203 protein-coding genes, 1 tRNA gene and 4 pseudogenes (2 of these 208 running past the window's edge) are annotated in these 228,861 nt (G+C 62.3%); 135 read left to right on the forward strand and 73 right to left on the reverse strand.

Going from position 1 to position 228,861, the window contains the following annotated elements; genetic code table 11:
- The 3 genes from BI327_RS14615 to BI327_RS14625 form a co-directional block, all read right to left on the reverse strand.
- Positions 1 to 1,508 carry the 5' portion of a chloride channel protein gene (locus BI327_RS14615; RefSeq protein ID WP_245334811.1) on the reverse strand. 289 nt of this gene lie to the left of the window's left edge, so the window shows 1,508 of its 1,797 coding nt (coding positions 1-1,508); its start codon is at positions 1,506 to 1,508; its stop codon lies beyond the left edge, outside the window.
- A gap of 76 nt (positions 1,509 to 1,584) precedes the next feature.
- A complete protein-coding gene (locus tag BI327_RS14620) occupies positions 1,585 to 2,400 on the reverse strand; it encodes a crotonase/enoyl-CoA hydratase family protein (RefSeq protein WP_076861039.1) in 816 nt (271 codons plus the stop codon).
- A gap of 54 nt (positions 2,401 to 2,454) precedes the next feature.
- Complete coding sequence (locus BI327_RS14625) at positions 2,455 to 2,736, reverse strand: hypothetical protein (RefSeq protein WP_076861040.1); 282 nt, start codon at positions 2,734 to 2,736, stop codon at positions 2,455 to 2,457.
- Between the two features lie 198 nt (positions 2,737 to 2,934).
- Here BI327_RS14625 and BI327_RS14630 point away from each other — a divergent pair, with 198 nt between their 5' ends.
- The 14 genes from BI327_RS14630 to BI327_RS14695 all read left to right on the forward strand — a co-directional run bounded on the left by BI327_RS14630 (position 2,935) and on the right by BI327_RS14695 (position 22,166).
- Positions 2,935 to 3,630: a TetR/AcrR family transcriptional regulator gene (locus BI327_RS14630; protein ID WP_159450450.1), complete on the forward strand. Its 696-nt coding sequence runs from the start codon at positions 2,935 to 2,937 to the stop codon at positions 3,628 to 3,630.
- 23 nt (positions 3,631 to 3,653) lie between these two features.
- Entirely contained in the window at positions 3,654 to 5,594 is a 1,941-nt protein-coding gene (locus BI327_RS14635; RefSeq protein WP_076861044.1) for an alkyl/aryl-sulfatase, read from the forward strand.
- 157 nt (positions 5,595 to 5,751) lie between these two features.
- Positions 5,752 to 7,680 (forward strand): alkyl/aryl-sulfatase, encoded by a 1,929-nt coding sequence (locus tag BI327_RS14640; RefSeq protein ID WP_076861046.1) that lies wholly within the window; start codon positions 5,752 to 5,754, stop codon positions 7,678 to 7,680.
- Between the two features lie 50 nt (positions 7,681 to 7,730).
- Positions 7,731 to 8,822 (forward strand): Zn-dependent alcohol dehydrogenase, encoded by a 1,092-nt coding sequence (locus tag BI327_RS14645; RefSeq protein ID WP_076861048.1) that lies wholly within the window; start codon positions 7,731 to 7,733, stop codon positions 8,820 to 8,822.
- 98 nt (positions 8,823 to 8,920) lie between these two features.
- Complete coding sequence (locus tag BI327_RS14650; protein ID WP_076861050.1) at positions 8,921 to 10,237, forward strand: MFS transporter; 1,317 nt, start codon at positions 8,921 to 8,923, stop codon at positions 10,235 to 10,237.
- Positions 10,238 to 10,402: 165 nt separating this feature from the next.
- Complete coding sequence (locus BI327_RS14655; RefSeq protein ID WP_076861052.1) at positions 10,403 to 11,959, forward strand: long-chain-fatty-acid--CoA ligase; 1,557 nt, start codon at positions 10,403 to 10,405, stop codon at positions 11,957 to 11,959.
- Between the two features lie 97 nt (positions 11,960 to 12,056).
- Complete coding sequence (locus BI327_RS14660; RefSeq protein ID WP_076861055.1) at positions 12,057 to 12,974, forward strand: SDR family NAD(P)-dependent oxidoreductase; 918 nt, start codon at positions 12,057 to 12,059, stop codon at positions 12,972 to 12,974.
- Between the two features lie 11 nt (positions 12,975 to 12,985).
- The gene (locus BI327_RS14665; RefSeq protein WP_076861056.1) at positions 12,986 to 14,167 is read left to right on the forward strand and encodes an acyl-CoA dehydrogenase family protein; all 1,182 of its coding nucleotides are present in this window, start codon (positions 12,986 to 12,988) and stop codon (positions 14,165 to 14,167) included.
- A 7-nt stretch (positions 14,168 to 14,174) separates the two neighbouring features.
- Positions 14,175 to 15,371: a CoA transferase gene (locus BI327_RS14670; RefSeq protein WP_076861058.1), complete on the forward strand. Its 1,197-nt coding sequence runs from the start codon at positions 14,175 to 14,177 to the stop codon at positions 15,369 to 15,371.
- 12 nt (positions 15,372 to 15,383) lie between these two features.
- Positions 15,384 to 16,613 carry an acetyl-CoA C-acetyltransferase gene (locus BI327_RS14675; RefSeq protein WP_076861060.1) on the forward strand — a complete coding sequence of 410 codons (1,230 nt, stop codon included), beginning with the start codon at positions 15,384 to 15,386 and terminating at the stop codon, positions 16,611 to 16,613.
- A 2-nt stretch (positions 16,614 to 16,615) separates the two neighbouring features.
- Entirely contained in the window at positions 16,616 to 18,211 is a 1,596-nt protein-coding gene (locus tag BI327_RS14680; RefSeq protein WP_076861062.1) for an acyl-CoA dehydrogenase family protein, read from the forward strand.
- A gap of 119 nt (positions 18,212 to 18,330) precedes the next feature.
- Positions 18,331 to 20,367, forward strand: a complete 2,037-nt coding sequence (locus tag BI327_RS14685) for an NADPH-dependent 2,4-dienoyl-CoA reductase (protein ID WP_076861064.1) — start codon at positions 18,331 to 18,333, stop codon at positions 20,365 to 20,367.
- 143 nt (positions 20,368 to 20,510) lie between these two features.
- On the forward strand, positions 20,511 to 20,861 hold the full coding sequence (locus BI327_RS14690; protein WP_245334860.1) for a helix-turn-helix domain-containing protein: 351 nt from the start codon (positions 20,511 to 20,513) through the stop codon (positions 20,859 to 20,861).
- Positions 20,862 to 21,002: 141 nt separating this feature from the next.
- Positions 21,003 to 22,166 carry an acyl-CoA dehydrogenase family protein gene (locus BI327_RS14695; protein ID WP_076861068.1) on the forward strand — a complete coding sequence of 388 codons (1,164 nt, stop codon included), beginning with the start codon at positions 21,003 to 21,005 and terminating at the stop codon, positions 22,164 to 22,166.
- Between the two features lie 106 nt (positions 22,167 to 22,272).
- Here BI327_RS14695 and BI327_RS14700 read toward each other — a convergent pair whose 3' ends face one another.
- The 7 genes from BI327_RS14700 to BI327_RS14730 form a co-directional block, all read right to left on the reverse strand.
- A complete protein-coding gene (locus BI327_RS14700) occupies positions 22,273 to 22,995 on the reverse strand; it encodes an SDR family NAD(P)-dependent oxidoreductase (protein WP_089025484.1) in 723 nt (240 codons plus the stop codon).
- Complete coding sequence (locus BI327_RS14705; RefSeq protein WP_076861070.1) at positions 22,992 to 23,549, reverse strand: 2,4'-dihydroxyacetophenone dioxygenase family protein; 558 nt, start codon at positions 23,547 to 23,549, stop codon at positions 22,992 to 22,994. Before BI327_RS14705 ends, BI327_RS14700 begins: the two co-directional genes overlap by 4 nt.
- 80 nt (positions 23,550 to 23,629) lie before the next feature.
- Positions 23,630 to 25,153 carry a UxaA family hydrolase gene (locus BI327_RS14710; protein WP_076861072.1) on the reverse strand — a complete coding sequence of 508 codons (1,524 nt, stop codon included), beginning with the start codon at positions 25,151 to 25,153 and terminating at the stop codon, positions 23,630 to 23,632.
- A 189-nt stretch (positions 25,154 to 25,342) separates the two neighbouring features.
- Positions 25,343 to 26,137 carry a transporter substrate-binding domain-containing protein gene (locus tag BI327_RS14715; protein ID WP_076862139.1) on the reverse strand — a complete coding sequence of 265 codons (795 nt, stop codon included), beginning with the start codon at positions 26,135 to 26,137 and terminating at the stop codon, positions 25,343 to 25,345.
- A gap of 38 nt (positions 26,138 to 26,175) precedes the next feature.
- Complete coding sequence (locus BI327_RS14720; protein ID WP_076861074.1) at positions 26,176 to 26,904, reverse strand: amino acid ABC transporter ATP-binding protein; 729 nt, start codon at positions 26,902 to 26,904, stop codon at positions 26,176 to 26,178.
- On the reverse strand, positions 26,888 to 27,547 hold the full coding sequence (locus tag BI327_RS14725; protein ID WP_076861076.1) for an amino acid ABC transporter permease: 660 nt from the start codon (positions 27,545 to 27,547) through the stop codon (positions 26,888 to 26,890). The genes BI327_RS14720 and BI327_RS14725 overlap by 17 nt, the downstream gene beginning before the upstream one ends.
- A 12-nt stretch (positions 27,548 to 27,559) precedes the next feature.
- A complete protein-coding gene (locus BI327_RS14730) occupies positions 27,560 to 28,243 on the reverse strand; it encodes an amino acid ABC transporter permease (RefSeq protein ID WP_076861079.1) in 684 nt (227 codons plus the stop codon).
- Between the two features lie 326 nt (positions 28,244 to 28,569).
- Between BI327_RS14730 and BI327_RS14735 the strand changes: the two genes are divergently transcribed.
- Together BI327_RS14735 and BI327_RS14740 are read left to right on the forward strand one after the other, a co-directional pair.
- The gene (locus BI327_RS14735) at positions 28,570 to 29,475 is read left to right on the forward strand and encodes a GntR family transcriptional regulator (RefSeq protein ID WP_076862140.1); all 906 of its coding nucleotides are present in this window, start codon (positions 28,570 to 28,572) and stop codon (positions 29,473 to 29,475) included.
- A gap of 209 nt (positions 29,476 to 29,684) precedes the next feature.
- Positions 29,685 to 30,263 (forward strand): TetR/AcrR family transcriptional regulator, encoded by a 579-nt coding sequence (locus tag BI327_RS14740; RefSeq protein WP_076861081.1) that lies wholly within the window; start codon positions 29,685 to 29,687, stop codon positions 30,261 to 30,263.
- A 25-nt stretch (positions 30,264 to 30,288) separates the two neighbouring features.
- Here BI327_RS14740 and BI327_RS14745 read toward each other — a convergent pair whose 3' ends face one another.
- On the reverse strand, positions 30,289 to 30,765 hold the full coding sequence (locus BI327_RS14745; RefSeq protein ID WP_083742083.1) for an ester cyclase: 477 nt from the start codon (positions 30,763 to 30,765) through the stop codon (positions 30,289 to 30,291).
- An 86-nt stretch (positions 30,766 to 30,851) separates the two neighbouring features.
- Here BI327_RS14745 and BI327_RS14750 point away from each other — a divergent pair, with 86 nt between their 5' ends.
- On the forward strand, positions 30,852 to 31,805 hold the full coding sequence (locus BI327_RS14750; RefSeq protein WP_245334812.1) for an NADP-dependent oxidoreductase: 954 nt from the start codon (positions 30,852 to 30,854) through the stop codon (positions 31,803 to 31,805).
- Positions 31,806 to 32,635: 830 nt separating this feature from the next.
- On the opposite strand, the gene BI327_RS14755 is transcribed toward BI327_RS14750, so the two are convergent.
- Positions 32,636 to 33,631: a LysR family transcriptional regulator gene (locus BI327_RS14755; RefSeq protein WP_210191205.1), complete on the reverse strand. Its 996-nt coding sequence runs from the start codon at positions 33,629 to 33,631 to the stop codon at positions 32,636 to 32,638.
- Between the two features lie 171 nt (positions 33,632 to 33,802).
- Here BI327_RS14755 and BI327_RS14760 point away from each other — a divergent pair, with 171 nt between their 5' ends.
- The gene (locus tag BI327_RS14760) at positions 33,803 to 35,278 is read left to right on the forward strand and encodes an NAD-dependent succinate-semialdehyde dehydrogenase (protein WP_210191206.1); all 1,476 of its coding nucleotides are present in this window, start codon (positions 33,803 to 33,805) and stop codon (positions 35,276 to 35,278) included.
- A gap of 371 nt (positions 35,279 to 35,649) precedes the next feature.
- Positions 35,650 to 36,054, forward strand: coding sequence for a tautomerase family protein (locus BI327_RS14765; RefSeq protein ID WP_076861084.1), 405 nt, complete (start codon positions 35,650 to 35,652; stop codon positions 36,052 to 36,054).
- A 37-nt stretch (positions 36,055 to 36,091) separates the two neighbouring features.
- Here the strand turns inward: BI327_RS14765 and BI327_RS14770 are convergent, their stop codons facing one another.
- Positions 36,092 to 36,631, reverse strand: a complete 540-nt coding sequence (locus BI327_RS14770) for a LysR substrate-binding domain-containing protein (RefSeq protein WP_076861086.1) — start codon at positions 36,629 to 36,631, stop codon at positions 36,092 to 36,094.
- Between the two features lie 790 nt (positions 36,632 to 37,421).
- Here BI327_RS14770 and BI327_RS14775 point away from each other — a divergent pair.
- Positions 37,422 to 38,747, forward strand: a complete 1,326-nt coding sequence (locus BI327_RS14775; RefSeq protein WP_076861087.1) for an alpha-amylase family protein — start codon at positions 37,422 to 37,424, stop codon at positions 38,745 to 38,747.
- 317 nt (positions 38,748 to 39,064) lie between these two features.
- Here BI327_RS14775 and BI327_RS41635 read toward each other — a convergent pair whose 3' ends face one another.
- Positions 39,065 to 39,562: a hypothetical protein gene (locus BI327_RS41635; protein ID WP_143271603.1), complete on the reverse strand. Its 498-nt coding sequence runs from the start codon at positions 39,560 to 39,562 to the stop codon at positions 39,065 to 39,067.
- A gap of 32 nt (positions 39,563 to 39,594) precedes the next feature.
- Between BI327_RS41635 and BI327_RS14785 the strand changes: the two genes are divergently transcribed.
- The 8 genes and pseudogenes from BI327_RS14785 to BI327_RS42955 form a co-directional block, all read left to right on the forward strand.
- Entirely contained in the window at positions 39,595 to 39,810 is a 216-nt protein-coding gene (locus BI327_RS14785) for a hypothetical protein (RefSeq protein WP_076861091.1), read from the forward strand.
- Positions 39,811 to 40,040: 230 nt separating this feature from the next.
- Positions 40,041 to 40,925 carry a LysR family transcriptional regulator gene (locus tag BI327_RS14790; protein WP_210191207.1) on the forward strand — a complete coding sequence of 295 codons (885 nt, stop codon included), beginning with the start codon at positions 40,041 to 40,043 and terminating at the stop codon, positions 40,923 to 40,925.
- A gap of 148 nt (positions 40,926 to 41,073) precedes the next feature.
- Entirely contained in the window at positions 41,074 to 42,219 is a 1,146-nt protein-coding gene (locus BI327_RS14795) for a DUF2855 family protein (RefSeq protein WP_076861095.1), read from the forward strand.
- Positions 42,220 to 42,761: 542 nt separating this feature from the next.
- Entirely contained in the window at positions 42,762 to 44,441 is a 1,680-nt protein-coding gene (pdxR, locus tag BI327_RS14800) for a MocR-like pyridoxine biosynthesis transcription factor PdxR (protein ID WP_210191208.1), read from the forward strand.
- Positions 44,442 to 44,886: 445 nt separating this feature from the next.
- Positions 44,887 to 45,333 carry a cupin domain-containing protein gene (locus tag BI327_RS14805; RefSeq protein ID WP_076861099.1) on the forward strand — a complete coding sequence of 149 codons (447 nt, stop codon included), beginning with the start codon at positions 44,887 to 44,889 and terminating at the stop codon, positions 45,331 to 45,333.
- Positions 45,334 to 45,656: 323 nt separating this feature from the next.
- Entirely contained in the window at positions 45,657 to 46,733 is a 1,077-nt protein-coding gene (locus BI327_RS14810; RefSeq protein ID WP_210191209.1) for a redoxin domain-containing protein, read from the forward strand.
- A gap of 254 nt (positions 46,734 to 46,987) precedes the next feature.
- Positions 46,988 to 47,167 carry a hypothetical protein gene (locus tag BI327_RS14815; RefSeq protein ID WP_076861100.1) on the forward strand — a complete coding sequence of 60 codons (180 nt, stop codon included), beginning with the start codon at positions 46,988 to 46,990 and terminating at the stop codon, positions 47,165 to 47,167.
- Between the two features lie 28 nt (positions 47,168 to 47,195).
- A pseudogene (locus tag BI327_RS42955) lies at positions 47,196 to 47,624 on the forward strand (FAD-dependent oxidoreductase); the annotation flags it as partial.
- A 189-nt stretch (positions 47,625 to 47,813) separates the two neighbouring features.
- Here BI327_RS42955 and BI327_RS14825 read toward each other — a convergent pair.
- Positions 47,814 to 49,028, reverse strand: coding sequence for an MFS transporter (locus BI327_RS14825; RefSeq protein ID WP_083742137.1), 1,215 nt, complete (start codon positions 49,026 to 49,028; stop codon positions 47,814 to 47,816).
- A gap of 112 nt (positions 49,029 to 49,140) precedes the next feature.
- Between BI327_RS14825 and BI327_RS14830 the strand changes: the two genes are divergently transcribed.
- On the forward strand, positions 49,141 to 49,533 hold the full coding sequence (locus BI327_RS14830) for an ArsR/SmtB family transcription factor (RefSeq protein WP_076861104.1): 393 nt from the start codon (positions 49,141 to 49,143) through the stop codon (positions 49,531 to 49,533).
- Between the two features lie 62 nt (positions 49,534 to 49,595).
- Here the strand turns inward: BI327_RS14830 and BI327_RS14835 are convergent, their stop codons facing one another.
- Positions 49,596 to 50,543: a D-2-hydroxyacid dehydrogenase family protein gene (locus BI327_RS14835; protein WP_076861106.1), complete on the reverse strand. Its 948-nt coding sequence runs from the start codon at positions 50,541 to 50,543 to the stop codon at positions 49,596 to 49,598.
- Between the two features lie 337 nt (positions 50,544 to 50,880).
- On the opposite strand from BI327_RS14835, the gene BI327_RS14840 reads away from it, so the two are divergent.
- The 4 genes from BI327_RS14840 to BI327_RS14855 all read left to right on the forward strand — a co-directional run bounded on the left by BI327_RS14840 (position 50,881) and on the right by BI327_RS14855 (position 56,902).
- The gene (locus BI327_RS14840; RefSeq protein WP_076861108.1) at positions 50,881 to 52,317 is read left to right on the forward strand and encodes an FAD-binding protein; all 1,437 of its coding nucleotides are present in this window, start codon (positions 50,881 to 50,883) and stop codon (positions 52,315 to 52,317) included.
- 93 nt (positions 52,318 to 52,410) lie between these two features.
- Positions 52,411 to 54,069 (forward strand): MFS transporter, encoded by a 1,659-nt coding sequence (locus tag BI327_RS14845; protein ID WP_076862146.1) that lies wholly within the window; start codon positions 52,411 to 52,413, stop codon positions 54,067 to 54,069.
- Positions 54,070 to 54,146: 77 nt separating this feature from the next.
- Positions 54,147 to 55,625: an aldehyde dehydrogenase gene (locus BI327_RS14850; RefSeq protein WP_076861110.1), complete on the forward strand. Its 1,479-nt coding sequence runs from the start codon at positions 54,147 to 54,149 to the stop codon at positions 55,623 to 55,625.
- Between the two features lie 80 nt (positions 55,626 to 55,705).
- Positions 55,706 to 56,902: an iron-containing alcohol dehydrogenase gene (locus BI327_RS14855; RefSeq protein ID WP_076862147.1), complete on the forward strand. Its 1,197-nt coding sequence runs from the start codon at positions 55,706 to 55,708 to the stop codon at positions 56,900 to 56,902.
- A 41-nt stretch (positions 56,903 to 56,943) separates the two neighbouring features.
- Here BI327_RS14855 and gcvA read toward each other — a convergent pair whose 3' ends face one another.
- Positions 56,944 to 58,011 carry a transcriptional regulator GcvA gene (gcvA, locus tag BI327_RS14860; protein WP_245334813.1) on the reverse strand — a complete coding sequence of 356 codons (1,068 nt, stop codon included), beginning with the start codon at positions 58,009 to 58,011 and terminating at the stop codon, positions 56,944 to 56,946.
- Here gcvA and BI327_RS14865 point away from each other — a divergent pair.
- The 7 genes from BI327_RS14865 to BI327_RS14895 all read left to right on the forward strand — a co-directional run bounded on the left by BI327_RS14865 (position 58,011) and on the right by BI327_RS14895 (position 63,956).
- The gene (locus BI327_RS14865) at positions 58,011 to 58,406 is read left to right on the forward strand and encodes a Zn-ribbon domain-containing OB-fold protein (protein ID WP_083742085.1); all 396 of its coding nucleotides are present in this window, start codon (positions 58,011 to 58,013) and stop codon (positions 58,404 to 58,406) included. The genes gcvA and BI327_RS14865 overlap by 1 nt on opposite strands.
- A 2-nt stretch (positions 58,407 to 58,408) precedes the next feature.
- Positions 58,409 to 59,560 carry a thiolase family protein gene (locus BI327_RS14870; protein ID WP_076861113.1) on the forward strand — a complete coding sequence of 384 codons (1,152 nt, stop codon included), beginning with the start codon at positions 58,409 to 58,411 and terminating at the stop codon, positions 59,558 to 59,560.
- A 2-nt stretch (positions 59,561 to 59,562) separates the two neighbouring features.
- Positions 59,563 to 60,318 carry an SDR family NAD(P)-dependent oxidoreductase gene (locus BI327_RS14875; RefSeq protein WP_076861115.1) on the forward strand — a complete coding sequence of 252 codons (756 nt, stop codon included), beginning with the start codon at positions 59,563 to 59,565 and terminating at the stop codon, positions 60,316 to 60,318.
- Position 60,319: 1 nt separating this feature from the next.
- Positions 60,320 to 61,120: an enoyl-CoA hydratase/isomerase family protein gene (locus BI327_RS14880; protein ID WP_076861117.1), complete on the forward strand. Its 801-nt coding sequence runs from the start codon at positions 60,320 to 60,322 to the stop codon at positions 61,118 to 61,120.
- Between the two features lie 2 nt (positions 61,121 to 61,122).
- Entirely contained in the window at positions 61,123 to 62,316 is a 1,194-nt protein-coding gene (locus BI327_RS14885) for a CaiB/BaiF CoA transferase family protein (RefSeq protein WP_076861119.1), read from the forward strand.
- The gene (locus BI327_RS14890; protein WP_076861121.1) at positions 62,316 to 62,747 is read left to right on the forward strand and encodes a PaaI family thioesterase; all 432 of its coding nucleotides are present in this window, start codon (positions 62,316 to 62,318) and stop codon (positions 62,745 to 62,747) included. The genes BI327_RS14885 and BI327_RS14890 overlap by 1 nt, the downstream gene beginning before the upstream one ends.
- 405 nt (positions 62,748 to 63,152) lie before the next feature.
- Positions 63,153 to 63,956 (forward strand): COG3904 family protein, encoded by an 804-nt coding sequence (locus tag BI327_RS14895; RefSeq protein WP_076861123.1) that lies wholly within the window; start codon positions 63,153 to 63,155, stop codon positions 63,954 to 63,956.
- Positions 63,957 to 64,318: 362 nt separating this feature from the next.
- Here BI327_RS14895 and BI327_RS14900 read toward each other — a convergent pair whose 3' ends face one another.
- Positions 64,319 to 64,585, reverse strand: a complete 267-nt coding sequence (locus BI327_RS14900; protein WP_076861125.1) for a hypothetical protein — start codon at positions 64,583 to 64,585, stop codon at positions 64,319 to 64,321.
- A gap of 90 nt (positions 64,586 to 64,675) precedes the next feature.
- Here BI327_RS14900 and BI327_RS14905 point away from each other — a divergent pair, with 90 nt between their 5' ends.
- Positions 64,676 to 64,993, forward strand: coding sequence for a hypothetical protein (locus BI327_RS14905; RefSeq protein ID WP_076861127.1), 318 nt, complete (start codon positions 64,676 to 64,678; stop codon positions 64,991 to 64,993).
- 28 nt (positions 64,994 to 65,021) lie between these two features.
- Here the strand turns inward: BI327_RS14905 and BI327_RS14910 are convergent, their stop codons facing one another.
- Positions 65,022 to 65,501, reverse strand: a complete 480-nt coding sequence (locus tag BI327_RS14910) for a hypothetical protein (RefSeq protein WP_347337675.1) — start codon at positions 65,499 to 65,501, stop codon at positions 65,022 to 65,024.
- A gap of 117 nt (positions 65,502 to 65,618) precedes the next feature.
- Here BI327_RS14910 and BI327_RS14915 point away from each other — a divergent pair, with 117 nt between their 5' ends.
- Positions 65,619 to 66,698, forward strand: a complete 1,080-nt coding sequence (locus BI327_RS14915; protein WP_076861129.1) for an AI-2E family transporter — start codon at positions 65,619 to 65,621, stop codon at positions 66,696 to 66,698.
- Complete coding sequence (locus tag BI327_RS14920; protein ID WP_076862150.1) at positions 66,698 to 67,135, forward strand: potassium channel family protein; 438 nt, start codon at positions 66,698 to 66,700, stop codon at positions 67,133 to 67,135. Before BI327_RS14915 ends, BI327_RS14920 begins: the two co-directional genes overlap by 1 nt.
- A gap of 8 nt (positions 67,136 to 67,143) precedes the next feature.
- Here BI327_RS14920 and BI327_RS14925 read toward each other — a convergent pair whose 3' ends face one another.
- Positions 67,144 to 67,812, reverse strand: coding sequence for a helix-turn-helix domain-containing protein (locus tag BI327_RS14925; RefSeq protein ID WP_076861130.1), 669 nt, complete (start codon positions 67,810 to 67,812; stop codon positions 67,144 to 67,146).
- 330 nt (positions 67,813 to 68,142) lie between these two features.
- Here BI327_RS14925 and BI327_RS14930 point away from each other — a divergent pair, with 330 nt between their 5' ends.
- The 3 genes from BI327_RS14930 (at position 68,143) to BI327_RS14940 (ending at position 71,199) form a co-directional block, all read left to right on the forward strand.
- Positions 68,143 to 69,906, forward strand: a complete 1,764-nt coding sequence (locus BI327_RS14930) for a sensor histidine kinase (protein WP_159450451.1) — start codon at positions 68,143 to 68,145, stop codon at positions 69,904 to 69,906.
- A gap of 118 nt (positions 69,907 to 70,024) precedes the next feature.
- Complete coding sequence (locus tag BI327_RS14935) at positions 70,025 to 70,657, forward strand: response regulator transcription factor (RefSeq protein ID WP_076861134.1); 633 nt, start codon at positions 70,025 to 70,027, stop codon at positions 70,655 to 70,657.
- Positions 70,658 to 70,824: 167 nt separating this feature from the next.
- Positions 70,825 to 71,199 carry a response regulator gene (locus BI327_RS14940; RefSeq protein ID WP_076861136.1) on the forward strand — a complete coding sequence of 125 codons (375 nt, stop codon included), beginning with the start codon at positions 70,825 to 70,827 and terminating at the stop codon, positions 71,197 to 71,199.
- Positions 71,200 to 71,215: 16 nt separating this feature from the next.
- On the opposite strand, the gene BI327_RS41310 is transcribed toward BI327_RS14940, so the two are convergent.
- Together BI327_RS41310 and BI327_RS41315 are read right to left on the reverse strand one after the other, a co-directional pair.
- The gene (locus BI327_RS41310) at positions 71,216 to 71,767 is read right to left on the reverse strand and encodes an invasion associated locus B family protein (protein WP_245334861.1); all 552 of its coding nucleotides are present in this window, start codon (positions 71,765 to 71,767) and stop codon (positions 71,216 to 71,218) included.
- A 58-nt stretch (positions 71,768 to 71,825) separates the two neighbouring features.
- Complete coding sequence (locus BI327_RS41315) at positions 71,826 to 72,713, reverse strand: alpha/beta hydrolase family protein (RefSeq protein ID WP_076861140.1); 888 nt, start codon at positions 72,711 to 72,713, stop codon at positions 71,826 to 71,828.
- Positions 72,714 to 72,950: 237 nt separating this feature from the next.
- Between BI327_RS41315 and BI327_RS14955 the strand changes: the two genes are divergently transcribed.
- Together BI327_RS14955 and BI327_RS14960 are read left to right on the forward strand one after the other, a co-directional pair.
- Positions 72,951 to 75,701, forward strand: coding sequence for a decarboxylase (locus tag BI327_RS14955; RefSeq protein WP_076861142.1), 2,751 nt, complete (start codon positions 72,951 to 72,953; stop codon positions 75,699 to 75,701).
- A gap of 91 nt (positions 75,702 to 75,792) precedes the next feature.
- Positions 75,793 to 76,227 (forward strand): hypothetical protein, encoded by a 435-nt coding sequence (locus BI327_RS14960; RefSeq protein WP_076861144.1) that lies wholly within the window; start codon positions 75,793 to 75,795, stop codon positions 76,225 to 76,227.
- A gap of 40 nt (positions 76,228 to 76,267) precedes the next feature.
- On the opposite strand, the gene ppk2 is transcribed toward BI327_RS14960, so the two are convergent.
- Together ppk2 and BI327_RS14970 are read right to left on the reverse strand one after the other, a co-directional pair.
- Positions 76,268 to 77,068: a polyphosphate kinase 2 gene (gene ppk2 / locus BI327_RS14965; RefSeq protein ID WP_076861145.1), complete on the reverse strand. Its 801-nt coding sequence runs from the start codon at positions 77,066 to 77,068 to the stop codon at positions 76,268 to 76,270.
- Between the two features lie 22 nt (positions 77,069 to 77,090).
- Positions 77,091 to 77,546 carry a hypothetical protein gene (locus tag BI327_RS14970; protein WP_076861146.1) on the reverse strand — a complete coding sequence of 152 codons (456 nt, stop codon included), beginning with the start codon at positions 77,544 to 77,546 and terminating at the stop codon, positions 77,091 to 77,093.
- A gap of 156 nt (positions 77,547 to 77,702) precedes the next feature.
- Here BI327_RS14970 and BI327_RS14975 point away from each other — a divergent pair, with 156 nt between their 5' ends.
- The 7 genes from BI327_RS14975 to BI327_RS15005 all read left to right on the forward strand — a co-directional run bounded on the left by BI327_RS14975 (position 77,703) and on the right by BI327_RS15005 (position 83,616).
- Positions 77,703 to 78,164 carry a hypothetical protein gene (locus BI327_RS14975; RefSeq protein WP_076861148.1) on the forward strand — a complete coding sequence of 154 codons (462 nt, stop codon included), beginning with the start codon at positions 77,703 to 77,705 and terminating at the stop codon, positions 78,162 to 78,164.
- Positions 78,157 to 79,389, forward strand: a complete 1,233-nt coding sequence (locus tag BI327_RS14980) for an HlyD family secretion protein (protein ID WP_076861149.1) — start codon at positions 78,157 to 78,159, stop codon at positions 79,387 to 79,389. The genes BI327_RS14975 and BI327_RS14980 overlap by 8 nt, the downstream gene beginning before the upstream one ends.
- A 30-nt stretch (positions 79,390 to 79,419) precedes the next feature.
- Complete coding sequence (locus BI327_RS14985) at positions 79,420 to 79,827, forward strand: hypothetical protein (RefSeq protein ID WP_076861151.1); 408 nt, start codon at positions 79,420 to 79,422, stop codon at positions 79,825 to 79,827.
- Between the two features lie 101 nt (positions 79,828 to 79,928).
- Entirely contained in the window at positions 79,929 to 81,656 is a 1,728-nt protein-coding gene (locus tag BI327_RS14990) for a DUF3300 domain-containing protein (protein ID WP_076862151.1), read from the forward strand.
- Positions 81,653 to 82,585 carry a DUF2950 domain-containing protein gene (locus tag BI327_RS14995; RefSeq protein ID WP_076861153.1) on the forward strand — a complete coding sequence of 311 codons (933 nt, stop codon included), beginning with the start codon at positions 81,653 to 81,655 and terminating at the stop codon, positions 82,583 to 82,585. The genes BI327_RS14990 and BI327_RS14995 overlap by 4 nt, the downstream gene beginning before the upstream one ends.
- Positions 82,586 to 82,604: 19 nt before the next feature.
- On the forward strand, positions 82,605 to 83,036 hold the full coding sequence (locus tag BI327_RS15000; RefSeq protein WP_245334815.1) for a hypothetical protein: 432 nt from the start codon (positions 82,605 to 82,607) through the stop codon (positions 83,034 to 83,036).
- Between the two features lie 151 nt (positions 83,037 to 83,187).
- A complete protein-coding gene (locus BI327_RS15005; RefSeq protein ID WP_076861157.1) occupies positions 83,188 to 83,616 on the forward strand; it encodes a universal stress protein in 429 nt (142 codons plus the stop codon).
- A gap of 189 nt (positions 83,617 to 83,805) precedes the next feature.
- Here BI327_RS15005 and aspD read toward each other — a convergent pair whose 3' ends face one another.
- Positions 83,806 to 85,431, reverse strand: a complete 1,626-nt coding sequence (gene aspD, locus BI327_RS15010) for an aspartate 4-decarboxylase (protein WP_076861159.1) — start codon at positions 85,429 to 85,431, stop codon at positions 83,806 to 83,808.
- Between the two features lie 360 nt (positions 85,432 to 85,791).
- On the opposite strand from aspD, the gene aspT (BI327_RS15015) reads away from it, so the two are divergent.
- Positions 85,792 to 87,483: an aspartate-alanine antiporter gene (gene aspT / locus BI327_RS15015; RefSeq protein ID WP_076861161.1), complete on the forward strand. Its 1,692-nt coding sequence runs from the start codon at positions 85,792 to 85,794 to the stop codon at positions 87,481 to 87,483.
- 13 nt (positions 87,484 to 87,496) lie between these two features.
- Positions 87,497 to 89,191, forward strand: coding sequence for an aspartate-alanine antiporter (gene aspT / locus BI327_RS15020; protein ID WP_076861164.1), 1,695 nt, complete (start codon positions 87,497 to 87,499; stop codon positions 89,189 to 89,191).
- 100 nt (positions 89,192 to 89,291) lie between these two features.
- Here the strand turns inward: aspT (BI327_RS15020) and BI327_RS15025 are convergent, their stop codons facing one another.
- From BI327_RS15025 to BI327_RS15035, 3 genes are all read right to left on the reverse strand, one after another.
- Positions 89,292 to 90,989 (reverse strand): SulP family inorganic anion transporter, encoded by a 1,698-nt coding sequence (locus tag BI327_RS15025; protein ID WP_394329863.1) that lies wholly within the window; start codon positions 90,987 to 90,989, stop codon positions 89,292 to 89,294.
- Positions 90,990 to 91,168: 179 nt separating this feature from the next.
- Positions 91,169 to 91,690: a GNAT family N-acetyltransferase gene (locus tag BI327_RS15030; protein ID WP_076861168.1), complete on the reverse strand. Its 522-nt coding sequence runs from the start codon at positions 91,688 to 91,690 to the stop codon at positions 91,169 to 91,171.
- A 331-nt stretch (positions 91,691 to 92,021) separates the two neighbouring features.
- On the reverse strand, positions 92,022 to 93,539 hold the full coding sequence (locus tag BI327_RS15035) for an ATP-binding protein (RefSeq protein WP_076861170.1): 1,518 nt from the start codon (positions 93,537 to 93,539) through the stop codon (positions 92,022 to 92,024).
- Positions 93,540 to 93,637: 98 nt separating this feature from the next.
- Between BI327_RS15035 and BI327_RS43135 the strand changes: the two genes are divergently transcribed.
- Positions 93,638 to 93,862 carry a PepSY domain-containing protein gene (locus BI327_RS43135; RefSeq protein WP_076861172.1) on the forward strand — a complete coding sequence of 75 codons (225 nt, stop codon included), beginning with the start codon at positions 93,638 to 93,640 and terminating at the stop codon, positions 93,860 to 93,862.
- Between the two features lie 42 nt (positions 93,863 to 93,904).
- Here BI327_RS43135 and BI327_RS15045 read toward each other — a convergent pair whose 3' ends face one another.
- A complete protein-coding gene (locus BI327_RS15045; RefSeq protein WP_076861174.1) occupies positions 93,905 to 94,333 on the reverse strand; it encodes a winged helix-turn-helix transcriptional regulator in 429 nt (142 codons plus the stop codon).
- Between the two features lie 132 nt (positions 94,334 to 94,465).
- Here BI327_RS15045 and BI327_RS15050 point away from each other — a divergent pair, with 132 nt between their 5' ends.
- The 3 genes from BI327_RS15050 (at position 94,466) to BI327_RS15060 (ending at position 98,057) form a co-directional block, all read left to right on the forward strand.
- The gene (locus BI327_RS15050; RefSeq protein ID WP_143271605.1) at positions 94,466 to 94,861 is read left to right on the forward strand and encodes a hypothetical protein; all 396 of its coding nucleotides are present in this window, start codon (positions 94,466 to 94,468) and stop codon (positions 94,859 to 94,861) included.
- A 12-nt stretch (positions 94,862 to 94,873) separates the two neighbouring features.
- On the forward strand, positions 94,874 to 96,538 hold the full coding sequence (locus tag BI327_RS15055) for an amidohydrolase (RefSeq protein WP_076861178.1): 1,665 nt from the start codon (positions 94,874 to 94,876) through the stop codon (positions 96,536 to 96,538).
- Between the two features lie 229 nt (positions 96,539 to 96,767).
- Complete coding sequence (locus tag BI327_RS15060; RefSeq protein ID WP_076861180.1) at positions 96,768 to 98,057, forward strand: MFS transporter; 1,290 nt, start codon at positions 96,768 to 96,770, stop codon at positions 98,055 to 98,057.
- Positions 98,058 to 98,116: 59 nt separating this feature from the next.
- On the opposite strand, the gene BI327_RS15065 is transcribed toward BI327_RS15060, so the two are convergent.
- From BI327_RS15065 to BI327_RS15075, 3 genes are all read right to left on the reverse strand, one after another.
- On the reverse strand, positions 98,117 to 99,289 hold the full coding sequence (locus BI327_RS15065; RefSeq protein ID WP_076861182.1) for an OpgC domain-containing protein: 1,173 nt from the start codon (positions 99,287 to 99,289) through the stop codon (positions 98,117 to 98,119).
- 315 nt (positions 99,290 to 99,604) lie between these two features.
- Positions 99,605 to 100,219: a TetR/AcrR family transcriptional regulator gene (locus tag BI327_RS15070; RefSeq protein ID WP_076861183.1), complete on the reverse strand. Its 615-nt coding sequence runs from the start codon at positions 100,217 to 100,219 to the stop codon at positions 99,605 to 99,607.
- An 88-nt stretch (positions 100,220 to 100,307) separates the two neighbouring features.
- The gene (locus BI327_RS15075) at positions 100,308 to 101,480 is read right to left on the reverse strand and encodes an acyl-CoA dehydrogenase family protein (protein ID WP_076861185.1); all 1,173 of its coding nucleotides are present in this window, start codon (positions 101,478 to 101,480) and stop codon (positions 100,308 to 100,310) included.
- A 290-nt stretch (positions 101,481 to 101,770) separates the two neighbouring features.
- Between BI327_RS15075 and BI327_RS15080 the strand changes: the two genes are divergently transcribed.
- The gene (locus tag BI327_RS15080; protein ID WP_245334816.1) at positions 101,771 to 102,802 is read left to right on the forward strand and encodes an asparaginase; all 1,032 of its coding nucleotides are present in this window, start codon (positions 101,771 to 101,773) and stop codon (positions 102,800 to 102,802) included.
- A gap of 4 nt (positions 102,803 to 102,806) precedes the next feature.
- Here BI327_RS15080 and BI327_RS15085 read toward each other — a convergent pair whose 3' ends face one another.
- Positions 102,807 to 103,325 (reverse strand): sigma factor-like helix-turn-helix DNA-binding protein, encoded by a 519-nt coding sequence (locus BI327_RS15085; protein WP_076861189.1) that lies wholly within the window; start codon positions 103,323 to 103,325, stop codon positions 102,807 to 102,809.
- A gap of 173 nt (positions 103,326 to 103,498) precedes the next feature.
- Between BI327_RS15085 and BI327_RS15090 the strand changes: the two genes are divergently transcribed.
- The 5 genes from BI327_RS15090 to BI327_RS15110 all read left to right on the forward strand — a co-directional run bounded on the left by BI327_RS15090 (position 103,499) and on the right by BI327_RS15110 (position 110,190).
- A complete protein-coding gene (locus BI327_RS15090; protein ID WP_076862152.1) occupies positions 103,499 to 104,479 on the forward strand; it encodes an AraC family transcriptional regulator in 981 nt (326 codons plus the stop codon).
- Between the two features lie 60 nt (positions 104,480 to 104,539).
- Complete coding sequence (locus BI327_RS15095; protein ID WP_076861191.1) at positions 104,540 to 105,346, forward strand: MBL fold metallo-hydrolase; 807 nt, start codon at positions 104,540 to 104,542, stop codon at positions 105,344 to 105,346.
- A gap of 84 nt (positions 105,347 to 105,430) precedes the next feature.
- Complete coding sequence (gene htpG / locus BI327_RS15100) at positions 105,431 to 107,293, forward strand: molecular chaperone HtpG (protein ID WP_076861193.1); 1,863 nt, start codon at positions 105,431 to 105,433, stop codon at positions 107,291 to 107,293.
- Between the two features lie 325 nt (positions 107,294 to 107,618).
- Complete coding sequence (gene zigA / locus BI327_RS15105; protein WP_076862153.1) at positions 107,619 to 108,824, forward strand: zinc metallochaperone GTPase ZigA; 1,206 nt, start codon at positions 107,619 to 107,621, stop codon at positions 108,822 to 108,824.
- Between the two features lie 217 nt (positions 108,825 to 109,041).
- Complete coding sequence (locus BI327_RS15110) at positions 109,042 to 110,190, forward strand: DUF3095 domain-containing protein (RefSeq protein ID WP_076861195.1); 1,149 nt, start codon at positions 109,042 to 109,044, stop codon at positions 110,188 to 110,190.
- Positions 110,191 to 110,273: 83 nt separating this feature from the next.
- On the opposite strand, the gene BI327_RS15115 is transcribed toward BI327_RS15110, so the two are convergent.
- The 3 genes from BI327_RS15115 to BI327_RS15125 form a co-directional block, all read right to left on the reverse strand.
- The gene (locus BI327_RS15115) at positions 110,274 to 110,717 is read right to left on the reverse strand and encodes a DUF2147 domain-containing protein (protein ID WP_076861197.1); all 444 of its coding nucleotides are present in this window, start codon (positions 110,715 to 110,717) and stop codon (positions 110,274 to 110,276) included.
- Positions 110,718 to 110,867: 150 nt separating this feature from the next.
- Entirely contained in the window at positions 110,868 to 112,253 is a 1,386-nt protein-coding gene (locus BI327_RS15120) for an MATE family efflux transporter (protein ID WP_076861199.1), read from the reverse strand.
- Between the two features lie 134 nt (positions 112,254 to 112,387).
- Positions 112,388 to 112,918, reverse strand: a complete 531-nt coding sequence (locus tag BI327_RS15125) for a GNAT family N-acetyltransferase (protein WP_076861201.1) — start codon at positions 112,916 to 112,918, stop codon at positions 112,388 to 112,390.
- Positions 112,919 to 113,057: 139 nt separating this feature from the next.
- Between BI327_RS15125 and BI327_RS15130 the strand changes: the two genes are divergently transcribed.
- From BI327_RS15130 to BI327_RS42320, 14 genes are all read left to right on the forward strand, one after another.
- Positions 113,058 to 113,657 carry a superoxide dismutase gene (locus BI327_RS15130; RefSeq protein ID WP_076861202.1) on the forward strand — a complete coding sequence of 200 codons (600 nt, stop codon included), beginning with the start codon at positions 113,058 to 113,060 and terminating at the stop codon, positions 113,655 to 113,657.
- Between the two features lie 244 nt (positions 113,658 to 113,901).
- Entirely contained in the window at positions 113,902 to 114,288 is a 387-nt protein-coding gene (gene crcB / locus BI327_RS15135) for a fluoride efflux transporter CrcB (protein ID WP_028338252.1), read from the forward strand.
- Positions 114,289 to 115,469: 1,181 nt separating this feature from the next.
- Positions 115,470 to 116,183: a protein TolQ gene (gene tolQ, locus BI327_RS15140; protein WP_016846954.1), complete on the forward strand. Its 714-nt coding sequence runs from the start codon at positions 115,470 to 115,472 to the stop codon at positions 116,181 to 116,183.
- 43 nt (positions 116,184 to 116,226) lie between these two features.
- Positions 116,227 to 116,694 (forward strand): biopolymer transporter ExbD, encoded by a 468-nt coding sequence (locus BI327_RS15145; protein WP_016846953.1) that lies wholly within the window; start codon positions 116,227 to 116,229, stop codon positions 116,692 to 116,694.
- Positions 116,695 to 116,728: 34 nt separating this feature from the next.
- Positions 116,729 to 117,661, forward strand: coding sequence for a cell envelope integrity protein TolA (locus BI327_RS15150; RefSeq protein WP_076861204.1), 933 nt, complete (start codon positions 116,729 to 116,731; stop codon positions 117,659 to 117,661).
- Between the two features lie 103 nt (positions 117,662 to 117,764).
- Positions 117,765 to 119,057 (forward strand): Tol-Pal system beta propeller repeat protein TolB, encoded by a 1,293-nt coding sequence (gene tolB, locus BI327_RS15155; protein ID WP_394329864.1) that lies wholly within the window; start codon positions 117,765 to 117,767, stop codon positions 119,055 to 119,057.
- A gap of 187 nt (positions 119,058 to 119,244) precedes the next feature.
- Complete coding sequence (locus tag BI327_RS15160) at positions 119,245 to 121,575, forward strand: putative bifunctional diguanylate cyclase/phosphodiesterase (RefSeq protein WP_076861208.1); 2,331 nt, start codon at positions 119,245 to 119,247, stop codon at positions 121,573 to 121,575.
- Between the two features lie 171 nt (positions 121,576 to 121,746).
- Entirely contained in the window at positions 121,747 to 122,478 is a 732-nt protein-coding gene (locus BI327_RS15165; RefSeq protein ID WP_076861209.1) for an N-acyl amino acid synthase FeeM domain-containing protein, read from the forward strand.
- A gap of 311 nt (positions 122,479 to 122,789) precedes the next feature.
- A complete protein-coding gene (gene pal / locus BI327_RS15170; RefSeq protein ID WP_076861211.1) occupies positions 122,790 to 123,272 on the forward strand; it encodes a peptidoglycan-associated lipoprotein Pal in 483 nt (160 codons plus the stop codon).
- Positions 123,273 to 123,520: 248 nt separating this feature from the next.
- Complete coding sequence (gene ybgF, locus BI327_RS15175) at positions 123,521 to 124,561, forward strand: tol-pal system protein YbgF (protein WP_076861213.1); 1,041 nt, start codon at positions 123,521 to 123,523, stop codon at positions 124,559 to 124,561.
- A 51-nt stretch (positions 124,562 to 124,612) separates the two neighbouring features.
- Positions 124,613 to 125,635 (forward strand): tRNA lysidine(34) synthetase TilS, encoded by a 1,023-nt coding sequence (tilS, locus tag BI327_RS15180; protein WP_076861216.1) that lies wholly within the window; start codon positions 124,613 to 124,615, stop codon positions 125,633 to 125,635.
- A 259-nt stretch (positions 125,636 to 125,894) separates the two neighbouring features.
- Positions 125,895 to 127,817 carry an ATP-dependent zinc metalloprotease FtsH gene (gene ftsH / locus BI327_RS15185; RefSeq protein ID WP_076861218.1) on the forward strand — a complete coding sequence of 641 codons (1,923 nt, stop codon included), beginning with the start codon at positions 125,895 to 125,897 and terminating at the stop codon, positions 127,815 to 127,817.
- A gap of 12 nt (positions 127,818 to 127,829) precedes the next feature.
- The gene (locus tag BI327_RS15190; protein ID WP_076861220.1) at positions 127,830 to 128,243 is read left to right on the forward strand and encodes a DUF3052 family protein; all 414 of its coding nucleotides are present in this window, start codon (positions 127,830 to 127,832) and stop codon (positions 128,241 to 128,243) included.
- 20 nt (positions 128,244 to 128,263) lie between these two features.
- Positions 128,264 to 128,416 (forward strand): hypothetical protein, encoded by a 153-nt coding sequence (locus BI327_RS42320; protein ID WP_159450452.1) that lies wholly within the window; start codon positions 128,264 to 128,266, stop codon positions 128,414 to 128,416.
- 214 nt (positions 128,417 to 128,630) lie between these two features.
- Here BI327_RS42320 and BI327_RS15195 read toward each other — a convergent pair whose 3' ends face one another.
- Positions 128,631 to 130,130 carry a hypothetical protein gene (locus BI327_RS15195; RefSeq protein WP_076861221.1) on the reverse strand — a complete coding sequence of 500 codons (1,500 nt, stop codon included), beginning with the start codon at positions 130,128 to 130,130 and terminating at the stop codon, positions 128,631 to 128,633.
- A 448-nt stretch (positions 130,131 to 130,578) separates the two neighbouring features.
- On the opposite strand from BI327_RS15195, the gene BI327_RS15200 reads away from it, so the two are divergent.
- Together BI327_RS15200 and BI327_RS15205 are read left to right on the forward strand one after the other, a co-directional pair.
- Entirely contained in the window at positions 130,579 to 131,253 is a 675-nt protein-coding gene (locus BI327_RS15200; RefSeq protein WP_076861223.1) for a TetR/AcrR family transcriptional regulator, read from the forward strand.
- An 82-nt stretch (positions 131,254 to 131,335) separates the two neighbouring features.
- Entirely contained in the window at positions 131,336 to 131,764 is a 429-nt protein-coding gene (locus BI327_RS15205) for an OsmC family protein (protein WP_076861225.1), read from the forward strand.
- Between the two features lie 49 nt (positions 131,765 to 131,813).
- On the opposite strand, the gene pyk is transcribed toward BI327_RS15205, so the two are convergent.
- A complete protein-coding gene (pyk, locus tag BI327_RS15210) occupies positions 131,814 to 133,250 on the reverse strand; it encodes a pyruvate kinase (RefSeq protein ID WP_076861227.1) in 1,437 nt (478 codons plus the stop codon).
- Positions 133,247 to 133,858, reverse strand: a complete 612-nt coding sequence (locus tag BI327_RS15215) for a DUF1036 domain-containing protein (protein ID WP_076861229.1) — start codon at positions 133,856 to 133,858, stop codon at positions 133,247 to 133,249. Before BI327_RS15215 ends, pyk begins: the two co-directional genes overlap by 4 nt.
- 200 nt (positions 133,859 to 134,058) lie before the next feature.
- Here BI327_RS15215 and BI327_RS15220 point away from each other — a divergent pair, with 200 nt between their 5' ends.
- The 3 genes from BI327_RS15220 (at position 134,059) to BI327_RS15230 (ending at position 136,704) form a co-directional block, all read left to right on the forward strand.
- Entirely contained in the window at positions 134,059 to 134,361 is a 303-nt protein-coding gene (locus tag BI327_RS15220) for a DUF1244 domain-containing protein (RefSeq protein ID WP_076862154.1), read from the forward strand.
- 174 nt (positions 134,362 to 134,535) lie between these two features.
- Positions 134,536 to 134,808, forward strand: coding sequence for a DUF2312 domain-containing protein (locus BI327_RS15225; RefSeq protein WP_050422683.1), 273 nt, complete (start codon positions 134,536 to 134,538; stop codon positions 134,806 to 134,808).
- Between the two features lie 132 nt (positions 134,809 to 134,940).
- Positions 134,941 to 136,704, forward strand: a complete 1,764-nt coding sequence (locus BI327_RS15230; protein ID WP_076861231.1) for an adenylate/guanylate cyclase domain-containing protein — start codon at positions 134,941 to 134,943, stop codon at positions 136,702 to 136,704.
- 30 nt (positions 136,705 to 136,734) lie between these two features.
- Here the strand turns inward: BI327_RS15230 and BI327_RS15235 are convergent, their stop codons facing one another.
- The 3 genes from BI327_RS15235 to BI327_RS15245 form a co-directional block, all read right to left on the reverse strand.
- The gene (locus BI327_RS15235; protein WP_076861233.1) at positions 136,735 to 138,327 is read right to left on the reverse strand and encodes a DUF882 domain-containing protein; all 1,593 of its coding nucleotides are present in this window, start codon (positions 138,325 to 138,327) and stop codon (positions 136,735 to 136,737) included.
- A 264-nt stretch (positions 138,328 to 138,591) separates the two neighbouring features.
- Positions 138,592 to 140,853 carry a L,D-transpeptidase family protein gene (locus BI327_RS15240; RefSeq protein WP_076861234.1) on the reverse strand — a complete coding sequence of 754 codons (2,262 nt, stop codon included), beginning with the start codon at positions 140,851 to 140,853 and terminating at the stop codon, positions 138,592 to 138,594.
- A 308-nt stretch (positions 140,854 to 141,161) separates the two neighbouring features.
- On the reverse strand, positions 141,162 to 142,652 hold the full coding sequence (locus tag BI327_RS15245) for a sigma-54-dependent transcriptional regulator (protein ID WP_076861236.1): 1,491 nt from the start codon (positions 142,650 to 142,652) through the stop codon (positions 141,162 to 141,164).
- A gap of 142 nt (positions 142,653 to 142,794) precedes the next feature.
- Here BI327_RS15245 and BI327_RS15250 point away from each other — a divergent pair, with 142 nt between their 5' ends.
- The 9 genes from BI327_RS15250 to BI327_RS15290 all read left to right on the forward strand — a co-directional run bounded on the left by BI327_RS15250 (position 142,795) and on the right by BI327_RS15290 (position 151,727).
- On the forward strand, positions 142,795 to 144,711 hold the full coding sequence (locus BI327_RS15250) for a M3 family oligoendopeptidase (protein ID WP_076861238.1): 1,917 nt from the start codon (positions 142,795 to 142,797) through the stop codon (positions 144,709 to 144,711).
- Positions 144,712 to 144,975: 264 nt separating this feature from the next.
- Entirely contained in the window at positions 144,976 to 145,128 is a 153-nt protein-coding gene (locus tag BI327_RS15255) for an aa3-type cytochrome c oxidase subunit IV (RefSeq protein WP_076861240.1), read from the forward strand.
- Positions 145,129 to 145,274: 146 nt separating this feature from the next.
- Positions 145,275 to 146,399, forward strand: coding sequence for a Re/Si-specific NAD(P)(+) transhydrogenase subunit alpha (locus BI327_RS15260; protein WP_076861242.1), 1,125 nt, complete (start codon positions 145,275 to 145,277; stop codon positions 146,397 to 146,399).
- 11 nt (positions 146,400 to 146,410) lie between these two features.
- A complete protein-coding gene (locus BI327_RS15265; protein WP_016841609.1) occupies positions 146,411 to 146,728 on the forward strand; it encodes a proton-translocating transhydrogenase family protein in 318 nt (105 codons plus the stop codon).
- A 44-nt stretch (positions 146,729 to 146,772) separates the two neighbouring features.
- On the forward strand, positions 146,773 to 148,170 hold the full coding sequence (locus tag BI327_RS15270; RefSeq protein WP_076861244.1) for an NAD(P)(+) transhydrogenase (Re/Si-specific) subunit beta: 1,398 nt from the start codon (positions 146,773 to 146,775) through the stop codon (positions 148,168 to 148,170).
- Between the two features lie 129 nt (positions 148,171 to 148,299).
- Positions 148,300 to 149,118 (forward strand): alpha/beta hydrolase, encoded by an 819-nt coding sequence (locus BI327_RS15275; protein ID WP_076861246.1) that lies wholly within the window; start codon positions 148,300 to 148,302, stop codon positions 149,116 to 149,118.
- 54 nt (positions 149,119 to 149,172) lie between these two features.
- Positions 149,173 to 150,270, forward strand: a complete 1,098-nt coding sequence (locus BI327_RS15280; protein WP_076861248.1) for a calcium:proton antiporter — start codon at positions 149,173 to 149,175, stop codon at positions 150,268 to 150,270.
- A 40-nt stretch (positions 150,271 to 150,310) separates the two neighbouring features.
- The gene (locus BI327_RS15285) at positions 150,311 to 150,595 is read left to right on the forward strand and encodes a cupin domain-containing protein (RefSeq protein ID WP_028340624.1); all 285 of its coding nucleotides are present in this window, start codon (positions 150,311 to 150,313) and stop codon (positions 150,593 to 150,595) included.
- Positions 150,596 to 150,845: 250 nt separating this feature from the next.
- Entirely contained in the window at positions 150,846 to 151,727 is an 882-nt protein-coding gene (locus BI327_RS15290; RefSeq protein WP_076861250.1) for a hypothetical protein, read from the forward strand.
- A gap of 237 nt (positions 151,728 to 151,964) precedes the next feature.
- Here BI327_RS15290 and BI327_RS15295 read toward each other — a convergent pair whose 3' ends face one another.
- Complete coding sequence (locus BI327_RS15295) at positions 151,965 to 152,624, reverse strand: tetratricopeptide repeat protein (protein ID WP_076861252.1); 660 nt, start codon at positions 152,622 to 152,624, stop codon at positions 151,965 to 151,967.
- 113 nt (positions 152,625 to 152,737) lie between these two features.
- The gene (gene rpsU / locus BI327_RS15300; RefSeq protein ID WP_076861254.1) at positions 152,738 to 153,034 is read right to left on the reverse strand and encodes a 30S ribosomal protein S21; all 297 of its coding nucleotides are present in this window, start codon (positions 153,032 to 153,034) and stop codon (positions 152,738 to 152,740) included.
- Between the two features lie 264 nt (positions 153,035 to 153,298).
- Between rpsU and aqpZ the strand changes: the two genes are divergently transcribed.
- Entirely contained in the window at positions 153,299 to 154,021 is a 723-nt protein-coding gene (aqpZ, locus tag BI327_RS15305) for an aquaporin Z (RefSeq protein ID WP_076861256.1), read from the forward strand.
- Between the two features lie 384 nt (positions 154,022 to 154,405).
- On the opposite strand, the gene BI327_RS15310 is transcribed toward aqpZ, so the two are convergent.
- Positions 154,406 to 155,515, reverse strand: a complete 1,110-nt coding sequence (locus BI327_RS15310) for a 5-(carboxyamino)imidazole ribonucleotide synthase (protein WP_076861257.1) — start codon at positions 155,513 to 155,515, stop codon at positions 154,406 to 154,408.
- The gene (gene purE, locus BI327_RS15315) at positions 155,512 to 156,000 is read right to left on the reverse strand and encodes a 5-(carboxyamino)imidazole ribonucleotide mutase (protein WP_076861259.1); all 489 of its coding nucleotides are present in this window, start codon (positions 155,998 to 156,000) and stop codon (positions 155,512 to 155,514) included. The genes BI327_RS15310 and purE overlap by 4 nt, the downstream gene beginning before the upstream one ends.
- Positions 156,001 to 156,145: 145 nt before the next feature.
- On the opposite strand from purE, the gene BI327_RS15320 reads away from it, so the two are divergent.
- Complete coding sequence (locus tag BI327_RS15320) at positions 156,146 to 156,877, forward strand: GGDEF domain-containing protein (RefSeq protein ID WP_076861261.1); 732 nt, start codon at positions 156,146 to 156,148, stop codon at positions 156,875 to 156,877.
- A gap of 178 nt (positions 156,878 to 157,055) precedes the next feature.
- Here the strand turns inward: BI327_RS15320 and BI327_RS15325 are convergent, their stop codons facing one another.
- The 3 genes from BI327_RS15325 to BI327_RS15335 all read right to left on the reverse strand — a co-directional run bounded on the left by BI327_RS15325 (position 157,056) and on the right by BI327_RS15335 (position 157,956).
- Entirely contained in the window at positions 157,056 to 157,307 is a 252-nt protein-coding gene (locus tag BI327_RS15325; RefSeq protein ID WP_076861263.1) for a hypothetical protein, read from the reverse strand.
- A 31-nt stretch (positions 157,308 to 157,338) separates the two neighbouring features.
- Positions 157,339 to 157,548, reverse strand: a complete 210-nt coding sequence (locus BI327_RS15330) for a hypothetical protein (RefSeq protein ID WP_076861265.1) — start codon at positions 157,546 to 157,548, stop codon at positions 157,339 to 157,341.
- A gap of 201 nt (positions 157,549 to 157,749) precedes the next feature.
- Positions 157,750 to 157,956, reverse strand: a complete 207-nt coding sequence (locus BI327_RS15335; RefSeq protein ID WP_024583705.1) for a YdcH family protein — start codon at positions 157,954 to 157,956, stop codon at positions 157,750 to 157,752.
- Between the two features lie 240 nt (positions 157,957 to 158,196).
- Here BI327_RS15335 and BI327_RS15340 point away from each other — a divergent pair, with 240 nt between their 5' ends.
- Positions 158,197 to 158,382 (forward strand): YdcH family protein, encoded by a 186-nt coding sequence (locus tag BI327_RS15340; protein ID WP_050422666.1) that lies wholly within the window; start codon positions 158,197 to 158,199, stop codon positions 158,380 to 158,382.
- A 104-nt stretch (positions 158,383 to 158,486) separates the two neighbouring features.
- Here BI327_RS15340 and BI327_RS15345 read toward each other — a convergent pair whose 3' ends face one another.
- The gene (locus BI327_RS15345) at positions 158,487 to 159,629 is read right to left on the reverse strand and encodes an NAD(P)/FAD-dependent oxidoreductase (RefSeq protein ID WP_283807789.1); all 1,143 of its coding nucleotides are present in this window, start codon (positions 159,627 to 159,629) and stop codon (positions 158,487 to 158,489) included.
- Between the two features lie 236 nt (positions 159,630 to 159,865).
- Between BI327_RS15345 and BI327_RS15350 the strand changes: the two genes are divergently transcribed.
- The 3 genes from BI327_RS15350 to BI327_RS15360 all read left to right on the forward strand — a co-directional run bounded on the left by BI327_RS15350 (position 159,866) and on the right by BI327_RS15360 (position 165,968).
- Positions 159,866 to 162,550: a sensor domain-containing protein gene (locus tag BI327_RS15350; RefSeq protein WP_076861269.1), complete on the forward strand. Its 2,685-nt coding sequence runs from the start codon at positions 159,866 to 159,868 to the stop codon at positions 162,548 to 162,550.
- Between the two features lie 325 nt (positions 162,551 to 162,875).
- The gene (locus BI327_RS15355; protein WP_245334818.1) at positions 162,876 to 164,444 is read left to right on the forward strand and encodes an ABC-F family ATP-binding cassette domain-containing protein; all 1,569 of its coding nucleotides are present in this window, start codon (positions 162,876 to 162,878) and stop codon (positions 164,442 to 164,444) included.
- Between the two features lie 63 nt (positions 164,445 to 164,507).
- The gene (locus BI327_RS15360; RefSeq protein ID WP_076861271.1) at positions 164,508 to 165,968 is read left to right on the forward strand and encodes a glycerol-3-phosphate dehydrogenase; all 1,461 of its coding nucleotides are present in this window, start codon (positions 164,508 to 164,510) and stop codon (positions 165,966 to 165,968) included.
- 146 nt (positions 165,969 to 166,114) lie between these two features.
- Here BI327_RS15360 and BI327_RS15365 read toward each other — a convergent pair whose 3' ends face one another.
- Entirely contained in the window at positions 166,115 to 167,344 is a 1,230-nt protein-coding gene (locus tag BI327_RS15365) for a tetratricopeptide repeat protein (RefSeq protein ID WP_083742140.1), read from the reverse strand.
- Positions 167,345 to 167,666: 322 nt separating this feature from the next.
- On the opposite strand from BI327_RS15365, the gene BI327_RS15370 reads away from it, so the two are divergent.
- The 4 genes from BI327_RS15370 (at position 167,667) to BI327_RS15385 (ending at position 171,867) form a co-directional block, all read left to right on the forward strand.
- Positions 167,667 to 168,743 carry a calcium:proton antiporter gene (locus BI327_RS15370; RefSeq protein WP_076861274.1) on the forward strand — a complete coding sequence of 359 codons (1,077 nt, stop codon included), beginning with the start codon at positions 167,667 to 167,669 and terminating at the stop codon, positions 168,741 to 168,743.
- 225 nt (positions 168,744 to 168,968) lie between these two features.
- Positions 168,969 to 170,141, forward strand: a complete 1,173-nt coding sequence (locus tag BI327_RS15375) for an ABC transporter ATP-binding protein (protein ID WP_076861276.1) — start codon at positions 168,969 to 168,971, stop codon at positions 170,139 to 170,141.
- Entirely contained in the window at positions 170,138 to 171,052 is a 915-nt protein-coding gene (locus BI327_RS15380) for an ABC transporter permease (RefSeq protein WP_076861278.1), read from the forward strand. Before BI327_RS15375 ends, BI327_RS15380 begins: the two co-directional genes overlap by 4 nt.
- Positions 171,052 to 171,867 (forward strand): ABC transporter permease, encoded by an 816-nt coding sequence (locus BI327_RS15385; protein WP_076861280.1) that lies wholly within the window; start codon positions 171,052 to 171,054, stop codon positions 171,865 to 171,867. Before BI327_RS15380 ends, BI327_RS15385 begins: the two co-directional genes overlap by 1 nt.
- Positions 171,868 to 172,034: 167 nt before the next feature.
- On the opposite strand, the gene BI327_RS15390 is transcribed toward BI327_RS15385, so the two are convergent.
- From BI327_RS15390 to BI327_RS15405, 4 genes are all read right to left on the reverse strand, one after another.
- A complete protein-coding gene (locus BI327_RS15390; RefSeq protein ID WP_076861282.1) occupies positions 172,035 to 172,886 on the reverse strand; it encodes a carbohydrate ABC transporter permease in 852 nt (283 codons plus the stop codon).
- Positions 172,883 to 173,752 (reverse strand): carbohydrate ABC transporter permease, encoded by an 870-nt coding sequence (locus BI327_RS15395; protein WP_076861284.1) that lies wholly within the window; start codon positions 173,750 to 173,752, stop codon positions 172,883 to 172,885. Before BI327_RS15395 ends, BI327_RS15390 begins: the two co-directional genes overlap by 4 nt.
- Positions 173,753 to 173,963: 211 nt before the next feature.
- Positions 173,964 to 175,349, reverse strand: a complete 1,386-nt coding sequence (locus BI327_RS15400) for an ABC transporter substrate-binding protein (RefSeq protein WP_076861286.1) — start codon at positions 175,347 to 175,349, stop codon at positions 173,964 to 173,966.
- Between the two features lie 204 nt (positions 175,350 to 175,553).
- Complete coding sequence (locus BI327_RS15405) at positions 175,554 to 177,515, reverse strand: AsmA family protein (RefSeq protein WP_076861288.1); 1,962 nt, start codon at positions 177,513 to 177,515, stop codon at positions 175,554 to 175,556.
- A 245-nt stretch (positions 177,516 to 177,760) separates the two neighbouring features.
- Here BI327_RS15405 and BI327_RS15410 point away from each other — a divergent pair, with 245 nt between their 5' ends.
- From BI327_RS15410 to BI327_RS15425, 4 genes are all read left to right on the forward strand, one after another.
- A complete protein-coding gene (locus BI327_RS15410) occupies positions 177,761 to 178,468 on the forward strand; it encodes a CoA transferase subunit A (RefSeq protein WP_076861290.1) in 708 nt (235 codons plus the stop codon).
- Positions 178,469 to 178,492: 24 nt separating this feature from the next.
- Positions 178,493 to 179,143, forward strand: coding sequence for a 3-oxoacid CoA-transferase subunit B (locus tag BI327_RS15415; protein WP_076861292.1), 651 nt, complete (start codon positions 178,493 to 178,495; stop codon positions 179,141 to 179,143).
- A gap of 1 nt (position 179,144) precedes the next feature.
- Positions 179,145 to 179,789, forward strand: coding sequence for a GNAT family N-acetyltransferase (locus tag BI327_RS15420; RefSeq protein ID WP_076861294.1), 645 nt, complete (start codon positions 179,145 to 179,147; stop codon positions 179,787 to 179,789).
- A 392-nt stretch (positions 179,790 to 180,181) separates the two neighbouring features.
- The gene (locus BI327_RS15425; RefSeq protein ID WP_076861296.1) at positions 180,182 to 181,888 is read left to right on the forward strand and encodes a vWA domain-containing protein; all 1,707 of its coding nucleotides are present in this window, start codon (positions 180,182 to 180,184) and stop codon (positions 181,886 to 181,888) included.
- An 879-nt stretch (positions 181,889 to 182,767) separates the two neighbouring features.
- Here the strand turns inward: BI327_RS15425 and BI327_RS15430 are convergent.
- Positions 182,768 to 186,841: a histidine kinase dimerization/phospho-acceptor domain-containing protein gene (locus BI327_RS15430; protein WP_245334819.1), complete on the reverse strand. Its 4,074-nt coding sequence runs from the start codon at positions 186,839 to 186,841 to the stop codon at positions 182,768 to 182,770.
- A gap of 333 nt (positions 186,842 to 187,174) precedes the next feature.
- On the opposite strand from BI327_RS15430, the gene BI327_RS15435 reads away from it, so the two are divergent.
- From BI327_RS15435 to BI327_RS43750, 5 genes are all read left to right on the forward strand, one after another.
- Complete coding sequence (locus BI327_RS15435; RefSeq protein ID WP_076861298.1) at positions 187,175 to 187,573, forward strand: phasin family protein; 399 nt, start codon at positions 187,175 to 187,177, stop codon at positions 187,571 to 187,573.
- A gap of 314 nt (positions 187,574 to 187,887) precedes the next feature.
- Positions 187,888 to 188,325: a phasin gene (locus BI327_RS15440; protein ID WP_076861300.1), complete on the forward strand. Its 438-nt coding sequence runs from the start codon at positions 187,888 to 187,890 to the stop codon at positions 188,323 to 188,325.
- A 190-nt stretch (positions 188,326 to 188,515) separates the two neighbouring features.
- Positions 188,516 to 188,592, forward strand: a tRNA-His gene (locus tag BI327_RS15445).
- 373 nt (positions 188,593 to 188,965) lie between these two features.
- Positions 188,966 to 189,640: a thiaminase II gene (gene tenA, locus BI327_RS15450; protein WP_076861302.1), complete on the forward strand. Its 675-nt coding sequence runs from the start codon at positions 188,966 to 188,968 to the stop codon at positions 189,638 to 189,640.
- 184 nt (positions 189,641 to 189,824) lie between these two features.
- On the forward strand, positions 189,825 to 190,007 hold the full coding sequence (locus BI327_RS43750) for a helix-turn-helix domain-containing protein (RefSeq protein WP_076861305.1): 183 nt from the start codon (positions 189,825 to 189,827) through the stop codon (positions 190,005 to 190,007).
- A gap of 111 nt (positions 190,008 to 190,118) precedes the next feature.
- On the opposite strand, the gene BI327_RS41650 is transcribed toward BI327_RS43750, so the two are convergent.
- The gene (locus BI327_RS41650) at positions 190,119 to 190,574 is read right to left on the reverse strand and encodes a hypothetical protein (RefSeq protein WP_143271606.1); all 456 of its coding nucleotides are present in this window, start codon (positions 190,572 to 190,574) and stop codon (positions 190,119 to 190,121) included.
- On the opposite strand from BI327_RS41650, the gene BI327_RS15465 reads away from it, so the two are divergent.
- A complete protein-coding gene (locus BI327_RS15465) occupies positions 190,554 to 192,707 on the forward strand; it encodes a hypothetical protein (protein ID WP_143271607.1) in 2,154 nt (717 codons plus the stop codon). The two genes, BI327_RS41650 and BI327_RS15465, sit on opposite strands and share 21 nt — an antisense overlap.
- 93 nt (positions 192,708 to 192,800) lie before the next feature.
- Here BI327_RS15465 and BI327_RS15470 read toward each other — a convergent pair whose 3' ends face one another.
- Positions 192,801 to 194,363, reverse strand: coding sequence for a hypothetical protein (locus BI327_RS15470; protein ID WP_076861311.1), 1,563 nt, complete (start codon positions 194,361 to 194,363; stop codon positions 192,801 to 192,803).
- 157 nt (positions 194,364 to 194,520) lie between these two features.
- Here BI327_RS15470 and BI327_RS41655 point away from each other — a divergent pair, with 157 nt between their 5' ends.
- Both BI327_RS41655 and BI327_RS15480 read left to right on the forward strand, forming a co-directional pair.
- Positions 194,521 to 194,853 carry a hypothetical protein gene (locus BI327_RS41655; RefSeq protein WP_143271608.1) on the forward strand — a complete coding sequence of 111 codons (333 nt, stop codon included), beginning with the start codon at positions 194,521 to 194,523 and terminating at the stop codon, positions 194,851 to 194,853.
- Positions 194,850 to 195,833: an AlbA family DNA-binding domain-containing protein gene (locus BI327_RS15480; RefSeq protein ID WP_083742088.1), complete on the forward strand. Its 984-nt coding sequence runs from the start codon at positions 194,850 to 194,852 to the stop codon at positions 195,831 to 195,833. The genes BI327_RS41655 and BI327_RS15480 overlap by 4 nt, the downstream gene beginning before the upstream one ends.
- A 37-nt stretch (positions 195,834 to 195,870) precedes the next feature.
- Here the strand turns inward: BI327_RS15480 and BI327_RS15485 are convergent, their stop codons facing one another.
- Entirely contained in the window at positions 195,871 to 196,641 is a 771-nt protein-coding gene (locus BI327_RS15485) for a GIY-YIG nuclease family protein (protein WP_076861316.1), read from the reverse strand.
- 265 nt (positions 196,642 to 196,906) lie between these two features.
- Here BI327_RS15485 and BI327_RS15490 point away from each other — a divergent pair, with 265 nt between their 5' ends.
- Positions 196,907 to 197,782, forward strand: a complete 876-nt coding sequence (locus BI327_RS15490; RefSeq protein ID WP_076861320.1) for a tyrosine-type recombinase/integrase — start codon at positions 196,907 to 196,909, stop codon at positions 197,780 to 197,782.
- 18 nt (positions 197,783 to 197,800) lie between these two features.
- Here the strand turns inward: BI327_RS15490 and BI327_RS15495 are convergent, their stop codons facing one another.
- The 5 genes and pseudogenes from BI327_RS15495 to BI327_RS15510 form a co-directional block, all read right to left on the reverse strand.
- On the reverse strand, positions 197,801 to 199,750 hold the full coding sequence (locus tag BI327_RS15495) for a TOPRIM nucleotidyl transferase/hydrolase domain-containing protein (protein ID WP_143271609.1): 1,950 nt from the start codon (positions 199,748 to 199,750) through the stop codon (positions 197,801 to 197,803).
- Between the two features lie 183 nt (positions 199,751 to 199,933).
- Positions 199,934 to 200,088 (reverse strand): annotated as a pseudogene (locus tag BI327_RS43140) (Y-family DNA polymerase); the annotation flags it as partial.
- Complete coding sequence (locus BI327_RS15500; protein ID WP_076861323.1) at positions 200,085 to 200,807, reverse strand: SOS response-associated peptidase; 723 nt, start codon at positions 200,805 to 200,807, stop codon at positions 200,085 to 200,087. The pseudogene BI327_RS43140 and the gene BI327_RS15500, both read right to left, overlap by 4 nt.
- A gap of 4 nt (positions 200,808 to 200,811) precedes the next feature.
- The gene (locus BI327_RS15505) at positions 200,812 to 201,261 is read right to left on the reverse strand and encodes a hypothetical protein (RefSeq protein ID WP_076861325.1); all 450 of its coding nucleotides are present in this window, start codon (positions 201,259 to 201,261) and stop codon (positions 200,812 to 200,814) included.
- Between the two features lie 43 nt (positions 201,262 to 201,304).
- Positions 201,305 to 201,670: a hypothetical protein gene (locus BI327_RS15510; protein ID WP_076861327.1), complete on the reverse strand. Its 366-nt coding sequence runs from the start codon at positions 201,668 to 201,670 to the stop codon at positions 201,305 to 201,307.
- Between BI327_RS15510 and BI327_RS43755 the strand changes: the two are divergent.
- From BI327_RS43755 to BI327_RS15540, 6 genes and pseudogenes are all read left to right on the forward strand, one after another.
- Positions 201,642 to 202,235, forward strand: a pseudogene (locus BI327_RS43755) (chromosome partitioning protein ParB); the annotation flags it as partial. The gene BI327_RS15510 and the pseudogene BI327_RS43755 overlap by 29 nt on opposite strands.
- Positions 202,235 to 203,371 (forward strand): annotated as a pseudogene (trbL, locus tag BI327_RS15520) (P-type conjugative transfer protein TrbL); the annotation flags it as partial. The pseudogenes BI327_RS43755 and trbL, both read left to right, overlap by 1 nt.
- A gap of 88 nt (positions 203,372 to 203,459) precedes the next feature.
- Positions 203,460 to 204,143 (forward strand): conjugal transfer protein TrbF, encoded by a 684-nt coding sequence (gene trbF / locus BI327_RS15525; protein WP_076861329.1) that lies wholly within the window; start codon positions 203,460 to 203,462, stop codon positions 204,141 to 204,143.
- Positions 204,140 to 205,177, forward strand: a complete 1,038-nt coding sequence (trbG, locus tag BI327_RS15530) for a P-type conjugative transfer protein TrbG (RefSeq protein WP_076861331.1) — start codon at positions 204,140 to 204,142, stop codon at positions 205,175 to 205,177. Before trbF ends, trbG begins: the two co-directional genes overlap by 4 nt.
- On the forward strand, positions 205,174 to 206,385 hold the full coding sequence (locus BI327_RS15535) for a TrbI/VirB10 family protein (RefSeq protein WP_076861333.1): 1,212 nt from the start codon (positions 205,174 to 205,176) through the stop codon (positions 206,383 to 206,385). Before trbG ends, BI327_RS15535 begins: the two co-directional genes overlap by 4 nt.
- A gap of 4 nt (positions 206,386 to 206,389) precedes the next feature.
- Positions 206,390 to 206,629, forward strand: a complete 240-nt coding sequence (locus tag BI327_RS15540; RefSeq protein ID WP_076861335.1) for a DUF2274 domain-containing protein — start codon at positions 206,390 to 206,392, stop codon at positions 206,627 to 206,629.
- Here BI327_RS15540 and BI327_RS15545 read toward each other — a convergent pair.
- The gene (locus BI327_RS15545) at positions 206,602 to 207,558 is read right to left on the reverse strand and encodes a LysR family transcriptional regulator (protein ID WP_076861337.1); all 957 of its coding nucleotides are present in this window, start codon (positions 207,556 to 207,558) and stop codon (positions 206,602 to 206,604) included. The genes BI327_RS15540 and BI327_RS15545 overlap by 28 nt on opposite strands.
- Positions 207,559 to 207,812: 254 nt before the next feature.
- On the opposite strand from BI327_RS15545, the gene BI327_RS42330 reads away from it, so the two are divergent.
- The 4 genes from BI327_RS42330 to BI327_RS15565 all read left to right on the forward strand — a co-directional run bounded on the left by BI327_RS42330 (position 207,813) and on the right by BI327_RS15565 (position 212,639).
- Positions 207,813 to 208,307 carry a cupin gene (locus BI327_RS42330; RefSeq protein ID WP_159450454.1) on the forward strand — a complete coding sequence of 165 codons (495 nt, stop codon included), beginning with the start codon at positions 207,813 to 207,815 and terminating at the stop codon, positions 208,305 to 208,307.
- A complete protein-coding gene (locus BI327_RS15555) occupies positions 208,304 to 210,010 on the forward strand; it encodes a thiamine pyrophosphate-binding protein (RefSeq protein ID WP_159450455.1) in 1,707 nt (568 codons plus the stop codon). Before BI327_RS42330 ends, BI327_RS15555 begins: the two co-directional genes overlap by 4 nt.
- A 65-nt stretch (positions 210,011 to 210,075) precedes the next feature.
- Complete coding sequence (locus tag BI327_RS15560; RefSeq protein WP_076861340.1) at positions 210,076 to 211,407, forward strand: MFS transporter; 1,332 nt, start codon at positions 210,076 to 210,078, stop codon at positions 211,405 to 211,407.
- A 68-nt stretch (positions 211,408 to 211,475) separates the two neighbouring features.
- On the forward strand, positions 211,476 to 212,639 hold the full coding sequence (locus BI327_RS15565; protein ID WP_394329865.1) for an ABC transporter substrate-binding protein: 1,164 nt from the start codon (positions 211,476 to 211,478) through the stop codon (positions 212,637 to 212,639).
- Between the two features lie 164 nt (positions 212,640 to 212,803).
- Here BI327_RS15565 and BI327_RS42885 read toward each other — a convergent pair whose 3' ends face one another.
- From BI327_RS42885 to BI327_RS15580, 3 genes are all read right to left on the reverse strand, one after another.
- Positions 212,804 to 213,019, reverse strand: a complete 216-nt coding sequence (locus BI327_RS42885) for a hypothetical protein (protein ID WP_174683046.1) — start codon at positions 213,017 to 213,019, stop codon at positions 212,804 to 212,806.
- Positions 213,020 to 213,494: 475 nt separating this feature from the next.
- Positions 213,495 to 214,244 (reverse strand): maleate cis-trans isomerase family protein, encoded by a 750-nt coding sequence (locus BI327_RS15575; RefSeq protein WP_076861344.1) that lies wholly within the window; start codon positions 214,242 to 214,244, stop codon positions 213,495 to 213,497.
- Between the two features lie 42 nt (positions 214,245 to 214,286).
- Entirely contained in the window at positions 214,287 to 215,366 is a 1,080-nt protein-coding gene (locus BI327_RS15580; RefSeq protein WP_076861346.1) for an alkene reductase, read from the reverse strand.
- 1,101 nt (positions 215,367 to 216,467) lie between these two features.
- On the opposite strand from BI327_RS15580, the gene BI327_RS15590 reads away from it, so the two are divergent.
- Positions 216,468 to 217,409: a LysR family transcriptional regulator gene (locus tag BI327_RS15590; protein WP_076861350.1), complete on the forward strand. Its 942-nt coding sequence runs from the start codon at positions 216,468 to 216,470 to the stop codon at positions 217,407 to 217,409.
- Positions 217,410 to 217,413: 4 nt separating this feature from the next.
- Here the strand turns inward: BI327_RS15590 and BI327_RS41075 are convergent, their stop codons facing one another.
- The 4 genes from BI327_RS41075 to BI327_RS15605 form a co-directional block, all read right to left on the reverse strand.
- Positions 217,414 to 217,848: a hypothetical protein gene (locus BI327_RS41075; RefSeq protein ID WP_174683047.1), complete on the reverse strand. Its 435-nt coding sequence runs from the start codon at positions 217,846 to 217,848 to the stop codon at positions 217,414 to 217,416.
- Positions 217,849 to 218,213: 365 nt separating this feature from the next.
- Positions 218,214 to 218,960 (reverse strand): 3'-5' exonuclease, encoded by a 747-nt coding sequence (locus BI327_RS15595; protein WP_245334821.1) that lies wholly within the window; start codon positions 218,958 to 218,960, stop codon positions 218,214 to 218,216.
- On the reverse strand, positions 218,902 to 220,704 hold the full coding sequence (locus BI327_RS15600) for a putative nucleotidyltransferase substrate binding domain-containing protein (RefSeq protein WP_076861354.1): 1,803 nt from the start codon (positions 220,702 to 220,704) through the stop codon (positions 218,902 to 218,904). The genes BI327_RS15595 and BI327_RS15600 overlap by 59 nt, the downstream gene beginning before the upstream one ends.
- 32 nt (positions 220,705 to 220,736) lie before the next feature.
- Entirely contained in the window at positions 220,737 to 222,428 is a 1,692-nt protein-coding gene (locus BI327_RS15605; RefSeq protein WP_076861356.1) for a cation acetate symporter, read from the reverse strand.
- 523 nt (positions 222,429 to 222,951) lie between these two features.
- Between BI327_RS15605 and acs the strand changes: the two genes are divergently transcribed.
- The 6 genes from acs (at position 222,952) to BI327_RS15635 (ending at position 228,268) form a co-directional block, all read left to right on the forward strand.
- The gene (acs, locus tag BI327_RS15610; protein ID WP_076861358.1) at positions 222,952 to 224,925 is read left to right on the forward strand and encodes an acetate--CoA ligase; all 1,974 of its coding nucleotides are present in this window, start codon (positions 222,952 to 222,954) and stop codon (positions 224,923 to 224,925) included.
- A 65-nt stretch (positions 224,926 to 224,990) separates the two neighbouring features.
- Positions 224,991 to 225,569 (forward strand): adenylate kinase, encoded by a 579-nt coding sequence (locus tag BI327_RS15615; RefSeq protein WP_076861360.1) that lies wholly within the window; start codon positions 224,991 to 224,993, stop codon positions 225,567 to 225,569.
- Between the two features lie 262 nt (positions 225,570 to 225,831).
- On the forward strand, positions 225,832 to 226,254 hold the full coding sequence (locus tag BI327_RS15620) for a c-type cytochrome (protein ID WP_245334822.1): 423 nt from the start codon (positions 225,832 to 225,834) through the stop codon (positions 226,252 to 226,254).
- Between the two features lie 178 nt (positions 226,255 to 226,432).
- Complete coding sequence (locus tag BI327_RS15625; RefSeq protein WP_245334823.1) at positions 226,433 to 226,936, forward strand: hypothetical protein; 504 nt, start codon at positions 226,433 to 226,435, stop codon at positions 226,934 to 226,936.
- Positions 226,937 to 226,951: 15 nt separating this feature from the next.
- Positions 226,952 to 227,722 (forward strand): S1C family serine protease, encoded by a 771-nt coding sequence (locus BI327_RS43150; protein ID WP_245334824.1) that lies wholly within the window; start codon positions 226,952 to 226,954, stop codon positions 227,720 to 227,722.
- Between the two features lie 81 nt (positions 227,723 to 227,803).
- Positions 227,804 to 228,268 (forward strand): baeRF12 domain-containing protein, encoded by a 465-nt coding sequence (locus BI327_RS15635; protein ID WP_076861363.1) that lies wholly within the window; start codon positions 227,804 to 227,806, stop codon positions 228,266 to 228,268.
- 34 nt (positions 228,269 to 228,302) lie between these two features.
- Here BI327_RS15635 and BI327_RS15640 read toward each other — a convergent pair whose 3' ends face one another.
- Positions 228,303 to 228,861, reverse strand: partial view of a LysE family translocator gene (locus BI327_RS15640; RefSeq protein ID WP_076861365.1) — the 3' portion only. It continues 68 nt past the right edge of the window; only the last 559 of its 627 coding nucleotides appear in the window; its start codon lies beyond the right edge, outside the window — the gene reads right to left on this strand; the stop codon is at positions 228,303 to 228,305.

Raw genomic sequence — 228,861 nt, forward strand, 5'->3', positions numbered from 1 at the left:
TAATCGCCATCGTTGTTGACGACGACCACCGCCTGGCGCGAGCCGAGCACGAATTCGCGCCGGCAAGCGGCAATGGTCGTTGTGGATGGTACCTTGCCGACGTCGCTCCGCATCATGCGATCGACCGTGAGGTTGCGCAGCCAGCCGATGTCGTTGGCGCTGCGGATTGTCTCGCCACGTAGATGGAGGCGCCAGGTCGAGAACGAATGTCCAAACATGAAGCGGACGAAAATGCTGGTGACGATGCAGCCGGCTAGGACGACGGCGGTGACGTCCACGCTTCGCGTCATCTCGAGCACCAGGAACGACATGGTGAGCGGACCACCGACGATTGCAACGCCGAGCGTCGCCATGCCCGTCAGCATGCTGACCATTGGATCGACGCTAACCCCTATTCCCAGCACTGGCAGTAACGCCGCGTAGAATTTTCCAAGAAGACTGCCAACGAATAGCGAGGCGAAGAATAGTCCACCGCGGAAGCCGGAGGCCAGCGAGACGAGGCAGGCCACCAGCTTGAGCGCGATCACGGTGGCGATGAGGGTGAGCGCCATCTCACGATGCAAGTCGAGGACCATTGCGCCATGTCCCGCGGCGAGCACCTGCGGCGTAAGGATCGCGAGGCCACCGACCATGACGCCGCCGATGGCAGGTCGGAGCCATACCGGTAGCCATTTTCGCGTGAATGCCCGCTCGAATAGCGAGGAGCTGCGCATCACCAGAATGCCTATCACGCTGACGATCAGGGCTAGGCCTATCAAAAGGAGATATTGTTCGAGCCCCACCGTGCCGAACTTAGAAATTTCGAGCGAATAGGGCGCTCCCCCGAGATACTGCGCGGTCAGGGCGCCCGTGAGCGAAGCGGCGAGGATCGGCGCCGCGCTTCCAACTGCATAGACGCCAACGATCAGTTCGCAGGCGTAGAACGCACCGGTGATCGGCGCGCCGAACGCTGCCGCGATTGCCGCCGCGGCGCCGCAGCCGACGATCAACCGCAAATCATTTCGGCGTAGATTGAGAAACTGACCTATCAACGATGCGGCTCCCGCCCCGATCTGGGTATAGCCGGCCTCGAGGCCGACGGACGCACCACAGCCGTTGGAAATCAGGGTCTGACCGCTGACAACCATGCTGTCGCGCAACGACAGCCGGCCGCCTCGCAAGGCGTTCGCTTCGATCGGGTCTACCGCATTCGAGATTTTCAGTCGGCGACGCGACCATTCCATGATGCCGAGTGCAAGCCCGCCGAGCGCTGGCGCAATCAGCGCGACAATGGGCTTGACATGATCGTTGGCGCTGAGCCGCACGTCGATACGAATGCCGTAGATGACGACATGCGCGATCTGCGCGAGCTCGCTCATCAGCGTGACGGTCGCGCCCGCGACGACGCCGATGACCAGCGCCAGCGGAATGAGGTAAAACTCGTTGCCGCGCAGGAGCGCTCGCAGTGCCGTCAGCAGTCGGTTCGAGCTGCGCCGCTTTGCAAAGGCGTCGATGAGTTTCGCGACCACGAATCCTACTTTCTCCAGCGCAAAATGCTACGGCGTCAGTCGTGCACAAAAAATGCCGACGGTACGCGGTGAATCGTCACCCGACATCCGCAAAGCGCGGCGTGCGTTTTTCGATGTTGGCGCGCACAGCTTCGAGCTGGTTTGGACTTCCCAGCAATTTCTGCTGCTCGACGGACTCGGCCAGCAGCGCCGGACCCGGATCTACCGAGAGCCCGTCGAGGAGACGCTTGGCCGCGCGGATCGCATTGGGGCTTTTGGCAGCTATTTCCCGAGCGACCTCGAGAGCGGCGGCGCGCGGATCATCACAGATCCGCGTGGCGAGGCCGTAAGCGAGTGCCTCTGGCGCTGAAAAAATGCGAGCCGTATAGGTCAGCTCGCGCAAGACATCGTCGCGGACGAGGCGCGTGAGAAGCGCGGTACCTGCCATGTCCGGCACTAAGCCCCATTTGCTTTCCATGATCGACATTCGAGCATCGGGACTGAGGAAGCGCATGTCGGCGCCAAGCGTAAGCTGGAATCCGCCACCGAACGCAACGCCATGCACGGCGGCGATGACCGGAACCGGCAATTGCCGCCAACCTAAGACCGCCTGTTGGGGGGAATTGGCTGGTCCGTGCGCGCGCTTGGTCAAGTCGTGGCTTTCGCGGTCCGGCATGCCGTGGCCGCCGCTCTCTTTCATCGCAGCAAAGCGGCCGGTGTCCAAGCCAGCGCAAAAGGCCCGTCCTTCTCCGGACAATACCACTGCTCGCAGGCCGTGCTCGTTGCGAAGTCGCTGCGTCGCATTTACCAAGGCGTCGAACATTGCGGTGTCGAGCGCATTCAACTTGTCTGTGCGTACCAGTCGAACGTCGGCGACGCCGTCTGTGATCACGATCGAGATGCGTTGCTCCATGACAATTCTCCTGGGGTTTGTTTCCTTGGCGCCTGGCAACCGACGCGAGCGCTTCTAATCAAGCGGCTCAGCCGACGAATTGTGGGGAGTGAGGGCCGTCTCCGGCAGCCGCTTTTGCGTGGCGTCATTTCTCCTCCACGTTCTCTGATCCAATTGCAGCGTTGCAGTCGCAAAGGCGATCCACGCAGAGTGGGCGAGGAGGCCGGCGCATACCGTTGCCTCGGTCGCGAGCCGCGCCGACAGCGCGATTCCGAAGATTTCGGCGCGATACAAGTGCGCTAAGACCTCGATCTCGGCAGGATTGGAGCCCGCCTGCCTCGGGAATGCATTTGCCACCTTCAGATCTCCGTGCAGAAAACTCGTTTCTAATCAACGTCTTGACGGCCAACCAAGCGAGCGCCCCGAAGAATCTTCAAATTGGACGTTGCGTCTGCCGTTCCATTCGTATAAATCAGAACCCAAATTCTGGTTCTAATTAAGCTCGCTGTCAAGGCCATGATGCCCGCGCCGAAAAGACCATTCATTGAGGAGTCGATGCTCGATGGCTTTGAGGCCGAGGGGGTCAGGCCCGCACAGCAGCAGCGCAGCCGCAAGCTGATCATCGACCTTTTCAACGAAGCGCTGGTTCTCCTGAACGATGTGGATTTCGACGGGCTGTCAATCGACTCGCTCTGCGTGCGGGCGTCGTCGACCGTCGGCGCCTTCTACAGTCGGTTCGAAAACAAAGAGGCCTTCGTCGGAGCCTTGCAGCGCATGGTTGTGATTGCGACCCGCCAAGGCATCGACGCGGCCTACGCCGCCAACCGAGCTCCGTCGGAGAGCCTCGAAAGCCTCATCAACTGGATCACCAAGGGCGCGGTTGCTTGGTTCCGCCGCTACGAGGGTATCATTCGAGCATCGCTTCGTCGCGCGAACGATGAGGCCGATACATGGATTCCCATGCGTGAAGTTGGAACAGCGCAGATCTCGCACGCCGTGCCGCGCATCCTCAGCTTGCTGCATCCCGACACAGCCGCTCATGGTGCAGAAGATCGCATTCGTTTCGCGTTCCAGATGCTCTTCGGAACGCTGAACAACATGATTCTGCTCAATCCCGGACCATTCGGGATTCATCAAGCCGAGACACCACAGATGCTCGCGTCGGCCATGATCCATTTCATTCAGTCGGTCCCTACGGCCGCGCCAGAATGTGCGTCGAGGCGGCCTGAACTAACGGTGATCGGAAAATAAGCCGCTCTGGTGGAGGACTTGCCATGACCAATACGGATGTCGGACACGCGCGGCCCAAGCACGCATCAGCGACGGTTCGCAGCGCGAACGAGGCATTGCTGACCCGTCTTCCCTTCGCGGATCGGGCCGACTACGACGACGCGGCTCGCGGGTTCATCGGAACAATCGAGAACGCACGCATCGTCAGCGAGAAGGGACGGCCTGTCTGGTCCCTGGAACCCTATAAATTCCTCAACGAGCCAGCGTCCCCACCCACAATCAATCCGAGCCTCTATCGTCAGGCTCAGTTGAATATGTATCACGGGCTGTTTGAAGTCGTTCCCAACGTTTATCAGATCAGAGGGTTCGACATTGCCAACATGACGCTCGTCGAAGGTGAACGTGGCGTGATCGTCGTCGATTGCCTCACGACGATCGAAGGTGCGCGGGCGGGCCTCGAGCTGTACTGGAAGTATCGCGGCAAGAGGCCGGTCACGGCCGTCGTGATCACGCACCCGCACGGCGATCACTGGGGCGGGGTTCGTGGCGCCCTGTCGGAATCAGACGTCAAAAGCGGAAATATTCCGATCGTCGTGCCTGACAAATACATGGAACATCTCGTTTCCGAGAACATCATCGCCGGCCCCGCGATGTATCGGCGCGCGATGTACCAGTTCGGCCATACACTTGATAGGAGCCAGTACGGTCAGGTTGATTGCGGCCTCGGCAAGACAATCGCGTGGGGATCGATGGCGATCGTGCGCCCCAACGATCTCATCATGGCGACCGGTGATAAGCGCACGATCGACGGGGTCGAGTTTGAATTCCAGATGGCGCCCGGCACTGAAGCGCCGGCGGAGATGCACTTCTACCTGCCGAAATACAAGGTTCTGAACCTTGCGGAGAACTGCACACATAACTTTCATAACTTGTTGCCGTTTCGAGGCTCGGAAGTGCGCGATCCGCTCGCCTGGTCGAAATATCTCGCCGAGGCTCTCCATCTCTGGGGCGGTAGGGCCGAAGTGTTGTGCGGCCAGCATCACTGGCCCATCTGGGGCAAGGACCGCGTCGCCAAGATGATCGGCCAACAGCGCGATTTGTATAAGTTCGCGCATGACCAGACGGTCCGCTTGATGAACCACGGCCTGACGCCAACGGAGATTGTCGAGGCGCTTGAAATGCCGAGGAGTTTGGAAGGGGCTTGGCATACACGCGGCTACTACGGCCACATTCGTCACAACGCCAAGGCTATCTATCAGCGGTATCTCGGCTGGTACGACGCCAATCCGGCCAATTTGGATCCGCTCCCGCGGGCGGAAGCCGGAAGGAAGTTTGTGGAATATATGGGCGGTGCCGACACCGCGATCGACCGCGCCCAACTCGACTTCGAAAAGGGCGAGTTTCGCTTCGTCGCTCAAGTGCTGAGCCAGGTAGTGTTCGCGGAGCCAAACAACAAACGTGCACGCGATTTGCTCGCGGATACGTTCGAGCAGCTGGGTTACATGTCGGAAAGCGCCAACTGGAGAAACGCCTATCTACTCGGAGCGCAGGAGCTGCGCCAGGGCGTAGCTTCAATGCCGCCGCGGGATCGCCTCCCGCTAGAGACGATCGCGGCGCTTCGCACCGAACAACTGTGGGACTATTTGGGGGCGCGCGTGATTGCTCCCAAGGCCGAAGATAAGATGATGGTGTTGAACTGGGAGTTCTCCGACACCGGGGAAACGTTCATCCTGACGCTAGAAAATTGCGCGCTCACCTATCTTGCAGGAGTTCAGGCAAACACGGCCGATGCGACTTGCACTCTCACCCGCGGGGTCTTGGACACGGTGATCGCTAAGCAAACGACTTTCGGCGAAGCAATCCAAGCGGGAACGCTGAAGGTCGAGGGCGACGCGCGAAAGCTGGATGTGCTGATGTCCGTTTTGGATACCTTCACAGGAGTTTTCGAGATCATCGAACCGCTACGACAAGAGGCTGCGACTTAAGACCGAGCAATTCCTGATGGATCCGGAGCAACCGGGACCGATAACCCGACGACGCTCCCAACACTCGCATCAACGATGGCGCGCCCCATTCGGTTCGCGCTCAAAAGATGCGGCGGGAAAGTACAACACACCCAATCGAACGAAACGGAGGAAATCCATGAGCAACAACACCGTCAAGGCGCTACCGAAGGACGCCTCGCGCTCGGTCCGTAAGATGCAAGAGGACCTGCAGGCAAGCCTGCCCTTTTCCGACAGAGCCGATTACGACGACGCGGCTCGCGGCTTCATTGCGACGATCGATAACGCGCATATTGTGAATGAGGCGGGCCGCGCCGTTTGGACATTGGAGCCGTACGGCTTCCTCAGCGAAGAGAAGGCATCGCCCGACACGATCAATCCGAGCCTCTTTCGTCAGGCTCAGTTGAATATGTATCACGGATTGTTCGAGGTGGTTCCCGGCGTTTATCAGGTGCGAGGTTTCGATATCGCCAACATGACGTTGATCGAGGGCGATCGCGGCGTCATTATCACCGATTGTCTGACATCGATCGAGGGCGCGCGCGCAGGTTTGGAGCTCTATTACAAGCACCGCGGCTGGAAGCCGGTCACGGGCGTGATGATCACGCATACGCACGTGGATCACTGGGGCGGCGTGCGCGGCGTGCTGTCGGATGAGGAGATCAGGAGCGGCAATGTTCCGATCATCGCGCCAGATCAATTCATGGAGCATACCGTTTCCGAGAACATCATTGCCGGGCCGCCGATGCTGCGGCGCGCGCAATACCAATTTGGCCACACCCTTCCCAAGACTGCGCGCGGCCAGGTTGATTGCGGTCTGGGTAAGACGATGGCGTGGGGCTCCTTTTCGCTGGTCCCGCCCAACGACCTCGTCATGGCGACCGGCGATAAGCGTACGATCGACGGGGTCGAGTTCGAGTTTCAGATGGCGCCCGGCACCGAAGCGCCGGCGGAGATGCATATCTATTCCACGAGGCACAAGGTTCTGAATCTAGCGGAGAACTGCACTCACACTTTTCATAACCTGCTGCCATTCCGTGGTGCCGAGGTACGCGATCCGCTGGCTTGGTCGAAATACCTGGCCGAAGCGCTCTATCTGTGGGGCGGGAAGGCAGAGGCACTGATCGGGCAACATCATTGGCCCGTCTGGGGCGTAAAACGCGTCGCCAAGATGATCGGCCAACAGCGCGATCTCTATAAGTTCGCCCATGATCAGACCGTTCGGCTGATGAACCACGGCCTGACGCCGACGGAGATCGTCGAGGCGCTCGAAATGCCGAAGAGCCTGGAAACCGCGTGGCATACGCGCGGATACTACGGCCACATCCGTCACAACGCCAAGGCGATCTATCAGCGATATCTCGGCTGGTATGACGCCAATCCGGCCAATCTGGATCCGTTGCCGCGCGCGGCGACGGGAAGGAAATTCGTCGAATACATGGGCGGCGTGGATGCGGCAGTCGAGCGGGCGCAGCGCGACTTCGACAAGGGTGAGTTTCGATTCGTCGCCCAGGTATTGAGCCATGTGGTGTTTGCAGATCCGAACCACGCTGGCGCCCGTAATCTCCTGGCCGACACGTTCGAACAGCTAGGTTATGCGACGGAGAGTGCTAACTGGCGGAACGCTTATCTGCTGGGTGCGCAGGAATTGCGCCAGGGGGTCACCCCCATGCCGCCACGCGATCGCATGCCTCCCGAAACGATCGCAGCGCTTACGACCGAACAGATTTGGGACTTCCTGGGAGTGCGGGTCATCGCGTCCAAGGCGGACGGCATGACGATCGTCCTGAACTGGGAGTTTTCCGACACCGGTGAGACGTTTGCCCTGAACCTCGAAAATTGCGCCCTAACCTACCTCAAGGGCATTCAGTCGAAGACTGCGGACGCGAGCTGCGTCCTGTCCCGGCAGGATCTCAATGCCGTAATTGGCAAGCGAACGACTTTCGGTGAAGCGATCCGGGCCGGAACGCTCAAGGTCCAGGGCAACGCGGAAAAACTCGAGGCTCTGATGTCCGTCATGGACAACTTCAGCGGCACCTTCGAGATCGTCGAACCCATTCGGCATTGAAGTCTCCGCGCCGCAGCAATCCGTCGAAACGAATACCAAGGAAGCAGAAGATGAAAGCCGCAGTCCTCACGGAAGTTAACAAGCCCCTGCAGATCCTCGACGTTGACGTCGATCCGCCGAAGGCGGGTGAGGCGCGGGTGAAGATGAAGGCGACCGGTATCTGCATGAGTGATTGGCACATCATGACCGGAGATTGGCCGACGAGGTGTCCCATTGTCTTGGGTCACGAAGCGGCAGGGATCGTTACAGAGTTGGGACCCGGCCCGTCGCATCTGTCGGTTGGCGATCACGTGATCTTCTCGTTTACCTCGCATTGCGGTCACTGCCGCTACTGCAATTCCGGCCGATCCGTCCTTTGCAACGGCTACAAGGCGCCGGGCTTCATGATGAATGACGGCACGACCCGTATGAGCTTCAAGGCTGAGCCCGTCTACCAAATGGGGCGCATCGGTACGTTCCGCGAAGAAGTCGTTTGCTCGACCGAGAATCTTATTTCCATCCGCAAGGATGTTCCATGGACTGTGGCCGCGATCATCGGATGCTCGGTGGCGACGGGAATCGGGGCTGTTACCCGCGGCGCTAAGGTCCCGTCGGGAGCCAGCGTTCTCGTGGTTGGCTGCGGTGGCGTTGGGCTCAACATCGTGCAGGGTGCGCGTCTCGTCGGCGCGCGGACGGTGGTCGCGGTCGATCTACTCGATAACAAGCTGGAGTACGCCAAGGCATTTGGCGCGACGCATACGATCAACGGCAAGACAGAGAAGGTAGTGGAGCAGGTTCGTGCCATCACCGGCGGCGGCGTGGATTATGCCTTTGATGCGATCGGTACCGAGGCAACCGTGCTGCAGATCGTCGACGCCGTGGCGGCCGGTGGCGTTGCGACCATGGTAGGCATTCCTTCGATGACCACGCGTGCCGCCATCTCGCCCTTCAGCATGGTGTTCCAGGAAAAGACGCTGGGCGCATCCTTCTATGGGTCGGTGCAGCCGGACATCGATTTTCCGATCTTCGCTGACCTCTACATGGGCAAGAAAATCAACCTCGATGCGCTGATCTCCCGCACCTTCAAGCTTGAAGAGATCAACGAGGGTTTCGAACAATTGCGCACCGGTGGCGTCGCGCGCGGAGTGATCGTGTTTGATTGATGTCGTTGCGGCGACGGTTCCATAGAGGAACGGGAGCTGGCTCGCTCGAGCCCAAGAACAAGAAGAATGAGAAGCCTAATCGTCAGGGAGAAACGGAAATGCGAGTTCATGCGGAGTTGGTCGCCAACAACCAGAATGGTTACGTCGGCACACGAACCGCTGCATGGGCGGTCTTTGCGCTGACCTTCCTATTGATGTTGTTCGATTTCATAGATCGGCAGGTCATCGTTTCCATGTTGCCGATCATCAAGGCCGAATGGAAGCTGAGCGATACGCAGTTGGGTGGGCTCATTTCGATTGTCGCCTTTACAGTCGGCGTTCTCTCGATCCCCGTCGCCATCGTCGCGGACCGCTGGAGCCGCGTGAAATGCGTGTTCGTCATGGCGGCCATTTGGAGCCTCGCCACGATCGCATGCGGTTACGCGACGAGTTATCTGCAGCTGCTAAGTCTGCGTGGATTGGTGGGGGCAGGAGAGGCGGGCTACAATGCCGTTGGAAGTGCGATCCTGGCGGCCCGCTTTCCCGCGCGAATGCGTGCCCTTGTCCTCGCATCGTTTACGGCGGCTGCGACAGTCGGCGTTGTCACCGGCGTGGTGCTCGGCGGAATCATCGCCAAGAACTATGGATGGCAGTTGGCCTTCGGCATCGTCGGTATCCCAGGATTGATCCTCGCCTTCCTTTATCTGTTCGTCGAGGACTACGAGACGGTAAAGATTACCGATGGGCGCGCCTCCAACAGGCCGAGCTTGCTGGGAATGGCGCAGCTCCTTCTGCAGACACCTTCCGCGATGATCATATACATAGCTAGCGGACTGCAACTGTTCGTCGTCTCGACTATGTTCTCCTGGTTGGCGAGCTTTTTCAATCGATCCTATGGTCTTTCCGTCGACAAGGCGGGCATCCGGGCGGCGATGCTTCTGCTTGCCGGCTGCATTGGGACGATCTTGTGGGGCTATCTCGCGGATTATTTCGGTCGCACAGGCGCACGCAACAAGATCTGGGTTATGGCGGCCAGTGCCTTCTCAAGCGCACTTGTACTGCCTTTGGCCTTTGGGGTCTTTTCGCCTGGCCCGATACAAGTGGCGATGATTACTCTTGGCTGCATCCTCATGACAGGAACGATTGGTCCGGTGGGGGCGGTTGCAGTCGACGTGGTCCATCCAGGAGTTCGTGCAACTGCACTTGCTGTTGGGGTGCTCGTCCAGAATTTGCTGGGCCAGGCAGCGGGGCCCTTCTTCACCGGGTTTCTTTCAGACCGGTATGGACTTTCGTTCACGCTGTCCGTTGTGCCGTTGGCGGGCGTCCTTGCCGCGGTCGCCTTTCTGTTCACCTTGCGCCGCTACGACAGGGACTTGACCATGCGCACGCATAGTCCAGCGACGGGGACTCACGTTGGCGTAATCAGACCGAACTGATGGAGGCCGGAGTGATGTGGATCAATGGCTTCGGCCTCGCTTTGCCCGAACCGCCCTTCGGTAGTGCGAAGGATCACGGTAGGAGCTCCGACGGGGGCACCGAGGCGAGGGAAGGATGCGTCAACATCAAGTTCATCACTCGGACCGCGGTCTAGGGAGTGCGACATGGGACTTACTTCATATTTGCGACAGTGGGCTGTGCAACGTGGTGATCGCACTGCGTTGGTGTTTGAACAGAAACGCCGAAGCTGGGTCGAGTTGGAGGATCGCGTCGGTCGCCTTGCAAGTGTCCTACGGGGGCTCGGCGTCAAGACGGGAGATCGTGTTGCGATGTTGGCAAACAGCAGCGATCGCTATGTCGAGTATTACTATGGCGTACTGTGGCTCGGCGGCATTGTGATGCCCCTCAATTCCCGTCATGCGACGCCCGAATTACTTGCGCAAATTCACGATGCAGAGCCCAAGGTCCTACTCGTCGATGCCTCGTTCGCATCCGTTGCCGAGGAAATCAAGACGGCGTCACCTTCAATCAAGCACGTGATCTACGCGGATGACGGCGAAGCGCGCGACGGAATGATCGGATACGAGCAGGCAATCGCGGCCGCCACAGCGTGCGATGACACGGACACCGGGACAGATCATGTTGCCTGCCTGTTCTATACGGGTGGTACCACCGGCCGCTCCAAGGGCGTCATGCTTACGCACGACAATCTGTTGTCGTCGGCCGGGTGCATGATCGGACTGCTCGGATTGAAGGATGAGTCACTGACGCATCTGCACGCGGGCCCGCTTTTCCATCTTGCCGCGGGCGGCCGCGTGCTCATGACGACCATGGTTGGCGGCCGCCACGTGGTCGTCCCGCGGTTCACGCCCCGCGACGTTCTGACAGCCATTCAAACTGAACGCATCACCGCCCTAACGCTCGTGCCGACCATGTTGAGCATGATTCTGCAGCAGCCTGACTTCAACTCCTTCGACCTGTCGAGCGTCAGGCTTATAACCTATGGCGCCTCGCCCATGCCGGAAGCGCTCCTGCGAGAAGCCTTGGCGAAGTTTCCTAAGGTGCACTTCTCGCAAGTGTACGGAATGACGGAACTATCGCCGGCGGCGACCATGTTGCGTCCCGAAGATCACCGGCAGGGCCCCGCCCATCGGCTACGGTCCGCCGGAAAGCCCGTGACGAGTGTGGAGCTGCGTGTCGTGGATGCCGACGACAACACGCGACCGACGGGCGACGTGGGCGAGATCGTCGTGAGGGGGCCTACCGTCATGAAGGGCTACTGGCGGCAGCCAGAGCAGACGAAGCAGGCCCTGCGCAACGGTTGGATGCACACGGGTGACGCCGGATACCTCGATGCCGATGGCTATCTATACGTCGTTGATCGGACCAAGGACATGATCGTTTCCGGAGGAGAGAATGTGTACTCGGCCGAGGTTGAGAATGCGGTCGGGCAACATCCCGCCGTCAGGCAGTGCGCCGTAATCGGCATTCCTTCCGATCAATGGGGCGAAGCCGTGCATGCCGTGGTCGTGCCGCGCGAAGGACAGAAGGTCGACCCTGAAGAGATCATCAGTCACTGTCGATCCTTGATCGCCGGATACAAATGTCCGCGATCGGTGGAGGTCCAAAATGCAGAGCTTCCACTTTCCGCAGTAGGCAAAGTGGACAAGGTGGCGCTCCGTGCGCCGCACTGGAGAGGACGCGTAAGGCAGGTGAACTAGAACTGTCGGGCCACGAGACGGTGTAATCGCGCCGGCGCTCGCCAAACGCAGATCGTGCAACATTGAATAGCGCAGCTTGAACCAGAAGGCACAGTGAATGAGCAAGAGTTTGGAAGGCAAAGTCGTCGCCATCACCGGCGCGGGGCGCGGCATCGGCCGGGAAATCGCATTGCTCTGTGCTCGCGAAGGGGCGGCGGTCGTGGTCAACGATCCCGGCGTGGCTCAAACCGGCGATAGCGGCGACATGAGTGTTGCGGAAGGCACCGCTAACGATATCATCGCCGCCGGCGGGAAGGCTCATCCCAATTTCGCCAACGTCGCCGATCCGAAGGAGGCAGCCTCTATCATCGAGGATGCGGTTCAGCGCTTCGGCCGGATTGATGCTGTTGTCAATAATGCGGGCATACTGCGCGACGCCATCTGGCACAAGATGAGTTATGAAGACTGGAAGAGCGTGATCGACGTGAACCTCAATGGCGCGTTCTGTGTTTCGAAGGCGGCGACGCCTTATTTTCGTGATCAACAGTCTGGAAGTTTCATCCATTTCACCTCCACAAGTGGATTGATCGGCAACGTAGGTCAGGCCAACTATTCAGCGGCCAAGCTCGGCTTGGTCGCACTCTCGCAATCAATCGCGCTCGACATGGCTCGTTTTGGTGTGCGCTCCAATTGCATCGCGCCCTTCGCCTGGAGCCGCATGACGTCGTCGATTCCAGCGGAGACGCCTGAGCAGAAGGAACGCGTCGAGCGAATGCGGTCAATGAGTGCGGACAAGATCGCGCCGCTCGTCGCGTATCTCGCCTCGGACCTGTCGAAGGATGTGACCAATCAGGTGTTTTGCGTCCGCAAGAACGAAATCCTGTTGTTCTCCAAGCCGCGCCCGGTTCGCTCGATGATAAGGCTGGAAGGATGGACCTCCGAGGCCATTGCAACTGAACTCATACCGGCCTTCCGACCAAAATTTGCCCGCGCGGACGAGGTGTCCGCGCATGCGTTCCCCTACGACCCGGTTTGATAAGTTTTGCCATGAGCACCGTAATCTCCGGCATGGATGCCGACGCCTTTGAACAGTTTGTCGAGCAGCTTCGGCGCTATGTCCGTCAGCGCTTGATTCCTGCCGAACGCGTCATCATCGAGAGCGACGAGATACCGCCAGAAATCGTGCAGGAGATGCGCGACATGGGTCTCTTCGGGCTCACTACGCCGGAAGATTATGGTGGCTCGGGCATGAACGTCCGCCAGTATGCGCGCACGGTCAACACGCTCGCCTATGCGATGCCGGCCTTCCGGTCGCTGATCTCGATTTCCATCGGCATGTTCTGTTCGGCGTTAAAGAACGGCGGAACCGAGAAGCAAAAGGCAGATTGGCTGCCGCGAATTGCCTCGGGCGAGATAGCTTCGTTCGGATTGACCGAGCCCGGATCCGGGTCGGATTCCGCAGGCATGCAGACGACGGCCGTCAAGACAGGCAATAGCTGGGTGCTGAACGGCACCAAACGCTATATTACGAACGCACCTTTCGCGAAGGTTGCGCTGATCATGGCCCGTACCAGCAAAGAGAACCTGGCCAAAAACGCGCACGTCTCCGCATTCATCGTGCCGATGGACACGCCCGGCATTACGGTCGGAAAATCGGACAAGAAGATGGGCCAGGCCGGCAGCCAGATAGCCGACATCATCATGGAAGATGTCCGCGTTCCCGAAGACGCGCTGCTCGGCGGTGAGGTCGGCAGGGGGTTCGTCTATGCGATGAAAAGCCTGGACAATGGCCGTATCTCGGTTGGAGCTGCGGCCACCGGTTACGCCAGGCGCGCGCTCGATTCCGCAATCCGCTACGCGACGGAGCGCAAGGCGTTCGGCGAGCCGATCGCGAACTTCCAGCTCATCCAGCAGATGCTCGCTGACAGCGATGTCGAGATCTATGCCGCCGAGTGCATGATGCAGGATGTCGCCGGTCGAGCCGATGCTGGTGAAAACGTACTGCGCAAGGCAGCCGCCTTCAAGGTGTTCGCGTCCGAAATGTGCGGCCGCGTCGTCGATCGCTGCGTCCAGGTCTATGGGGGCGCCGGCTATTTGGCCGAGTACGATGCGGAACGCTTCTTTCGTGATGCCCGCATCTACCGCATCTACGAGGGAACGACGCAGATCCTCCAGCTGCAGATCGCCAAGCAGATGCTACGCGAGTTCAACACGGGCGGATTGAGTTGAGGCCGTAATGTATGATCTGCTGTCCGGTCTGTCGGTAATCGAGGCGTCTTCCTTCGTTGCCGCACCAAGCGCGGGGCTTTATTGCGCCCAACTCGGCGCCGACGTAATTCGCGTCGACCAGATCGGGGGCGGCCCGGACTTCCGTCGCTGGCCGGTGACCCGCAATAGCGACTCGCTCTATTGGGAGAATCTCAACCGGGCGAAGAGGTCGGTCGCACTGGATCTCAATCGTCCCGAAGGACGCCAACTTCTACAGGCGCTCATCCGCGAGACCGGACAGGTCATCACGAATTTTCCGGCAAAAGGCTTCATGGAACATGAAACGCTCGCTGATGGCCATCCTGGCCTGATCACCGTGCGCGTCATGGGGTGGGCCGACGGCTCGCCTGGGCTCGACTATACGGTCAACAACGCGGTCGGCTATCCGATGATGACGGGCAGCGGGCCGGAGCCTGTCAACCACGTCTTGCCGGCATGGGACCTGCTCTCGGGAGCCTATGCCGCTTTCGCTCTGCTCGCTGCATTGCGTCGACGCTCGGAGACCGGAACGGGCAGTGAGGTGCGGATTCCGCTCTCCGATGTCGCAATCGGCACTGCCGCTAATCTGGGCGGCATTGCCGAAGTCCTCTATCACGGCGAGAACCGTCCCCGGCTCGGCAACGCCGTCTATGGTCTCTTCGGTCGGGACTTCATGACGGCCGATGGGGTTCGTACGATGATCGTCGTCGTCACCCACCGGCAATGGTCGAACTTGCTGGTTGCGCTGGGTCTTCAGCAGGCTGTCGCGGCCGTTGAGACCGAGCGCTGCATTTCCTTCGCCAAAGACGATGGCTTGCGCTTCACGCATCGCGATGCATTGTTCCCGCTATTCGACCGAGCCATCGGTGCGCGCAGCCATGCTGATCTAGCGGCTGTTCTCGATGCGGGCGGCGTCGTTCATTCCGCCTATCGCACGATGATGGACGCGGCGAAGGACCCCAAGCTGGTCACGAACAATCCGATCTTCGGCTCGAGCGAAAATCCGAGCGGCTTCAACTACCCGGCGGTGGGTGCGTTTGCGACCGTTCCGCAACTGGAGCGACATGCACCTCGAACCGCCCCCCGCAATGGCCAACATTCCAAACAAGTTCTCGCTGAAGTCCTCTCGCTTGCCTCGGGCGAAATCGCCCGCCTGATCGAGGCAGGCATCGTCGGCACCAGCTAACGGAGACTATCCATGACTTTGCGTCGCGCCGCTATCGTTGCCCCAATCCGCACCGCCGTCGGCAAGTTCGGCGGCACCCTCGCTCCGCTCAATGCCGGCGAACTGGGCGCCGTTGTTCTCAAAGGTTTGATGGACCGGACGAAGATCGATCCCGCGCGGGTCGACGACGTGGTCTTTTCGCAAGGCTATGGCAACGGTGAGGCGCCATGCGTCGGGCATTGGTCGTGGCTCGCCGCTGGGCTTCCGATTGACGTGCCGGGCTATCAGCTCGATCGTCGTTGTGGATCGGGTCTGCAGGCCGTGGTCAATGCAGCGATGATGGTGCAGACCGGTACGTCGGACGTGGTGGTGGCCGGCGGCGTGGAATCGATGTCCAATGTCGAATACTACACAGTCGAGGCCCGCCGCGGCTCGCGCGGGGGCGGTATGATGCTGCATGATCGCCTGACACGCGGGCGCCTCATGTCGCAGCCGGTCGAGCGCTTTGGCGCGATCACCGGGATGATCGAAACCGCCGAAAACCTTGCCCGGGACTACCAAATCGGTCGTCAAGCCTGCGATGCCTACGCGGTTCGCTCGCATCAGCGTGCGGCCGCGGCCTGGAAGAACGGCCTGTTCGACGATGAGCTTGTTCCGGTCCCGATTCCGCAACGCAAGGGCGATCCTGTGATGTTCGCTCATGACGAGGGCTATCGCGCCGACGCCAGCATGGAAACGCTGGGCGCGCTGAAGCCGATCGAGGCCAAGACGATTCCGGGCGCGGTCGTCACGGCGGGCAACGCCAGTCAGCAGAACGACGCAGCGGCGGCCTGTCTGGTCGTTGCGGAGGACAAGCTGGAGGAGATGGGTCTTGAGCCAATCGCCTGGTTCCACAGCTGGTCAGCCGCTGGCTGCGACCCGAGCCGCATGGGTATCGGCCCGGTGCCGGCGGTGGAGCGCTTGTTCGCACGTACCGGGTTGTCGTGGAAGGACATCGATCTCGTCGAGCTCAACGAGGCGTTCGCACCGCAGGTGCTCGCAGTGCTCAAGGGCTGGGGCTGGAGCGACAACGACAGTCGCCACGATGTTCTCAACGTCAACGGCTCGGGCATTTCGCTCGGCCATCCGATTGGGGCCACCGGCGGACGCATCCTGGCCAACCTGACGCGCGAGTTGGTGCGGCGCGACGGCCGTTATGGGTTGGAAACGATGTGCATCGGCGGCGGCCAGGGCATCGCCGCGGTATTCGAGCGGGCCGCCTGACCATGACGGATCTGATGCAGGCGCTGGAGGCCGCGCGCTCGTACCAGGCGACAGCGCAGGCAGCGCTTGCGGAGCGACTCGCGACGAAGCCCATCGACCTTGAACAGCGAGCCGCGCATGGTTTTGCCTGGATCGCGACCAGCGTGGCGGCGCTCGAAGCGCTGCTCGAATGGATAGACGCCGGCAAGGGTGACAATCCACTGGATCAGATGGTCGGGCGTCTCGCCTTTGCCGAGACGATCGGCCAGCTCGCGGGCGGGTTACCGATGGGGCAGAACGAGTTGCTGCGTCCCTCTGATCTGGGTATTGGGGCGGCGGGCCGTGCCCTGACCGACGCTTGCGTCGGGATTCTAGATGAAGACCTCTCCGAAACACGGAGGGAACTCGTTGCAGCGCTGGCGGAAGGCCATTGGCCGAGCGAGACGATGCGTGACGTCGAGCTCGACTCCATTCGCGATCAGTATCGCCGTTTCACTGACTCGAAGATTATCCCCAACGCACATAGATGGCACCTCGCCAACGATCTCATTCCTGATGAGATCGTCCGGGCGATGGCCGAACTCGGGACATTCGGCGTCTGTATTCCCGAGGCTTATGGCGGGCTCGGCCTCAACAAGCTGGTTATGTGTCTGATCACAGAGGAGCTGTCGCGGGGATGGATCGGCGCCGGCTCACTGGGCACGCGATCGGAAATCGCCGGCGAATTGATCGTGTTCGGAGGAACGGACGAGCAAAAGGCCCACTGGTTGCCTAGGATCGCCAGCGGCGACGTGTTGCCCACCGCCGTGTTCACCGAACCGGACACTGGATCCGACCTGGGCTCGCTGCAAACGCGCGCCAGTCGAGACGCCAACGGCGAATGGGTGATCCACGGCGCGAAGAACTGGATCACCCATGCCAGCCGTAGCGATCTCATGACGCTGATGGCGCGTACGTTGCCTGATGCCAAGGGCTATGCGGGTCTTTCCTTGCTACTCGTGCCGAAGCCGCGCGGCACCGCGACCGATCCGTTCCCGGCCGAGGGAATGAGTGGAAGCGAGATCGAGGTGCTGGGCTATCGCGGCATGCGCGAATATGCGTTGCAGTTCGATGGCATGCGCGCGCCGGCCAATGCACTGCTCGGCGGCGAGGAAGGTCAGGGCTTCAAGCAACTGATGCGAACCTTCGAAGGCGCACGGATCCAAACCGCCGCGCGCGCCGTGGGTGTCGCACGTCGTGCGCTCGAGCTGGGCCTTGACTACGCGCTCAGTCGCAGACAATTCGGCAAAGCAATCGTCCACTTTCCTCGTGTGTCAGACAAGCTGGCGGCAGGCTTGGTCGACTTCGTCGCAGCGCGCGAACTGAGTTATGCCGCTGCGCGGGCCAAGGACTCCGGCAAGCGTTGCGATATTGAAGCTGGGATGGCGAAGCTACTCGGCGCCCGTGTCGCCTGGTCGAATGCTGACGCCAGCCTGCAGATCCATGGCGGCAATGGCTATGCGCTCGAATATGAGATCAGTCGCGTGCTGTGTGATGCGCGAATTCTAAGCATTTTCGAGGGGGCTGCCGAGATCCAGGCGCAAGTGATTGCACGGGGGCTAACAGGCGGTCGCAATTGACGCGGATGGATGGGGCGGCGGGCCGTGGTTGACACGCAGCCGCCGCCACTTTAGTCGTTCGATTAACTAATTAATCGTTTAATTAAGGCTCGATGGCGGGCCTGAGGCGGAGGAGCCTGATGTTGGCCGACCAGAGATACCCGAAGCTGTTTGCCCCGCTCGATCTCGGCTTCACGCAGCTGAAGAACCGGGCGCTCATGGGGTCCATGCACACCGGGCTCGAAGAGGCCGAGAATGGCTTTGCCCGCCAAGCTGCATTCTTTGCTGAGCGCGCGCGGCACGGCGTCGGCATGATCATCACGGGCGGCATTCCGCCGAATGTCGAAGCAAGCGGCCATGGCGTCAAACTGTCGAGCCCGGAAGAAGCCGCCCGACACCGCGTGATCACGGACGCGGTGCATGCGGCTGATCCGGATGTGAAGATCTGCCTTCAGATCTTGCATCTGGGTCCGCTCGCGCGCACGGCTGCCTGCGTCGCGCCATCGGCCGTGAAGTCGCGGATAGGCGCATTTGTGCCGCGCGAACTGGATGAACAAGGCATAGAGCGCCAAATCGCTGACTTCGCCAACTGCGCAGCGCTCGCCAGGGCCGCTGGTTATGACGGCGTTGAGATCATTGGCTCGGCCGGCTATCTGATTTCGACCTTCCTGGTTCAAGCGACCAATCTTCGCACCGATCGCTGGGGTGGCTCGTTCGAAAACCGAATGCGGTTTCCCGTCGAAGTCATCAGGCGGGTGCGCGCGGCCGTCGGTCGCGACTTCATCCTGATCTTCCGCATATCCGCGATGGATATGCTTGAAGGTGGACTCGCCTGGGACGAGGTCGTTGCGCTTGGCAAAGCGGTAGTCGCCGCGGGTGTCAACATCGTCTCCACCCATTTCTGCTGGCACGAGGCCTTCGTGCCGACTATTGCCACCATGGTGCCACGCGCGGCTTTCACCCAAGTGACTGGCCGGTTGCGCAGCGAACTCGGCGTGCCGATGATCACTTCGAACCGGATCAACATGCCGCAGGTCGCCGAAGACGTCCTCGCGCGTGGTGATGCCGACATCGTCTCGATGGCGCGTCCGATGCTTGCGGACCCGGAGCTTATCCGAAAGGCGGCAGAGGGGCGCGAGGACGAGATCAACACTTGCATTGCTTGCAATCAAGCCTGCCTCGACCACACTTTCACCGGTCGTCTGGTCAGCTGCCTGGTCAATCCGCGCGCCTGTCATGAGACGGAGCTGACCTGTGATCGGACCCGGGCGCCCAAGAGCATTGCTGTCATCGGTGCAGGGCCTGCGGGCCTTGCGTTCGCCACGACCGCGGCGGAGCGCGGCCATAAGGTAACCTTGTTTGAGGCCGGCTCCGAGATTGGCGGCCAATTCAACCTTGCGCGAAGGATTCCCGGCAAGGAGGAGTTCGATGAAACGCTGCGGTATTTTCGCCGCATGATTGCTGTGCGCGGCGTTGACCTGCGCCTCAACACGCGCGCCGATTCCGACACGCTGAAAGAGGCCGGGTTCGACGAGGTAATCGTCGCGACCGGAATCGAACCGCGCATTCCGAGTGTCGAGGGTGTCGATCATCCGAAAGTCATGGGTTACATCGATGCAATTCGTGGCAGTCGAAAGGTTGGAAAGAGAGTTGCCATTATCGGAGCTGGCGGAATCGGCTTCGATGTCGCCGAGCTCATTACTCATGCTGGAAACTCGGCTGCGCTGAACGTTGAGCTCTTTGCGCGAGAGTGGGGTATCGACTTTAAGAACCATCCGCGCGGTGGCGTGACCGGCGTGAAGCCAGAGACCGTGAGCTCGGGGCGCGAGGTCTACCTCTTGCAGCGCAAAACCGACGCACTTGGACGAAATCTTGGCCGCACGACGGGTTGGACGCACCGCTTGGTTCTGCAACGTCGTGGCGTGCATATGGTGAGTGGGGTCGAGTATCTTAGGATCGATGACGAAGGCCTTCACACCCGCGTCAACGGACAGCCGCGGCTGTTCGACGTTGACACCGTCATCGTTTGCGCGGGGCAGACATCGCTGCGCAGGCTCTATGACGAGCTTCAGGCATATGGCGTCACCACGAGCCTTGTCGGCGGCGCCTGCGAGGCGGGCGAACTTGACGCCAAGCGTGCGATTGATCAAGCAACGCGGCTGGCTGCCGTGATCTGATGCCGACGCCGAATGACTAGAGCCACGAGATAAAAGAATTGACCTGAACTGAAATGCCATCGTTCACCGAAGCGAAGAGACGGTTTGACTATTTTGGAGCATACGCGATGGGACGTCGATCTACCAAGCTAATCGCGCAAGAGATGTCTTCGGCCGCCTCGGAGAATGGAGAGGTGATACGGGTCATATTACGCGCGTTTCAAATATTGCGGTGCTTCGAAGATCGAAGCAGGCGTCTGGGCAATCGGGAAATCGCCAAGTGCTGTAGTCTTCCTCGATCGACCGTCTCTCGTATCATGTTGACCCTCGCTCGGATCGGTCACGTCACCTATCTACGGCACGAGCAGAAATACACTCTAAGTCCTCATGCGGTCGCGTTCGATCCGTCACCATTGGTGGAAAGCTGTGAGGCGGTGCCGCCTACCGGTGCGGAGGGATCAGAACGCCAACCGTCGGCTAACGTTCGTGTGACCGATGACCAATTCGCGATTTAAACGGCTTCGGATCGAGACGGATGTTCCAAATCTCCACTCTCGTACCAATTGAGAGTCGCACGCCTGCAGGGGGCATCGCTCTGATCCGCCTCTCTGCATGCGTGCCGGCATCTAGCGTTGCTTGAGAATATTATCGGGTGAATGATGCGCAACTTTACCGAAGATCAAATCATCTTCCGCGACGCCTACAGGAAATTCCTCGCCAGCGAGATCGCTCCCCACATGGAAGAGTGGCGGGCGGCGGGCGTCGTCGACCGTAGTGCTTTCAAGAAGGCTGGAGACCTTGGCTTCCTGATGATCTGGCCCGACGAGAAACACGGCGGTATGGGCGACGCAGACTTCCGCTTTGAACAGATCATTATCGAGGAGACTGCACGGTCCGGCTGCAAAGGGTGGTTTAACACGCTGCACAGCCGCCTGGTCGGCACCTATTTCAAGCGCTTCGGCACTGATGAGCAACAGGGGCGGTTCTTGCCGCAGTGCGTCAGCGGTGAGACGATTCTGGCTATTGCCATGACTGAGCCCAGCGCTGGCTCCGACCTTGCTGGCATGCGAACAGTGGCGGAAGACAAGGGCGACTATTTCCTTCTGAATGGGTCGAAAACCTATATTTCAAACGGCATAAATTCCGACGTCGTGATCGTGGCGGCCAAGCTCGCTGGCGCGGAGAAAAAGCACGCCATGGTGCTCCTCATCGTCGAGCGAGCTATGGAAGGCTTCGAACGCGGCCGCACTCTTAAGAAGATGGGCATGCCGGCACAGGATACAGCCGAGCTCTTCTTTAACAACGTGAAGGTCCCCAAGGCTAACGTGCTTGGACAACCCGGTAAGGGCTTCTATTACTTGATGGAAGGCCTTGCCGAGGAGCGCCTGATTGCTGCAGTTGGCTCGATTGCCAATGCCCGCAAGGCGTTCGACATCACGCGCGCATATGTGATGGAGCGCAAGCTGTTCGGTAAGCCGCTTGCCGAGCAACAGAATACCCAATTTCGCATGGCGGAGATGGATACCGAGATCGACATCGTCCAGATCTATGTGGATCACTGCGTAACAGAGCACAATGCGGGGCGCCTCACCAGCAATATGGGAGCGAAGGCCAAAATGATGTCGTCGGAAGTCGAGTGGAAGATGCTCGATCTTGGAGTCCAACTTCACGGTGGGGCGGGGTATATGGACGAATATCCAATCAGCCGCATGTTCACCGACGCGCGGGTCAATAGGATCCTAGCGGGAAGTTCCGAAGTCATGCGGTTGATCATCGGCCGCGACGTCTTCTCGGAGCATTACAAAAGCATTCTCGAATAGTTGGTAACCGCGAAGGTGAGGCGGAGGCGCGCCGGAGCAGGCGCATGCATCGTGCAACTCGCCATAGCAAGTCCCGGAATGGGCTGTGCGGGTCTTACTCTGTTTCCTAGTAGGTTGCGCGTCCTCCCGACAGGTCAAACACCGCCCCGGTATTGAAGGTGCAGCTTTCCGAACAGAGAAACAGGGCCAATTCCGCTACCTCGTCAGGCTCGCCGAGACGACCCATTGGACTTTTGTTGATCATGACCTGAACATGGTCCGCGCTCATTTGATCCAAGAGCGTCGTGTGGACCGCCGCGGGAGCGATGGCATTGACCAGGACGCCAGTGGTCGCGAGTTCTTTTCCAAGCGACTTGGTAAGTGCTAGAACACCTGCCTTGGACGAACTGTAGGCTGCAGCGTTTGGTGTCCCCTCCTTTCCAGCGAGCGACGCAATATTGACGATTCGCCCCCAACCGTTCGCTACCAACGCGGGCGCGACTGCTTGGCAGACGAGAAATGTCCCGGTCAGGTTCACTTCAAGTATCCTTCGCCATTCCTCGATCGGGTAATCGACCGTAGGCAGAGTAAGGCCGGCGTAGCCAGCGTTGTTCACCAGGATGTCCAGGCGACGGTGGCGGTCTAAAGTGATGGCGAGTGCCGCGGCGATCGAGGCCTGATCCGTGATATCGACGGCGATAGTTGCATCGTCCAGTGGATCGCGGTCCCAATTCACAACCCTGACATCGCAGCGCTTGAGAGCATCCGAGATTGCCAGGCCGATGCCGCGCGAGCCTCCGGTAACGATCGCGACGCGCCCGTTGAGCGGAAAGTGAGAAGCTGACATCATCGGATAAACTGATCCACGTAATCAACACCCAGGCCGACTTTCTCATAGTGCGCACGGCACATGTCGATCTTCGTGAATACGTCCTCGAAGCCGGTATTCCGGCCCCATGGATCGACGTAGTACATGCAACCGTTAACCTGGAAGTATGTGATCATTTCCTCCACACCTTCATCGACGACAAGCGTATGCGTCTCACCCGGCGGTTCGAACGCATACGATCCCTCCGTCGCGATCCAATCGTGCTCCAAATAGCGCCAGCTTCCCTTAATCACGAATGCATGGACGGGACCTGGATGACGATGCCGGCTGAGCACGCCGGATTTGCGCACCTTCAGCAGGTTCATCCAATATCCGGCCGAGCGGCTAAGACACAGCGGTCGAAACCAGACATTTTGCGACTGCGGTACCCAAATGCGCTCGTCGGTCGGCACGGCCGGCGCCACGACCAGATCTGGCAAGCATTCCTTCGGCATGGGCAACTGGTATGGCATCCGCTTTTGAGTTTCGGCGTCCAACCCAGCACCCACATCAACTGACTTCCTTACGTCGCTCATCTTGTTTCTCCATTTTTTATAACTTGGGCTGCGGGTCAGCAGCAGGCCAGCAAGGGGGGCGGGCGTTCATCGGATGCGGTTCACATCGTCGCGCCGAGTTGCCACGGGACAAACTCGCTCGAGCCGTAGCCGAGCAGTTCAGACTTGGAGCGCTCGCCGGATGCGACGCGCAAAATCCTCTGGAAGATTTCACGGCCCTTCTCTGCAATTGTCACGCCGTCGAGAATATCGCCGCAGTTCACATCCATATCCTCTTGCATTCTGTGGTATAGATCCGAATTGGTGGCGAGCTTGATGGAGGGGGTCGGCTTACACCCATAGGCGGAGCCACGGCCGGTCGTGAAGCACAGGATGTTGGCTCCTCCGGCAACTTGTCCCGTTGCCGCAACCGGGTCGAAGCCAGGCGTATCCATGAAAACAAAACCCTTCCTGTCAATTCGCTCCGCGTAGCGATAGACTCCTCTCAGCGTGGAAGTGCCTCCTTTGGCGACTGACCCGAGGGATTTCTCAAGGATGGTTGTCAGTCCACCCGCCTTGTTACCGGGAGAGGGATTGTTATTGAGTTCGCCGCCGGAACGAGCCGCATAGACCTTCCACCATTCGATGAGATCGACGATACGACGGCCGATCGTCTCGTTTTCGGCCCTACGGGTGAGGAGATGCTCCGCACCAAAGATTTCCGGCGTTTCAGAAAGCACTGCCGTACCACCCTGACGGACCAGCATGTCCGCGGCCGCACCTAGCGCTGGATTCGCCGTTAGCGCCGAATAGCCGTCCGAGCCGCCACACTGAAGCGCCAGCGTCAACTCCGAGGCCGGAACGGTCTCGCGTCGCGCGCTATTGGCCAACGGCAACATCTCCTTCACCCGTTCGACGCCCGCCTCGATTGACCTGCGCGTTCCACCTTTCTCTTGAATTGTCATGCTTCGGAAGTGCTCGCCCTCTTCGACACCGAATTGAGCCTTGAGGCGAGGGATCTGGAAAACTTCGCAACCCAGGCCGACGAGCAGAATGCCGGCGAGATTGGCGTGAGTCGCATAGCCCCACTGCGTCCGTGAGAGCAGATCGAATCCTTCACCGCTTGCTGCCATGCCGCAGCCCGTCCCATGAGTAAAAGCGATGACGCCGTCGACGTTGGGATAGTCGGCGAGGATACCGGACCGCTCCACCGCCGTCGCTATGAAACCGGCTACCGTTGCCGAACAGTTCACCGAGGTGAGGATACCGAGATAGTTGCGAGTTCCAATGCGGTCTCCGGGCCGACGGAAACCTTCGAAAGTTGCGGCAGTCTCACCAGGGAGCAGTGCCTCTCGAGGTGTAGCGTCAGTGGCGAACGCGTAGTCGCGATCGAAGTCCTGCATGACGATGTTGTGCTCATGCACCCACTCACCGGGCGAAATGGTGACCCCAGCAAAGCCGATCGTTTGACCGAGTTTCCGGATCGGCTCCCCTTCGCTGATGGTGCAGCTGGCGATCTTGTGGCCTCTCGGTATTGCGCGCGCTGCGCGCAAGCCTTGGTCCAGTTCGGCACCTTGCCGGACCGGATCGAGAGCAACAACAACGTTGTCTGTTTCCGTGAGACGCAGGATGCGCGGAGAAGACATTTCGAACCTCTATGGTGGCGCTTGATGGCGCGGGCCTGAATGGCGCGGGCCTGAATTGCGCTCGTCGCCGTAACGTATCCGTCTGTCCCGACGTCTGACGAAACGCCACGTCAGCAACTCTCGAGACGAGAAGGGTTGGAAATACGCCTGCTTCGCTACGGCTCTAAATCCCTGCGAAGCCGGAAGCGCTTAAGTCTTGGGCATCGTCTTGGGTAGCGATACCCCGTTGTAACGGGTGTAGATCTCGTCGAGCTTTCCATTTGCGAGGTTTTCGGCGATGATTTCGTTCAAGCGATTCCGGAAGGCGTTGTCACCTTTGCGGATTCCAATAGCGTATGGATTGGTCTTCAGGATGATCTTTACCTGGAGTGGATCGTCCGTGCGGCGTTTGTTGACCGCCGCCACGATTTGCGGCGAAGAGACCATGACGTTGAGTTGCTTTGAAACCAGACCCGTTACGAGTGTTGCGTCGTCGTCATATCGTGTCAGCGGGACAGTCGGGAATTGGGCGGCCGCTTCCAGATCGCCGGTCGTGCCACGCGTTGTACCGATCTGGAGGCTGGCTAAATCGTTCAGCGTTTTAATTGGTGTACTCGCCGGAGCGGCGATGACGACTTGAATGACCCCGTAGGCGTCGGAAAAATCGATCACCTGCTTACGTTCGGGAGTCACGCTGAAAGAGGCCATAACAATGTCCGCTTGCCCTGTAAGCAGGGTTGGTACACGGTTAGGTCCTGTCACCTGAATGAGTTCGTAGGAGACGCCGAGCCCCTCGGCGATCAGGCGTGCGCTCTCCACGTCAGAGCCGGTCGGCTTCATCTGTGCATCGGTCATGCCAAACGGCGGGGAACCCAAGTCAACACCAATTCGGATCTTACCGCGCTTCTTGATTTCATCGAGCGAATCGGCGGCGGCGCCAGATGCGCCAAGAGCTAGGGCGAAAACGGCCGCCGAAGTGGTCGTGAGGAATGTACGTCGGTTCATGTTGAAGTCTCCATGTAGAGCCAAGCTTTCTGTAACGATCAAAGGCCGTTGTTGACAAAGCTGCGAAGCTCCGCCGTTCTGGGTGAATCGAGCATCGTCCCCGAGCCGGTTTCCCAGACCGTACCCTTGTGCATGTAGATGACTTGGCTCGCGACTTTGCGCGCGAATGCCATTTCGTGGGTGACCAGGATCATGGTCATTCCTCCACGAGCGAGCTCTTCCATGACTTTCAGCACCTCACCGGTGAGCTGCGGGTCGAGCGCCGAAGTCACCTCATCAAACAGCATCAACTTCGGTTTCATCGCAAGCGAGCGGGCAATGGCCACCCGCTGTTGCTGACCGCCCGAGAGTTGTTCCGGATAGTGCTCGGCTTTCTCGGCAAGTCCCACTTGAGCGAGCACTTGATGAGCAAGATCTCGCGCCTGAGGTTTCCTCATTAGCTTTACGCACGTCGGCGCAAGCATGATGTTCTGCTCGACAGTCAGGTGAGGGAACAGGTTGTAGCTCTGGAAGACCATGCCGACGTCGCATCGCAGAGCACGCCGGTTCAATTCGGGATCTTGTATGGCATGGCCACATACATCGATGGTGCCGCCTTGAATTGCCTCAAGCGCATTGATGCAGCGTAGAGCTGTGGACTTGCCGGACCCGGATTGTCCAATAATGGCAGCAACGCCTCCACGTGGGACCTCAAACGTTACCCCTTCGAGCACCTTGTAGGTGCCGAAATATTTGTGCACGTCGGTCAGCTTAACGATCGGCGACATTGAGTGTCCTTTCGAGCGTTCGGCTCCAGGCCGATAGTGGAAAGCAGATCCCGAAGTAGATGGCGGCCACGACGACAAAAACGGTAAACGGTTCGAAGATTGAGTTGTTGATGAGCTTGCCGGCTTGAGCGAGTTCGATGAAGCCGATCACAGAGGCGAGTGAGGTGTTCTTTACGACCTGGACCACGAAGCCGACCGTGGGAGGCGTTGCGATGCGCAGTGCCTGAGGCAGGATGACGTGGACCATTCGTTGCGATCGCCTCAGCGCCAAGCACTCAGCGGCTTCCCATTGACTCTTGGGGACGGCCTCAATGCAGCCTCGCCATATCTCAGCCAGAAAGCCCGAGGCATAGATTGTAAGCCCAGCGCCAGCTGCGACAATTGAAGGGATGGTCGGGCCGACGAAGACGGCGATGCCGTAATAAAGCAGGAACAAGAGAACCAGTAGCGGGGTGCCTTGAACGAGCTGGATGTAGAGCGAGGACGCCCATCGCAACGACTTATTCGAACTAATGCGAGCAAGCGCGATAACGAAGCCCAGCAAACTTCCGCCAACAAGGGCGATCGCGGACAAGCCGATCGTCCACAGCGCTGCCCAGCAGAGGAATTCGAAATGGACAATACTGAAGGCTGACGTTGTCATAGCTATCATCTCCTACAGAGCAGTGCCGAGCTTGCGGCGACGAGTAAAAACCGTCTGCCCGAATAGCGCGAACGCGGCGCGTACGACGAAGGAGAGGACGAGATAGATGAAGCCGACGGCGATGTAGGTCTCAAAGGAGCGGAATGTCACGGATTGAATCCGGTTGGCTGCCGCCGTGAGCTCCGCCGCCGAAATCTGCGATGTGATTGAGGAGGCCAGCATCAAGAGGACATACTGGCTTGTCAGCGAGGGATAGACACGCTCGATCGCCGGACGTATCACCACATGCCAATAGATCTGTGTGCGGGACAGGGCGAGACATTCGGCGGCTTCCATCTGAGAGCGGTGAATGGATTGAAGGCCGGCGCGCACAATTTCACATGTATAAGCACCGACATTGACAGTCAGAGCTATCGAAGCCGCCACGTTGGCCGAGACGTGGACCCCGAGCGTTGCGATGCCGAAGTAGGCGATGAATACCTGCACGAGCAGCGGCGTATTACGGATCACTTCGACGTACGTCGCTACCAATCGTTTGATAAAGGGCGATCCGTCCGCGCGAGCTATGGCACAGATCGTCCCTATGATGAATCCCGACACGGTCGCGGTCGCTGAGATCTGCAGCGTCAGAAGAACGCCCCAGAGGAATTCGCGCCAGTAGGGAAGGAGCGCAAGAAAATCAAATCGATAGCTCACGCGATGGCCCTCTCGATCCCGTGAGCTTCAATGATCTGGCGACGACGCAGGATGGCTCCTTTGTCGAGCGTGCGTGCGATCCGACCGGAAAGACGAGAGGCTCCCCCGCGCGCCGTGTTCCAAAAGATGCGGGTGCCCGCTTCGTTGCAGCCTGTCATGAGTGATGAAGCGGACGGGCAAGCCCGTTGTTCGCGCGCGTGCGACATGCGTCCCAGTCCTCCCTAACCTTCTTGTCGGGCTTTTATATGCAAAAAACAGAATGGGGTGCAACCAGAATTTGTTTATTATATAAAAAAGTCGCGATGCTTCGGCGCAGGGGGGCTTCTATGAAGAGTAAGGCGGTTTACTATCGGGGCTACAACGCGTTCCTGAACCTGTGCTCAAAGTGCGATCTTGCGCACGAACTGCCAACGATGAGCGGCCTTTCCCAAACGTTGGCCATCAGCAGAACAACCGTTCGATCTATTTTGGCCGGTGTGGCTAAGGTGGGCATTATCAAAAAGTCGGGCAGTGCGTATCGGCTAACGAGGCGTCCACGCGACGACGACTTCTTCCCCGACGTGCAGACGCTTTCGACAAGCGCAACGGTCGAGCGGCAGTTCCTGGAATGGATACTTGAAGGAAACGTTCAAGCCGGCGAACTTCTAACTACCACGGAGCTCGCCCGTCGCTTCGATACCTCGACGACGACGATCCGCGAGCATCTTCCGCATCTCCAGCATCTCGGTTTGCTGGAGCGTCGACCAAATAGCGCTTGGCTGTTCAAGGGAGTGACGTCAGCTTTTGCGAACGAGATTTACGAGGTTCGCGAAATGTTCGAATTGCGGGCAATGCAGAGTCTTCTTGTCCTAGACGAGTCATCGCCGCCCTGGAAACGGATTTATGATCTCAGAAAGGAGCACATGAAGGTGCTCCGGAATGCCGACAAGTTGTACCATCACTTTGCGGAGCTGGATGAGCGATTGCACCGGACCATCCACGAAACGTCGCAGAACCGATTCATCGTGGACTTTTATGATGTCATCTCAATGCTGTTCCACTACAACTATAGATGGGATCCTATAGTTGAGAAGCATCGCGCCAACGTCGCGCTGAAAGAGCACATCCTGTATATTGATGCCATCATTTCCAGAGATATGGCGAAAATCGAAAGTGCACTGCGATCCCATCTCAACACTTCAAGGGAAAACCTGGTTCGGACAATCGAGAGGCGGGAGCAAGCGATCTTATAGGCGCTTATGCATTGTGCTTGATTGGCGAGGCGATTAGATGGGATGCAAGACTCTGTATTGATCTCAGGCCGCCAGCTGGAATGTTCTGGACGTGTACCTTGCGCGGTCTATCCTCCATCGTCGGGAAATGTCCGCGGCTTTCCGTGCGATCGGGTTGCTGGGAGGCGGCCAAGCCGCTACCACAGCTGAGCAGCGCAACGGACAAAGCAATGACCAGTCCCCAAAAACGTGGCCTCGCCGTTCGAGACAAGATCCTGAACACGGCCGACGAGTTGTTCTATCGTGAGGGCATTCGAGCCGTCGGCGTCGATACGATTGTGGAGAAGTCCGGGGTTGCGAAGACGAGCCTGTACCGCTGGTTTCCAGCGAAGGACGATCTAATCGCGGCGTTCCTGGAAAACAGAAACGCGCGCTATTGGGCTCGGTGGGATCAGATCGTTCATATGCATGAGGATAATCCTAAAGAGCAGCTGCTGGCGTTGCTACGTTGGATCAGCCAGTACGTTGCGGGTTCTGACTATCGCGGTTGTCCCTTCCAGATTGCCGCGACGGAATTTCCGGATCTCGGTCATGCAAGCCGGGAGATCTGCATCCGCAACAAGCAGGAATTGCGAGGCCGGCTCCTCGACCTCGTTCGTAGGATCGGGGTTGAAGAACCGGGGCTTATCGCCGATCAACTCCTGCTGATGCTAGAGGGTGCATACGTTAACACTCTGCTGCTGGCGAAGTCTGGTGCAGCGAAACAGCTGGTAAAAGCCGGTGCTCGACTGGTCGGCATAGCAGCTTAGGCCTCTTCGCTGCGACGAGGCAGCGTTAGGAGCGACGGTAAGCGCTTGCCGAAACGCCGGTCTGACGAGCTGCATCGGCGATGTCGAAGTGAAACGACTCCCAGACGATCCGGTTGTCCGAAAAGCGAAACAGGATGAACACGGTCGTCGTCACGCGCTCACCGTTAGGCGTCTCCGTTCCAAAGCTGTGCTGAGGCGTAAAACTGATCTTTCCCCAACTGCAGAGCGTGTCACCATCAACCGCTTGTCCTTCGAGGACTACCGAATAGTCAGGGGCGAACTTGAAGAAATTCTCCATCGCTCGGCGGAGGCTGTCTGCGCCGCAATAGCGAGAACCCATCGGAGGGGCCTCGAGAACACCGTCCGGATGATAGATACCGAGTATGGCGCCAACATCTTGTCGGCTTTTGGCGCGCGCAAGTTCGCTTACGAGCTCCTTCATTTCTGCAATTGAAAGAAGTGACTTCGGATTCGTATGTGTCGTCGAAGAGGCTGTGGCCATGCGGACTCCTGCATCTAGGTGCACTTGACAACGATACGGACAGGTCTGTATCGATGTCAATGGCTGGACCGCTACTGGAGGACCGCTTGAGCAAAGAGACGATGCGTGCCGTACAGCAGACGGAGTGGGGCGGACTGGACAAACTGAGACTCGTCGATGTGCCGCGACCGAGGCCGCTGCCCACCGAGGTCCTGGTCCGGGTAAAGTCTATCGGGATCAATCCGATCGATCTTTTTACCGTGTTCGGCAGAGCCTACATGAATGCCGTAACGTTGCCCCATATTCCCGGATGGGACATCGCCGGCGTCGTCGAGCAAGTCGGTTATGGAACGACCCGTTTCAAGGTCGGCGACGAGGTCTACGGGATGCCGTGGTTTCCTCGGCCTGCGAGTGCATATGCCGAATACGCCGTTGCGCCCGCGCGCCAACTTGCCTTGAAGCCGAAAGGTGTGAGCTTCGATGAAGCTGCTGCGGTTCCTTTGGCGGGTTTAACCGCCTGGCAAATGCTTGTCGACGTAGCAAAGGTAGGACCGGGGGCCAATGTCGTGATCAACGGCGCTGCCGGCGGCGTCGGACATTTCGCCGTTCAGATCGCGAAATCGCTTGGAGCCCAGGTGACGGCCGTCGCCAGCGCAGGCAAGCATCAATTCGTCCGTAAGCTCGGTGCGGACCGGGTGATCGATTATACCGTATCAAATCTCGTCGACGAGATTAAAGATGCCGATGTCGTAATCGAACTGGTCGGCGGCGATACCTGTATTCAAATGCTCAGCACGCTTCGCAAGGGAGGCCTTCTCGTGAGCGCCCAAGCGGGGTGGGTGCCGCAGCTCAGGGATGAGGCAATGAAGCTTGGCGTTCGTAGCTCCTGGTATCTCGTCGAACCCGATCACGCTGGCCTGGAAAAACTGACAGAATTGATCGAGCGAGGCTCGTTGAAGATCGAGGTTTCGTCCAGTAACCCGCTAGAGGGGGCAGTTGGTGCCCTGGAGCAAGTTGCCCAAAAGCGAACGCTCGGAAAAGCTGTCCTCAGAGTCAGCTAAGCCGCCGCGCCGCGGTCCCTCTCTTGAGGGGGCGGCCCGACATCTGGGGCTACTCGTAAATCTGTCTCTGACCTCTATGGTTATCCGCTCGACAACCTCGCCAGTGATCGGATGAGCTTTATCGATGATGCGCTACCCAGAAGGGCAGAACTGGATAGGGGCGGCGGCGTTGTAGAAATGGCTCGCAGGTTGCAATGCTTGCCAATAGCACCACGGTCGTGCCGCAATATTCGTCAGATCGTGCTAACCAGCTGCCGCGGGAGCGTCGGCCTCATGGGAGCTGCCTCCGACTGATTGACCGCAAGGAGGCACCTCAGTCCGTCCTATCGGCTTGGCGTTGTCGAGTTCCTCGAAGTGCGTCGGAAGACAGCTTCCTGCACAAATTTCTTCTCCCGGCTACGGCGACGACAATGCGTTCAGCAACTTCGTTAACCATTGGGGGCAGACCTCCAAAAACTCGCCGCTCTTGGACATCACTGCCCAGGTCTTACGACACAGCTTCGTGAGCGCTGGCAACGATCTTGGATTCACGGAAGTGACAATCGCACGGAAGTGACAATCGCGGTCTTAGTCGGCCACGCCAAAGGCTCCGTCACTAGCAAATACATCCACACGCCCGATACGGCCCTCGTCGCGGCGGCAGAGACGACCGTTGGGTACATTGAGGGCCTTCTCGACGGAAGAAAGTTTACGCAGACGGCTTACGCCTCGATCGGGCTTCCCGAAAGGCGGCGCGGGCCAGGATGGCTTTTCTGTTTCACGACGACTGGAAGTATAAGGATCGAGGTGGGTCGACATCTTCCTCGGCGGGGCACCCGATAACACGCTCGTCAGGTCTGCCTCGCTTTTGGGTTGTCGCCAGCGGTCTGAAACGACTGCTTCATCCCCTCGATGAACACGCGCAGTTTCGGCGGCGCCTCAGGAAGTGCACGAAGAATCTGGATCGGCGCGTGTTCTTCATCCGGGTCGTCGAACAGAGGTTGCAATCGCCCCGCTGCGATGTCCGCATCAGCCACCCAGTTCGGCAGCATGGCGACACCGACCCCCGCCACGGCCGCCAGCCGCTGTGCTTCGAACTCATCGCAGCGGAAGACAACACCGGGATCATCCGAGAGGACGACGCTATTGGCCAGGCGGCTCCAGCCCATGCCCGATGGCTCGCGCGGCTTGCCGATGCGTCGATGCTTCGTCAACGCTTCTAGATCCTCGGGGTGCCCGCATCGAGCGAGATAAGCCGGCGACGCACAGACAACCCAGCGTTGAACACCAATGTGCGTGGCGATGAGCCCGCTGTCAGGTTGCTGGCCAATTCGGATGGCAGCATCGCGGCGTTCCGTCGACGGATCCGCGGGACGTTCTGTCAGATCTAGTTCGATACTGAGATCTGGCCATTCGGCCAGCAATGTACCGATGACAGGCAAGACATGGAGGCGACCAAAGGTCGGCAGGCAACTCAGACGCAGAACGCCGCTTGGGCTTTCATCAAATTCAACGACTTCGCTCCTTGTATCGATCAACCGATCGATGACATCCCGGGCTCGCGCGAGAAGCTTCTCGCCCGCGTCGGTCAGCGTCAGAGAGCGGGTCGAGCGGACGAAGAGCTTGGTTTGGAGATCGGCTTCCAGGGAATCGATCCGGCGCACGACGGAGGACGCCGCCACACCACGTACCCGCGCCGTCGCAGCAAAGCTGCCGCGTCGGCAAACCTCAACGAACATCTCCAGATGCGTGGCGTAGCGAGCAAAGTCCATCATTGCAGTATACGCAAAGATATCGAGCGTTGAAATGCGATTATCGTTGAGAAGGGTCGGCTGTAACTTCAGCACAAGATCACGCCCGATAGGTAACACCTTCCGCTACCGCATCGGCGGAGAAGCAGCAGCAGATCGGCCTCATCACCATTGATGGCACCGGCCGCTATTTCGGGAACGAACATCTCTTTCTGGCGGTCCAGGGCGGAGCTGGACCGAGCCGGCGGTGACCCTCTGGAGCCAATTATGCTGTACACCACCAACCTGAAATCCCTTCTGAAGGACCCGTCTCTCCTCGTCACTAAAGCGTTTGTCGCCGGTGAGTGGGTGGACGCCGATGATGAGGCGACATTTGCCGTGACGAACCCAGCACGCGGCGACGTGCTTTGCAACGTCCCCGACCTCGGGCGGGCGGAGACGGCCCATGCCATCGATGCCGCACACATCGCCATGGCGGACTGGTCAAATCGCACCGCCAAGGAACGTGCCGTCGTCATGCGGCGGTGGTTTGAGTTGATGATGGCGAATCAAGATGATCTCGGCATGATCCTGACCGCCGAGATGGGCAAGCCACTTGCGGAAGCGAAAGGTGAGATCGCCTTCGGCGCAAGCTTCATTGAGTGGTTCGGCGAGGAAGCCAAGCGGATCTATGGCGAGACGATTCCTGGCCATCAGCGCGATAAGCGGATCACCGTCATCCGTCAGCCGATCGGCGTCGTCGGCTCAATCACTCCATGGAATTTTCCCAATGCGATGATCGCGCGCAAGGTCGGTCCGGCGCTGGCGGTCGGTTGCGGTATCGTCTGTCTGCCTGCCTCGGAAACGCCGCTCTCGGCGCTGGCGATGGCCTTGCTGGGAGAGCGGGCCGGCCTACCTAAGGGCATCCTGTCCGTCATTACCTCGACGCGGGCTTCCGATGTCGGCAAGGAGCTTTGCGAGAATCCGATCGTGCGCAAGCTGACCTTCACCGGTTCGACGCAGGTAGGGCGGATCTTGCTGCATCAGGCGGCAGACCAGATCATGAAATGCTCGATGGAACTGGGCGGCAACGCGCCCTTCATCGTTTTCGATGACGCCGATCTCGACGCCGCCGTCACCGGAGCGATGGCATCGAAATTCCGCAACAACGGCCAGACCTGCATTTGCGCCAACCGTATATATGTGCAGGCTGGCGTTTATGACGCCTTTGCCGAAAAGCTAAGCGCTGCAGCGGCATCGCTCGAACTCGGCGACGGCCTCGCGCAGGGCGTGGAGGTCGGTCCGCTCATCAACGAGAAGGCGGTGGCCAAGGTCGAGCGCCATATCGACGATGCCCTCACGCATGGAGCGAAAATCGCCACCGGCGGCAAGCGCGATGCGCGCGGGGGTACCTTCTTCGAACCCACGGTGCTGACCGGCGTAACTCAGGAAATGGCGGTCGCGGCCGAAGAAACCTTCGGGCCGGTTGCCCCACTGTTCCGGTTCGAAACCGAAGAAGAGGTGATCGCGAAGGCGAATGACACGATCTTTGGCCTCGCCTCCTATTTTTATAGCCGCGACGTCGGCCGGGTCGTACGCGTTCAGGAGAGCCTCGAATACGGCATGGTTGGCGTCAATACCGGGATCATCTCGGCCGAACTCGCGCCATTTGGCGGCATCAAGCAGTCCGGGCTCGGTCGCGAAGGCAGTCACCACGGCGTCGAGGACTATCTGGAGATGAAATACATCTGCCTTTCGATCTGAAACGATCTGGATGTGGTTGCCGCAAACGTTCGCGTGACGCCTAGGATCAGCACTTCGCCTCCTGCTCGAGACCTTGCGATGACAGAGAGTTGCCAAGACTCATGGTCGCCCAACGAGCGAGATCGATGGAGTCGAGATCTCTGCTATTCGCCCTGAACTCGTTCGCTGGCGGCGTACATCGTTCTTGAGGGTTGGTGCATGCTGTCGAGTTCGGGCTGCTGCGGTGACTGGCTCGCTTCAATGCCAACGTCTCGCACCATGAAGCCCTAGGACGCCGGACGTCAGCCGGCATCGATCGACCGATATCGAACGGCAATCCCGCCAGTCGACGGCGCCATGAGAGATGAGAGCTTACAACAAGGAGACTTTCGATGCCGATGATTATCATTCGCTATGTGACACCGAAGGCAGGCCTTGAGCTGCGTCCGCAAATAGCGGAGCTGGCTGCACGCCTCGGCGCGGAGAAACTCGGGAAGGACCCCGACGTAACCGCCGTTCTCGTCGAGCCAGCCGATCCGCAAAGCTGGCTTATCGCAGGCAAGCGCCCGACCGACGCTGGATTGTCGGCATTCTGGCTCGAAATCACAATCACGGCAGGCACGAATACGAAAGAGGACACGACAGCGTTCGTGAAAGCGGCTTACGAGGGAATGCAAGCTTTGCTGGGGCCGCTGCATGAGGAGTGCTACGTACATGTCCACGCGACCAATGGTGATGCCTATGGCTACGGTGGGCGCACCCAAAATGGTCGGTGGGCGGCAAAACATCCGGGTTGAGTTGGTGTGACCGAACCGGAAATCTAAAGGATACGGCCTATTCACGATCCGTAGGAGGAGGTCGCGCATCATCAGGATCCGCGGATGTGTCGGCCTCACTGCCGCCATGCGGGCTCGATATCAGTGGCGGAAGGGGGGGATTGTGATCGTGCTGAACGAGCCGGCCGTCCGCAATTTCCGCCAGGCAATAGTCCGGCACGACTCTTGCGTCGGTTCCCGCTGCCGCGGCCGCAATCAGCGCTCGAAGGTCCGGCATGACGAGCGTTGCTTGGAAAGTCGATTCACGGCCGAACACCTCGCTCCAATAGCGCCTGAAGATCGGCAGGCTATGGGCATAGGCGAGTATCGGCATCGCGCCTTCGCGGATGGCTGTCTCGGCGCTTGCGCGCAACGGCTCGGCCCGTCGACGCGTTGCGACTAGCACGAAGCGCTCGCGGTGAAGGCGCGCGGTCGCGGCAGGCAGGTCACGTGCGCCAGTTGTGAAGATAGCGAAATCGAGATCGCCAGCGGTGAGTTTGCCAAGGCGCTCGTCGCCACCGCCGGATAGGAACTTCGGGCGCAGGCCCAGTCCGTTCAAGCGTGGCGAGCATCGGACCGGAGAGCTTGTCGATGAACTCAAAGGGGCCAGCGATCTTGATCAGGCCGGTAACGCGTCATTCCGGCCGTGGAAGCCGATCGAAGATCGTCTCCAGTGCGTTGACATGCGGTGCGACCGCGCAGGCGACGACCTCTACGAGCCGCATCACCCGGACCTACCGGGACCTAGCGCGGCGCCACGGGACGGGGGTGATCCTGGCCAAGACGTATAGCCGCGCAACAAGGCGAAGGTGGAGCATGCCGTGTTGCTCGCCGGCTGGATCATGGCACAACTGGCGGCAAGTATGTGGCTTCCTGCGCGCGATACCTCGATGACCGAGGCGCGCGGCGCGCATCTCCGTCTCGGGTCCCGCGCAACGCGGCGAGACCATCGAATTCCTCGACCGCGGCATAGCTCTCCGGAGTGTCCTAGCGTCCGAATGACGATGAAGAGTTCCGAGGGCGAAGGGGAAACGTGTGAATCGCCCGCTCTCTGCCAAGCGCCACGATCCTGCGCGCCAATCTACGATTTTCTACGATATCCCACGCCCATCGGGGGCGGTCCTCTCGCGACCGGTGGTGGCTAGCGCGCGGCCAGTCAATTTATTATCTATGCTGTGGATTGTTTGAGAGTGCTCTTACTCCCTTGGGCGAACTTGCGTGCGGTGCGCCCAAGCGCATTTTCATATCCGTGGAAATCACCGCGCGGCGCAATGTGGAGCAATCGTAACTTGGCGGTGGAGAAGTCGTCGATACGTTCGAGACCATGAAACGGGGCGATTGGTGAGGCCATGGGAAGCTGGATCGAGCATGCAATCTGGTGGCACGTCTACCCGCTCGGCTTTGTCGGGGCGGAACGCGAGGCGCACGCCTTTGACGGCGTCACCCATCGGTTCAGCCACCTGACTGCGTGGCTCGACCACGTCATAACCCTCGGCGCGTCCGGAATCTTGCTCGGCCCCGTCTTTGCGTCTTCCACGCATGGGTATGACACGGTCGATTACTTCCGCATCGATCCGCGCCTCGGGGATGACGCGGATCTCGAGGCGTTCGTCGACGCCGCGCGCCGCCGCGGCTTACGGATCGTCCTCGATGGCGTCTTCAACCACGTCGGTCACGAGTTTCCGATCTTCCGGCGCGCCCTCGCCGGCGGCGCGACGTCGCGAGAGGCCCGGTGGTTCCGGCTGACATGGCCCTCGGGCGACGGCTCCGGTGGGCCGCCGGACTATGCGACGTTCGAAGGCCACCGCCATCTGGTGAAGCTCAACCACGACGAGCCTGAGGTGGTCGACTACGTCACGCGAATCATGGTTCATTGGCTGGCGCGTGGCGTCAGCGGTTGGCGGCTAGACGCGGCCTACGCGGTGCCAGCCGCGTTCTGGCGGAAAGTGCTGCCGCAGGTTCGCGCCGGCTATCCCGATGCTTACATCTTCGGCGAAGTAATCCACGGGGATTATGCCGGCTTTGTCCGTGAGGCTGGGCTGGATTCTGTCACTCAGTATGAGCTCTGGAAAGCCGTTTGGAGCTCTCTGAACGATCGCAACCTGTTCGAGCTCGCCTGGGCGCTAAAGCGTCACAACGGTATGCTCGAGACGTTCGCGCCGCAGACATTCATCGGCAATCACGATGTGACACGTATTGCAAGTCAGCTTCAAGATGAACTACATCTTGCGCATGCGCTCGTCATCCTGATGACTGTGGGCGGATTGCCTTCCGTCTATGCGGGCGACGAATTGGGCTATCGCGGGGTCAAGGAGCATCGAGCCGGTGGAGACGATGCTATTCGTCCGTTGTTTCCGGCAACACCGCCCGACCCTCAGTCCTGCGATCGGGATACCCTCCGTCTCCATCAGCAGCTAGTCGCCTTGCGACGGCGGAACCCTTGGCTGCATCGCGCGCGCAGCAAGGTGCTTGAACTGCAAAGCACGAGTCTTCTCTTCATGGTGTTTCACGACGAGCATCGGCTGTGGGTCGTATTGAACCTGGCTGATGCGCACATCACGCGCGTCGTCGACGCAAGTGTCAATTGCATTGCCGGCAATAGCGTCGCGTCGCGGAGGGGCACGACGACCGAAATTGCAGTCCCGTCACATGGCTGGAGCATCTTGAGTGAATGATCAGCCAAATTCGGGCGTCATGCGGTATCGCAAGCTTAGCGAGCGTGGGTAAACGCGGTTGCGCTTCAGTAACTCGGCCCTGACGTTTCATGGTCTGGTCGTCCGAATTGTGTCCTCACACGCTTCTGTGCGATGATAAGCGCATCATATCGGAGCTACGAAATTGTTTAAGGTCGTATTCGACGTCCTCTAGGCCGTGTACCGATAAAATCGTCGGCATGAAGCGACGAACGCCACGTCCGCTTTGTCGCGATGACCACCAATTTCGTGTGGCGGCGGAATATGTTGCGGTGGGCTAGAACTGCATATGCCATCAATTAAAACGGCGTCAGCGCCAAACGCCCGGTGTTTGTCAAATGATCGCTGCGATGGATCGCAAAGCCTTCGCGGCTATCGGGCCACGCATAATAGAGCAGGCCGAGAACTCGCCCGTTGGCGACATAGGATCGCAAATTTATCTGCGTCTCATTGACCAGAGTGATCTGGCTGGTTTCGTCAGGTGGACGGACCGTGTCGCGATTGGGAAAGCCCCACTCAGTGATCCAGCAGGGCTTGCCGGTTCGGCGAGCTTTTGGCTGGCATTCCGCGAGAACGTACTTCTGTAATCGGTCGGGTGCCCCCGCTGCTGCGATCGAACTTCCCGGATCATTTGTCCAGGGGTAGGTGTGGACGCCGTTGGCGTCGACCAGTTCATCGAGGCCGTTGGCGCGCATGAAATCCAGCGTTGCGGCAGTGCCGACTGCGTCGGAGCCGCGCGGTTCGCGGTGCCTGCGGAGCTTCGTTGAACACCCGGCCTGAGCTGACAATCGGTGCATGTTGGTTCAACTTCTAGCGCGCGGGGACGTCCTTGTTCACCCTCGAGCAGCTTGAGATATTGCAGATAACCCTTAGCGACCTATCGGGCTTCCGGGTTGTTCGAAAGGGCCTCGAGGGTGAACTCTTTGGATCGGGCGGGATTCTCGGCCGGCACGCTGAAATCCGCATTGAACATCGCGGAATCGATATCATTACCCAACTCGAACCCTGCGAGCCCGACCCCGACGGCATCGAGTTTTTCGAGTAGGGGGCTCGAAGTACCTGTGGACCTGATCGGGATCTGCGGCGGATAACGGAGATCCGCCCCACACGCCGAAAGCATTGGGCCGCGGTCGGCTGGGTGCACCGGAGGGGCCGTGCGAGGTTCTATAGGCTTGTGCAACCATCTCAAGCTTGACCAGCCGATCCTTTCTCGCTCACTTTGCGACGCGTCAATGAGGTCAGGCCAAAATGGATCGATCCAAGATAGATCTAAACTTGTTTCTGATATTCGATGCCATCTACACAGAGGGAGGCGTTACCCCCGCTGCCAAACGATTAAACCTTACTCAGCCCGCCGTGAGCCACGCTCTCAGCAGGCTTCGCGACTCGTTCGGCGACCCGCTCTTTGTTCGCAATGGGCGTGCCATAACGCCAACGCCTTTGGCGCGGCGTATCGTTTCAAGCGTGCGCCAGTCGATCCACGAATTGCACGCCACAATGGACGGTGCCGGCCGATTTGATCCGGCCATAGCGAGGTTCAAATTTACCATCGGAATGCGCGATATTCTCGAGATCTCGCTACTCCCCGAATTGATCGCCAAAGTGCGCCGCCTCGCACCGCACGTTGAATTTTCCATTGTCAAAGTCAACCGGCGACAGCTGGAAGCGGAACTGGCTGCCGGCGTAGTCGATGTCGCGATCGACGTGCGGTTGCCTTTGTCCGCCGAGGTTCGATATCATCAGATTATGGACCCCAGGCTCTGCGTTCTTGCGAGCAAGAAGCATCAGCGCCTACAGCGCCGATTGAGCCTGAAGGCCTATCTGGCCGAGCAACACGTCGTCGTGACCTCCCGGCGAAAAGGCCAATCGATCGAAGATGTCGAACTAAGTCATCTCGGTCATCGGAGGAAAGTTCGGCTTCGATGCCAACATTACTTCGCAGCAGCTCGGATCGTTTGCCACACTGATCTACTCTGCTCAATGACTGAGCCGACTGCCCGGATACTGGGTGAATTGCTGCCGGTTCAAGTTTTGCGATTTCCGTTGCGACTACCGCATTTCGGCGCATTTCTCTATTGGCATTCGAATTTTGAGGCCGATCCTGCGAATAGTTGGCTGCGAACGCAAATCATTGACGCTGCGACTCGGACTGCCACATAACATTTCTTCCCTCGATCGCTCTGCCAGGCAATCGATAGCCTGGATTCATGGATATCCATCCATAACGATCATTTTCCAGGTCGATCGCGCACGCGTATCTTCCAGACCTTGAACGATCAGCCGCGACTGAGGACGATGGAGGATATACATGGACGCCGAGACCGCATCTGCAGCCGGCTTCAGCAGCTTCGAGGTTTCGAAGAGTGATCTTCGTCGGTGGCGATGGAATGATGATGGTGTGCCAGGCGCCTCGCGGCTGGAGACCAATCAAGTCCTAATCGAGATTTCCAAATTCTCGTTGACCTCGAACAATGTGACTTACGCGCGTCTCGGTGAAGCCACTGTGAAGACGACCACCATTCCATATTGGCGCTTTTTTCCGACGGCCGATGGTTGGGGAAGCATTCCCGTATGGGGGGTCGGCCAAGTTGTCGCCTCCCGCAACTCAAGAATTCGCTCCGGTGAGAAGCTCTATGGCTTCTTTCCCATGGCGACCCACCTGACAATGACGCCGACGGTTCAAGACCGTGCTCGTGTTGTGGACGATACGCCACATCGGCGGGAGCTAGCCGCAATCTATCAGGACTATGTCCTCATCGATCGAGAAGATCGCTACCATCACATGGGTACGAATGCATATGTTGTATTGAGACCGGTCTTCAGTTTGTCCTTCTGTTGTGCGCTCTACTTGTTGTCGGAACGATACTTCGGTGCGGCGCGAATTGTCATCTCGAGTGCGTCGAGCAAGGCGGCGCTCGGGCTCTGCCATCTGTTGGCGAAAGATCGCTCGTCGAAAATCGAAATCTGGGGTATGACGTCTGCACCAAACGTTGAGATCGTATCGGAACGTGGTCGATATGATCGTGTCTATTCATACGACATGATCGGAGATCTTCCGGCCGACCGCCCAACAATCTTCGTTGATATTAGCGGAAACCAAAAATTGCTTGCTCAAGTTCATCACAGATTGAAGAGCAGTCTCGTCTATAGCTGCCTCGCTGGGTTCACGCATTGGAATTCCGTTACGAATGAACAAGAGATGCTTCCTGGACCGACCCCGCAGCTCTTTTCGACTCCGGCGCACATGGTTTCGCTTCGCAGCAAACTGGGCGTTGAGGGGTATTGGCAGCGATTTACGTACGAATATGGATCGTTCGTAGAGTACGTAACACCGTGGCTCAACATCGACCGCAAATTCGGCAAGTCGGCGGTGGAGCGCACATACCACGAAGTGCTAAATGGAATGGTGCCTCCGGACGTTGGCAATGTCCTATCAATTTCAATGAGTGGATAGTCTGCTCGATCCGCCGATGAACTAATCGCGATTTATTTGCGGAGTTGTTGGGCCGGGGACGTTGGGCAGCTCGAAGGCATCGCCACGCGCTGTTCCAGCGTCATGCCCCGGTCGGATTGCGATCCGAGATTGCGGCGGCATTGACATTGGCACGGACAAAGGCTGCCGCTTCCGTATGTAGCGGAGTTCGTTAGATCGGGCCGGCTGAGGACGGTGCTGGGCAATCGGAAATCCGCGACGTCCACGGTGTACGCGGTGTAACCCTCGATACGCTATGTTTCCACTATAGCGCGCGTATTTGTTGACTTCCTGACCGAAGAGCTTTCTTAGCTCGGGACATTATTTTTGGCATCGCTGCTGAGGCCCGAGCGCAAAGGGTCGAAGGCCTCACGCATCGACCGAGAGCGAATAGTCCTATTGCCGACCGCCTGCGTCTCAACAAGTGTTCCGAAACAGGAGAAGGCTGGCTCGGTCATCTGGATCGGTAGTCATCGGAATTCGGACAGGCGCAGTTGGTGCTGGTGCTCGCAACGACCTAGTTGATGAATTGGACCGGTCAAATTGGTAATTACTGGCTCTGTTTGGGACGCCAATTCGACGATAAGAACAGGCTGAGTTTTGCTACTTGGGCAGACAATATGACGTCGGAAGACGTGCCACTTTTCGGTTTCGCCATCGAATTACCGCCACGTGCGAGGCTCCGCGCGCTTTATGGCGCCCTGAAATCCGCGATCCTTGACGGGCGTCTGGAGCAAGATGCCCGCATGCCGCCGTCGCGAAAGCTCGCGAGATCGTTGGGAATTTCGCGCAACACGGCCGTGGCCGCCTACGACCTGCTGCTGAGCGAAGGTTATCTCGTCGCGCGCGCCGGCGCAGGCACATTTGTCGCGCATCATGCGCGGATCACCGGAAACGAAAGAATTGGGAAGCCCCTCCCGGGCCAGAAGCGTCTATCTCCGCCGCCGAGTAGGATAGATGATGCGGCTGCGGCGATCCTGAAAGGGACGGGTACTTCCAATCATCCGTTCGATCTTCGGCCCGGCCTTTCGGATAAGTCGGAATTTCCGTTTGACGTCTGGAGGAGGCTCTCTGCGCGGGCGCTGCGTGGTCTCTCGAAGACACCGGCCGAGTATATGGACCCGGAGGGGCGAATTGAGCTTCGGCAAGCCATCACAAGTCACATTGCTCATACCCGTGCCGTCGTTTGTGCCGCAGATGATCTCGTTGTCACCAACGGGGCTCAGCAAGCTTTTGACCTGATTGCGCGAACGTTCGTGACCCCAGGTGGAGTCGTCGCGTTCGAGGACCCTGGCTATCCGCCAGCACGTGCTGCGTTCGCCGCGGCCGGTGCGGAAATGCGATCGGTCCGCGTTGACTCGGAGGGGATCGTCGTTGATGAGTTGCCGGAGGACGCGCGGATCGTGTTCGTGACGCCTTCGCACCAATTTCCTCTTGGCGCGGCAATGTCGTTGCGACGCAGAAGCCAGTTGCTTAGCTGGGCTCGTCGCACTGGGGCGATCGTGGTTGAGGATGATTATGATAGCGAGTTCAGGTTCTCGGGACGTCCCCTGGATGCTTTGCAGATGCTTGATCGCCTCGATGACGCAGGTGGTAGGCACGTGCTCTATGTCGGAACGTTCTCCAAGTCATTGTTTCCGGCGATCAGGTTGGGTTTCATCGTGACCCCGGGCTGGGCACGGGAAGCTCTCGTTCGATTCAAGGGAATCTCGGATCGACATAGTCCAGTCCTTGCCCAGGACACGTTAGCGTCCTTTATTCTAGAAGGTCACCTCGTCCGCCATCTTAGAGGGATGCGTCGCTCCTACGGAGAGCGTCGAGCGTCCTTGCTTGCGGCCGTTGAGCGGGGAGGCGGCCAGAATCTCAAGATTTTGCCGTCGGAAGAAGTCGGTCTTCATTTCGCGGTCGCACACGAAGTGATCGATGAGGATCTATTCACCGTCGAAGCCTCTCGCATCGGGCTGAATATCGTCCCCTTGAGCCGATACTTTGTCGATCCTCGACAGGCAGGCACGACCGGCTTCGTCGTAGGTTATGGACGGCTTGGTCAAAGTTGTCTTCAGGCGGCGTCTGGCAAGCTGTGCGGTCTCCTAGCCGAGTTTGGTGCTGGATATGCTCCAAATAGGTCAGACGACATGCTCGCCAAGCAGAGTGGACCGGAGGCATCAGGTGAATCGCGCTCCTTCGGTGGCGCCCCCAGCTGATTGTCTAATTGGCTCTAGATTTGCATGCATTCGTCATGAGCACTGCTCCGCCGTGTTCGAGCCGCGTGGCGGGTGGGTAGCGCATATGTCAACGCTGAACAGACCGGCGATAGGCAAACTGTCGCGCTCTTACCCTTCTGTTGTTGTCTGCTAGCAGCCAAACAGCCGTCGCGTAGGCCAGCGGAAGCTTTAGGCAGCGTCTCCGTTTAGAGATGGTGACACCTCTCCAACTCGAACGTGACAGGCTCAGGCGTGTTGCTCGCAGCGCATTTAGTCGAAAAACTCACGAAGGCGACCGGAGGAGCGTCGGCCCCAAGCAGGCAGGATTTTGGCCGCGACGAAAAACACGAGCAGCTTGGTCTTCCAAAATCGCGCGAGGTTGGATCTTCTCCATGCCGCTAGTCGGTAGCAAGCTCCGCGCACTGATCGTCAAACGGAGAAATGTATGTCGGATCTGAAAGAGCTGTCATCGCGCCTGATTTCAACACCATGGAACCCCGTTTCGCCTGGAGTTTCGTCCCAGTTGCTCGGCGTCTTCAAGGACAAGGGTTGGATTAGCGTACTCCGCCTGGAGCCTGGTTCCGTCGTCCCTCTGCACCGCCACACTGGCGAGGTGCACGGCTTCGTGTTGGCGGGGCACCGGCGCCTCGGGCCAGGGGGGGCACTCGTTGGTCCGGGCGAATACACGTTCGAACCGGAAGGCAACGTTGATACGTGGTCGGTCGAAGGTGACGTGCCGCTGGTCAGTCTGTTCGTCGTGCGTGGGGACGTTGAGTACCTCGACGACAGCCGGGCGGTTCTGCGACGCGAAACCGGACAGTCCAAGCTGGAGGCCTATCAGCGAGTTTGCATCGAGAAGGGTGTAGTGCCGGCCGATTTGATGCAACGCTGATCGTCATTGATCGCAGTGCGTAATTTCGCGATCTATCAAGCGAATATCGTCCCGAGACTCGGCCACCGATCGCTTTTGCGGTCGGCGGTTCTTTCATCTTTCTACGGCGCTACCAGTCTTATGACCCCAAGACCACTTGTCTGCGTGTTGCGCTGAGTATCACTGCGATATCCGTTGCACGCGGTACGGCGGCGGTCCCACCCGAGCAATCGCCGGCATTATACCTGAGCTGGACCACTTGAGTTGTCAGTGCTTGGCTCTCGTAAATTGTCCGCCGTCGACTTACCGCTTGTGCTCACTTGACTGGAATGAGGAGCGAGTTGATGCGGCTACTGCCAGTTGTGATGATTCTCGCCATTGTTCTCTGCTGTGCGCGCCAATGCGTCGAACTTGCTTTCGCTTCTGAAAGTGAGGTGGAAGCGGCAACCGCAATACCTGATCCAGAAAGTGGACAGGGACGTGCGGAAAACGCGGGCCGGGCGCTTCTCGGTCAGATCGCTCCTGCCGTTAAATTAAAAACCATAGACGGCGACACAATCGATCTTGCTGAACTATATGGCAAACAGCCCGTCTATCTGAAGTTTTGGGCGACCTGGTGTGTACCTTGCCGAGAGCAAATGCTCGCTTTTGCGCGAGACTATGAGGCGCTCAAGGACAAGGCCACGGTCGTCGCGATCAACACAGGCTTCAACGAGACGTTGGAGGGCGTGCGGCGCTATCGACAGAGGTACGGTCTTCGCATGCCGATCGTGATCGACGACGGGAGGCTGACGGCTGCGCTCAATTTACGGGTAACACCGCAACATGTGGTGATCGGCCGCGATGGTCGAATTCTTTATGTGGGGCATCTGGAGGACGCAACGCTTCAACAGGCATTCGCGGCGGCTTTGAAGCAGGAGGGCGGTGGGTCGGCTGTGCAGACGCTGGAGTCTGATCCGACTTTCGGAGTTGGCGACAAGCCCTATGGCCTGAAATCAGTAGAGACTGCTGCGGGGACATTTCCCGTTGTCGGTCCCCTCGCGGGGCGTGATCTTCGTGCGATTCTCTTCTTCTCGCCATGGTGCGAGTCCTATCTCGCCAAAAGCAACCCACAAACAGCTGAGGCATGCCGACGAGGGCGCCTCGCAGTCAATCAGCTCTCGCAACAGAGAGGACTGCGCTGGCTCGGCATTGCGTCCGGGCTCTGGGCGAGCGAGAAGGATCTCGCGGACTACCGCAAGGAGTCGGAAATCGGCATCCCGTTGACCCTCGACGGCTCGGGGCGGCTCTTTCGGGCCTTTGGCGTGCATGACGTCCCGACGATTATCCTGGTCGACCATGACGGGCGAATAGTCTCTAGAATTGATCCAAAAGTTGCTAATCCGGCCGAGCGTATCCGTGCGGTGGTTGACGGAGAGTAATGATTACCGGAACGGTGCAGCAGCTAAAGGTTGCATTTCGACCGGCCAGCCTGTCTTGTACGGTGGACCGGGACGTACCCAATCGGTGCTTAGCTTTTTCGCGGCAGGCGGCGGGTTGGCCGGAGCAAACCATGCCGATCTCGCAGTCGTCATTCTCAAGCCCTTCGTTTCCTCAGGGAATCACTGGCTAATTGAGTAATATGCCATTTTCCAAGGCTACTTTTTCTTAGATAAAGTTGGCTTGGACAGGAATTATGCGCGAGTCCTACCGCGGCCATCCGATGTTCGCCGAAACTGCCAAGTTCTGCAAAAGATGCGATCAAGCGGTGTTCAATCCGAACTTTCAATCCATGCCGTTGACAGCTTTCGAGCCGATGGTTCATCGGGTCTTCTCGACCGTAAAGAACACCATCTATCTAGACGCGCTTCGCTGAGCGGTCGTTTCGGAAGTGGCCGTGTGGAATGAAGATCACAGTTGGGGCCGATGTTATAGGCGTTGTCTCGGCCTATTACCTATCTGAGGTGGGTCATCAGGTCGTAGTTGTAGATCGTCAGCGGGGGGGGGCGGCGCTCGAAACGAGCTATGCCAACGCCGGCGAAATTTCGCCTGGCTACGTGTCGCCGTGGGCGGCGTCAGGAGTTCCTCTTATCGCCATGCGTTGGCTTGTAGCGGAGCATGCCCTGCTAATAATCAGACCGAACTTTGTCCTTGCGATTCTTTCGTGGATTGCGCGGATGATGGTGCGCAAGCGCAGTGTCAAAAGATATCAGACGAACAAGCAACGCATGCGTCGCCTGGCGGAGTACAGTCGACAAAAGATGATCGAGCGTTGTGGGGAAGTCGGCACCCAATACGACCACCGGACGCAGGGCACACTTCAGCTGTGCCGCTTCCCTCCAACAAGAAATCAGAGCTTCGAAATAATAGACCAGCGATGTTGTGTACTGCCGCTCACCAAGCGCCACAATTCTGTGCGCCAATCCACGATTTCTTGCGATATCCCACGCCCAATGGCGGCGGCAGCTCCGGCTAGTGGCGATCGCCAGCACGCGACTAGTCAGCTTAGATGGAAAACGCTCTTACTCCCTCAGGCGAACTTGGACGAAGGTCGCTCCAGCTGTAGCGACGAGGCCGAGCGCGGCGGCAAAAATAGTCGCGCCAGATGCAAGTCCCGTGAAATCGATCAGACAGCCCGTCAATACTGGAAGTAGTCCGGCAGGTATGTATCCGCCAACATTCATGACCGCGTTCGCCTCCGCTCGGCGGTGCGCCGGCACATGCAGTCCGATCAGCGAAAGACCCCCGAGTTGACCAAGACCTTGGCCCGCGCCGGCGAGCAAGGCAGCAAGAATCAAGAAACCGGCAAGCGATGCGTCGACCGCAACGGCGATGCTGATCATGGACATGACCGTCGCGGCCGCGCCAATTAGCAAGGTCCTGCGAATCGATAGATGCCTGACTGCGAACTGAATGCCCGTTGCGGTCAAGAACATGGCACAAGCCGTTCCTCCCGCCACAAGCGGACTCGTGACATGGAGCAGCTTCGAAAGAAGCGATGGTCCCAGCGACAACACGAAGGAAGTTGCCGTGATGCCAGGCCCAAAGACAGCAACGCCGACTGCGATTTGTCGCTGGTTGGGGCGTGGCACGCTCGGAAAACGCAAATGCCAGCCGTCGTTGCGCTCGCGATCGAACCGTTTCTGCGGCAGAGCAAGGACCAAAAGGCCGGTGCACGCCAATACGATCAGTTCTGCGGCAAAGATCGGAACTACGGGCTCCGATAGGTGCACCGCTAGTGAGCCCGCCAGTAGGGGGCCCAAGCCGGCACCAAGAACCATGGCTACTGAGGCGATCAGCGACGCCAACCTCCGACGATTCGGGCCGCCAAAGTCCACAACGGAGGCCATGCCTGCCGATACGACAACCCCGACAGCGACGCCCGACAGGAAGCGGGCGAAGAGCAGAGCGGCGACCGTCGTCGCGGTAGCGAAAAGTACACATGCCAGAATGGCTGCCGCGAGGCCGGGCAACAGAACCGGCTTTCGGCCATAGCGGTCAGACAGCTGACCGGCCAGCGACAGCGTCACTAGCAGACCCAAGATGTAGGCCGCAAAGATCACCGTTAAAGTGCCGGAAGAGAACCCGATCTCCCGCTGCCAATAGACGTAAAGCGGCGTCGCCGAATTCGACAGGACGAACACGGCGGTGACCACCCAGGCCGCGCTCCACATGCGCCACGGGCGCTGCTCCAAGTTTTCTGCGCCTGAAGGGCTACCGATTTCGCAAGTCGTCATGCCTACCTCCTGTACGAGTTTTATCGTACATACCACAGTTCGACAAATCTCGTACAGCGGTGTAGAGGATCGTTCATATCGGTTCGTCAAAACTGCATGAGGATGCGCACGCGTGGATGATCTTCCCGAGCCTCTGCCGGAGCCTGCCGCCAAGGAGATGCGACTGGAATCGATTATGGGCGCGCTCTCGGATCCGCTCCGTCTGGCAATCGTTCGCAAGCTTCTGCTGGAATCGGAGGCCTACGATCACACGTGCAACTGGTTTGGCCTTGGCAGGCCGAAATCCTCGTTGACGCATCATTTCAAGGCGCTGCGCGAGGCTGGCTTGATCCGGCAGCGTCAATACGGTCTTGAACGGCGCAGCCGTCTGCGCATTGAAGACCTGAACCGGTGCTTTCCCGGTCTTTTGGATCTGGTTCGAAACTGGAGAGAGCCGGCGCCTGACGGGGCCAAGTCGCGGCAGAGGGCCAGCGCGAAAAGGGGCACCGGGACAGGGCGATCATAGCCGGCGATTGCCGCCATTGGCCCTGCCGGCTCGATCACCAGTGGACCGAGCCGGCACGCTGTTCAGTGCTGTGGCACGAAACGCGGCACGTCCTTCCCGTCAAGGTACCCAAGGAGAACGTCGGCAGCTGCGTCTGCAAATTGCCCGTACATTTCGTCCGTTGGCCAGCCGAGATGCGAGGTGAGGACAACATTGGAAAGGCGCCTCAATGGGTGGGCGGCCGGCAAGGGCTCCTCATCAAAAACGTCGAGAGCGGCGCCGGCAATGCGACCATCGGCAAGCGCGTGATATAGTGCCTTCTCGTCGACGATAGCGCCGCGCGCCGTATTGATCAGATATGCGGTTGGCTTCATTAGCGAGAGCCTCGCCGAATCGATCAGGCCCCGCGAGTCGGGGCTGAGCGTTGCGTGGATCGAGATAACGTCGGAAGAGCGCATCAGGTCATTGAGCTCGCGACGTTCTACGCCATGCTGCGCCGCGGTTTCAGCTGTCAGTCGGCTCCCCCAGGCCAGAACCTTCATGTCGAATGCGTTCGTAACCCGGGCGACGTATTTGCCGATATTTCCAAGGCCCACGATACCGAGCGTTTTGCCGCGTAGAACCCGCGTCATTGGTGTCGGCCATCCTCCCGCCTTCACGGCATGATCCACAGAAGGGATCTGACGCATGATCGAGATCATCAATCCGATGGCGAGCTCGCCGGCGGCGGTGCAGAAACCTCCCGTCGCCTTGCCGATGACAATGCCGCGCTGCTCTGCCGCGGCGAGATCGACGTGATAGGCATGATTGCCCGTCTGGGCGATGATCCTCACATCCGGCAATTGCTCGAGAAGCTCCTTCGTGAAGCGCGTTCGTTCGCGCGTCGCGACCAGCGCGTCGAAGCCGCGGAGCGCAGAGGCTTCGTCAAAGGGCTTGGTCAGAATCTCGACTTCGGCCCGTTCGCGCAGACGCCGGACGCCGGCCGTCTCGTGATAGGCGCAATGAAAATCGTCGAGAAAGGCAACGCGCATCAAATTTCTCCCGTCTCCTTTGGGGAATCGTGGCAGCCCAGGGCCCGAAGCTGCATCTGCGGGCCTAGGCCAAATGGAGTGAACCGGACAACCGAGTTTTTCTCGGCGATTGTTGTCTTGGGGTCAACAGCCCGCCCATCACGCGATCGCTGGTGCCGAACACGCCCTTTTCCGGGCAGGCCGGCCCAAGCCCGTCTCATCGTTGCTCTTTAGTCAACAAGGACCTCCCAATTTCTCGTGCTGGCCGCCGGGATGACCTGCCTATGGTCGCCACGTGCCATGCCAGCCCGCTCGGGCACAGCGAAATCAATGAGAAAACGGGCAGGAGGAGACCACAATGCAAACATTGAACAATTACGATTTTGTCGTTGTTGGCTGCGGGGCGGCGGGCCTGTCGGCTGCGGTCACATATGCCGAGGCCACGGTTGGGCGACCGGCCCGGATCGCCGTGCTTGAACGTGCAAAGAAGGAGGCGCGCGGCGGCGCAACGCAGTGGACGGGAGCCTTCTTGCGGATCAACGAAGGCCGCAAGCTCGACGCCGACTGGCCCGACAGGGTCCGTCGCGTTTCCGGTGGGCGTTCGGATTTCGAATATTGCCGCAAGCTCGAACAGGAGACGCCGGCAACCCTTCGTTTCATCGAGGAAAGGGGTGTCGAGCTCGTTTTCCCGGCGTTTCCATTCGCGCATACCTTCAATGGCGAGGCCGGTGTCACTCCGCCGGGCCTTCCGGTCGGCGGTGGCGCGGCGATCGTCTCAGCGTTGTTCAAAGCGCTTGAGAAGCACACCAATGTCGACATCCTCTATGAAACCGAAGCCGTTCGCTTGTCGGTTTCGGATGCGGGCGCCGTCGATGGTCTGATCGTCCGCGGAAACGACGGCAAGCTCAGACGTCTCGGAGCAGCTGCCGTCGTACTGGCTTCCGGCGGTTTCGAAGGAAACGCTGAGATGTTGACAAGGTACATCGGAGCGCGCGCCTGCGACCTGCCGCTCATCGCGCCCGGAATTGCGAACAACCGAGGCGACGGGCTGAGAATGGCGCTTGAGCTGGGCGCCGATACGGCTGGTCAGTTCGATATGATTCATGCCGAGCCCATCGATACACGCACCACCAGGGCCGACGCCGTTATCTACACGTACACCGGCGGCATTTTCGTCAACGGCGAGGCCGAGCGGTTCTACGACGAAGGGAAAGACACCTGGGACAACACCTTCGAGCACATCGGCTATGAGATCTGGCGCAACCAGAACCAAAAGGCGTTCTGGATCGCGGATGCCAAGACGATGCAGATACCCGGCGTCGAGATGGGCATGCTCAGCGATCTCCCGCCCGAGAAGGCGGATACCGTCGAAGCGCTGGCCGGCAAGCTGGGGCTCGATCCGGCGATGCTCGGGAAGACGGTAGCCACGTTTAACGCCGCAACCGTCCCCGGAAAGTTCGAACCCGGAAGACTGGACGGCCGGAGCACGACCGGTCTTACCCCGCCCAAATCGAATTGGGCGGTACCACTCGACACCCCGCCCTTCTACGGCATCCCTCTGACCGCCGCGATTTGCTTCACATACGGCGGCATTCGCACCGATCTTCACGCGCGAGTCGTGACGCCGGCGGGCATTCCAATTCCAAATCTCTATGCGGCCGGAGAGGTCACAGGCCTCTTCTATCACGAGTATCCGCCGGCGACGTCCGTGCTCCGCTCGTTGACCTTCGGACGTATTGCCGGCGCTCATGCAGCGGCACAAACGGCGGAATCAAAGGTCGCTGCCGTCGCCTGAACTGCCGCCGAGTTTCACAGTTTCAAGTGTCGAGGCCCGGGAACAGTCCGGGCCCCGACGTTACGAATAATCGACAGCGAGGGATTTATGGATATGACGGCAGCAATCGCGGCCAACGATGCAACAATCATGACGCGGAAGGAAAAGCGCGTCATCTTCGCCGCGTCGCTTGGGAGCGTGTTCGAGATCTACGATTTTTTTCTGATCGGGTTGCTCGCTACGGAAATAACCAAAGCGTTCTTCTCCGGCGTCAATCCGACTGCCGGCTTCATCTTCACCTTGCTGGGCTTTGCCGCAGGTTTCCTTCTCAGGCCGTTCGGGGCGCTCGTGTTCGGACGTGCCGGAGATCTGATCGGCCGAAAGTACACGTTTCTTGTGACGATCGTATTGATGGGACTGTCGACCCTCTCCATCGGCCTGTTGCCCACCTATGCAGAGATCGGCATCGCAGCACCCGTTCTCTTCATCACGATGCGTATGCTTCAAGGCCTTGCGCTTGGGGGCGAGTTTGGCGGCGCAATGATCTACGTCGCGGAGCACGCTCCCGCCGAGCGGCGAGGCGCCTGGACCGCGTGGATTATTCTTACCGCGGCCCTCGGCTTTCTCCTTGCGGTTGGCGTCATCATTCCGCTCCGCTTCGCCCTGAGCGAGCCCGACTTTGGCGTATGGGGCTGGCGGATCCCGTTCCTTGTTTCAGTATTGCTGCTTGTGGTTTCCCTGTGGATCCGCCTGCAGCTCGATGAAACGCCTGAATTCCGCCGGATGAAGGAGGAGGGCCGCGCGTCCAAGGCGCCGATCGGCGAGACGTTTGGTGAGTGGCGGTATCTGAAGCTCGTGCTCATCGCGCTCTTCGGCATCGTCCCGGGCCAGGCCGTCATCTGGTACACCGGCCAGTTCTATTCGCTTTTCTTCCTGACCAAAGTCCTGAAGATCGACGGGACCACAGCCAATCAGCTCGTCATTGCCGCAACCGTGGTAACGGCGCCGCTCTACATCCTCTTCGGTGCCCTGTCGGATCGCATCGGTCGCAAGCCGGTCTATCTGGCCGGCTATCTGCTCGGCGCCGTCCTCATCATTCCGCTGTTTCACGGGTTAGCGCATTTCGGCAACCCGGATCTCGACAAAGCTCAGCGCGAGAATCCGATCGTCGTCGTCGCGGACCCAGCGCAATGTTCGCTGCAATTCAACCCGAGCGGGGCCGCACGCTTTACGTCATCGTGCGACGTCGTCAGAGCAGCCGTCGCCAGGCTCGGCCTCAACTATCAGAGCAGCCCTGCATCGCCTGGCGCGGTAGCCCAGGTCAAAATCGGAGACGACGTCGTCCAGGGCTTCGACGCTTTGGGTGATCAGGCCTCAAGCAGAGACAAGGAATTCAATGCAGCCTTGGCGGCGATCCTGAAGAAGCGGGGATACGTGCTGGATCAGGTCGATCCGGCCTTGATCAACAAGCCCGGCATCATCCTCGTCCTAGTCCTTCTGCTCAGCCTTGGAACGATGACCTTTGCGCCGAGCTGCACGGCGCTCATCGAGCTGTTTCCGTCACGCATACGTTACACAGCGATGTCGTTTCCCTATCATCTCGGGGCCGCATGGTTCGGCGGATTCCTGCCCGCGACCACCTTCGCCATCAATGCGGCGACGGGAGATATCTATGCCGGGCTGCTCTATCCCAGCATCGTGGCCGGCGTCGCCTTCGTCATTGCGCTCGTGCTCGCCAGGGAGACGAAGGGGATCAACATCTCCGGGGCGTGATGCGCGCCGGAACGGTGCCGGAGACATGGATTGTTTGGGCGGTACGTCGCACCGTCGCTTCTATGAAAGGTTTGGATATGCAGGAATTCTTGATGCGGATCGGCAACGAATGGCGCCGGGCTGAAGATGGCGAATGGTTCACGAGCATGGACCCGTATACCGGGCGCGACTGGGCGCGCATGCCACGGGGGAAGGCCGCAGATGCCGACGCGGCGGTCCGGGCCGCGTCCAAGGCCTTCCGGGGCGGCCCCTGGCCGTCGATGACCGCCAGCGCAAGGGGACTTCTGCTGCACCGGCTCGGCGACCTCATTGCTCGTCAGGCCGAGGAATTGGCAGAGCTCGAGGTGAACGACAACGGGAAGCTCAAGGCCGAGATGCTCGGCCAGATGCGATATCTGCCGCAATGGTTCTATTATTATGCTGGATTGGCGGACAAGGTCGAAGGCCGCGTCACGCCGATCGACAAGCCGGGCGTCTTTCATTACACCCTGCACGAGCCGCTGGGCGTCGTCGCGGCGATCGCGCCCTGGAATTCTCCGCTGCTGCTCGCCGCGTGGAAGATCGCTCCCGCGCTCGCCGCCGGCAATACGATCGTGATCAAGCCGTCCGAGTTTTCGTCGGCCTCGACGATTGCGTTCGCCCGGCTGTGCGAAGAGGCAGGCTTCCCGCCGGGCGTGGTCAACGTCATCACCGGATTTGGACCGGAGGTCGGAGAACCTCTCGTCAAGCATCCGCTCGTGGCGCGCATTGCGTTCACAGGAAGCGAGAACGGCGGCCGGCATGTCTACGCGGCGGCCGCTGAAAATATCAAGCGCGTCTCACTCGAACTCGGCGGCAAATCGGCCAACATCGTGTTTAGCGATGCGGATCTCGATGACGCGGTCAAGGGCGTCGTATCGGGCATCTTTGCGGCCACGGGGCAGACCTGCATGGCCGGCTCGCGCCTTTTGGTGCATTCCTCGATCCACGACGAGTTCGTCGCGCGTCTGGTGAAGTTCATGCAGACGGCACGGCTCGGAGATCCGCGAGAGCCCGAGACGAATATCGCCCCGGTGTCCACGCAGCCGCAATTCGAGAAGGTTCTGGCCTATTTCGACATTGCCAGAAAGGAAGGGGCCGAATGTGTGCTTGGCGGCGAGCGTTCGCGTCGGCCGGGTTGCGAGAAGGGGCTTTTCGTCGAACCGACGATCTTCACCGGCGTATCCAACAACATGCGCATCGCTCGCGAAGAGGTGTTCGGGCCGGTCCTTGCCGTGCTGAAATTCGAGACCGATGACGAAGCGGTCGGGATCGCCAATGACAGCCCCTATGGGTTGGCAGCCGGCGTTTGGACGCGCGATCTCCAGCGGGCCATGCTGCTGCCGAAACGGCTAGAGGCGGGCACGGTCTGGGTTAACGCCTATCGGCTGGTGAGTTATCTCGCTCCCTTCGGCGGCGTCAAGGCGTCGGGGCTCGGCCGCGAGAACGGCCTGAACGCGATCTACGAATACCTTGAGGAAAAGAGCGTGTTCATCAATCCGAAGCCCGGCATCGCAAACCCGTTCGTGCTCAGTTGAGAGCCGTCATCCAAAGCACCGCGCCAAACCTGCTGAGATCCGTCAGCCCGGAGCCACCAATCGTGTCCAATGTCTATCATATGCCGACCCGCATCGTCTCCGGGGTCGGCGCGCTCGAATCGCTCGCAGCAACGATCAAGGGCTTCGCGGCCAAATCCGTGATGCTCGTCTCCGACCCGATCATCTCCCGGCAATCCTGGTATCAACGCGCGCTCGAGCAACTCGTTGCCGCGGGACTGTCGGTGCTGCGGTTTGAGGAATGCGAGATCGACGCGCGCGTCAGACAGATCGACGCGCAGGGCAAACGGGCGCGCGAGCAGTCGGTCGATGCCGTGATCAGCATTGGGGGCGGGTCGGTGATGTGCGCCGGCAAGGGGATCGCGATCGTCGGCGCCAACGGGAAGTCGCTCCGCGACTGCACGGGCGTCGGCAATTTCGAACGCCGCGCATTGCCGATGGTGATGGTCCCGACCACGGCTGGGTCCGGCTCGGAGGTGTCGCAATGGACCGTAGTCAAGGATGACGAGAACCATGCCAAGCTGGTGTGCGGAGGGCCGCTCAGCTTTCCCGATGTCGCCATACTGGATCCGGCCGTGCTTGAGTCGCTGCCGCCGCGCATTGCGGCGGCGACTGGCGTGGACGCGATGACCCATGGCCTGGAGGCCTACACCAGCAGTCTCGCATCCCCGCTCACCGATGCGATCGCGCTCGAGGCGATCAGGTTGCAGGCGTCCTCGCTCCGCGCATCGATTTGCGGCCTCCGCGACGTCAATGCGCGTGCAGACAATCTTCTGGCTTCATCGATGGCCAACATCGCGTGCGGCAACGCGCGCCTGGGGCATGCGCACACCCTGTCGCTGCCGCTCGAAGGTCTCGTCGACATGCCGCATACGCTCGGCGTGGGCGTGTTGATGCCCCACGTTCTGGCGTTCAATCTGATGGTGCTGCCGGCCAAAGCGCCACATGTGGCCCGGGCGCTCGGCGTCCGCCTCCATGACGACTGCTCGCCCCAACAGGCCACCGACCTGGCTGTTTCCGCGTTGCGGCAGCTCTACGGAGACATCGGTTTTCCCATGCACTGGTCCAGGGATGCCCTGCCGAAGCAGCAGGTTCGGGAAATGGCCGAACGCGCCGTGCCTGGACTTTACGCCGGCACGGCCGGGATCGAGCGGTTCAAGTCGATGAAGATCACCGACGACACGGTGATCGAGAGCCTTGCGCCGAGGAAGATGACGGTCAGCCAAGCCGAAGCGATTTTCACCGCCTGCATCGCCTGAACAATGCGCGCTTGCTGCTGACCAGATGAGTGTAGCCCCGGTCAGGCCATCGCCTTGCGCAATTTGCGACTCGCCGGCGACTCGTCTTCAACCTGGGTCTGCTCGACCAGCCAGCTTCGAAATTGCCGGAATGCTGGCTTGCGGAGGCTCTTCTGAGGATAGATCAGGTAATAGGTGAATCCCTCGCGATCGAGCGTCGGGCCGAAGGGCTGAACCAGACGCCTTGCGCGCAAGTCATCGGCCACGAGCACGCGCTGCGCGATCGCGACGCCCTGGCCGTCGAGCGCAGCCTGGTAGGCGAGGACGGAGCTCGTGAATTTCGGTCCCGCATAGGGATCGAAGTCGGTGAGCTGCGCCTCCCTGAGCCAGAACATCCAGTCGTCCGGCCGCGCCAGCGAGTGCAGCAGCGGCGCGCGGCGAAGATCGCCCTTCTGCTTCAACCCGATCTCGCGCCGATATTTGGGGCTGCAAACCGGAATCAAATGGTTTGCCACGAGCCTGTCCACGCCCAGTCCAGGCCAGTTTCCGTCGCCAAGGCGTACTGCGCAGTCGACATCCTCGTTCCGGAAATCGACCTCTTCCAATGAGGTAGTGAGACGAACCTCGTTCAGCCGGTTCATCGCCTGATAGGACGACAGGCGCGGCACCAGCCATTTCATCGCGAAGGTAGTGTAGGCCCTGATCTTCAGGACATTGCTCGAGCGTTCTCCCGTCAGCTTGCGGGTCGCGTCACGGATCCCGTCGAGATGGTGCGCGATGGCTTCGAGATACTGCTCTCCTTCGGCGGTCAACGCCACCGCGCGCGGCTCGCGCCGAAACAGCTTCACGCCGAGATGAGATTCGAGAATCTGTACCTGCCGGCTCACCGCGCCGGGCGTTACGGACAGAAGCTCAGCCGCACCGCGGATGCTGCGTAACTTTGCGGCGGCCTCGAAGGCGCGTAGCGGATTGAGTGGAGGCAATCGGTCCATCGTGCCGCGACTATGCGCCGATCGTTGCCTTTTAGTCAACAATGGCGCCGCGTTTCTCGTTCTGAGCCCGGGGGATATCCGCCTAAACCTCTCGCCAATGGCTTGCTCGGCACGCCTTCGGTTTCCCGGGAGGATCAATGAACCAGCTTTCGAACGTCGAGACGTTCTCGACAGATCGCGACGCCATCGGCTCGCAAGCGTCCGGGAGGCTGTTCGCGTCCCGCGACCGCGCAACCGGCCAGTGTGTCTTCCCTCCCGTTCCGGCGCGATCGCCGAGCGCACACCGCTATGAGCCGGTGACCCTGTCGCGGGTTGCGCGGCTCTACAGCTTCTCGGTGATCCACCCAAATCGGAAAACCGGTGAACAGCCGTTCGTGGTCATTTACGCGGATTTCCCTGAAGGCGCGCGCGTGTTCGGGCGATTGCTCCTGCCGCGAGAGCGCCACCCGCTGATCGGGATGCAGGTCGAAGCGCGGATAGCCGAACAGGGCGCCGCAACGATCTACTCATTTGCACCGGTCGAGGAGGCCTGATCGTGACAACAACCGTCTATATCGCTGGCGCGGCGATGACCTCCTTCGGCCGCCACAACGACCTCTCCATGCAGGATCTCGCGCAATCCGCAGTGGTGGGTGCGCTCGCCGACGCCGACGTTTCGGCCGACCGCATTCAAGCCATGTACAACGCCAATGTGTACGGCGGCATGGTGCTGGGCCAGGTGCTGATGAGGGACCTCGGCATCACAGGGCCGGCCCTCTACAATGTGGAGAACGCCTGCGCGAGCGGGGCGACAGCGGTGCATCTCGCCTGCCACGCGCTTCGGCTCGGCGTTTACGAGACCGTTCTCGTCTGGGGGGTCGAGAAGCTGACATCGCTCGGCGGTGGGACGATCCCGCTGCAGCGGAACGACTACAAGACCGAGCTGTACGCTGCGCAGGGCATGACGCTGCCGACTGTCTACGCCATGCGCGGGACCCGCTATCTCCACGAGCGCAACGAGAAGCCCGAAGTACTGGCCCGCGTCGCGGTCAAGAACCGGACTCATGGCGAGTTGAATCCCCTGGCGCAGCAGCGCAAGGCCGTGTCAATCGACGAAGTGCTCCAGTCGCGGCCCGTTGCAGAGCCACTGACGTTGCTCCAGTGCTGTCCGTCCATGGTCGATGGTGCCGCGGCGGTGGTACTGACGACGGTTCGTCCGTCCTCCGCGCGCCCGGCTGTGCGTGTCCTCGGCTCGGCCGTGCAATCCGGCCTGCTCGAAAAAGGCTGCGACGATATTCTCGACGCCGAGATCACCGCGCGAACCGCGCGGCTGGCTTATGAAGGCGCGGGCCTGGGTCCGCGCGATGTCAACGTCGTCGAACTGCACGACGCTTTCACGATCGCAGAGCTCCTGTACTACGAGGCGTTGGGCCTCGCGGAGCCGGGCGAGGGGGCTGCGCTGCTCCGTAGCGGTGCTACGGCTCTCGGTGGGCGTGTGCCCGTCAATCCGAGCGGAGGATTGCTCGCTAAGGGTCACCCTCTCGGCGCCACCGGCGTCGCGCAAATGGTCGAGATTGCCTGGCAGCTCCAGAGCCGGGCGGGGAAACGCCAAGTTGAAGGGGCACGGATCGGACTGACCCAGTGTACTGGCGGCGGCATCGCCGGCGTCGATCATGCCGCGTCGGCCGTTCACGTGCTCGGAGTGTAGCCATGACCAGGCAAGACAGCGCAATCGTTACCGGCGCCGCCCGGGGTATCGGGTTCGGCATTGCCCGCAGCCTTCGCAGTGCCGGCTATAACGTCGCTCTCTTCGATCGCGACCCCGCGGCATTGGAGACCGCGGTGAAGGAGCTGCGGAAGACTGAAACCGGGCAGCAATTGCTGCCGGTGTCCGTGGACGTAACTGACCGCGGCGCGATCGACGCCGCTGTTCGTGCAACGCAGGAGACCTTCGGCGGCGTCGAAATCCTCGTAAACAATGCAGGCGTTGTTCGCGATCGACGCTTTCTCGATCTGTCCGATGAGGATTGGGATGTCGTCGTGTCCACGAACCTCAGATCGCAGTTCCTGATGTCGCGAGCCGTGCTTCCGGGGATGGTCGAACGAAATTTCGGCCGCATCGTCAACATCTCGTCGCGCGCGTGGCTCGGAGGCTTCGGTCAGGCGAATTATTCCGCTGCCAAGGGAGGCGTCGTAAGCCTTACCCGAAGCCTTGCCATCGAGTTTGCTGCCAGGGGCATCACCGTCAACGCGATTGCTCCGGGGATCGTCGATACACCCTTGTTCAGGGATTTTAAGGCGGACGTCCAGGAACGGCTCAAAAAGAGCGTTCCCATGCAGCGCATCGGGGTGCCGGAGGACATTGCCCAGGCTGTGCTGTTCTTCGCTGCACGGGCCAGCTCCTACATCACCGGTCAGCTCATTTACGTCTGTGGCGGTCGCAGTCTCTCCAGCGTGAGCGTCTGACATGGCCGTCCATTTTACCCGCGAAGGGCCGGTCGCGACGATCACCATCGACCGGCAGGAAGCCCTGAATGCGCTGGATGTCGAGACACAAAGGCAACTGCGTGACGTATTGATTGCCGCCCGGGACGACGATTCCGTCCGCGCGATAGTGCTGACCGGCGCTGGCAAACGCGCGTTCTCGGTTGGCGCCGACCTGAAGCGGACGGCTCCTGCGGAGCATCCGTACGCGGCGGCCTGGACGGCTCGCGACGAGGTCGCAACGGAGCGCGGGGCTTATGTCCGCTTCCTCAATATCGACCGGTTGGATATCTGGAAGCCGATCATCGCATCGATCAACGGGTATTGCCTCGGTGGTGGTCTTGAGCTTGCGCTGCAGTGCGATTTGCGTGTCGCAGCGGATACAGCGAGCTTCGCGTTGCCGGAGGTCAAGGTGGGCAGTGTCGCCGGGGTGTGCGGACCGTTGCTGCTGCGCGCGATTCCCGCCGCATCAGCCTCGAAGATGCTGTTGACCGGGGCGCGCATCGATGCCGCGGAGGCCCTTCGTATCGGGCTGGTGAGCGACGTCTGGCCGTCCGCGTCGCTGGCCGAGCGCACCAGCGAACTGGCGCATGCCGTGGCCAGCAATGCGCCCTTGTCGCTCTACGCGACCAAACGCCTGGCCCGGGAAACCGAGACTTCATCGCGCTCGATGCTGCTCAACATGACCGAAATGGTCTTCGGCATGATCAAAAACACGGCAGACCGGATTGAAGGCCGTAATGCTTTCGCCGAGAAACGCCCGCCACGGTTTCAGGGACAATGACGATGACCGCTCCTCAGCCGTCCGGCCCGACGACGTCGCATCCGCTTGAGGGTGCTCTTTCCGGTGTCCGCGTCGTCGACTTCTCGCAGATCGCTGCGGGCCCTCTCTGCACCATGCTGCTGGCCGATATGGGGGCCGATGTCGTGAAGATCGAGCCGCCGGGCGGCGATATCAGTCGGACTTTGGGCCCCAATTTTGCCGGCGGGGAGAGCACCACGTTTCTTTCGCTCAATCGAAACAAGCGGAGCGTCGTGCTGGACCTCAAGTCCGAGCAAGGGCTGATGGATGCCCACAATCTCATAGCAACGGCCGACATACTCGTGGAGAGTTTTCGCCCAGGCGTCGCTGCCCGGCTCGGCATCGGTTACGCGCAGGCGAGGGCGCTTAATGCGAAGTTGATCTATTGCTCTGTATCTGCATATGGCCAGTCCGAGCCAGGGAAGCCCGGCGTCGACGGTGTCCTTCAGGCTGTCTCCGGCCTGATGAGTATCACAGGATTTGACGGGCAGCCGCCGACGAAGCTTCAGGCCCCGGTGGTGGATATGGTCACCGGATATCACGCAACGATCGCGATTCTTGCCGCCCTGCTCAAACGCGGTACCGGCGCTGTTCCCTCCCATCTGGATGTCAGTCTGTATGCCTCGGCTCTGCTCCTTCAGCAGGTGCCGCTCACGGAATTTCTCATCTCGGGCGAGCTGCCAAGACGTAGTGGAAGCGGCGCACCCTACGCGACACCAAACGAGGCATATGAGACGGCTGACGGGTTCATTATGGTCGCCGCCTATCAGCAGGAGCATTGGCGAAAGCTTTGCCGCGTGATTGGTCGCCCTGAACTTGCGGACGATCAGCGGTTCGTCACCCTTCCGAAACGTATGGAAAACCGCGAGGAGCTAACCCGGGAACTTGGACTGACGTTCCGCTCGAACGACAGCTCGGCCTGGCTTCACATCCTGGAAACTGCCGATATTGTCTGTGGCCCGATCGCGAATTATGTACACCTGCAAACGTCGCAGCGCTTTGCAGCCGCGCGAATTGTGGCGTCGGTAGACCATCCTCGCGCGGGCGCGCTTGAAATGCCGGGATTTGCGATCGGCGGTCCAGCCCTGGCCGTTCGGATGCCACCACCAACCTTGGGCGAACACAACGAGCTCCTCCGCGAAAGCAATGCCCACTTCGCCGGTCCCGAGAGCCAGTGATGGATCTGCATAATCCGTTGCTGCAGTATCTAGGCGTTGGCTTATCAGAATGGACGGCAGGAGACTGCAGGTTCTATCTCGATGTTCAGCCGCGACATCTCAATCGTCAGGCCAGCCTTCAAGGTGGCGTAATCGCCACTCTGCTCGATGCTGCATGCGGCTATGCCGGGCTAACTCCGGAAACCGAGGGGGCCCAGGATCATGCGGTGACGGTCATGTTGACGATCAGCTATCTCGCCAAGGTCGATAGTGGACGAATATTTGCAGCTGGCCGATTAACTCACATGGGCAGGCGCTTGTATTTCGCTTCGGGTCAGGTGGTCACTGCCGAGAACAAGGTTATAGCGAGCGCTCAGGGAACATTTCGGCGAAGCCAAGCTGAGGCTGCCACTTCGCATCGTAGCGATGGAACAAACAAACAATATCAATAGTTTGAAGGATAGTAACCTCGTCCGAGACGTGCGGATCAAATCGCAATTTGAACCGAGTGTCGGTATCGGTGGTTGCGCCTCCCCGCAACCAAGTTGGTCAGAGGCCCCAGCAATCTCAAAGAGATGCTGGGGCCTCTTTTTCTGTGAAGTCGAGCGCAATGCTATCAATGACTTGGCTTACAGGTTCAAATCACCCCGCAGCCGACAATACGGTCGCTCCGGCCATGACCTGTCTCCTCTGGAGACAAGCTGCGGGTTTCGAAACCTGCTGACCTTCAGGACTCAATAACATCGTCGCGGACCCTGCCTGCGCAGTTGCTGGTCCGAATTTGACTCAGATCAAGCCTCAGCGCGCTTCCATGTTCTGTCTTTCGTGCGAGATCCCGGGTCAAATGGGGGAGCGCCGTGGAAGCCAAGACGTACGCTTTGCGAGCCCTCAGCGCGCTATTTTTCGATACCTGCGTAAAGAGCCGGAATGCCCCGCATCGCTGTCTGGATCTGTTCGGATCGACGATGCGACGTCGTCGTGATCGCTCGAAGCCGGCTACCGCGCTCGTCTTGAACATCGCGATCGCATTGTTCGCGCCGAACTGTGTCGCGATGGAATTTTCCCGTGTCCCTGGGTGCTTCGGCGATGTCTTGAAGCTCAGGGGTGATCTTCGGGACGGGGACTTTGTCCATTTCCGCGGTTACCTTGGCACAGAGCGGCGGATCGCCGGGCTGGATCTCGATTCCGACGGAGGCTCTCTCTCCGAGGGGTTCCGGATCGCCATGCTTGTGCACCAGAAGCAGATCGCCACTTACGTTTCCGGAGAATGCGACTCGGCATGCGCTTTTATCTTCCTGGCGGGCGCGAAGCGTTACGTGGCGCCAGATGCCAAGATCGGCGTCCATTCGGTTTCCAACATGCATGGAAACGAAGACACTGGCACGCTTCGCGACACGATCAAATTGGCGAGGCTATCGGCCAAGCTGCGTGTTCCTCCGTCGGTGATCGGCAAGATGGTAATGACCCCGCCAGGAAAGATGGCGTATTTGAACAGGGAAGAGCTCGCTTTGCTGAAGGTTGTGGAGCGGAATCCGTTTGATCGCGTCGCTCGCACGGCGACCTCTGGATCAAAGGGCTCCATATGTGGCGCGGAGCCCTCGAAGAGTGCGTCGGAAGAGGAACGTTCGACGCGGATTACCGCAGGCTCGAAAGGAAGCTAGAGACGGACCTGGTGGTGGGCCGCCAAGCCGCTAATACATCGCCTCAGCCATGTTGCGGCGGGGCCAGGCCGCCCGCATAGCCAAATTGGCTTATCGAATCTGGCGCATCTGCGCCTGATGGATTGGCACAAGCTGCACTGGTCACCCCGTTGCACCGTGATCTACAGTGGCAATCATGGGGTACGACCGCGACATATCTTGGCGAGCGCGTGGCGTAGGCCGGCAGGCTGGCATCCGCAATTGGCTACGTCATTGGCTTGACGTGATCGACGGCGATATTGCCTTCAGGGTCGTGGTCATGACCGCCGGGATGCTCTCGAGTGTGGCGATCGCCTTTGGATTGCTGTCGTCCTGAACGGCTGTTATCCGAAGTTGAGCGAGCTGATGTCGGCGACGAAATCCGCGCCCGTTACCGGAGGCGCAAGTCCCGTCTTCACCGCATAGCCGCCGACGATGACGTGTGGCCGGATCGACGCAGGCAGCGCTTGAACCTGTCCGGCAATATCCGCAACGGACTCGCACTGTTCAGCCAGGGCCATGAAGATCAGCAGTTGATTTGGCTTTGTGGCGGAAAGGCGCTGCCGCAGTGCGTCGAAGCCAATCGAACCATTGATGGTGTCGGTTTGCACTCGGTAGCTGCTTTTCAGGTGTTTCGCCAGTGAAGCTCTGGCAATATGAGCACCATTTCAGCACGACACGGGTACTCCCGGCGGCAATGAATGCGTTTCAGATCAGCTGCAAATTCGAACGGACGTCGAGACCGTCCGGTGGCAAGTCCAGGTGTCCGGGCCTTCGCCGCGATCGTCCTGATTGGCTGCGTGCAACAGACGGTCGCGCAGCCGCTGACGCCGTTCCGGTATGAAACCCAGGCCCAGCGGCATTGTCCCGGCGATACCGTGGTCTGGCTCGATTTCCGCCGCGGACGCTATTATCGCAAGGGCCAGAGCCGCTATGCCAGGGGCTTCGATGGCAGCTACGCGTGCAGCAAGGAAGCGCGCGGGAGCGGCTATCGGCGTTCGTTGTTCGGGCTGCGGTGACGTCACCGAAGGCCGGGATGGGGATGGCCTACCAGCCGTAATAACGCGGTTGGTAGTAGCCGTAGCCTCCGCCGGGCGGGCAATAGCCGTATCCGGAGCCATAGCCGTAACCATATCCGGCGCCGTAATAGGGATACCCGCCATAGTAAGCCGAGCTCGCGATGGCTCCGCCGACGATCGCGCCGGCAGCAGCAGCGCCCCAGCCGCGATAGCCCCATCCTCGATATCCGCCCCAGCCACCGTAGCCTCGCCAGCCGCGGTAGCCCCAGCCGCCGCCGCGCCAACCGCCGCCCCAACGAACCTGAACGGTGGCACTGTCGACCGCGCCCTTCATGGCAGCGACGTTGGTCGGTAGTGGGGCCGCCTGGCCCACGCCAATACCGATCGTGCTCGCGAGCAGGGTCAAGGCCAGCAAGGTTCTGGTGTTCATCATGACGTCCTCCACATCGGGGTGACACAGGCAGTCGTGATCGCGTGGCAGCCAGATCGTCACCGGCTTCTCGATCATGCGAAGCCGAGCTTCTCAGTCGATGCGGGGTGACGCTTGATCTGAATCAAGCCGAGCCGTGCCGGGTGATGGCACCGCTTCCCACTTGCCTGATGATGCTCGACCGAAAGGACGTCCTTGAAAACCTTGCGCCAGCTCGTGGTCGGAGAAGAGTTCATCCAGCTCGCAATTCGCCTCGGATTGCTGGCGCTGTTGATCAGCTGGTCGTTCGTCCTGGTTCGGCCGTTCGTGCCGATCCTGGCCTGGAGCGTGGTACTCGCGGTCGCGCTCTATCCCGTCTTCAATTGGCTTGCCGGCATGCTCGGCGGCCGCGCCGGCATCGCGGCCCTCGTCTTGACCTTGATCTCGCTGGGCGTCGTGATCGGGCCGGCGACCTGGCTCGGGATTGGAGCCGTCGAGGGGGTGAGGGAGCTCGCAGGACAATTGAGCGCCGGCAACGTGGTCGTGCCGTCGCCGCCGCCGGAGGTGAAGGATTGGCCGCTGGTCGGCGGGCCGCTCTATGACGTCTGGGATCGGGCATCGACCAATCTGCGCGCCGTGCTGCGCGAGGTCGTGCCGCATCTGACGCCGCTGGCCGGGACCCTGTTTGCGTTCGCCAGCAATGCCGGGGTCGGGATGCTGAAGTTCCTGCTGGCGGTCGTCCTGGCAGGCTTTCTGTTTCCCTATGGCTTGCAGCTTGCCGCGGCGTGCCGAAGCTTCCTGTCCCGCATCGTGCCGGAACAGAGCGAGCATTTCCTCGACCTTGCAGGCACAACCATTCGGGCGGTCTCCCGCGGCGTGATTGGCATTGCCGTTCTGCAGTCACTGCTGGCCGGCATCGGCTTCAAGCTGGCCGGAATTCCGAGCGCGGGGCTGCTGGCGTTTGTCGTGATGCTGCTGGCGATCGTGCAGATCGGGGCGGCGATCGTGCTCGTTCCGGTTATCATCTGGCTCTGGTCGGCCAAGGACTTCACAACGGCGCTCGCCTTGACGCTCTTCTTCCTGGTTGTCGGCGTCCTCGACAATGTGCTGAAGCCGCTGGTGATGGGGCGCGGCCTCACCACGCCGGCGCCCGTCATCCTCGTCGGGGTGATCGGCGGCACACTGGCCCACGGCATCGTCGGCCTCTTCGTCGGCCCGATCATTCTCGCGGTCGCCTGGGAGTTGGTCACGGCGTGGATCCGGGACGACCGCGCCCGGCTGGCGGGAGAGCGATGATGTTATTTCAGCTCCTCGTGGGATCGGCGGTCAGCGCGATCAACATCGTGATCCATTCGCTGTGGACCGTTGCAGCCATCGGGTGGCTTCGCAACGTCGCGTTGACCGCGTCCGGCCGGGCGTGGCTACAGCTCAGCGGCGTGATGGTTGCGACTGCGCTTGCGCTGATGCTGGCTCACACGCTTGAGATCGTGGTGTGGACCTTGGCCTATTGGGTGCTCGGCGCAGCACCCGATGGCAGCAACCTGCTGTATTTCGCTTTTGTGAACTACACCACACTCGGCTATGGCGACGTCATCCCGGTCAAGCAGTGGCAGCTGGTCGGACCGATGGCCGCCATGAACGGCATTCTCATGTTCGGCTGGTCGACGGCGGTCCTGTTCGAAGTGCTGCAAAAGACCATCGAGCGCCAGGCGGCGCCCACGAAATCCCCCTGATGTCGTGGTCAGTTGTCCAGCCTGGACAGCTGGTCGCGGTCAACCAGCATGATTTCGCGCTGATTCGAGCCGAGAAAGTCCAGTGCGCCGTAGGTGTGCAGCTTTGATAGCGCACGCGATACTGTCTCGAGGGTCAGCCCAAGATAGTCGGCGATGTCGCGCCGGCACATCGGCAAGGCGACGACGCCGACCCCGGCCAGCCGGCGATCCATTTCGAGCAGGAACGCAGCGACCCTCTCCAGCGCGGTCTTGCGACCGAGCAGCAGCATGTGATCTTCGGCGTGCCGCAGGTTGCTGGTGGTCATGATCAGCAGGTTGCGAGCGAGGTCCAAGTCGAAATGAGCCACGCGCTCGAGGCTCATCCGCTTGGTCAAGCGCACGGTCGTGTCGACGATGGCCTCAGCTGTGAACCGATGAGTTTCGGCATTCTCGAGCCCGAAAATATCTCCGACGAGGTGAAAGGCTCCGATCTGGCGGCGTCCGTCGGACAGGAGCTTGTAGCTGCGGACCGCCCCTGAAACGATCTGGTAGACATACTCCGCCGGCTCCTTCTCCCCGTAAATCTCGGTGCCCTTCCTGTAGTGGAATTCGCTGGTGATGCAGTTGGCGTGCTGGGCGGTCAGCCCACCGAGGATGCACGGCATATTGGCCTGTCTGACGTTGACGCGAGCAAACATGGACTAACTCTCTTGGGTAATGACTGTTGCAGCGTCCGCGGCGGCCCGAAATGCGTGTCCGTGCGCAATGTCTACGACAGGGCCCGGTCAGTCTCTATTGGTCCTGAGGTCATTGTCCTAAAGGACAGGGTGCGCGAAATGCGGCAATTTGTTCGTAATTGATGCGCACCGCCTTAGATTACTTTTCAATTTTCACGACGATAACCGGATGCTAGGTTTTCAACCTGTTGGTCTCCGGCTCCGAACGCCATGGGCAGTGCAATTCGGCTCTCTGGACTGATCATCCTGCTGGCTACGTTGTTGGCGCCGGCTGGGCTCCGGGCGCAACAGATGCGCCCACATTCCATGCTGGTGCTGGATCAGTCCGATCGGCGTGGGCCCTTCTACTATCAGGTATTCGTTGGGCTGAGGGATGCGGTGAGCGCTCACGGTCACGCGCCGACCACCATCTACACCGAGAGCCTCGACCTCAATCGCTTCGGCGGTGAAGCCTATCAGGAGGATTTCCGGCGGTTTCTCGCGGCCAAGTATCGCGATCGGCCGATCGGTGTCGTGGTCACGGTTGGCGCCGCTGCGCTAGAACTTGCGCTCCGCTGGCGCCCGCAGCTCTGGCCCGACACGCCAATCGTATTCGCACTGGTCGAAGAGGCCGATTTCAAGCGATTGCGGCCGCCGGCCTATGCCACCGGCGGCATCGTGACCTCGAAGCTCAGGGATGCCGTCACGGCCGCCCGCGCCGTGGTGCCGGGTCTCAGGTCTGTGGTGCTGGTCGGTGCGGAATGGGATCGGCAGGTTCTGTTCCGGAATTGGAAGGGCGAGGTTGCCGCCGGCATTCCGGGTCTGGACATCATCGAGATCATCGGACGTCCGATGCCCGACGTCATTGAGCGCGTCAAAACGCTCCCCGATCATAGCGCGATCATCTACACGGGCCTCTATAGCGACGGCAAAGGCAACTACTATCCGCCCTCGGACGCCCTCGCATTTGTCGCCGCAAGAGTCAATCGCCCAATTGTCGTTGCGGCCGAGACTTTCCTGGATGCCGGCGGAATTGGCGGGTTCGCCATTGTCCCCTCGCTGATCGGCGCCGAAGCGGCGCGGCGGTCGCTGCGGATTCTGGACGGCGAGACCCCGGAAAGCCTGCCCCCGTCGCTGGTCGATGTCGTGAAGCCGATCTTCAACTGGCGGCAGATGCAGCGCTGGAATGTCAGCGAGGCGAATCTGCCAAAGGGCAGCGAAATTCGCTTTCGTGAGCCGACCTTCCTGGAAAAATACCGCTGGCGGGCGGTCGCCCTGGTCACGGCACTCCTGGTTCAAACCACGCTGATTGCATTCCTGCTGCACGAGCGGTTCATGCGGCGGAAGGCCGAGGTCGAATCTCGCAATCGCCTGTCCGACCTCGCCCATATCAATCGGCAGGCGACTGCCGGAGAACTTTCGTCCTCGATCGCCCATGAGCTCAACCAGCCGCTGGGCTCGATCCTGACCAATGCCGAGAGCGCGGAGTTGATCTTGGGCTCGCCGACGCCCGACCTTCAGGAGGTGCGGGAGATCATTTCCGACATCAAACGCGATGATCTCCGTGCGAGTGAGGTGATCCGCAGGATGCGCAGCCTGCTGAAACGTGCGCCATTTGAGAAAAAGGAGATCGACCTCAACCAGACCATGCGGGAAGCATTCGATTTCCTCAAGTTGCAGGCCTCCGCACGCAACGTCGCAATCTATCTGCAGACCTCGCCGCAGGCCCTGCGGGTGAAGGGTGACCCGGTGCAGTTGCAGCAGGTCATTCTCAATCTGGTGGTCAATAGCATGGACGCGATGGACAAGATGCCGTACGGGCGCACGATCATCGGCCGCACCGAGGTCAACGGGGACGCATCGGCCGTGATTTCCATCTGCGATTCCGGCCCGGGAATTCCCCAGGACAGGCTCAACGAGGTGTTCGATCCGTTCTTCACCACGAAGGAGCAGGGCATGGGCGTCGGCCTGTCCATCGCGCGGACGATCGTTCTGGCGCATAGCGGTCAGATCTGGGCCGAGAACCAGTCCGGGGGAGGCGCGATATTCCACCTTTCACTGCCACTGGCAGCGTAGTGCGTTTGGGTCTTGTTTGTCTGATTGCAAGGTTCAATTTACGACGAACGCAGCATTTTCAGATTGCCGCTGATGATCATTCTACAGGTAGCGGCGATCATCCGGCGGTGGAGCAACAATGCACGCTTACGTGCACATAGTCGACGACGATGCGTCGTTTCGCGCAGCTCTCGAGCGCCGGCTCAAGCTCGCAGGCTATCGTGTTGTTACCTATGCGTCGGCCCGGGAATTGCTCGATCAATTGCCTGACGACGAAGAGACCGGCTGTATCCTGCTGGACGTACGCATTCCCGGAATGAGTGGTCCGGAGTTGCAGCGTCGTCTGAACGAGTTGGGGTCGACGCTTCCGATCGTGTTCCTGACCGGACATGCCGACACAGCAACCACCGTCCAGGCGATCAAGGCCGGTGCCGAGGATTTCCTGACCAAACCAATCGCCTCGGAGCAACTGATCGAGGCAATCAATCGCGCCGTCGCGCGGCACGAGCTGGCCCGAGGCCAGCGAACCAGGCTCGATTCACTCCGCGCGCTGCTGGCGAAGCTGACCCCACGCGAGCGGCAGGTGTTCGACCTGATCGTGTGCGGCCGGATCAACAAGCAGATCGCGCACGAGCTTGGCACCACCGAACGCACGATCAAGGCGCATCGTCATCAGGTCATGGAGAAGATGCAGGTGCAGTCACTGGCCGAGCTGGTCTCGATCGCAGAACGGCTCGGCACGCGTGCATCCGGTGACGAAATCAAGGCTTGATCGATCGGGCGCTCTGCGGCTCCTGTCCCATGGTACAATATGAAAGCTGTGTGACGGGGCTTATCTCGGATATTGGCCGCGACAATTTGCGTGCCGATAGCTGCTTGATGTGTCCTTCATCCGATAGTGGATGAAGGTCATTCAGCAATCAGGTGAGGCCTCAGGATTTGCCGACCGCGAAATTCGTCTTCGTCGTGGATGATAATCCCTCGATGCTCCGTGGAATCGGACGGCTTCTGCGGGAATACGGCTTTGCATCCAGGCTGTTCGAGACCGGAAGCGCCTTACTGAGGGATGGCAGCTTTGAAAGCGCGGTGTGTCTCGTCCTGGACATCAATCTCAGCGATGGGTCCGGGATCGAACTGCGCCACCGACTGGCGGATCTCGGCATCGACGTTCCGGTCATCTACATCACGGGAAACGACAACGCGGCGACACGCATGGCGGCCATGGCATCAGGATGCGTGGCCTATCTGACCAAGCCTTTCACGGCAAATTCGTTGATTCAGCCTATCGAGCGGCTGTCGGCCGGCGTCGCCTAGCGACTGCGGGTCCCGATCATTCATCGATGACTTGATCAAGCGTCAGCGCGGGGGCGCCCTTGCGCACGGTCGCAAAGCGCTCGAGCGGTACCGAGGTCGTCACCGTCAGAATGCTGCTGTCGACAACCTCGATCGAGAGCGCCTTTCCGCCATCCATGTCCTCGAGCAGCTTGGGATCGGCGACATCGGCCGCAATGCACATGTTGGTTACGCACCAGGTATAGGGCAGGCGATGAACGGCCTTCCGGTCGACCGATAGCTTGACCCCTGCCTGTAGATACATCCCGACCGGGAGGAAGAGCTGGACGCGGTCGCTGCCGTCCTCGCGCTCGACCAGATCGACGCGAACGGCGGTCTGCCCGGTGGCGAAGGTGCCCGTGATCGTCGTTCGGCACAACGTCTTGGCGCCGGCGGCATTGAAGCAGAGCTTTCGCCACTCGCCATACTTGATGTCCCGGACCGGCGAACGCGTCCCCCGTGGGGCCACCTCGCCGCCGTCTTTGACCGCGGCGGGCGGTGAAGGCGTCTGTTGGCCGTGAGCCGCACTGATGCCGGCCGCGAGCAGCATCAACTTGGCCAAGACTCCATATCGGACCATGGATGCTCCTCCAGCGGGGCGTGATTACCTAGCGAACATTGCCCAGAAATCGTTCGACCAATGGCGACCAGGTGGGAATGGAATCGGGAGAACCGATCAGGAAGTGCCCTTCGTCGCCGAACGGCGGCAACAGATGGTACTCGGCACGGCCGCCCGCGGCGGTGAACGCCTCGTGCATTCGCTTCGACAGGGTCGGACCGAAGAACGTGTCGTTCTCGATGTAGAGCCACAGCATCGGCACCCGTGAGGTGTGGCCAAACGCGCCTGTCGCTTCGACCAGTTTGTCGGGGTTGCAATTGTTGTTGGGCTTGCCATCGACGCGGCCGCCGCGGCCCGCCGCGAAAGTGATGATGGCCTTGACTTGCGGTGGATTGAGGCTCGACAGCGCGATCGCCGCCCAGCCGCCGGCCGATTGTCCGACCACGATGACGTCTTTCGGCACGATGCGCTTCTCGGCGGCCATATAGTCGATGATCCAGAGGTCGACCTGCGCGACGGCAAGGCCCGCATCGAGGAAATTCGGGTTGGTGCATTTGCCGATCTTGGAGAAGAACGGGCCATACAGTCCGCGTTCGGGAATATCGATGGCCGCCGCGCCATAGCCGGTTCCGACCGGCGCCACCACGAGATAGCCGCGCCGCGCGAACCACATTGCGGCATCGCGAAATTCGACCAGCGGGAAAAAGCTGCGATCCCTGGCTTTCAGCGACACGCCGTGGTTCATGATGACTAGCGGGAAAGGGCCGTCGCCGAGCGGACGGACCAGATAGGCGAACATCGGTAGCGGTGTCGGCAACGCCCAGATCTCTTCCTGGATGCGCTCGGGTGGACCTTGGTCATCGGCGCGAGCAGGGACGATCAGGCCGAGCAACAGCAGTGCGCCGATGGCGAGAGTCCGTAAGCGGTGCTGACGCATGCCACGCGCTCCAGCGATCATCCGGCAAATATGCAGGTCACGACAATCGAGCCGGGCAGGATGAAAGGCACGCTGCAGACTGTGCGGCCTTGATCTGAATCAACGAGCATCGGTCGCGCCGGGCGCGACCACATGCATTCATTGCAGCGTCGCACTGCGGCTTGACTTGGATCAAAGGGGACGACGAGCACGGTTCTTACGATCAGGCAGCACCAGCGCCAAGATCGGGAGACAGTGATGGCAAACGAGGCGAAGCCGGCACAGCAGCGCATCGATCAGTTCTTCTCGGGACCCGGCGGACGGGCCGACAATTGGCGCGATCTGGTCGAGGCGGCCAAGATGTGGAGCAAAGGCGGCGACCGCGCGCCGTACGATGCGGCGTTGTCGGCGCTTGCGGTGACCGAGGAGTTTCACGGCTACCCGGGGCTCCGCTTGATGGCGGCGCTGAAGGAAGCCGCCGCAACGGGCGACGCTGCCACCTCACATATGCTCGCGACGCGGATCGCGCAGGCGCTTCAGACCAAATCCTTCCGCCAGCATGCCGGTGACTGGAGCACGCAGGATGAGGTCAACGGCGACGTTCCCGATCTGCTGCCGCCGACGCTCGGACAATCGGCGGCGCGCCGACCGTATTTCGAGACCCTGATCGTGACCGGGGTGCCGGCCGGCAACTGGCCGGGACTGCTGGCCGAATGGCGCAAGCTGCGGCGTCCGGTCGACGCCTTCATCTATGAGCCCGTGGTGGTGGGCAGCCTCGAGGACGCCTTCTGTGCGGCGATGCTCAACCCCAACATCGCGGCCGTGGTGATCAACGAAGGCTTTGGCTTGCGCTCGCGGCACGACGCACCGGTGCTTCGCGCCATGACAGGTGCCATGGGGCTTGGCGATGAGTCAGATGCGTCTGCGCTGCGGCTGGCCCACATCCTGAAGCGGATCCGTCCCGAGCTTGACCTCTACCTCATGTCCAATCGCGACGTTGAGGAACTGGCCGGCAATCCCGAGGCCGACGTGGTGCGCCGGGTGTTCTACTCGGTCGAGGATATTCTCGAACTGCACCTTTCAATTCTGGAAGGCGTGCAGGATCGCTTCGACACGCCGTTCTTCGACAATTTGAAGAAATATGCGCAGCGGCCGATCGGGACCTTCCACGCGCTGCCGATCGCGCGCGGCAAGTCCGTGTTCAAGTCGGACTGGATCCGCGACATGGGCGAATTCTACGGGCTGAACCTGTTCCTCGCCGAGAGCAGCGCCACCACCGGCGGCCTCGACAGCATGCTGGAGCCGACCGGCAACATCAAGAAAGCGCAGGAGAAGGCCGCGCGCGCGCTCGGAGCCGATCGCGTCTACTTCGTGACCAACGGCACCTCGACATCCAACAAGATGGCGGTGCAGGCGCTGCTCGGTCCCGGCGATATCGCGATCGTCGACCGCAATTGCCACAAGTCGCACCATTACGGGATGGTGCTTGCCGGCGCGCAGCCGCTCTACGTCGAAGCATTTCCGATGACCGAATATTCGATGTATGGCGCGGTGCCGCTGCAGACCATCAAGCAGGCGCTTCTGAACGCAAAGGCCGACGGCCGGCTCGACCGGGTCAAGATGATCGACCTGACCAACTGCACCTTCGACGGTCACATCTACAACACGCGGCGGGTGATGGAGGAGTGCCTCGCGATCAAGCCCGACCTGATCTTCCTGTGGGACGAGGCCTGGTTCGGCTTCGCGCGGTTCTCGCCGTTCCTGCGGCGGCGAACCGCGATGGGGGCGGCGAATGAGATCGAAGCCTGGATGCGCGATCCCAAATCGGTTTCCGCTTACGAGAAGCAGCAGGCCGAGCTCGGCAAGAGCCCCTCGGACGAGGTTCTGCTCAAGACCAGGCTTGTCCCCGATCCGCGCCAGATCCGGTTGCGGGTCTATCAGACTAACTCGACGCACAAGTCGATGTCGGCGATCCGGCAGGGCTCGATGCTGGCGGTCAAGGACATCGAATTCCACACCGTCGAAGCGCAATTCAAGGAGGCCGTATTCACGCACGCGTCGACCAGCCCGAACCAGCAATTGATCGCAAGCCTCGACGTCTCGCGCCGGCAGATGGAGCTCGAAGGCTACGGACTGGTAGCCAATGCCATGGAGATTGCGTTCGCGATCCGCAATGCAGTCAACACCAACCCGCTGATTTCCAGATACTTCCGCGTGCTCGGCGCCGACGCCATGGTGCCGAAGGAATATCGCCAGAGCGGCTTCACCGACTATCTCGCGGCCGGCACCGATTGGGCGAGCGCACTGGAGAGCCTGAACGACGACGAGTTCTGCCTCGATCCAACCCGCATGACGCTGGTCTGCGGTACGGCCGGCTACGACGGGACGTCGTTCAAGGGTCTGCTTGCCAGCCGCTACAACATCCAGGTCAACAAGACCTCGCGCAACTCGGTCCTGATCCAGTCCAACATCAACAACACACGGAGCGATGTTGCGCATCTCGTCCGGGTGCTGGCTGAAATTGCCGGTGAGATCGATCGTGGGCTCGCCAGGGGCGGAGCGACTGCCAGGGTCGATTTCGACATGCGGGTCAACAGCCTGATGAAGGATGTGCCCGACCTGCCGAACTTCTCGCATTTCCACGCCGCCTATCGCGGCGACGCCGGCACGAAGACGAACGAGGGCGACATCCGCGGGGGCTTCTATTCCGCCTACGATGCCGCGGGATGTGCGTATATTCGCCTCAACGATCCGGAAATCGACCGGCGTCTGAAGAACGGGCCCGATCTCGTCTCCGCGAACTTCGTGATCCCTTATCCGCCCGGTTTCCCGATCATGGTTCCTGGCCAGGTCATCACGCAGGAGACCATCGACTTCATGCGCAAGCTGGATGTGAAGGAGATCCATGGCTACGACGCGGCTGAGGGCCTGAAACTGGTGACGACCGAGGCATTGGCCAGGATGGGCAAGCCGCGGGCGGCGGCGCCGAAGCTCAAGGCTGCATCGTAAGGGAAGCAGATCTCGCGAGGCGCCGTCGCGTTCTTGCGGCGATGATCCTTGCGCAACAGGTCGTCACGCAACCGGTTCCTGGAGGGAAGCCATGAGGAAAGTGGGTTTGATCGGAGTTCTTGCTGCACTGGTGTTGGGATTGGCCGGCTTCAGCACACCGTCCCGGGCTGAAACCGGTTCGGTGGCCGTCATCTTCACCAAGGGCGGGTTCATCGTTGGCGTCGGAGGCGGCGAGGGCGTATTGACCTTGCGCGGCAAGCACTATCCGTTCACGGTGTCGGGTATGAGCGTCGGCTTCACGATCGGTGCCTCGACCACCAAATTTGTCGGTCGCGCCATCAACCTGAGAGGCCCGGCCTCAATCGAAGGTTCCTACAGCGTCGCAGGCGCCGGTGGGGCGATCGCCGCAGGTGCCGGAGGCGTGCAACTGCAAAACGCCAATGGCGTGATCCTGCAGCTCAGTGGCCCGAAGGTCGGCGCCGAAGTCTCGGCCGCCGTGGGCGGCGTTTCGATCCGCTTGAAGTAGATCCGAAGGACCCAGGCCGCGCGGGCCGCGGCCTGGCCGTTCAGTAGCGCTCCTCGACGAACTTCATCCCGCGCAGACCGGCCTGATCGTTGTAGCGCCCCTTGTTGGAGCGCCTGGGCAGTTTCACCTTGTCGCGCTTGACCCGTCCGTGGGGAATTGTCTTCAGCAGGAACGAGATGCAATTCAGCCGTGCCCGCCGCTTGTCGTCGGAACGGATCACGTTCCAGGGCGCGTGTTTCGAGCTTGTCGCCTTGAACATCAGGTCGCGGGCGCGCGAGTAGTCGTACCAGCGCCGGTAGGATTCCGTGTCCATCGGGCTCAGTTTCCACTGCCGCAGCGGATCGTCGATCCGGGCCCTGAAGCGGCGTTCCTGCTCTTCCATCCCGACCTCGAGCCACAGCTTGATCAGGATGATGCCGCCCTCGATGATGTATTGCTCCATCTGCGGGCAAAGCGAGAGAAATCGCTTGTGCTCCGCTGCCGTGCAGAACCCCATCACATATTCGACGCCCGCGCGGTTGTACCAGCTGCGATCAAAGATGACGATTTCGCCGGCCGCGGGAAACTGCTGCATATAGCGCTGGATAAAGAGCTGCGACTTCTCGCGGTCGGACGGCGCGGGCAGGGCGACCACGCGAAACACGCGCGGGCTGACCTTCTCGGTCATAGCCTTGATCGTTCCGCCCTTGCCGGCCGCATCGCGTCCTTCGAACAAGATGATGACCCTGAGTCTGTGCTCTCTCACCCATTCCTGGAGATGGCAGAGCTGGATCTGCAGCTTGCCCAGCTCTTCCTCGTATTCCTTGCGCTTCATCTTCCCGGAGGGCTTGTCTTTCGCCATGGATATCCGTCCATCGTTTGAGCTAGTCGCCCCAGGCAATGACGATGCCGATGTCGCCAGGCATGCCGCCGGGGTAATCGACGACCTGGTAGCGGATGCGGTAGCCGCGCGGCTGCAGGTAGTCCGCCCAGAGCTGGTAGATTTCCTTGGGGATCCCTTTCAGCGTCTTCTCCCAGCCGGCCTCCATCTGATTGATGGCCCGGCCCTTGTCGGTGCACAGCGAGTTCGGGAAACGATAGACCTGAACTTCGCTGAGGCCGTTGCGCACCGCGCGCTGAATCACCGTCGATGCCAGCTTGACCTTCTCGTCCTCGGTGAGCCCGGAAGGCTTGCTCAGCCGCTCGATCAAGGCGAGTTTCTCGGCCTCGATGGCGGCGGCACGCTTGGCATGCTCCTCGGCCTTTCCGGTTTCCTTGGACGCGGCCTGCTTCTGGATCTCGTGCGCGTTCGGGATCAGGTCATCGATTTTGTCTCGCATGGCTGGGGACTCCTAAGCCCGATCATCCACCTTGCCCCGGAAACGCTAGGGACGAGTCAACCGCTATCCTTGATCCAGATCAAATCAGGGCGATGGGACGACACCTAATGTCGATCGAGGGTCGCAGGCGACTGGATCGCTGCAGGGAGGCTTGGTTTGGGCGAACAGATGCATCCGCTGGCTCCGCACCATCTGCCATTCTATCTCGCGCCTGCGAGCGGGACGGACGTGTGGATGGTGGCGATGGGAATTTTCCTGGTCGTCACGGTGCTGTACGTCGGCAATCTCTATTGGAAACTGCACAGTCTCCCCGAGCGGATGGCGCACAAATCGGAGAAGCTGCAGTTCGAGATCGTGGCGATCCTGGGCCTGATTGCGCTGTTCACGCATATCCATGCCTTCTGGGTCGCGGGCCTCTTGCTCGCACTGATCGACATTCCCGATTTCGGCACGCCATTGCGCAGCATCGCAGGGTCCGTGGAGAAGATCGCCGATGCATCGGATGCGGGTGCGTCTCCTGCGGGAAACAGCGGTGAAGCGCCGCATCAGTCGGCCTCAGCCGAGCCAAATCTGAGCGCATCTGACGCCACGAAGCAGGAGGTACAGGGCCATGCTTGAGCTCATCCTGTGCTCGCTGTTTACCCTCGTGCCAGACTACCTCTATCGTCGCTACGTTCAGGGCAAGCGTTTCGGCAAGGAGATCACCTTCTATTCGGTCTGGTACGAGCTGCGTTGGGGCATCACCGGCTGCCTCATGCTGACGGTCCTGTTGATCACGACAATTTTCTATTTCCACCCGTCGACCACCAGCGCCGCGCTGTTCTACCGGACAATTCCAATCCTTCCCGAGGGCTCGGGACGGGTTGCCGAGGTCAACATCGGTTTCAGTGCGCCGGTCAAGAAAGGCGAGGTCCTGTTCCGGCTCGACAGCTCGAAACAGGTTGCGGCGCTCGAAACTGCAAAGCGCAAGGTGGCCGAGGTCGATGCGTCGCTGGTGTCGGCCGAAGCCGACGTCGCGAAGTCGGAGGCGCAGGTCCAGGAAGCCAAGGCCGCCCATCAGCAGGCCAAGGACGAGCTCGACGTCAAGACCGATCTGCAGCGCCGCAATCCCGGCATCGTTCCGCAACGCGACATCGAGAAGCTGCAGGTACTGGTCGATCAGCGCCAGGCCGGCATCGACGCGGCCACAGCGATCAAGCAGTCAGCCACATTGCGGGTGTCGACGCTGTTGCCCGCCGAGAAGGCAAGCGCGGAGGCGGCGCTCGCCCAGGCCCAGGTCGACCTCGACAAGACGGTGGTCCGCGCCGGCGTCGACGGACGCGTCGAGCAGTTCTTCCTTCGCACCGGCGACGTCGTCAATCCGCTGATGCGCCCGGCCGGCATCCTGATCCCGGCGGAAGCCGGGCGGACGTCGCTGCAGGCTGGTTTCGGCCAGATCGAGGCGCAAGTATTGAAGGAGGGCATGGTTGCCGAGGCGACCTGCGCGTCGAAGCCGTGGGTGATCATCCCGATGGTGATCACGTCGGTGCAGGACTACATCGCGTCCGGCCAGTTCCGTGGCGGCGAGCAATTGATAGACGCCCAGAACATTGCCCGGCCGGGCACCATCCTGGTGTTCCTCGAACCCCTGTACAAGGGCGGCCTCGAGGGCGTCACGGCGGGCAGCAGTTGCATCGTCAACGCCTACACCAGCAATCACGAGGTCATCTCGGCGAAGGACACCGGCGCCGGACAGGCGTTCGTTCTGCATGCGATCGATACCGTGGGGCTGGTGCATGCGCTGTTGCTTCGCATCCAGGCGCTGTTGTTGCCGATCAAGACCTTGGTCCTGAGTGGTCACTGACAGCGGACTGGTCAGCAAGGGAGATATCCAATGCGCAGCAGAGCTTGTGCGGTGCTGTCCATCGGCCTGGTGGTTGTCTCGGTTGACTCAGCCAGCGCCTTTGAGCTGACCGGAGCGTGGGCAACAAGTGCTGATCAGTGCCGCAAGGTGTTCGCGCACAAGGGCAGGGCAAATCAGCTGACGTTTGCGAATTTCTCGGGCGTCTATGGCGGCGGATTCATCGCCGAGCCTGATCGCCTCCGGGGCAAGTTCGAGAACTGCAAGATCAAATCGCGCAAGGATGACGGCCAGAACATCAACATCATCGTCGGCTGCGCGTCGGGGATCATGGTCTCGAATGTGCAGTTCTTCCTTAAAGTCGTCGACGACGATACGATCACGCGCCAGTTCCCCGGCATCGAGGGGATGGAAGTCAACTACCACCGTTGCAAGTTCTAGCGGCGTCCCCACCCTGCGAAGGACGTTTTCCTTGATCTCGATCAAAGAGGGGGCATGGCCGTGGCCGATGCTGTCGACCGTTGGTGTCGATGGAGGTCGCGATGGTCCGTTGGGGCAAGACGCTGCTCGCGGTTGTGCTGGTGTCGATGACTTCGGTCGCCGCATTCGCGCAGACGGCTGACAAACCGCCAGCCCAGACCAGTCAGCCCGTTCAGGCCAATCAGCCGGCCGCGACCCAGCCGGCCGATCAGCTGCTGAAGCCTGAACAGCTGGAAGCCCTGGTGGCGCCGATCGCGCTCTATCCGGACTCGCTGCTGGCCAACGTGCTGGCGGCATCGACCTATCCGCTCGAGGTCGTGCAGGCCGATCGCTGGCTGAAGGAGCGCAAGAACCTGAAAGGAGACGCGTTGAAGACCGAGGTCGACAAGCAGGCCTGGGATGACAGCGTCAAGGCGCTCGCGAGCACCGCCGACGTGCTCGCCATGATGAGCGACAAGATCGATTGGACGAAGAATCTGGGCGACGCCGTGCTGGCCCAGCAGCCCGACGTCATGGATGCGATCCAGCGGCTGCGCAGCAAGGCGCAGGCCAACAACAAGCTGGTGACGACCAAGCAGCAGAAGGTCAGCGTCCAGACCCAGGAGAACAAGCAGGTCATCGTTATCGAGCAGACCGATCCGGACACGGTCTATGTGCCCTATTACGATCCGGCCACGGTCTACGGTGCGTGGCCATATAGTGAATACCCGCCGTATTATTTCGGCTATCCGTCCTATATCGGTGCCGGCGTGATCGCGGCAGGTCTCGCCTTCGGCGCCGGCTGGGCGATCGGACGCTGGGGCAATTACTGGGGCGGCGGCTGCAACTGGGGCAATCGTAACCTCTATGTGAATCACTACAACAGGGTCAACAACATCGGCAACAGCTGGCAGCACAATCCGGCGCATCGCCAGGGCGTGCGCTACAACAACAGCGGCGTCCAGCAGCGCTTCGGCGGCAACAGCAATCGCGCCGGTGCGAGCGATCGGATGAATTATCGCGGCCGCGATGGCCAGCAGGTTCTCAATCCCGGCGGCGATCGTCAGGGCGCAGATCGGGCAGGTGACCGGGCCGGAGACCGCGGTGGTGATCGTGCCGGCGACCGTGCGGGTGATCGCGCCGGGGATCGTGGAGGCGACCGCGCCGGAGATCGCGCCAAAGGCGGCGACCGTGCCGGTGCGGGCGATCGCGCCAAGGGTGGCGACCGCGCGGGTGCCGGCAACAAAGCCAAGGGCGGTGGCGATCGCGCAAAGGCCGCCAACCGCGGCAGTGCCGGTAACCGCGCAGCTGCGGCCAATCGTGGCGGCGGCAATCGTGGCGGCGCCATGAACGTGTCGTCCGGACGGGCGGCTGCGGCGGCGTCGGCGCGCGGGCGATCGAGCATGGCCAGCATGCCGCGCGGCGGCGGTGCAAGTTTCGCCGGCCGTGGTGGCGGTGGCTTCGGCGGCGGAGGTGGCGGTGGTTTCCGCGGCGGTGGCGGAGGGGGCGGCTTCCGTGGCGGCGGCGGTGGTGGCCGACGTTCCGACATTGCGCTCAAGCACGATATCGAGCTGCTTGGGTATCTCGCCAACGGCCTTGGCTACTACCGCTTCAGCTATCTCGGCAGCAGCAAGGCCTATGTCGGCGTGATGGCGCAAGAGGTCGAGCAGGTCATGCCAACGGCGGTGACGCGCGGCGCCGATGGCTATCTCAGGGTCTACTACGACAAGCTCGGGATCAAGTTCCGCAGCTATCACGATTGGCTTGCCGCCGGCGCAAGGATTCCATCTCCGTCGGAGGCATCACGATGACAAGCTTTTCGTACTCGCGGTTGAATCGTATTGCTTCCATCGGCATGGCTGCAGCAACGGCGCTCGCCATGCTGCTGTCGCCGGCTCGTGCCCAGCAGGGCTTCCCCAACCCTGAAGACGCGGCGTCGGCTCTGGCAACTGCCGTCAAGACCGGCACGAGCCGGGCCATGCTGAAAGTGCTGGGCCGCGACGCCACCGACATCATCGAGTCCGGCGACGATGTCGCCGACGCCAATGCGCGACAGACCTTCCTTTCTGCCTACGACGCCAGGCATTCGATCAAGGCCGACGGCAACAAGAAGGCTATCTTGATCCTGGGGACGGACGATTTCCCGTTCCCGATCCCCCTCGTCAACAACAACGACGGCTGGAGTTTCGACGCCGCTGCGGGACGTCGCGAAATCCTCTACCGCAGGATCGGCCGCAATGAGCTTGCCGCCATCCAGACCTGTCTTGCCTATGTCGACGCCCAGAACGAGTACGCCGGGAAGGATCGCGGCGAGGGCGTGGGCGCCTATGCCCAGCGCATCGTCAGCAGGCCGGGCAAGACCGACGGACTGTTCTGGCGCGACGACAAGGATCCGAGCCCGCTCGGTGAACTGGCGGCCCAGGCCGCTGCGGAAGGCTACAAGGTCGGCGAGCAGGCCGAGCCGTATCACGGATACTACTATCGCATCCTCAAGGCACAAGGCTCCGACGCCCCGGGCGGCGCGCTGAACTATGTCGTGAAGGGCAAGATGATCGGCGGCTTCGCGCTGGTCGCCTGGCCCGCCGAATACGCCAATTCCGGCGTCATGACCTTCCTGGTCAACCACGCCGGCACTGTCTATCAGAAGGATCTCGGCTCACGCACCGATTTCCTCGCCAAGCGCATGATCGTTTTCGATCCGGATCACACCTGGAAGAAAGTGGACCCGATAAATCCCTGAAGGAAGAGGGAGTGCAGTGATGCGAGGCATGATCCGTCCCGTCATACTGGCGCTTGTCGCGCTGGTTCTCCTGGTCGCACCGTGCTTCGCGCAGGCGACCGGCCACGTCCAGGTCAAGTTCGTGAAGGCGGCCCTCGTTGTGGGCGGCGGAGGCGGGACCGGGACGCTCACCTACCGCGGGCGGCATTACCGGTTCATCGCGTCCGGATTCAGTCTCGGCGCATCCGCCGGAACATCGGTAAGCTGGCTGGAAGGCACCGCTTCGGGAATCAGGGAGGTCAACGATTTCGCCGGCAGTTACGCGCTGGTCGGGGCCGGCGGTGCATGGGCTGCGGGCGTCGGCGGGGTGAGCCTGCGAAATGAACACGGCGTGGTGCTCAATCTCAAGGGGCCGAAAGCGGGACTGGAATTTGCCGCCAACCTGGGCAGCCTCACGATCTCGCTGCGGTGAACTCGGGCTCCATCCGCGATCTCGGCCGCAGTTGTGAGTGCGTCCAAAGGCCGGGCGATGGATTGATCTATCTCAACTCCAGATCCGAAGCGACGGCTCAGCTTGCGTCCGGCAGGCGGCGATATCATCCAGACAATCGGGAGGTGGAGGCATGTACCGGCACATTCTCATTCCGACAGACGGCTCGGAGCTCGCGGAGCATGGGCTCAGGCATGGGCTGGCGCTGGCAAAATCCCTCGACGCCAAAGCATCGGTCATCTTCGTTGTGGAACCGCTCTCGGAGATAGGAGGGCAGTACCGTGAATTACTCGCGAGATACTCCGAGATTCGCAAGGAAGAAGCCGCGCGCGCGCTGGATCGCGCCGCACGCGCGGCAAAAGAGGCCGGCGCTGCCTGCGAGACAAGCCTGGTGGAGAGCGGGCGACCCGATCAAGCCATCATCGCAGCAGCCAAGGACAAAGGCTGCGACCTCATTGTCATGTCATCGCACGGGCGCAGCGGCCTCTCCGCCCTTCTCATAGGCAGTGTGACCAACAAGGTGCTGACGCAGGCAAAGATCCCGGTGCTTGTCTGTCAGTGAGCCTGCAGGTTGCCTCGAAGCAAGCGGGTCCGGCGCGATCCATGACATCGCTCCGATCGGCAAGGCCATTCGTGTAGGCCGAGTGCGCGCGTATGATGGGTGCGCCAGATCCGGGCGGCGGAAACCGTCGCCCGGGCATCGAGGCGGCGTAGCGGGCCGGCAGGATAGCAAAGGGCGGACAATGCACCGTCAGCGCTTCGCGGCTGCGCCCTTCGCCGCCTCGTAGGTGTCGCGATAGCCCCTGGCGATTGTCCGGACGCCTCGTCCGATGTCGTCATAGACATCGTCAGGCAGGTTCGCGAGCGACACGCGAAGCGACCATTCGGGCGCGTCGAAGCCGCCTCCGTTCAACAGCACGATCCCGTGGGCTTCGGCCAGCCTGAATGCAAGGTCCAGCGGGTGAATACTCTTCTTCAGGTGTTCGACGGCATCGTCGCCGATGTTCTTGCGGGCCCAGAACTCGAAATCGATCAGGGCGTAGTAGGCATCATAGTTCGGATTCGGAGTCAGCTTGTCGGCCAGTCCGAGGCCGTCGAGCAGCGACCACAGGCGCTTGTTGACGATCTCCATGCAGGCGGCCTGATAGGCCTTCTTCACGTCCATCATTTCGGCGAGCGAGAACAGGCTCATCATCACCTGCTGCGGCAACGACAATCCGGCGGTGTGATTGAGCGCCACGTCGCGGCTGTCGGCGACGATGCGGTCGATCAGCTTGAGCTTGCGCGGTTCGAGCGTGAGCGGCCCGTAGCGTTTGTCCAGCGCCTTCACGGCCTCGTCCGGAAGATTGGCGATCTTCTTGTCGAAGATATTGTCCTCGTGGATGGCGATGGCCCCGAGCCGCCATCCCGTGCAGCCGAAATACTTCGAATAGGAGTAGACGCCGATGGTGTTGTGCGGCAGCTCGCCGAGCAGCGAACGGAAGTTGTGCACGAAGGTGCCGTAGACGTCGTCGGTGAGGATCATCAGGTCGGGACGCTTGGCCCTGACCAGATCGGCCAGCTTGGCGACCGTCTCCTTGCTGAGCGCCATCCCCGGCGGGTTGGACGGATTGACGACGAAGAACGCCTTGATTTTCGGATCCTCCAGCTTCCTGATTTCCTCGTCGGTGAACTGGAATTTGTTTTCCTGCGGCGCCCTGATCTGTACGACCTTCAGGTCGTAGTCTTCCAGGTGTGTCATCTCGATGTAGGGCGTGAAGATCGGCGTCGCCAACGCAATCGTATCGCCGGGCACCAGCAGCCGATTGGCCTTCAGCGACTTGAAGAGGTAGCACATCGCCGCCGTGCCGCCCTCGACCGCGTAGATGTCGAACTTGCCGGCCGGCCGCGGCTCGCCGCAGACCGCCCACATCAGATATTCGTGCACGATCTTCTCGTTGTGCACCAGCATGCGGTCCGGCACCGGGTAATTGTCGCCTATGATCGAATCGACCAGCTCGTGGACGAAGGCGTCGGGATCGAAGCCGAATTTCTCGACTGCAAAGGGCAGCATTTCCGTCAGGAAGCCCGCACCTGGCATGTCGCTGTGCTGTTTGAGCCAGGCCTCGAACCGCCCGGCAATGCCCTTTGCCTGAGGCATGCCGCCGATGCCCGCCGGATGCTCCATCACCCGCTTGCTCTCGGTGATGGCAAATTGGCCCAGCAGGAAGAAGCCTTCGCGCGGCGTCGTGGCCACCCAGTTCGGATTGCCCCGCCCGGCGTTCAGGAACGGCATCTGACTCCGCTTCGAATTGCTCTTCGCGAGGTTGATCAGCTCGTCCTTGATCTCGAACGGGCTCAACGCTTCGAATTTCTTTAAGGTCAGAAGATCGGCCATTTTGACACTCCCGGAGCGATGCAAGCTGTTGGAATGGAGGCGGACAGGCTCCTGTCTGCGCAATCGCGCGCAGCATGATCGGCAACCGGCAATGAGCCTTGATCTATATCAAGGGTTGTCGTGCACGCGATACGACTGCACGGCGGATGGTTGCGTCACGATGCAATGGAGCGTGCGTTCGTTGTCGGCAAGACGATGAAATCGCAAGACGTTCGCAGTCGCAATTGACATAGATCAACATCCTTCTCGCCAACCGCTGCCTGATATCGATCCACACGGTTGCGTCACCGCTTCGGTCACCCTGCGCGAGATCGGAGGGGCGCATGCCGAAGCCGCGGGACAGCATGAACGGGTGACATCATGATCGATTGGTTCTTCCAGACGCTCCGCACCTATCCCGAAATCGCAATCTTCGTCTCGCTGGCGCTGGGCTACTATTTCGGATCCTTCACCTACAAGGGTCTCGGTCTCGGCGCGGTCACCGCGACGCTGATCGCCGCTGTCATCATCGGCCAGATCGGGATCACCATTTCGGGCCCGCTCAAGCCGTTCTTCTTCCTGATGTTCCTGTTCGCAATCGGTTATGGCGTCGGACCGCAATTCGTGCGCGGCATCGCGCAGGACGGCATTCCACAGGCGATCTTCGCGGCGGTGGTCTGTGTCTTCTGTCTGATCGCTCCGTATCTCGGCGCGAAGATCGCCGGCTACGACGTCGGATCAGCCGTCGGGCTCTATGCCGGTTCGCAGACGATTTCCGCGTCGATGGGGCTCGCAACCGACGCCATCAATCGCCTCGGTCTGCCCGCGGACGAAGCCAAGAAGCTGCTCGATGCCATGCCGGTCGCCTATGCCGTGACTTATATTTTCGGCACGGTCGGCTCGGCGATCGTCCTGGCCCTGCTCGGACCGGCGTTGCTTGGCATCGATCTCGAGACCGCATGCAAGAAGTATGAGGAAGAGCACGGCGGCAAGAAGCAGCTGGGTGGCCCGGGGACGGCCTGGCACCAGTTCGATGTGCGCGCCTATCGCGTTCATGAGCGCGGACCCGTCGCCGGCAAGACGGTCGGGCAGGCGGAGGCACTGCTTCCCGATCATCGCATCTTCGTCCTCCGGCTCCGGCAAGCCGGCAAGATCGTGGAGGCAACTTCGGACACCGTCATTCATGCCGGCGACATCGTCGCCGTTGCAGGCCGCCGCGATGTGCTCGTCCAGCTGATCGGCGAGCAGGCCGAGGAAGTCGACGATCGCGAACTGCTGGCGGTGCCGATCGAGGGCGTCGATGTGTACGTGACCAGCAAGGACGTCGACGGCAAGACGCTCGAGGAGCTGGCGAAAGAGCCGGGCGCTCGCGGCGTATTCCTGCGCAAGATCGCGCGCGGCGCGATCGCGGTCGAGATTCCGATCCTGCCGAACACCAAGATCAACCGGGGCGACATTGTCACCCTGGTGGGCCGCACATCCGATGTCGCTGCCACCACCAAGATGCTGGGCCGGCCGGACCGTGCAACCGACGTTGCCGACGTCGCCTTCATCGGGGCCGCGATCGCGATCGGCGCCCTGGTCGGCGCCTTTGTCTACAAGATCGGAAGTGTGCCGCTCACGCTGTCCACCTCCGGCGGCGCGCTGATCTCCGGCCTGTTCTTCGGTTGGCTCCGATCAGTTCATCCGACCTTCGGCCGCATCCCGTCACCCACCGTGTGGTTCATGAACTCGGTCGGTCTGAACGTCTTCATCGCCATCGTCGGGATCTCCTCAGGCCCGGGATTTGTCGCCGGCCTGCAAAAGCTCGGCTTCAGCCTGTTCCTCTGGGGCGTCGTCGTGACCACGGTGCCGCTGATCTTGGCGATGTTCGTCGGCAAGTATGTATTTAAGTTCCACGACGCGATCCTGCTCGGGTGCTGCTCCGGCGCGCGGACGACGACCGCGTCGCTCGGCATGATCAACGATCGCGCGAAAAGCCAGATTCCCGGCCTTGGCTATACCGTCACCTACGCGGTCGGAAACACCCTGCTCACGATCTGGGGCATGGTGCTGGTCATGATGATGACATAGCCGCGGCCCGACGATGTTGGTCTGGCTGCAGCAGTTTCTCGTCCGTTATCCGGAGCTCGCGCTGTTCCTGGTGATCGCGGCGGGCTACTGGATCGGAAGCTTCAGGATCGGCGCTTTCAGCCTTGGCCCGGTGACGGGCGCGCTCTTTGCTGGCCTTGCGGTTGGCGACTTCGCGCATGTGCCCGTCTCCGGCATGACGAAATCCTTTCTATTTCTGCTGTTTCTGTTCGGCGTCGGCTATTCGGTCGGGCCGCAATTCGTGCTGGCGATGAAGCGGGACGGGCTTAAGCCCGTGCTGATGGCCATTGTGGTGAGCCTCACCGGTCTTGCGGCAGCGATCGTCGTGGCACGCGTGCTGCGGCTTGACGCCGGCTTTGCGGCCGGGCTGATGTCGGGGGCGCTCAGCCAGAGTGCTGCGATGGGTACGGCGACCGATGCAGTCAATGGCCTCGCCGTGCCCGAAGCCCAGCGCGCATTGCTTGTCTCGCATATCGCGGTGGCGGATGCGGTTTGCTACATCTTCGGCTATGCCGGCGTGATCACGTTCTGCACGATTGTCGTTCCAGCACTCCTGAAGATCGACCTGAAGACGGAAGCGCTCAAGCTGGAGCAGGCTTTGGGCATCAAACGCGCCAAGCCTGGCCTCGCGTCGGCTTGGCGCAAATTCGAGATGCGTGCGTACCGGCTGGATGACACCGCGGCGATCGCCGGACTGATGGTTGCCGCTGCCGAAGCACGGGTGCCCGGGCAACGCGTGTTCATCCACCGCATTCGCCGCGGCGAGCGTATCCTCGAGGCGGAGCCTGGAACGATCCTCGCGGCAGGTGATGTCGTCGCGCTGTCGGCGCCGCGGCAGATCATCGTCGAACTGATCGGACAGCGAGGCGAGGAAGTGGAGGATCAGGAGCTGCTCGATATCCCCGTGGTCTCGGCCGACGTTTTCCTGATCAACGCGAAGGTCGCAGGCAGCAGTCTCCAGCAGGTGTCGGAACAGGACTGGACGCGTGGCCTTTATTTGCGCTCGGTGAACCGGGGCGGTGAAGCTCTCCCCATCGCGGCCGGAGTGGTCCTCGAGCGCGGCGATCTGCTTCGCATCGTTGGTCCTGAAACCGTCGTGCAGAATGCGGCCAAGAACATCGGCGTCATTGTTGCACCCAGCACCAGCATCGATTTCGTGGTTTTGGGGCTCGCGATCTTCTTCGGCGGCCTCGTCGGCGTTCTCGTGAGCTTTTCGGTTGGCGGCATCACGATCTCGTTGAGCACCAGCGTCGGCACGCTGCTCGCCGGACTTCTCGTCGGCTATCTCCGCACGCGTCTGCCGTATTTCGGCCGGATCCCCGACGGCGCCATCAGCCTGATGACGTCACTCGGACTGGCTGCCTTCGTCGGCCTGACCGGGATTCATGCCGGGCCGGTCTTCCTTTCGGCGATACGGGAGTCGGGCATCGGCCTGCTTCTGGGCGGCATGATCGTGACCCTGTTGCCGCAGTTCGTCGGCTTCTGCTTCGGCCATTTCGTGCTGCGCATGAACCCTATCCTGCTACTCGGTGCGTTGACGGGAGCGCAGACGGTAACGGCCGCGATGGCGGCCATTCAGGAACGCTCGGGTAGCTCTGTGGTGGTGCTCGGCTATACGCCCGCCTATCCGGTCTCGAACATTCTGCTGACGACCTGGGGATCGGTCATGGTGGTCGTCTTCGCTGGATGAGCCGTCACGCCTGAGGTTCGCCGATCACATCCACGCTGCAGGCCAAGCCACCCATCGGGCGCGTCCGTCTCCCGACGGACGACCCCCGGAGATTCCGCACCTAGTCCTCCCAATCTTCCCATTCGACCTTGTTGATTTCCAAATAGCCGGAAACGGCCGAGCCGATCGTCGGGAAGAAGTAGCCTTCGCCGAGCTGCGCGAACAGTCCAAATCGCTTCAGCTTGTCTTTGACCGGGTCCTTGAGTTCAGCAAAGCAAAGTTCGATTCCTTTCTCGTGCAAGGCTTCGTCCAGTTCGGCAACGGTATCGCAGGCCGTGACGTCGACGCTGGTGACTGGCTCGGCTGCGACGACCAGCCAGCGAACCGGCGTCGGCGACGTCGCCACCGCGTCCAGGACGCGTTCCTTGAAGAACTCGGCGTTGGCAAAGAACAGCGGCGCGTCCCATCGGAATAGGACCAGCCCCGGGATCCGGCGCGCATCGGGGTATCGCGTGATGTCGTGATAGCCCTTGACGCCGTGGGCACGGCCCAGCACTGCGGAGTGCGGTCGCCAACCGTCCCACAGGAACTCCGCGATGGCCACGGCGATCGCGAGACCAATTCCGGGAATCGCGCCGAACACGGCCACGCCGACGAAGCACAGCACGATCAGCCAGAACTCCCATCTCTGAATGCGATAAATCCGCTTGAGGTCGGCAATCTCGAACAGGCCGATCGCCGCGGCGATGACGACGGCGGCCAATGCGGCATTGGGCAAATGCTGCAGAAGGTTTGGCGCCACGACGAGAAGGAACGCGATGGCGAGCGCGCCGACGACGCTGGTCAGTTGGGTGCGGGCACCGGCAGCCTCCGCCACTGGAGTGCGCGAAGAGCTGCTGCTGATCGGGAAGCCCTGAAAAAAGCCGGTTGCCAGGTTGGCGGCGCCGAGCCCGACCATCTCCTGGTTTGGATCAACCTTGTCGCTCAGTCGCGCGGCGTAGGTTCGTGACAGCACACTGGTGTCGGCAAAGGAGACGAGCGCGACCGCGCTTCCGCCGATCAGCACCGGAACCAGATCGGCATAGCTGATCCAGGGAACGGCAAGAGCCGGCAGACCTTGAGGAAGCGGACCCAGGACCTTCACGCCGTAGCCGGCCCCGAGATCGAGCGCGCCGACGACGAGGGTTGCCCCGACAACGGCAATCAGAATACCCGGCAGCCGCTTGTTGTCCTTGAGCAGCAGGATGACGATCAGCGTTGCGAGCCCAACCGCGAAAGCAACCCAGTTCGTCTTGCCGTCGAGGATTGCGCCGCCGATTCTCCACAGGTCCCGCAACGGTCCTTCGCTCTCAATCGAGAATCCGAGGAGCTTTGGCAGTTGGCTGATCAATACGGTCAGCGCAATTCCGTTCATGTAACCGTAGCGGATCGGCTTGGAAAGAAGCTCGGTCACGAAACCCAGCCTCGCGAAGCCCGTCAGCATGAGCACCGTTCCCGAAACCAGCGCCATCATGGCGCCGAGCGTTGCCGCGCGAAGGGGATCACCACCGGATAGCGGAGTGACCACACCGAGAATGACGGCAGCCAGGGCCGAGTCCGGTCCGAGCACGATGATGCGGCTTGGGCCGAACACTGCGTAGGCCAGGAGCGGGATGATGGTCGCGTAGAGACCGTGGATGCCCGGCAGGCCCGATGCCGCCGCATAGGCGATACCGACCGGGACCAGCATTGTCGCAAGGACAAGGCCGGCAAAGATGTCGTGCGGCAGCCACGCCGCCTCGTATCGGCGGAGGGTGTCGACGCCGGGCATCCATCGCATCCAACGGCTCATGTGGTGAGCACTCCCGGACTCGGTCGAGCGCATGGCAAACACTCCCAGGCCGGACAGGGTAGCCGCGCTGTTAGGCGGAGCGTTGATCTATCTCAAGCCGGCCCGCAACGGCGGCCGGCTCCCGAGTGGCGTCCCCCCACAGACCGGGGACACGTGCTTTGTCCCGTTCAGGAAAGCTCCAAGGTCAAATGTCTGACTTGTGGGTCGCCGCCGGCGCTCGAACGGAACCCGAAGCGACCGAATATGCTGAGCATCGCCACGTTCTCGGGCAGGACTTCCGCGGTTAGTTCTTTCAGCCCTGCGTCGCGCGCGATCACCAGCAAATGGCGCATCAGCGCCGTGCCGATGCCCTTGCCCTGATAGGCATCGATCACGACGAAGGCCAACTCAGCCCGGCCCGGCTGCGCGACGATGTAGCGGCCGCCGCCTGCGATGACCGGCCGGCCGCCTTCGTCGATCTGCGCAACCAGCGCGACGTGATTGGCGAAATCGATATTCATGAAAAACGAGATCTCCTTGTCGGAGAAGCTGCGCTTCGGAGCGAAGAAGCGGAGCTGTCGCGATTGGATGCTGGTGCGGTTGACCGCCGTGAGCATGTCGACATGGTCGTCCGGCCGGAGCGCCCGAACTTCGATCCTGCTGCCGTCACGCAGATGCTCGATCGCAGAATAATCGGCTGCACTTGCCATCGTTGTCCTCGCAAAGATCGTTGCCGGCGACACACCCTTGCCTGGCAGACCATTGGTCGGGGGCCACCGCCCGCGCCGGCTTGGACCGTCGGCGGCTCGCCAATGACGGGTCAAGGGACTGCCGAATTTCACGAGGTTAGCACGCGCATGCTGAACTCACAGCAGCACTGCGTTCGGGACGCTAGGAGGCCACGCTCAGATCGCGACTCGAACCAAATGTCGGTATCGGTGGTTGCGCCTCCCCGCAACCAAATCTCTCGACCGGCAGAGATGAAGAAGCCCGCCTTTCGGCGGGCTTTTTTCGTACGCGGATGTTCGGTTCAACGTCGGATCACACCGCCGAGCTGTCGCAGGCTGCCTCCGGCGACACGTCATCCGCATTCGGGTCGGCCGCCGCGGTCGCCCAGGCGAGTTCGACCAGCGTCACGATGCGCCGGCCGGTGCCGTCGAGCTGGCAGACGATCAGGCCTTGCTCCTCGATATAGGTCAGAAGATGCCGCGCGCGGCGCAGCGAGTGCGTGCCGTAGGCGCGGGCGATCGCGGCATCGCTCGGGCAGGGCCAGCCTTCCTTCGCGGCGCGGGCGATCATCATGAAGACGCCCTGCATGTCCTCGGGCAGCAGCGCGGCGCGCAGCGAGACGTCCTGCCACGCGTCGTCCTCGGCCATGTCGGCGCCGAGCCCGGCGCGCGCGCGCGTCAGCATGCGGCGAAAATCGGTCAGCTCCGGCACGACGGTGCCGAGACCTTCGATCCGGCAGCGGACCACGAATTCCTGATAGAGCACGCCGATGGCGCGGAAGCCGGCATCCGGCTCGGCGAGGATGGCGCGCAGGATGCGGTCCAGCCGCTCGCGCCGCTCGGCCAACTGCTCGGCGCTCGGCGGCGGCTCCGCCGTTTCGGGATCAGGTTCCGCTGCCGGCTGCTTGGCGGCCATCAACTGGCTGAGCAGATCAGGCGCAGGCGTCCGGCGCGGCGGCCTCGCCGTGGTTTCGGGCGGCGGCGCTGCGAGGATGATGGCGCGCGCGTCCTCCAGGGCCGCCTCAGGCAGCGGCATCAGGCGCGGCGCCGCGTTGCGCGGCTGGGTGTCCGTCGGACCGATGCGCAAGCCGAGCGGACGGCGCGAGAGCGCGGGCCCCAGTGCCATGAATTGTCCACGCTCGAGATCGCGGAAGGCTTCCGCCTGCCGCCGCTCCATGCCGAGCAAGTCGGCAGCGCGCGCCATGTCGATATCGAGAAAGGTCCGGCCCATCAGGAAGTTGGATGCTTCTGCCGCGACATTCTTGGCGAGCTTCGCCAGTCGCTGGGTCGCGATGATCCCGGCAAGCCCGCGCTTGCGGCCGCGGCACATCAGATTGGTCATCGCGCCGAGCGAGAGCTTGCGCGCCTCGTCGGACACTTCGCCGGCGACCGCCGGGGCGAACAGCTGCGCTTCGTCCACCACCACCAGCATCGGATACCAGTGGTCGCGAGGGACCTCGAACATGCCGCCGAGGAAGGCTGCGGCGCGCCGCATCTGGTTCTCGGCGTCGAGCCCTTCGAGATTGACCACGGTCGAGACGCGGTGGATGCGGACGCGCTCGCCGGCGACCTGCAGGCTGCGCTCGGTATGGTCCTCGGCGTCGATCACGAGGTGGCCGAATCGCTCGGCCAGGGTGACGAAGTCACCTTCGGGATCGATGATGGTCTGCTGCACCCAGGGCGCGCTCTGTTCCAGCAGCCGGCGCAGCAGATGGGATTTGCCGGAACCGGAATTGCCCTGCACCAAGAGGCGAGTGGCCAATAGCTCCTCGAGGTCGATGGCCGCCGAGGCGCCGGCCGTCGTCTGTCCCATCTCGATCGCTACGGTCATGTGCCCCGACTCAAATTGCCCTTGCGGAGACGCGGCTTAACAAGCCGATCGCGCCCCGTCGAGCGACCCGCAGGGACATCCCCAGGCATCACCGGGACGTGGACAATCTGGAAGACCATTTTCACGGCGCCATGGGGCTTTGTTTCCTGCTCGCGATCGCCTCGGGTGTCGTCGTCTACGGGCCGTTCGTGCGGCGGCTGGATTTCGGCACCATCAGGCCGCGCCGTCGCCTGTACTGGCTCGACCTGCATCATGTGCTCGGCATCGTCATCCTGGCATGGACGCTGGTCGTCGGCGTGACCGTCGTCTCGTGTTCTACGTGAGCCGCCGCGCGAATCGGTAAGCAAGCCGATCGAACGCAACTATCATTGCCCGTTCTGCGCGGACGGGGGCCCCGATCTCCGGTAAGTCTCGCCACCGCCGCCGTGCTGAGCACTTCGCCGCGGCTCGGGCGGTCGCCACGTCACGCCCTGTTCGGCGAGCAGATTGTTTCCCCACTCGGCCAGCGGGGTCAGCAGTGCAACAAGCTCGAACCCTTTCTCCGTCAGTGCGTAGATCGATCGCTCGGATGAAATCTTGCGCTGCCGGACTGCGCCGTCGGCGATCAGCTCCCGCAGCAGGCTGGACAAGACCTGCTGGCGAACGCCCGCGATCGAGTTGCGCAATTCGCCGAAGCTGAGTTCGTCCAGCGAAAGCAGATGAAGCACCCGGACCTTCCACTTGCCCGAGACGATCTTGAGGACCGTCTCGACGGGGCAGGGATCCTGGGCGGGCCGCTTGCGATGGTAGGCCATGGCTTCCTCGGTCAGAAATTAATGTGTCTGGCTGGTCCGCGATTGATGTGGGACCATGACACGCCGGGAGTGACGTAAACAGTCCGCAATCGCCGACAGGGATATCTGGCAAGGTTGTTCATGGGCAAATCGATGAGCAGTCGGATTCTCAACCTGCTTCTTTGGGCCGGCGTGGCCTACTTCTGCTGCATGGCCGTGGCGCACTTCTTCGGAATTAAGGTCCCGATCCTCTTCGTCTACTACGATACACCCTACTACGCCTATCAGGACAAGATCATCTCGTTCGCGGTCGTGGCCTATATCTGCCTGTTTGCCTCCGCCGCGCGTTCGGGCGAGGTCGTCTTCGCCTTGGTCGCGATCTGGGTCACGGTTCTTGGTCTCTGCGCCGTCAATGTTTCCGACGCGCTGCAAGGCGTTCTCACCGGCAAGTCCACACTGCCGTACTGGCTGCAGACCGCCGCAATCGCGGCTTACGCTCTGTGCCTCACCATTTTCTCGCGGCCGCCGCGAAACCTGTTGGCGCATTGAGGGCGAAGCACAATGGTGCGGCCGGAATTGATCTTCCACAATGGCAAAGTGTTCACGGCGGATGCCGCTGCCAGCCGCGCCGAGGCGATCGCGGTGGCCGGCGGCACGATCGTCGCCGTCGGCAGCGATCTCGATGTCAAAAGCCTGGCCGGTCCCGGAACCAGGATGGTGGACCTCGGCGGCGGCATGCTGTTGCCCGGTATCGTCGACGTGCACAACCATCATCTCCGCGGCGGGCAAGCCGATCTCTATGAATTGAAACTCCTGCCGACGATGTCGTTCGATGCGGTCCTCGAAGCCGTGCGCGCACGGTGCGCGACGACGAAGCCGGGCGATTGGGTCTTTGGCGGCATCTGGGGAAGTCAACTGGTCGAGGTGATCGGCCGTGCAGGTTCGCTGGCGGCGCTCGATGCGGTTTCCGGGGCGCATCCGGTGATGCTGCGCGACGACAGCCAGCACAACCGGTGGGTCAATTCTCGTGCGTTGGAGTTGATCGGGATCGACGCCGGCACGCCCGATCCCCAGGACGGTCAAATCCTGCGCGATGTGGAGACCGGCGCTGCGACCGGGCTGTTGCTGGAGCGAGCCTCGGGGCTCGCCGAGCAGGCGGTCGAGCGAAGCATCCCGGATCTCGCGGAGCGCAACAAGGCTTCGTGCCGCCGCGCGGTCGAGATTCTCAATGGCTTCGGGGTCACCGCCTTTCAGGATGCGACCACGACGCTCCCGTTCCTGGAGGCGCTGGCCGCGCTCGACCGTGCGAATGAGCTCAATGGCTGGTGCGTCGCCTCGCTGCCCGCGCAGCGAACGCTGTCGGGCGCCGATCTCGTCGGTGACGCGCTGATCGTGCGCCGCGAGTCCTATCGCACCCGTCACGTCCGCCCCGATTTCATCAAGCTGTTCATGGACGGGGTGCCGACGACGCGTACCGCCGCCATGCTCACGCCATACCGCGCCACGCGCTTGCAAGGCTGTTGCTTTTGTGGCGATCCCTTGATTTCGATTCCTGACCTGGTGCGGTGGATCGCAAAGGCCGAGAAACACCGGATGCGGGTCAAGGTGCATTGCACCGGCGATGCCGCGGTTCGCGATACGCTCGATGCCATCGACGTCGTGCGCAGCTTCAACGGACCCGGAAACGGCGCCGGTGCCACCCACCAGATCGCGCATGCGGGCTTCGTTGCCCCCGCCGATATTCCGCGCTTCCGCGCGCTCGATGTCGCAGCCGACCTGTCGCCGATCATCTGGTATCCCGGCCCGATCCAGGAAGCCATCCGCGCGGCGATGCCGGAGGATCGCGCCGACTGCTATTGGCCGCTTCGCGATTTCCACGCCGCCGGCGCGTTGATGGCGGCCGGATCAGACTGGCCGGTTGTGGCCAATCCGGACCCCTGGCTCGGGATCGAAGGGATGATCACGCGCCGCAATCCGCGGGGCGGATATGATGGCGCGCTGTGGCCGGAGCAGGCCCTCGATCTCGAGACGGTGCTGCGCATCTACACCGTCAACGCGGCGCAGGCGATGGGCTTGTCCGATCTCACCGGGTCGATCGAGGCCGGAAAGTCGGCGGATTTCATCCTGGTCGATCGCGACTTGTTCGCGATCGCGCCGGAGCTTCTATCGCGGACCAAGGTGCTTTCGACATGGTTCGAGGGCCGTCAGGTTCACGAGGCCGGATGAAAACTCACGCGTGCCGGCTCGAAAGGACCTCTTGGAAGATGACATGCCTTTCCCGACTTTCGGGATTGCCGCGTGAGAAATTCTAGCCGCCGTTCAAATTCGGCGGGAAGGCACCGTTTCTGAACGGCGCCGCTATTCTCGTGCCGGATACCTCCATCCCGTTTGCCGGAGGTGTCGCCTCGAGCAAACCTCGGCATAGTCCGCGCACAAAAGAAACGTGCGAGGAAACATGACTGAGAGCATCGTTGATGCCGTAGCGCCGTCGGTCGCGGCGCCTGGCGCAGTGTCGCCACGAAAAGTGTTTTGGGCGACCTGGTTCGGCTGGATGCTCGATGGCTTCGATTCCTCGATGTATGCCTACATCCTGGTCGGCGCGCTGAGCGAATTGCTGCCTGCGAGCGGCATCGAGCCGAGCAAGGCCAATATCGGCATCTATGGCGGCTTGCTGTTCTCCATCTTCATGCTGGGCTGGGCCTGCTCGATGGTCTGGGGCTGGGCCGCGGACCGCTACGGGCGGGTCAAGATCATGTGCTGGACGGTTCTGGTCTACTCGCTGTTCACGGCGTTGTGCGGGCTTGCCACCGGGATCGTGATGTTCGCACTGTTTCGCTTTGTTGCCGGGTTCGGCATCGGCGGCGAATGGGCCGCGGGCACGCCGCTGCTGCAGGAATCCGTGCCGGAGAACACGCGGGTGCGGCTCGCCGGATGGCTGCATACGGCGACGCCGACCGGGCTGTTCCTCGCCGCTGCGGTGACGCTTGCGATCGGCAGCACGCTCGGCTGGCGCGGCATGTTCCTGCTCGGCATCCTGCCGGCGCTGCTGATTGCATATCTGCGCAGCAACATTCCCGAGCCCGAACGCCACGCATCGCACGAGCAGCCTCCAGTCTCGGCCCTGTTCGCCGGCGATCAGGCGCAGACCACCTGGGCCGCGGCGCTGATGATGGCCTGCATCATCTTCGGCCTGTGGTCGTCGAACTTCTGGGCGCCCACCGTGATCTCGACCAAGCTGGTTGCCGCGGGCGCGACGCCGGCGCATGCGCAGGAGATGGGCGCGGTAGCCGGGCTGATCACCAATGTCGGCACGCTGATCGGCTGCTTCCTGGTGCCATGGATAACCAACTGGTTCGGCAGCCGGCGTCGCACTGCGGTGCTGTTCTTCATCGGCGGGTTGATCTCCGTCGTGGTCTCCTACCTGGTCGCGATCGAATGGCTCGACAGCCTGACGCTGTTCATGGTGCTGCTGCCGGTGCTCGGCTTCTTCACCAATGGCGTGTTCGGCCTGTTCACGATCTGGCTGCCGGAGATGTTTCCGTCGGCGCTGCGCGGCTCGGGCTCAGGCTTCGCCTTCAGCATGGGCCGCGTGCTCGGCGCCGCCGGCCCGACCCTGATCGGCACGCTCGCCGCCCGCACCGGCAGCTTCCCGCTGGCGATCTCGATGCTGTCGCTGATCTATGTGATCGGCCTGCCGCTGATCGCGCTGGCGCCGGAGACGGCCGGCAAGCCGCTGGCGAGATAGCGTTCAAGGCGCTCTCTGGGCGTGGCCGGCCCGGCCGCGTTCTGTCACCCGCGAAAGGGCTATTCCGCCGGCTTCGCGGCCAATGATGCCTGCGCATCCACGGGCTTCTTTGCAGGCGCCTTGTCGACTTTCTTCGACCAGGAACGGTAATAGGCCAGAATGGTCATCAGCACGATGCCGACAATGCTGACCACGATCTGCATCCAGAGGCTGCCGGAGACCTCGACCAGCAGCACATGCGCGATGACCGCGAGGAAAACGCCGGTGCAGAACACCTCCAGCGACTGCTGACCGCATTTGATGATTGGCTGCATGATCGGCCATTCGTATCCAGCCCATTCGCGCGGCAGGAAGCGCGTGACGAAGAAGGCGAGCACCACGAAGTGCAGCACGCGATAGGGCGCGAGGTTGGTCTTGTCGTTCGGGTTGAACGCATCATAGAGCCAGGCCGGCATCGCCTGTCCCAGTTCCGGGAAACGGCCCGCCAGGGTCATCACCAGCGCGAACAGCAGATAGGCGCCGCCAAGCCACAGGAAGGCGCGCGAGCGGATGAAGGTGATCGACTCACTGGCACCGCCGAGCGCGAACCAGCCGCCGAACACAAACAGGAACTGCCAGCAGAACGGGTTGAAGTACCACGTGCCGGAGGGATAGGCCGGCAGATTCCAGTCGAAATGGCGGGCCGCGAGATAGAGCAGGAACGAGGCCAGCAGCGTCAGATTGAGCTTGCGCAGCATCGCCCACAGCACCAGCGGATAGCAGACCATCAGCGCGATATAGAGCGGCAGCACGTCCATGTTGACCGGCTTGAACGCCAGGATCAGACCTTGATAGAGCGTCTCGGCCGGGTTGTGCATGAAGCCCGCGACGTTGAACTCGTTCTGCAGGTTAGGGTCATGGTAGCGCTGGGAGAGATAGCCGATCTCGGCGATGTAAATCACGAACAGCAGGACGTGCGCGACATAGATCTGCCAGGCCCGCTTGATCAGACGGGTGGCGCCGATCACGGTGCCGCGCTCGAGCATCATTCGCGCATAGACGAAGGACGCGGTGTAGCCGGAGATGAAGACGAACAGGTCGGCCGCGTCGCTGAAGCCGAAATTCTTCTGCGTGATCCAGTTCACCGCGTTGTTCGGGATGTGATCGAGATAGATCGCCCAGTTGGCGAAGCCACGCAGCAGATCGAGGCGATAGTCGCGGCCACGCGGCGGCAGAACAGCCTTGACGTCCATCGGTTCGCTCCCATCCCAAGTGCCCGCGCGTCCGGTCGCGGGTCGCCCACCACGTCATACTAGAACATGATTTCGACGGTTGTGTATTGGTTTGTGGGAAAGGATCGTGCTCGACAGCAGACCAAACAACAATTTGGATCAAATGGTTGCGGCCACCGAAGCTAGGACGCGGGGCCAGTGCGTAGGATGGGTGGAGCGCAGCGATACCCATCATCATTTCGCCGCCGGCTCGATGGGTATCATGGAGTTTATCATCGGGCCGCGCGTTGCGCGGACCCGTTGGCTCCACCCATCCTCCGAGAGCCGAGTCCCTGGCTAGCGCGCGACGAACCCGTTGTGCAGCGTGGTGAACAGCGCCTTGCCCTTCTTCACCAGATCGTATTTGCGGCCGTAGAGCAGCCAGACCGCGGTGAGGTGGCACATCCCGCCCATCATCAGCGACATCGCGGTGTAGGGATCGAGGTTGCGGCGATAGGTGCCGGCGCGGCTCGCCTGCTTGATCAACTGCACATAGCGCAGCGCGTATTTGTCGACCGCCTTCTTGATCCGCGGCTCGGCGGCGAGCACGCTCGGCCAGATCTCCAGGAAGAACACGCGGCCCCAGCTCGGGTTGTCCTTGATGTACTGGAAGTTGGTCAGGAAGATGATGCGGAGCTGTTCGACCGGGTCGCCGCCCTTCACCAGCAGCGGCTCGGTCTTCTGATACAGCGCCTCGAAATTGCCCTCGGGCACGTCGAGCACCAGCGCGCGCTTGTCCTCGAAATAATCGTAGATGCTGGAGAGCGGTACTTTCGCCGCGGCGGCGACCTCGGTGAGCGAGGTGCCGTCGATGCCTCTTTCGCCGAACAGCTTGGTCGCCGCCGAGAGGATCTGCTCGCGCCGGTCGCGGCTGCGTTGTTGCTTGAGCTTAAGCGTCGTCCCCGAAGCCACGTCCGTCTCCTGGCGTCCCGCAAAAACACTAAGGCAGCGGGATCGGAACACAAGCGCTATTGCAGCAATATACAACGTCGGCTTGTCGTCAGACCGGCGCCTTGCGCCGTTCATGGCTGCGAATCGCGTGGCGGGCGATGATCTGGCGCATGATCTCGGATGTGCCGTCGAGAATGCGGACCACCCGCGTTTCCCGCCAGATCCGTTCGATCGGAAGGTCCTTGGCATAACCGGCACCACCAAACAGCTGCATGGTCGTGTCGGCCACGCGCTGCACCATGTCGGCGCCGGTATATTTGGAGAGCGCGGCCGCGGCGGTGCGGGCAGCGGCGTCGCCCTGGTCGTAGCGCCAGGCCGCCTCATAGGCGACAAGGCGCGCGGCGTGCAGCGCGCTCGCCATGTCGGCGATCTGCCATTCGATCCCCTGATGGTCGCGCAGCTTGCGTCCGAACGCCTCGCGCTTCGACACATGGTCGAGCGCGTAGTCGAGAAGCTGGCTCGCCGCACCGACGCAATAGGCGCCCCAATGCGTGCGGCCGGCATCCAGGCACCGCATCGCGATGGCGAAACCGTCGCCCTCCTGGCCCAGCAGGTTCTGGCGCGGAACGCGGCAATTCTCGAACATCACCTCGGCATGTTCCGAGCCGCGGCCGGCGGCCATCTCGACCACGCGGCCGATGGAGAGGCCCGGCGTCGTCGCGTCGACGACAAAGGCCGCGATGCCCTTTGCCCCCGCGGTCGGATCGAGCGTGGCGAACACGGTGAAGACGCCGGCCACCGGCGCATTGGTGATGTAGGTCTTGCGGCCGTCGAGCACGTAATGATCGCCGTCCCGCCGCGCCAGGGTCTGGATGCGGGCGGCATCCGATCCCGCGTTCGGCTCGGTCAGCGCGAAAGCGCCGATCACGCGGCCACTGGCGAGTTCCGGCAGCCAACGGTCGCGCACGGCGGGTTGCGCGAAAAACTCGATCGCCTTCGATCCGATGTGAACGTTCACCCCGCTCAGATAGTAGAAGGCGGTATGTGCCTTGGCGAGCTCCTCGATCGCGATGCAGCTGCCGAGCATCGACAGGCCAAGCCCGCCGAATTGCTTCGGCGTGTTGGTGCCGAACAATCCCATCCGGCGCAGGCCCGCCATCGCGCTTTCCGGCACCTCGCCGGTCGCCTCGATCGCGGCATCGTGGGGCTGAAGCTCACCGCGCACGAATTCGCGTACCCGGCTTTGCAGGACGCGGAGGTCGTCGGGAAGCTGGAAGTGCATGGGCGCACCAAATTCGAATAATCTTCGAAAAATGTGCGCCGTCGTCCCGGCGATGTCAAGATTTGCGGGAGCGTCAGGGACGCAAGGCGGTGTGCGCGGGACGATGGGCAAGACCGGCCGGGAGTGTCGGAATCTTGCCAACGGCGTTTCCGCCGCAAGTTTGTCCATTTCTTGCGCGACAAAACCACGAGTTGTGAGTAGGTAGTTTGTCGCTGGGGGGAGAAATGACGCTGCACTGGCTTCAATCGGCTCGTTCCGCACGTAGCATCATTGGTCTTGCCGCAGCCCTCATGATCGGGCTTGCGTCGCCGGCGACAGCACAACAGGCCTCCGGCACCGCGCTCGCCAGGGTGCTGGTGCTCGGCACCGGCGGCACCATCGCGGGCCAGGCCAATGCGCGCGCCGGCAATGCCTATGATTCAGGCAAGGTCAGCGCGGCGAACCTGATCGCGGCCATTCCGGGCATCGACAGGCTCGCCCAGATCTCGGCCGAACAGATTTCGTCGATCGGCTCGCAGGACATGAACGACAAGGTCTGGTTCGACCTCGTCAAGCGCATCCGCGCGGCAATCGACAACAAGGAGGTCGATGGCGTCGTCATCACCCATGGCACCGACACGATGGAGGAGACCGCGTTCTTCCTGCAAAACGTGCTGGACACCGACATCCCCGTCGTGCTGGTCGGATCGATGCGGCCCTCGACCGCGATCGGCGCCGATGGGCCGGCCAATCTTTACGATGCGATGCGGGTCGCCTCTGCCCCGGAGTCCCGCGGCCGCGGCGTGCTCGTGGTGCTCAACGACACCATCCACGGGGCGAGGTGGGTGCAGAAGACCAATACCACCAGCGTCCAGACATTCCGTTCGCCCGATGTCGGGCCCGTCGGTTATGTCGACACCGGCTCGCTGCGCTTCCTGCAACCGGCCATTCCGGCGAAGGCTGCCAAGCTGAAGCTGCCGGACGCGCCGCCATTGCCGCGGGTCGACATCATCTATTCGCACGCCAACATGGATGCCGCTGAGGTCGAGGATGCGGTCAAGCGCGGCGCCAAGGGCATCGTGCTGGCCGGCGTCGGCGACGGCAACTCGTCGAAAAGCGCGATCGATGCGCTGGCCGCCGCGGCGAAGCAGGGTGTCGTGGTGGTGCGTTCGACCCGGGTCGGCTCGGGCTATGTGAACCGCAACGTCGAAGTCGAGGACGACAAGCTCGGCTTTGCGGTCTCGCTCGATCTCAATCCGCAGAAGGCGCGGGTGTTGCTTGAACTGCTGATCGCGAACGGCGTCACCGAACCCGGTGCGGTTCAGCAGGCGTTCGCGCAGTAGACCGTCAGTTTTGACGCGCCGGCGGGCTTGGCCTGCGGGCCTTGCTCGCGGCTCGCCGCGCCGCGAGCAGCAGGCCGCGGGCTTCCGCGATGCGCGACATCACGGTGGTGACGGGAACGCCAGTGACCTCGGCGATCTCCTTGTAGGAGAGATCGATGATTTCGCGCAGTGCGATGACCTCGCCGAGTGACGCGGGCAGGTCCTCGATCAGTTGACGGATGGTCGGGGTCTCACGCTGTTCCGGCGTTGCCGTCGTGTCGACAGCTGCCTTCGGCGTCGTACGGCCAAGTCTTTCCTCGCAGACGGACTTGAGGATCGCGAGCAGCCACGGCCTGATGGCGCTGCCGCGCAATCCGTCGAACTGGCGCAGTGCGCGCAGATAGCATTCCTGCACGGCCTGTTCGGCGTCCGCCTCGGTTCGCATCAGGATCTGGGCGAATGCATAGGCATCGTCGAGCCATGGCAGCGCGGCGTCACGAAACTGCTGCGCCGTTTTGTTCCCGGCCTCCGCGCTTCGCATCATAGGGTTGCATCTCGTGAATAGCTTTACCGTCAATCGGCGGAGTGGTATCAGGCTCCCCGCCGGAGTCGTGGACCGTCGCGCCAAGCGTAGGGACAGGAACGACATGCCAACGCCGGGCAGCAAGCGATCGATCGTATTGCGTCGTGATCGATCGCGCGTTCGGAGCACGGATCATGTCCGAGACACAGGTGCCCAACCGGTTCTCGATCTTCCATCATGGGCTGGCGAAAGGGCCGGCCTATGAGGCTTGGCGCGAGGGCATTTGCCGCGGCTTCTGCCGGCTCGACGTCGGACCGGCCGACGATAACCGCATCGATTGCCACAACGAGTTCACGCTGCTGCACACGGTCGCGATCGCGACGCCACGCGGCGGCTCGGCGCGCTTCGCCCGGACCCGCGCGCTTCTCGATGACGGCTGTGACGATCTGGTGCTGATCTTCGCGACCCGCGGCAACGTTCAGGTCACGCAAGGCAGCAAGGCGGTCGAGCTCAAGCGCGGGCAGATGTGCCTCACCGAGATGAATATCGTCGGCACCGCCGATCTCACCCAGTCCGGCAGCTTCACGACGACGCGGTTTCCGCGGCGTCTGCTGCTCCAGGTGGCGCCATCGACGGAGACGCAGCTGGCGCGCGTGCTCGGGCGCGATCCGGCCTTGAGCACGATGATCGAACGCTATTCCGCGCTCTGCACCGAGCTTGCCGGCGATCTCGACGTGCCGGGCCAGCAGGTGGCGGCGCATCATCTGGCCGATCTGGTTGGTCTCGTGCTCGGCAGCGGTGCCGAGCAGAAGGAACTGGCCGCACGGGATGGCGTGGCGAAGGCGCGGCTCGATCTGATGAAGGCCGATGTCCTGAAGAATCTCGACAATGGCAAGCTTTCGATCGAGGCGGTCGCAAAGGCGAACGCGCTGAGCACGCGACAGGCGCAGCGCCTGTTTGCCTCCGAAGGGACCACGTTCTCGGAATTCGTCCTCGAGCAGCGGCTGCTGCTGGCGCGCCGGCTGCTGCTGCACGAGCAGGGCGGCGGCCGCAAGATCAGCGACATCGCCTATACCGTCGGCTTCAACGACCTCTCTTATTTCCACCGTTCGTTCCGCCGGAAGTTCGGCATTGCGCCGGCGGAGTTGCAGATGGAACTGGGACGCCGGCATTGAACGCCAGCTGCTGCTGACGTAGATCAAGAGATCAGCTTCATCCCAACGCGGGTGGTGTTAATGCCTCTCTGGACCTGCGAACAATGCGGCGCGCAATTTCCTGAAACCGCTGCGCCGCCGCCGGCTTGCCCGATCTGCGAGGACGAGCGGCAATATGTGAACTGGAAAGGCCAGGCGTGGCTGACCCGCGAGGAACTCGCGCAGCGGCACAGACTGGTCTGGCGCGACGATCTCGGCCTCGTCGGATTGGCGCTCGAGCCGTTCTTTGCAATCGGGCAGCGCGCGCTGCTGGTGCCCGATCGCGGCGGCTGCGTGATGTGGGATTGCGTGCCGCTGGCAACTGCCGAGGCGATCGCGCATGTCAAATCGCTCGGCGGGCTGAAGGCGATCGCGATCTCGCATCCGCATTATTATGGCGCGGTCGCCGACTGGAGCGCGGCGTTCGACGACGCGCCGGTCTATCTGCACGGCGACGATGCGCAATGGGTGACGCGGCCCTACCGGTCGATCGTACCGTGGCAGGGCGACAGCCAGCGCATCTCCGACGACATCCTGCTGGTGCGCGGCGGCGGGCACTTTGCCGGCGCCACCATGCTGCATTGGCGCAACGGCGCCGACGGGCGCGGGGCGCTGTTGACCGGCGACATCGCGATGGTGGCAATGGACCGCCGCTCGGTCAGCTTCATGTATTCCTATCCGAACTACATCCCGCTCAACGCCGAAGCGGTCCGCGGCGTCGCCCGTGCGGTCGCGCCGCTGGCCTTTGATCGGATCTACGGCGCCTGGTGGGGCAAGAACATCGCCTCTGATGCCAGGGCGGCGTTCGACCGTTCGGTGCAGCGCTATCTCACGGCGATCTCGGACTGACGGTTCCCCCGCTCGTCTTGCCACGCGGCGCGATCGCGTTATATCAGGGCTTTCCCGCCACCTCAGGTTTGTCCGAGTTTCCGCATGACCACCACTGCCGCCGCCGAATCCCAGCCGTTCCAGGCCGAGGTTGCCGAATTGCTGCACCTGATGGTGCATTCGGTCTATTCCGAGACCGACATCTTCCTGCGCGAATTGATCTCCAACGCGTCGGACGCCTGCGACAAGCTGCGCTACGAGGCGATCGCCAATCCCGGCCTGATCACCGACGGCACGCCGCCGGAAATCAGGATCGTGCCGAACAAGGCGGCCGACACGCTCGCGGTGATCGATACCGGCATCGGCATGGAGCGTCAGGAGCTGATCGACAATCTCGGCACCATCGCGCGCTCCGGTACCAAATCGTTCCTGTCGAAGCTGACCGAGGCCAAGGACGGCGCCAATCTGATCGGCCAGTTCGGCGTCGGCTTCTATGCCGCCTTCATGGTCGCCGACAGGATCATCGTCACCAGCCGCCGCGCCGGCTCGGACGAGGTCTGGGTGTGGACGTCGGAAGGCGGCAGCGGCTTCGAGATCGCCCCCGCAAGCGAGGAGGCGGCCAGCCGCGTCGCGCGCGGCACCGAGATCGTGCTGCATTTGAAAAAGGACGCCGCCAAATATCTCGAGGCTTACGAGATCGAGCGCATCGTCCGCGAATATTCCGACAACATCCAGTTTCCGATCCTGCTGGTGCCGGAGGAGGGCGAGCCGCGCCAGATCAATTCGGCGAGCGCGCTGTGGCAGCGCTCGAAGTCCGAGCTCACGCCGGAGGATTACGCGCAGGCCTACAAGCAGATCGCGGGCGCGTTCGACGAACCTGCGATGACGCTGCACTACCGCGCCGAGGGCCGGCAGTCCTACGCCGTGCTGCTGTTCGCGCCGTCGCAAAAGCCGTTCGACCTGTTCCAGGTCGAGCGCAAGGGCAAGGTCAAGCTCTATGTCCGCCGCGTCTTCATCGCCGACGATGCCGAGCTGCTGCCGGCCTATCTGCGCTTCATCCGCGGTGTGATCGACAGCGAGGACCTGCCGCTCAACATCTCGCGCGAGATGCTGCAGAACAATCCGCAGCTCGCGCAGATCCGCAAAGCGGTCACCAGCCGCGTCGTCAGCGAGCTCGAGACGCTCGGCGAGAAGGAGCCCGAGACCTTCGCGAAGATCTGGGACGCGTTCGGCCCGGTGATCAAGGAAGGCCTGTGGGAGGATTTCGAGCGCCGCGAGAAGCTGCTGGCGCTGGCGCGCTTTACCACGACGTCGGGCGAGAAGCGTTCGCTGAAGCAAGTTGTCGACGACTTCAAGCCAAACCAGACCGAGATCTATTATCTGGTCGGCGACAGCGTCGAGCGGTTGAAGTCGAACCCGAAGCTGGAATCGGCGCGCGCCCGCGGCATCGAGGTGCTGCTGCTCACCGATCCCGTCGATGCGTTCTGGACCTCGGCGCCGATCGATTTCGGCGGCAAGCCGCTGAAGTCGCTGAGCCAGGGCGATGTCGATTTCGGCCTGATCCCGCTCGCCGACGACAAGGACGACAAGAAGGACGAGCCGGCAGCCGATGCCGCGACCACGATCGCCGTGATCAGGGATGCGCTCGGTGAGCGCGTCTCCGACGTCCGCGCCTCGCAGCGGTTGACCTCGAGCGCGTCGTGCCTGGTCGCCGGCGGCGACGCCCGCGACCGCGCGCTGGAGCGGCTGCTCGCCCAGCAGAACCGCGGCGAGATTACGAAACCGATCCTCGAGATCAATCTGCGCCACCCGCTGGTCGCAGCACTCGCGACCGACACGGCGCAGGCCAGGGATCTCTCGCTTTTGCTGTTCGAGCAAGCGCAGATCCTCGACGGCGAGATGCCCGACGATCCGGCCGCCTTCGCCAGCCGCCTGAACCAGCTCGTGCTGCGCGGCTTGGGGAAGTAGGCGAGACTCGTAACCCCGTCATCCCCGCGCAAAGGCTTCGCCTTTGTCGCTGGAGGTGCGAGCGGAGCGAGCCTCGAAGGATGGACGGCCGAGCTGTCAGAGCGGGGCCGTGCATGCTTCGAGACGGCCGCTGCGCGGCCTCCTCAGCATGACGGATCAAGTGACCTGCGCTCCATCCGGGCTACGCTTTCGTGAATGACGCAAACTGATGGCGCCGCCGGCGCTTGACAATCTGCTCGCCGCTTGATGTTATGTTATAACATTACATAAAGCGAATACCGCATGTCCCGCCGCCGTCTATCCCTCCAGCAACTGTTTGATCTCGATGCAAAAACTCCCCGTCACCATCTTGTCCGGCTTCCTCGGGGCTGGAAAGACCACTTTGCTGAACCACGTCCTGAACAACCGCCACGGCCTGAAGGTTGCGGTGATTGTGAACGACATGAGCGAGGTGAACATCGACGCCGACCTCGTCCGCGATGGCGGTGCGAACCTGTCCCGGACTGACGAAAAACTCGTCGAGATGAGCAATGGCTGCATCTGCTGCACCCTGCGCGACGATCTCCTGAAGGAGGTGCGCGCGCTCGCCGAGAGCGGCCGCTTCGACTATTTGCTGATCGAATCCACCGGGATCTCCGAGCCGCTTCCGGTCGCCGCGACCTTCGAGTTTCGCGACGAGGATGGCCAGAGCCTGTCCGACGTCGCGCGGCTCGACACCATGGTCACGGTGGTCGACGCCGCCAATCTGCTGAAGGACTACGCTTCGACCGATTTCCTCAGCCAGCGCGGCGAGGCGCTCGATGGCGACAAGCGCACGCTGGTCGACCTGCTGGTCGAGCAGATCGAGTTCGCCGATGTCGTGGTGCTGAACAAGATCGATGCCGCGACTCCTGCGCAGCGCGAAGCGGCCCGCACCATCGTGCGCGCGCTGAATCCTGACGCCGACATCATCGATGCCAATTTCGCAACGGTGCCGTTCGACCGCGTGCTCGATACCGGCCGCTTCGACCATGAGCGCGCGCAGCAGCATCCGCTCTGGCACAAGGAACTCTATGGCTTTACCGAGCACGTGCCGGAGACCGAGGAGTACGGCATCAAGAGCTTCGTCTATCGCGCGCGGCGCCCGTTCGATCCAATGCGGTTTCACGGCTTCCTGCGCGAGAGCTGGCAAGGCGTGATCCGCGCCAAGGGCCATTTCTGGATCGCGACGCGCCCGGATTGGTGCGGCGAGCTGAGCCAGGCCGGCGCGATCGTCCGCACCGAAGGCCTCGGCTCGTGGTGGGCGGCGATCCCGCGCGAGCGCTGGCCGGATCATCCCGATTGGAAGCTGATGATGCAGCGGAGCTGGAACGATCTCTACGGCGATCGCCGGCAGGAGCTGGTGTTCATCGGCTCCGGCATGAACGAGGACGACATTCGCCGCCGGCTCGATGCCTGCCTCGTCGCGGGCAAGCCCGGCATGGACCCGCAGGCGTGGGCAACGCTCCGCGATCCGTTTCCGCCATGGCGAAGGGCCGGCGAGGCGGCGTGAAATGATAGAGACACGCCCTCTATCCCCGTCATCCTGAGGAGCGCGAAGCGCGTCTCGAAGGATGAATCGGCCCGGCTGGTGGCCGTCGATCCTTCGAGACGCCGCTTCGCGGCTCCTCAGGATGACGGGACTCCACTCCGGGCTGCGGTTCAAAACCTGCCCCAACCCGCGCCGTATCTGCTAGAGATTCTAGAGGCGGAAACGGTACGGCGTTGCGATGGCTGGCGGCAGCGAGATCTTCTACGGCGGCATTCCGGTGTTTCGCGGTTTCGCGCGCCTGATGGATCCGGCGCTGTATGCGCCGTTGCCCGACGACTGGTCGGTCGGCGTCGCCGATATCGTGGAGTCGACCAAGGCGATCGCGGCGCAGCGCTACAAGGCGGTCAACATGGCCGGCGCCGCGGTGGTCGCTTCCGTCACCAATGCGCTCGATGGCCGCGAATTCCCCTTCGTGTTCGGCGGCGACGGCGCGAGTTTTGCGGTCGCGCCCGCCGATCTCGACAAAGCGCGCGAGGCGCTGGCGGCGACCGCGCGCTGGGTGCACGACGACCTCGATCTGGTGCTGCGGGTGGCGCTGGTGCCGATGGCGGCGATCCGCGCCGCGGGTTTCGACGTGCGCGTCGCGCGCTTCGGGCCGTCGGCCAATCTGTCCTATGCGATGTTCTCCGGCGGCGGGCTGGCTTACGCCGATGCCGCGATGAAGCGCGGTGAGTTCGCCGTCGACCCGGCGCCTGTGGGCACACAGCCCGATCTGTCCGGCCTGTCCTGCCGCTTCGAGGTGATGCCCTCGGCGCGCGGCGTCATCCTCTCGGTGCTGGTGCTGCCGGCAAAGGACGCTGATCCGGCGTCCTTCCGCAAGGTGATCGAAGACCTCGTGGTGCGTATCGAGAAGAGCCCCGACGCCGGACGGCCGGTGCCGCCGGGCGGCCCGCCGCTGCGCTGGCCCCCGCAGGGGATCGAGTATGAAGCGCGCGCGCGGCGCGGCGGCCCGCTTGCGCTGCGGCGGGCCACGGTGCTCGCATTCACGCTGTGGGCCTATACGCTGATGCGGTTCAACATCCCGATCGGCAAGTTCGTGCCGAGGCGCTATGTGCGGCAGGTGGTCGAGAATTCCGACTTCCGCAAATTCGACGACGGCCTGCGCATGATCCTGGATTGCACGCCGGAGCTTGCCGCGGACATCGAGCAGCGCCTTGTCGCCGCAGCCGCGCAACGCGTCGTGCGCTACGGCCTGCACGAGCAGGATGCCGCGATGATGACCTGCTTCACCCCGTCGGTGATGCGCGCCGACCACGTCCACTTCATCGACGGCGCAAGCGGCGGCTACGCCTCGGCCGCAACCGTGCTGAAGACGCGCGCGGCGTAGCAAGGGGTTGCTTTTCTAACCTCTCCCCGCTCTTCTGCGGGGAGAGGTCGGAACGCATCGCGCGACGACGACGCTTGGATCAATCAGCGCCCCACCCGCGACCAGGTCTCGCCGCCGCACAGCGCGCCGACGCAGCCTTCGACGCGCAGCGTGGTCTCGCCGGTCACCGTAATGCTGCTTGCATAGGTGCCGCCATCGTCGGCGTTGTAGATCTGGCCCGACCATTTGCCGGCGGCGACCGGATGCATGCCGGTGAACAGCGGCAGCCCGATGATCGGCCGGTTGGCCAGTGACGGGTTGGGATTCTTGTTATCGACCTGGGGCTTGCCGGTCATCGGGTCGATCGGATCGCGCAGGCTCACCACCACGCCGCAGATGCCGCCGCCGCATTTCGTAACCTTGACGCGGGCATCGCCCGCCTGGGTCTGCCAGACGCCGGCCGGCTCAGGCGCGCCTTGCGCATGCGCGGACGACACGGCGAGTGCCGTCGCAATGATTGCGATCACGAATCCGAGTTTGCAGGCCATGGCTCATTCCCCAAGAAGCCGGCCTGCATAACAAGTCGAAAGATTTCTGCAATGTCATAATCGCGCGATCGAGCGCGCGGTACCCGGAAAATTTTATTGCGTTCTTCCCGGGTCGCCATGCTCAGGCAAGGCTCGGCTGCCTTGCAACGTTTAGCTCCAGCGGGTCAGCCGGATCGAGATGATGGTGGCGAGCCCGAACGCCACCATCGCAGCCCCGACCAGCGCAAATAGCGTCCATGCTGGCGCGCTCACGGTCGCGAGCCACCAGCCGCCGATGCCGACCAGCAGCAGGCGGATGGTCCCGGCCAGCACCGGTCCGCCGACCTTGGCCGCGCCCTGCGAGGAGAAATAAAGGCAGACGCCGACGCCGAAGAAGCCGAAGGCGGGGCCGGCCAGCGCGAAATAGGACGAGGCGGCGGCGGTCACGCCGGGGTCGGTGGTGAACAGTGCAATCCACAGCGTCGGCTTCAGTGCGACAACAAGCCCGACCAGGCCGACGGCCAGCCCGGCGACCGTGCCCGCGGTCCACGCCACCTTGCGGGCCCGCGTGACCAGTCCGGCGCCAATGGCCATGCCGACCATTGGCACCGAGGCGACGCCGACCGCGAACGCGATCGGGATCAGCAGGAATTCCAGCCGCGAGCCCATGCCGTATCCGGCCAGCGTCTCGGTGCCGAAGCCGGCCAGGATCTTGGTGAAGATCAGGATCGTCAGCACGCTTTGCAGCGGCGACAGGCAGGAGATCGCGCCGACCTTGAGGATGTCGAGAAACATCCCGCGCTGGAAGCTGAAGGCGGCGAAGTCGAGCTTCAACCGGCTGCGGCCAGAGGCGAGATACCAGGCGAGGAAGATCGCACCACAGGTGAAGGCGGTGAGCTGTCCTGCCGCGACGCCGCGCATGCCGAGACTTGGTGCCCCGAACAGTCCGAGCCCTAGCACGCCGCCGACCGCGATCTGGATCAGCGATACCGTGATCAGCGTCATCGAGGGAATCCGCATGTCGCCGGTGCCGCGCACCACGGAGGCGAGCGTGTTGACCAGCCAGATCGAGATCGCGCCGGAGAACAGCACCTGCGAGTAATGCAAGGACTGCTCGAGCACGCCGCCGCGTCCACCGAGCAGCGCATAGAAATTGCGGCCGAAGCCCAGCATCATCACGGCGAAGAACAGGCCGAGGCCGACCCCGATGATCGCCGCATGCAGCGCCAGATCGGCGGCACGCGCTCGATCTCCGGCGCCGAGCGCGCGGCTGATCGCCGAGGAGACGCCGCCTCCCATCGCGCCGGCCGACATCATCTGGTTCAGCATCGCGAACGGAAACACCAGCGCGATGCCGGCCAGCGGCTCGGTGCCGAGCCGGCCGATGTAAGAGGTCTCGGCAACCGCGACCAGCGTCGAGCCGAACATCGCGATGGTGTTGGGGATCGCCAGTCGCAGCAGCGTCGGCAGGATCGGTGCGGTCAACAAATGATCGACCGGTACCGCAGGCGCAGCCACGGCGGACCTGACGTCGTCGATCGAGGCTTCAATGGTCATGCGTCGCGGCTCACTTCGCAAGCGGGAGAGGGGCGCACTGCAATTCGACGCCAGTGGACCGGGTTCGTTCAATAAATGATGATCAACATGTTACGGGTTTGAGCTGGTCCTCGCCACCACCGCCCGCGCAGGGGTCACCACGGCAGGCCGCATAGGTCGATCTTGCCCTGGCGCGGCGCACGGACGATGTCGTTGACGAATGGTGCCATCGCCTCGAAGCGGATCTTGCCCGAGGGCTGTTCGCAATGGACTTCGCCGCTGAAGGGATGCCAGCCGCGCGCCTGGTAGAACGCGAAATTGTGCGGCTCGCAGAATAATATTGCAAATTTCACCGCATCATTGGCACGCATGGTGTGCACGGCGGCGTCGAGCGCGAGTGACGCATAGCCGCGCCCCCGGCAATCGGCGCGGGTCGAGACCCCGCCGATGCCGCCGACATGCACCTTGTGGCCGTTCCAGGTGATCGTCCGGAAATAGATACCGACATGGCAGGCGAGCCCGCTGTCGTCGGGCGCGTCGAGCAGCACGCGCAAATCCGCGTGAGCCCATTTGATATCGGCCCAGGTTTTTTTCTCCATGATATCGGGGCTCCAGACCGCCCGGAGCAGCGGCTCGGCGCGCTGCCATGACGCATCTCCGTTGAGAATGTCGATTTCGATGCTCATCGTCCGGGTCCTGAGTGCGGCTTTGGGCTGTGCCGATCTGTCATACACGATCTGAAAATGCGGTGTTTCTCCGCCGTGGAACCTTCTATAAGGGGGACCCGTTAAGTGTAGTCTCCCACCCTCTGTTGGACATTACCCCATGACCTTCACGCTACCCGATCTGCCCTACGCCCACGACGCCCTTGCGCCCTACATGTCCAAGGAAACGCTGGAGTTTCACCACGACAAGCATCACCAGGCCTACGTCACCAACGGCAACAACGCGATCAAGGGGACCGAATTCGAAGGCAAGTCCCTTGAGGAGATCGTGAAGGGCTCGTTCGGCAAGAACGCGGCCGTCTTCAACAATGCCGGCCAGCACTACAACCACCTCCATTTCTGGAAGTGGATGAAGCCGAATGGCGGTGGCAGCAAGCTGCCCGGCCGGCTGGAGAAGAAGATCAACGAGGACCTCGGTGGCTTCGAGAAGTTCAAGACCGATTTCGCCGCCGCCGGCGTCGGCCAGTTCGGCTCCGGCTGGGCCTGGCTGCAGGTCAAGGGCGGCAAGCTCGAGATCGCCAAGACCCCGAACGGCGAGAACCCGCTGGTCCACGGCGCGCTGCCGATCCTCGGCGTCGACGTCTGGGAGCACTCCTACTACATCGACTACCGCAACCGCCGTCCGGACTATCTGAAGGCGTTCGTCGAAAACCTCGTCAACTGGGACTATGTCGACGAGCTGTTCGGCAAGGCCGGCTAAGCGTCGATCGGAATCTTTCGCGCGCCTCTTCACCCTCCCCTGGAGGGGGAGGGTCGACGCGAATGAAATGAGCGGCGGGGTGGGGTGACGGTCTATCCGCACGGCATATTGCCCGTGCCGAGAGATCACCCCACCCCGTTTCGCATTCCGCTTCGCTTCATGCGAACCGACCCTCCCCCTCCAGGGGAGGGTGAGTTTTGAGCAAAGACTGCTCAGGCTTCTCCACACACCAGCGGGGGCATTGGTGGGTAACGCGGCAAGCTATCTTCTGGTGTTCTTCGGCGGCGGTCTCGGCGCGACGCTGCGGCAGCTGATCAACGTCACCTGCGCGCGCTGCATCGGCACCGCATTTCCCTACGGCACCTTCATCATCAACATCACAGGCTCGACCGTGATGGGCCTGATCGCCGGCTATCTCGCCTTCAAGGGCGACGCCTCGCAGCCCTGGCGGCTGTTCCTGATGACCGGCATCCTCGGCGGCTACACCACCTTCTCGGCCTTCTCGCTCGACACCGCACTGCTCTACGAGCGCGGCGAGCTCGGGCTTGCCGTGCTCTATGTGGCGGGCTCGGTGGCGTTGTCGATCGCGGGTCTGTTCGCCGGGCTTGCGATCGTCAGGCATTTGACTTGAGGCAAAGCCTCTCTCCGCCGCCCCGGAATGACGAAGCGCGCCCCATGCCACTGAATTGCCCGACGGGCAACTCAGCAAAAGGCGTCAAGCCCCCACGACAAATATATTTCGCTTTATCCGAAGTATGGCTCGATGCTATAAATCCGAAATCTCGCCCGGCACGAGGGGCGCTTCGCGGTCGTCACGAACGCGGGTCGAGATGCGGTGGACGCCGATTGCGCAACTGACGAGTGCGCATGAGGCGGACGGCGAAGTCGTGTGGTCCTGACGCCCTAATGGCAGGTGTCTCTCGAATTGCGCAGTGCGCGTTGCGGAGACGGTGACAACAAAGCCAAGTCTCGCCGGGGAGAGCACGAAGTAAGCCGTAACCCATCGCGCAGGGAAAGCCGGGTTGTTTCCGGTTACACCTGTGGTCCTACCCCCGTGCTTTCTACCTTTTGCACGGGGCCCATGGGTGCGATCGGCACCCGGCTTTCCCTGCGCCCTCTGATTTCAGAGCGGCGAAACGAAATGCAAAGCTCGGACGATTCATGTCGCGAGAACGCGAAACTGCGTCCCCACCTACAGCTGTCATCGCCCGGCTTGACCGGGCGATCCAGTAACGCCGCGGCCTCTCGGGTCAATAACGACTGCCTCTGGAATACTGGATCGCCCGGTCAAGCCGGGCGATGACACTGAACGTGTTGTTTGACATCTTGAATCGAGACCCATCCTTATCGTCGTCCTGGCGAAAGCCAGGACCCATTACCCCAAATCTCAATTGTTGCGCGACGCTGGGGCCACGGTCCCGCTCATCACCAAATTCGGTGGTTATGGGTCCTGGCTTTCGCCAGGACGACGGCGGGAGGGGCGGGGCGCCAACCATTCCCCCATACCCAGCAATCCGTTCATCCCGGGAACCCGCCAACCGGCTCGGCCGGCGGCATTTCCCGCCTCCAGATTTCCCTTTGGTAACCTCGCCTTAACCATGATTAGCGTTTGGTTAGGGTCGGAATGACGCGTGAAAAGCCCTCGTTTTGACATGTTGGCAGGGGAAGCAGGGCCCGGCTTTGGACGGGCCCCCCATGCGACAGATGTAAGAGGCTCTCGCGCAGTTTTTGCCGCGCCGGGCGCGGCCGTGGAAGGGGTGCCGATTGGGCGGCCCGCCGAATTGGGACACTTGCGTTGAGAGGATATTGCCGATGAATCCCGCCGATGTGGCTCAGTCAACTCTGCCACTGGCATCGAGCGACGTGTCGCTGATCGCGTTGTTTTGGCAGGCCCATTGGGTCGTCAAATGCGTGATGTTGGGACTTCTGTCCTGCTCGGTGTGGGTCTGGGCGATCGCGATCGACAAGATCCTGCTGTACGCCCGCACCAAGCGGGCAATGGACAAGTTCGAACAGGCATTCTGGTCCGGCCAGTCGATCGAGGAGCTCTACCGGGCGCTCTCGGCCAAGCCGACCCAGTCGATGGCGGCCTGTTTCGTGGCGGCGATGCGGGAGTGGAAGCGCTCCTTCGAGAGCCAGTCGCGGTCGTTTGCCGGCCTGCAGGCCAGAATCGAGAAGGTCATGAACGTCTCGATCGCCCGGGAGGTGGAACGGCTGGAACGCCGGCTGCTGGTGCTGGCGACCGTAGGCTCGGCGGGCCCGTTTGTGGGCCTGTTCGGCACCGTCTGGGGCATCATGTCGAGCTTCCAGTCGATCGCGGCCTCGAAAAACACCTCCTTGGCGGTGGTGGCGCCCGGTATCGCGGAAGCGCTGTTCGCCACCGCAATCGGCCTGATTGCCGCAATTCCGGCGACTATTTTCTACAATAAGTTCACTTCGGAGGTGAACCGGCAGGCCGCGCGCCTGGAGGGGTTCGCCGACGAGTTCTCGGCCATCCTGTCGCGTCAGATCGACGAGCGGGGCTGAGACTGGTGATGGTCACGATGGTCACTCTTGTGAGCGCACGATCATGGCGATGAGCATGGCAGGGTCCGGCGGTGGCAGACGCCGCCGCGGCGGGCGCAAGCCGGTCATGGCCGAGATCAACGTCACGCCGATGGTCGACGTGATGCTGGTGCTGCTGATCATCTTCATGGTGGCGGCGCCGCTGATGACGTCGAACATCGACATCGACCTGCCGGTCGCGAGCGGCGGCAAGTCGATCTCGTCGAACCAGCCGCCGCTGACATTGTCGGTCAAGCGCACCGGCGGCGGCTGCAACTCGAATGTCGAGCTCTATCTGGGTGATGCGCCGGTCACGGCCGCCGATTTTCCGGCCAAGATCAAGGCGATCGGAGACGCCCGGTCGGATGCCGAAAAAGTGGTCTATCTGCGCGGCGACAAGGACGTCTGTTACACGGATATGATGAAACTGCTCGGGGAAGTCCGGGCCGCGGGATTCAAGGCGAATATCGTCATCATCCCGGAAGGCGGATAACCACCATGTGCGGCAAGGCACGGGGAAGCCTGATTTGAAGGTCAAGGTCGACAAGACTCTGGCGGCATCGATTGTCCTGCACGTCCTCGTGATCGGGTGGGGCCTCGTGTCGTGGTCGACCAAGGCGTACGTGATGCCTGAAGAGGAATCCGTTGCCGTAGACGTGATCTCGCCCGACCAACTCTCTCATGTCATGGCCGGCCAGAAGGACGGCAAGAAGGAAAATCCCAAGCCGCTGGTCGACAAGGTCGCCGAGGCCAAGCCGGTCGACGACACCGTCGGCAAGGTCGAGGAGAAGAAGCCGCCGGTCGTGACCGACACCGCGCCGCAGCCGGCACCGAAGGTGGAGAAGCCGGAAGACAAGAAGCCGGATCCACCGAAGAAGGTCGAGAACAAGCCAAAGGAAGAGCCGAAGCCGGTCGAGAAGAAGCCCGACCCGGTGAAGCCTGACCCGATCGCCGAAGCGATCAAGAAGGAAGAGAAGAAGCCGCCGCCGAAGCCGGTGCAGCAGGCCGCCAAGCCGCCGCCGGAGCAGAAGCCGAAGGATCGCGTGTTCGACCAGAGCAAGATCGCAGCCCTGCTCGACAAGCGCGACCCGACGCGCGCCGCCGCGACCGGCGATGCGCTGAACGCCAACGCGGCGCTCGGCACGGCAAAGGGCAAGGCTGCCGACAACTCCGCGACCTGGGGCGCGATGTTCCGACAGCAGGTCGAACGCTGCTGGAAAAAGCCTTACGGCGGGATCGAGGCGCAGATGGCGGAGGCCGTGTTCTCAATCCATTTGAAGCGCGACGGCACGCTGGAAGGCATGCCGGTCGTGGTGGGAACGGCGAAGACGCCCTATCTTCGGGTGTATCAGGAGAGCGGCTTGCGCGCGATCATCGAGTGCCAGCCCTATCGATTGCCTCCAGGTTTCTTTGAGGAGTGGCAGTTCTTCGAGCCGGCCTTTACCGAGAGGCAGAGCTGAAAATGCGCGCCACCGTTTACGAGCATGAGTTCGAGCGATGATTGACAAGACCCGATTGCCTGAAACGCTATTCCGTCCGAGCCGCCGGCAGATCCTGTCTGGAATGGCGTCCGCCGGCGCGATGCTGAGCGGGCTCACCGGCCCTGCATTCGCTCAAAAGCGGATCACCATCACCGAAGGCGAGTTCGCGCCGGTGCCGATCGCAATCCCGAACTTCGCCGCCGGAACACCCGGTGACGCCGAGGTCGGCGTCGGCGTCACCCAGGTGATCACCAACAATCTGAAGCGCAGCGGATTGTTCGCGCCGATCGATCAGGCCGCCTATCTCGAGAAGCAGATCAACATCGACGCGGCGCCGAACTTCAACAACTGGAAGAGCATCAACGCGCAGGCGCTGGTGACCGGCCGGATGACGCGCCAGGGCAACGGGCGGGTGAAGGCGGAATTCCGGCTCTGGGACGTCAACACCGGCCAGCAGCTCGCCGGCCAGCAGTACGATACCTCGGCCGAATATTGGCGCCGTATCGCCCACATCATCTCCGACCAGATCTACGAGCGGATGACCGGCGAGAAGGGCTATTTCGATACCCGCGTCGTGTTCGTCGACGAGAGCGGCCAGGCGGATCGCCGCGTCAAGCGCCTCGCCCTGATGGACCAGGACGGTGCCAATGTGCGCTATCTGACCCGCGGCTCGGATCTCGTGCTGACGCCGCGCTTCTCGCCGTCGACCCAGGAAATCACCTATATGGAGTTCGGGCAGGGCGACCCGCGCGTCTATCTGCTCAACATCGAGACCGGCCAGCGCGAGATCGTCGGCAACTTCCCGGGCATGTCGTTCTCGCCGCGCTTCTCGCCGGACGGCCAGCGCGTCATCATGAGCCTGCAGCAGGGCGGCAACTCCAACCTGTTCGTGATGGATCTGCGCTCGAAGTCGATGACGCGGCTGACCGATACGCCGGCGATCGATACCTCGCCGTCCTATGCGCCCGACGGCACGCGGCTGTGCTTCGAATCCGATCGCGGCGGCAAGCCGCAGATCTACGTGATGCCGGCAACCGGCGGCGGGGCGCAGCGCATCTCGTTCGGCGACGGCACCTATTCGACGCCGGTGTGGTCGCCGCGCGGCGACTATATCGCCTTCACCAAGCAGGGCGGCGGGCAGTTCGCGATCGGCATCATGAAGCCGGACGGCTCGGGCGAGCGCATCCTGACCTCGGGCTTCCACAATGAAGGCCCGACGTTTGCGCCGAACGGGCGCGTCGTGATGTTCTTCCGCGATCCCGGCGGCAACAGCGGCCCGTCGCTGTTCACCATCGACGTCTCCGGACGCAACGAGCTGCGGGTTCCGACCCCCGGTTTTGCCTCCGATCCGGCCTGGTCGCCGCTGTTGTCGTGAGCCGCTGCAGACCGCCTCCGGGGAACCCCGGGGACGGTCGGCACTTCTTACCTAGCGCACGGAAACTTATGGTGAATTTCGGACGCAGCGGGTTCCCGGCAACAACTCGCTAACGATGTTCCCTCAGAAAGACTTCACCTGCGACCGCTAGAACTACGCAGCCGGAAAGGGACGCGTACGTCTGCAGATGCAGTTGGTTGATCAGAAACGACGAGGCAGCCAGGACGAGCTGGAGCGGGTGCTCTACGCTGCTCTCGTGGATTCGATGCGCCAGAACTTCTGGGCGATGTTCCTCGGCAGCGTCGCCACCGCCTTTGCCGCCGTGATGACGGCACTCAAGACCGGCAATCCGCTGCTGTGGCCGTTCGCCTTCCTGATCATCGCCATCGGCACCGCGCGCGCGATCTGGATGCGCAAATACGACGAGGGCCAGGGCGGCGGGCTGACCTACGAGGAAGCCAAGGTCTGGGCGCCGCGCTACTCGATCGGTGCGATCGTCTACGCCTTGGTGCTCGGCGCCTGGTGCTTCGTCACCATCCTCGGCAGCGATGATGCGATCGCCCATATGCTCTGCGTCGCGGTGACGGTCGGCTACACCGCCGGCGGTGCTGCCCGCAACTACGGGCGGCCGCGGCTGCTCCAGCTCCATGTGCTGGTCGCCTGCGGGCCGATGTCGCTCGCCCTGGCGCTGCATGGCGACTTCTACTATGTCGGGCTTGCGACCCTGCTGGTCCTGTTCTTCCTCGGCCTGAAAGGCATCAACCTCAGCCTGCATGCGATCTTCGTCAAGGCGCTGACCGCGAGCTTCCGCGAGGCGGCGCTGGCGCATCAGTTCGATACCGCGCTCAACAACATGCCGCACGGCCTGTGCATGTTCCGCGCCGACGGACGCCTTGCGGTGATGAACCACCGCTTCATCGAGATGATGCAGCTGTCGGACGACTTCGTGCAGCGCGGCGCCAGCGCGACCGATATCTGCAATGCCTGCGTGCTGTCGGGCGCGATCTCGGCCGCGGCCGCGCAACAGATCCTGTACGAGATCGAGAGCTCGCAGCGCGGCGACATCGTCACCAGCGATCCCGATCCGGCGCAGAACCGGTCGCTGGACTGGACGTTCCAGCCGATGGCCGGCGGCGGCACGGTGTTGCTGGTCGAGGACATCACCGAGCGCAAGGACGCCGAGGCCCGGATCAGCCACCTCGCGCGCTACGACGAACTGACCGCGCTGCCCAACCGCGTCAACTTCCGCGACGAGATCGGCCGGCTGCTCTCCATGCAGCACGGCGAACATCGTTCCGCATTGCTGTTCGTCGACCTCGACCAGTTCAAGCAGGTCAACGATACGCTCGGCCATCCCTGCGGCGACCAGCTGCTCTGCGCGGTCGCCGAGCGGCTGCGCGAGATGCTGCGTCCGGAGGATTTCGTGGCGCGGTTCGGCGGCGACGAGTTCGTCGTGTTCCAGCAGAACATCCACTCGCATGAGGACGCCGCCGCACTGGCGCGGCGCATCGTCGACCGGCTCAGCGAGCGCTACAAGATCGACAACCATCTGGTCGAGATCGGCGCCAGCGTCGGCATCGCGATGACCGCGCCGGGCGTCGGTGCCGACACGCTCTTGAAGAACGCCGACATGGCGCTGTACCGCGCCAAGGCCGACGGCCGCGGCACCTTCTGCTTCTTCCGCGACGAGATGGCGCAGACCGTCGAGGCCCGCCGTATCCTCGAGCTCGACCTGCGCAAGGCGCTCGCCAACGAGGAATTCGAGCTGTTCTACCAGCCGCTGATCAACCTGAAGTCCGGCAAGGTGAGCACCTGCGAGGCGTTGCTGCGCTGGAACCATCCGGCGCGCGGCACGGTCTCTCCGGTCGACATCATTCCGGTCGCCGAGGACATGGGCCTGATCGTCGATCTCGGCCGCTGGATCCTGCGTAAGGCCTGCATGGAATGCATGAAATGGCCCGAGGCGGTCAGCGTCGCGGTCAACTTCTCGCCGCAGCAGTTCCATCAGCGCGACGTGCTGAGCGAGGTCCGCTATGCGCTCGAGGTGTCCGGCCTGCCGGCGCACCGGCTCGAGATCGAGATCACCGAATCCTCGCTGCTGCACAATACCGAGCTGACCCACGACGTGCTGTCGCAATTGCGCTCGCTCGGCGTGCGGATCTCGCTGGACGATTTCGGCACCGGCTACTCGTCGCTCAGCTATTTGCACAATTTCCCGCTGCAGAAGGTCAAGATCGACCGTTCCTTCCTCGAAGGCATCGACAGCGATCGTCCGCTGACCCTGCTGCGCGGCGTGGCACGGCTCTCTGCGGATCTCGGCATGTCGGTGGTCGTCGAGGGCATCGAGACCAACGAGCAACTCGAGCTGATCAGCGCCGACGGCGCGGTGACCGAAGCACAGGGATACCTGTTCAGCCGGCCGGTTCCCGCGGTGCGCATCCGCCAGTTGCTCAATGCCTCGCACGGCCGGCGGACCGACGAGCAGCTGCACGTGGTTCCCTCGCGCTCGATCGCGTGAGCCGCCAGAATACCTTCAATCGATAGTTGCGAGAGCCTTCGGTTGCACGATTCGAAATGCACCCTTGCGGGCGGAGGTTAACTGTATTGCCTCGATTGCTTTGACGAAAATTAAGAAGCTGTTAAGGTTTTAGGCAGCTCGCAAAAGTTGTCGTAAATTCCGGAGTAGTTCATGAGGTCCCATGTGGTTGCGCCGCGCGCTTTTTCGCGGGGCCCCGAGCTGCTCGACCAGGTTGACTACCGCCTCGCCCAAACGCCGGCAGAAAAGGAAGAGATCTACAACCTGCGTTACCGTGCCTATCTGCGCGAAGGCGCGGTGAAGGAATCCGCGGAGCAGCGGGTCACCGATCAGTATGATGATCTGGAGAATTCGTGGACCTTCGGCGTTTATCTCGACGGCGAGCTGTCCAGCTCGGTTCGCATCAGCGTGCTGACGAACCAATGGCGCGAGTCGTGCTCTGCTGAGGCGTTCGGCGAGATCCTGCATCCGAAACTCGATCGCAATGACGTCATCATCGATCCGGCGCGGTTTGTAGCGGATCCCGATCGGGCCCGGCGCTCGCCGGAACTGCCCTATGTCACCGTCCGCCTCGCTTATATGGCGTGTGAGTATTTCAGCGCCGATCTGGGGCTGGCGATCGTTCGCCCCGAGCACCAGGCGTTCTACCGTCGCGTCTTCTTCCACGAGACCATCGCCGAGCCGCGCCTGTTCCCGGGCCTGCTCAAGCCGGTCGGCCTGATGGCGGCGGACTTCCCCACCATGCGCGACAAGGTGTTCACTCGCTACCCGATGATGCGCTCGTCGGCGTTCGAGCGCCGCATGCTGTTCGAGCGCGAGCATCACATGCTTGAGCAGCCGACGATCGACCGATTCGAGCGCCCTTCGATCGTGCCGCATTCCTGATCGGGAATCAGCCGGCCGCCATCCTGTCGCTGCCGCCGGTCTCGCGTTCCGAATCCGCAACTTTCTGTCGCCGGCTGGCCACGGACGGCGGCAAAATTGCCGTCGTGCGAAATGGTTCCCGCGAACCTTGCCTTCCCTTCACCATCGCGCCACATTTGCCACCCATTAACCATCGGGGGCGCTTTTCGCCATTGCCTGGCATTTGATGGGGTCCAGCAAGGTCTCGTCAAGGTTGACGGAACGTTCGCTTAACCATCGCCCTGTAGACCGATTGGGTAGTACGAAGAGCGTGAGCGTGGAGGCTCCGGGAAATGAATTATCTCCAGGGTATGAAGCTGGTTGCGGTTCTGGCGGTGGCGCTGTCGATGGGCGCCTGCGCCAACAAGAACGGCTTGGGTGCCGATGGCGCGATGGCGAGTGCCGCGACTCCGGGCAGCCAGCAGGATTTCGTGGTCAATGTCGGCGACCGCGTGTTCTTCGAGAGCGATCAGACCGATCTCAGCCCGCAGGCGACGGCGACCCTCGACAAGCAGGCGCAGTGGCTGCAGACCTACAACCGTTACTCCTTCACCATCGAAGGACATGCCGACGAGCGCGGCACGCGCGAATACAACATCGCGCTCGGCGCTCGCCGCGCCCAGTCGGTTCGCTCCTACCTGGCCTCGCGCGGCATCGATCCGAGCCGCATGCGCACCATCTCCTACGGCAAGGAACGCCCGGTCGCGGTCTGTAACGACATCTCGTGCTGGTCGCAGAACCGCCGCGCCGTCACCGTGCTGAACGCCAGCTCCTGACGCGACCCCGGATGGATTTTTCAAACCGGCGCCTTCGGGCGCCGGTTTTGTTTTGGCTGCGCGAAAGCCCGAGCCGCCGTCATCAAGATGAACGAAGCTGCGCCCAATTGGCCGCTTGCTTGTTCCACCGTCCGTACTAAACCGGTATCCGCGACGCTGTCCCGGATTTGAAGTGCCAGTCACAATTCCGGCGTACTCCGTCCCTCAATGTCGCTCGCTTTTCACGTCGATCTCGTCGTCAGGGCAAAATGTCATCCAGGCTTCATTTTCTTTCCTCCGCCGCGGCGATCGCGGCGTTGTTCGCCGTTTCCACACCAGTGTTTGCCCAGTCCGACGATTCCGATGCCGAAATGCGGATCGAGCGGCTCGAGAACCAACTGCGGCAGCTGACCGGCCAGAACGAGGAACTGCAGTACCGCAACCGGCAGCTCGAGGAGCGCCTGCGCCAGCTTGGCGGCCAGCCGCCCGGCTCTCCTGGACAGGCTCCGGCGGGCCAACCCAATGTCGCGGCGGTGCCGCCGGCGCAGCAGCCCCAGGCCTACCCGCAAGCGCAGCCGGGCTACGCCCAGCCGCAGCAGGGCTACCCCCAGCCCCAGCAAGGCTATGGCCGGCAGCAGGGCGGCTATGACCAGCAGCAGATCGCCACGCCCGCGCCGATCGTGCAGGAGCCGGCACCGGCCGCCGCTCCCGGCCGCCGCGGTCGCGGCGATGCCTTCGATCCGAACCAGAACCCGAATGCCCCGGGCGTGCCGCGCGCGCTCGGCGGCGGCCAGATGCCGATGCCGAGCGATGCGCAGGTCGGTGTGCCCGGCAGCCGCGGGGCGGGCGAGCCGCTCGATCTCGGCAATGCCGGCCCGCAGCGCGCCCCCGGCGCGAGCGCGGCGCTGACCACATTGCCGCCGTCGGCGACGCCGAAGGACGAGTTCGACCTCGGCATCGGCTACATGCAGCGCAAGGACTATGCGCTCGCCGAAGAGACCATGAAGAACTTTGCCCAGAAGTACCCGAGCGATCCCTTGGTGGCCGACTCGCAATACTGGCTCGGCGAAAGCTATTTCCAGCGCCAGCAATATCGCGACGCGGCCGAAACCTTCCTCGGCGTGACCACCAAGTTCGACAAGTCCGCGAAGGCGCCCGATGCGTTGCTGCGGCTCGGCCAGTCGCTGGCGGCGCTGAAGGAAAAGGAAGCCGCCTGCGCCGCGTTCGGCGAGATCACGCGCAAGTATCCGCGCGCGTCCGGCGGGGTCAAAGCTGCGGTTGACCGCGAGCAGAAGCGCGTGAAGTGCTAAACCGGCAAGGGGAGGCCGCTTCGGCCTTTCCCGCGACACGCTGGTTCTGCGATGCCCGACGACCAATCCGCCATCCCGGCAAGGGACGCCAAGCGCCTGTTCGCGGGCCTCGCGGCTGCGCCGGCGATCGTGCTTGCGGTGTCCGGCGGTCCCGATTCAGTCGCGCTGATGTGGCTGGCCGCGCGCTGGCGCCGTGCGCTCGTGCGGGGCCCGCGGCTGGTGGCGGTCACCGTCGATCACGGCCTGCGTCCCGAAGCGGCGCGCGAGGCGCGCGACGTCAAGCGGCTGGCGCAGAGCCTCGAGCTGCCGCATCACACCTTGCGCTGGAACGGGGCCAAACCCAGAACCGGCGTTCCGGCGGCTGCGCGCGAAGCGCGCTATCGTCTGCTCGCGCAAGCCGCGCGCAAGCACGGCGCCACGCACATCCTGACCGCGCACACGCGCGACGATCAGGCCGAGACGCTCTTGATGCGGATGCTGCGTGGCAGCGGCATCGCGGGCCTCTCGGCGATGGCGCGCGAGAGCGAGCGCTCCGGCATCATGCTGACGCGACCGTTGCTCGATGTCTCCAAGGCGCAGCTGATCGCGACGCTCAAGAAGGCGCGCATCGGCTTTGCCGACGATCCGACCAACCGCGATCCGTCCTTCACGCGGCCACGGCTGCGCGCACTGATGCCGATGCTGGCGGAGGAGGGCGGCGACGCGCGTAACCTGGCACGCCTCGCCGCGCGGCTCGCGCGCGCCAACGCCGCGCTGGAGCTGCAGGTCGACGGCGCCGAGCACCATCTTGCGTTGAATAGCGAGGATAACCGTCACGCCGGCTTCGATGCCGCACTGTTCGCGGCGATGCCCGAGGAGATCCGCCTCCGCCTCCTCAAGCGCGCCATCGACCGCACCGGACATGAGGGGCCGGCCGAGCTCGGCAAGGTCGAAACCCTGCTCGGCGCCCTCGATGAGGCGTTGCGGCAACGCGAACCCAAGCTGAAACAGACCCTTGCCGGAGCCGTCGTCAGCGTCGCCTCGGGCCGTATCAGGATCGGCCCGGCGCCGCCCCGCCGGGCACGTTCCCGCTGAGCCGGGTTCGATTGTTTCAATCGCTGTCATAATCCGGCAAGGTGGCTTAACCACCCCGGAAAAACACCGGATTCCACGCCATTTTTTGACCGGGAATCGGGCTAGGATGCGGTAAATAGTCGTGCGCAGTTCCCTTGGCATCGACCCCTGCGGCACCTAGATTGTATGCCATCGACGGGATGGATTCCCTGGGGATTCCCACAGAGCCTGCCCAAGGATAGAGAGAGGCCGCGATCCGCGCGACCACCGAAGGAAGACCATGAACGCCAATCTGCGGAATTTCGCCCTCTGGGTCATCATTGTCCTGCTGTTGCTGGCGTTGTTCACGCTTTTCCAGAATCCCGGCCAGCGCTCGTCGTCCTCGGACATCTCGTTCTCGCAGCTTCTCACTGAAGTCGATCAGGGCCATGTCCGCGACGTCGTGATTCAGGGGCCTGAGATTCACGGCACCTTCAACAACGGCACGAGCTTCCAGACCTACGCGCCGAGCGATCCGTCGCTCGTGAAGCGCCTCTATGACGCCAAGGTGCAGATCACCGCGAAGGCGCCCGGCGACAACGTGCCGTGGTTCGTCTCGCTGCTCGTTTCCTGGTTGCCGTTCATCGCGCTGATCGGCGTCTGGATCTTCCTGTCGCGGCAGATGCAGGGCGGTGCCGGCAAGGCGATGGGCTTCGGCAAGTCGCGCGCCAAGATGCTGACCGAGGCGCATGGCCGCGTCACCTTCGAGGACGTCGCGGGCGTCGACGAGGCCAAGCAGGACCTGCAGGAGATCGTCGAATTCCTGCGCGACCCCGGCAAATTCCAGCGGCTCGGCGGACGCATTCCGCGCGGCGTGCTGCTGGTCGGCCCTCCGGGCACCGGCAAGACGCTGATCGCGCGCGCGGTCGCGGGCGAAGCCAACGTGCCGTTCTTCACCATCTCCGGTTCTGACTTCGTCGAGATGTTCGTCGGCGTCGGCGCGAGCCGTGTCCGCGACATGTTCGAGCAGGCCAAGAAGAACGCGCCCTGCATCATCTTCATCGACGAAATCGACGCGGTCGGCCGTCATCGCGGCGCCGGTCTCGGCGGCGGCAATGACGAGCGCGAGCAGACGCTGAACCAGTTGCTGGTCGAGATGGACGGCTTCGAGGCCAATGAAGGCGTGATCCTGATCGCGGCGACCAACCGTCCCGACGTGCTCGATCCCGCGCTGCTGCGTCCCGGCCGCTTCGACCGCCAGGTGGTGGTGCCGAATCCGGACGTCGTCGGCCGCGAGCAGATCCTCAAGGTTCACGTCCGCAAGGTGCCGTTGGCGCCGGATATCAACCTCAAGACCATCGCGCGCGGCACCCCGGGCTTCTCCGGCGCCGACCTGATGAACCTCGTCAACGAGGCCGCGCTGACCGCCGCCCGCCGCAACAAGCGGATGGTGACGCAGGCCGAGTTCGAAGAGGCCAAGGACAAGGTGATGATGGGCGCCGAGCGCAAGTCGCTCGTCATGACCGAGGAAGAGAAGTTGCTGACGGCCTATCACGAGGGTGGCCACGCCATCGTCGGCCTCAACGTCGTCGCGACCGATCCGATCCACAAGGCGACCATCATTCCGCGCGGCCGTGCGCTGGGCATGGTGATGCAGCTGCCGGAGCGCGACAAGCTGTCGATGTCGCTGGAGCAGATGACCTCGCGCCTCGCCATCATGATGGGTGGCCGCGTCGCGGAAGAGCTGATCTTCGGCCGCGAGAAGGTGACCTCGGGCGCTGCCTCCGACATCGAGCAGGCGACCCGCCTGGCCCGCATGATGGTGACGCGCTGGGGCCTCTCGGAAGAACTCGGCACCGTCTCCTATGGCGAGAACCAGGACGAGGTGTTCCTCGGCATGTCGGTCTCGCGCACGCAAAATGCGTCCGAGGCGACGGTCCAGAAGATCGATTCCGAGATCAAGCGCCTGGTCGAGGAAGGCTACAAGGAAGCGACCCGGATCCTGACCGAGAAGCACGACGATCTCGAAACCCTTGCCAAGGGCCTGCTCGAGTTCGAGACGCTGACCGGCGACGAGATCACCGACCTCCTGAAGGGCAAGAAGCCCAACCGCGAGTCGGTGCTGGAGCCGTCGACGCCGCGCGCCTCCGCCGTGCCGCCGGCCGGCAAGCCGCGCCCGCGTCCCGATCCGGACACCGGCCTGGAGCCGCAGCCGCAGGCGTAAGCCTCAGCAGCCATGGCCGGCACCTCCGGCAAACCGATTGTGCAAAAGCTCGGCCTCAAGCCGGGCTTTTGTGTTTTTGTCGACGGGTTGTCCGTCCCCTATGGCGACATCGTCGGCGACCTGCCTGCCGACGTGAAGATCGCGAAGACCGCGCGGGCGCCGCTCGATGCCGTGCACCTGTTCGCAGCCGAGGCCAGAGGGCTCGCCACCAGGCTGCGGCGTTACCGGGAGGCGATCGCGCCCGACGGCATGATCTGGGTGTCGTGGCCGAAGAAGAGCTCAGGCGTCGCGACCGACCTCACGGATACGGTGGTTCGCGAGGCTGGGCTCGCGTCCGGCCTGGTCGACATCAAGGTCTGCGCCGTCGATGCGATATGGTCGGGGCTAAAATTCGTGATCCCGGCCAAAGAGCGAAGCAGGCGCTGAGATTGCCGCGGCGAATAGGCTTGGCCTCGATTGCGGCGCCGTGGCATCGCCGATCCCTGCCGGGCATCAAGGTCAATACGACGGCCGGCCATGTGCCGGTCGACCAGATGCAGCTGATGCGCTTCAACGGCAAGAGCCGGGATCGCTTCGGTGAGCTTCAGACGGGGAATTGAGAGACCCGCCGATCGTCGCTCGCCTGATCACGGGGCCGCGCACTATCCCCGTCATCCTGAGGAGCCGCGAAGCGGCGTCTCGAAGGATCGGCGGCCCGGCCGGTGGCCGATTCATCCTTCGAGGCTCGCTGCGCTCGCACCTCCAGCGACAAAGGCAAAGCCTTTGCGCGGGGATGACGGAGCAGGCACCGTCGGACCTCTGGAAATAGATATCCTACTTCGAACTCCCGGCGGCCGGCACCGCGGCGGCCTTGTCGTCCGACCGCACATGGATGACCGCGATGTCGTCCTTGTAGAGCCGCTTCCAGCCCTTCAGGTGGTCCAGCGCGTTTCCGGCTGGAGAATCCGAACTCAGCAGCGTGGCGTCGATCCGGTATTTGTCGAGCAGGTCGAGCAGCTGGCCGACGTCGCGGGCATCGAGCGCTGCGTAATAGTCGAGCACGAATTGCTCGCCATAGAGCTCGGCGCGGCCGTCGATGAACACCTTCATGTCGCGGCTCACCATGTAGCCGCCGAACGGCGCGGTAGAGAACACGCGCCGCGCCTTGTGCTGCTGCAGCACGTCGACGGCGGCAGCGGGCGAGAACGCCGGCAGGAATTTGAACGGATGCTGCGCGACGAAGGTCGTCGTCGTCACCCACGCCCCGATCAGCATCGCGATGACCGCCAGGATCGTGACGACGGGGGCGGAGCGGCGTTCCTCGAAGCCGAGCGCGGCGGCGCCTGCCATTCCCCATTGTTCCGCGATCGGCTTGGCGAGCACGAGGGGCGCGATGAATGCGAACACCTCGATGTTGCGGATGTGGCTCAGCGCCATCCAGATCAGCCCGAGCAGCAGCAGGATCCGCGGCACCGACAAGGTCAGCCCGCGGTAGCAGATCAGGCCGATCAGGCCGAGCAGCGTGGCCTCGAAGAAGCTGGGCTTGCTGAAATCCGCGGGCTTCCATTCCCCGATCAGGGTCAGCAGCTTGCCGAGGTTGAGGATCTTGGTCGCGCCGAGCAGGCTGTTCCAGCCGTAGGGTGTCACGCAGCTCGCGGCCAGCGCGGCGAGGCCGAACAAGCCCCATCGCAGCACGAGCTGACGGCGGCGGCTGGGCTCCGCGCTCCAGACGGCCTCCAGCCCGATCGGTCCGATCAACGCCAGGCCGAGCACGAAGCCGCCATGCAGATTGGCCCACAGCGTCATCAGCGGCAGCAGCCACCATGATGGACGCGTGCGGCGATCCGCGGCCGCCATCAAGCCGCCGATGAACGCCAGCAGCACCGGCAGCGCCAGCACATGCGGCCGCGCGAGGAAATGGATCGTCGACAAAAGCAGCGCCAGCGCCGCGATCAGGATCGCGCGCGCCGGATCGAAATACGGGCTCAACAGATTGAGGAAGACCGCGACGGTTGCGCCGATCGCGATCGACGTCAGGATCACCGGTCCGGCCCAATCACCGCCATACACCAGCGCATAGGCCACCTGCGACAGCCACGAGCTCGAAATCCAGGGCTCGCCGAAACGGGTGAACGAGAAGACGTCAGTGGTCGGCATCGCGCCGTGTTCAAGGATCCACTGTCCGACCCTGATCTGCCACATCGAGTCGGAATCGCGCAGCAGGATCTCGCCGGCCGAGAGATAGAACAGGTAGGCGCCGACGGCGGCGCACAGCGGCACCAGTCCTCGCACAGAGCTACGGCTGCTCACGCTGCTGGTGATGGAGAGTGACATGCGCTTTCTTGGTTCGGCCGGGGACATCCAGAGGCAACGCCACGCGTGACGCTTCGGCGCCCACTCGATCATGGCTTCCGATAAATTCGGGTAAATGCAGTCAGGGATCGTGGGGGGCCGCGCTCGATCAGATGCCGCGATTTTGCGCGATCATCTTAGCGCACGATTCACCATCGCAGCCTGGATCCGGCCCTGCGGATTTGCCGAAAACCGGCGATATGTCCCCGATGACAGCCGGCTGGAGCCTTGCCTGGTGCCGCGGCACCGGCAGCTCAATCGGAGGTGGAACCCGGCTGTCGCAAAATCCTTACAATTCCAGCTTGTCATCCTGTCTGAATAGTTGTTCACTTCTTCAGGCGGTTGCGGGATCAATCGTTCAAAACATTGAAGACGCGTGTGTTCTACCGGTGGGCGCCGGCCGGGGCGCACGGTGGGGGGACGGAACGCCATGGTCTACCGGCGAACACATCAGGTCGTGAAACGGCTGGCTGCCCGGCGCAGCGCCATCCTGTCGGCTGCGCGGGACGCTGCTGCGGCGGGCGGCATGGCCGCGGTGCAGATCGCACCGGTCGCGGTGCGGGCCAATGTCGCGGCCGGCACCGTCTATCGCTATTTCCCGTCCAAGGCCGAGCTGATCTCGGAATTGATCACCGAAGTCTCGCGCGACGAGTTGTCCGCGATCCGGCGCGCCGCGGACGCCGCGCCCGGACCGTCGTCGGCGCTGGCCGCCGCGGTGACCACGATCGCGGTCCACGTGCTGTCGCAGCGCAAGCTCGCCTGGGGCATCCTGGCCGAGCCGGTCGATGTCGACGTCACCGCCTCGCGGCTCGCCAGCCGCCGCGACATTTCCGGCGAACTCGCCATGCGCATCGATGCCGCCGTGCGTGCCGGCCATCTTCCGGCGCAGGATACGGCGCTCGCCGCCACCGCCTTGCTCGGCGCCCTGCACGAGGCGCTGGTCGGCCCGCTGGCACCTGGCAATCTCGACGATCCGATCAAGCTGCGCGATGCGGTGCAGACCGTGACGCTGCTTGCGCTGCGCGCGGTCGGCGTGATGGACGCGCGCGCCCGCGGTCTCGTGGTGCAGGCGACGACCCCGGCGAAGGCGCTGGTCGGCGCCTGAGGTCGGAAACGCAGCGAACACTTTCCGTCGCATTGGCGTTGTAGGCTTGTGGCTGGGTTCAACCAACCTCAGGGAGCAACGCATGACGACGACCCATGGTTCGGCCAAATGGCAGGGCGGTATCAAGGACGGCAAGGGCGCGATCTCGACCAAGAGCGGCGCGCTCGCCGATTACCCCTATGGCTTCGCCAGCCGCTTCGAGGGCAAGCCCGGTTCTAACCCCGAAGAGCTGATCGGCGCGGCGCATGCCGCCTGCTTCACGATGGCGCTGTCGCTGATCCTCGGAGAAGCCAAGCTCACGGCTGAGCATATGGAGACGAAAGCCGATGTGACCTTGGAGAAGGTCGCCGACGGCTTTGCCATCACCGCCGTGCATCTGACGCTGTCGGCCAAGATCCCGGGCGCCGATCATGCCGCGTTCCAGGAGTTGGCGGGCAAGGCGAAAGCCGGATGCCCGGTGTCGAAATTGCTCAACACCAGGATCACGCTCGACGCCTCGTTGCAGGGCTGATCGCCCTGCTTGAGCGCTTCGGTTTCGATTGCGTCAGAACCGAAGCGCGTCAGGTCTGCGCGTCGCCGTTCGGGCCCACCGAGGCGATGCGCAGCATGTTGGTGGTGCCGGGGGCGCGGAGCGGCACGCCGGCGACGATGATGACGCGCTGGCCGGCCTTGGCAAAGCCGTCGCGGAATGCAATCGAGCCGGCGCGATCGACCATGTCGTCGAGGTCGTGGGCGTCCTCGGCCACCACGCAATGCACGCCCCATGCGACCGACAGCTTGCGCCCGGTCACGAGGTTCGGCGTGATCGCGACCACCGGCACCTTGGGACGCTCGCGCGCCACCCGGATCGCGGTCGAACCCGATGACGTCCAGCAGATGATCGCCGACAGATCGAGCGTCTCGGCGATCTGCCGCGCGGCGTCGGCAATGGCGTCGCCGACCGTCGGCTCAGGATCGACGCGCTGCGCGTTGATCACGCTACGATAGGTCGAATCGCGCTCCACTTCCTCGCCGATGCGGTTCATGGTCGAGACCGCTTCCACCGGGAATTTGCCGGCGGCGGATTCCGCCGACAGCATGATGGCGTCGGCGCCTTCATAGACGGCGGTGGCGACATCGGAGACTTCGGCGCGCGTCGGCACCGGCGCCTGGATCATCGACTCCAGCATCTGGGTCGCGACCACCACCGGGCGGCCGGCGCGGCGCGCCATCCGGATCATCTGCTTCTGCAGGCTCGGCACCCGCTCCAGCGGCAGCTCGACGCCGAGATCGCCGCGCGCCACCATCAGCGCATCCGCCGCATCGATGATGTCGGCGAGACGGTCGATCGCCTGCGGCTTCTCGATCTTGGCCATCACAGAGGCGCGGCCGCGGATCATCTTCTTGGCCTCGAGCACGTCCTCGGCCCGCTGCACAAAGGACAGCGCGACCCAGTCGATCCCCTCCGGCAGCGCGGCTTCCAGGTCGGCGCGGTCCTTCGGCGTCATCGCGGAGACCGGCAGATCGGTGTCGGGCAGGCTGACGCCCTTGCGGTCCGACATCTTGCCGCCGATCACCACGCGCGTGACCGCACGCTCGGGCGAGGTTTCCTCGGCGATCAGCCGCACCTTGCCGTCGTCGAGCAACAGCGCATGGCCGGGGCGGAGCGCGGCGAGGATCTCCGGATGCGGAAGCTGGACGCGGCTGTTGTCGCCCGGCGTCTTGTCGGAATCCAGGATGAAGCTCTGGCCGTTCTTGAGCTGGGTCGAGCCTTCCGCGAACGCACCGAGCCGCAGCTTCGGCCCTTGCAGGTCGACCAGGATGCCGATCGGCCGGCCGTAGCTCGATTCGACATTGCGGATGGTCTTGACCAACTCCCGCATCTTGTCATGCGGGGTATGGCTCATGTTGATGCGGAAGACGTCGGCGCCCGCCTCGAACAGCTTGCGGATCATCGCGCTGTCTGAGGAGGCCGGGCCGAGCGTTGCGAGGATCTTGATTCGACGCAGGCGTCTCATGGTTTGTTTCCGGGCGGCGTTGCGGCTGGCGGCAGACCAGACGCGCCCGGAGGCGCTGCGCCCGGCGGCGGGTTCGGCAGGCCCGGCATCGCGCCGGGGCTTCCCGGGCCCACGCCGCCCGGCATTCCCGGTACTTTCTGCGGCTGTTGTTCGTTGGCTTCGGTCAGTTGGACGGTCCATGCACGCTGCTCGCCGGTGTCGACCTCGAAGAAGCCGGTGCGGTCAAAGCCGCGCGCTAGGCAATTCTCGGTACCCTTGATGGTGAATTCCTTGTCGCGCGAGCACATGAAGGCCTGGCCGGACCATTCGCCGCCGCGATCGTAGTCGAGAGCGTAGATGTAGTAGTAGCGCGCCACAAGGTTGCCGCGCAGCAGGGTCTCGCAGGTCCGCGACGACACATTCCACCAGCCTTCGGTGGTCCAGCCCTCGGCGTCCTTGTAGCCGAGCGCGATCCCGACGCGGCTCGACGTGTTGTTGCAGAGCCGGAAATCTGCGGCCGCCGGGCTCGTCCACAGGCATGCCGCGACAAGCGCCAGCACCGGCGGGATGCCGGCCAGGACGAGGCGGAGATTGCGGGGAGCTGAGGCGAGAGAATCTATTGGGCTCATGCGGCGAAGCTATATCAAATCATTGACGATTTCGCGTGCCCGGCAGGCACTGTCAACGGGCGGGCGCCCATCTGCCATGCTGCGGGACCGTGGCCGGCGCAGCCGGGCAGGGTCGTTTTGCGCGCCGATATGGCAAAATCTGTGACAATTCCCACCTGATATCAATATGGTGAGCGCGACACACCGGGATGATCACAATCATGAGCATTGACGACAAAACCAGAACGGAACTTGAGGCCGCAGTCTTCCGGCGCCTCGTCGATCATCTGCGCAACCGGACCGATGTGCAGAACATCGACCTGATGAACCTCGCCGGCTTCTGCCGTAACTGCCTGTCCAACTGGATGAAGGAAGAGGCCGATGCCAAGGGCCTTGCGGTGAGCAAGGACGAGAGCCGCGAGGCGGTCTACGGCATGCCCTATGAGGAATGGAAGGCGAAGTATCAGGGCAGCGCGACGCCGGAGCAGCTTGCGGCGATGAAGAAGGCCCAAAGCGGCCATTAAATCTCAGCCTCTGTGACATCAGTTCCGGTGCCGTCAGCATCTCCTGTGGGCGCGCTGTGGATGAGCGCGATGATTCCTTGACGGAACGCGCTCCAAAATCGAGGGTCGCCCGCAGCAAGCGGTGCGCGTGGCGCGTATTCGCGCGACCATTCAATGCCATTTCAGGAGTACGCGATGGCCACCACGTCTGCCGCCGTTCAGGATGAGCCCGCAACGCGATTTGCCAAGGACCAGCTCAGGTCGATCATCGAGCGCATCGAGCGGCTGGAAGAAGAAAAGAAGACCATCTCCGACGACATCCGCGACGTCTATGCCGAGGCCAAGGGCAACGGCTTCGACGTCAAGGCGTTGCGCACCATCGTCCGCCTGCGCAAGCAGGACGCCAACGAGCGCCAGGAGCAGGAGACCATCCTGGAGACCTACATGCAGGCGCTCGGGATGCTCTGAGGCGGCGGCTGGGGTCAGGGTGGCCCCGGCCCAAGGTACTCCCGATGGCCTCTCGCGAGCCTCCTGTCGAGGCTTGGGTGACATCCCCTGATTTGCTAGACTGCCGGTGAGGTTAACGGGCAGATCGTTCAGATGGACGTGCCAGGACCAGAGCGCCGGCTCGCTGCGGTCCTCGCCGCCGACATGGTCGGCTATAGCCGCCTGATGGAGGCTGACGAGACGGGCACCCTTGCGCGCCTCAAGACCCATCGGATCGAGCTGATCGATCCGGCCATCAGCAAAAATCGCGGCCGCATCATCAAGACCACCGGCGACGGTCTGCTGGTCGAATTCCACAGCGTCGTCGATGCCGTGCTGTGCGCGGCCGAGGTCCAGAGCCGGATGGCGAAGCGCAACACCGACGTCGCGCCGGCGCGGTGGATGCAGTTTCGCATCGGCATCAATCTCGGCGACGTGATCGTCGACGGCGCCGATATCTTCGGTGACGGCGTCAATGTCGCGTCGCGCCTGGAGACGCTGGCCGAGCCCGGCGGCATCTGCATTTCCGGCGCGGTTCGCGATCAGGTCGGCGATCGCCTCGAAGATCTGAGCTTCGAGGATCTCGGCGACCAGACCGTCAAGAACATCGCGCGCCCGATCCGGGTTTTCCGCGTCCATCTCCAATCGGGTGCCGGGGCCGCTCCTGCGCAGCCGAGTGCGGCGGCCGCCCCAGTCGTTGCCAAGAAGCCCTCGATTGCGGTGCTGCCGCTCGTCAACATGAGCGGCGATCCGGAGCAGGAATTCTTCGCCGACGGGCTCACCGAGGACATCATCACCGAGCTGTCGCGCTTCCACGATCTGCTCGTGATCTCGCGCAACTCGACCTTCGTGTACAAGGGCAAGGCGGTGAAGGTGCAGGACGTCGCGAAGGAATTCGCGGTCGACTATGTGCTGGAAGGCAGCGTGCGCAAGGCGGGTGACCGGATCCGCGTTACCGTGCAACTGATCGATGCCGTGGCCGACCGGCATGTCTGGGCCGAACGCTATGACCGCGAGCTGGCCGACATCTTCGCGATCCAGGACGAGATGACCCGCGCGATCGTGTCGACCTTGCCGGGCCGCGTCGAGGCAGCGGCCCACGACCGCGTCAAGCGCAAGCCGACCGACAACATGGCGGCCTATGAGTGCGTGCTCGCCGCCAAGGTGCTGCATCATCGCTCGGCACGGGACGACAATGCGGAGGCGCAGCGCCTGCTCGAGCGCGCCATCGTGCTTGATCCGAACTACGCCCATGCGCACGCCTGGCGGGCCTGTGTGCTCGGCCAGACCTGGGTCTACAACTGGTGCACCGATCGCGACGCGACCTTCGCGCAGGTGTCCTCGGAGCTCGAGATCGCGCTCAAGCTCGACGACAATGACAGCGACGTGCACCGCATTCTCGCCGCGCTGAACCTCAACCGCGACGACCACGACAAGGCCGCGTTCCACCAGGAACGCGCGCTCGCGCTCAATCCCAACTACGATCTTGTCGTGGTGCAGCAGGGCGAGCTCCTGACCTGGCTCGGCCGGCCCGAAGAAGGCATCGACTGGATCAAGCGCGCGATGCGCCTCAATCCGTTCCATCCGGAGCGCTTCTGGAGTCATCTCGGCCGGGCCTGCTATTGCGCCGAGAAATACGCCGATGCGGCCGAGGCATTCTCGCGGATCACGCGGCCAGACCACACCCACCACGCCTTCCTCGCCGCGACCATGGCGCAGATGGGCAATATGGTGGCTGCCACAGCGCACGTGGCCGAGGTGCTGAAGCGCGAGCCGGCCTTCTCGGTCGCGGAGCATCTGACGACCCAGCACTACAAGCGCGAGCCCGACCGGGCGCGCTACGAGGCCGGCCTGCTCAAGGCAGGGTTGCCGGCGTAGCCGGCAGATGAAAGGGGCGTCTCGGAGGAGTTAGCGCAGCGAGGCGGTGCGCAGCACGAAGGACTGCGTGGTCAGGGGGGCGGTCGCCGACCCCGAGAAATGGTCGCAGCTCATGCCCAGCATCGGATCTTCCGAAAAGGTCATGGCGACGGCGGCCTGCGGCTTCACGAAATGAGCCCGCATCATGGTCATGTCGGTGTCGCCAAGCACCGTGGTCAGCATGCTGCTGCTCGCGCTCGGCGCCAGCATCACGACGCGCATCCAGATATCGTTGCCCTTGGCGGCGGAGATCCGCGCCGACGTCGTGATCACGCCCTGGCTTGGTGCGCCCTTCGCGACGACGGTGTTGATTTCGGTGGCTGGCGCCGCCGCATTGCGGGTCGGGCGCACATTGCGCGGGATCGGTGCGGTCGCCGCGACGATGTTGGCGCGATCGACCGGCGAGGTCGCAGCCGGCGCATAGGCCAGCGCCTTGTTGAAGTTCTCGGTCGCGCTGGCAGTGGTTTGCGGATCGGAGCCGCCAACCGCTTCGCGGGCCTTCAGCGCAGCGATCTGCGCGGCCGAGGCCTGCTTCGGCGCGGCACCTTCGTCACCCCAGAAGCCGCGGGCATTGATGATGTCGGCAGGCGATTGCGGCGCAGTGTTCTCGGCCGTCTGCACCACCTCCACCGCCGGCTTGGGCTTCGGCGTCGGAACCAGCTGCGCGTCGGCGGCGGCGAGCTGGATCGCGGCGGCGAACTGCGGCTTTGCGCGCGGCAGCGGAATGGGATCTGCCTTGGCCGGAGCGGCTGCGGCGACGACGGTGTTGGCGGCCGGCTTGTCGTTCGCCGGGACCGCGCCCTCGTCCTCATCGTCACTCGACTTGCCGCCGCCGAACAGCTTGGCGAACAGGGTCGGCTTGCTGATGGTGGCAGCATCGTCGCCATTGCCGCGGCGCTCGATGTCGGCCTTGGCGAGCTCATAGCCCTTCAGCGGCGTGCCGTCGGTCGGGACATGGACGGTGCGGCCGTCGGGGAACACCTTGACCAGCTGCTCGCGGGTCATCCGCGGCCAGTGGCGAATGCCGCCGGTGTCGAGATGCACGAACGGCGAGCCGGAGGTCGGGTAGAAGCCGACGCCGCCGCGCTGCAGGCGCAGGCCGGCGTAGCGGATCTGCTCCAGCGGCACGCCCGGAATGAAGAAGTCCATTGCATGGCCCAGCATGTGCTGGCTGTGGCGCGCGACGCCCGAGGAGCGGCGGCGGAGCATGGCGTTGGTGGCAGGGGCGCGGTAGGCGGAGATGATCTGGATCGGCTGCTTGCCGCCCACGTCGTTATAGACTTCCCAGAGGATATCGAACAGATGACGGTCCATCACCGTCTCGTCCTGGGAACGCCAGTCGCGCAGGAAATGATTGAGCTGCTTCAGCGCGGCTTCGTCGTAGCGGCCGTCGCGCTTGAAGGTGACGGTGAGGTCTTCGTTGGAATGGGTGTGATGGAAGGAGAGGGTGCGGGTCTGGTTGAGCGCGGTCGCATCGTGCACCGATCCGGCACCCGCCAACAGCAATAGCGCAGTCAGGCCGACTTGGTATCCGGCCTTAGGCAGCGACAGAGGATTGTAGCGGCGTGCGAAAACAGCCAGCACTATGAGCCCACCCAGTCGACGAGCGTTCGGTCGGTATCTTCGCAGACCCCCTGCGGAAGACGGTGAACGCTTTCTTAAAGCGGGAGGGTTAACCGAGGTTTACCGACCCGCCCCCAAGTTAGGCTTAACTAACTGGGCGAGTGTGGCAAAAGATAGCCCTGTCCCCCGGCCGAGACCCGAAATGGTTAACGTAAACGATCTCGCTTCTTGAGCGAGATCGTTGATTTTGCTTCAAAATTTATCGCAATCGGGCCGCGGAGCAGATTAGCGGGTAATCACCCGGCGCTGCTGCTGGGCCTGGCCGCGGCGTACCGGCTGCGGCTCCGGCTGGCCGAATCCTCCGAACAGACGCTCGAAGAAGTTCGGTCCGGAGGATCCGAAACCGCTGTTGTCGCCGGCGACGTTGACGCCCGGAGGCAGGCTGCTGCTCGGCGGACGCGAATAGCTCGGCTGGGCGTGCGCCACCACCGTTTCGAGATCCTTGCCGCGGCTGTTCCTGAGCAGCGACAGCATGGTGGCGTCGCGCCCATAGACGTCCCTGCGGATCTGCAGCTTGCCGCCGTCGTCCACGAACGCGGTCTGGTAGGTGATGTTGACCGGGATCGGCGTCGGGAATTTCAGATCGACTTCGCTCGAGCCGTACATGCTGCGGATCTTCTCCGGCGTGTAGTGCTGGTTCGGCTCGGTGATGTTGAGCAGCACGGATGCGTACTGATCCGGATTCTGCACGCGCATGCAGCCGTGGCTGAAGGCGCGCTCGTCCTTGGCGAACAGGTACTTGTCCGGCGTGTCGTGCTGATAGACCAGGAACTTGTTCGGGAAGTTGAAGCGGATGCGACCGAGCGCGTTGGCTTCACCGGGCGGCTGCGAGATGTGGATCGAGCCGTCGCGGTTGCGCTCGAGCTTGAGGCCCATGCGCTGCAGCACCGTCGGATCTTGCTGCAATGCCGGCAAGTACTCGTTGTAGATGATCGACGGCGGCACGTTCCAAGTCGGGTTGACCGTGATGTACTTCATCGTCTCGGTCAGCAGCGGCGTGGCATGCTGGCCGGGCTTGCCGGTGACGACGCGCGTGGTCCAGACCTGCGCACCGTTCTGCATCACCTTCAGCGTATAGTCGGGGATGTTGAGGATCACATAGGCGTTGCCGGCATTGGCGGCGCCGAGCTGCCGCGGCAGCCACCGCCAGCGCTCCATGTTGACGATCACGGTGTCGATCTGGCGGTCGCGCTTCGGATTGTTCAGCGCCTTCACCGTGCGCTCGTCGAGCACGCCGGTCGGCTTGAGATCGACGCTGCTCTGGAATCGCTCCACCGCGCGGGCAACCGTGGCGTCATACTTCGTGCTGTCGGCATTCTCGCTGACGCCGAGCTTGTTACGCAGGTCGGGCACGCGCGGATCGTCCATCTCGACCGCGGCCTGCTTCTTGCGCGCGGCGGCGTATTTCAGCGTCGGGCCGTCGGCGATCGTGATGACCGGGCCGTCGCCCTGGCCACGCAGCTCGGCGAGCTTCTTCTTCAGCTCCTTGTAGAGCTTCTGCGGCGGGTTGTAGCCGTCGAGCGCGGCCGAGGCGTCCTTGGCCGAGGTCACGTTGGCGAACACTTCCGCCGGATCGATCGGATGCTCGGGATAGAGGATATCAGCCGACACCTGCGACCAGTGCATGCGGCCGCTCTGGGCCTGGCGGGCATAGTCCAGCATGCTGGCCGCGAGCTTCAGCTCGGCGTCGGCCAGCGCATCGGGCGTCGTTGCTGCGGCGAAATCCGGCACCGGATAGTCTGCCGCATCGAGGCCGTCGGCGGCGGCGTCCTTCAGGCGGGCGATGACGCCCTTGCCGGCGTCGGTCAGCTTGCCGGCCTTGGTGAAGACCGGTGCGTATTCGCGCGCTGAATAAAACTTCTCGGCGGCGGCGCGCTCGTTCTTGCGATCGAAGGTGCGCAGCGACTTGTTGGCGAGCAGGTCACGCAGCTTGTCGGCGACCGGCTGATCCTCGGCAGCGACAGTGCTCGCGGCCTTCGCGGGCTCGGCCGCGGGAGCCGCCGCCGTCGCGGGCGCTGCGGTGGGCGCGGTGGCCGTTGCCGGCGCGGGCGGAGTTGCGGATGGCGCGACCGCGGTATCGGTCTTCGGTGCATCCGCCTTCGGCGCGTCAGCAGGCTTCGTCGCGACATCGGCGGGCTTCGGCTCGACCGCCTTGGCCGTCGCGCTCGGCTCCGCCGGCTTTGCATCGGCAGGTTTCGCATCAACCGGCTTGGCCTCGGTGGCCTGCACGTCGGCGGGTTTCACATCGGCCGGCTTGGCTGCGTCGGGCAGCGCGGCGGTGGTGTCGGCTTTGAAATCGCTTGCGGTGGGGGGCGGCACATTGGCCGGCTCGGGACGCGGGATCGCGGCATCGATCGCGAGTTCCGAAGCGCTGGAGTGGGGCGTGTCCTGCGCGAAGGCAGAGGTCGCGGACACCGTGAGGAAGGTTGCCGCGACGGCCATCAAGACGCGGTCAAATCCCCGACGGTTGTTCGAACAGTCACGCATCGTCACACCCCCTGGGTGAAACTGCCCCTCAGCGAATTGGAACAGTTCAAATCAGTATTTGGTTTCATAGCTTGCGCGGAAGCGCCGGCCTCTCGATCGACTCGCACGCCTGCACGCAACGAACGCAGACGATACATTTGCCCCTCTTATGCAGCCAGCGCCATGCGGGGCAACTCACGACAAACTGACCTCGAAGCAGCTGATTTCGCTCGGGCTGTGCGTTTTTGCCACGCGGCACAGTCTTTGTCTGTCACCGCCACGACACGGTTCAAAAGGTTCCCTGGTAATGGCCTCGTCGGCCTCAGGGCCTAGGTGGCGTCGCTGGTGCGCGTGTCGGCCGCCGCTTCGTCGAGCTTGCGATAGAGCGTCGAGCGGCCGATCTTGAGGCGGCGCGCGACCTCCGACATCTGTCCGCGATAATGCGAAATCGCGAAGCGGATGATCTCGTTCTCGAGATCTTCCAGCGGGCGGACCTCGCCGGCGGCATTGAGCATCGAGAGGCCGCCGGTGGTCGGGAGGGTGGCCGTTACCGGTATATCATTACCGGAGAACATGGCGGGCGCCGTGGACGGCGACACCACCAGCGGCTCGCCCTGCAGCGACTTTCCTTCCGGCACCGGATGCGCCGAGCCTTGCGGGAAGTCGGCGAGCCCGAGCTGGTCGCCGTCGCTCATCACCACCGCGCGATACACGGTGTTCTCGAGCTGGCGGATATTGCCCGGCCAATCGAGCTGCGCGAGGTGCGCCATCGCATCGCCGCTGATGCCGGTGATGTTGCGGTTCTCCTCGGCGCAGAACCGCGCCAGGAAATGCCGCAGCAGATGCGGAATGTCCTCGCGGCGCTGCCTAAGCGCCGGAATGGTCAACGGCAGCACGTGCAGCCGATAGAACAGGTCCTCGCGGAACTGGCCGGCCTTCACGAGATCGAGCAGCTTGCGGTTGGTCGCCGATATGATGCGCACGTCGACCTTGACCGGCTTGCGGCCGCCGACGGCCTCGACCGTGCCTTCCTGCAGCGCGCGCAGCAATTTCACCTGCGTGGCCAGCGGCAATTCGCCGACCTCGTCGAGGAACAGCGTGCCGCCATGGGCTTCGACGAACTTGCCCTGGTGGCGCTCGGTGGCGCCGGTGAAGGCGCCCTTCTCATGGCCGAACAGGATCGATTCCACGAGATTGTCCGGGATCGCGCCGCAGTTCACCGCGACGAACGGCCTGGCCTTGCGCTCGCTGCTGCCGTGGATGGCGCGCGCGAACAGTTCCTTGCCGACGCCGGACTCGCCCTCGATCAGCACCGGGATGGTCGAGGATGCAGCTTTCTGTGCGGTACGCAGCACCCCGGCCATCGCCTCGCTGCGGGTGATGATGTCGGAGAAGGTCAGCCGGCCCTCGCGGCTGTGGCGGATGCGCTGCAATTCGCCCTTCAGCGCCGACGCGTTCAGCGCGTTGCGCAGCGACACCTGCAGCCGCTCGAAGCCGACCGGCTTGACGACGAAATCCTGGGCACCGGCGCGCATCGCCGACACCACATTGTCGATGCCGCCATGCGCGGTCTGCACGATGACCGGGACGTTCAAACCAGCTTCACGAATCTTTGCGAGGACTCCGAGACCGTCGAGGCCCGGCATCACGAGGTCGAGCACGACGGCGTCGATCGCCTGCGTCTCGGACGCGGTCAGGGCCGCGACCGCCGCATCGCCACTGTCCACGACGAGGGGCTCATAGCCGCACTTCTGCACCATGTTTTCAACCAAACGACGCTGTACTGCGTCATCATCGGCGATCAAAATGGTGGCAGCCATGGTTTTCCCCGCACGCTACGATTATTTGTCTCGAATCGGGGCACTGTCGCCGATGCCGATTAACGCACTCTTAAATGTTGCAAACCCGCATTCATTCCGCCGCCGCCGACATCTTTCCGACTGAAGTAAGGTTACGAACAAGATGACCTCGCGCTCCAAAACCGCATCCAACAAGTCTGCTCTCAGCAAGGCCGCTCTCCGCAAGGAGGCCGCACTGCGCAAGACGGCCGCGCAACGCAAACCGGCGTCGGCCGGCCCGGCGGCAAAAAAGACAGCCGACAAGACCGGCAAGCTTCCGGAATGGAATCTGGCAGATCTCTACTCCGGTATCGACGCGCCCGAGGTCGGGCGCGATCTGCAGAAAATGGATGCAGATTGCGTCGCGTTTGAGACCGACTACAAGGGCAAGCTTGCCGAAAATACCGGCGGGGAGGGTGGCGGAAAGTGGCTGGCCGAGGCGATCCGCCGCTACGAGGCGATCGACGATCTGGCAGGCCGTCTCGGGTCTTACGCCGGTCTCGTCCATGCCGGCGACAGCGTCGATCCCGCCATCTCGAAATTCTACGGCGATGTGTCCGAGCGGCTGACCGCGGCATCGGTGCACCTCCTGTTCTTCTCGCTCGAGCTCAATCGCGTTGACGATGACGTGATCGCGCGGGCGATGGCCGAACCCGAGCTCGGCCATTACCGGCCGTGGATCGAGGATCTGCGCAAGGACAAGCCGTACCAGCTCGAGGATCGCGTCGAGCAGCTGTTCCACGAAAAGGCGCAGAGCGGCTACGCGGCCTGGAACCGGCTGTTCGACCAGACCATCTCCGGCCTGCGCTTCAAGGTCGGTGGCAAGGAGCTCGCGATCGAGCCGACGCTGAATCTGTTGCAGGACAAGGCGGGGGAAAAGCGCAAGGCGGCGGCGCAGGCGCTGGCCAAGACCTTCAAGGACAATGAGCGCAGCTTCGCGCTGATCACCAACACGCTCGCCAAGGATAAGGAAATCTCCGACCGCTGGCGCGGTTTCCAGGATGTCGCGGACTCCCGCCATCTCAACAACCGCGTCGAGCGCGAGGTGGTCGATGCGCTGGTCGCCTCGGTGCGCGCGGCCTATCCGAAGCTGTCGCATCGCTATTATGCGCTGAAGGCCGGCTGGTTCAAAAAGAAGAAGCTGCCGCACTGGGATCGCAACGCGCCGCTGCCGTTCGCGGCAACCGGCACGATCGCCTGGCCCGAGGCGCGCAACATGGTGCTGTCGGCCTATAACGGCTTCTCGCCGAGAATGGCCGAGATCGCCGAGCGCTTCTTCAGCGATCGCTGGATCGATGCGCCGGTCCGTCCCGGCAAGGCACCCGGCGCGTTCTCGCATCCGACCACGCCGTCGGCGCATCCCTATGTGCTGATGAACTATCAGGGCAAGCCGCGCGACGTGATGACGCTGGCGCACGAGCTCGGTCACGGCGTCCACCAGGTGCTGGCGGCGAAGAACGGCGCGCTGATGGCGCCGACGCCGCTGACGCTGGCGGAAACCGCGAGCGTGTTCGGCGAGATGCTGACCTTCAAGCGACTATTGTCCCAGACCAAGAACGCCAAGCAGCGCCAGGCGCTGCTCGCGGGCAAGGTCGAGGACATGATCAACACCGTGGTGCGGCAGATCGCGTTCTACTCATTCGAGCGCGCGGTTCACACCGAGCGCAAGAACGGCGAGCTCACCGCCGAGCGGATCGGCCAGCTCTGGCTCAGCGTGCAGGGCGAGAGCCTCGGGCCCGCGATCGAGATCAAGCCGGGCTACGAGACGTTCTGGATGTACATCCCGCACTTCATCCACTCGCCGTTCTACGTCTACGCCTACGCATTCGGCGACTGCCTGGTGAACTCGCTCTATGCGGTCTACGAGCACGCGTCCGATGGCTTCGCCGAGCGCTATCTCGACATGCTCGCCGCCGGCGGCACCAAGCACTATTCCGAGCTGCTGCGCCCGTTCGGGCTCGACGCCAAGGATCCGAAATTCTGGGACGGCGGCCTGTCCGTCATCGCCGGCATGATCGACGAGCTGGAGGCGATGGGCTGAGGCCCATCGGCGTTCCCGGCGGGGCGGCTGGGCCGGACGGAAGTCCGGTCCAAACGAAACTTCGTCCGGCATTTTCTCGCCGGACGACATGATCATTCCATGACTTCAGCGTTTGGGAGATCAATCCTGCCTGGGCGAGGCCGCGGGCCGCCCGGATCGGGGACAATTTGTGCTCCAAATCGCCCGATAGGGACCACGCCGTTGCTCTGCCAATCCGTTTGCGGTAATGGCTCGCGGAACGCGAATTTCTGACTGGGGACAGCGATGGCAGACCATAGCGAAGTGGCCTACACGACCGCCGACGGCAACGATTACGTGGCACATGAGCAGACCTATGAAGGGTTTCTCATGCTGGTCAAATGGGGCACCATCAGCATCGCCATCCTCCTTATCCTGATGGCCTATTTCCTGGTCTGATCCCTGACCGGTTAGCGGTGCCGCCGTCCCGCGGCGGTGCCGGAATTTTCTGTCGAACCCGGCTGTAAAAACCGGGGTATCCAATCTGGCGAAAATAACGCTAGTTTGAAGGTGCGTGCGCCACTCGCGCCGCCGGGGGAGGGCCCATGAAGATTGCCGTTGCCAAGGAAATCGATCCGTCCGAGCCGCGGGTTGCGGTTTCGCCCGATACCATCAAGAAATTCAAGGCGCTCGGCGCTGAGGTCGCGGTCGAGCCGGGCGCGGGCGTCAAGTCGGGCCTGCCTGATTCGGAGCTCACCGCGGCGGGCGCCACCGTCTCTGCCGACGCGCTCAAGGACGCCGACATCATCATCAAGGTGAAGCGGCCCGAGGCCTCCGAACTGTCGAAATACAAGCGCGGCGCACTGGTCATCGCGATCATGGATCCCTATGGCAACGAGGCCGCGCTGAAGACGATGGCCGATGCCGGCGTGTCGGCGTTTGCGATGGAATTGATGCCGCGCATCACCCGCGCCCAGGTGATGGACGTGCTGTCCTCGCAGGCCAATCTGGCCGGCTACCGGGCGGTGATCGAGGGCGCCGAGGCCTTCGGCCGCGCCTTCCCGATGATGATGACTGCGGCGGGCACCGTGCCGGCCGCTAAGGTGTTCGTGATGGGCGTCGGCGTTGCCGGCCTGCAGGCGATCGCGACCGCGCGCCGCCTCGGGGCGATCGTGACCGCGACCGACGTGCGGCCGGCCACCAAGGAGCAGGTGGAATCGCTCGGCGCAAAGTTCCTCGCCGTCGAGGACGAGGAGTTCAAGAACGCGCAGACCGCCGGCGGCTACGCCAAGGAAATGTCCAAGGAGTACCAGGCCAAGCAGGCCGCGCTCACCGCCGAGCACATCAAGAAGCAGGACATCGTCATCACCACCGCGCTGATCCCGGGCCGTCCGGCGCCGAAGCTGGTGTCGGATGAGATGGTGAAGTCGATGAAGCCGGGCTCCGTGCTGGTCGACCTCGCGGTCGAGCGGGGCGGCAATGTCGAGGGCGCCAAGCCCGGCGAGGTCGTCGAGACCGACGGCATCAAGATCGTCGGCTACACCAATGTCGCCGGCCGCGTCGCCGCTTCGGCCTCGAGCCTGTATGCGCGCAATTTGTTCTCGTTCATCGAGACGATGGTCGACAAGGCCAACAAGGCGCTCGCGGTCAATTGGGACGACGAGCTGGTGAAGGCCACCGCGCTGACCAAGGACGGCGCCGTCATCCATCCCAACTTCCAGCCGAAGTAAGGAGAGAAGCCATGGAGCATCTCGCGCAGGCCGTCGATCCGTTCGTGTTCCGGCTGTCGATTTTCGTCCTCGCCGTATTCGTCGGCTATTTCGTGGTGTGGTCGGTGACCCCGGCGCTGCACACGCCGCTGATGAGCGTGACCAACGCGATCTCGTCGGTGATCGTGGTCGGCGCGCTGCTCGCGGTCGGCGTCGGCATGGTGTCGAGCGGCTCGGGCTGGGCCCGCGGCTTCGGCTTCGTCGCGCTGATCTTCGCCTGCGTGAACATCTTCGGCGGCTTCCTGGTCACCCAGCGCATGCTGGCGATGTACAAGAAAAAAGCCAAGTAGCGGCAACCACCTCGGGGTGATGTAAGAATTTGGGGGGACCTGAGATGAGTGCCAATCTCTCTGCACTATTGTATCTCGTGGCAGGCGTGCTGTTCATCCTGTCGCTGCGCGGCCTGTCGAGCCCGGCGTCGTCGCGCCAGGGCAACATGTTCGGCATGATCGGCATGGCGATCGCCGTCGGCACCACGCTGGCGAGCCATCCGCCGGCCGACGGCATTGCCTGGCTGCTCGTCATTCTCGCGGTCGCGATCGGCGGCGGCATCGGTGCCGTGATCGCGCGCCGGGTTCCGATGACCTCGATGCCGGAACTCGTCGCCGCGTTCCACTCGCTGGTCGGTATGGCCGCGGTGCTGGTCGCTGCCGGTGCGTTCTATGCGCCCGAGGCGTTCGACATCGGCACGCCCGGCAACATCCATCCGCAGAGCCTGGTCGAGATGTCGCTCGGTGTCGCGATCGGCGCGCTGACCTTCACCGGCTCGGTGATCGCGTTCCTGAAGCTGTCGGCACGGATGAGCGGCGCGCCGATCATCCTGCCGTTCCGTCACGTCATCAACATCGTGCTGGCGCTGGCGCTGGTGTTCTTCATCGTCGGCCTCGTGCTGTCGGGCAGCGCGCTCGACTTCTGGCTGATCACCATCATCGCGCTGGCGCTCGGCGTGCTGATGATCATCCCGATCGGCGGCGCCGACATGCCGGTCGTGATCTCGATGCTGAACTCGTACTCCGGCTGGGCCGCGGCCGGCATCGGCTTCACGCTCGGCAATTCGGCGCTGATCATCACCGGCGCGCTGGTCGGCTCGTCGGGCGCGATCCTGTCCTACATCATGTGCCACGCGATGAACCGCTCGTTCATCTCGGTGATCCTCGGCGGCTTCGGCGGCGAGACCGCGGCAGCCGGCGGCGGCTCGGGCGAGCAGAAGCCCGCCAAGCTCGGCTCGGCGGACGATGCGGCCTTCATCATGAAGAACGCCTCCAAGGTCATCATCGTGCCGGGCTACGGCATGGCGGTGGCGCAGGCCCAGCACGCGCTGCGCGAGATGGCCGACCTCCTGAAGAAGGAAGGCGTCGAGGTGAAGTACGCCATTCACCCGGTGGCGGGCCGCATGCCCGGCCACATGAACGTGCTGCTCGCCGAAGCCAACGTGCCCTATGACGAGGTGTTCGAGCTCGAGGACATCAACTCGGAGTTCGCCCAGGCCGACATCGCCTTCGTGATCGGCGCCAACGACGTCACCAACCCGGCGGCGGAAGAGGACAAGACCTCGCCGATCTACGGCATGCCCGTGCTGCAGGTCTGGAAGGCCGGCACCGTGATGTTCATCAAGCGCTCGCTGGCCTCGGGCTATGCCGGCATCGACAATCCGCTGTTCTACCGCGACAACACCATGATGTTGCTCGGCGACGCCAAGAAGGTCACCGAGAACATCGTCAAGGCGATGTAGGGCGGGCGGCGAATGGCGCTGAACCGGGAGTGGCATCGCGCGCACCGCATGCCGCTTCCCGACAGCATCAAGGCGGACGTCGAGAAGCAGCTCAAGCTCCGCGGCAAAAGATAGCCGCGGCCACCTGACATGGCGCTGGCACTCGCAATCCTGAAATGGCTCGTGATCGCCGCGGCCGTCGTCTATCTCGGCGGCCTGGTGGCGCTGTACGTCAAGCAGCGCGAATTGCTGTTTCCGGTCCCGCCGGTCGGGCGGACCGCGCCTGCCGCCGCCGGTCTTCCCGAAGCGGAAGAAGATGTCCTGACCACCGATGACGGCGAGAAGGTCATCGTCTGGCACGTGCCGGCGAAGCCGGGCCGTCCTGTCGTGCTGTTCTTTCCCGGCAATGGCGATTTCCTCGCCGGCCGCGTAGCGCGCTTCAAGGCCATCACCGCCGACGGCACCGGGCTGGTGGCGCTGTCCTACCGCGGCTACGCCGGCTCGAGCGGATCTCCGAGCGAGCAGGGACTGCTGCGGGACGCGGCGGCGGCTTACGCCTTCGCCACCGCGCGCTACCGCGCCGAGCAAATCGTGCCCTGGGGATTCTCCCTCGGCACCGGCGTTGCGGTCGCACTCGCCGCCGACCATCCAGTCGGCAAGCTGATCCTGGAGGCGCCCTATACATCGACGGCCGACGTCGCCGGCGCGCACTTCTGGTACGTGCCGGTCAGCCTATTGATGCGGGATCAATTCCACTCCGACCGGCGAATCACAGGCGTCACGGCGCCGCTCCTGATCATGCACGGCACCAACGATCCGGTGATCCCGATCCGTTTCGGCGAGCGCCTGTTCAGCCTCGCCCATGAGCCCAAGCAATTCGTGCGCCTGCCCGGTGGCGGGCACGACGATCTCGACGATTTCGGTGCGATGGCCACCGCGCGGCGGTTTATCGACGCCCCGAGAGGCTGACGGCAGCGATTGGCTGTCGCATACTCGGGGTCACTGAAGTAAGGGGACCCCACGATGAGTGCACACGGACCGATGCCACGGTCGGCCTGGCTGTATCCCGTTCTGGCGGTCCTGTTGTTTGCCGCGGTCTCGGCCACCGGATACGGCTTCGCGCCATCGGCCCCCGGCTGGCTGTTCGCGGCCGTGCTGCTGGTGATCCTGTTCGGCACCGTGTTCGCGGCCGTCCACCACGCCGAAATGATCGCCGAGCGGATCGGCGAGCCGTTCGGCACCCTGCTCCTGACGCTCGCGGTGACCATCATCGAGGTGGCGCTGATCTCGACCATCATGCTGGGCGACACGCCGGCGCCGACCTTGGCGCGCGACACCGTGTTCGCGGTGGTGATGATCGTCTGCAACGGCCTGGTCGGGCTCTGCATCTTCATCGGCGGCATCCGCTACCGCGAGCAGGATTTCCAGATCACCGGCGCCAACCTTTACCTCAGCGTGCTGTTCGTGCTCGCGACCATCACGCTCGATATGCCGAACTTCACGCTGACCGCGCCGGGGCCGGTCTATTCGGCCGCCCAGCTTGCCGTGATCAGCGTCGTGACCCTGCTGCTCTATGCGGTATTCCTCTACACCCAGACCATCCGCCACCGCGATTACTTCGTCAGCGGCGCCAATGAGGCGGCGGCACATGGCGAGGTGATGTCGGACCGCATGACGGCGATCAGCGTGGCCCTGCTGCTGGTGTCCCTGCTGGCGGTGGTGCTGCTGGCCAAGAAATTCTCGCTGGTGGTCGACGTCGTCACCGTCAAGATCGGCGCGCCGCCGGCCTTTGCCGGCCTGGTGGTGGCGGCCCTGATCCTGCTGCCCGAGAGCGTTGCCGCGGTGGCGGCGGCGCGCAAGAACGACCTGCAGAAGAGCATCAACCTCGCGCTGGGCTCCTCGATCGCCACCATCGGGCTCACGGTTCCCGCCGTGGCCCTTGCCGCCCATGTGCTCGACAAGCAGCTGGTGCTCGGGCTCAGCAACCAGCATATGCTGATCCTGCTGCTCACCTTCATGGTCAGCATGCTCACCTTCGGAACCGGCCGCACCAACATCCTGTTCGGGCTGGTTCACATGGTGGTGTTCGCGGTGTTCGTGTTCATGGTGTTCGTGCCCTAGAGCATGATCCGCTCAAACAAGAAACTTGGAGAAAGTGACGATGCTCAGCGCCAAATCGGACGTGCAGGTGGATACCGCGGAGGTTCGCGTGACCGAATGGCGGCTCGCGCCGGGCAGCGCCACCGGCCACCACACCCATGAGATGGACTACGTCATCGTTCCGATCACGGCCGGCGAGATGACGATCGTGGCGCCGAACGGCGAGCGCTCGAAGGCCCAGCTCGGGGCCGGCAAGTCCTATTTCCGCAAGGCCGGGGTCCAGCACGACGTGCTGAACGAGACGGCTAGCGAGATCGTGTTCCTGGAGGTCGAACTTAAGCCGTGACACGGCGCTTAACCCTGCACGCGCCGAATGGCAGCTCCGAGTCGGTGCGGCTGTGGAAATTCATAACCCGTTAACGGCTGCACGATGAATTAAGAGGTGGATGCGGCCTACGCAGGGGGCGCCTCCGCTGAAACCAAAGTGACACCAAAGGTGACGTCGGAACGGGGGTTTGCCACCGATCCGACGCAGTTGATCCCTGAATGTGCCTCAAAGTTCCAGCATGAAATAACGGGGCGGGGAGTGGCAGGTCATGCTGAGTTACCTGAAGAAATTCGTGATGGACATCTTACCCTCGGTGGCAGCGACCATCATCGGGGCGTACATCGTCAATCACTACATCGTGGCCAAGCCGGACGTGCCGGCCACTGCTGCCGTGACCGCTGCCGTTGACCCCAAGGCGGATCCGAAAGCCGCCGCCAAGCCCGCCACCGTCGTCAGCAGCCTCCCGGAAGCCGGTGTGAAGGCCAAGGGCATGTCCGAGCGCACGCTGATCGAGCGGTCGGCGGCCGAGAAGGCCACCGTCACCGAGAAGCCCGCCGAGAAATCCGCCGACCCCAAATCCGCCGACTCCAAGCCTGATGCGCCGGCCGACACCGCCAGCATCCCCGCCGATACCCGCCACCATCCGGCGGCGCCCAAGGCGGTCGCGAAGGTGACGCCCCCCGCAGCACCGCAGCCGGCCGCGCCTGCGACGTCTGCCGCGCCGGCCGAGGCCGCGGCCACGCCGGAGGAAAACCGCGACGCCAACGATCTTGCGCGCGCCGCCATCGAGCGGCTGCGCAAGGAGCGTCCGCAGGAGGCCGCGCGCACCGATCTGGCTCGCCTGCCTGAGGCACAGCGTCCGGCAGCGACCACGTCGGCGATCCGGCCGTTGCCGCCGCCGATCATGGTGTCGAACCCGTCAACTGATAATGCCGATCAATCCGCGCAGCCGCGTCCGCCCTACGCCGCCAGCGCTCAGGATTCGAACCGGCTGACGCCGCCGGCCGACATTCCGGTCCCGGTGATCCAGGCGCCGCTCGACCTGCGCGCCGAGGCGGTCATGCCGGCGCCGAAGAACGAGCGCACGTCGGTGACCGACGACATGTTCTCGGGCATGAAGTCGATGTTCCACGCCGTCCTGCCCAAGTAGTCCTGCTGAAGCAAGCCTGAGACTAAAGCGCGATGAGTTTTGGTTGAAACGGCTTGGCGCGGTCTTGGTTCACCTCTCCCCGCCGGGGAGAGGTCGGATTGCGAAGCAATCCGGGTGAGGGCTCTTGCTCACTCGATAGACCGTAACCCCTCACCCGATTTGCTGCGCAAATCGACCTCTCCCAAGGGAGAGGTGAACTTTCGACGCCGTTACAGCTCAACTTAATCTCACCAGGCTTTATCCGCCGGTGCGCGCCAGTCCGCTGCGCGCGCTGACGTCATTTGGCCGCAGCGCGAGCGCGCGATTGTAGGACGCCGCCGCCTTGGCCCTGTCGCCGAGCTTCTCATAGGTCTGGCCGCGCACGTTCCACGCCGCGGCGTTGTTTGGATCGGCCTGCACGGCCTCGTCGAGGTCGGCGGCGGCCTGCTTGGCATTGTCGAGGGCAAGGTGGCTGGTGGCGCGGCCGACCAGCGGCTCGGCCTTCTGCGGCGACAGCCCGCTGGCCGCCGTGAAATCGTCGATCGCCTGCTGATGCTGGCCGCGGCTCTGATAGATCAGCGCGCGGCCGTAGAGCGCCTGGATGTTGTAAGGGTCGGCCGTCAGCGCCTGTTCGAACTCCGCCATCGCTTCGTCGAGCTTGCCGGAGCGCGCCAGCACCTGCGCACGCGTGGTGTGATCCTTGGCGCTGTTGACGTCCTGCGGCGTGATGGTGTCAGCAGCCGGCTTTTCGGCGGTAGCAGCCGGTTTCGGCTTGTCGTCCGAACCCCATGATCCCAAGTCGAAGGAGCAGCCGGCGAGCGGCAGGCCGAGAACCAGTGCAATGACGACGAGCTGCGGCGCGCGACGATGGTGCGCGGGTTCTGGAAGGAAGCGGTGGGGTGCCGGATCAGCCATCATGCAAAATGCTCTTGCCGGTCGTTTTGCATGGGTACCCCGGAACGCGGCCTGCTTCCAAACGACAACGCGGGCCCGTGGCCCGCGCTGTTAGACTTCCATATCGGTAAAACGGTTCAGCGGGGGCCGCGACCGGCGCCTGCACCACCGCTACGGCCACCGCGATCGCCACCGGGACCCGCGCCGAACACCGGCTTCGGCTTCATCGGCAGCAGGCCTTCGCGCTGCAGCTTCTTGCGCGCCAGCTTGCGTGCGCGGCGCACGGCTTCGGCCTTTTCACGGGCCTTCTTCTCGGAGGGCTTTTCGTAGTGACCGCGGAGCTTCATCTCGCGGAAAATGCCCTCGCGCTGCATCTTCTTCTTCAGCGCCTTCAGGGCTTGGTCGACATTGTTATCGCGGACGAGAACCTGCACGCGGCATCCTCTTTTGAATTGATCGGTTCGGAATTCTGGCGAGGTGAAGGGGCGGCAAAAGGCCTGCCTCTTAACCCTAGGCGCGCGCATGTATCAGACAAACGCGCAGATGTCCACCGGTCACGTGACTTTCGGGCCTAGTAAAGCCACGAAATGGGGCGAAAATGCCATTGTGCGGCCCTGATTTGGGTGGTTTGGCGCCCGGATGAAGGCCGCTCCCGGCGTTTTGGATGACCCGGGCATTGGAAATAGGGGAGATGCCACATGGATATGAAGAAATACGCTGCCGAAGCTATCGGTACGTTCTGGCTCACATTCGCTGGCTGCGGCAGCGCGGTCATCGCGGCCGGCTTTCCGCAGGTCGGGATCGGCCTGGTCGGCGTGTCATTGGCCTTCGGTCTGAGTGTCGTGACCATGGCCTACGCGATCGGCCATATCTCGGGTTGCCACCTCAACCCGGCCGTGACGGTCGGGCTCGCTGCGGGCGGGCGTTTCCCCGGCGGCCAGGTGCTGCCCTACATCATCGCGCAGGTTGCGGGCGCAATCGTCGCGGCCTGGCTGCTCTATGTGATCGCGAGCGGTGCGCCCGGCTTCGACGTCAGCAAGGGCTTCGCCTCCAACGGCTATGACGCCCATTCACCGGGCCAATACAGCATGGTGGTGTGCTTCATCACCGAAGTGGTGATGACCATGATGTTCCTGTTCATCATCATGGGTTCGACCCATGGCAAGGCGCCGGCCGGCTTCGCGCCGCTCGCGATCGGCCTCGCGCTGGTGATGATCCATCTCGTCAGCATTCCCGTCACCAACACCTCGGTGAACCCGGCGCGCAGCACCGGGCCGGCGCTGTTCGTCGGCGGCTGGGCGCTGGCGCAGCTCTGGATGTTCTGGGTCGCGCCCTTGATCGGCGGTGCGCTCGGCGGCGTGATCTATCGCTGGCTCAGCGACGAGCCGACCGGCATCGTCGCCGGCGTCAAGACGGCGTGATCGGCCAGAGCGTTTTCGAGCGAAGTGGATGCCGGTTCGCGTGGAGAAAACGCGTCAAAGCACAAAGCTAGAGCATCGGTTCTGATTTAACCGATGCTCGAACGGGATCGTGGCTGCGACGATCCCGACGACGCTAGAGCGCAATGAAGGTCTCATCGCGCTCCAGCGCGTGATGCGATTAGGTCGAGCGGGATCGGCAGTGCAAGTTCACCTCTCCCTTGGGAGAGGTCGGCGCGCAGCGCCGGGTGAGGGGTTACAGTCCCTCGTTGGAGCTGCGGCCCCTCACCCGATTTGCTTCGCAAATCGACCTCTCCCCAAGGGGAGAGGTGAAGCGAGCGCGTGGCGAAAGCGACTTGATCTAAACTCGTCGCGCTCTAGCAGAATTTACGGCTTGCGGGCCGGCGTCACTTCGGTGACGTGCCCCATCTTGCGGCCGGGGCGCGGCGTGCCCTTGCCGTACAGATGCACGGTGGCGCCGGGAACGGTGAGCCACTGCTCGTAGCTCAGGATGTCGTCGCCGATCAAATTGGTCATGGTGACCACCTCGCCGTGACGCACCGGCTTGCCGAGCGGCCAGCCGGCGATCGCGCGGATGTGCTGCTCGAACTGTGAGATCGAGGCGCCGTCGAGCGTCCAGTGGCCGGAATTGTGTACGCGCGGTGCGATCTCGTTGACCAGCACCGTCGCGCTGCCGCCATTGCCCGGCACCACGAACATCTCCACCGCAAGCACGCCGACATAGTCGAGCGCCGACGCGATCTTTTCGGCGATCGCCCGGGCCTGCGCGGCGAGCGCTTCGGGGATCGCAGCCGGCGCGCGGGAAATCTTCAGGATATGGTCGCGGTGCTCGTTCTCGGTGACGTCGAAGCATTCGACCTCGCCGGATGCGGAGCGGGCCGCGATCACCGAGATCTCGCGCTCGAACGGCACGAAGGCCTCGAGGATCGCCGACTTGGTGCCGAGGTCCTCCCAGACCTGCTCAAGGTCGTCGCCCGCGCGGATGATGGCCTGGCCCTTGCCGTCATAGCCGAAGCGGCGGGTCTTGATCACCGCGGGCAGGCCGATCCGTTCGATCGCGCTGCGCAGCGTGGCGACCGAGGAGACGTCGGCATAATCGGCGGTGCCGATGCCGAGCTTGCTGATGAAATCCTTCTCGATCAGGCGGTCCTGCGTGGTCTCGAGGATCTTGTAGGCGGGCAGCACCGGGCGGCGCGCAGCGAGCACCATCGCGGTCGCGGCCGGCACGTTCTCGAATTCATAGGTGACGACGTCGACGTCGTTGGCGAACAGCTCGAGCGCCTCGACGTCGGCATATTCCGCGCAGGTCGCGTGCTGCACCACGTCGAAGGCCGGCGAGTCCGGATCCGGCGAAAACACCTGGCAGCGCAGCCCGAGCCGCGCCGCGGCCATTGCCAGCATCCGGCCCAATTGTCCGCCGCCGAGGATTCCGATGGTGTCGCCCGGCTTCAGCTTCACTCCGTTCGAAGCCGTCACGCCGCGCCCTCCGGATGGTCCTTGACCGCATCGGTCTGCTGTTTGCGCCAGGCCGCAAGGCGGGCCGACAAGGCCGGATCGCTGAGCGCGAGCACGCTCGCCGCGAGCAGCGCGGCATTGATCGCGCCGGGCTTGCCGATCGCCAGCGTCCCGACCGGGATCCCGGCCGGCATCTGCACGATCGAATAGAGCGAATCGACGCCCGACAGCGCCTTCGATTCGACGGGAACCCCGAACACCGGAAGCTCCGTCAGCGCGGCCGTCATGCCCGGCAGATGCGCGGCACCGCCGGCGCCGGCAATGATCACCTTGTGGCCGGCAGCCTTGGCGCCCTTGGCGAAGGCGTAGAGCCGATCGGGGGTGCGGTGGGCCGAAACGATGCGCGTTTCGCAGGCAATACCGAGCGCAGCCAGCGTCTCGGCGGCATGGCGCATGGTTTCCCAGTCGGACTGGCTTCCCATGATGATGGCGATCGGAGCGGTCATCTCTTCAATTCTGTTCAGGAATCCAAAAGCATAGGCCGATTATAGGGGCGGCCCGGTTCTCATCCAAGGCGTGGCAAGGGAGATAGAATGGACTATCCTGTCTTGGTGAATCCCGGCAAGCCTTCATAAGCAGGCCTCAACAAGGATGCGCATGAAGAAGAAGACGAAGGCAACCGCCTCCGGGGCGGCAAAACGACGAAAAGGCGCGACCGCCGCGCGCAAATCCGCATCCGGCAAATCTGGAACCAAACGGGCTGGAACCAAACGGGCTGACGCCAAAGCGGCGGGAACTGAAGCTTCCACGCGGGGCGCGGTCGCATCCGGCGACAAATCCACGATCCGCAAATTGCGGGCGCAGCTGGCGCGGGCCCAGGCCCGGATCGAGGAGCTGCAGGCCTCCGCCGAGACCGACTTCCTGCTCGACATCCTGAACCGGCGCGGCTTCGAGCGCGAGCTCGCCCGCTCGCTCTCCTTCATCAAGCGCTACCAGGCCTCCGGCGCGCTGATCGTGCTCGACGTCGACCGCCTCAAGCCGATCAACGATGCCTACGGGCATGCGGCGGGCGATGAAGTCCTGAAGGCGATCGTTGCTGCGATATCGGACCAGATACGCGCCTCCGACGTGATCGGTCGTCTCGGCGGCGACGAATTCGCCGTGCTGCTGTGGAATCTCAGCGAGACCGATGCCCGCGCCAAGGCGGCCGCGCTGGAAGACGCGATCGATCGCCTGACCTTCGTGTTCCGTAACAGCCATGTTTCCGCGGGCGCCTCCGCAGGCGTTGCGATCCTCACCGCGCATTCGGATCTCGATCGCGTCCTCGATGAGGCCGATCGCGCGATGTATGTGCGCAAGGCGCAGCGGCGCCATGAATCCTAGAGCGTGATCCGGAAAAGTGCGCAGCGGTTTTCCGAAAAGATCATGCTCAAACAAGGGGCATGATCCGGAAAAGCGCGCAGTGGTTTTCCCTCGCGACAAACGCGGAGCGTTTGCGCGGAGATCATGCTCAAACAAAAGCGCAATGATGATGCGACCCGATCCCATTGCGCTTGAGAGATTAAAGCGCGCTCAGATCCTCCGGCACATTGCCGTAGGCCCGCAGCAGCTTGGCATCGCCGAATTCGCCGATCGCGGGATCGCCGGTGCGGCTGAACGCGACGGCACCGATGCTGCCGGGCATCCGCGACATCGTCTCCGCCCGGCGCAGCGCGATCGCCGAGCTCTGGCATTCCTCGGCACTGCCGGCGACCGGCGTGCCGTCGTCATCCTGCATGAAGGGCAGTGCCACGTAGTAGGTCACGTCCGTCATTGCTGTGCTCCCTGAAGATCAGGCCAAAGGATCAGGCCGCGTCGCTCGCCGCCTGGGTTCGCGCCGGCACGCAGCCGGCGGTGATGGCGGCCTGCAATTCCTCGAGCTCGGCCTCCAGATATTCGTTGGCCATGATCAGCGCCTTGATGGTGCTGCGCAGGTTGCCGTCGCACATCGCGATCGCCTGATCGCAGGCCTTCTCGTAGTGGGTGTGCTCGGGCAGCGAAGGCGGTGCGGACATGGCGAAACTCCCTCTGATGGCTGGCGGGCGGCTGGGTCGGAATGTTCTCTTTTTGTTCCATTAGAGTCAAGCGCAGAAATCCGCGCCCGTGTCCGTTGCCGCGAACGTGAAGCCGATGAGGCGCTGTGGATGACGGGGAAAACCGCCGGGCCGGCGTGAACCAAAAGCCGCCGGACCGCGAGGCGCGCGCGGCTTGGCTGTTCAGGCGATGATGTCGGGCGTGATCTGGTCTTCGATGAAGGCGATGCGGTCGCGCAATTGCAGCTTCCGCTTCTTCAAGCGTTGCAGCATCAAGAGATCCGGCGCGGGCGACTGATGCAGCGCGTCGATCGCGGCATCGAGGTCGCGGTGCTCTTGTTGCAGACGCGCAAGCTCGGCGAGGAGTTCGCGCTCATCCTGATCGTTCATGGTTGTGTATTAACTGGTAAGCACGACGAGGTTGTTGCGGCCGAAGCAGCCGCTCGACGGAATATCCTCCCTGCGCGCGCGCCGCGCAAGCCGGACCGGTTCCATAGTCACGATTGGTTACAGATAAACGGAAATGCGTGCGTGCGGCATTTCGCATCCCCCATCGACAGCGCCGTCCACTCGTGTACACTCAGGAGTCCGGATCGAACCTGAGGTTTAACGCACCGAGGAGAGTTCGCAATGGCGATACAGGCCCATCTCGTTGAGCTGGAGCGTAAACACAAAATACTCGAGAACGAACTGCACGAAGCGCTCGTTCACCCTTCCGTAGACGACCTCCATATTTGTGAGCTGAAGCGCCGCAAGTTGATGGTCAAGGACCAGATCGAACGGTTGAGACTCTCCGCCGACGACACGGTCCACTAAGTCAGTCCCCGCAAATTAGCGAATAGCTTGGCCTTTTTACCGAGGGATGAACGCCGTAGCGCGCATCCCCCGGGGAGGCCATGCTGCTTTGCTCAGAGCTTGGGTCAGTCCGAGTTCGCCAGCTCGCCGACATGGTCGGCGACCGCCAGCGACGACGTGAGCCCGGGTGACTCGATTCCGAACAGGTTGACCAGCCCGGGGACGCCGTGATCAGCCGGTCCCTGGATCAGGAAATCCTGGGTCGCGACCGCCGGCGGCACGATCTTGGGGCGGATTCCCGAATAGCTCGGCATCAGCGCGCCATCCGGCAGCGTCGGCCAATATTTCCGGATCGCCGGATAGAACCGCTCGGCCCGATCAGGGTCGACCGCGTAATCGATGTGATCGATCCATTCGACGTCGGGGCCGAACCTCGCCTGTCCGGCCATGTCGAGCGTCAGGTGGACGCCGAGCCCGCCGGGCTCAGGCACCGGATAAATCAGCCGCGAGAACGGCGCCCTGGCGCTGCAGCTGAAGTAATTGCCCTTGGCCAAATAGGCCGTTGGAATCAATTCGATGGGCATGCCTTCGATGTTGCGCGCAACCGCGGTTGCGCCAAGGCCCGCGGCATTGACCAGGAGATCGCAGGCGAGCGTCATCGGCGCCGCGCCGCCGGCCTCGATCTCGAACCCGTTGGCGGTCGCCCTGGCGTGCAGCAGCGGCGTATGGAAGGCGAATGCCGCCCCGGCCGCCTCGGCGTCGCCGCGCAGCGCCAACATGTAAGCATGGCTGTCGATGATCCCGGTCGAGGGCGACAGCAGCGCCGCGTCGCAGTTCAGCGCCGGCTCCAGCGCGCGCGCCGCCTCGCCGGACAGCACTTGCATGTCGTCGACGCCGTTGGCCGCGGCATGGGCCCGGATCGATTGCAGTTTTTCGGTCTCCGCAGGCGTGGTGGCGACGATCAGCTTGCCGCAATTCTTGTGCGGGATGCCGTGCTCGGCGCAGTAGCGGTAGAGCGATCGCTTGCCGCTGACGCACATCCGCGCCATCAGGCTGCCGGCCTTGTAATAGATGCCGGCGTGGATCACCTCGCTGTTTCGCGACGACGTCACCGTGCCGATCGCCTCGGCCTCCTCGATCACAATCACTTCGCGGCCGGCCTGTGCCAGCCGGCGCGCCACCGCGAGGCCGATCACCCCCGCACCGACGATCACGCAATCAACCTTGTCCATCTCGTCCTTCAGGTCCGAACATTTCCGTGCAGCCACGCCCTTGCCGTTGCCGCCAACATCGTTCAGCCGATCCGATCGTCTTCGGCAAGTGCTAATTAGGTAAGTGCTTGGGCCATCTCAAATAGTTGGGGAGCCATGCCCTGTTAGTGCAGCATTAATCATGTCAGGGCAATTGCCGTATATTAAGTGGCATTTTCCGGTTGCATCCGAAGGCGTTTACCCGATCAAAACCGCCGGAGCCGGACACTCGCCCGGTAATCCGCGGGTGATTGATGGCTGGCAGGAAGTGGCAGGCGGGCAGGAAGAATTCGATTCCGGCAAGGGCCGCGCTTTGCCTGATCGCTGCCGTCGTGCCCAGTGCGGCCCGGGCCGCCTCCGCCGCGTTTGCGCCATCGACCTATCTCGGTGACCTCGATCCCGGCGTGGTCTGGGAGCTCCTGATCGGCAGCGTGGTGGTTGCCTCCTTCCTCGGCGCGATCGGGCTATGGGTGCTTTCGGCCCTGCGCAAGGCCAAGCGCGCGCAGTTGCGGCGCAACGCCTTCGTGTCGTCGGCCCTCAACCATCTCAACCAGGGCGTGGTGATGACCGATGCGCATGAACGCATCGTGTTCTGCAACGACCGCTATCTCGACATCTACGGCCTGTCGCGCGCCGATATCAGGCGCAACATGACCGGCACCGAACTGCTTGAACTGCGCCGCAGCCGCGGTGTGCTCGACGTCAGCGTCGACGATTTCTTTGCCAGGGCCGCGGCGCCCGAGGGGCTGGTCACCGAACTGCCCGGCGGCAAGTCGGTGCTGGTGAAATATTTTCCGCTGCCGAACGGCGGCTCGGTCGCGACCCATCTCGATTGCACCGACCAGCGCATGCTGTCGCGCAAGCTCGCCTCGACCACGCAGTTCCTCGAATCCGTGCTCGACAACGTCCCGGTCTGCGTCGCGGCCAAGAACATCGAGGACGGCCGCTACATCTTCGCCAACCGCGCCTTCGAGCGCTTCTCGCGCTTCTCGCGCGATCACATCGTGGGCAAGCGCGCCGACGAGATCTTCCGCTCCGAGACCGCGCTCAGCATCGATACCGCCGACCGCGCGGCGCTCGACGCCCCGCAAGGCTATCATCGCAGCGAATTCTTCGTCGAACGCGGTTCGGAGAAGCGGATCCTGGCCTCCAACCGGGTGATCGCCCGCAACGAGGCCGGCGAGCCGGAATTCCTGATCGCGCTGTTCGAGGACGTCACCGACCGCCGCTCGCTGTCGCGCGAGCTCGAGAACAACAAGAAATTCCTCGAGCTCGTGGTCGACAACATCCCGGTCTCGCTGATCGTGCAGCGCGTCAGCGACGGCCGTTATTTGCTGGCCAACCGCAGCGCCGAGACGATCCTCAACCGACGCCGCGAGGACGCCGCCGGCCTGACTGCTTCCGACATCTTCAACACACGCGAAGCCAAGCTCATTATGGCGCGCGACGAGGCGGCGATCAGGAAGCGCAGCACGATCGCCGAGGAGCACCCGATCTCGACCAAGGACGGCCTGCGGCTGTTCCTGACCCGCCGCATGACCGTGCTCGACGACCACGGCGAGCCGCAGTATCTGATCAAGACCCATGAGGACGTCACCGACCGGCGCCAGACCGAGTCGCGCATGGCGCACATGGCCTATCATGACGGCCTGACCGATCTGCCGAACCGCGCCGCCTTCCTGCAGGCGCTGACCCAGATGATCGAGGCCTGCGACGGCACCGACGAGGAGTTCGCCGTGCTCTGCGTCGACCTCGATGGGCTGAAGGAGATCAACGACGTCTACGGCCACGCGATGGGCGACAAGGTGCTGATCGAGGTCGCGCAACGTTTGCAGGCCGTGGCGCGCGGCGGCGTGGTCGCGCGGCTGTCCGGCGACGAATTCGGCCTCATCATCGACGGCAAGCAGCCGGTTGCCGGCATCGCGCTGGCCGAGCAGGCCGCCGAGGCGCTCGGGCAGGATTTCCTGATCGACGGCAAGTCGGTGCGCACCGGCCTCACCACCGGCATCGCGGTCTTCCCCGCCAACGGATCCGATGCGGCCTCGCTGCTGGCCAATTCCGGCGCGGCGCTGTTCCGTGCCAAGGCCAAGTCGCGCGGCACGATCTCGATCTTCGAGCCGGAGATGGACCAGCAGATCCGCGATCGCCGCGTGCTGCACCAGGAGCTGTCGGTCGCGATCAAGAACGGCGAATTGTCGCTCTATTATCAGCCGCAGGCGGCTGCGGGCGCGAGCGTTGCGGGCAGCCAGATCATCGGCTTCGAGGCGCTGGCGCGCTGGCACCACCCGGTGCGCGGCTTCGTGCCACCAGGCGATTTCATTCCGCTCGCGGAAGAAAGCGGCCTGATCGTCGAGATGGGCGAATGGATCCTGCGCGAAGCCTGCCGGGAGGCGGCCTCCTGGGCGGTTCCGCTGCAGGTTGCGGTGAACCTGTCACCGGCGCAATTCACCCATGGCGACCTCGTCGGCCTCGTCCATTCGATCCTGCTCGAGACCGGGCTCACGCCCGACCGTCTCGAGCTCGAAATCACCGAAGGCGTGCTGATCGAGGATTTCGACCGCGGCCTGTCGCTGCTGCGGCGGCTGAAGGCGCTCGGCGTCCGCATCTCGATGGACGATTTCGGCAGCGGCTATTCCTCGCTGAGCTATCTGCAGGCGTTCCCGTTCGACAAGATCAAGATCGATCGCGCCTTCGTCATCAATCTCGGCCGCAATCCGCAATCGGCCGCGATCGTGCGCGCCGTCATCGATCTTGGCCACGGCCTCGAAATGTCGATCGTCGCCGAAGGCGTCGAGACCGAGGCGCAACTCGGCTTCCTCTCTGAAGAAGGCTGCGACGCGGTGCAGGGCTATCTGATCGGCCGGCCGGCCCCGATCGGTCAATTTGCCGCGCTGGTGGGCGGCGACCTGCTCGCCGAAACCGTGCGCAGGGCCGGTTAGGCTGGCCTGAACCGTCGGATCGGCCCGGCCGGCTGGCTTGCCATCTATTGCACGCCCGGTTACATCTCGAACCACCACAATATGTGAGCCGAGAAAGGAGGGCTGCGTCGTGGCGAGATTCACCGATCCCCACCTCAAGCGTGGCCCCGTCAACGCCCTGCAAATGCGTTTGCAGGGCTGACCGGAAACTCGCGTAAAATCTCTTCCTGGTCTGCCCTTCGTGGCCGTGCTGCGCCGAACGTTTGAGCGTTCGCGTCTGCACTCAGATTCCTCGCCGCGTTTCGACACGCACATCCGATGCCTGGATGCCCAAGGGCATGCTGGCATGCCCGGGGATGTTGTCGCGATCGCCGGCAAGACCAGAGAATTGATCGTGACCCTCATCAATGTCCGCAATCTCGGCGTAACGCTGAACGCGCCGCTGTTTTCCGAACTGAATTTCGTCGTCAATGCCGGCGACCGCATTGGCCTCGTGGCCGCCAACGGCCGCGGCAAGTCCACGCTGCTGCGCTGCATCGCCGGCGCGATGGAGCCTCATGATGGCGACATCACCCGCGCACGCGGACTGACCGTCGGCCATGTCGCGCAGGACGCGCCGCCGAGGCTGATGGATACGCCGTTCCATGCCGCCGTGCTCGACGCGCTGCCTGTCGAGCAACGCGCCAGCGAGAGCTGGCGGGTCGACGTCGCCCTGCAATCGCTCGAAGTGCCTGACGAATTGTGGACGCGGCCGCTGCGGCAATTGAGCGGCGGCTGGTTGCGGCTTGCGCTGCTCGCGCGCGTGCTGGTGACCGAGCCGGACGTGTTGCTGCTCGACGAGCCGACCAACCATCTCGACCTCGCCAAGATCGGCCGGCTCGAGGCCTGGCTGAATGCGCTGCCGCGTGAGATGCCGGTGGTGATCGCAAGCCACGATCGCGCCTTCCTCGATGCGACGACCAACCGGACGCTGTTCCTGCGCCCGGAGCGGTCGCAGTTGTTCGCGTTGCCTTATACCGCGGCGCGTGCGGCGATCGACGAATTCGATGCCTCGGACGAGCGGCGCTATCAGCGCGACATGAAGGCGGTCTGGCAGCTCCGGCAGCAGGCCGCGAAGCTGAACAATCTCGGCATCAATTCCGGCAGCGACCTCCTGCTGTCCAAGACCAGGCAGTTGAAGCAGCGCGCCGAGAAATTGGAGGAGACGGCGAAGCCGGCGCATCTGGAACGCTCCGCCGGAGCGATCCGGCTCGCCAACCGCGACACCCATGCCAAGGTCCTTGTCAGGCTGGATAACGCTGCGATCGCCACTCCCGACGGCCGGCCGTTGTTCCGGACCGGCCAGCAGTTCATCTGCAAGGGCGACCGGATTGCGCTGCTCGGGCCGAACGGCGCGGGCAAGAGCCGGTTCGTCGCGGCGCTGCGGCTCGCGATCGAGACCAGCGAGGCGGCAGCCGTCGATATCCGAGCCACCGAGTCGCTGGTGCTTGGCTATTGCGACCAGGCGTTGGCCGATCTCAGGGATAGCGACACGCCGATGCGCATGCTGACGCGGCGCTTCGCGGTCGGCGATCAGCGTGCCCGCGGCCTGCTCGCCGGTGCCGGGCTCTCGATCGAGATGCAGGGCCGTCCGATCGGGCGGCTGTCGGGCGGGCAGAAGGCCCGGCTCGGCATGCTGGTGCTGCGTCTCACCCAGCCGAACTTCTATCTGCTCGATGAGCCGACCAACCACCTCGACATCGAGGGCCAGGAGGCGCTGGAGGAGGAACTGATGGAGCAGCAGGCCAGCTGCCTCCTGGTCTCGCACGACCGCCAGTTCGTGCGGACGGTGGCCAACCGGTTCTGGGTGATCGAAGGCAGGAAGCTGATCGAGGTCGGACCCGAACATTTCTTTGCCTCCGTTGGAGCAGGCTGATGTTTGGTGCTTTTTTCTGCGAGTACGTATTCCGTTCGCATTGAAATGCGATAGGCGTTGCGCATGGCGGACTACGACGTCGCGATCATCGGCGGTGGCTTGAACGGCACCAGCATGGCCCGTGACGCGGCCGGCCGCGGCCTGCGCGTGATCCTGCTGGAGCAGGGCGATCTCGGCTCCGGCGCGTCGCAGGCCTCGCCGCGGCTGGTCCACGGCGACCTGGCGGGGCTGGAGCGGCGCCGGTTCTTCCGCGTTCGCAGGGCACTCAGGGAGCGCGACGTGATGCTGCGCATCGCGCCGCATCTGGTGCGGCCGATGCGCTTTGCGCTTCCCGCGCATGCCGAGGAGCGGCCGCCATGGCAATTGCGGTCGTTGCTGCTGCTCTATGAGCGATTGGCTTCGCGCAGCGGCCTGCCGCGCTCGGCGACACTCGACGTCACCCACCATCCGGTCGGCAATGCGCTGAAGCGGCCGTTCGGCACCGCGTTCGAATATTCCGACTGCGTAGTCGACGATTCCCGGCTTGTCGTTCTGACCGCCGTCGACGCCGCGGCGCGCGGCGCCGATATCCGCACCGGCGCGCGCGTGACCCGGGCCGAGCGCGGCGAGACCTGGCGGCTGGTCGCGATCGACCGCGGCTATCGGCGGGTGATCACGGCGCGGTCGCTGGTCAACGCGACCGGCGCGTGGACCGCCTCCGTCGCCGACACCGTGTTGCGCGTGCCGGCGCCCCAGCTCGCGACCGTGCAGATCAGCCAGATCGTGGTGCGCCGCCTGTTCGACTGCAACAACGTCTATGTGTTCCAGAATCCCGACGGACAGCTGATCTTCGCCAGTCCCTATGAGCGCGACTACACTCTGATCGGCAGCGTCAGTCATCCCTTCAAGGGCGATCCCGCCATTGTCGCGATGGGCGTGCGTGAAGTGGCCTATCTCTGCGACGCAGCCAATCGCTATTTTCGTGAGCAGATTGCGCCGGCCGATGCGCTGCGAACGATTTCCGGCGCCAATTCAGTCGTCGCGTCCGCGCGCCGGCGCGATGGGGCAGCACTGCTCGATTACAGGCGCGGCAAGGCGCCGCTGCTCACGGTCTTCGGCGGCGACGTCACCACGTCGCGGCGCCGCGCCGAGCGGGCGGTGTCGGAGTTCACCCGGTTCTATCCGATGACGCCGCGCTGGACCGCAACAGTGCCGCTGCCGGGCGGCGAATTCGCGTGGCAGCGCTTCGAGACCGAGGTCGACATCGCGCGCGACCGCTGGCGTTTCCTCGGCGAGGCGCAGGCGCGGCGGCTGGTGGCCGCCTATGGGCTGAATGTAAAGGACGTGCTGGGCGACGCCAGGGAGAAGGCCGATCTCGGCCCCGCCTTCGGCACTGAGTTGACCGGTGCCGAGGTGCGCTACCTCATGCGCAAGGAATGGGCGCGCTTTCCCGACGACGTGCTGTGGCGCCGCTCCAAGCTCGGGCTGACCATGCCGCAAGCCGATCGCGACGCGCTCGCAGCGTTCATGGCGAAAGCAGATTGAACGCGGCTCTCAAACCTCCCCTTGAAAAGGGGAGGTCGCTTTGCTCGCAGAGCAAAGCGGGTGGGGATCTGCTCTCTCCCCAGACACCGTCGCTTGTGGCTGACCCCCATCCCGACCTTCCCCCTTTCAGGGGGAAGGAGAAGGCGCTATTGCCGCGCCGCCTCCTGCGACCAGGCGAGGTCGCGCCGCGATGGACGCCGGTGCAGCCGGTCTGAGATCAGGCTCGTTGCTTGCCGGCCCTGACCCGCGCGCAGGCATGCGACAATGAACGTGTCCTCCCACAATTCGCGCTGGGCATGGCTGCCCCCGATCCGCACCAGCTCGGGCATCAGCGGCGCCAGGATGCGCACGGCATTGCCATGGTCGCCGGCGGCGAAGGCCGCGATTCCCCGGCCGAGCCCGATCGCGGCAGGTCCGGGCGCCAGCTTGCCATCGGCGTCGCGCGCCGCCATCTCGGCCAGCCGCGTCTCGAGCGCCTCGTTGTTGGTCGTGGCTGCGACCAGCGCATGGTGTACGTCGGCGAAATGCGCGCCGGCCTTCGGGAAATAGCCGTCGCCATAGGCGGCGACGTCCTTCCAGTGCGCTTCGAGACCGGATTTGCCCGCGACCGTCAGCCGCCACAGCAGCGAGGCCGTGTCGGTGTAGATGTTGAGTGGCGGATAGGGCCGGTTGGCCGGCTTGATGTGCTGCTCGTAAATGGCAAGCGCACTGTCGGCGTCGCCTTCCTCGATCGCGATCAGGGCAAGATGCCAGGCGAGATGGCCTTGCAGGAAGCTGGTGCGATCATTCGCCGGCAGCCAACCAGAGAGGAAGCTGCGGCCCTCCGCCGCGTCGCCCTGCTCGAACAGCGCATGCGCCACGGCGTGCGCGGCGCCGGCGCTCTCCGGCTTCAGCGCATAGCCGCGCTCGGTGATGGCGCGGCCGGAGACGAGGTCGCCGGCCTCGGTCTTCGACCAGCCGAGATAGGTGAGGAACCACCAATCGTCGCCATAGTCGCTGACATAGCGCTCGGAGATCGCGAGCCGCGCCGCGTCATGGTCGGATCGGCCGGAGAAGGCATAGAGTCCGAAGGCGCCGAGCAATAGTGAGAGTATCTGCGCATCGCGTGGATATTCGTCGAGATGCTGCTCGGCCGCCGTCATCGCCTTCTTGCCCTGGCCCTCGATCGCGGATGCGATGATCTCGATGTGCTGGCGCTCGCGCGGGCTTGCCGCCGCGGCCAGCTGCCGTGCATCGCCTGCCTTGGCGCGGGCCCGGGCGCCCTCCATGTTGAGCTGGTGGACGCGGGCACGGCCGAGATGCGCCAGCGCGAAGTCGGGGTCTTCGGCGATCGCCGCCTCGAACGCCGCATCGGCGCCGTGCAGCGCCGCCAGCATCCGATCGACGCCGTCGACATAATAGGCGGCGGCGCGGTCCGAATTGGTGGCCAGCGGCAGGCCATAGCGGTCGCAAATCATCGGTTGTCCTCCCGAGTTCGGCTGCGAAGTCTAGGGCATGTACTCATAAAGGCAACGAGCGTGCCTTCGGGGCTTACGTCTGCCTAGCCTCAACAGCATCGCAAGGGCGGACATCGCCGGAGGTCCGGGTTGGGCCAACAAGAGACGTCACCTCAGTGTCGAGCGGGCCGCGCCAACCAGATCACTCGACCGCATCGGTTCGCGATTGTAAAGTGCGCTGAACGACGACGGGGGGGGGCCGATGGTTGGGACGCAGATTCCGCTTTGGACCAGAGCATGGCCTGCCGCAGCCTGTGTCGTCCTGTTCGTTGCGCCATTCCTTAAAGGAAATGGGATCGTCGCCGCCGTCGCCGGGATCGTTGTATTGGGCACCGTATTCGCGGCCGTGCACCATGCAGAGGTCGTCGCCCACCGGGTTGGTGAACCTTTCGGTACGCTAATCCTCGCTCTGGCGGTTACGGTGATAGAAACCGCCTTGATCGTCTCCGTCATGATTTCTGCGCCAGACCAAAATGCAGGGCTCGCACGCGACACGGTTTTCGCAGCCGTCATGATCGTCTGCAATGGCATCGTTGGCCTGTGTTTGCTGATAGGCGGGGCTCGTCATCGAGAGCAGGTTTTTCAGGTTCATGGCGCAAACGCCGCGATGGCCGTTTTGGCTGCGCTGACGAGCCTCACTCTGATTCTGCCCAACTTTGCTGCGCGCGAACTCGGTCCACTATATAGCCGTCCGCAGCTCATTTTTGCGGGTATGATTTCGCTGGTGCTCTACTGCTCCTTTGTTTTCGTGCAAACAGTGCGGCACCGGGAGCATTTCCTGCCAGCGACGAACGATGACGAGATGCATGCGTCTCCGCCGTCCAACAAAATGGCTTTTGAAAGTGCTGGCCTTCTGGTCGTCTCTCTGGTCACCATCGTTGGTCTCGCCAAAATACTGACCCCCACGGTGGAGCTTGGAATAGAAAGCCTTCACATGCCAAAGTCGACTGTGGGGATTATCATCGCGGCGTTGGTACTCTTGCCGGAATGCTTAGCGGCTCTGCGGGCGGCGCAAGGAAATCAACTGCAAACCAGTTTGAACTTGGCCTTGGGGTCGGCGCTCGCGACGATTGGCCTGACCATCCCCGCTGTCGCAGCGGTGTCCATTATCCTCGGGCAGCGCCTCGAACTAGGTCTCGACGTCAAAGACCAATTCCTACTTGCTCTCACACTTGTTCTTGGCATGATTACATTGGCAACCGGCCGCACCAACGTCCTCCAAGGCATCGTGCACCTCGTTATCTTCGCCGTATTTGTGTTCTTTGCGGTGCAACCCTGAGATTTTGATATGCGCGCTCGCCGTCCGCTACGGGTCAAAAGCGGCAAGAACTGAGCAAGTGCCTTCCGGCTTGTACCTCAAAGCCGACGTAAGGCGTTGATGAGTGCACGCCCCGGCAGGGGCGCCGACGCCGACAATATTGCGGGAGATGTCCGTGAGGCGGTTGAGCCGGTGGCGATCCGCCGCTAGCTTGCCGGCAGGATTGGACCTTGCGGGGAATCGGGGCTGACGGACGTGATAGCAGGCGAAGCGAGTGCGGAGGCGGCCAAGCCGTTGCCTGAACCGGCCGTCTCGGACATGCCGCTGTTGCGGATCGAGGGCGTCGCCAAATCGTTCGGCAATTTCCGCGCGGTCGACAAGCTCTCGCTCGACATCCGCGCCGGCGAGTTCTTCGCGCTGCTCGGCCCGAGCGGCTGCGGCAAGACCACGCTGCTGCGCATGCTCGCCGGCTTCGAGACGCCGGACGAGGGCCGCATCCTGCTCGGCGGCAGCGACATCGCCCAGGTGTTGCCGCATGAGCGGCCGGTCAACATGATGTTCCAGAACTACGCGCTGTTCCCGCATCTGTCGGTGCGCGACAACATCGCGTTCGGGCTGAAGCGCGCCGGCATGGCGCGCAAGGATATCGCGATCCGCGTCGCGGAGATGGTGGCGCTGGTCAAGCTCGAGGGGATGGAGAAGCGCAAGCCGGACCAGCTCTCGGGCGGACAGCGGCAGCGCGTCGCGCTGGCGCGCTCGCTGGCGCGGCGGCCGCAGGTGTTGCTGCTCGACGAGCCACTCGCCGCGCTCGACAAGAAGCTGCGCGAGAGCACGCAAGGCGAGCTGATGGAGCTGCAGCGCCGGCTCGGCATGACCTTCATCATCGTCACCCACGATCAGGAGGAGGCGATGACCATGGCCGGCCGGATCGGCGTGATGGACGCTGGCCGGCTGGTCCAGGTCGCCACCCCGCGCAATCTCTACGAGGCGCCGGCCTCGCGCTGGATCGCCGAGTTCGTCGGCGACATCAATCTGTTCAACGGCGAGGTCGCCGCGCGCGATCATGGCCGCCTGACGGTCAAGACGACGGAGGCAGGCACCCTCGCGGTCAGCGAGCTGTGGCCGCCGGTGACCAAGCAGGTCGTCAGCGTCGCGATCCGCCCCGAGAAGGTGAAGCTGTCGCGCCGCGCGCCGGCAACGGACGCAGGCGCATCGCAGGCGATCAACCGGCTGGAAGGCGTCGTCATCGACGTCAACTATCTCGGCGGCGTGACCAGCTACCGGGTGAAGCTGGAGACCGGCGCGGTGGTACGCTCGTCGATGGCCAACACCGCGCGGCTCGACGTCGACGCCTATCTCGCCGGCCAGCGCGTGGTGGCGTGGTTCACTGCCGACGACTGCCTGGTGCTGGAGCAATGAGCGCGCGCCGCATCTTCGCCCGGCCGGCGCGGCTCGCCGCGATCGCACCCTATCTGTGGATGGTGCTGTTCTTCCTGGTGCCGTTCGGCTTCGTGCTGAAGATCAGCCTGTCGCAGACCGCGATCGCGCAGCCGCCCTATACGCCGGTGTTCGATTTCACCGAAGGCCGCGCGGCGCTGGCGGCCGCCTTTGCGCAATTGTCGTTCGACAATTTCCGCCTGCTGATATCGGACAATCTCTACATCCTGTCCTATCTGCGCAGCCTCGTCGTGGCGGTGACCTCGACGCTGATCCTGCTCTTGATCGGCTACCCCATCGCCTACGGCATGGCACGATTGCCGCAGCGCTGGCAGGGCGTGGCGATGATGCTGGTCATTGTGCCGTTCTGGACCTCGTTCCTGATCCGCATCTATGCCTGGATCAACATCCTGCAGCATGACGGCCTGCTCAACCAGATCCTGCTGGCGCTGCACATCGTGTCGGCGCCGGTGGTCTGGCTGTCGACCGACAGCGCGATGTATCTCGGCATCGTCTATTCCTATCTGCCCTTCATGATCCTGCCGCTTTATGCGACGCTCTCGAAGCTGGATGCCTCGCTGCTGGAGGCCGCGGGTGATCTCGGCGCCTCGCCGCTTCAAGCGTTCTGGCTGGTCACATTCCCGCTGTCGCTGCCGGGCGTCGGCGCCGGTGCACTGCTCTGCTTCATCCCTGTTGTCGGCGAGTTCGTGATCCCCGACCTGCTTGCTGGCTCCAATTCGCTGATGATCGGGCAGACGCTGTGGCTCGAGTTCTTCACCAACAAGGACTGGCCGGTGGCATCCGCTGCCGCGGTCGCGTTGCTGCTTTTGCTGGTGCCGCCGCTCGTGCTCTATGATCGCCTGCAACGCCGCCAGCTCGCGGCGAACCGCTGATGGCGAGCACCGCGACCAGGCTCACGCGCTTCAACATGACCTCGCTGGCGGCGGGGCTGGCGTTCCTCTATCTGCCGATCGGGATCCTCGTGATCTACTCCTTCAACGCCTCGCGGCTGGTGACGGTTTGGGGCGGCTGGTCGCTGCGCTGGTACCACGAGTTCTTCAACGACCGCGCCATGCTGGAGGCGGCGTGGATGAGCCTGTCGGTCGCCGCGGTGTCGGCGACGCTGGCGACATTGTTGGGCACGCTGGCGGCGGTCGGGTTGGCGCGGGGCGAGCGGTTCCGGGGGCGGGCGCTGTTCTCCGGCATGCTGTATTCGCCGCTGGTCATGCCCGAGGTGATCTCCGGCCTGTCGCTGCTCTTGCTGTTCGTGGCGTTGAACGCGGAGCGCGGCTTCTGGACGGTGACGATCGCCCACACCACGCTGACGATGTGCTTCGTCACCGTCGTGGTGCAGTCGCGCCTGACCGCGCTCGACCGCAGCCTCGAGGAAGCCGCGATGGATCTCGGCTGCGATCCGGTGCGCGCCTTCCTTTTGGTGACGCTGCCGCTGATCCTGCCTGCGATCATCGCCGGCTGGATGCTGGCGTTCACGCTGTCGCTCGACGACGTCGTGATCGCGAGCTTCACCACCGGGCCGGGCTCGGCGACGCTGCCGATCCGGATCTATTCGGAAGTGCGACTCGGCGTGAAGCCCGAGATCAACGCGATCTGCACGCTGGTGATTGCGCTGATCGCCGTCATCATCGTGATCGCCTCGTTCGCCTCGAAACTGTCGAACGCGCGCGGCGAGAGCGCCGCGCCGCTGTAGAGCATGATGGTTGAACTCGTGCTTCACCTCTCCCTTGGGAGAGGTCGGCGCGCAGCGCCGGGTGAGGGATTACGGTCTCTCGTTAGTGCCGCGGCCCCCTCACCCGGATTGCTTCGCAATCCGACCTCTCCCCGGCGGGGAGAGGTGAGCCGAGACTGCGCCAACCCCTACGACTTGACGGCGCCGGCGGTCAGCCCGCCGACCATGTAGCGCTTGAAGGCGTAATAGACCGCGGCCGGCGGCAGCGCGTAGATGAAGCCGGTGGTCATCAGAAGCTCCCACGGCGAATCGTCGGCGGCGAGGAAGTTGCCGAGCGCGACCGGCAGCGTGATGTCGGTATCCTTCGAGAGCAGCAGGAACGCGTAGAGATATTCGTTCCAGGCGAGCAGGATCGCGTAGGTGCCGACCGCGACCAGCGAGGGCATCATCAAGGGCACATAGACCAGCCGGAACAGCTGCATTGTGGTGGCGCCGTCCATCGTCGCGGCTTCATCCAGCTCGACCGGCAGCTTGTCGGAGGCTTGTTTGAGCACCCAGATCGCGTAGGGCGCTGCGATCGTCACCATCGCGAGTATCAGCGACCAGTGATTGTTGAGGAGGCCGTAGGTGCCCATGGTGCGGTACATCGGCACGGCAAGGAACGCCGCCGGGATGAAATAGGTGAACAGCGCTAGGTTCATCACGGCGCGGCCGCCCGGCACGCGCAGCCGCGAGATCGAGAACGCGGCGGCGGTGGCCACGAACAGCGTCAGCGCGCCGACCGCGAGCGCGATCACGGTCGAATTCCAGAACTGGATCCAGAAGTCGCGCAGGAAGTAGTGCTGCTGGTGGAACACGATCGAGAAATTATGCAGCGTCGGATGCGTCGGCCACAGCTTGCCGGAGAATGCGTCCTCCTTCGGCGAGATCGCGAACACGAACATGTGGTAGATCGGGATCATGGTCCAGATGAAGACCGGGATGCCGATCAGCAGCAGCTTGGCTTCGGTGCCGACGTCGCGGAGGGTGGGCAGCTTCATCGCGACAACCGTTTCATCATGAAATAGACCAGTGGCAGCACGAACGGCATGGCGCAGACGATCGAGGCCATCGCCAGCGAGAGCTGATCCAGCCTGAGATAGCGGATGCCGAGCGTCGACAGCACGTGGGTGAGGTCGGCGGGCCCGCCGCCGGTGAGCAGATAGACGCTGTTGAAGTCGCCCAGCGTCCAGATCATCGAGAGCAGCGTGCAGGTGATGTAGAGCGTCTGCATCGACGGCCAGGTGATGTAGCGGAACTTCTGCCACCAATTGGCGCCGTCGACGTCGGATGCCTCGTACAGATCGTGCGAGATTGCGAGCCGCCCGGTCAGCAGGATCAGCGTCCAGAACGGCAGCGATTTCCAGATGTGGACGCCGATCGCCATCGCGAGCGCGACCGCCGGATCGTTCAGCCAGTTCGGGCCGTCGTCGCCGGTGAACTTGAAGATCAGCTGGTTGACCACGCCCCATTCGGGATTGAGCATGAAGCGCACCGACAGGATGGTCGGGATCGACGGCACCGCCCAGGGCAGGATGAAGATCACCGACAACCACCTGATCCAGGGCCGCTGCTGGGCGAAGAAGCCGGACAGGAACAGCGCGATCAGCATCTTGATGTTGATGCCGATGACCAAAAAGATCAGCGTGTTGATCGCCGCGCGCGCGAAGATCGGATCGTGATAGAGCGCGACATAGCTCGATGGCTGGCGCGCCAGCCACAGGCCGTAGCAGACCGGATAGACCACGAAGGCGAGGAAGACGAGCAGATAGGGCGCGAGCAGCACGATGCCCCAGACCTGCGGCGGCGTCAGCCGCGCCGACAGCGGCGGCGAGGGGGCATCGGATGCGGAGAGCGTGATCGCCATTCGTGAACTCTTGCAGCCCGTGAACTTTTGAAGCGAGGTGTCGCCAGAACCTACCCTGTCGTCCCTGCGAAAGCAGGGACCCATAACCACCGGCTTTCGTTGTTGCACGAAAGCCGGTCACCAGTATCTTTCAAAATTACCGCCGCGGCATATGGGTCCCTGCTTTCGCAGGGACGACGGAGACATACGTTCGCGCCGGTCATCGCTGACGTTACCCCGCGACCTGCTTGATGCGGGCGATCAGTTCGTCGACGGCCTTGTCGACCGGCACCTTCTCGCTGACGACGCGGTTCATGGCCTTGGCCCAGACGTTCTCGTTGTTGAGGATGGTGAACTTCCAGTTCTTGGTGAAGTCGAACGGCGCGGTGCCGCCGGTGAACTGATTCCACACCGCCTTGCGATGCCGGTCGGCCTGCCAGAACGGGCTCGCTTGGCTGGCCTTGGTCACCGGGAACCAGCGGCCGAGCGCACCCTCGACATAGGGCCGCACATTGTCTTCCTGCATCAGGAACGCGATGAACTGCTTGCCTTCCGCCTTGTTCTTGGCGTTGGCGAAGATCAGGCCGGTCTTGACGTCGGAGCGGTACTTGATCGTCGAGCCGTCCGGTGCCTTGGGGAACGACGCCGTGATGATGTCCTGCTCATAGGCCTGCTTGCCGGCCGCGCGCTGCGCGTCGGTCAGCGCCGGGTTGGTGGAGTCCTCGAACCACTTCGCCGCGATCGAGATCGTGAAATTGTGCGTCATCACGATCGTCTTGTTGTGGAAGGCGACGTTGTTGTCCGGATCCTTCCAGGTCGTCGATGAGGGCGGCGTACAGCCCTTGATGTAGGTGTCGGTGTAGTCCTTCAGCGCGTGGATCAAGCCGTCGCGCACCTTGGGATCGTCGACCAAGAGCTTGCCGTCATCGTCGACCAGCTTGACGTGGTAGGCGTCCATGAAGGTGTAGAACGACTGGAAGGAGTCGGTGGATTCGACGCCCATCGGCTGGCCGACGCCGTAGATCCGCTGGCCGGTCGCCTTGCGGATCGCCGGCTGCACCTTGTCGCACCAGAACGACCAGTAGTCCTCCCACTTGGTCGGGATGTCGGCGGCCTTGAAGCCGGCCTTCTCCAGCATGTCGCCCCAGATCTGGACGTGCATGCTCTGCTGCTTCAGCGGGAAGCCGTAATAGGACTTCTTCTTGGTGACGTCGTTGTAGAGCAGCGCCGCTTCCAGCGTGTTCGGCGCGAAGGCATCCTTCATCGGCAGCATGATGTCGGAGAGGTCTTCGAGCTTGCCCTCGAACGCCCACTTGCCCTGGGCCTGCACGTCGTAGGTGTCGGAATAGGCGACGTCGGGCACGGTGCCGGAATCCAGCGCGGCGACCGTCTTCGGGATCATGTCCTGGATCGCGTATTGCGACAGTTCGACCTTGATGCCGGTCTTGGCTTCGAATTTCTTGATGGTCTCGAGCAGCGCGTCATCTTCGGATTTGTAAAATCCCTTGCCCCACCAGACGGTGATCGTCTTGCCCTGGGCCAGAGCGGGTGCAGTTGCGGCGAACAGGCCGACCGCAGCGACCGCAATTGATAGCGCACCGATAACCTTGGATTTCACGTTGTTCTCCCCTCATGACGCCGGTTTATTTTAACCGGTTGGGTAAAACACTAGCGCATGCCTGTGACCTGATAAAGATGTCGCATCGACGACTTCTGTAGGGGTTCGCCGCGCGAGCGTGGATCGGTCCCGGCACATCCATGCGGAAAGTGAATGGATCGGTCAGTTCGACTTGATTAGTTCGACTTGGCTAGTTCGACTTGGTCAGTTCGACTTGGCATTCTCGGCCGACGTCGCCGTGCCGCTGCCGGGCGCGCTCGGCGCAGCATCCGGCGCCGGCTGCTTCGCGGTGCCGCCGGTGAAGCGTTCAATCACCGAACGCACCGCGTCGCGGGTCTTGCGATCCTTCACCGCATCGAGCAGCGGGGCGGATGCGGGCGAGCGGCGGATCAGGCTTTCCGGATCGGGGAAGATCAGGGGATCGTCCCACGGGCCCTGGATCACGAACGGCAGATCGAACCCGTTGCCGCCGGCGGCGGACGAGGTCAGGCTCGCGACGCCCTTGAGATCGTACTCGCGCGACGGCACCGAGGCGGTGCCGGTCAGCGTGATCTTCGCCGCGGGGCTCTCGACATGGATGTCGTCCGCGGTCGCGACGCCGTCGGCGAATTTCACCGAGATGCTGAGATTGTTGTAGGGCGTCGAGCCGGAGCGGAAATTGCCGCCGCCGGACAGCGGCCGCTTCTCCAGCCGCTTCAACAGCTGCTCGACATTGAAGCCCGCGATCGCGCCGTCATGCCCGTTCAGCGTGGCGGTGCCGTCGAGCGATGAGGCGAGCCCGAACGGGCTCGAGCCGGAGGCGGTCAGCGAGACGTTGAGGTTGCCGCGGCCGGACAGCTTGTTGATGCCGAACAATTCGCTGGCGCAGGCCTGCAGATCGACGTCGGTGAACTGGAATTGCGCCCGGACATCGGCGACCGCGTCGGAGCGCGCGATCGCGAACGAACCCTTGGCGATCCCGCCATACATCTGCGCCTCGCCGACGCTGAGCGCCAGCGCGCCGCCGCGCAGATTGGCGCCGAACGCAGTGCGGCCGAGCTTGGAGGGGCCGACCGTCACCTTGGCGGCCGACAGGCGCATGTCGAGATCGGTCGAGGACAGCGAGGACAGGTCGAACAGCTGCCTGTTCCAATCGCGCTGGCCGCTGGCCAAGAGGCGGAACGTCGAGATGTAGGGCGTGAAATCGAGGTTGCCGGCGGCAAGCGTCGCCTGCAGCGTCTGCCGGCCGTTATTGGCGTAAGTCATCACGCCCTCGGCGACGTTGCCGTCGAGCTCGACATTGACATTGGTGAACGCGACCGAGCCGCCGACCACATTGGCGCGGGCCTTCAGCGCGAAGCGGCCGAAGCCGCCACCGCCACCGGGCGGCGCCTGGCCCATCCAGCGCAAGGCGTTGCGCAGCGACGGGCTGTCCATGGTGGCCGTGCCTTCCATCATCAGGCTGGTGCGGTTGGCAACGGTTCCGTCGAATGCAACCTTCAGCGGCGCGCTGGCGAGCCGGGCCTTGAGGCCGGAGCGGTCGCCGGACAGCAGGGCGACGAAATCGCTGGCGCTGATCGAGCCGTCGACGCGCTCGCCGCGCCAGTCGAACTGGCCGGTTGCGGCAAACGACCGCGAGATCGACGGCCAGGCCAGCGACAAATCGATATCGCCGAGCTTCTCGGCGATGCGGTTGGTGCCGTCCTCGTAGTTCAGCTCGCCGTCCTGGATCCGGATCTCGGAGAACGACACCTGATTTTCGGCGCCTGGCGTCATCGCCTTGGCGATGGTCTCGACGAACGGGGTCCAGTTGCTCTCGCCGGCGCCGTCGCGGACCACATGGATATGCGGGCGGAGCATCATGACGTCGGCAATCTCGAACCGCCGCAGCAACAGCGGCAGCAGGCGCAGATTGGCGGTCAGCACGTCGACCTGCAGGGCCGGGTCGGTGGTGTCGGCGCCCTTCAGCCCGACATTATGAAAGGAGACATAACTGCCGGGAAAGACCGAAACGTCGATCGGGCCGTTGATGACCAGTTCGAGCCCGGTTACGGCGCGAATCTGCGCCTCCACCGCGCGCTGCAGCGCGTCCCGGTTGAGGAACCACGACGTTCCGACCAGCCCGACCAGCGCCAGGCCGAAAAGCGCCGCGATCGGCATCCCCAGGCGCTTAATTCCTTGGGCCATCGTCAATGACATATCCGGGTCGGGTTGAGTTTTGTCGGGTCGTCGTCGAACACAGCGGGCGCTCGCCGGAGGGCCCCTGCCAACCCACGCAACTTGAAGGGTTTTCTTGACGCTTTCAAGGCCATGTTGATGTCGCAGGGTGTCGCCCGTCGCCGCACGGGGCCGTGATTGACGCATTGCGAAGATTTCGCCTAATAATCCGCATTGTCACAGCCGTTCCGCGCCCTCCATCAGGTATTCGCTGCATGAACAAAGTTTATCCCGACGCCAAATCGGCACTCGATGGTCTCCTCAAGGACGGCATCATGATCATGTCGGGGGGCTTCGGCCTCTGCGGCATCGCCGAGACCCTGTCGGACGCGATCCGCGATTCCGGCGTCAAGGGGCTGACGGTCGTCTCCAACAATGCCGGTGTCGACGGCATCGGCCTGAGCCGGCTCTTGGAGACCCGCCAGATCAAGAAGATGATCTCGTCCTATGTCGGCGAGAACAAGCTGTTCGCCCAGCAATATCTCGCCGGCGAGCTCGAGCTCGAGTTCAACCCGCAGGGCACGCTCGCCGAGCGCATCCGCGCCGGCGGCGCCGGCATCCCGGCCTTCTACACGAAAACGGGCGTCGGCACGCTGATTGCCGAAGGCAAGGAAGTGAAGGAATTCGACGGCGAGAAGTACATCATGGAACGCGGCCTGTTCGCCGACGTCGCCATCGTCCATGCCTGGAAGGGCGACACCGCCGGCAACCTGGTCTACCGCAAGACCGCGCGCAACTTTAACCCGATGATGGCCACCGCCGCGAAGGTCACCGTCGCCGAGGTCGAGCATCTGGTGCCGGCCGGCGAGATCGACCCGGACCACATCCACACCCCCGGCATCTTCGTCAAGCGCATCATCGAGGTCGGCACGGCCAAGAAGCGGATCGAGTTCCGCAACACCCGTCCGCGGCCCGCAGCCTAAATCAAACCTTTTCAGGAGAGCCTCATGGCCTGGACCCGTGAACAGATGGCCGCCCGCGCCGCCAAGGAATTGCGCGACGGCTATTACGTCAATCTCGGCATCGGCATTCCGACGCTGGTCTCGAACTACATTCCCGACGGCATCGACGTCAGCTTGCAGAGCGAGAACGGCATGCTCGGCATGGGCCCGTTCCCCTATGAGGACGAGGTCGACGCCGACCTGATCAACGCCGGCAAGCAGACGGTGAGCGAGCTGCCCTCGACCAGCTATTTCTCCTCGGCCGATTCCTTCGGCATGGTGCGCGGCGGCCATATCGATCTGTCGATCCTCGGCGCCATGCAGGTGGCGCAGAACGGCGACCTCGCCAACTGGATGATCCCCGGCAAGATGGTGAAGGGCATGGGCGGCGCAATGGACCTCGTCGCCGGCGTCAAGCGCGTCGTCGTGGTGATGGAGCATTCCGCCAAGGACGGCGCCAAGCTGCTCAAGCAGTGCAATCTGCCGCTGACCGGCGAGCGCGTGGTCGACATGGTCGTGACTGACCTCGCTGTCTTCACCATCGACAAGCACGGCAAGGACGGCATGGCCCTGATCGAGCTCGCCGACGGTGTCACACTCGACGAGGTCAAGGCCAAGACCGAGGCGGAATTCCGCGTCGCGCTGAAGAACACCTGAGATGACCGGCGCGGGACGATCCTCGATCCGTCCCGCACGATCCGACGACGCTCCCTTCATCGCGCGCGTCGTCCTGGCCGCGCAGCGCGGCCCGCTGCCGCGCGGCTGGTTCGACATCGCGCTCGACCGGCCGGAGGCGGAGTGCCTGGCGTTCATGACGCGGCTCGCCGTGGCACGGGTGCGGTCATGGTACCACGTCGCGCATTTCCTGGTCGCCGAAGTCGATGGCGTGCCGGCGGCGGCGCTGTGCGCGATGCCTGCGTCCGGAACGGTCGTCGCGGCACGCGCGGCGATCGAGGAGGTCGCCTCCGAGACCGGCATGGATGCCGATGCCATCATCGCGCGCGGCGCCTATGCCCGTAACTGCTGGGTGCAGGGCGGCGAAGGCGACTGGCTGATCGAGCATGTCGCCAGGCAAGCCTCGCATCGCGGCGGTGGACTGGTGCAGGACTTGATCCGCCGCGCACTCGCCGACGGCAAGGCGGCAGGCTACGCGCGGGCGTCGATCTCGTTCCTGATCGGCAACGACGCGGCCGAACACTGCTACACCAGGGCCGGCTTCGCCTTCGCCGAAGAGAAACGCGACGCCGCCTTCGAGGCGATGACCGGCGCGCCGGGCTTTCGCAGATTTGCGCGCGGGATTTGAGGGCTGGAGCGCGGCCACATACACCGTTGTCGTCCCTGCGAAAGCAGGGACCCATACTCCGCGGCGGATGCGGTGAACGGAACTCATCGTTCCAGCATCGCTCAATATGACCATTGGTGGTTATGGGTCCCTGCTCCCGTGCGCAATTGCGCACTAGGCAGGGACGACACCGAGTATGTTGCGGCTTGCAGGCCACAATGCACGGCAGCGTGCAAAGCCGTGTCATGTGACGGCGCTCACGTCTGCGGTCACGGTCGACCTCGCAAAGCAATCTAATTGTCATCCGCGTGTCGCGTCAGTCCAAACGCTTGTCGTGATAGTCCAAGTGTCAGGACGACGGCTGTCGTAGTCGTCTTTGCCCTCCGATTGTCTCCATCATCGAGGACTGATCCGTGATTAAGGTTTTTCGCCGCTCGTTCGTTGCCGGCCTGCTGTCGCTTGGCCTGGCGTTGCTGTCACCTCACGGCGCGCAAGCGCAGGCGCAAGGGACCAATGCGGGGACCGACACCATCCTGGTGCTCGATGCTTCCGGCTCGATGTGGGGCCTGGTCGATGGGCAGAGCAAGATCTCCGCTGCACGGCAGGCGGTCGATGCCATCCTGTCGAAATGGAATCCCGCCGATCGTCTCGGCGTGATGGTCTACGGCCATCGCTCGAAGGGTGACTGCAAGGACATCGAGCTCATGGTGCCGGTCAGCAAGTTCGATCCGGCGAGGATCAAGGCCGCGGTCGACGGCATCAATCCGAAGGGCAAGACGCCGATCTCGGATTCGTTGCGCGCGGCTGCCGAGGCGCTGCACTCCACCGAGAACAAGGCGAATGTGATCCTGGTCTCCGACGGCATCGAGACCTGCGCGCCGGATCCGTGCGCGGCCGCGGCCGAGCTGAAGAAGGCCGGCATCGGCTTCACCGCCCACGTGATCGGCCTCGACGTCGCCGATCCCGCGGCGAAGAGCCAGCTGCAATGCATCGCGCGCGCGACCGGCGGGGTCTATCTCGATGCCGGCAATGCCGCGAGCCTGACCGGCGCGCTGACCAAGGCGGTGGCGGCGACGCAAGGCACCAAGGTCGTAAGCGAGGCGCCGCAGAAGCCGGTCGCCGATCCCTATCTCGGCAAGAACATCCGCGGCGTGGCGCGGCTTGCCGAAGGGCTCGATCCGATCAGCGATGAGGACGTCAACTGGGGCGTCTACAAGCGCGCCGGCGACGAGAAGGGCGAGCATGTCAACACCTTCTACGGCGCGCCGTTCGCCGACAACATCGCGCCCGGCGATTACATCGTGGAGGTGAGCTACCGCCAGCTCAAGCGCGAGTTTCCGCTCAAGGTCGAGAAGGGCAAGCCGGCCGCGCTCGATGTCATCCTCGACGCCGGCTACGTCACCAGCGAAGGCGCGGTGGCCGGCGGTGCCGGCAAGGTCGACGACGTGGTGTGGCAGGTCTCCGACAAGGGCGGAAAGCTGATCGCGCAGGAATACGACGCGGTGCCGCGCTTCGTGCTCGGCGCGGGCAATTATACGCTGACCCTGACCAAGGGACAGTCGAAGACCAGCAAGCCGTTCTCGGTCGCCGCCGGCGACTCGAGCAATGTCCAGCTCACGATCGACGTCGGCAAGCTGATCGTGACCTCGACCTATGCCGAGGGCGGCCCCAAGGTCGAGAAAGACCTGGTGGTCGCGATCCATCAGCCGGCCAAGGCCGATGGTGACGAGGGCGAGAAGGTTGCGCAGGATTACGAGGCCGAGTCGAAGTTCGATCTGCCGAGCGGCAGCTACGACGTGAAGGTCGCGATCGGCGAGGCCAGGGGCACGGCGCGCGCGGAGGTGAAATCCGGTGCGCCGACCCGGATCAACGTCAACCTGAACGCCGGCGTGGTCGGGATCAAGGCCGACGGTGCCCAGGAGATCGACATCCTGGGCGCCGAGCGCGACATCAATGACGAGCGCAAGCGCGTCTCGGTGACGTATGATGCAGCCGTCAACGTCGCGCTCAGCGCCGGCGACTATGTCGCGGTCGCCATCTATGCCGACGGCCAGAAAGCCGAGAAGCCGTTCTCGATCGCCGCCGGCAAGCGCGAGAGGCTGGAGATCAAGCAGCCGTAAGGCGTGGCGGCTTGTGACTCTGGCTCGTACGTGAGGTGAGCACTCTCTCAGGCTCCCTCCCCCCTTGCGGGGGAGGGTGAGGAGAGGGGTAAGCCCCGGACGCGATGATCGAGCGAGCTTCGCTCTCGCAATCTCGGTCGCGCTGCGTTGAAGCATGCTGAATGGAGAGGCCGTGCCGTGTGGTACCCCTCTCCCTAACCCTCCCCCGCAAGGGGGGAGGGAACCCGTCCGCTGGTGCGTCCCTCACAAGGAAATCGACGAACGAGATTCATCGGCACGCGCGCTACGACTTCACGCACGATGCGGACCCTCAACTGTGGTGAATCATGACGTGAGGCGAGCACGCTTCTAGGCTCCCTCTCCCCTTGCGGGATAGGGTGGGGAGAGGGGGGGCCCCGGGAGAGATCTGCGATGAAGGCTCGTTGGCGCAATCTCGGCCGCGTGATGTTGGTAGATGAGTTGGAGAGCGCGCGCCGTGTGGCACCCCTCTCCCTAACCCTCCCCCGCAAGGGGGGAGGGAACCCGTCCGCTGGTGCGTCCCTCACAAGGAAATCGACGAACGAGATTCATCGGCGCGCGCTACGACTTCACGCATGATGCGGACCCTCAACTGTGGTGAATCATGACGTGAGGCGAGCACGCTTCTAGGCTCCCTCTCCCCTTGCGGGAGAGGGTGGGGAGAGGGGGGCCCCGGGAGAGATCTGCGATGAAGGCTCGTTCGCGCAATCTCGGCCGCGTGATGTTGGTAGATGAGTTGGAGAGCGCGCCGTGTGGCACCCCTCTCCCCAACCCTCCCCCGCAAGGGGGGAGGGAGCCCTGCCGCCGATGCGTCCCAGACGCGGAAGCGAGGAAGCCGTTGAATCGCGCGCGCCCTGCCGATCACGCCCTCGCGGCGGCGTGGGCGAAGGTCACCTCGATCAGCGTGCCGGTGCGGCCGCCGGTCCTGATCTGGAATTTGGCGCGGTTGGCTTCGACCAGCGCCTTGGTCAGCGACAGGCTGACGCCGCCGGAGCCGGCGTGATCGGACGGGGTCGGCGCGCGGAACGGCTCCAGCGCGGCGGCGACCTCGTTGTCGTTGAGGCTTTGCCCGGTGTCGCGCACCCGCAGCATCACCTCGCCGAAATCCGACAGCGCGGTCGAGACGATCACCTGGCCGCCGGCATTGGCGAGATGGATCGAGTTGCCGATCAGGTTCAGCGTGATCTGGCGCAGCGCGCGGGCGTCGGCGACCACAGGCGGCAGCGTGTGCGCGAGCGAGGTGCGGATGATGATGCGCTCGCGGTTGGCCTGCGGCTGCATCACCGCGACGCAGCTCTCCACCATCTCGTTGAGGTTCTGATTGGTGAAGGCGAGGTCGAGCTTGCCGGTCTCGATCCGCGACAGATCGAGCAGGTCGCTGACGATGGCGATCACCCGCTCGCCGGAGGCGCGGATGTCCTTCATGTATTCGGCGTAGCGTTCATTGCCGAGCGCGCCGAACCGCTCCGAGATCATCACCTCGGCAAAGCCGATGATGGCGTTGAGCGGCGTGCGCAGCTCGTGGCTGATCCGCGCCAGCATGTCGGACTTGGCGTTGGCCGCGCGCTCGGCGAGCCGCCGCGCCTCGCGCAAATCGCCCTCGCTCTTTTTCGTCTGCGAGAGATCGCGGAACACGGCGAAGAAGTTCGGCCCGTCGGCACGGGTGCGGCCCATCGTCACCGACAGTGGAATGATGCCGCCCTGTCGGACGCGGCCGAGCGTCTCGCGGCCGTGGTCGAGCAGGCTGGCGACGCCGGAAGACTTCACGCTCGCGAGATAATCGAAGATGGCCTGCCTGCTCTCCGGCGCGAACAGATCGGCGAGATTGCGCGTGATGAACTCGTCGCCGTCATAGCCGAACAGCGCTTCCGCGCTGCGGTTGCAGGAATGGATGTTGCCCTCGGCATCGAACATGATGATGCCTTCGGCCGCGGTGTCGAGAATCGCGCCGAGTTCCTCGGCGTCGGCCTGGCCGGCCTGCGGTGGCGGTGGTGCAAGCACCGGCTCCGCGGCTACTGCCTCCGGCTCCGGATCGGAGAGGGCGGCGGCGATCGCGGCGTCCTCGTCGAGCGTGCGCGAGAAGATCAGCGCCAGCGCGGAATCATCGTCCCAGCTGATGGTGTGCAGCCGCGCCTCCGCGGACACCGACTGCGCGCCGTGATCGCCGTTCTGGTTCGCGGAGATCGTCACCGGCGTGCCGGTGCCGGACGTGCTGCTCGCCTGCGAGACGCCGGGCTCGACATAGAGCGCGTCGAGCCCACCGGCGGCTTCCAGCGCGTGCAGGCTGTCATGGCCCATGCGGGTGAGGAAGGCGTGGTTGGCATAGAGCAGGCGGTCGAGCCGGTAGATCAGGATGCCGACCGGCAGCAGATCGAGCAGCGCACGGTCGCGGCGGGAGTCGGCGCGCGGCGCGGGCGCGGCTTCGTTCAGCCAGCCTGGCTTTGGCGTGTTGGCCGGCGCCTCCGGCTGCGCGACCGCGTCTTGCCGCGCAACCTTTTCTTGCTGAAGAGCGGCCTCCGCCGCTTGCGGCGGCTCGCTTGCGGGAGACTCGTCGGCGACCACTTCGGCGGCGGCGCTGCCGTTCGCCGTCGCAGTGAGGCCAGCCTCGTTCTCGAGCCGCGCCGACAATTGGCGGGCGAGCTCGTTGAAGGCGTTGTTCTCGACCGGCGTCAGCGATGGCGGCCGCGTGTCGCCGGCGGGACGGAACGGCACCACATTCGGTGGCGGGTCGTGACGCACTTCGTGCGTTTCCTCGTGCGTTTCCACGGCGTGATCCGGATCGGCTTGGTGTGAAATCTCTGCTGCTATCGGCTCGGTCAATTCCTCGGGTGGTGCACTTGCGGTCGTATCGGGCGGCGGCTCCGCATGCGGCGGAGGATTGTCTTGCGGCGCGGCGGGGCCGGGCGGCGCATCGGTGCGCGGCGCCGGCGCGACACCGGCCGACAGCGATTGCGGCGCGATCGCGCCGCTGAAGAACTCATAGCGGCGCAAGGCGGCGAGTCGCGCAAGCCCGTCGAGATCGCGGCACACACCAAAGCCGCGGTAGCCGGCGAAATTCCTGGAGCGGTCGAACACCGGCAGGCCGGACAGTTCGACCGGCAGGCGGCCGCCGCCGTCGACCGGCCAGTGCAGCGTGATGCCGCTCCAGGTGTCGTGGCTGGCGAAGGCCTGCATGACGCGGCCCTCGGGATCGAGGCCAAAACTCTCGGCGATGTCGCTCCACAGCCGGCCGAAGCCGGCCGCGGTGTGCAGGCCGATCAGGCGGGTGAATTCATCGGAGCCGAGTGAGAAGCGGGCCTCATGATCCATCTGCCACATGAAGCGCAGCGGATGCCGGCGCACCGGCAGCGGTTCGTCGAGCCAGGAGGGCGGTGGCACCGGCGCCAATGTCGCGGGTGCCGGCTCGGCTGTGGGCGGCGGCGCATCCGCGATCGCATAGGGCGAGAGCACGGGATCGGCCGGCGGTGCTGATGTTTCCGGCGCGCGTGCGGTCTCCTCGAGCGCAGGTGCGGGCTCCGGGGCGGGCTGTTCGACCTGTGCCTCAGCGGGCACCTCGATCAACGCTTCCGACAACGGCTCCTCGACGGCGGCAGTTTCGTCGGGCGTGGTGTCGAACGCCGCGGTCTCGACCGGTGCCGGCTCTGCATGCGCAGGCTCTGCCGACGCGGGAGGCGGTGCAAGCTGCGCGGGCTCTGCGATCTGCGTCTCAGCGGGCATTTCGATCAGCGCTTCCGACAGCGGTTCTTCGACGGCGGGAGTTTCGTCGGGCGTTGTGTCGAACGCCGCGGTCTCGACCGGTGCCGGCTCTGCATGCGCGGGCTCTGCCGACGCGGGAGGCGGTGCAAGCTGCGTGGGCTCTGCGACCTGCGTCTCAGGGGGTGTTTCGATCAGTGCTTCCGACAGCGGCTCTTCGACCGCGGGAGTTTCGTCAGGCGTTGTGTCGAGAGGCGCGGCCTCGGCAGGCGCTGTCTCCGCGTGCGTCTCTGCTGCCGCCGGAGATGGCGCTGCGTCCGCAGGCGCGGCTTCAGCCGCGCTGATGATCGGCTCGGCTGCGGCCGCTTCTTCCGGCGCAGGATCCAGCGCATCGAACAGCGTGAAGGTGGCCGGCGCTTCGCTCGCCGGCGCGGGCGCATCATCATGATGCGCGGCCGGTTGTTCGGCAGCGACCGTTGCCGGCGGCGGCTCTGTGGCTGCTGGCTCCTGCGCTGCTGTCGCGGCAGCGATTGCCGTCTCCGGGGCAGCCGGCTCAGGCACGATCGGCGCCGCCGGTTTGGCGGCGAGATGCGGAGCCGGCTTGATCAACGCGACCAGCGCGCGATCGGCGCCGCGGCCGATCCGGTGCAGCACGACGCGGCCGATCGCAACGCTTGCGGCCGCGCGGCCCTGCGTCAGCGCCTCGTCGCGCGCGGCATCGAGACCGGCCTCCGAGAGATCATGCAGGCCGGGCAGCGAACGTGCGCCCTCGTTGGTTGCGACCAGAAGTCCGTCGCCGGTGAAGGCGGCGGCGGGCCGCTCCAGTCCCTGGACAAGCCGCTGCAATCGCTCGGCGAGCGTCATGCCGCGGCCGGTCGCGTTGAGCGCTGAGATCAGGACGCCGTGGCTGCCGTCCGGCAGGTCGATGCGCCTGCAACCGCAGGTCGCGAGCATGCCGGGCGCCGCTCCGAAGCCGCGCAGCCGCTCCAGCCTCACTGCGCCGTTGACGTCAAGTGCGTGGCCGAGCCGTGCGACCTGGCGGCGATGCGGATCGGCCGGGCCGAAGGCGCGCTTCGCCAGCTCAGTGCCGTTGGCGGCACCGAATACCTGCGCGCCGACCGGATTGGCCCACAGGATCCGTGCGCCGTCGGCCGACCACAGCCATGCCGGCAGCGGGCTCGTTGCATGGTCCGCCAGCCTGACATCGCCGAGCGCCTGGATCTGGAATTCCGCGTCACTCATCACGCAAGATTTGACCGCATAGGTTTGGCTTTCCTTCCTCGCTTTGCCGATGGCCGGCAGCCGCAGGACGACAGCCTTAACAGAAGGTTAGTATCGCAACTGGGGGGCGGCAGGTCCATGTCCGCGGCGAGCGTGCCCCCGCCAAAGGCGGGATAACGTTAACTTGGCTGAACGATCCACAGGCGATTGGCGTTGTCGGGCAGAGGCTGCTGCGCGCGTGTCGCGGAACCAGGGCGGCACCGCGTCACACCTGCGATTGCAGTGCCACGCTATATCCTGCCGCGAGCCCGCAAGGCCAGCGGCGGGCCGATCACCAAGCGAGGGAGAACGACCATGAGTGACAACGGGCGTGACCATTTCGAGATCCCCAAATTCGAGATTCCCAAGGACATGCGGTCGATGGCGGAGGCGAGCTTCGACCAGGCGCGCAAGGCTTTCGAGCAGTTCGTGACCAACGCGCGGGACACCGCCGGCAAGATCGAGGAGCGCAATGCCACGATGCGCGCCGGCGCCAAGGACCTCTCCGCCAAGGCATTGTCGTATGCGGAGAAGAACGTGCAGTCGTCGCTGGACTATGCCCAGTCGCTGCTCAAGGCCAAGGACCTCACCGAGGTGATGCGGCTGCACAGCGAATATGTGCAGGGCCAGATGCGCTCGCTCGCCGAGCAGGCCAGCGAAATGGGGCAGGCCGTCAGCCGCGCCGCCATGGATGCGGTCAAGCCCAAGAACTGAGAAAGAATTGAGAAAGAACTGAGAAGAACTGACGGGGCAGGCTGATCCAGGCTGAATTTGGGCTGGTTTTGGCAAGGTCCACCCATCGTCGGGCGCGGTAACCCCATATTCCGCCACATAAAAAATGTGGCGTCGCACGCGATCTTACGTTGCGTTGCACAAAATTGACATGATATGGGTGTTTATTAGGCGCGCCCGACGATGGGCACTCCCGTGAATCAAGGCAGCGTGATCCATTTCAGCGCTCCGGGCCTGATGGCTCCGGGACGTCCGCAATGGTCACATCTACTCACCCGTTGCGAAGGATTACACGTATGACCAACCCGTCCGATCCGTTTTCCGCCTCGATCATCCCGTTCGAGGTCCCCGAGCAGATGCGTGCGTTCGCTGAAAAGGGCGTGCTGCAGGCCCGCGACAGCTACGCCAAGTTCAAGGACGCCGCCGAGACCCACAACTCGACGGTCGAGGCCGTGTTCACCTCGATGAACAAGGGCGCCACCGCGTACTCGGCCAAGCTGATCGAGTTCTTCAAGGCCAACACCACCTCGTCGCTCGACTTCGCCCAGGAGCTGTTCAGCGTGAAGTCGCCGACCGAAGCGGTCGAGCTGTGGACCTCGCACGCCCGCAAGCAGTTCGAGACCTACACCGCGCAGGCCAAGGAACTGGCCGAGCTCGGCCAGAAGGTCGCCAGCGAGACCGCCGAGCCGATCAAGGCCAGCGCCTCGAAGTTCTATCAGCAGCCGGCCGCCTGATCTTTGGCCCGTTGAGAGACCAGCGAAAGGCCCGGGCCGCAGCGGTCCGGGCCTTTCTGCTGGACGAGGGCCGGTGAACGGCCCGAGATAAGAGCGGAAATCAGCGCGTTACGGCCTTGCCAAAGGGCGGCGTTGCACCTAGTTTCCGCCCGAAATCGCCGCCCCCTTCATGCGGGCCGTGCGTCAGGATGCAGTTGTAGCTCAGTTGGTTAGAGCGCCTGTCTGTGGAACAGGAGGTCGGTGGTTCGAGCCCACCCAACTGTACCAGCAAAATCAATAGTTTACTTAGCCTGCGCTACGAAGCCAACGATTGCTAGCTACCATGTAGCTACCACGGCAACGCGAACGCATTCCTGTTCTAGAAGCGATCAATCGTAGTTGACGTACGACAGGTTCGGGACCTGTTTGCGACACCAATGAACCTGATGAAATTGCTCCCGAGTTCTTGCGCGAATCGCGGTGTGATAACGTGGGAACGCAAGTTAGTCTCAACGGTCCCGGCGACCGACGGCAATTCCCTACGCTGTCGTACCGATTGATCGCGGTGGCCCCTCAAGGTCAGCGTTCACCCAGTTCGCAAGGCGCAATCGGCAGCGAGCCAAAGACGGTTCATGGAAAAGCAAGCTAGGCGAAAAAGATCGTGAGTTTCTTTGAGCGTCTAAAGTCAGAAGCATCGGCTGAGTGGCGGGCCTACACCGAGCATCCCTTCACGAACGGATTGGCAGACGGCTCGCTCCCGGAAGCGGCGTTTCGTCACTACCTCGTTCAGGACTACCTGTTCCTCATCGAGTTTGCTCGCGCCTACGCGCTCTCAGTCTACAAGTCGCCTAAACTTGCCGACATACGTGAAGCAGCGGCCGGCCTTTCGGCCATCCTTGATGTCGAGATGAACCTGCATGTGAAGCTCTGTGCCGGTTGGGGTCTATCCCTGAGCGACCTCGAACAAACCCCTCCGTCGGTCGAGATGCTGGCCTATACGCGCTACGTTCTCGACGCAGGAATGCGCGGCGATCTGCTGGCACTCAAGGTGGCGCTTGCCCCCTGTGTGATCGGGTACGCGGAGATCGCAACGCGGCTCGCCTCGCGACCCGATGCGGACGCTGCGACGAACTCATATCGCGTCTGGATAGCCGAGTACGCCGGCGCGCCGTACCAGGAGGTCGCGGCAAAAGCGCGGGCGCACATGGAACATCTCGCCGATCTCTACGCCACGCCGGCCCGCGAGGCGGAGCTGATTGCGGTATTCAAGGAAGCCGCCCGACTCGAGGCGGACTTCTGGGAGATGGGCTGGCGCGCGGGCCAGCGCGTTGAATAAATTCGCGCCAGTAAGTCATTCGGAAGACGTTAAGCGGGGCTTACTTCAATCGACTTGTGGGCGTCCGGCAGCGTTTTGAGCCATACTCTCAAATCGTCCGGCAGGATGATCGTACGCCTCCCGCGCTTCTTGGCCTTGAGATCACCGCTGCTGATCGCCTTGCGAAGCCGCAGAACCGAGCTCGATGCCATTCGCGCAGCGGCTTACCTGCACGATTGACGATGCATGCGAAGTAACCGGCTTGGGACGCACGAAGCTTTACGAGTTGATAGGAGCTGGGCGTATCGTCACGACAACGATCGGACGTCGGCGACTAGTAGTGGTGCGCCCACTTCTGGCGCTCCTTGACACCAACATGTCGAACTAATGGACGTGCGACTTAGGGGAGTAACCCACCTAGAACGCGCTTTCCTCAGGCGGTCATTTTGGTGACACGACCGTGCTCCCTTAGCCGCAGCATGGAAGTTCTAACATGCGTTCACTGACCTTCGAGTGTTGAGCGATGTTCAACTGAGCCGTTGAGAAGAGAGGCCTCTGAGATCAGCGCATCCAAGAGCTTTGCTAGTTTCGAGGTCTCATACCCTTCGGGCGGCGCCCCTCTACTCGTCTGCTCCAGGAAGTGGCGCATATAGGATTCCTTGTGCTCCAGCGCTCCCTGCCAAGCATCGATATCCTTTTTGTAGTTGCTCCAGATGACCTGTGCTGGTGGATAAGCGAAATTGACGAAGCAAGGGCGGTAGTCGATCACGAGCATTAGCACAAACGCCAAACCACTTATGCCGTAGCAATGATCGAAGTTAGACTCGCGAAACTTAAGTTTATTACAGAAGAGATGGCTCTTGCCCGCCTTCTCGCGATGCACGCACCGGACGCGTCCGATGCGCGCGCGCTTGCGCGCCATGTCTTGATAAGAGTGCGCGATTTCGTCGAGCACGCCCGCGGGCTTCGAAGGCCTCTCAATCAGGCCGGATTCGACACACGGGCATTTCATCGAACAAAGGAGGCTTATGCCAACTATTTCGACGAGTACTTCAAGGTCACGCGAGATCGGCTCGGCGCTCACCTACAGGATTTTGACTTCAGCGGACGACTTGAACTCTGGAACGATATTGAGATCGGTAAGATCAACTTCTTTGTAGATGGCGCACAGGAAATATATGAGGGCTTGGCGCCCCTTAACATACCCGGCTATGTACCTTATGCCGACCCACCGGAGCTCAACGATGCCGTTCTGAAAGGTGCGCTACTCGCCTTCCAAAGATCGAAGCAGCATTCGTCTGGCGTCGAGCTTGGGGTCGATCCGCTCGCGATGGCACGCGACAACACTTCCGCAACGCTCAATCTTACGCCGGTTCACTCGCGTGCCGGGCAACTTGCCCTCATTCGACGCTGGATCGACATGCAGAGCGTATTGCTTGAAAAGCTGAAGCATCATCCTCGCGTCGCACGCATAATCAAGGTGCGCATCGTCACCGATATTGTCAGCTTTTGCGACTGTCTCGTCACACGCAGCGTGGCTCCTGGTGCCCCTCAGGAGATGGACGGCCTCGACAGGCTTGTCGCGGCCGAAAGTCAGTCTGCGGCTCCTATCGTCGATTTTGTAGCCGCATCACATTTTGATGCCGAACTTCAGATGGCCCGCCGGGTCCGGGACAAAATAGGCGCGCACCTTGAAGCTGACGACGCATACACGCTCGAAGCTCTTCTCAGCGACCTGGATGCGTACGACCTCGGCCAGGGCGCAGCGTTCTACAAACGCGCATTGGCAGCTTTCATCAAGCTTTGCCACTCCGTGATCTTTCTGAAGCTATATGCCGCCGATGGCAGGCGCATCTATGGTGTCACCAGCAACTCACGAGTGGCCCCCTTCTCTGGCGAAGCTCTTCCAGCTGCGCAAAGGCCGCTTCCGCCTCCTGTAAACGACGAACAAGCTTATCACCAGAATTTGGGTCGCTGGCTCGACGGTGACGAAGAACAAAGAGAAGAAGCCCGTCAGTTTTTCTGGAATGCCTTTTTGGGTTCGGAAGTCGTCGAGCCAATTGAAGAGGCCGAAGATCTTGGTTCGGGAAACCGTTTCTGGACAAAACAATATCGGAAGATGCACGCATTCGTCGCTTCGGCCCTGACCAGGGATCATCTGAGTGACGCCGATTTTGCAGGCCTCCTCGAACTTATTCTCTCTTGCAGCCGCGGCGATCCATACCCTCTTGCCGAATTGCTTGTTCGCCAGGTCGAGCGGCTGAGCAAGTTCAGGCAATCTCTTGTTTGTTATGCTCTCGGAGAGATCGGGAGTTCACCCCACGCTTCGGTGATTTCGTTCCTAAATGCTCGGACGCAGTCGCCGCTATGGGGCATGCGACTGGCGGCTACGCTCGCACTCTTCAAGACGTTTGTGCAATCGGAAGGGATCCTCCGCGCCAACAACAAGGAAAGGAGGGCGGCCGACTTCGGGAGCTTCGTCGATCGTCTGATCGCCCCAATGACCGATGCGGAGCTGCTTATTTGTTCGCTCGCTTTCGCGAGCAATTTGACCGGACGAGGACTGAACTACCTCCTCAGATGGTTCGAAGCTGATTATAAAGCCCTTCAAAGTCGAATTGAGGCGCTTTGCTTACCTTATCTGAAGGACGATGCAGCAGCAGACAAAGCGAAGTTGCTTCGGCAATTGATCGAAACTTACGACTATGTGGGCGTCGCCCTTATGGTTGCGGTAGAGCTCGAAAGTGATCCTCGAAAGCTCTTGAGGGAGGAGCTGCTCGATAGTTGCTGTCGAGGTGAGATAATCGCAGCAAGTCATGATCAAGCAGGCCGCCATCTGGCTATGTGCTTCTATCTCAAGAAGCTCCATGCCCGGGCACTGGAGATCGCGCGAGATATTGCAGATCGCAATCCAGACATGATCCCCGCTCAGATACTAGTAGCGCAAATTATGGGCGATATGCCTGGCGCGGAAGAGGATACGAAGCAAGTGATACGGGGCATCCGACGCTCCTACAAACTCGATGTTGCTCATGAGGCCGTGCTTGCGCATGTTGAACAAGAGATAACGAGCCGTGGTGCCGCGTAGCGATACCGTGTATAATGACTGCATTCATCGTCCAGTGCACAAAGGCCGCATCCCGACGGGGACGCGGTCTTTTATTGATCTCTGTCTATCCCGTTAGCGCTCCGGATCAGGAGCCATTATTCCGTACCAGTCGGCGCTCCACACGACATTGAAGTCCGTACCGGGTTTGGGCAGATAGTCGCGCTGGCGCAACCAGCTCATGATCGCAGCCAGACCCTTCTCTTTCAGTTCGCCCATCAGATGCCAGACCTTTACAATCGGAACGGAGGGGGCCTGGACATCCGCCATACCAATCCAATTCACCGAACCGACCGCACTAAGAAAGTCGTAGGTAGGATCGATGCCTAGCAGCTCTCTCAGTCGTTGATCGTCCCGCTTGAAAAGATCGTTGAGAGCCTTGGCTTGGGTCACCCCCTTCTTGAGGTCCTTGGTGCGATCGCCAATTTCCCGGATCTCGGCCGGCTCAATGAACCATTTGAGCTCAAGGCAAAGGCAGCAGCGGTTGGTCCGGTCGATGATGGCGCAGTCAAGGTCGGTGCTTTGAAGCTTGCCGGCGATGACCTCAAATTCCGTGTCGGCAAGAAACTGTCGGATCTCGCCGATCAAGGCATCCTCCTTCATGTCGACAAGGCTTGAGTAGTGATCGCGTTCTTCTTTGATTTGATTGAGCAGCGTGCAGAGGTTGCGCTCGACATTCAGGTTGAGAAAGACGAACGGCGCCAACGCGACCTGGCCGCGACCAAGGCCTACGAGGGGCTGTGTTGCTATATCGGGATTGAGTATGCCGTTCGATCCGAAGGTGACCAGATCGAGAATAGCGTCGATCGAGTGGCGCGGCACGCGGGTGTAATCGGCGAGCTGGTTCGCCAGGTCATCCTTCTCCAATAGCCAAACGGATGACGGGTAACCCAGGCCCTTCATGCCACCATTCGCGACCATCGTGCGGACGAGGTACCAGCCGTGCATCATGCACTGGAGTGTCGTCATGGCGGCGCGATACTCCTTGAGGGAGAAGTTCAGAAAACGCCAATCGTCGGGAAGGGTGGAACGCCGCGCTATCGTCGCGCGATGGAACTCGACCAACCGTGACACGACTTCCCGATCAAATTTGAGCCGAAACCACGTTTCACGCCGCTTCGTCCGATTGCGCAGAAGGTTCAGCAGCGCGGCGGGCGGATCTCCGAGAACCGGATCAGCTCGTCCTTCTTTGCGGACCAAACGATTGTAGGCTTCGTATGTTTTGTCGTCATGACGTACGGGCTCGATCGAAAGGCGCCTGTCTTCGACAGACAGAATTAGTCTCTTGCGATGCCAGAGTGGAAAAATGGTGCAGAACTGATCGTAGTGCTCCGCATCCTTCAACCACTGCCATGCATAGCCGTAAGCATCGGAAACGTAGGCACGGCGCGCGGGCGGGTTGTTCTCTGTCCACTTTCTCAGGCACGCGCGCAACGGATGCGTTAGGGAGTTCATCAGTGTATCCGCGACCATGTGCATCTCCTCATGCGGTCGCTGGCTGTGCAATTTGAAGAACTTGTCCTCGTTGACGGCAAGAACAGTCCACATAGCTTGATTGGAAGGAAGGGACAGCAGAGGCGAAGACCCGAAAGCCTCGTCAATGGCCCTTTCGGCCGCGATAATCGCTTGGTCTTCCATCCATGCAGCCCTACATGTCGCCCATGGGCGACGCTAAGCGATCCTGGTTAGCTCGCAGTCTTGAAATAGCAGGCTTGCCCGGTCTGCGCGTGCAAATCCTGGATGTCTGCACGTAAAATCGCACCCACGCACCAGAATCTTGGGCTGGAATAGTTTAATGGATGGTTTGAGTTCTTTGTTGGCGTCGGCTACGGCCGACATTGGCGGCGAGTATTTTCAACTGCCAGTGCACGGCGGCGGACCCATCTATCGCGAACGTGTCTACTGTTACGAGCTTTATCACCAGATGCGACGACGCTGGCCGGAAGATGGCCCGTTCCGGTTGAGCGGAGAGGTGGACAAGGCTGCTCATCCCGTGCTCTCCGGGTTGGGTGCGAGCTATGCCAAACCGGACCTGCTTGTTCATGGTCCAGGCGATATGCGGCGTAATCACGCAATCATCGAAGTGAAGTCGCGGATGGATGACAGGCGCAGACGTCTCGCGGAATGACAGTCGAGTTCGGAAAATGTACCGGCGCGGTGAATAACGCGCTGGCAATGGTGCCGAGACCAATCTACGCTGATCAGCAGTATTTTTGGGCCGTGCGGGGAGGCGGCTTTTCAATGCGTGAGCTTAAGGATTGGGACGAGGCCTATCTTGATCGCCAGTTTGTCCAGGGCAAACTCAGGGAAAGCCAGTCGCTAGAGTACAAAGCGTCTGCAGCCCTTGGCAAACAGAGCGCCGAAAAGTCAGAGCTGTGCAAGGATGTTTCAGCTTTTGCCAACGCTGGCGGCGGCATGATTATCTACGGTATCGCCGAGAACAATCATGATCCGGCGGGCATCGATGGCTGCGTTGACGCGACGATCTACAATGGAGAGTGGATCGAGAACGTTCTGACGACCGGCGTGAAACCCAAGATTGAGCAGCTCGAAATTGCGGCTATCGACCTGCCGAGTAAGGGCAAGGATCGGGTGGCGTTTGCTGTCCGTATCGGGCAGGCAATGGCCATGGCTCCCCATCAGAATGCTTCCGACAGCAAATACTACCGCCGGCACAACTTCAAGGCGGAGCCGATGCAAGACAACGAAGTCCGCGACGCCATGCGCCGCAGCATCGCCTACGGCCGCAAGTTCGGGCTGGCGTGGAGTCTGGTCGTCGAGGTTCGTCGCTTGCGGGCTGCGGCCGGCGAACGTCATAAGATGCCAGGTAACGATTACATCCCACGAACGTCGCTGATGATTGCCGTTTCCCCGGAGTTCAGGGGCGCCGGCGAGGCGGTAATTTTTCTTGAAAAGCCGGATCGCAAAATGCTTGCCGAATTGGTTCGCGAGATCGACGAGTACAATTCGATCATCGAGACGGTGGATCAGGGGCAGCGCGAAAACGCTCGCCTTTCGGACGCACTCAAGCGGAAGCTCTCTGAGATCGAAACTCGGGCAAACGATATTGCCGATAAGCTCGAAAAGATCATTGACGAGTACCCGTGAGCTCTCACTGGAATCGATGACGAGCGACGGGCACGATTCAGACTTGTTTCTCCGTGATGATGAACGTCTTGATTTCGTCCGTCAGTCGAAACCATTCGCGGTTGACCCGAGCCGCGTCAAAACGGGTGTGCAGTTCGCGTTCAAGTGATTTCGGACCCGTGATCGTCAAATGAATGGTGGGATCGACATGCGAAGCCGTTCGCAACAGTTTCAGCCGCCGCTCAAGGCAGGTGGTGAACCCGATCTTCACGAATTCTGGATTGTCGGTGCTGATTAGGTACACAAGCGGTCCTGATGATTTGACCGGCTGGCTGTAGATCTCATGGATGACACGCCGGCACTGGCGCCGCACATCGTCATCGAAGCAATCGCCGCGCTCCGGTCGCTCCTTTGGATAACCATAGGCCAGGCGCGCTGCCACGGTCGCCTCATGCGCCAGCGGTTGTTCTGTGCCGCTCGCAAGCATTACGTGGCTATCGCGCAACCCATGGACACTAGACATCACGTCGTCGATGGAATCGATGGCCCGTTGCTTCAAGAGCCGGTCGTCAACCTCGTTTTCGTCGCTGCATGCGGAATCTTCGAAGAGCTCCTCTTCTATGTCGGAGGGATCGAAGTGCGCATACATCCACCGGCGCGCGGTTTCCTTTTTCGCCTTCGCCAGCAGCCGCTTTGCGACCGTCCGGGGCATATGGCGCAGGTCATCGTGGTCGCAGAGAATGATCCAATCCTCAGGCAACGAATAGGGAGCGCCTAGATGCTCCAGCGTATCAGCCAATGCCTGAACCGTCTGCGTGCTTTCGTCCACTTCCAGGCTCCGTCCAGTGAGAAAATCGAATTCTCTATGGGTGAATGTCGATTCTAACGAATGCTCCGTTTGGTGCCACTCCGTGGATTACCTGAGAACTTCTTGGCTGGGGATAAGGTGATGAGCCCGGCCCGCCTCACGGCAGATCTGGCTCGCGGCCCATGCCGCTGCTTCTTTTGCGTTTGCTCGCTCTTGAACGGCGCGCAGTTGGGACTTATTTCGGCACAATAAATAATTATCTGTTCTGTTTCATCGGGCATTTGCCATGGCACTTCCCTCATATGCGGAAGCTATCGAAGAGAAGCAGTTGGAAGGTGGGGCGCGCGACGCCGGCCGCTATACGCTGATCTTTCCGCCGGTGTTTCCGAGCTCAAGGCGGCCATCCGGGCACGAGATTTTGTTGTGGTCGCCACCTGAGCGAAACCGCCATCTCGACTCGTCCATATTTCTGAAGCTCGACGAGGCCTGCGATCAGCTGACCGGGCTCGCGGGGTACTATGTCCCCCTGGTTATCTTCCTGGCGGTCGAAACAGGCCTTCGCCTCGAAGAGCTGTGCGCGCTCAAATGGCAAGATGTCGCTCTCGATGCGCGCCGCATGGACGTTGCCAAGCCGCGTTGGCCGGAAGGGCATGAGGCGCGAACGGTCGTCCTTTCGGTTCGGGCGCGATGGAATCTGGAGTGCGTTGCTTCGGCGCTGCAAGAAGACGATCGATACGACCCTGATGCTCCCGTCATTCCGATGACGACCACCGCAGTGCACAAGGCGCTGCGAATAGTCGAGAACCATGCGCAGCTTCAACTAACTGAACTGTTCTTTGAAGCCTTGCATCGTGACGCGGCGATGCGGTTTGACGAGGCCGGACTGACCAAGGCCGAGAAGGACGTAATGCTAGGCTCGGCCCTGCGGATACTGCCAGGATCGCATGAGGACCTGATCTCAATCCAGGACAAGCTGGATCACCATCTGCTCGATGGCCGAACCTATGAGGAAGCCAAGGACGGTATTCCCTTGATCCCTGCTCCCCAGCTCATCCGAGCACGGGAAATGATGGCCGAGTGGGGCATTCTGAAGATCGAGGAAGCCAGCCCGACGGTCATCCGGCATTTCCCAAACGTCGTGCTTCGCGTGCTCGCCGCCTAGCTGACCATGTCTGGCAGCTCATTTGGCCTTGGTGCGACGTTTGCGCAGCTGATAGGGATGCTTGCGCTTTCCAACAGCCCCCGGGTGAAGCGTTCCAAAATAGCCGGTGAGCTGGTTGTACTGCCAGATCGCGTGTGTCACGGGCTGGGGATTCTCGACCGCACGCTCGACCACTTTTTCGAGAAACTTGATGATCGGCCGGTGCTCCGCTTTCCGCTTTGTCGCCGGATCAACCATCAGATCGACCAGCACGCCTCCAAAAAGAGGCTTGTTCAGGTCTAGTCCGGTACGCTCCGCGTAGAGCACGTCGAGCGTTCGGAGCTTGCCCTTGCGCTTTGGATCGATCGCGCTGGCGCGGCATAGCTTGACCTCGGTTGCGGAAAACCGCGCTTTTCCTTCGGCGTAAATAGTGAGCGCCTTGGCAAGCTCGGCGTCATTGAAATTGTCCAACTCGAAGCAGAGCTTCCAAAGCTTGATGTAATCGGGGCGTGTGACCCGGCGATCGTTTGAATGGATCGACCGCGCCTTGCGCAGGCCCTTGCCGATATTGATGGGAGCGAGCCCTTCATTGTCGAGCAGGACGAAAGCGATGGTCTGGTGGTGATGAAGATAATCGATCAATCGCCACAGGGCGCTGTAGGAGTTATCCTTGCCGCCGGTCGCGTTTGAAACCCCGCGAACGTTAACGAGTTCGATGCCCAGCACACTCAGGCTCGTCGCATGCATCCTGTCGATCAGCCGCGGCACAATGGCTTGTTCCGTCTGTCCTTCCACGAACAGAACGAGCTGCGCCTTCGGATTGAGGCCGAAATCATTGGCGACGAGCTCGAGCGCCCGCAGCGGATCATCCTTGACCGCGATATCCGGAATGCGGTCGATCACGGTTCTGCCGAGGTCTTCATGTGGGTCGAGCCGCTCGCCGAAAGCATCCTGGTGGAAGAGACGGAGCATCTTGGCCATTTCGTCGAGGGTTCGCGCCTTCAGCGCATCCCCCTTCAGACGCTCTCGCTTCGATAGCCGGACAAAGCGCACCAGAACGCGCCAGTTCTCGAGTGGATCGCTCGCCAAGCACTGCCGGAAGACGTGCTCATACTGATGTTTGAGCGCAGCCATTTCGAGTCCGAGGGAGGCTGCGACGCCCGCCGCATCCCATTGGCGAGCAAACGCGTACCAGTCCCACTCGGTCCCGTGACGCGCAAAGTGGGAGATCGTTGTTCGGCGTTCATCGCCCTGGGTTCTTGGATAGTAGCGGTCGGAGATGACCTGACAGATCAGGCTGATCGGCAGGTCGGCTGGCGTCGCGTGCCTTGCGACCTGTGTGGCGAATGCTGACAGGTTCGGCTTCAGAAAATCGCCCCAGTCAGGATCAATCGTCCCATCCTCGCGAAGCGCCTCCTCGATCGACACCGTCGCGGTCAGATAGGTTAGAAGTCCATCGAGCTCGAACAGTTGAAACTGCGAGTAATAGGCTTCGTGACGCTCCGGCTCCGTATCGATGGTTGCTCGATGCGGCGCGGTCGGGTCGCGCGGGTCCCAAGCGTTGCCATGCTCAAGCCAGCTCTGGACAATGCGCCGGCTGAAATCGAAATTGGCCTTCTCAATACGGACGTCGCCCTCCCAAAGCTCATCCTTTGGCAGCAGGTCCATGTAAGTGAACCTTTGTCCCCCCTCGAACAGCTTGATCTTGTGTTCGACGTCGATCCGGTAGATGCGCAGCACCGGAAGGAACAAGCCGAGCCGCTCGAGCCGGCGCAGCCGTTCGGCATCGATCCTCATGTTGCGATCGCGGCAAAAGCTGAGAAAATCCTGCGACGGCATGAGACTACAGACACGATAGGCGTCGCGCTCGATGATGGTTCTGACAAGCATTTGAGACAAGGTAGTCCCCAGCGGATCTGTGTCTGATGTGGTTCCGCAGGCTGAACCCAAGTGTCGAATATGATCGTGCGCCAGCGCTGATTCGGCCATTGTGGCCTCAATATATGCGAACTGGTTTCCCTCGAATATGTTCAGTGGTGCTACCGAGGCACCACCGGTTTATCACGAGCCGTACGCGTAGCGGCGCGTCCGCAAACGCGGAACGGGCTCTTCAAGCTGCGCTTGCCGAGTCCCCTCAAAGGAAATCGAGGTCTCGGCCCATGCGCGTTACGATCCCGTAGCGCAAGATCTGCCGACAGCGACTGACTTGCCGCGGAGATTCGGATTGTCCCGTTGCTCCGGCGATGCGTAGAACGCGTCCTGTCGACATGGACGATCTTTCGCTGGCGGGGCGGTGGCTCTGCCTGATCATCGGTCTCCTCGGTCACGTCGTCGGCCCGGGGTCTTCTTTATCGCCGCGGGCGACGATCCTGAGCGATCCGTCCGGAAGCGGCCGCTGCAGATTCAAGACTTCGTCCGGAGGAGCCGTCATCCAGGTCTCGACTTCTTCCGGTGTTGTCAGGATTACAGGCATCGCCTTGGGGTGGATGGCGCCGACCTCGGCGTTCGACTCCGTCGTGAGGAACGCGTAGAGGTCGTTGGTCGTCTCACCTTCCTTGACTTTCCGGACCGACGTCCAGTTGGTCCAGATGCCGGCGAAGCAGGCGAGGGGACGGGTCTCATCGAGCGCGAACCAGATATCACCGCCCTCGGCCTTGTTGAACTCGCTGAAGGAGTTGAACGGTACCACGCAGCGGCTTTCGACGCCGAGCCACCTCGCCCAGTGTTTGCTCTTCACGTTGCGGATATTGGTTGTGCCGCCGTCTGGCTCCATTCTCAGCAGTTCCTTGAAATCGACCGTCTTGCCCTTGGCCTGCAGCTTCTCGGCTCGCTTCTTCGTGGCGTCCATCAGCGCTTTTGATGACGACGGCATTCCCCACCGCGCCGTGGCGAGCTCGCGGCCCTGGGCGCCGTTCCGCACGATCGGTGCTTTGTAGTCGGGAAACACGCCGGGCATCGGCGCCAGATTGCCCACGTATCGGTTCACGACGCGGAACAGCGCGCTGATGGCGGCCTGGTTTGTCGTGATCGAATAGAGATTGCACATTCAATCAAGTTTCGGTTCGAGGGTGGCGAGGCTGCCGGGCTAATTGTAGCAGAGTCGCAGACGGACGCCGGCCCGCCTTGGCGCATTTGCGGCAGCGCAGCCGGCTGGCGAGATCGTGCACGAAGGTGGTCGGCGGATGCTTCATCGCTGCGAGGTCGACGTCGCTCGGCGTCTTGCAGCGCGTGCACCTGATCTCGAGCCAGGGGAATCCTCCGTTCACGGCCTGGTCGATGGTGGGGGATGGATCGATCGGCTCGCCGTCGCTCCACATCCGCTCATTCCAGCTTTCGCAAAGCAGCCCGTCGGCTTGCTGGATCATGGCCTCGCCCTTGGCCCGCATCTCCGTTGATTGGGCGGCCAGGATGGTGGCCATCGCACGCGCCTTGCCAAGCTCTTTCGCCAGAGCCTTGCGATCGCCGCCCGACAGGGGCGTGGGGTGATACTTCGGGGCCATCGCACATCCAGGCGCAAGAGATCGGATCGCGATCTGGAACGGGCTAGTTCGTCTCGAACGCCGGCCAGCACCCGTCTTCTTCATGCCTGCCGGTGCGCTGCTGGCAGGTGTTGTCGAGCAACCGCTGCGCCACGTCCTTCCAGACCGCGTTGCGGCCATACAATCGGACTGCATCAGCGGTCTGGATTTCTACCGTCCGCTCGCAGCGGCGGCAGGAGACGCGCAGCACGTGGCGTTGAATCTCGGAAAGACGTCGCTGTCGCTTCTCGGCTCCGGTCGCGGCGACGCGAGGGTCTTTCAGGACCGATTCCCAATATTCCGCCGGGAGTGGCGCATCTGGAGCCGCCGTGGAGGGGCCCGGTCTACGGGCAGCTTCAGCGGCAAGTTTCGGCGAACTCGAAGCCGACATCGAGCGGCTGGAGGCCAGGCGGCAGGCCTATGATCCTGACGATTTCGGACGCGGCGGCGCGTTCGTGATCCTCAACCATGACGGCACGCTGCGGATCGAACGTGGCTTCATTCGTCCAGGCGACGAGAAACCGCAATCGGAAGCCGAGCATTTCGATGACGGTCAAATGCCGGATTCGAGCATCAGCGAGGACGGCGACGCGGATCTTCCCGGTGAGCGGGAGGATGACGGCGATGATGATGATGAAGGCCCGTCGTTGTCCGATGTTCTTGCCCGCGATCTCACCGCCCATCGCACCCTCGGCCTGCGGCTCAATCTGAGCGAACAACCTGAGACCGCCATCGTCGCTGTGACGCATGCGCTCGCCGCGCAGATTTTCTATGTCGGCGCGGACGCGCGGGTTGTCGGCATTCAGCCGGTCAGAATGGACCTGTCGGCTCATGCTGACGGCATTGAGGACGCCCCCGCGGGCAAGGAATGGGCGGATCGCCATGCGAATTGGGCGCGGCAGATGCCACGCGAGGTTTCCAATTTGTGGACGTTTGTGGCTGAGCTTGATCACGATATCTTGCAACGACCCTTGCGGCGATCGACATCACGCTCGCCGCCTTGTTCTGGAGTTGGGGGCCGGACGAGGACATCATCGCGCGCCTCGTCAAGAAGACGCTTTTCGTGGGCGTCTTTGCCTACCTCATTGGCAACTGGAACAGTCTGGCGCGTATCGTCTTCGAGAGCTTTGCCGGTCTTGGGCTGAAAGCATCCGGCGCAAGCCTGTCCGCGTCGGATTTCCTGCGACCGGAAAAGATCGCCCAAGTCGGGCTCGACGCCGGTCGACCGTTGCTCGACTCAATCTCGAACCTGATGGGCTACATCAGCTTCTTCGAGAATTTCGTTCAGATCGTCGTTCTCCTGTTCGCGTGGGTCGTGGTGCTGCTCGCCTTCTTCATTCTGGCGATCCAGCTCTTCGTCACCCTGATCGAGTTCAAGCTCACGACGCTGGCCGGCTTCGTCCTCATTCCCTTCGGCTTGTTTGGCAAGACCGCCTTCGCGGCAGAGCGGGTCCTGGGCAATGTCATATCCTCCGGGATCAAGGTCTTGGTCCTGGCCGTCATTGTCGGCATCGGATCTACCCTGTTCTCGCAATTCACCACTGGCTTTGGCGGCGCACAGCCGACCATTGAGGACGCGATGACCTTGGTGCTCGCGGCGCTCTCCTTGCTCGGGCTGGGTATCTTCGGTCCAGGAATCGCAAACGGCCTGGTGTCCGGCGGGCCGCAGCTCGGCGCCGGCGCCGCGATTGGAACGGGCCTTGCCGCTGGCGGCATTGTTGCGGCCGGTGCAGGCCTCGCCGCCGGCGGTGCTGGTGTCGCTGGCGGAGCGATGGCAGGCGTCGCTCGTGGTGGCGGTGCCGTCTTGAGCGGCGCATCCGCCGCCTATCGAAGAGGCGGCCTTGCCGGCGTCGCAGAGGCTGGTGGTTCGGCTGCCATGAGCCCGTTGCGCCGCGCCGGGGTTGCCCTCAGCGGGGGGCAAGCGGGCGAGCAGGCCGCGAGCACTTCGGCCGAAGGGCAGCCCGATTGGGCGCGGCGCATGAAGCATGCCGAGACCATTCGGCACGGTGCGTCGGCAGCCGGACAGGCGGTTCGCTCAGGCGATCACGGCGGCAGCGGCTCTTCTGTCGATTTGTCTGAAGGAGAGCGCTGACACGCGGCCAATGCGCGTTCGTCACGCGTCACGGACCGCATACCGCACGACTTGAAGCCGATCACTGGATCTCAGGGGGCAACTATCGATGTTCAAACGACCTTCCGTTCACTACGGGCGCATGCCCGAGCCCGTTACGCCTTATCAAAAGGCTGCGCAGGTTTGGGACCAACGCATTGGATCAGCGCGCGTGCAAGCCAAAAACTGGCGCCTGATGGCGTTCGGCTGCCTCATGCTGTCCGCCGGCCTTGCCGCGGGCCTTGTCTGGCATTCGAGCCAAGGCTCGATCGCGCCCTGGGTGGTGGAGGTCGATCATCTCGGCCAAGCCCAGAGGGTCGCGCCAGCCAACTTCGACTATCAACCCACAGACGCGCAGATCGCCTACCATCTGGCGCGCTTCATCGAGGATGTCAGAGGGCTACCCGCCGACGGCATCGTTCTGCGCCAGAATTGGCTCCGCGCCTATGATTTTACGACCAACCGCGGCGCGGCCGCACTCAACGACTATGCGCGCACCAATGACCCCTTCGCAAAGCTGGGCAAGGCGCAGATCTCCGTCGACGTATCGAGCGTCATTCGCGCGTCTTCAGAAAGCTTTCGAGTCGCGTGGACCCAGCGCACCTACGACAACGGTTCGTTGAGCTCGACCGAGCGATGGACTGCAATTCTTACGATCGTGATCGAGACGCCGCGCGATGCCGAACGCCTAAGCAGGAATCCCCTTGGCGTTTACGTCCGCGCCATCAACTGGTCAAAGGAGTTGAGTCAGTGACCAAGACGATGTCTGACGTTCATTCGAAGCGCCCTATCCTGCACAGCGGGCTCAATTCGACTTGGTTCGAGTTCGTGACCTCGAAGCGAGCATTTCTATCCGCTCTTCTGCTTTGTTCGTCGGCGCTTGGTGGGTGCGCGACCTACATTCCGCCGGAGATCAGCTATGACGCGGAAGTCCCTCCGTTGCCGGCGCCTCCTCCAGCGCCTCTCGACAACAGGTCGCGACCGCTTCACGTTCCACCGCTCTGGAAGCCGGCTCTGGGCGGTAAGACGGGAGGAAAGGAAGACGCTGAGCCCGTGAGCCGGGTGGAGACCGCGAACGGCGCGGCCCGCGTGGAACCGCGCAAGCGGGGGTATTTCAACGCGGCGCAAATCTACGCCTACAGTCCCGGGGCGCTCTATCAGATTTACGCCGCACCCGGGCAGATCACGGATATCGCGCTCGAGGAGGGAGAACAGTTGACGGGATCAGGGCCGATCGCGGCCGGAGATACCGTACGCTGGGTCGTGGGCGATACCGAGAGCGGGAGCGGCGACACACGGCGCGTCCATATCCTGGTCAAGCCGACCCGAGCTTCGATAGAGACCAACCTGGTGGTCAATACTGACCGGCGCACCTACCTGATCGAGCTCCGCTCCCGTGAACGGCCATACATGCCGTCTGTTGCCTGGTACTATCCGCAAACCGCGCGCGAAATTGCGCGTTCAGTCGCTTTAAAACCCATGCTTCCGGATCCAGCGCAGCGTATCTCCCGCTACGCGATCGAGGGGGACAACCCGCCCTGGCGGCCGCTTGCTGCATATGACGATGGCCGCAAGGTCTATATCGAGTTCTCTCAAGGTATTGTGCAAGGGGAAATGCCTCCGCTCTTCGTCATCGGCCCTGACGGCAAGACCCAACTTGTCAATTATCGCGCCTACGGCAACGTGCTGATCGTCGATCGGCTGTTTGCAGCCGCCGAACTTCGGCTTGGCGGTGAGCATCAGCAGAAGGTCAGGATCGTGAGGACCGACGGGAGACCGTCGTCATGAACACTCGGAATGGAAGTGATCACGAGCAGGAGGTTCGGCCGGAGACACAAGAGGAGCAGTCCGGGAACTTCCGCTTGAGGGCAGAGCATCCGCGCGTGACACGGTTGTCGCGCAAAGTCCTGGCCGGAGGAAGCGCCGCCGCATTGCTTGTTATTGGCGGAGCCGTGTTGTGGTCGCTGCAGAGCAATCGACCCCGAAACCAGGCGGCTGATGAGCTTTACAGCACCGACCATCACAATGTTGCCGACGGTATAGCGACGCTGCCGAAGGACTACGCTGGCGTCCCACGCCAGCCAATTCCACAGCTTGGTCCGCCCCTGCCGGGCGACCTCGGTCGACCAATCCTTGCTGCCCAAGGCCAGCCGCCGACGATGGACGTCGATCCAGAACAGCAGCGCCGGGATCAAGAGACCGAGGCGGCTCGCATCAGCCATTTGTTCGCTGCGACCAATGGGAGCGTCGTGCGTCAACCCACGGCTGCAGGTACCGGGACCGACCGCACCGCGTCACCGAGTCTAACGAATGCCAACGACGATGGATCTGCACAAAACGGTCAGGACCGAAAGCTTGCCTTTGTGAACGCTTCTGTGGACCGTCGCACAGTCAGTCCTGATCGGATCGCCAGACCGGCCTCACCATATATCGTGCAGGCCGGGACGGTTATTCCTGGAGCTCTGATCACCGGGATCCGATCGGACCTGCCGGGTCAAATTACGGCGCAGGTTACCGAGAATGTTTTTGACACGCCGACCGGTCGCTTTCTTCTTGTGCCTCAGGGCGCGCGGCTGATCGGCATGTACGATAGTCAAGTCACCTTCGGCCAGTCCTGCGTCCTGCTTGTCTGGACGCGGCTGATCATGCCGAATGGACAGTCTATCGTTCTTGAGCGGCAGCCTGGCGCTGACGCCGAGGGGTATGCGGGCCTTGAAGACCAGGTCGACAATCACTGGGTTGAGCTATTCAAGGCGGCCGCATTATCGACATTCTTGGCTGTTGGCACGGAACTAGGCGCAGGCTCCGACACCAACAGCAACGACAGCGCCATCATCCAGGCATTGCGACACGGCGCCTCCGACTCCCTGAACCAGACCGGACAGCAGGTGGTTCGGCGTAGCCTCAACATCCAGCCCACTTTGACCGTGCGACCTGGTTTCCCGGTTCGCGTTCTCGTCAATCGTGATCTCATACTTGCGCAATACGATAGGTAACGGCATGCCCAAGCTTAGAATAGGAGCATTGCCCGACGAAAAGCCTGTCAAGCTTACGGCTGAACTTCCTGCCGCGGTGCATCGGGATCTGGTGAGCTATGCGGAGACATTGGCACGCGAAAGTGGGCAGCGCATCGATCCGGCGAAGCTGATCGCGCCCATGTTGGCGCGCTTCATGGCCACGGACCGCGCATTTGCAAAGCTAAGACGGGCCGCTCAATCACTGGATGCCGGCAAAGAATAGCGCTCGGCCAATACCTTGAGGAAGCAGTTCAGGGCAGGATTCTCGTTGTCGGCCCTCCACCGCGCAAAAAAGCGCATGCGGATGGGACCAATCTCATCGCGGAGTTCGCGATAGACCAAGTTTGCAAAGTTCCCCGTGTCGGACTCCAACGCTAGGCCAATGCCGAGATCCATGCTGATCAGACTCTTGATAATTCCTCGGCTGACGTCGTGACGTTCGATCTTGGGGCCATCTTTAGCAAGCAAAAGCTTGGACATCAGCAAGTCTTCAAGATCGCGTCCAGGATCATAGTGGCTCAGGAGTACATTCTCGTTCCGGAGATCGGTCCAATTGACAACCTCGCGGCTCGCAAGGTGGTGGTCCTCTGGCAAAGAGACCATTATCCGTTCATCCCAAAGCGGTAGGACTTGACTATCAAGCATCGGAGCATCGCCGGCGACGATGAGAACATCGAGCGCTCCGTTGCGGAGAGCAGCAGCCAGTCGAGATCGAGACCGCTCGGCTGTTGTCAGCCTAACCTGCGGGAAACGTCTCTTGAATTCGATCAAGGTTGCTCGAAGACCTCCAGCTGACAAGGATGTGAAAAAGCCCACCGAAAGCAGGCTCGAGTGGGCACGGAAGCTGCTGCGTTTGCCGATCGTAAGGGTGTCCACTTGCTCCAAGATGATTCTCGCTGTTCGCAGCACGCTTCGCCCAGCGGGGGTAGCAGTCACTCCATTGCTAGATCTTTCGAAGAGGGTCACGCCAATTGAATGCTCAAGTTGACTGATCGATCGGCTGACAAGAGAGTGTTGAACGGAAAGCAAATCTGCCGCTCGCCGAAGACTTCCACAATCACATGCTGCTATCGCGAACCGTAGCTGCTGCAGGTCGATCGCTACCCTCTTCGTGACATGATGCCGTTCGCTCGTTTCGCCCCGCGTTGGCATGACTATTGGTCAAGTTCTGATTCACTCAAATGCAATCATCTCGCCGCTCGTATGGTCCGTGATGAGCCAAAACTTCAAACGGACACCGGTCATTCTGCAAAAGTCTACCCAATTGTTTCGTGCCGCCTCCATACGTAATCAATTATGAGCACATTTCATTATGCGAATTAGCCAAGCCGACAATCGTCGTTCAAATGACCGAAGTCGGTCAGCGAGCCAGCTTTCGCTCACCGATCGGAGTGGAGGAGGAGTACGTGAGCAAGACCGCGTCGTTGAACATGGAAATCATAGAATATTCGCCCGAGCAGATGAACATGCGCGTGGCGCGTTTCTCGGAGCTAACATACCCGCCCGATCGGTATCCCGACAGCCAGTTACCAGGTCATGAGCGAAAGAACTTCCTCGTCGTTGGTACAGGCTTGATTGCCGCCGGTGCAAAGGAGCCGATGTCGGCCATCCCGGTGAGGGAAGGCTTCCAGATGTCGTTCATCGAGGCGAGGCCTGGTAATGGGCCAAAGCTCCACAATCACGACACCAACGAGACGTTCATCGCGCTAAAGGGCGTATGGCGGGTGATCTGGGGGCGCAACGCGGAGCATTCGGTGGACCTCAACCCGCTGGATGTGATCGCGGTGCCGCCTTTTGTGCCGAGGCGCTTTATCTGCGTGAAACCCGAAGAGGGCCGCGATGTCGGACTGTTGCAGTCGATCCAGCCTGGCGACGATCCGAACGTGGAGTTCCTGGAATGAGCGACGCTGGAATGATCTCGGAGGCATCGGGTCGAACCGGTGCCGACATTCTCGCTGAGCAACTGCTAAAGAGTGGCGTCAGTCACATATTTTTCGTGGATGCCATTCTCCGCGACACTCTGATCAAGTTGCGGAAGGCGGGTGTTTCGACGGTGCTTGCTCACTCGGAAAAAGCGGCGGCATACATGGCCGACGGCTTTGCCCGTATCACCGGTAAGCCGGGCGTTTGCATGGCGCAGTCGGTTGGAGCGGCCAACCTGGCGGCGGGTTTGCAGGACGCCTGGCTTGGTATGCATCCGGTGATTGCGATCACCGGACGCAAGCCCGCGTCGCAGCAGGACCGGAATGCTTATCAGGAAATCGACCATCAGAAGGCATTTGCTGCGGTTGCAAAGTATTCGGGCAGCATATCGACCATCACTGATGTGCCGCGCGTGATGGCGCAGGCATGGCGATATGCGGTGTCGGGCACGCAGCGCCCCGTCCATATCGACGTCGCGGGTCTCATGGGTGAAACCCTCGAGATGTGCACGCCGTCCTCCAAGCAGCCAGACCCGGTTTCGCCCATGCAGCGGTTGTCCCTTATACCGCCGCTTGAGCAACTGAAAGCGGCTGCTCGAGAGATCGCCGAGGCCCGGCGGGTTGTCATCGTAGCTGGGACTGCGGCGGTGTCTTCGGCTGCCGGGCCCGCGCTGACAGAGATTGCAGAGTTTCTCGATGCGCCATTTGCCACCACCACCGGCGCGCGCGCGATGGCCCCAACCAGGCATCGGCTCGGGATAGGATGCATCGGGAGCTACGGAAATCCTGTGACCAACTCGATCGTTCATGAGGCGGATCTGGTGCTGGTCGTGGGGTGCCAACTCAGCGACCAGAACACCCATGGTTGGCGCATTCCTGCGGCCGGACAGCGAATCGTGCAGATCGACAGCGATCCGCATGAGATCGGCCGAAATTATCCGAATTGCCTGGCAGTCGCAGGTGATCCGCGGCTCGCGATCGAGGGTCTGCTGAAAATCTTGAAGGAATCAGGGGGCGGGCCCCGTGCCCGGGACTTTGGCACCCGCGCCGAGACGGAGATGGCGTCCTGGCGAACGAAACACGGGTCTGACGCGATGAACGGCAAGAACCCCGTTTCGGTTGAGCGTTTATGTGCCGAGATCACGGCCGCGCTTCCCCCGGATGGAATCGTTGTCGCGGATACCGGCTACTCGACAATCTGGTCGTCAGCGTTGATCGAGTTCAACGGCGCTGGCCAGAGCTATATCAGGGCGGCAGGTTCGCTTGGCTGGTCGTTTCCAGCAGCGCTGGGGGCAAAATGCGCAGCACCGGACCGACCGGTGATCTGCTTCACCGGAGATGGCGCCTTCTACTATCATCTTCCGGAGCTCGAGACGGCTCTACGCAACGATATCGCGATCGTGGTGGTGATCAACAATAATTCCGGCTTCGGTCAAGGCGCCGTAAATATGCGTGCGCGTGGGCTGGCGATGGATGACGTTGACCATATGGCCGGCTTTCGTCGGACGAACTTCGCGGAAATTGCCAAGGCGTTCGGAGTAGAGGCGGTGCGGATCGAGCAACCTGGTGATCTCGCGTCGGCATTGAAGTCCGCACTTGCAAGCAATCGGATCACCGTGATCGACGTCGTGACGGACTTCCTGTCAAGACCGCCGGAACCCTGGGTTCCGCCAAAGCGCTAACGAATCACACTCGAAGAGAGGCGGTCGCTCCTCCAGCAGGCGACCTGCCACTGCGCGGAGATCCAATGTCGACAACGACTCTTACTGAAGCACCGACGGCCAAGTTATCGACGCATGACGAGCGCGCGCGACACGCCATCTACGGCGCGTTCTTCACCGAATTCGTCGACATGTTCGATATTTATCTTCCGGTTGTTGTCCTGGCGCCGGTTCTATTTTATTTCCAGCCACCCGATCTTGGCCCGGGAAGAGCTGCGAGCCTCGCGTCGCTTGTTTTCGTCACCACATTGTTGGGGCGTCCGCTGGGAGCGATCATCTTTGGCGTTATTGCCGACAGGAGAGGGCGGAGATTTGCCTCGATCTGGTCGGTCGCCGGGTTTGCAGTGGTGACCTTGCTGATTGCTCTCCTGCCGGGATATCGCGACGTCGGCCTTTCTTCCTACCTCTGTCTCATCGGGCTGAGATTCATCGACGGAATTTTCCTGGGCGGCGGTTATACCGCATCTCATCCGTTGGCGTTGGAATATACTTCCAAAAGCAAACGCGGCTTCGTGGGTGGGCTTATCGTCGCTGCGTTCGCCGCAGCCTATGTGGCGATAAGTGCCGTGGCCGCGATGATGTACTGGATCGCTCCGTTGGGTGGCCTCGAGTCGCCCTATGTCGCCTGGGGTTGGCGTGTGCCTTTCGTGATTGGCAGCGTCCTTGCGGGTATTCTGGCGATCTACTATTGCCGCCAGGTTTCAGAGTCAGAGATCTGGAAATCAGACGTTGAAACGCCACGGTGCGGTGCGCCAGCCGTTTCCCGCAAGCGGCAGGCGACGACGCTCCTCCAGGTCCTGGTGCTGGTTACTGGTCTCTGGACGACGGAGTTCATGATCACACTGTACATGCCATCCGTTCTGTTCCCGCAAATACTTCATGTTACGGGAAGTCTGCTCACGTTTACGTTGATAGCGATCTACACGCTGGTCTTCTTCGGCTTCATCGCAGCAGGCATGATTGCACAGAGGATTGGACGCCGTCGCTTCTTTGTTTGGTCTCTTGTTCTCATCGCCACGGTCGGCGTCATGCTCTACTACGTTCTGTCATGCAGCGCCGGTGCTTCATTCGGAACCCAGTTGCTGCTCGCGTGCTCGGTGTCGGTCTTGGTTACGTCGCCTTGGGGTGTCGTCGTCCCCTACATAAGCGAGCGTTTCGAGACCGGTTTCAGGGCAACCGGCTTCGGCATAGGTTGGAGCTTGTCATCGATCGTTCCGTCTTTCTACGCCTTCTACATTACGGCTTTAGACCAGGTCCTTCCTCCTGAGATGTCACCGTCAGTGCTGCTGCTGTGCGGCAGTATTCTCGCCCTCTGCGGTGCAATCGCCGGACCGGAGACCAAAGATGTCGATCTCTAGCGAAGAAGGGGAAACGCATGCCACTCTCGCACCGCGTGGTCGCGGCGATCGTTTTCGCGCTTTCATGGATGATCGGCGGCGGCGCAGGCGCGCAGCAGTCTGATTTGCCGATCAAGATCGGCGTCATGACCGATTTTGCCTCGGTTTATTCCGATATCGGTGGCGCCGGCAATGTTGAAGGCGCCAAGATGGCGATTGAGGATTTCGGCGGTAGCCTATTCGGTAAGCCGATCGAGCTCGTCACCGCGGATCCGCAGATGAAGGCCGACAACGCCGCCGCCATCGCGCGCAAGTGGTACGAGACCGAGAACGTCGACATGATTGTCGATCTGCCGAGTTCGGCCATCGCGCTCGCTGCGATGGAAATGTCGAAGCAGTTCGGCAAGCTCCTGATCGCGACCGATGCCGCGAGCTCCGACATCACCGGACAATCATGCTCGCCCTACACGCTGCACTGGACCTACGACACCTACTCCAACGCGCACACCGTCGGCAGCGCTATCGCGAAGCAGGGCGGCGATACCTGGTTCTTCATCACGGCTAACTATGTATTCGGCCATTCGATCGAACGCGACGTCAGCACTGTCGTGGAAGCGGCCGGGGGCAGAGTGCTCGGCAGCGCGCGGCATCCGCTCAACAGCTCGGACTTTTCGTCCTATCTCCTGCAAGCGCAGTCCTCCAAGGCCAAGATCATTGGGCTGGCCAACGCCGGCGGCGACCTCATCAACACCATCAAGCAGGCGGCCGAATTCGGCATCGTCGCCGGCGGGCAGAAGCTCGCCGCCATCGTCATGTTTATCTCGGACATTCACAGCCTCGGTTTGCAGCAGGCGCAGGGCCTTGTGGTGACCGAGGCCTATTACTGGGACCAGAACGACCGCACCCGCGCCTTCGGCAAGCGCTTCTTCGAGCGTACGAAGCGGATGCCGACCATGAACCAGGCCGCGACCTATAGCGCGACGCTACATTATCTTAAGGCGGTGAAGGCCGCCGGCACGCGCGAGACCAAGGCGGTGCTAGCCAAGATGCGGGAGATGCCGGTGCACGACGCCTTCACCGATAACGGCTTTGTCCGCGAGGACGGGCGCATGGTGCACAGCATGTTCCTGTTCGAGGTGAAGAAGCCCGAGGAATCCAAATATCCGTGGGACTATTACAAGGTGCTCGCGGAAGTGCCGGGCGACCAGGCGTTCCGCCCGCTAAAGGACGGCGGCTGTCCGTATGTGAAGTAGCTCTTGCAGCGCGGTGTTCGACTGAACCCATCATTGCGAGGAGCGCGAGCGACGAAGCAATCCAGTTTTCTTCACGTAAATGCTGGATTGGTTCGCTGGCGCTCAGCTTCGCTGGCGCTCCTGATGACGACGAGATGTGCCGGTTCGATCTTGCTTCGCCCCGTTTATCCCTTCCGCTGCTCGGCGAGCAGCTTTGCGCGGATGTCGGGCTTGGTCACCTTGCCGACCTTCGATCGTTGCAGGTCGTCCCATACCTCGATCTGCTTCGGCGCCTCTACGCTGCCGAACTGCGCCTTGACGAAGGCCATGACTGCCTTGGGGTGGACGCGCTGGCCGGCGCGGGTGCACCACGTCGACGATGCACTCGCCCCATTTGTCATCGGGTCGCCCGATGACGGCGCAATCCTCCACCGCCCGCCTCGTGCACCTGCAGCGCGTTCTCCACCTCCGGAATAGACGTTGAAGCCGTCGGTGATGACCAATCCGTGGTGCGATCGGCGATGTAGAGGACGTTGTCCTTGTCGAGATAGCCGATGTCGCCGTTATGATGCCAGCCGTGGACCGAGGCGTTCGCGGGTCGGCGTTCGCGTCCAAATGACGTCACGCCTGGAAGAGGTAGTAAGTTCGCCAAGGACGCCCGAGCCGCCCTCGTCAACGCTCGGCCGTTCATCAGCTAGCGGCACACGTCGCGAGATCGGAGGAGTTTCGAGCCCGCCTCTCAGAGAGACGCTCTCGCGACGTAGCGCTTTCTCCCGCGCAAGTAGCTTCGTTCAGTCAACCAGCTGACCACTACCTTAGCCGCAACCGGCAGGCCCGAGAATGGAGAGGTAGGTCCAGGGGCGGATCCCCAGCGGCTCAGAGAACGGATAGTAGGCGGCCGGCGCCGGCAATTCTCTCATCAACTCCGGCAAGCCTCAAGGAATGCCATAACGTCGCCGTCGTCGACGTCACAACGGGTCTGCCGAGTTCTTCTTCGAGCACCTCTGCGACCAAGTGTGAACGCGTGTTCAGGCAAGTGATGACAAGGGCATCGGCTTTCGCTGACCAACCTCTCCGGGCGAGGTCGAGAAGCGCCGCCGCGCCGGGCGCAGCGAGGCCGAACGTATCCGAGATGTTGAGATTGGCCGAGCCTTCGATCCGGAGGCCGGAATTCTCGAAGAAGCGATGTTCCATGGCGTCGATCTCATCGGTGTAGGGCGACACGATCGAGACGCGACGGACGTCCAGGGCGGTGAGCGCGGCCAGAATGCTATGCGTAGCCGTCGTTGCCTTGGCGCCGCTTTGCCGCTCAATCTCCTCGCGCAGGTGCTCGTCGTAGGCCTGCCCCTGGACGATGCTGGACGCCGTGCAGCAGTACGCGATGACGGCGGGCCTACAACTCGCGATCTGGCGGACGGCCAGCATTCCGTCGGACCGATCCATTTCGGTGATGCCATCAGGGGTAAGGCGCGGCGGCATCAGCATCCGCGAGGCGTGCAGGCTCGCCCTCGTTGGAAGGACGGCCGAAAACCACGGTTCGACAACGGTGTTGATGCTCGGAACTACCACGCCCAGCCGAACGGTCGTGCCCTCGTTCGGTTGCATGTTTCTGTCACCTGCCGTCATGAGGTTACCTCCTTGAATAGTGACGCCGTTGAAATGCCATACTCAAGTTGTTGGGTAGTCGAGATATCCTTGGGCGCCCTGCGTGTAGAAAAAGGCGGCGTCTGGCTCACGGAGCTCTTCGCCGTGCCTCAAAAGCTCGGGTAGATTCGGGTTCGCGATGTAGGGGCGGCCGAACGAGATCGCATCGGCCTCGCCAGCTCTGATAGCGGCCACGGAATCGTCTTTCTTGTAGTCCGTGTTCAGGATCAGCGGCGCTCGAAAAAGCTTACGGATGATCGGCGCCAGATCGTACTTCCCGGCGCCAGGCCGGAAAGTGCTGCCCGGCCGAGACGCATTCATCTCGAGGAACGCGAGGCCGATCCGGTCGAGTGCCAGGGCTGCTGCCGGGAAGATTGCCGCGTTGTTGCTGTCGGCACAGCCTTGACGATGCTCGTCGTTTGGAGAGAGGCGGACAGCTGTTCGATCGGACCCTATAACCTCCGCGAGGGCTTCGGTCACCTGCACCAGGAGGCGGATACGGTTCTCGATCGGGCCGCCATATGAGTCCGTCCGGAAGTTCGTGCCATCTCGTAGGAACTGGTCGATGAGATAGCCGTTGGCGGCGTGGAGCTGCACACCGTCAAAGCCTGCCTTCATCGCGTTTTCGGCCGCGCGGCGATAGTCCTGAATGATATCCGCAATCTCAACTTCCTGTAACGATCGGGCCAGCTCATAGGGTTTGTTGCCCTCGTAGGTGTGGGCATGAGACGGTGCCGTTGTTGCAGAGGGAGCCACGGGCGCCTTTCCTCCTAGGAAGCTTGGATGCACCAGGCGTCCCATGTGCCAGAGCTGACAGAAAATACGGCCGCCGGCTTGGTGGACTGCTTCGGTAATCGGCTTCCATGCCGCGACTTGGTCGTCGCGCCAGATGCCAGGCGCGAACGGCCAGCCGAGGCCTTGCTGGCTGATTCCCGTTGCCTCAGTGATGATCAGACCGGCTGACGCACGTTGACGATAGTAGTCGACCATAATAGGGGTCGGAACGTGGTCGATCGTAGCGCGCGCTCTCGTCAAGGGCGCCATGATGATTCGGTTCGGGGCTGTGATCGCCCCCAGCTTTATCGGCTCAAAGAGAGTTGACATCACATCCTCACTGTTCGGTTTAACGTGTGGTTCCCGTGGAAAACTAATGCTCGACCAAGGACGCTTCCCGTCGGAAAGAGGGGCCGGACCACGGGCCTGTCCCAATCCACGCAGACGCCTCCGCTGCCTCGGCCAATCATTCCGCGGCGATTGCTGGTTTGGCCCATTCCGTGTTCTTCACGAACGCGTCGAGCCGGATATGTACGACATGGTTGCTGTGGTTGCTCGCCATGTTGGTCGCGGTGATCAGTGCAACCTCCTGGAGCTTCCGGTAGGAACAATCCCGGCCATGAAGGCTTCAAGGCCTCGATCAGAAAAGAGTCCACGCTGCCCGTTGATGAACTGCGCGAAGTGATGGTGCGTCTCGAGCTTGGCGCTAGGCAATTTCGGGCCCGCCCTGAGGGTGTCCAAGACTTCTGGAGCCATCTCGATAAGTGTCTTGCGCCGGCCGAATAACCCGACATGCAATGGTGCCAGCACTTCGACTCAATCTTATCGAGGATATCGCGGGACGCGTCGGCAGCTATTTCAATTGAACAAGCTTTGAGTCCGGTCATGGTCATTCACCTGCATCGATCGACCTTCTACATGTGTCTAACTCTCTGCGTTGCCAAATCCGGCTAAATGCATGCGCCCATAACGGGAGGCATATGCGTGGCCCACCGGTAATGGGCGAAGGGCCTTTCGGACGAGTGGGGTGAAAGGCGCCTTACGTCCGACCACCATACGCATCTCATTATGGCGGCATTCGCCCAGCGCTATGTCGGCTGGCTAGTTCTCAGCCAAACTATGTTCAACAGATGCGCTGTGTTCTGGCTTCCGAGGTCCGTTGTGATTCGGATTCTGGCATCCTTATTCTGCCAAACATGGTGACGCGCGTTCCGAACGCGGAGATCGGGCCGTGCAGAACCTGACCCATCTGGGAGAGCTCGTCTCGAGCGGTACATGATTATCGCGGTGGGCCGGCGGTACACTCGAGCCCGCAACCGTCGTCGGGCAGGTCGCCCGTCCAATGTGCCACACGCACCACCTCGAGCGGATGGGGCTCGCGTCGGTCGCGCGTGTATGTCAGAATGTTATTTCGTCAAGCACTGTTTGTTCATGAAGACTCGACATCTCGACCTCCATTTGCTGCGATGCTTTTCGGTCTTGATAGCGGAAAGGCACGTGACCCGTGCGGCGGAACGTCTGAATACTTCGCAACCCGCGCTTAGTGCAACTTTGGGCAGGCTGCGCAAGCTCTTTGACGATCCTCTGCTGGTTCGCACCGAAAAAGGGATGTTTCTGACCGATCGCGCGATCGAGATCGGCCGATCTGTCGATGCCGCGCTGGCGTTGATCGACGGGACTCTTCACTCGAACGGGATATTCAATCCTGCAACGGCAGTGCACAAATTCCAGATTGCCGCGAGCGAGTCCGTGACGCTGGCCATCATGCCCAGCCTTATTTCTCGCGTGCATCAACTCGCGCCCAGCGTGACGCTTTGTGTTCGCGTTCCCGATCTGGCTAGGATAAAGCAGGCATTGGAGGAGGCGCAGACCGATATTCTGATTAGCTTTACAAAGAGCGCGCCATCAGGACTTCGATCGTCGACACTTCTTCGCCAATCGCTGAAAGTCATAGTCGCAAAGAATCATCCCGACATCCGGGACTCGTTGAGCATCGAGCAGTTTGTTCGTTGGCCACACGCGGGGCATCTCATCGATACGCGCGAGGGATCCACGATTGAGAAAGCGGTTGAAAAATCTTTGAATCGCCTTGGCCTAAGGCGATCAATGGGAGCCTGGTTGCCGTCCGCTGTTTCTCTGATTTCCATCGTTGCGGGAGGGCCATTCATCGCGACCGTGCCCGAGGCAATTGCAAATCGATTGGTCGACGGGGCCGGGGTAAGAACCTTCGATCCACCGCTGATGCTTGACGAGGCACGCATCGGGATGTTTTGGCACGACCGTATGCAGGACAATTCCGCACATCGTTGGCTACGGGGGGTGTTGCGAACGATTGTGTCGGAGCTAAAATTCGAGCAAGCACCTCAAAGATAGCGTATCATGCCGAATTATCGACGTGAACTGCAGATAGCTCCGTCTTCGTGAGGACCCGTTCGCGGCTTCCTGGTTGCACGGGTCGATTGGTGCCGAGAACCGGGTTCCCGGCAATGTCGAGGCCCTCGCGTATTGCCCAGTTGAACATTGAAGACAGGGCTGTACGGGCGCGGTCTGCTGAGACGGCTCCATGAGCTGATGCGATTTGAGCGATACGAGCCGAGATATGACGGCGGCTGACCAGGAAAACCGAGACGGGATGCAAGGGTTTCCAACTGACCAACAAGTAGCGTTCGATTTCCGAATAGGTCCGGGGCTTTAGCCTTTGTTTGGCGTTCCGGAGATATTGATCCGCGATTGCCCGGAGTGTGTCGGCCGCCTGCAGGCGCGTCTTGGCTTTTTCGTCCGCCGAATCTTTACCGTTGGCAACGAGGCCCAAAAGCCGCTTGGCCTCCTTGCGTGCGAGCCCGGGCGTCCAAGGGCACCATGAGGATCGATGGTGACAAAGCGCTGCCGACCGAACACTCCGTACTTTGAGGACGTAGGTCGCTTGGTCCTGTTGACGCCGAACATCTCGCCGATCTCTATGCCAGATAGCCTGAAGCGTCAGGTTCAAATTTTGTCCCCACAACCGGCTAAGACGCTGCAACTGCAGTGCAAATCAGAACGCCGCCCGTGAGGGCAGCTTTTCTTTTGGTCGCCTCCAACACGACATGCAAGGGACCCACGCCGTCACGACCAAGTCGCGAATGCGGGGTGACGCTTGGTCAATAGCAGCCGATGGTTTTCGTAGCATCGACAGGTCTACGCGAGGAACGCCTGACCGCCGAATGGATCGGAGGCGGCCTGACTGTTTGACCGTGGAATTCGTATTCCTCTCTTCTTCTTGTCACGCAGGGTGACGTACATCATCGCGGTCATTAAGGCGTCGTTGAACGCGTCATGTTGAGGAAGCGAAGGGATTTCGAGGTCCGCGAGAATTGCGGAGAACGAGAGGTCGACCGAGATGTTAGGGGGCGCATCACCGTACTTCAGCTCGTAGTAGAGACTGGAGATATCGATGCGAGGATTTGGCAGCTCGATTCCAATGAAGGGAAGGATATGTTTATCCAGCATCGCGATGTCGAAATCGACGTAGTATCCGACGAGCGGTCGCCCGCCGACAAAATGCAGGAGGTCGTGTAGCAATTTCCGGATCGGGGCTTGATGCTCAACGTCGACCTGACGCAGATGGTGGATCTTGATCGCATCCGTCCGCATTCTTGCATCGGGGCGTACCACCCTCTCGAAGCGCTCGCTTGTCAGAATGCGATTGCCTCTGATCTTGACTGCGCCAATGCTTATGATGTCATCCGTACGTACGTTTAGCCCCGTGGTCTCGCAATCGATAGCGACAACTTCGTCCACGGGACCGCGCTTGAACATGAATCGGTATGACTGGTCACTTATCGAAGCTTGGTGAAACAGGCGTTTGATCGCGCGGGGTATCACGTCAGAAGGCGCCGAGATTGAAGTGATGGCGAATGAACTCGCGGAACTTCTTGACGACATAAAATGCGTCACGCAGCAGGTCGCGCTCCATGCTCGACAAGGATGACGGCCGTACCAGTGTGCCTGTGGCGCCAGCTGACTCCGCCAGTAGTCCGTCGAGACGCAGCATCAGCATGAAGTTGAAAGCTTGATGGAGCTCGCGGGCGAATTCGGCATGCAAGACGCCCTTATCACACAGGCGGTCGATGCGCTTATCCGTCGCGGTCTCCACCAACCCATGCTCGAGAGCAAGGCTGCGAACGCCATGCACGATTGGAAATAGGCCGCCCTTTTTCAGGTCGATCGCGTCGCCCTTGCCCGCAGACGTGATTAAGTGTTTGAACAAGCCGATGGGTGTCGGGAAGAGGTCTATGGCCCGCGCGAAATGCGCCAGGAAGGCCTGCTCCCCGCGCGCCATCTCGATCAATTTGGCCTTCACTTCAGTTAGCAGCGTCGTGTCACCGGCAACGCACCGCGCGTCAAAGAGGATGGCGACGTTCATGTGGGCGGTATCGTCGGGCAGTGCAAGCCAACTGCGAATGTCGGCGATGTAATCGGGCAGTGGTTTGGACCATGCTGGATTGCTCACCATCACGTGACCGGGGCAGGGAGGAAAGCCAAAGTCCGACAGCGCGCCCGAGAATGCCGTGCGGAACTTATCAAGCTCCGCCTGTTCGATTGCCCCTGACAGAATGAGGCCGTTGTCTTGATCCGTGCGGGCGGTCTGCTCGCCTCGGCCCTCGCTTCCCATGACCATGAGGCACCCGCCCGCGCGAATCTCGGCCGGCGCGGTGAGATCGAACAATCTGGAAAGCAGGCGCTGATTCAGATCGGAAACGATTTCGCCAATCAGCTCGACGTCGATCCCTTGCCGCCTCAGGGTCCGCACCTGAGCCGTTGTTTGGCGGGCGGCCGCTGCCAAGTCGTCCCGATTCGCAGCGCGCTCAATGCGCCCGGCAATGACTTGTGCGCTACCGGCGAGGAAGCCCAGAACATCGATATCCTCCAGGATGCCGACGAACCGTTCGTCGTCGCGAATGGCGATGCGACGCTTGTTGAGCTTGGTCATTAGTACGAGCGCTGAGGAGACGAAATCGTCAGGCCGTAGTGTAACCAGGTCAAAGTGCGCCAGATCGCGAACGGATGTTTGAGTGGACCGGCATTTCAGTATGACGGCTTTCGACAAGTTCATGCCAGTGATAATGCCGGTCCGGTCGCCGTCGCGGACGAACAATGCGTTGCTGTTAATTTCTTGCATCTTGCGGCCCGCCGTTCCCACGGTGTCATCGGCGTCAATGAAGGCGGCCGGGTGTAGAAAGAGCTCGGAAATGCGAGCTCGCATCATCGATCCATGCCTCTGTTCATCTTCGTCTCTGACGAACTCATCGAGTTTGCGCGCGATATCGCCGTAAAAGAACGAGGCAAATCTTGGATTGCTTTGGATCAGGTCGAGCACTGTATGTCTCGGAGCGGAGTAGCATAACGCTTCCTCACGCGCGAGGAAGGCGTGCCCACTCTTGCCGTGGACGAGGGCGCGGCTATCGAAGCTGTCCTTGGGGCCGAGCAACGCCAGCAGATCGGTCCCGTCGCGCTCCTCTATTGTGCCCTTGATAATGACAAAGAGGGCCCCAGACGAGGCGCCTTGATCGATAATTGATTCGCCCGGAGGGAAGTAGACGACATCCAGCGCCGCACGAAGCGTCTCCACTTCGTGCGGCGTTAGACGATCAAACGGTGGATTGGCGGCATCAAAAGCCTTGGGCATTCGCAATTGTGCCTATTCAGAGAGCGAGAATTTCAATGACTGGTGGCGCTTGCTGCTCCGATTCCAGTCTGGCTCCGCACGAATTGCGCGTCGAAGCCGTCGCGGTCGGTGCCTGCACGCGCGCTACGGTCCAGAAGCGAGATCAGCCAGATGGAAACGAATGCAATTGCCATCGAGAACAGAGCAGGGTTGTCCAGCTTGATGGGGGCCGACCCCTTCGCAAAGCCGAGAGTGACCTCCCATACTGCCGGCGACAGGATGACGCCGACGACAGCGCTGATCAGGCCGAGCAGGCCACCAATCAAGGCGCCTCTCGTGGTAAGGTTCTTCCAGAAGATCGACATCACCAGCACCGGGAAGTTGCAGGACGCCGCGATTGCAAAGGCAAGGCCAACCATGAAGGCGACGTTTTGGTTCTCGAAGATGATGCCAAGCACGATTGCGAGCATGCCCAGGAACAGCGTCGCTATTTTGGAGACACGAACTTCATCCTGTTCATTGGCATGTCCGCCCTTGATCACCATGGCGTAGATATCGTGGCTGATGGAGGATGCTCCTGCGAGCGCCAAGCCGGAAACGACGGCCAGGATCGTGGCGAAGGCGACGGCCGAAATGAAGCCGAGGAACAGATTACCGCCTACCGCGTCGGCCAGATGGATCGCGGCCATGTTCGACCCGCCCTTGATCGCGGCGATCCCGCTTTTGGTCTTCTCGAGAATCCCTGCGTCGAGGAACGCCAGATCGGTCGAGACGAGCGTGATGGCGCCGAAGCCAATGATGAAGGTCAAGATGTAGAAGTAGCCAATGAAGCCTGTCGCATAGAACACCGACTTACGTGCGGCCTGTGCGTCTTTCACCGTGAAGAAGCGCATGAGGATGTGTGGCAGGCCGGCGGTGCCGAACATCAGCGCCAACCCGAGCGAAATCGCCGATAGCGGATTTGAGATCAGGCTGCCGGGCTCCATGATGGCGAGCTTCTTGGGATGTACCTCGGTTGCCTTGGCAAACAGTGCTTCCGGACTGAACCCGAACTTGTAAAGCACAGCTCCTGCCATGAACGTCGCGCCGAACAGCAACAGCACCGCCTTGATGATCTGCACCCACGTCGTGGCTTTCATGCCGCCAAAGGTCACGTAGATCATCATAAGGCCACCCACCAGGATGACGGCAATCCAATAGTCCAGGCCGAAAAGCAGTTGGATCAGCTTGCCAGCGCCGACCATCTGCGCGATCAGGTAGAAGGCGACAGTCACCAGCGAGCCGCACGCGGCCAGGATGCGTATCCGCGTCTGGCCGAGCCGGAAAGAAGCGACATCGGCGAATGTGAACTTGCCAAGATTGCGGAGCTGCTCGGCAATCAGGAATGTGACGACAGGCCATCCAACAAGCCAACCTACCGAGTAGATCAGGCCATCGTACCCTGAGGTGTAAACGAGACCTGAGATACCCAGGAAGGATGCGGCCGACATGTAGTCGCCGGCGATCGCAAGCCCGTTCTGGCCGGCTGAGATGCCGCCACCTGCCGAGTAGAAGTCCGCGGCTGACACCGTCCGTTTCGATGCCCAATAGGTTATGACAAGGGTCAGGGATACGAATCCTATGAACATGCCGATGGCGGCCCAATTGACCGCTTGCTTGGTACCACCATCAATCGTCCCGGCTGCAAGTGCGACCGAAGGAAGGCAGATGAACAACGTTGCCAGCAGATATGGTATCTTCTTCATTGGCGGCGCGCTCCAACAATCTTGCGGATCAGAGGGTGAACGTCGACGAACCAGTTCCTGATAGTTCGGGTCTTGCTCAATCTTCTCGTAGTTGTTCAATGGTGTGGTCCCTTCAAGATGAGTGGAAGAGCATCGGGACGCGCAAGACGTCCATTTCTTGCGTACTTAATGTCGGACACGTGTAGGCGTGAGCTCGGACGAACTCATCGAAATTGCGATTGAAGCTACGTATGGACGATCGAGAAATAGAGGTCTTGATGCAGATCAAGAATGTTGCGCGGCGTTCGTCTGCCGGTCTTGGGTGTGGATGCCCGCCGCTGTTCACCAACCGGCGCTTCTTGACGGAGATCAAACCGGCATCGATCACTTGGCCATATACGTGAGCAGCCAAACTGGGAATAAAACCAGCTGGCGGCGCGTACCGCGTGCGGCCCCCTCCCAGCCTCCGAGAAGAGAGCGCGGACTTATGGGGCCTTTATGAATAACTGGCGTCGCAAAGAACTCGATCTCGGAGGAGCTCTGGATGGAAGCGAAATTGGCGTACTCTGTTTCACCGAAAGCGATCTATGACGTGTCGGCCGACTGGGCCAAGCGCGCCTATATCGATGACGCCAAATATCGCGAGATGTACGCGCACTCGGTCAAGGACCCGAACGGCTTCTGGGCCGAGCACGGCAAGCGGATCGACTGGATCAAGCCCTTCACCAAGGTCGAGAACGTCTCCTTCGCGCCCGGCAACGTCTCGATCAAATGGTTCGAGGACGGCGTGCTGAACGTCGCCTGGAACTGCATCGACCGCCATCTCGAGAAGCGCGGCGACCAGACCGCGATCATCTGGGAGGGCGACGACCCCTCCGAATCCAAGCACATCACCTACCGCCAGCTGCACGACGAAGTCTGCAAGATGGCCAACATCCTGCGCACGCGGAACGTCAAGAAGGGTGATCGCGTCACGATCTACCTGCCGATGATCCCGGAAGCGGCCTACGCCATGCTGGCCTGCGCGCGGATCGGCGCGATCCACTCGGTGGTGTTCGGCGGCTTCTCGCCGGACAGCCTCGCCCAGCGCATCAAGGACTGCGATTCCAAAGTGATCATCACCGCCGACGAAGGCCTGCGCGGCGGCAAGAGGGTGCCGCTGAAGGCCAATGTCGATGCCGCGATCGAAAAAGTCGGCGGCGTCGACTGGGTCGTCGTCGTGAAGCGCACCGGCGGCAAGATCGACATGAACCCGACCCGCGACCTCTGGTATCACGAGGCCGCCAAGGTGGTGACCAATGAATGCCCGGCCGAGCCCATGCACGCCGAGGACCCGCTGTTCATCCTCTACACCTCGGGCTCGACCGGCACGCCGAAGGGCGTGCTGCACACCTCCGCCGGCTATCTCGTGTTCGCGTCGATGACGCATCAATACGTGTTCGACTATCACGACGGTGACATCTACTGGTGCACCGCCGACGTCGGCTGGGTCACCGGCCACAGCTACATCCTCTACGGGCCGCTCGCCAATGGCGCGACCACGCTGATGTTCGAAGGCGTGCCGAACTACCCGGACAATTCGCGCTTCTGGAACGTGGTCGACAAGCACAAGGTCAACATCTTCTACACCGCGCCGACCGCGATCCGCGCGCTGATGCAGGGCGGCGACGAGCCGGTGAAGAAGACCTCGCGCAAATCGCTGCGGCTGCTCGGCTCGGTCGGCGAGCCGATCAATCCGGAAGCCTGGGAGTGGTATCACCGCGTGGTCGGCGACGATCGCTGCCCGATCGTCGACACCTGGTGGCAGACCGAGACCGGCGGCATCCTGATCACGCCACTGCCGGGCGCGACCAAGCTGAAGCCGGGATCGGCGACGCGGCCGTTCTTCGGCGTGGTGCCCGAGATCGTCGATGCCGACGGCAAGACGCTGGAGGGCGAGACCTCGGGCAATCTCTGCCTGACCAAATCCTGGCCGGGCCAGATGCGCACCGTCTACGGCGATCACGCCCGCTTCGAGCAGACCTATTTCTCGACCTACAAGAACAAGTACTTCACCGGAGACGGCTGCCGGCGCGATGCCGACGGCTATTACTGGATCACCGGCCGCGTCGACGACGTCATCAACGTCTCCGGCCACCGCATGGGCACCGCCGAGGTCGAGAGCTCGCTGGTCGCGCATGAGGCGGTGTCGGAAGCCGCTGTGGTCGGCTACCCGCACGACATCAAGGGCCAGGGCATCTACGCCTATGTCACGCTGATGAAGGGCACCGAGCCGACCGAGGCCCTGCGCAAGGAACTCGTCGCCTGGGTCCGCAAGGACATCGGCCCGATCGCCTCGCCGGATCTCATCCAGTTCGCGCCCGGCCTGCCGAAGACGCGCTCCGGCAAGATCATGCGCCGCATCCTGCGCAAGATCGCCGAGGACGAGCCGTCGAGCCTCGGCGACACCTCGACCTTGGCCGATCCCGCCGTGGTCGATGACCTCGTGCAGAACCGGCAGAACAAGAAGGGCGCGTAGGCGTTAGAAAGCGACCGCATCGTACCAACGGCTCGTCCGATGCTCTAACCTGTGGAGACAACGCTGTGAGATTAGTTCTGTTGGGGGCACCGGGATCCGGGAAAGGGACTCAGGCGGTCCGTCTTGCCAAGCGCCTGGACATTCCTCAACTGTCGACCGGCGATATGTTGCGAGCGGCCGTATCCGAAGGAACGCCAATCGGGACAAAAGTAAAGGCGACAATGGAGCGCGGCGAACTTGTTCCCGATGAACTTGTCGTGGCCATCGTTGCCGAACGCATATCGCAGCCTGATGCGAAATCCGGGTTTATCTTGGACGGCTTTCCCCGGACCATTGCTCAGGCGGCTGCGCTCGACGATATTTTGCGGGCGGCCGATCTTCGAATTGACCGCGTGCTGGAATTGGATGTCGACGAAGCCGCCCTGCTGAGCCGCATCCTCAACCGCGCGAACGAAGCAAGATCCAACGGCTACGCACGCGCGGATGATACCGAAGCTGCGCTGAGAGTGCGCCTGGCGGAGTACCGCGGACAAACCAGACCGCTCGCCGACTACTACCGTGAGAAAGGACTTCTGAAGAGCATCAACGGTCTGCAATCGATTGACAAGGTCGCAAGCTCACTGTTGAAAGCGCTCGATGCTTGAGGGAGCGAGAGTTAGTGGTTAGCCGAGGTCCGAGCTCAAACCCGCCTCCATCATGTCGAAGCGACCTTGCCGCTTCCGGCTGAGGGTGCGGATAGAGGTCGCGAGTCTATGTTTGTTTGGTCTGGCCCGAGCGGCACCGCGCCGTTAGACTGAGAGGACGAGATGCATCAACTCGCGTCATACCGAGGGTCAACCGACACTGCTAGATGGGCTTATCCGAAAACGGGGGCATGATATGACTATCTGTGGCCTGAAGTCTTTCATGATTGCCGGTCTGACCGCTGGTTTCGCGGCGGCCGCTCACGCTGAAGATGCCGATGTTGGGAAGGCGGAATTTCAAGCTTCGTGCGCAAGCTGTCATGGCGTAGATGGAAAGGGCAAAGGACCTGTTGCCGGGCAGCTGAAGGTGCCGCCAGGCGATTTGACGGCCTTGGCCAAGAACAACAACGGGGTCTTTCCTATGACCGCTGTCTATGAAGCCGTAGACGGGCGGAGAACAATTTCCGCGCACGGCACTCATGAAATGCCGATCTGGGGGGAACGATTCAATCCGGTCAAGAGCGTGCCTCACACTATTGATCCGACCTACGACGCGCTCGATCCGTCGCGGGACCTGCGAGAAGTCGTCGTGCGAACACGCATCCTCGCCGTTATCGATTACCTGAACCGCATCCAGCAGAGGTAACGGCCACGATGGCGTTCGCGACGACCATGCCGCCGTCGCGCTCGGCCGCGGCAACGTGATCTGCCGCCATGAATGAGCGCAGGTTGCGCGCATGAAGGCGACCGACTCCGACATTGATCCTCGTCAAAGGCCGCTGCGAGCAAAGTCGCTAGTGGTCATATGGAAAGTGGAGGGATCAATGATGACCAGCATAATGCTTGATGCCGAGCAAATTCAGAGCGCACCGGCCCCCGTTCGCCTCTGGCTTGAGCAGCAGATAGCGGCGGCTCTCGGTCCAAGGCCGATACCCGGAGCGTCGCCGCCTCGCCTGGTTGCTTGCACGGAAGCTCAGGCTGCGAACCTTCTCAATCGAATTAGGCAGGCGCCATCTGCTGTCGAAGTGTTCTTTGGGCTCGCCCATCCAGAGATCTCCTTCGGCGAGCCGCCGGTCGTGACGTTTCGTCTCCTCGATCTTCAGCGTCGTGCCGGCTTGGAGAACGTCACCAAGCTCCTCGAATGCCTCGGCCTCATCAATCAAGCTTTCGCCGAGATGTGCGATGATCCTGCCGCACGGTTCTGTGATTTTGATGCTGCAGGGCATTGCTCGATCCTGCCAACCACCCAGAGCAGTATCGCTGCATTGTGGAAGGCTATCATCGCGGCGGAGCGGCCTGGCGCACTGCCAATCGCCGCAGCCGAATAGGCGGGGCGGCGCGAGATGAACCCGACAAGGCCCTGCCGCAAATTGGTGCGGAAGTGGTCCGCCCGCCAGTTGCCAACCATCATCGTTATGATGTGCATGCTCCTGCTCTGGTCTGGGCAGGTGCAAGCAGGGGAAATCTGGGGTGTGCAAACGCTTGCGCCCCTCGTCGGGAAGGTCATCCAGAGTGTTGTCGGCATAGAGGCCAGTACGGCGACTGAGGCAGCCTCCCGGTCAATGGGCGCTGGTGCCGAACTTCCCAATGGTCCGCCTCCCACGGCGAAGCATGTGTACGGTGCGGGCGTCATCATCGAGGCGGAATCCGGATTGATCGTGACGAGCAATCATCTGGTCAGCGGCGCCAAGACACTCTTGGTCCGATTGCCGGACGGACGCCAACTTGACGCCAGGTTCGTTGTGGCCGACGAGCGATACGACCTGGCGATGCTGAGGATTTCGGCCTCCGGCCTGACCGCGGCCCGCATCGGTCGATCGGTCGACGCAGAGCCCGGGGATTTCGTCGTTGCGGTCGGTGGCTCCTCGGGGCTCGCTCAAAGCATGGGTTTCGGCATCGTCAGCGCTCTGCATCGTTCGTTGCCTGGTATCCCCTGCCAGGATCTCATTCAGACCGACGCGTTGCTGGATCGCGGCAGCGCGGGCGGGCCGCTGTTCAATCTGCGGGGCGAAGTGATCGGCATTGTTGCCGCCACCACCGGCGAGACCGAATCCGGGCGCGCCTTTGCGATCCCCTCGGATGCCATCGATCGCCTCTTTGTCAGGATGAACTAGGTGTTCAGTGCGCTCGTGGGTCGATTTGAAGCCGTTTTGATCCGATCCTAGATAGGACCCGTTGAAGCGGAGGATCTCCAGATGACGGGAATTCCAAAGAACGCGCTCGTGTTTGTCGGAGACGGGCGCAAGGCGTTGATGCTCCGCAACGAAGGCGACGCTCGGGCTCCCAGCCTGAAGGCGGAGGTTGTGTTCGAAGATCAGAACCCGGCGACGCATCTGCAAGGCACCGACCGTCCGGGACACTTCGTCAAGGGAATGGTCTCCGGTCAACGAGGAGCTGTCGAACCGACGGACTGGCACGAGCTCGAGGAGTATCGGTTCACAAGGCGGGTTGCACGGGCTGCCGAGGCCATGGTCCGGGGTGGAAGAGCCACTGTGCTTGTCATCGTCGCTCCACCGCGTACTCTGGCGCAGCTTCGAGCGATACTCGCTCCCGATGTCAGACGCCACATCATTGGGGAGATCCCCAAGGATCTGACCATGTGTCCCGTCGTGGAAATTGAAAAGCGCGTTGTGGAAGCGCTTGCATCGCCTACACGATAGGAACTGTGCGGCCGATAGTGTCTCCAGAGCGAGCTCAACAGCAAGCCCGCCTCGTCGTATAGAACAGCCAGATTGCGACAACGGCCAGCAACACCGACATCGTCCGCCGGATGAGCATTGTGTTTGCCTGCTTTTCAATGCCTGGCCGGATGGCGTTGGCTGAAATCACGACGGCAGTATGAATTGCAGTCGCTATCGCGACGTATACCGTCAGCAAGATCGCTGTCTGCAGGAGCAGTGGACGTTTCTCATCGATGAAGGTTGGAAAAATCGATAGATAGAAAACTCCAGCCTTGGGATTGAGTAGATTGGTCATCAAGCCCCTGAGGAAGAATTCGGTATTCGCCGTCGCTTCGACTGGCTTGGTGATCTCTTGTGGTGCAGCGCGCCATCCTTGCCAAGCAAGCCAAAGCAGGTAGAGCGCGCCCGCCCAACGAATCGCTTCGTAAAGCGGGTTGGAGGCCGTCACGATAGCGGCAAGGCCGAGCGACGACGCGATTCCAACTCCTAACAAGCCAAGAGCGACACCGGCTGTCGCGGCAAGCCCGGCTCTGCGACCAGCCGACGCAGCCAACACCGCGAGATAGCCCATG

Origin of the sequence: Bradyrhizobium mercantei (genome assembly GCF_001982635.1) — a bacterium.
GTDB classification, from domain to species: Bacteria; Pseudomonadota; Alphaproteobacteria; order Rhizobiales; family Xanthobacteraceae; genus Bradyrhizobium; species Bradyrhizobium mercantei.

What these genes read in the sequence shown, in the direction of transcription:
- BI327_RS14620 (WP_076861039.1), bottom strand. Translation starts at nt 2,400, where the DNA reads ATGGAGCAACGCATCTCGATCGTGATCACAGACGGCGTCGCCGACGTT.
- BI327_RS14630 (WP_159450450.1), top strand. Translation starts at nt 2,935, where the DNA reads ATGCTCGATGGCTTTGAGGCCGAGGGGGTCAGGCCCGCACAGCAGCAG.
- BI327_RS14635 (WP_076861044.1), top strand. Translation starts at nt 3,654, where the DNA reads ATGACCAATACGGATGTCGGACACGCGCGGCCCAAGCACGCATCAGCG.
- BI327_RS14640 (WP_076861046.1), top strand. Translation starts at nt 5,752, where the DNA reads ATGAGCAACAACACCGTCAAGGCGCTACCGAAGGACGCCTCGCGCTCG.
- BI327_RS14645 (WP_076861048.1), top strand. Translation starts at nt 7,731, where the DNA reads ATGAAAGCCGCAGTCCTCACGGAAGTTAACAAGCCCCTGCAGATCCTC.
- BI327_RS14650 (WP_076861050.1), top strand. Translation starts at nt 8,921, where the DNA reads ATGCGAGTTCATGCGGAGTTGGTCGCCAACAACCAGAATGGTTACGTC.
- BI327_RS14655 (WP_076861052.1), top strand. Translation starts at nt 10,403, where the DNA reads ATGGGACTTACTTCATATTTGCGACAGTGGGCTGTGCAACGTGGTGAT.
- BI327_RS14660 (WP_076861055.1), top strand. Translation starts at nt 12,057, where the DNA reads ATGAGCAAGAGTTTGGAAGGCAAAGTCGTCGCCATCACCGGCGCGGGG.
- BI327_RS14665 (WP_076861056.1), top strand. Translation starts at nt 12,986, where the DNA reads ATGAGCACCGTAATCTCCGGCATGGATGCCGACGCCTTTGAACAGTTT.
- BI327_RS14670 (WP_076861058.1), top strand. Translation starts at nt 14,175, where the DNA reads ATGTATGATCTGCTGTCCGGTCTGTCGGTAATCGAGGCGTCTTCCTTC.
- BI327_RS14675 (WP_076861060.1), top strand. Translation starts at nt 15,384, where the DNA reads ATGACTTTGCGTCGCGCCGCTATCGTTGCCCCAATCCGCACCGCCGTC.
- BI327_RS14680 (WP_076861062.1), top strand. Translation starts at nt 16,616, where the DNA reads ATGACGGATCTGATGCAGGCGCTGGAGGCCGCGCGCTCGTACCAGGCG.
- BI327_RS14685 (WP_076861064.1), top strand. Translation starts at nt 18,331, where the DNA reads ATGTTGGCCGACCAGAGATACCCGAAGCTGTTTGCCCCGCTCGATCTC.
- BI327_RS14690 (WP_245334860.1), top strand. Translation starts at nt 20,511, where the DNA reads ATGTCTTCGGCCGCCTCGGAGAATGGAGAGGTGATACGGGTCATATTA.
- BI327_RS14695 (WP_076861068.1), top strand. Translation starts at nt 21,003, where the DNA reads ATGATGCGCAACTTTACCGAAGATCAAATCATCTTCCGCGACGCCTAC.
- BI327_RS14700 (WP_089025484.1), bottom strand. Translation starts at nt 22,995, where the DNA reads ATGATGTCAGCTTCTCACTTTCCGCTCAACGGGCGCGTCGCGATCGTT.
- BI327_RS14705 (WP_076861070.1), bottom strand. Translation starts at nt 23,549, where the DNA reads ATGAGCGACGTAAGGAAGTCAGTTGATGTGGGTGCTGGGTTGGACGCC.
- BI327_RS14710 (WP_076861072.1), bottom strand. Translation starts at nt 25,153, where the DNA reads ATGTCTTCTCCGCGCATCCTGCGTCTCACGGAAACAGACAACGTTGTT.
- BI327_RS14715 (WP_076862139.1), bottom strand. Translation starts at nt 26,137, where the DNA reads ATGAACCGACGTACATTCCTCACGACCACTTCGGCGGCCGTTTTCGCC.
- BI327_RS14720 (WP_076861074.1), bottom strand. Translation starts at nt 26,904, where the DNA reads ATGTCGCCGATCGTTAAGCTGACCGACGTGCACAAATATTTCGGCACC.
- BI327_RS14725 (WP_076861076.1), bottom strand. Translation starts at nt 27,547, where the DNA reads ATGACAACGTCAGCCTTCAGTATTGTCCATTTCGAATTCCTCTGCTGG.
- BI327_RS14735 (WP_076862140.1), top strand. Translation starts at nt 28,570, where the DNA reads ATGAAGAGTAAGGCGGTTTACTATCGGGGCTACAACGCGTTCCTGAAC.
- BI327_RS14740 (WP_076861081.1), top strand. Translation starts at nt 29,685, where the DNA reads ATGACCAGTCCCCAAAAACGTGGCCTCGCCGTTCGAGACAAGATCCTG.
- BI327_RS14745 (WP_083742083.1), bottom strand. Translation starts at nt 30,765, where the DNA reads ATGGCCACAGCCTCTTCGACGACACATACGAATCCGAAGTCACTTCTT.
- BI327_RS14760 (WP_210191206.1), top strand. Translation starts at nt 33,803, where the DNA reads ATGCTGTACACCACCAACCTGAAATCCCTTCTGAAGGACCCGTCTCTC.
- BI327_RS14765 (WP_076861084.1), top strand. Translation starts at nt 35,650, where the DNA reads ATGCCGATGATTATCATTCGCTATGTGACACCGAAGGCAGGCCTTGAG.
- BI327_RS14775 (WP_076861087.1), top strand. Translation starts at nt 37,422, where the DNA reads ATGGGAAGCTGGATCGAGCATGCAATCTGGTGGCACGTCTACCCGCTC.
- BI327_RS41635 (WP_143271603.1), bottom strand. Translation starts at nt 39,562, where the DNA reads ATGCACCGATTGTCAGCTCAGGCCGGGTGTTCAACGAAGCTCCGCAGG.
- BI327_RS14795 (WP_076861095.1), top strand. Translation starts at nt 41,074, where the DNA reads ATGGACGCCGAGACCGCATCTGCAGCCGGCTTCAGCAGCTTCGAGGTT.
- pdxR (WP_210191208.1), top strand. Translation starts at nt 42,762, where the DNA reads ATGAATTGGACCGGTCAAATTGGTAATTACTGGCTCTGTTTGGGACGC.
- BI327_RS14805 (WP_076861099.1), top strand. Translation starts at nt 44,887, where the DNA reads ATGTCGGATCTGAAAGAGCTGTCATCGCGCCTGATTTCAACACCATGG.
- BI327_RS14810 (WP_210191209.1), top strand. Translation starts at nt 45,657, where the DNA reads ATGCGGCTACTGCCAGTTGTGATGATTCTCGCCATTGTTCTCTGCTGT.
- BI327_RS14815 (WP_076861100.1), top strand. Translation starts at nt 46,988, where the DNA reads ATGCGCGAGTCCTACCGCGGCCATCCGATGTTCGCCGAAACTGCCAAG.
- BI327_RS14825 (WP_083742137.1), bottom strand. Translation starts at nt 49,028, where the DNA reads ATGACGACTTGCGAAATCGGTAGCCCTTCAGGCGCAGAAAACTTGGAG.
- BI327_RS14835 (WP_076861106.1), bottom strand. Translation starts at nt 50,543, where the DNA reads ATGCGCGTTGCCTTTCTCGACGATTTTCATTGCGCCTATCACGAGACG.
- BI327_RS14840 (WP_076861108.1), top strand. Translation starts at nt 50,881, where the DNA reads ATGCAAACATTGAACAATTACGATTTTGTCGTTGTTGGCTGCGGGGCG.
- BI327_RS14845 (WP_076862146.1), top strand. Translation starts at nt 52,411, where the DNA reads ATGACGGCAGCAATCGCGGCCAACGATGCAACAATCATGACGCGGAAG.
- BI327_RS14850 (WP_076861110.1), top strand. Translation starts at nt 54,147, where the DNA reads ATGCAGGAATTCTTGATGCGGATCGGCAACGAATGGCGCCGGGCTGAA.
- BI327_RS14855 (WP_076862147.1), top strand. Translation starts at nt 55,706, where the DNA reads ATGCCGACCCGCATCGTCTCCGGGGTCGGCGCGCTCGAATCGCTCGCA.
- BI327_RS14865 (WP_083742085.1), top strand. Translation starts at nt 58,011, where the DNA reads ATGAACCAGCTTTCGAACGTCGAGACGTTCTCGACAGATCGCGACGCC.
- BI327_RS14875 (WP_076861115.1), top strand. Translation starts at nt 59,563, where the DNA reads ATGACCAGGCAAGACAGCGCAATCGTTACCGGCGCCGCCCGGGGTATC.
- BI327_RS14880 (WP_076861117.1), top strand. Translation starts at nt 60,320, where the DNA reads ATGGCCGTCCATTTTACCCGCGAAGGGCCGGTCGCGACGATCACCATC.
- BI327_RS14885 (WP_076861119.1), top strand. Translation starts at nt 61,123, where the DNA reads ATGACCGCTCCTCAGCCGTCCGGCCCGACGACGTCGCATCCGCTTGAG.
- BI327_RS14890 (WP_076861121.1), top strand. Translation starts at nt 62,316, where the DNA reads ATGGATCTGCATAATCCGTTGCTGCAGTATCTAGGCGTTGGCTTATCA.
- BI327_RS14905 (WP_076861127.1), top strand. Translation starts at nt 64,676, where the DNA reads ATGCGTTTCAGATCAGCTGCAAATTCGAACGGACGTCGAGACCGTCCG.
- BI327_RS14910 (WP_347337675.1), bottom strand. Translation starts at nt 65,501, where the DNA reads ATGATCGAGAAGCCGGTGACGATCTGGCTGCCACGCGATCACGACTGC.
- BI327_RS14920 (WP_076862150.1), top strand. Translation starts at nt 66,698, where the DNA reads ATGTTATTTCAGCTCCTCGTGGGATCGGCGGTCAGCGCGATCAACATC.
- BI327_RS14925 (WP_076861130.1), bottom strand. Translation starts at nt 67,812, where the DNA reads ATGTTTGCTCGCGTCAACGTCAGACAGGCCAATATGCCGTGCATCCTC.
- BI327_RS14930 (WP_159450451.1), top strand. Translation starts at nt 68,143, where the DNA reads ATGCGCCCACATTCCATGCTGGTGCTGGATCAGTCCGATCGGCGTGGG.
- BI327_RS14935 (WP_076861134.1), top strand. Translation starts at nt 70,025, where the DNA reads ATGCACGCTTACGTGCACATAGTCGACGACGATGCGTCGTTTCGCGCA.
- BI327_RS41310 (WP_245334861.1), bottom strand. Translation starts at nt 71,767, where the DNA reads ATGCTGCTCGCGGCCGGCATCAGTGCGGCTCACGGCCAACAGACGCCT.
- BI327_RS41315 (WP_076861140.1), bottom strand. Translation starts at nt 72,713, where the DNA reads ATGCGTCAGCACCGCTTACGGACTCTCGCCATCGGCGCACTGCTGTTG.
- BI327_RS14955 (WP_076861142.1), top strand. Translation starts at nt 72,951, where the DNA reads ATGGCAAACGAGGCGAAGCCGGCACAGCAGCGCATCGATCAGTTCTTC.
- BI327_RS14960 (WP_076861144.1), top strand. Translation starts at nt 75,793, where the DNA reads ATGAGGAAAGTGGGTTTGATCGGAGTTCTTGCTGCACTGGTGTTGGGA.
- ppk2 (WP_076861145.1), bottom strand. Translation starts at nt 77,068, where the DNA reads ATGGCGAAAGACAAGCCCTCCGGGAAGATGAAGCGCAAGGAATACGAG.
- BI327_RS14970 (WP_076861146.1), bottom strand. Translation starts at nt 77,546, where the DNA reads ATGCGAGACAAAATCGATGACCTGATCCCGAACGCGCACGAGATCCAG.
- BI327_RS14980 (WP_076861149.1), top strand. Translation starts at nt 78,157, where the DNA reads ATGCTTGAGCTCATCCTGTGCTCGCTGTTTACCCTCGTGCCAGACTAC.
- BI327_RS14985 (WP_076861151.1), top strand. Translation starts at nt 79,420, where the DNA reads ATGCGCAGCAGAGCTTGTGCGGTGCTGTCCATCGGCCTGGTGGTTGTC.
- BI327_RS14990 (WP_076862151.1), top strand. Translation starts at nt 79,929, where the DNA reads ATGGTCCGTTGGGGCAAGACGCTGCTCGCGGTTGTGCTGGTGTCGATG.
- BI327_RS14995 (WP_076861153.1), top strand. Translation starts at nt 81,653, where the DNA reads ATGACAAGCTTTTCGTACTCGCGGTTGAATCGTATTGCTTCCATCGGC.
- BI327_RS15000 (WP_245334815.1), top strand. Translation starts at nt 82,605, where the DNA reads ATGCGAGGCATGATCCGTCCCGTCATACTGGCGCTTGTCGCGCTGGTT.
- BI327_RS15005 (WP_076861157.1), top strand. Translation starts at nt 83,188, where the DNA reads ATGTACCGGCACATTCTCATTCCGACAGACGGCTCGGAGCTCGCGGAG.
- aspD (WP_076861159.1), bottom strand. Translation starts at nt 85,431, where the DNA reads ATGGCCGATCTTCTGACCTTAAAGAAATTCGAAGCGTTGAGCCCGTTC.
- aspT (WP_076861161.1), top strand. Translation starts at nt 85,792, where the DNA reads ATGATCGATTGGTTCTTCCAGACGCTCCGCACCTATCCCGAAATCGCA.
- aspT (WP_076861164.1), top strand. Translation starts at nt 87,497, where the DNA reads ATGTTGGTCTGGCTGCAGCAGTTTCTCGTCCGTTATCCGGAGCTCGCG.
- BI327_RS15025 (WP_394329863.1), bottom strand. Translation starts at nt 90,989, where the DNA reads ATGCGATGGATGCCCGGCGTCGACACCCTCCGCCGATACGAGGCGGCG.
- BI327_RS15030 (WP_076861168.1), bottom strand. Translation starts at nt 91,690, where the DNA reads ATGGCAAGTGCAGCCGATTATTCTGCGATCGAGCATCTGCGTGACGGC.
- BI327_RS15035 (WP_076861170.1), bottom strand. Translation starts at nt 93,539, where the DNA reads ATGACCGTAGCGATCGAGATGGGACAGACGACGGCCGGCGCCTCGGCG.
- BI327_RS15045 (WP_076861174.1), bottom strand. Translation starts at nt 94,333, where the DNA reads ATGGCCTACCATCGCAAGCGGCCCGCCCAGGATCCCTGCCCCGTCGAG.
- BI327_RS15050 (WP_143271605.1), top strand. Translation starts at nt 94,466, where the DNA reads ATGAGCAGTCGGATTCTCAACCTGCTTCTTTGGGCCGGCGTGGCCTAC.
- BI327_RS15055 (WP_076861178.1), top strand. Translation starts at nt 94,874, where the DNA reads ATGGTGCGGCCGGAATTGATCTTCCACAATGGCAAAGTGTTCACGGCG.
- BI327_RS15060 (WP_076861180.1), top strand. Translation starts at nt 96,768, where the DNA reads ATGACTGAGAGCATCGTTGATGCCGTAGCGCCGTCGGTCGCGGCGCCT.
- BI327_RS15065 (WP_076861182.1), bottom strand. Translation starts at nt 99,289, where the DNA reads ATGGACGTCAAGGCTGTTCTGCCGCCGCGTGGCCGCGACTATCGCCTC.
- BI327_RS15075 (WP_076861185.1), bottom strand. Translation starts at nt 101,480, where the DNA reads ATGCACTTCCAGCTTCCCGACGACCTCCGCGTCCTGCAAAGCCGGGTA.
- BI327_RS15080 (WP_245334816.1), top strand. Translation starts at nt 101,771, where the DNA reads ATGATCGGGCTTGCGTCGCCGGCGACAGCACAACAGGCCTCCGGCACC.
- BI327_RS15085 (WP_076861189.1), bottom strand. Translation starts at nt 103,325, where the DNA reads ATGATGCGAAGCGCGGAGGCCGGGAACAAAACGGCGCAGCAGTTTCGT.
- BI327_RS15090 (WP_076862152.1), top strand. Translation starts at nt 103,499, where the DNA reads ATGTCCGAGACACAGGTGCCCAACCGGTTCTCGATCTTCCATCATGGG.
- BI327_RS15095 (WP_076861191.1), top strand. Translation starts at nt 104,540, where the DNA reads ATGCCTCTCTGGACCTGCGAACAATGCGGCGCGCAATTTCCTGAAACC.
- htpG (WP_076861193.1), top strand. Translation starts at nt 105,431, where the DNA reads ATGACCACCACTGCCGCCGCCGAATCCCAGCCGTTCCAGGCCGAGGTT.
- zigA (WP_076862153.1), top strand. Translation starts at nt 107,619, where the DNA reads ATGCAAAAACTCCCCGTCACCATCTTGTCCGGCTTCCTCGGGGCTGGA.
- BI327_RS15110 (WP_076861195.1), top strand. Translation starts at nt 109,042, where the DNA reads ATGGCTGGCGGCAGCGAGATCTTCTACGGCGGCATTCCGGTGTTTCGC.
- BI327_RS15115 (WP_076861197.1), bottom strand. Translation starts at nt 110,717, where the DNA reads ATGGCCTGCAAACTCGGATTCGTGATCGCAATCATTGCGACGGCACTC.
- BI327_RS15120 (WP_076861199.1), bottom strand. Translation starts at nt 112,253, where the DNA reads ATGACCATTGAAGCCTCGATCGACGACGTCAGGTCCGCCGTGGCTGCG.
- BI327_RS15125 (WP_076861201.1), bottom strand. Translation starts at nt 112,918, where the DNA reads ATGAGCATCGAAATCGACATTCTCAACGGAGATGCGTCATGGCAGCGC.
- BI327_RS15130 (WP_076861202.1), top strand. Translation starts at nt 113,058, where the DNA reads ATGACCTTCACGCTACCCGATCTGCCCTACGCCCACGACGCCCTTGCG.
- tolQ (WP_016846954.1), top strand. Translation starts at nt 115,470, where the DNA reads ATGAATCCCGCCGATGTGGCTCAGTCAACTCTGCCACTGGCATCGAGC.
- BI327_RS15145 (WP_016846953.1), top strand. Translation starts at nt 116,227, where the DNA reads ATGGCGATGAGCATGGCAGGGTCCGGCGGTGGCAGACGCCGCCGCGGC.
- tolB (WP_394329864.1), top strand. Translation starts at nt 117,765, where the DNA reads ATGGCGTCCGCCGGCGCGATGCTGAGCGGGCTCACCGGCCCTGCATTC.
- BI327_RS15160 (WP_076861208.1), top strand. Translation starts at nt 119,245, where the DNA reads ATGCAGTTGGTTGATCAGAAACGACGAGGCAGCCAGGACGAGCTGGAG.
- BI327_RS15165 (WP_076861209.1), top strand. Translation starts at nt 121,747, where the DNA reads ATGAGGTCCCATGTGGTTGCGCCGCGCGCTTTTTCGCGGGGCCCCGAG.
- pal (WP_076861211.1), top strand. Translation starts at nt 122,790, where the DNA reads ATGAATTATCTCCAGGGTATGAAGCTGGTTGCGGTTCTGGCGGTGGCG.
- ybgF (WP_076861213.1), top strand. Translation starts at nt 123,521, where the DNA reads ATGTCATCCAGGCTTCATTTTCTTTCCTCCGCCGCGGCGATCGCGGCG.
- tilS (WP_076861216.1), top strand. Translation starts at nt 124,613, where the DNA reads ATGCCCGACGACCAATCCGCCATCCCGGCAAGGGACGCCAAGCGCCTG.
- ftsH (WP_076861218.1), top strand. Translation starts at nt 125,895, where the DNA reads ATGAACGCCAATCTGCGGAATTTCGCCCTCTGGGTCATCATTGTCCTG.
- BI327_RS15190 (WP_076861220.1), top strand. Translation starts at nt 127,830, where the DNA reads ATGGCCGGCACCTCCGGCAAACCGATTGTGCAAAAGCTCGGCCTCAAG.
- BI327_RS15195 (WP_076861221.1), bottom strand. Translation starts at nt 130,130, where the DNA reads ATGTCACTCTCCATCACCAGCAGCGTGAGCAGCCGTAGCTCTGTGCGA.
- BI327_RS15200 (WP_076861223.1), top strand. Translation starts at nt 130,579, where the DNA reads ATGGTCTACCGGCGAACACATCAGGTCGTGAAACGGCTGGCTGCCCGG.
- BI327_RS15205 (WP_076861225.1), top strand. Translation starts at nt 131,336, where the DNA reads ATGACGACGACCCATGGTTCGGCCAAATGGCAGGGCGGTATCAAGGAC.
- pyk (WP_076861227.1), bottom strand. Translation starts at nt 133,250, where the DNA reads ATGAGACGCCTGCGTCGAATCAAGATCCTCGCAACGCTCGGCCCGGCC.
- BI327_RS15215 (WP_076861229.1), bottom strand. Translation starts at nt 133,858, where the DNA reads ATGAGCCCAATAGATTCTCTCGCCTCAGCTCCCCGCAATCTCCGCCTC.
- BI327_RS15220 (WP_076862154.1), top strand. Translation starts at nt 134,059, where the DNA reads ATGAGCATTGACGACAAAACCAGAACGGAACTTGAGGCCGCAGTCTTC.
- BI327_RS15225 (WP_050422683.1), top strand. Translation starts at nt 134,536, where the DNA reads ATGGCCACCACGTCTGCCGCCGTTCAGGATGAGCCCGCAACGCGATTT.
- BI327_RS15230 (WP_076861231.1), top strand. Translation starts at nt 134,941, where the DNA reads ATGGACGTGCCAGGACCAGAGCGCCGGCTCGCTGCGGTCCTCGCCGCC.
- BI327_RS15240 (WP_076861234.1), bottom strand. Translation starts at nt 140,853, where the DNA reads ATGCGTGACTGTTCGAACAACCGTCGGGGATTTGACCGCGTCTTGATG.
- BI327_RS15245 (WP_076861236.1), bottom strand. Translation starts at nt 142,652, where the DNA reads ATGGCTGCCACCATTTTGATCGCCGATGATGACGCAGTACAGCGTCGT.
- BI327_RS15250 (WP_076861238.1), top strand. Translation starts at nt 142,795, where the DNA reads ATGACCTCGCGCTCCAAAACCGCATCCAACAAGTCTGCTCTCAGCAAG.
- BI327_RS15255 (WP_076861240.1), top strand. Translation starts at nt 144,976, where the DNA reads ATGGCAGACCATAGCGAAGTGGCCTACACGACCGCCGACGGCAACGAT.
- BI327_RS15260 (WP_076861242.1), top strand. Translation starts at nt 145,275, where the DNA reads ATGAAGATTGCCGTTGCCAAGGAAATCGATCCGTCCGAGCCGCGGGTT.
- BI327_RS15265 (WP_016841609.1), top strand. Translation starts at nt 146,411, where the DNA reads ATGGAGCATCTCGCGCAGGCCGTCGATCCGTTCGTGTTCCGGCTGTCG.
- BI327_RS15270 (WP_076861244.1), top strand. Translation starts at nt 146,773, where the DNA reads ATGAGTGCCAATCTCTCTGCACTATTGTATCTCGTGGCAGGCGTGCTG.
- BI327_RS15275 (WP_076861246.1), top strand. Translation starts at nt 148,300, where the DNA reads ATGGCGCTGGCACTCGCAATCCTGAAATGGCTCGTGATCGCCGCGGCC.
- BI327_RS15280 (WP_076861248.1), top strand. Translation starts at nt 149,173, where the DNA reads ATGAGTGCACACGGACCGATGCCACGGTCGGCCTGGCTGTATCCCGTT.
- BI327_RS15285 (WP_028340624.1), top strand. Translation starts at nt 150,311, where the DNA reads ATGCTCAGCGCCAAATCGGACGTGCAGGTGGATACCGCGGAGGTTCGC.
- BI327_RS15290 (WP_076861250.1), top strand. Translation starts at nt 150,846, where the DNA reads ATGCTGAGTTACCTGAAGAAATTCGTGATGGACATCTTACCCTCGGTG.
- BI327_RS15295 (WP_076861252.1), bottom strand. Translation starts at nt 152,624, where the DNA reads ATGATGGCTGATCCGGCACCCCACCGCTTCCTTCCAGAACCCGCGCAC.
- aqpZ (WP_076861256.1), top strand. Translation starts at nt 153,299, where the DNA reads ATGGATATGAAGAAATACGCTGCCGAAGCTATCGGTACGTTCTGGCTC.
- purE (WP_076861259.1), bottom strand. Translation starts at nt 156,000, where the DNA reads ATGACCGCTCCGATCGCCATCATCATGGGAAGCCAGTCCGACTGGGAA.
- BI327_RS15320 (WP_076861261.1), top strand. Translation starts at nt 156,146, where the DNA reads ATGCGCATGAAGAAGAAGACGAAGGCAACCGCCTCCGGGGCGGCAAAA.
- BI327_RS15325 (WP_076861263.1), bottom strand. Translation starts at nt 157,307, where the DNA reads ATGACGGACGTGACCTACTACGTGGCACTGCCCTTCATGCAGGATGAC.
- BI327_RS15330 (WP_076861265.1), bottom strand. Translation starts at nt 157,548, where the DNA reads ATGTCCGCACCGCCTTCGCTGCCCGAGCACACCCACTACGAGAAGGCC.
- BI327_RS15335 (WP_024583705.1), bottom strand. Translation starts at nt 157,956, where the DNA reads ATGAACGATCAGGATGAGCGCGAACTCCTCGCCGAGCTTGCGCGTCTG.
- BI327_RS15340 (WP_050422666.1), top strand. Translation starts at nt 158,197, where the DNA reads ATGGCGATACAGGCCCATCTCGTTGAGCTGGAGCGTAAACACAAAATA.
- BI327_RS15350 (WP_076861269.1), top strand. Translation starts at nt 159,866, where the DNA reads ATGGCTGGCAGGAAGTGGCAGGCGGGCAGGAAGAATTCGATTCCGGCA.
- BI327_RS15355 (WP_245334818.1), top strand. Translation starts at nt 162,876, where the DNA reads ATGCCCGGGGATGTTGTCGCGATCGCCGGCAAGACCAGAGAATTGATC.
- BI327_RS15360 (WP_076861271.1), top strand. Translation starts at nt 164,508, where the DNA reads ATGGCGGACTACGACGTCGCGATCATCGGCGGTGGCTTGAACGGCACC.
- BI327_RS15365 (WP_083742140.1), bottom strand. Translation starts at nt 167,344, where the DNA reads ATGCTGGCGGCGCTGCACGGCGCCGATGCGGCGTTCGAGGCGGCGATC.
- BI327_RS15370 (WP_076861274.1), top strand. Translation starts at nt 167,667, where the DNA reads ATGGTTGGGACGCAGATTCCGCTTTGGACCAGAGCATGGCCTGCCGCA.
- BI327_RS15380 (WP_076861278.1), top strand. Translation starts at nt 170,138, where the DNA reads ATGAGCGCGCGCCGCATCTTCGCCCGGCCGGCGCGGCTCGCCGCGATC.
- BI327_RS15385 (WP_076861280.1), top strand. Translation starts at nt 171,052, where the DNA reads ATGGCGAGCACCGCGACCAGGCTCACGCGCTTCAACATGACCTCGCTG.
- BI327_RS15390 (WP_076861282.1), bottom strand. Translation starts at nt 172,886, where the DNA reads ATGAAGCTGCCCACCCTCCGCGACGTCGGCACCGAAGCCAAGCTGCTG.
- BI327_RS15395 (WP_076861284.1), bottom strand. Translation starts at nt 173,752, where the DNA reads ATGGCGATCACGCTCTCCGCATCCGATGCCCCCTCGCCGCCGCTGTCG.
- BI327_RS15405 (WP_076861288.1), bottom strand. Translation starts at nt 177,515, where the DNA reads ATGGCCCAAGGAATTAAGCGCCTGGGGATGCCGATCGCGGCGCTTTTC.
- BI327_RS15410 (WP_076861290.1), top strand. Translation starts at nt 177,761, where the DNA reads ATGAACAAAGTTTATCCCGACGCCAAATCGGCACTCGATGGTCTCCTC.
- BI327_RS15415 (WP_076861292.1), top strand. Translation starts at nt 178,493, where the DNA reads ATGGCCTGGACCCGTGAACAGATGGCCGCCCGCGCCGCCAAGGAATTG.
- BI327_RS15420 (WP_076861294.1), top strand. Translation starts at nt 179,145, where the DNA reads ATGACCGGCGCGGGACGATCCTCGATCCGTCCCGCACGATCCGACGAC.
- BI327_RS15430 (WP_245334819.1), bottom strand. Translation starts at nt 186,841, where the DNA reads ATGAGTGACGCGGAATTCCAGATCCAGGCGCTCGGCGATGTCAGGCTG.
- BI327_RS15435 (WP_076861298.1), top strand. Translation starts at nt 187,175, where the DNA reads ATGAGTGACAACGGGCGTGACCATTTCGAGATCCCCAAATTCGAGATT.
- BI327_RS15440 (WP_076861300.1), top strand. Translation starts at nt 187,888, where the DNA reads ATGACCAACCCGTCCGATCCGTTTTCCGCCTCGATCATCCCGTTCGAG.
- BI327_RS43750 (WP_076861305.1), top strand. Translation starts at nt 189,825, where the DNA reads ATGCCATTCGCGCAGCGGCTTACCTGCACGATTGACGATGCATGCGAA.
- BI327_RS15470 (WP_076861311.1), bottom strand. Translation starts at nt 194,363, where the DNA reads ATGGAAGACCAAGCGATTATCGCGGCCGAAAGGGCCATTGACGAGGCT.
- BI327_RS41655 (WP_143271608.1), top strand. Translation starts at nt 194,521, where the DNA reads ATGGATGGTTTGAGTTCTTTGTTGGCGTCGGCTACGGCCGACATTGGC.
- BI327_RS15480 (WP_083742088.1), top strand. Translation starts at nt 194,850, where the DNA reads ATGACAGTCGAGTTCGGAAAATGTACCGGCGCGGTGAATAACGCGCTG.
- BI327_RS15490 (WP_076861320.1), top strand. Translation starts at nt 196,907, where the DNA reads ATGGCACTTCCCTCATATGCGGAAGCTATCGAAGAGAAGCAGTTGGAA.
- BI327_RS15495 (WP_143271609.1), bottom strand. Translation starts at nt 199,750, where the DNA reads ATGGCCGAATCAGCGCTGGCGCACGATCATATTCGACACTTGGGTTCA.
- BI327_RS15500 (WP_076861323.1), bottom strand. Translation starts at nt 200,807, where the DNA reads ATGTGCAATCTCTATTCGATCACGACAAACCAGGCCGCCATCAGCGCG.
- BI327_RS15505 (WP_076861325.1), bottom strand. Translation starts at nt 201,261, where the DNA reads ATGGCCCCGAAGTATCACCCCACGCCCCTGTCGGGCGGCGATCGCAAG.
- BI327_RS15510 (WP_076861327.1), bottom strand. Translation starts at nt 201,670, where the DNA reads ATGTCGGCTTCGAGTTCGCCGAAACTTGCCGCTGAAGCTGCCCGTAGA.
- trbF (WP_076861329.1), top strand. Translation starts at nt 203,460, where the DNA reads ATGTTCAAACGACCTTCCGTTCACTACGGGCGCATGCCCGAGCCCGTT.
- BI327_RS15535 (WP_076861333.1), top strand. Translation starts at nt 205,174, where the DNA reads ATGAACACTCGGAATGGAAGTGATCACGAGCAGGAGGTTCGGCCGGAG.
- BI327_RS15540 (WP_076861335.1), top strand. Translation starts at nt 206,390, where the DNA reads ATGCCCAAGCTTAGAATAGGAGCATTGCCCGACGAAAAGCCTGTCAAG.
- BI327_RS15545 (WP_076861337.1), bottom strand. Translation starts at nt 207,558, where the DNA reads ATGCCAACGCGGGGCGAAACGAGCGAACGGCATCATGTCACGAAGAGG.
- BI327_RS15555 (WP_159450455.1), top strand. Translation starts at nt 208,304, where the DNA reads ATGAGCGACGCTGGAATGATCTCGGAGGCATCGGGTCGAACCGGTGCC.
- BI327_RS15560 (WP_076861340.1), top strand. Translation starts at nt 210,076, where the DNA reads ATGTCGACAACGACTCTTACTGAAGCACCGACGGCCAAGTTATCGACG.
- BI327_RS15565 (WP_394329865.1), top strand. Translation starts at nt 211,476, where the DNA reads ATGATCGGCGGCGGCGCAGGCGCGCAGCAGTCTGATTTGCCGATCAAG.
- BI327_RS42885 (WP_174683046.1), bottom strand. Translation starts at nt 213,019, where the DNA reads ATGACAAATGGGGCGAGTGCATCGTCGACGTGGTGCACCCGCGCCGGC.
- BI327_RS15575 (WP_076861344.1), bottom strand. Translation starts at nt 214,244, where the DNA reads ATGACGGCAGGTGACAGAAACATGCAACCGAACGAGGGCACGACCGTT.
- BI327_RS15580 (WP_076861346.1), bottom strand. Translation starts at nt 215,366, where the DNA reads ATGTCAACTCTCTTTGAGCCGATAAAGCTGGGGGCGATCACAGCCCCG.
- BI327_RS15590 (WP_076861350.1), top strand. Translation starts at nt 216,468, where the DNA reads ATGAAGACTCGACATCTCGACCTCCATTTGCTGCGATGCTTTTCGGTC.
- BI327_RS15595 (WP_245334821.1), bottom strand. Translation starts at nt 218,960, where the DNA reads ATGTCGTCAAGAAGTTCCGCGAGTTCATTCGCCATCACTTCAATCTCG.
- BI327_RS15600 (WP_076861354.1), bottom strand. Translation starts at nt 220,704, where the DNA reads ATGCCCAAGGCTTTTGATGCCGCCAATCCACCGTTTGATCGTCTAACG.
- BI327_RS15605 (WP_076861356.1), bottom strand. Translation starts at nt 222,428, where the DNA reads ATGAAGAAGATACCATATCTGCTGGCAACGTTGTTCATCTGCCTTCCT.
- acs (WP_076861358.1), top strand. Translation starts at nt 222,952, where the DNA reads ATGGAAGCGAAATTGGCGTACTCTGTTTCACCGAAAGCGATCTATGAC.
- BI327_RS15620 (WP_245334822.1), top strand. Translation starts at nt 225,832, where the DNA reads ATGATTGCCGGTCTGACCGCTGGTTTCGCGGCGGCCGCTCACGCTGAA.
- BI327_RS15625 (WP_245334823.1), top strand. Translation starts at nt 226,433, where the DNA reads ATGATGACCAGCATAATGCTTGATGCCGAGCAAATTCAGAGCGCACCG.
- BI327_RS43150 (WP_245334824.1), top strand. Translation starts at nt 226,952, where the DNA reads ATGAACCCGACAAGGCCCTGCCGCAAATTGGTGCGGAAGTGGTCCGCC.
- BI327_RS15635 (WP_076861363.1), top strand. Translation starts at nt 227,804, where the DNA reads ATGACGGGAATTCCAAAGAACGCGCTCGTGTTTGTCGGAGACGGGCGC.